Source organism: Gordonia sp. G4, assembly GCF_057770005.1.
In genome coordinates this window covers 115,343-346,028 of the sequence record NZ_CM173442.1, presented here as the reverse complement: position 1 = coordinate 346,028, position 230,686 = coordinate 115,343, and the positions used below count along the sequence as shown (strand labels likewise).

At 68.4% G+C, this 230,686-nt stretch carries 167 protein-coding genes and 3 pseudogenes (2 of these 170 cut by a window edge); 96 read left to right on the top strand and 74 right to left on the bottom strand.

Annotated features, from left to right (window positions below):
* From AC3B5T_RS01345 to AC3B5T_RS01330, 4 genes are all read left to right on the top strand, one after another.
* Positions 1-697 carry the 3' portion of an acyl-CoA dehydrogenase family protein gene (locus tag AC3B5T_RS01345; protein ID WP_488358132.1) on the top strand. 464 nt of this gene lie to the left of the window's left edge, so the window shows 697 of its 1,161 coding nt (coding positions 465-1,161); the start codon falls outside the window, past its left edge; it ends in the stop codon at positions 695-697.
* Positions 698-772: 75 nt separating this feature from the next.
* Positions 773-1,945: an acyl-CoA dehydrogenase family protein gene (locus AC3B5T_RS01340; RefSeq protein WP_010840516.1), complete on the top strand. Its 1,173-nt coding sequence runs from the start codon at positions 773-775 to the stop codon at positions 1,943-1,945.
* Between the two features lie 8 nt (positions 1,946-1,953).
* Positions 1,954-2,601, top strand: a complete 648-nt coding sequence (locus AC3B5T_RS01335; RefSeq protein ID WP_488358131.1) for a TetR family transcriptional regulator — start codon at positions 1,954-1,956, stop codon at positions 2,599-2,601.
* 109 nt (positions 2,602-2,710) lie between these two features.
* Positions 2,711-3,703, top strand: a complete 993-nt coding sequence (locus tag AC3B5T_RS01330; protein WP_488358130.1) for an IS481 family transposase — start codon at positions 2,711-2,713, stop codon at positions 3,701-3,703.
* Here the strand turns inward: AC3B5T_RS01330 and AC3B5T_RS01325 are convergent.
* The 3 genes from AC3B5T_RS01325 to AC3B5T_RS01315 all read right to left on the bottom strand — a co-directional run bounded on the left by AC3B5T_RS01325 (position 3,700) and on the right by AC3B5T_RS01315 (position 7,157).
* Positions 3,700-4,353, bottom strand: a complete 654-nt coding sequence (locus tag AC3B5T_RS01325) for a Pr6Pr family membrane protein (RefSeq protein WP_488358129.1) — start codon at positions 4,351-4,353, stop codon at positions 3,700-3,702. The two genes, AC3B5T_RS01330 and AC3B5T_RS01325, sit on opposite strands and share 4 nt — an antisense overlap.
* A gap of 108 nt (positions 4,354-4,461) precedes the next feature.
* Positions 4,462-5,580: an NDMA-dependent alcohol dehydrogenase gene (locus AC3B5T_RS01320; RefSeq protein WP_488358128.1), complete on the bottom strand. Its 1,119-nt coding sequence runs from the start codon at positions 5,578-5,580 to the stop codon at positions 4,462-4,464.
* 62 nt (positions 5,581-5,642) lie between these two features.
* The gene (locus AC3B5T_RS01315; RefSeq protein ID WP_488358127.1) at positions 5,643-7,157 is read right to left on the bottom strand and encodes an aldehyde dehydrogenase family protein; all 1,515 of its coding nucleotides are present in this window, start codon (positions 7,155-7,157) and stop codon (positions 5,643-5,645) included.
* Between the two features lie 222 nt (positions 7,158-7,379).
* On the opposite strand from AC3B5T_RS01315, the gene AC3B5T_RS01310 reads away from it, so the two are divergent.
* Positions 7,380-8,498, top strand: coding sequence for an HPP family protein (locus AC3B5T_RS01310; protein ID WP_488358126.1), 1,119 nt, complete (start codon positions 7,380-7,382; stop codon positions 8,496-8,498).
* Positions 8,499-8,507: 9 nt separating this feature from the next.
* Here the strand turns inward: AC3B5T_RS01310 and AC3B5T_RS01305 are convergent, their stop codons facing one another.
* Entirely contained in the window at positions 8,508-10,139 is a 1,632-nt protein-coding gene (locus tag AC3B5T_RS01305) for a sigma-54-dependent Fis family transcriptional regulator (protein ID WP_488358738.1), read from the bottom strand.
* A 93-nt stretch (positions 10,140-10,232) separates the two neighbouring features.
* Here AC3B5T_RS01305 and AC3B5T_RS01300 point away from each other — a divergent pair, with 93 nt between their 5' ends.
* From AC3B5T_RS01300 to tuf, 6 genes are all read left to right on the top strand, one after another.
* Positions 10,233-11,108 carry an exodeoxyribonuclease III gene (locus tag AC3B5T_RS01300; RefSeq protein ID WP_488358125.1) on the top strand — a complete coding sequence of 292 codons (876 nt, stop codon included), beginning with the start codon at positions 10,233-10,235 and terminating at the stop codon, positions 11,106-11,108.
* Complete coding sequence (locus AC3B5T_RS01295; RefSeq protein ID WP_488358124.1) at positions 11,105-11,875, top strand: hypothetical protein; 771 nt, start codon at positions 11,105-11,107, stop codon at positions 11,873-11,875. Before AC3B5T_RS01300 ends, AC3B5T_RS01295 begins: the two co-directional genes overlap by 4 nt.
* 453 nt (positions 11,876-12,328) lie before the next feature.
* Positions 12,329-12,700, top strand: coding sequence for a 30S ribosomal protein S12 (gene rpsL, locus AC3B5T_RS01290; protein WP_004020596.1), 372 nt, complete (start codon positions 12,329-12,331; stop codon positions 12,698-12,700).
* 6 nt (positions 12,701-12,706) lie between these two features.
* Positions 12,707-13,177 (top strand): 30S ribosomal protein S7, encoded by a 471-nt coding sequence (gene rpsG, locus AC3B5T_RS01285; RefSeq protein ID WP_004020595.1) that lies wholly within the window; start codon positions 12,707-12,709, stop codon positions 13,175-13,177.
* A 90-nt stretch (positions 13,178-13,267) separates the two neighbouring features.
* Positions 13,268-15,373 carry an elongation factor G gene (gene fusA, locus AC3B5T_RS01280; protein WP_010840507.1) on the top strand — a complete coding sequence of 702 codons (2,106 nt, stop codon included), beginning with the start codon at positions 13,268-13,270 and terminating at the stop codon, positions 15,371-15,373.
* A gap of 107 nt (positions 15,374-15,480) precedes the next feature.
* Positions 15,481-16,671: an elongation factor Tu gene (gene tuf, locus AC3B5T_RS01275; protein WP_010840506.1), complete on the top strand. Its 1,191-nt coding sequence runs from the start codon at positions 15,481-15,483 to the stop codon at positions 16,669-16,671.
* Between the two features lie 99 nt (positions 16,672-16,770).
* On the opposite strand, the gene AC3B5T_RS01270 is transcribed toward tuf, so the two are convergent.
* A complete protein-coding gene (locus tag AC3B5T_RS01270) occupies positions 16,771-17,481 on the bottom strand; it encodes a CDP-diacylglycerol diphosphatase (protein ID WP_488358123.1) in 711 nt (236 codons plus the stop codon).
* Positions 17,482-17,678: 197 nt separating this feature from the next.
* Between AC3B5T_RS01270 and AC3B5T_RS01265 the strand changes: the two genes are divergently transcribed.
* The 3 genes from AC3B5T_RS01265 to AC3B5T_RS01255 all read left to right on the top strand — a co-directional run bounded on the left by AC3B5T_RS01265 (position 17,679) and on the right by AC3B5T_RS01255 (position 20,521).
* The gene (locus AC3B5T_RS01265; protein WP_488358122.1) at positions 17,679-18,572 is read left to right on the top strand and encodes an SHOCT domain-containing protein; all 894 of its coding nucleotides are present in this window, start codon (positions 17,679-17,681) and stop codon (positions 18,570-18,572) included.
* A 211-nt stretch (positions 18,573-18,783) separates the two neighbouring features.
* Positions 18,784-19,695: an alpha/beta hydrolase gene (locus AC3B5T_RS01260; protein WP_014927885.1), complete on the top strand. Its 912-nt coding sequence runs from the start codon at positions 18,784-18,786 to the stop codon at positions 19,693-19,695.
* Positions 19,696-19,774: 79 nt separating this feature from the next.
* Entirely contained in the window at positions 19,775-20,521 is a 747-nt protein-coding gene (locus tag AC3B5T_RS01255) for an alpha/beta fold hydrolase (RefSeq protein WP_014927884.1), read from the top strand.
* Between the two features lie 137 nt (positions 20,522-20,658).
* On the opposite strand, the gene AC3B5T_RS01250 is transcribed toward AC3B5T_RS01255, so the two are convergent.
* Entirely contained in the window at positions 20,659-21,597 is a 939-nt protein-coding gene (locus AC3B5T_RS01250; RefSeq protein ID WP_488358121.1) for an oxygenase MpaB family protein, read from the bottom strand.
* An 83-nt stretch (positions 21,598-21,680) separates the two neighbouring features.
* Here AC3B5T_RS01250 and AC3B5T_RS01245 point away from each other — a divergent pair, with 83 nt between their 5' ends.
* The 10 genes from AC3B5T_RS01245 (at position 21,681) to AC3B5T_RS01200 (ending at position 29,096) form a co-directional block, all read left to right on the top strand.
* Positions 21,681-22,709, top strand: coding sequence for an o-succinylbenzoate synthase (locus AC3B5T_RS01245; RefSeq protein WP_488358120.1), 1,029 nt, complete (start codon positions 21,681-21,683; stop codon positions 22,707-22,709).
* A 93-nt stretch (positions 22,710-22,802) separates the two neighbouring features.
* The gene (locus AC3B5T_RS01240; RefSeq protein WP_035716856.1) at positions 22,803-23,042 is read left to right on the top strand and encodes a hypothetical protein; all 240 of its coding nucleotides are present in this window, start codon (positions 22,803-22,805) and stop codon (positions 23,040-23,042) included.
* Positions 23,039-23,671 carry a TetR/AcrR family transcriptional regulator gene (locus tag AC3B5T_RS01235; RefSeq protein WP_035716915.1) on the top strand — a complete coding sequence of 211 codons (633 nt, stop codon included), beginning with the start codon at positions 23,039-23,041 and terminating at the stop codon, positions 23,669-23,671. Before AC3B5T_RS01240 ends, AC3B5T_RS01235 begins: the two co-directional genes overlap by 4 nt.
* 81 nt (positions 23,672-23,752) lie before the next feature.
* Positions 23,753-24,682, top strand: a complete 930-nt coding sequence (locus tag AC3B5T_RS01230) for an SDR family oxidoreductase (protein ID WP_055475141.1) — start codon at positions 23,753-23,755, stop codon at positions 24,680-24,682.
* On the top strand, positions 24,679-25,302 hold the full coding sequence (locus AC3B5T_RS01225) for a hypothetical protein (protein WP_010840496.1): 624 nt from the start codon (positions 24,679-24,681) through the stop codon (positions 25,300-25,302). The genes AC3B5T_RS01230 and AC3B5T_RS01225 overlap by 4 nt, the downstream gene beginning before the upstream one ends.
* A complete protein-coding gene (locus AC3B5T_RS01220; protein ID WP_010840495.1) occupies positions 25,299-25,838 on the top strand; it encodes an SH3 domain-containing protein in 540 nt (179 codons plus the stop codon). Before AC3B5T_RS01225 ends, AC3B5T_RS01220 begins: the two co-directional genes overlap by 4 nt.
* A 31-nt stretch (positions 25,839-25,869) precedes the next feature.
* A complete protein-coding gene (locus AC3B5T_RS01215) occupies positions 25,870-26,508 on the top strand; it encodes a hypothetical protein (RefSeq protein ID WP_488358119.1) in 639 nt (212 codons plus the stop codon).
* Positions 26,505-27,080 carry a hypothetical protein gene (locus AC3B5T_RS01210; RefSeq protein ID WP_488358118.1) on the top strand — a complete coding sequence of 192 codons (576 nt, stop codon included), beginning with the start codon at positions 26,505-26,507 and terminating at the stop codon, positions 27,078-27,080. Before AC3B5T_RS01215 ends, AC3B5T_RS01210 begins: the two co-directional genes overlap by 4 nt.
* A gap of 83 nt (positions 27,081-27,163) precedes the next feature.
* The gene (locus AC3B5T_RS01205) at positions 27,164-28,357 is read left to right on the top strand and encodes an NAD(P)/FAD-dependent oxidoreductase (protein WP_488358117.1); all 1,194 of its coding nucleotides are present in this window, start codon (positions 27,164-27,166) and stop codon (positions 28,355-28,357) included.
* A 7-nt stretch (positions 28,358-28,364) separates the two neighbouring features.
* Positions 28,365-29,096 (top strand): DNA alkylation repair protein, encoded by a 732-nt coding sequence (locus tag AC3B5T_RS01200; protein ID WP_010840491.1) that lies wholly within the window; start codon positions 28,365-28,367, stop codon positions 29,094-29,096.
* Positions 29,097-29,299: 203 nt separating this feature from the next.
* On the opposite strand, the gene AC3B5T_RS01195 is transcribed toward AC3B5T_RS01200, so the two are convergent.
* The 4 genes from AC3B5T_RS01195 to mftR form a co-directional block, all read right to left on the bottom strand.
* On the bottom strand, positions 29,300-30,517 hold the full coding sequence (locus AC3B5T_RS01195) for an IS110 family RNA-guided transposase (RefSeq protein ID WP_035718379.1): 1,218 nt from the start codon (positions 30,515-30,517) through the stop codon (positions 29,300-29,302).
* Positions 30,518-30,955: 438 nt separating this feature from the next.
* Positions 30,956-31,285, bottom strand: a complete 330-nt coding sequence (locus AC3B5T_RS01190) for a DoxX family protein (RefSeq protein WP_425307023.1) — start codon at positions 31,283-31,285, stop codon at positions 30,956-30,958.
* A gap of 112 nt (positions 31,286-31,397) precedes the next feature.
* The gene (locus AC3B5T_RS01185; RefSeq protein ID WP_055475146.1) at positions 31,398-32,456 is read right to left on the bottom strand and encodes a ferredoxin--NADP reductase; all 1,059 of its coding nucleotides are present in this window, start codon (positions 32,454-32,456) and stop codon (positions 31,398-31,400) included.
* A gap of 130 nt (positions 32,457-32,586) precedes the next feature.
* On the bottom strand, positions 32,587-33,204 hold the full coding sequence (gene mftR / locus AC3B5T_RS01180; protein WP_014927873.1) for a mycofactocin system transcriptional regulator MftR: 618 nt from the start codon (positions 33,202-33,204) through the stop codon (positions 32,587-32,589).
* A gap of 158 nt (positions 33,205-33,362) precedes the next feature.
* Between mftR and mftA the strand changes: the two genes are divergently transcribed.
* From mftA to AC3B5T_RS01155, 5 genes are all read left to right on the top strand, one after another.
* Positions 33,363-33,470, top strand: coding sequence for a mycofactocin precursor MftA (mftA, locus tag AC3B5T_RS01175; RefSeq protein WP_010842291.1), 108 nt, complete (start codon positions 33,363-33,365; stop codon positions 33,468-33,470).
* A complete protein-coding gene (mftB, locus tag AC3B5T_RS01170) occupies positions 33,470-33,823 on the top strand; it encodes a mycofactocin biosynthesis chaperone MftB (RefSeq protein ID WP_010842290.1) in 354 nt (117 codons plus the stop codon). The genes mftA and mftB overlap by 1 nt, the downstream gene beginning before the upstream one ends.
* Before the next feature lie 147 nt (positions 33,824-33,970).
* Positions 33,971-35,266 (top strand): mycofactocin radical SAM maturase, encoded by a 1,296-nt coding sequence (gene mftC, locus AC3B5T_RS01165; protein ID WP_010842289.1) that lies wholly within the window; start codon positions 33,971-33,973, stop codon positions 35,264-35,266.
* 103 nt (positions 35,267-35,369) lie between these two features.
* Complete coding sequence (gene mftD / locus AC3B5T_RS01160) at positions 35,370-36,569, top strand: pre-mycofactocin synthase MftD (protein ID WP_010842288.1); 1,200 nt, start codon at positions 35,370-35,372, stop codon at positions 36,567-36,569.
* A 76-nt stretch (positions 36,570-36,645) separates the two neighbouring features.
* Positions 36,646-37,458: a mycofactocin-coupled SDR family oxidoreductase gene (locus AC3B5T_RS01155; protein ID WP_010842287.1), complete on the top strand. Its 813-nt coding sequence runs from the start codon at positions 36,646-36,648 to the stop codon at positions 37,456-37,458.
* A 202-nt stretch (positions 37,459-37,660) separates the two neighbouring features.
* On the opposite strand, the gene AC3B5T_RS01150 is transcribed toward AC3B5T_RS01155, so the two are convergent.
* Entirely contained in the window at positions 37,661-38,773 is a 1,113-nt protein-coding gene (locus tag AC3B5T_RS01150) for a CaiB/BaiF CoA transferase family protein (protein WP_010842286.1), read from the bottom strand.
* A 197-nt stretch (positions 38,774-38,970) separates the two neighbouring features.
* On the opposite strand from AC3B5T_RS01150, the gene mftE reads away from it, so the two are divergent.
* Genes mftE through AC3B5T_RS01125 form a run of 5 tightly spaced genes read left to right on the top strand, consistent with a single transcriptional unit; the run spans position 38,971 to position 43,670 of the window.
* Positions 38,971-39,666 carry a mycofactocin biosynthesis peptidyl-dipeptidase MftE gene (gene mftE / locus AC3B5T_RS01145; RefSeq protein ID WP_010842285.1) on the top strand — a complete coding sequence of 232 codons (696 nt, stop codon included), beginning with the start codon at positions 38,971-38,973 and terminating at the stop codon, positions 39,664-39,666.
* Entirely contained in the window at positions 39,663-41,195 is a 1,533-nt protein-coding gene (gene mftF, locus AC3B5T_RS01140; RefSeq protein ID WP_010842284.1) for a mycofactocin biosynthesis glycosyltransferase MftF, read from the top strand. The genes mftE and mftF overlap by 4 nt, the downstream gene beginning before the upstream one ends.
* Positions 41,192-42,541 carry a mycofactocin system GMC family oxidoreductase MftG gene (mftG, locus tag AC3B5T_RS01135; protein WP_010842283.1) on the top strand — a complete coding sequence of 450 codons (1,350 nt, stop codon included), beginning with the start codon at positions 41,192-41,194 and terminating at the stop codon, positions 42,539-42,541. The genes mftF and mftG overlap by 4 nt, the downstream gene beginning before the upstream one ends.
* Positions 42,542-42,595: 54 nt before the next feature.
* On the top strand, positions 42,596-43,027 hold the full coding sequence (locus tag AC3B5T_RS01130) for a PPOX class F420-dependent oxidoreductase (protein ID WP_010842282.1): 432 nt from the start codon (positions 42,596-42,598) through the stop codon (positions 43,025-43,027).
* Positions 43,014-43,670, top strand: coding sequence for a hypothetical protein (locus AC3B5T_RS01125; protein ID WP_010842281.1), 657 nt, complete (start codon positions 43,014-43,016; stop codon positions 43,668-43,670). The genes AC3B5T_RS01130 and AC3B5T_RS01125 overlap by 14 nt, the downstream gene beginning before the upstream one ends.
* 16 nt (positions 43,671-43,686) lie before the next feature.
* Here AC3B5T_RS01125 and AC3B5T_RS01120 read toward each other — a convergent pair whose 3' ends face one another.
* The 10 genes from AC3B5T_RS01120 to AC3B5T_RS01075 all read right to left on the bottom strand — a co-directional run bounded on the left by AC3B5T_RS01120 (position 43,687) and on the right by AC3B5T_RS01075 (position 55,722).
* Positions 43,687-44,445 carry a MerR family transcriptional regulator gene (locus AC3B5T_RS01120; RefSeq protein ID WP_010842280.1) on the bottom strand — a complete coding sequence of 253 codons (759 nt, stop codon included), beginning with the start codon at positions 44,443-44,445 and terminating at the stop codon, positions 43,687-43,689.
* 4 nt (positions 44,446-44,449) lie between these two features.
* Positions 44,450-45,943: a flavin-containing monooxygenase gene (locus AC3B5T_RS01115; RefSeq protein WP_035717198.1), complete on the bottom strand. Its 1,494-nt coding sequence runs from the start codon at positions 45,941-45,943 to the stop codon at positions 44,450-44,452.
* A gap of 10 nt (positions 45,944-45,953) precedes the next feature.
* A complete protein-coding gene (locus AC3B5T_RS01110; RefSeq protein WP_014927862.1) occupies positions 45,954-46,877 on the bottom strand; it encodes a hypothetical protein in 924 nt (307 codons plus the stop codon).
* Positions 46,878-46,918: 41 nt separating this feature from the next.
* Positions 46,919-47,779: an SDR family NAD(P)-dependent oxidoreductase gene (locus tag AC3B5T_RS01105; protein ID WP_488358116.1), complete on the bottom strand. Its 861-nt coding sequence runs from the start codon at positions 47,777-47,779 to the stop codon at positions 46,919-46,921.
* The gene (locus tag AC3B5T_RS01100; RefSeq protein WP_488358115.1) at positions 47,776-48,786 is read right to left on the bottom strand and encodes an alpha/beta hydrolase; all 1,011 of its coding nucleotides are present in this window, start codon (positions 48,784-48,786) and stop codon (positions 47,776-47,778) included. Before AC3B5T_RS01100 ends, AC3B5T_RS01105 begins: the two co-directional genes overlap by 4 nt.
* A 144-nt stretch (positions 48,787-48,930) precedes the next feature.
* Positions 48,931-50,580, bottom strand: a complete 1,650-nt coding sequence (locus AC3B5T_RS01095; RefSeq protein WP_010842275.1) for an NCS1 family nucleobase:cation symporter-1 — start codon at positions 50,578-50,580, stop codon at positions 48,931-48,933.
* A 133-nt stretch (positions 50,581-50,713) separates the two neighbouring features.
* Complete coding sequence (locus tag AC3B5T_RS01090) at positions 50,714-51,406, bottom strand: GntR family transcriptional regulator (protein ID WP_010842274.1); 693 nt, start codon at positions 51,404-51,406, stop codon at positions 50,714-50,716.
* Positions 51,407-51,414: 8 nt separating this feature from the next.
* Positions 51,415-53,328: a S9 family peptidase gene (locus AC3B5T_RS01085; RefSeq protein ID WP_010842273.1), complete on the bottom strand. Its 1,914-nt coding sequence runs from the start codon at positions 53,326-53,328 to the stop codon at positions 51,415-51,417.
* Positions 53,325-55,124: an N-acetylglutaminylglutamine amidotransferase gene (locus AC3B5T_RS01080; protein ID WP_010842272.1), complete on the bottom strand. Its 1,800-nt coding sequence runs from the start codon at positions 55,122-55,124 to the stop codon at positions 53,325-53,327. Before AC3B5T_RS01080 ends, AC3B5T_RS01085 begins: the two co-directional genes overlap by 4 nt.
* A gap of 121 nt (positions 55,125-55,245) precedes the next feature.
* Positions 55,246-55,722, bottom strand: coding sequence for a hotdog fold domain-containing protein (locus AC3B5T_RS01075; RefSeq protein WP_010842271.1), 477 nt, complete (start codon positions 55,720-55,722; stop codon positions 55,246-55,248).
* Positions 55,723-56,126: 404 nt separating this feature from the next.
* Between AC3B5T_RS01075 and rpsJ the strand changes: the two genes are divergently transcribed.
* From rpsJ to AC3B5T_RS01010, 13 genes are all read left to right on the top strand, one after another.
* A complete protein-coding gene (gene rpsJ, locus AC3B5T_RS01070; RefSeq protein ID WP_003938093.1) occupies positions 56,127-56,432 on the top strand; it encodes a 30S ribosomal protein S10 in 306 nt (101 codons plus the stop codon).
* A 19-nt stretch (positions 56,433-56,451) separates the two neighbouring features.
* On the top strand, positions 56,452-57,108 hold the full coding sequence (rplC, locus tag AC3B5T_RS01065) for a 50S ribosomal protein L3 (protein ID WP_010842270.1): 657 nt from the start codon (positions 56,452-56,454) through the stop codon (positions 57,106-57,108).
* The gene (gene rplD, locus AC3B5T_RS01060; RefSeq protein WP_010842269.1) at positions 57,105-57,794 is read left to right on the top strand and encodes a 50S ribosomal protein L4; all 690 of its coding nucleotides are present in this window, start codon (positions 57,105-57,107) and stop codon (positions 57,792-57,794) included. The genes rplC and rplD overlap by 4 nt, the downstream gene beginning before the upstream one ends.
* A gap of 1 nt (position 57,795) precedes the next feature.
* Positions 57,796-58,101, top strand: a complete 306-nt coding sequence (gene rplW, locus AC3B5T_RS01055) for a 50S ribosomal protein L23 (protein WP_010842268.1) — start codon at positions 57,796-57,798, stop codon at positions 58,099-58,101.
* Positions 58,102-58,130: 29 nt separating this feature from the next.
* Positions 58,131-58,967: a 50S ribosomal protein L2 gene (rplB, locus tag AC3B5T_RS01050; protein ID WP_010842267.1), complete on the top strand. Its 837-nt coding sequence runs from the start codon at positions 58,131-58,133 to the stop codon at positions 58,965-58,967.
* 17 nt (positions 58,968-58,984) lie between these two features.
* Positions 58,985-59,266 (top strand): 30S ribosomal protein S19, encoded by a 282-nt coding sequence (gene rpsS, locus AC3B5T_RS01045; RefSeq protein ID WP_004020551.1) that lies wholly within the window; start codon positions 58,985-58,987, stop codon positions 59,264-59,266.
* Positions 59,266-59,676: a 50S ribosomal protein L22 gene (gene rplV / locus AC3B5T_RS01040; protein WP_004020550.1), complete on the top strand. Its 411-nt coding sequence runs from the start codon at positions 59,266-59,268 to the stop codon at positions 59,674-59,676. The genes rpsS and rplV overlap by 1 nt, the downstream gene beginning before the upstream one ends.
* Before the next feature lie 3 nt (positions 59,677-59,679).
* Complete coding sequence (rpsC, locus tag AC3B5T_RS01035) at positions 59,680-60,486, top strand: 30S ribosomal protein S3 (RefSeq protein ID WP_004020549.1); 807 nt, start codon at positions 59,680-59,682, stop codon at positions 60,484-60,486.
* 3 nt (positions 60,487-60,489) lie between these two features.
* Positions 60,490-60,906 carry a 50S ribosomal protein L16 gene (gene rplP / locus AC3B5T_RS01030; protein ID WP_004020548.1) on the top strand — a complete coding sequence of 139 codons (417 nt, stop codon included), beginning with the start codon at positions 60,490-60,492 and terminating at the stop codon, positions 60,904-60,906.
* On the top strand, positions 60,906-61,139 hold the full coding sequence (rpmC, locus tag AC3B5T_RS01025) for a 50S ribosomal protein L29 (RefSeq protein WP_004020547.1): 234 nt from the start codon (positions 60,906-60,908) through the stop codon (positions 61,137-61,139). The genes rplP and rpmC overlap by 1 nt, the downstream gene beginning before the upstream one ends.
* Positions 61,136-61,426, top strand: coding sequence for a 30S ribosomal protein S17 (gene rpsQ / locus AC3B5T_RS01020; protein WP_004020546.1), 291 nt, complete (start codon positions 61,136-61,138; stop codon positions 61,424-61,426). The genes rpmC and rpsQ overlap by 4 nt, the downstream gene beginning before the upstream one ends.
* A gap of 251 nt (positions 61,427-61,677) precedes the next feature.
* Complete coding sequence (locus AC3B5T_RS01015; protein ID WP_010842266.1) at positions 61,678-62,946, top strand: sensor histidine kinase; 1,269 nt, start codon at positions 61,678-61,680, stop codon at positions 62,944-62,946.
* Positions 62,943-64,046 (top strand): hypothetical protein, encoded by a 1,104-nt coding sequence (locus tag AC3B5T_RS01010; RefSeq protein WP_035717196.1) that lies wholly within the window; start codon positions 62,943-62,945, stop codon positions 64,044-64,046. The genes AC3B5T_RS01015 and AC3B5T_RS01010 overlap by 4 nt, the downstream gene beginning before the upstream one ends.
* Positions 64,047-64,124: 78 nt before the next feature.
* Here AC3B5T_RS01010 and AC3B5T_RS01005 read toward each other — a convergent pair.
* Both AC3B5T_RS01005 and AC3B5T_RS01000 read right to left on the bottom strand, forming a co-directional pair.
* Positions 64,125-64,436: pseudogene (locus AC3B5T_RS01005) on the bottom strand (GNAT family N-acetyltransferase); the annotation flags it as partial.
* A complete protein-coding gene (locus AC3B5T_RS01000; RefSeq protein ID WP_014927852.1) occupies positions 64,433-64,930 on the bottom strand; it encodes a phosphoribosyltransferase in 498 nt (165 codons plus the stop codon). The pseudogene AC3B5T_RS01005 and the gene AC3B5T_RS01000, both read right to left, overlap by 4 nt.
* A gap of 355 nt (positions 64,931-65,285) precedes the next feature.
* Here AC3B5T_RS01000 and AC3B5T_RS00995 point away from each other — a divergent pair, with 355 nt between their 5' ends.
* The 8 genes from AC3B5T_RS00995 (at position 65,286) to AC3B5T_RS00960 (ending at position 133,962) form a co-directional block, all read left to right on the top strand.
* Positions 65,286-66,854, top strand: a complete 1,569-nt coding sequence (locus tag AC3B5T_RS00995) for an ATP-binding cassette domain-containing protein (RefSeq protein ID WP_010842262.1) — start codon at positions 65,286-65,288, stop codon at positions 66,852-66,854.
* Between the two features lies 1 nt (position 66,855).
* Entirely contained in the window at positions 66,856-67,683 is an 828-nt protein-coding gene (locus AC3B5T_RS00990) for an ABC transporter permease (protein WP_014927850.1), read from the top strand.
* Positions 67,683-68,549 carry an ABC transporter permease gene (locus AC3B5T_RS00985; RefSeq protein ID WP_010842260.1) on the top strand — a complete coding sequence of 289 codons (867 nt, stop codon included), beginning with the start codon at positions 67,683-67,685 and terminating at the stop codon, positions 68,547-68,549. Before AC3B5T_RS00990 ends, AC3B5T_RS00985 begins: the two co-directional genes overlap by 1 nt.
* A 372-nt stretch (positions 68,550-68,921) precedes the next feature.
* Positions 68,922-77,117, top strand: coding sequence for an amino acid adenylation domain-containing protein (locus AC3B5T_RS00980; RefSeq protein WP_488358114.1), 8,196 nt, complete (start codon positions 68,922-68,924; stop codon positions 77,115-77,117).
* Positions 77,114-119,092: a non-ribosomal peptide synthase/polyketide synthase gene (locus AC3B5T_RS00975; RefSeq protein ID WP_488358113.1), complete on the top strand. Its 41,979-nt coding sequence runs from the start codon at positions 77,114-77,116 to the stop codon at positions 119,090-119,092. The genes AC3B5T_RS00980 and AC3B5T_RS00975 overlap by 4 nt, the downstream gene beginning before the upstream one ends.
* A 75-nt stretch (positions 119,093-119,167) precedes the next feature.
* Positions 119,168-132,988: a non-ribosomal peptide synthetase gene (locus tag AC3B5T_RS00970; RefSeq protein ID WP_488358112.1), complete on the top strand. Its 13,821-nt coding sequence runs from the start codon at positions 119,168-119,170 to the stop codon at positions 132,986-132,988.
* A 122-nt stretch (positions 132,989-133,110) separates the two neighbouring features.
* Positions 133,111-133,338 carry an MbtH family protein gene (locus AC3B5T_RS00965; RefSeq protein WP_010842256.1) on the top strand — a complete coding sequence of 76 codons (228 nt, stop codon included), beginning with the start codon at positions 133,111-133,113 and terminating at the stop codon, positions 133,336-133,338.
* A 306-nt stretch (positions 133,339-133,644) separates the two neighbouring features.
* Positions 133,645-133,962 carry a hypothetical protein gene (locus AC3B5T_RS00960; protein WP_010842255.1) on the top strand — a complete coding sequence of 106 codons (318 nt, stop codon included), beginning with the start codon at positions 133,645-133,647 and terminating at the stop codon, positions 133,960-133,962.
* Positions 133,963-134,072: 110 nt separating this feature from the next.
* Here AC3B5T_RS00960 and AC3B5T_RS00955 read toward each other — a convergent pair whose 3' ends face one another.
* Positions 134,073-134,708, bottom strand: coding sequence for a hypothetical protein (locus AC3B5T_RS00955; protein WP_010842254.1), 636 nt, complete (start codon positions 134,706-134,708; stop codon positions 134,073-134,075).
* Positions 134,709-134,788: 80 nt separating this feature from the next.
* Complete coding sequence (locus AC3B5T_RS00950) at positions 134,789-135,322, bottom strand: MTB12 C-terminal domain-containing protein (protein ID WP_010842253.1); 534 nt, start codon at positions 135,320-135,322, stop codon at positions 134,789-134,791.
* Between the two features lie 171 nt (positions 135,323-135,493).
* Between AC3B5T_RS00950 and AC3B5T_RS00945 the strand changes: the two genes are divergently transcribed.
* Both AC3B5T_RS00945 and AC3B5T_RS00940 read left to right on the top strand, forming a co-directional pair.
* The gene (locus AC3B5T_RS00945) at positions 135,494-136,594 is read left to right on the top strand and encodes an LLM class flavin-dependent oxidoreductase (protein ID WP_055475152.1); all 1,101 of its coding nucleotides are present in this window, start codon (positions 135,494-135,496) and stop codon (positions 136,592-136,594) included.
* A complete protein-coding gene (locus tag AC3B5T_RS00940) occupies positions 136,591-137,262 on the top strand; it encodes a CE1759 family FMN reductase (RefSeq protein WP_010842251.1) in 672 nt (223 codons plus the stop codon). Before AC3B5T_RS00945 ends, AC3B5T_RS00940 begins: the two co-directional genes overlap by 4 nt.
* A 116-nt stretch (positions 137,263-137,378) precedes the next feature.
* On the opposite strand, the pseudogene AC3B5T_RS00935 reads toward AC3B5T_RS00940, so the two are convergent.
* Both AC3B5T_RS00935 and AC3B5T_RS00930 read right to left on the bottom strand, forming a co-directional pair.
* A pseudogene (locus tag AC3B5T_RS00935) lies at positions 137,379-138,383 on the bottom strand (pirin family protein); the annotation flags it as partial.
* A gap of 67 nt (positions 138,384-138,450) precedes the next feature.
* Positions 138,451-139,206: an acetoacetate decarboxylase family protein gene (locus tag AC3B5T_RS00930; protein ID WP_010842249.1), complete on the bottom strand. Its 756-nt coding sequence runs from the start codon at positions 139,204-139,206 to the stop codon at positions 138,451-138,453.
* Between the two features lie 329 nt (positions 139,207-139,535).
* Here AC3B5T_RS00930 and AC3B5T_RS00925 point away from each other — a divergent pair, with 329 nt between their 5' ends.
* Positions 139,536-140,252, top strand: a complete 717-nt coding sequence (locus AC3B5T_RS00925; protein WP_035717194.1) for a DNA-binding response regulator — start codon at positions 139,536-139,538, stop codon at positions 140,250-140,252.
* 243 nt (positions 140,253-140,495) lie between these two features.
* A complete protein-coding gene (locus AC3B5T_RS00920) occupies positions 140,496-140,861 on the top strand; it encodes a response regulator transcription factor (RefSeq protein ID WP_010842247.1) in 366 nt (121 codons plus the stop codon).
* A gap of 48 nt (positions 140,862-140,909) precedes the next feature.
* On the opposite strand, the gene AC3B5T_RS00915 is transcribed toward AC3B5T_RS00920, so the two are convergent.
* From AC3B5T_RS00915 to AC3B5T_RS00885, 7 genes are all read right to left on the bottom strand, one after another.
* A complete protein-coding gene (locus AC3B5T_RS00915) occupies positions 140,910-141,947 on the bottom strand; it encodes an alpha/beta hydrolase (RefSeq protein ID WP_084817217.1) in 1,038 nt (345 codons plus the stop codon).
* Between the two features lie 125 nt (positions 141,948-142,072).
* Positions 142,073-143,020, bottom strand: coding sequence for an anti-sigma factor (locus AC3B5T_RS00910; RefSeq protein ID WP_055475153.1), 948 nt, complete (start codon positions 143,018-143,020; stop codon positions 142,073-142,075).
* A 7-nt stretch (positions 143,021-143,027) separates the two neighbouring features.
* Complete coding sequence (sigK, locus tag AC3B5T_RS00905) at positions 143,028-143,636, bottom strand: ECF RNA polymerase sigma factor SigK (RefSeq protein WP_010842244.1); 609 nt, start codon at positions 143,634-143,636, stop codon at positions 143,028-143,030.
* Between the two features lie 91 nt (positions 143,637-143,727).
* The gene (locus tag AC3B5T_RS00900; protein ID WP_010842243.1) at positions 143,728-144,510 is read right to left on the bottom strand and encodes an ABC transporter permease; all 783 of its coding nucleotides are present in this window, start codon (positions 144,508-144,510) and stop codon (positions 143,728-143,730) included.
* A complete protein-coding gene (locus AC3B5T_RS00895; protein ID WP_442902689.1) occupies positions 144,500-145,750 on the bottom strand; it encodes an ABC transporter ATP-binding protein in 1,251 nt (416 codons plus the stop codon). Before AC3B5T_RS00895 ends, AC3B5T_RS00900 begins: the two co-directional genes overlap by 11 nt.
* Positions 145,728-145,985, bottom strand: a complete 258-nt coding sequence (locus AC3B5T_RS00890; protein WP_010842241.1) for an MbtH family protein — start codon at positions 145,983-145,985, stop codon at positions 145,728-145,730. The genes AC3B5T_RS00895 and AC3B5T_RS00890 overlap by 23 nt, the downstream gene beginning before the upstream one ends.
* Entirely contained in the window at positions 145,982-159,799 is a 13,818-nt protein-coding gene (locus AC3B5T_RS00885; RefSeq protein ID WP_488358111.1) for a non-ribosomal peptide synthetase, read from the bottom strand. The genes AC3B5T_RS00890 and AC3B5T_RS00885 overlap by 4 nt, the downstream gene beginning before the upstream one ends.
* 604 nt (positions 159,800-160,403) lie before the next feature.
* On the opposite strand from AC3B5T_RS00885, the gene rplN reads away from it, so the two are divergent.
* Genes rplN through AC3B5T_RS00865 form a run of 4 tightly spaced genes read left to right on the top strand, consistent with a single transcriptional unit; the run spans position 160,404 to position 161,861 of the window.
* Positions 160,404-160,772 carry a 50S ribosomal protein L14 gene (rplN, locus tag AC3B5T_RS00880; protein WP_004019493.1) on the top strand — a complete coding sequence of 123 codons (369 nt, stop codon included), beginning with the start codon at positions 160,404-160,406 and terminating at the stop codon, positions 160,770-160,772.
* A 1-nt stretch (position 160,773) separates the two neighbouring features.
* Positions 160,774-161,091: a 50S ribosomal protein L24 gene (rplX, locus tag AC3B5T_RS00875; RefSeq protein WP_005197643.1), complete on the top strand. Its 318-nt coding sequence runs from the start codon at positions 160,774-160,776 to the stop codon at positions 161,089-161,091.
* A gap of 1 nt (position 161,092) precedes the next feature.
* Positions 161,093-161,674 carry a 50S ribosomal protein L5 gene (gene rplE, locus AC3B5T_RS00870; RefSeq protein WP_055475154.1) on the top strand — a complete coding sequence of 194 codons (582 nt, stop codon included), beginning with the start codon at positions 161,093-161,095 and terminating at the stop codon, positions 161,672-161,674.
* 1 nt (position 161,675) lies between these two features.
* Positions 161,676-161,861, top strand: a complete 186-nt coding sequence (locus AC3B5T_RS00865; RefSeq protein ID WP_004019490.1) for a type Z 30S ribosomal protein S14 — start codon at positions 161,676-161,678, stop codon at positions 161,859-161,861.
* Between the two features lie 105 nt (positions 161,862-161,966).
* On the opposite strand, the gene AC3B5T_RS00860 is transcribed toward AC3B5T_RS00865, so the two are convergent.
* The 9 genes and pseudogenes from AC3B5T_RS00860 to AC3B5T_RS00820 all read right to left on the bottom strand — a co-directional run bounded on the left by AC3B5T_RS00860 (position 161,967) and on the right by AC3B5T_RS00820 (position 171,858).
* Positions 161,967-162,419: an SRPBCC family protein gene (locus AC3B5T_RS00860; RefSeq protein ID WP_055475155.1), complete on the bottom strand. Its 453-nt coding sequence runs from the start codon at positions 162,417-162,419 to the stop codon at positions 161,967-161,969.
* A gap of 81 nt (positions 162,420-162,500) precedes the next feature.
* Positions 162,501-162,830 (bottom strand): annotated as a pseudogene (locus tag AC3B5T_RS00855) (AIM24 family protein); the annotation flags it as partial.
* Positions 162,831-163,054: 224 nt separating this feature from the next.
* Complete coding sequence (locus tag AC3B5T_RS00850) at positions 163,055-164,368, bottom strand: HNH endonuclease (protein ID WP_231632795.1); 1,314 nt, start codon at positions 164,366-164,368, stop codon at positions 163,055-163,057.
* A gap of 163 nt (positions 164,369-164,531) precedes the next feature.
* Entirely contained in the window at positions 164,532-164,828 is a 297-nt protein-coding gene (locus AC3B5T_RS00845) for a DUF4262 domain-containing protein (protein WP_269432848.1), read from the bottom strand.
* A 23-nt stretch (positions 164,829-164,851) separates the two neighbouring features.
* Positions 164,852-165,169, bottom strand: a complete 318-nt coding sequence (locus AC3B5T_RS00840) for a DUF4262 domain-containing protein (RefSeq protein WP_269432847.1) — start codon at positions 165,167-165,169, stop codon at positions 164,852-164,854.
* 82 nt (positions 165,170-165,251) lie between these two features.
* A complete protein-coding gene (locus AC3B5T_RS00835; RefSeq protein WP_055476760.1) occupies positions 165,252-166,673 on the bottom strand; it encodes an AIM24 family protein in 1,422 nt (473 codons plus the stop codon).
* 46 nt (positions 166,674-166,719) lie between these two features.
* Positions 166,720-170,085, bottom strand: a complete 3,366-nt coding sequence (locus tag AC3B5T_RS00830; protein WP_055476759.1) for a helicase HerA domain-containing protein — start codon at positions 170,083-170,085, stop codon at positions 166,720-166,722.
* Between the two features lie 4 nt (positions 170,086-170,089).
* Positions 170,090-170,761, bottom strand: a complete 672-nt coding sequence (locus AC3B5T_RS00825) for a hypothetical protein (RefSeq protein ID WP_010842235.1) — start codon at positions 170,759-170,761, stop codon at positions 170,090-170,092.
* Positions 170,743-171,858 carry an endonuclease domain-containing protein gene (locus AC3B5T_RS00820; RefSeq protein ID WP_010842234.1) on the bottom strand — a complete coding sequence of 372 codons (1,116 nt, stop codon included), beginning with the start codon at positions 171,856-171,858 and terminating at the stop codon, positions 170,743-170,745. Before AC3B5T_RS00820 ends, AC3B5T_RS00825 begins: the two co-directional genes overlap by 19 nt.
* A gap of 192 nt (positions 171,859-172,050) precedes the next feature.
* Between AC3B5T_RS00820 and AC3B5T_RS00815 the strand changes: the two genes are divergently transcribed.
* Positions 172,051-172,191 carry a hypothetical protein gene (locus tag AC3B5T_RS00815; RefSeq protein ID WP_014927829.1) on the top strand — a complete coding sequence of 47 codons (141 nt, stop codon included), beginning with the start codon at positions 172,051-172,053 and terminating at the stop codon, positions 172,189-172,191.
* Positions 172,192-172,224: 33 nt separating this feature from the next.
* Here AC3B5T_RS00815 and AC3B5T_RS00810 read toward each other — a convergent pair whose 3' ends face one another.
* The 19 genes from AC3B5T_RS00810 to AC3B5T_RS00720 form a co-directional block, all read right to left on the bottom strand.
* Positions 172,225-173,718 carry a sugar transferase gene (locus AC3B5T_RS00810; protein ID WP_035717192.1) on the bottom strand — a complete coding sequence of 498 codons (1,494 nt, stop codon included), beginning with the start codon at positions 173,716-173,718 and terminating at the stop codon, positions 172,225-172,227.
* Positions 173,719-173,844: 126 nt separating this feature from the next.
* Positions 173,845-174,525: a GAF domain-containing protein gene (locus AC3B5T_RS00805; RefSeq protein ID WP_035717190.1), complete on the bottom strand. Its 681-nt coding sequence runs from the start codon at positions 174,523-174,525 to the stop codon at positions 173,845-173,847.
* Positions 174,526-174,570: 45 nt separating this feature from the next.
* Positions 174,571-175,782: a lipase family protein gene (locus AC3B5T_RS00800; protein ID WP_010842230.1), complete on the bottom strand. Its 1,212-nt coding sequence runs from the start codon at positions 175,780-175,782 to the stop codon at positions 174,571-174,573.
* Positions 175,779-176,963, bottom strand: coding sequence for a hypothetical protein (locus AC3B5T_RS00795; RefSeq protein ID WP_010842229.1), 1,185 nt, complete (start codon positions 176,961-176,963; stop codon positions 175,779-175,781). The genes AC3B5T_RS00800 and AC3B5T_RS00795 overlap by 4 nt, the downstream gene beginning before the upstream one ends.
* A 73-nt stretch (positions 176,964-177,036) precedes the next feature.
* The gene (locus AC3B5T_RS00790; RefSeq protein ID WP_010842228.1) at positions 177,037-178,143 is read right to left on the bottom strand and encodes a glycosyltransferase; all 1,107 of its coding nucleotides are present in this window, start codon (positions 178,141-178,143) and stop codon (positions 177,037-177,039) included.
* Positions 178,133-179,524, bottom strand: coding sequence for a YveK family protein (locus AC3B5T_RS00785; protein WP_055476753.1), 1,392 nt, complete (start codon positions 179,522-179,524; stop codon positions 178,133-178,135). Before AC3B5T_RS00785 ends, AC3B5T_RS00790 begins: the two co-directional genes overlap by 11 nt.
* 149 nt (positions 179,525-179,673) lie before the next feature.
* A complete protein-coding gene (locus tag AC3B5T_RS00780; protein WP_055476752.1) occupies positions 179,674-180,765 on the bottom strand; it encodes a glycoside hydrolase 5 family protein in 1,092 nt (363 codons plus the stop codon).
* A 35-nt stretch (positions 180,766-180,800) separates the two neighbouring features.
* Entirely contained in the window at positions 180,801-181,925 is a 1,125-nt protein-coding gene (locus AC3B5T_RS00775) for a glycosyltransferase family 4 protein (protein ID WP_055476751.1), read from the bottom strand.
* The gene (locus tag AC3B5T_RS00770) at positions 181,922-183,499 is read right to left on the bottom strand and encodes an oligosaccharide flippase family protein (protein ID WP_055476750.1); all 1,578 of its coding nucleotides are present in this window, start codon (positions 183,497-183,499) and stop codon (positions 181,922-181,924) included. The genes AC3B5T_RS00775 and AC3B5T_RS00770 overlap by 4 nt, the downstream gene beginning before the upstream one ends.
* Positions 183,496-184,446 carry a glycosyltransferase family 4 protein gene (locus AC3B5T_RS00765; protein ID WP_084817321.1) on the bottom strand — a complete coding sequence of 317 codons (951 nt, stop codon included), beginning with the start codon at positions 184,444-184,446 and terminating at the stop codon, positions 183,496-183,498. The genes AC3B5T_RS00770 and AC3B5T_RS00765 overlap by 4 nt, the downstream gene beginning before the upstream one ends.
* Positions 184,447-184,478: 32 nt before the next feature.
* The gene (locus AC3B5T_RS00760) at positions 184,479-185,879 is read right to left on the bottom strand and encodes an O-antigen ligase family protein (protein WP_197282811.1); all 1,401 of its coding nucleotides are present in this window, start codon (positions 185,877-185,879) and stop codon (positions 184,479-184,481) included.
* 137 nt (positions 185,880-186,016) lie between these two features.
* Entirely contained in the window at positions 186,017-186,640 is a 624-nt protein-coding gene (locus tag AC3B5T_RS00755) for a DUF4262 domain-containing protein (RefSeq protein WP_014927817.1), read from the bottom strand.
* Between the two features lie 87 nt (positions 186,641-186,727).
* On the bottom strand, positions 186,728-187,936 hold the full coding sequence (locus tag AC3B5T_RS00750; protein ID WP_055476747.1) for a nitrate/nitrite transporter: 1,209 nt from the start codon (positions 187,934-187,936) through the stop codon (positions 186,728-186,730).
* Positions 187,933-188,682, bottom strand: a complete 750-nt coding sequence (gene narI, locus AC3B5T_RS00745; protein ID WP_055476746.1) for a respiratory nitrate reductase subunit gamma — start codon at positions 188,680-188,682, stop codon at positions 187,933-187,935. Before narI ends, AC3B5T_RS00750 begins: the two co-directional genes overlap by 4 nt.
* 52 nt (positions 188,683-188,734) lie before the next feature.
* The gene (gene narJ, locus AC3B5T_RS00740) at positions 188,735-189,406 is read right to left on the bottom strand and encodes a nitrate reductase molybdenum cofactor assembly chaperone (RefSeq protein WP_055476745.1); all 672 of its coding nucleotides are present in this window, start codon (positions 189,404-189,406) and stop codon (positions 188,735-188,737) included.
* The gene (gene narH / locus AC3B5T_RS00735; protein ID WP_055476744.1) at positions 189,403-191,082 is read right to left on the bottom strand and encodes a nitrate reductase subunit beta; all 1,680 of its coding nucleotides are present in this window, start codon (positions 191,080-191,082) and stop codon (positions 189,403-189,405) included. The genes narJ and narH overlap by 4 nt, the downstream gene beginning before the upstream one ends.
* Positions 191,082-194,801, bottom strand: coding sequence for a nitrate reductase subunit alpha (locus AC3B5T_RS00730; protein ID WP_488358110.1), 3,720 nt, complete (start codon positions 194,799-194,801; stop codon positions 191,082-191,084). Before AC3B5T_RS00730 ends, narH begins: the two co-directional genes overlap by 1 nt.
* Before the next feature lie 128 nt (positions 194,802-194,929).
* Entirely contained in the window at positions 194,930-195,271 is a 342-nt protein-coding gene (locus AC3B5T_RS00725) for a cupin domain-containing protein (RefSeq protein ID WP_010842215.1), read from the bottom strand.
* Positions 195,272-195,493: 222 nt separating this feature from the next.
* Complete coding sequence (locus tag AC3B5T_RS00720) at positions 195,494-196,639, bottom strand: PQQ-dependent sugar dehydrogenase (protein WP_010842214.1); 1,146 nt, start codon at positions 196,637-196,639, stop codon at positions 195,494-195,496.
* A gap of 272 nt (positions 196,640-196,911) precedes the next feature.
* Here AC3B5T_RS00720 and rpsH point away from each other — a divergent pair, with 272 nt between their 5' ends.
* The 11 genes from rpsH (at position 196,912) to AC3B5T_RS00665 (ending at position 205,361) form a co-directional block, all read left to right on the top strand.
* Positions 196,912-197,310, top strand: a complete 399-nt coding sequence (rpsH, locus tag AC3B5T_RS00715) for a 30S ribosomal protein S8 (protein WP_004023571.1) — start codon at positions 196,912-196,914, stop codon at positions 197,308-197,310.
* A gap of 15 nt (positions 197,311-197,325) precedes the next feature.
* Positions 197,326-197,862 (top strand): 50S ribosomal protein L6, encoded by a 537-nt coding sequence (gene rplF / locus AC3B5T_RS00710; RefSeq protein ID WP_058251979.1) that lies wholly within the window; start codon positions 197,326-197,328, stop codon positions 197,860-197,862.
* Between the two features lie 3 nt (positions 197,863-197,865).
* Positions 197,866-198,270: a 50S ribosomal protein L18 gene (gene rplR, locus AC3B5T_RS00705; RefSeq protein WP_058251978.1), complete on the top strand. Its 405-nt coding sequence runs from the start codon at positions 197,866-197,868 to the stop codon at positions 198,268-198,270.
* Positions 198,271-198,316: 46 nt separating this feature from the next.
* Positions 198,317-198,964, top strand: a complete 648-nt coding sequence (gene rpsE, locus AC3B5T_RS00700) for a 30S ribosomal protein S5 (protein WP_010842210.1) — start codon at positions 198,317-198,319, stop codon at positions 198,962-198,964.
* Between the two features lie 2 nt (positions 198,965-198,966).
* Complete coding sequence (rpmD, locus tag AC3B5T_RS00695; RefSeq protein WP_010842209.1) at positions 198,967-199,152, top strand: 50S ribosomal protein L30; 186 nt, start codon at positions 198,967-198,969, stop codon at positions 199,150-199,152.
* Positions 199,149-199,589, top strand: a complete 441-nt coding sequence (gene rplO / locus AC3B5T_RS00690) for a 50S ribosomal protein L15 (RefSeq protein ID WP_004023566.1) — start codon at positions 199,149-199,151, stop codon at positions 199,587-199,589. Before rpmD ends, rplO begins: the two co-directional genes overlap by 4 nt.
* 205 nt (positions 199,590-199,794) lie before the next feature.
* Positions 199,795-201,123, top strand: coding sequence for a preprotein translocase subunit SecY (gene secY / locus AC3B5T_RS00685; RefSeq protein WP_014927813.1), 1,329 nt, complete (start codon positions 199,795-199,797; stop codon positions 201,121-201,123).
* On the top strand, positions 201,120-201,674 hold the full coding sequence (locus AC3B5T_RS00680) for an adenylate kinase (RefSeq protein ID WP_014927812.1): 555 nt from the start codon (positions 201,120-201,122) through the stop codon (positions 201,672-201,674). The genes secY and AC3B5T_RS00680 overlap by 4 nt, the downstream gene beginning before the upstream one ends.
* A gap of 37 nt (positions 201,675-201,711) precedes the next feature.
* Positions 201,712-202,509: a type I methionyl aminopeptidase gene (map, locus tag AC3B5T_RS00675; RefSeq protein ID WP_488358109.1), complete on the top strand. Its 798-nt coding sequence runs from the start codon at positions 201,712-201,714 to the stop codon at positions 202,507-202,509.
* Positions 202,510-202,824: 315 nt separating this feature from the next.
* Positions 202,825-203,220, top strand: coding sequence for a hypothetical protein (locus tag AC3B5T_RS00670; protein WP_488358108.1), 396 nt, complete (start codon positions 202,825-202,827; stop codon positions 203,218-203,220).
* Between the two features lie 53 nt (positions 203,221-203,273).
* Entirely contained in the window at positions 203,274-205,361 is a 2,088-nt protein-coding gene (locus AC3B5T_RS00665) for a bifunctional lysylphosphatidylglycerol flippase/synthetase MprF (RefSeq protein WP_488358737.1), read from the top strand.
* 66 nt (positions 205,362-205,427) lie between these two features.
* On the opposite strand, the gene fdhD is transcribed toward AC3B5T_RS00665, so the two are convergent.
* Genes fdhD through AC3B5T_RS00640 form a run of 5 tightly spaced genes read right to left on the bottom strand, consistent with a single transcriptional unit; the run spans position 205,428 to position 208,299 of the window.
* Positions 205,428-206,255: a formate dehydrogenase accessory sulfurtransferase FdhD gene (gene fdhD, locus AC3B5T_RS00660; protein ID WP_488358107.1), complete on the bottom strand. Its 828-nt coding sequence runs from the start codon at positions 206,253-206,255 to the stop codon at positions 205,428-205,430.
* A 40-nt stretch (positions 206,256-206,295) separates the two neighbouring features.
* Positions 206,296-206,745: a D-aminoacyl-tRNA deacylase gene (dtd, locus tag AC3B5T_RS00655; protein WP_014927808.1), complete on the bottom strand. Its 450-nt coding sequence runs from the start codon at positions 206,743-206,745 to the stop codon at positions 206,296-206,298.
* A 43-nt stretch (positions 206,746-206,788) separates the two neighbouring features.
* On the bottom strand, positions 206,789-207,538 hold the full coding sequence (locus AC3B5T_RS00650) for an SIMPL domain-containing protein (protein WP_010842202.1): 750 nt from the start codon (positions 207,536-207,538) through the stop codon (positions 206,789-206,791).
* Positions 207,535-207,927, bottom strand: coding sequence for a phage holin family protein (locus tag AC3B5T_RS00645; protein WP_014927807.1), 393 nt, complete (start codon positions 207,925-207,927; stop codon positions 207,535-207,537). The genes AC3B5T_RS00650 and AC3B5T_RS00645 overlap by 4 nt, the downstream gene beginning before the upstream one ends.
* Before the next feature lie 27 nt (positions 207,928-207,954).
* Positions 207,955-208,299, bottom strand: coding sequence for an iron chaperone (locus AC3B5T_RS00640; protein WP_488358106.1), 345 nt, complete (start codon positions 208,297-208,299; stop codon positions 207,955-207,957).
* A gap of 249 nt (positions 208,300-208,548) precedes the next feature.
* Here AC3B5T_RS00640 and infA point away from each other — a divergent pair, with 249 nt between their 5' ends.
* From infA to truA, 8 genes are all read left to right on the top strand, one after another.
* Positions 208,549-208,770 (top strand): translation initiation factor IF-1, encoded by a 222-nt coding sequence (gene infA, locus AC3B5T_RS00635; protein ID WP_004023539.1) that lies wholly within the window; start codon positions 208,549-208,551, stop codon positions 208,768-208,770.
* Positions 208,771-208,887: 117 nt separating this feature from the next.
* Positions 208,888-209,001 (top strand): 50S ribosomal protein L36, encoded by a 114-nt coding sequence (gene rpmJ, locus AC3B5T_RS00630; protein ID WP_005207978.1) that lies wholly within the window; start codon positions 208,888-208,890, stop codon positions 208,999-209,001.
* 211 nt (positions 209,002-209,212) lie between these two features.
* Positions 209,213-209,581, top strand: a complete 369-nt coding sequence (gene rpsM, locus AC3B5T_RS00625) for a 30S ribosomal protein S13 (protein WP_004023537.1) — start codon at positions 209,213-209,215, stop codon at positions 209,579-209,581.
* Positions 209,581-209,988: a 30S ribosomal protein S11 gene (rpsK, locus tag AC3B5T_RS00620; RefSeq protein WP_004023536.1), complete on the top strand. Its 408-nt coding sequence runs from the start codon at positions 209,581-209,583 to the stop codon at positions 209,986-209,988. The genes rpsM and rpsK overlap by 1 nt, the downstream gene beginning before the upstream one ends.
* 24 nt (positions 209,989-210,012) lie before the next feature.
* Positions 210,013-210,618 carry a 30S ribosomal protein S4 gene (gene rpsD, locus AC3B5T_RS00615; RefSeq protein WP_010842199.1) on the top strand — a complete coding sequence of 202 codons (606 nt, stop codon included), beginning with the start codon at positions 210,013-210,015 and terminating at the stop codon, positions 210,616-210,618.
* A gap of 82 nt (positions 210,619-210,700) precedes the next feature.
* Positions 210,701-211,753 (top strand): DNA-directed RNA polymerase subunit alpha, encoded by a 1,053-nt coding sequence (locus AC3B5T_RS00610; protein ID WP_010842198.1) that lies wholly within the window; start codon positions 210,701-210,703, stop codon positions 211,751-211,753.
* An 81-nt stretch (positions 211,754-211,834) separates the two neighbouring features.
* On the top strand, positions 211,835-212,467 hold the full coding sequence (gene rplQ, locus AC3B5T_RS00605) for a 50S ribosomal protein L17 (protein ID WP_010842197.1): 633 nt from the start codon (positions 211,835-211,837) through the stop codon (positions 212,465-212,467).
* Positions 212,424-213,362, top strand: coding sequence for a tRNA pseudouridine(38-40) synthase TruA (gene truA, locus AC3B5T_RS00600; RefSeq protein ID WP_010842196.1), 939 nt, complete (start codon positions 212,424-212,426; stop codon positions 213,360-213,362). The genes rplQ and truA overlap by 44 nt, the downstream gene beginning before the upstream one ends.
* Before the next feature lie 114 nt (positions 213,363-213,476).
* Here the strand turns inward: truA and AC3B5T_RS00595 are convergent, their stop codons facing one another.
* The 3 genes from AC3B5T_RS00595 to AC3B5T_RS00585 form a co-directional block, all read right to left on the bottom strand.
* Positions 213,477-214,115, bottom strand: coding sequence for a TM2 domain-containing protein (locus tag AC3B5T_RS00595; RefSeq protein ID WP_010842195.1), 639 nt, complete (start codon positions 214,113-214,115; stop codon positions 213,477-213,479).
* A gap of 81 nt (positions 214,116-214,196) precedes the next feature.
* Positions 214,197-214,739 (bottom strand): hypothetical protein, encoded by a 543-nt coding sequence (locus tag AC3B5T_RS00590; RefSeq protein ID WP_035717174.1) that lies wholly within the window; start codon positions 214,737-214,739, stop codon positions 214,197-214,199.
* Between the two features lie 34 nt (positions 214,740-214,773).
* Positions 214,774-215,850: an alpha/beta fold hydrolase gene (locus AC3B5T_RS00585; RefSeq protein WP_010842193.1), complete on the bottom strand. Its 1,077-nt coding sequence runs from the start codon at positions 215,848-215,850 to the stop codon at positions 214,774-214,776.
* A gap of 245 nt (positions 215,851-216,095) precedes the next feature.
* On the opposite strand from AC3B5T_RS00585, the gene AC3B5T_RS00580 reads away from it, so the two are divergent.
* Complete coding sequence (locus AC3B5T_RS00580; protein WP_035717189.1) at positions 216,096-216,731, top strand: DedA family protein; 636 nt, start codon at positions 216,096-216,098, stop codon at positions 216,729-216,731.
* On the opposite strand, the gene AC3B5T_RS00575 is transcribed toward AC3B5T_RS00580, so the two are convergent.
* The 4 genes from AC3B5T_RS00575 to AC3B5T_RS00560 form a co-directional block, all read right to left on the bottom strand.
* The gene (locus AC3B5T_RS00575; protein WP_152467741.1) at positions 216,728-217,372 is read right to left on the bottom strand and encodes a hypothetical protein; all 645 of its coding nucleotides are present in this window, start codon (positions 217,370-217,372) and stop codon (positions 216,728-216,730) included. The genes AC3B5T_RS00580 and AC3B5T_RS00575 overlap by 4 nt on opposite strands.
* Before the next feature lie 242 nt (positions 217,373-217,614).
* Positions 217,615-220,080, bottom strand: coding sequence for a TPR repeat domain-containing protein (locus AC3B5T_RS00570; RefSeq protein WP_010842191.1), 2,466 nt, complete (start codon positions 220,078-220,080; stop codon positions 217,615-217,617).
* Between the two features lie 10 nt (positions 220,081-220,090).
* Positions 220,091-220,411 (bottom strand): hypothetical protein, encoded by a 321-nt coding sequence (locus AC3B5T_RS00565; RefSeq protein WP_081637202.1) that lies wholly within the window; start codon positions 220,409-220,411, stop codon positions 220,091-220,093.
* A gap of 78 nt (positions 220,412-220,489) precedes the next feature.
* Complete coding sequence (locus AC3B5T_RS00560) at positions 220,490-222,136, bottom strand: MinD/ParA family ATP-binding protein (protein ID WP_035717173.1); 1,647 nt, start codon at positions 222,134-222,136, stop codon at positions 220,490-220,492.
* 370 nt (positions 222,137-222,506) lie between these two features.
* On the opposite strand from AC3B5T_RS00560, the gene AC3B5T_RS00555 reads away from it, so the two are divergent.
* The 12 genes from AC3B5T_RS00555 to ahcY form a co-directional block, all read left to right on the top strand.
* Complete coding sequence (locus tag AC3B5T_RS00555) at positions 222,507-222,887, top strand: hypothetical protein (protein ID WP_010842187.1); 381 nt, start codon at positions 222,507-222,509, stop codon at positions 222,885-222,887.
* Positions 222,888-222,895: 8 nt separating this feature from the next.
* Positions 222,896-223,207: a YbaB/EbfC family nucleoid-associated protein gene (locus AC3B5T_RS00550; protein WP_010842186.1), complete on the top strand. Its 312-nt coding sequence runs from the start codon at positions 222,896-222,898 to the stop codon at positions 223,205-223,207.
* A gap of 58 nt (positions 223,208-223,265) precedes the next feature.
* Positions 223,266-223,574, top strand: a complete 309-nt coding sequence (locus AC3B5T_RS00545; RefSeq protein ID WP_010842185.1) for a type VII secretion target — start codon at positions 223,266-223,268, stop codon at positions 223,572-223,574.
* 14 nt (positions 223,575-223,588) lie between these two features.
* A complete protein-coding gene (locus AC3B5T_RS00540) occupies positions 223,589-224,917 on the top strand; it encodes a hypothetical protein (protein ID WP_055475616.1) in 1,329 nt (442 codons plus the stop codon).
* Positions 224,914-225,225 carry a PE domain-containing protein gene (locus tag AC3B5T_RS00535; RefSeq protein ID WP_010842183.1) on the top strand — a complete coding sequence of 104 codons (312 nt, stop codon included), beginning with the start codon at positions 224,914-224,916 and terminating at the stop codon, positions 225,223-225,225. The genes AC3B5T_RS00540 and AC3B5T_RS00535 overlap by 4 nt, the downstream gene beginning before the upstream one ends.
* 73 nt (positions 225,226-225,298) lie before the next feature.
* Positions 225,299-226,357 (top strand): PPE domain-containing protein, encoded by a 1,059-nt coding sequence (locus AC3B5T_RS00530; protein ID WP_010842182.1) that lies wholly within the window; start codon positions 225,299-225,301, stop codon positions 226,355-226,357.
* On the top strand, positions 226,354-227,211 hold the full coding sequence (locus AC3B5T_RS00525; RefSeq protein WP_488358105.1) for an ESX secretion-associated protein EspG: 858 nt from the start codon (positions 226,354-226,356) through the stop codon (positions 227,209-227,211). The genes AC3B5T_RS00530 and AC3B5T_RS00525 overlap by 4 nt, the downstream gene beginning before the upstream one ends.
* A gap of 118 nt (positions 227,212-227,329) precedes the next feature.
* Positions 227,330-227,653, top strand: coding sequence for a WXG100 family type VII secretion target (locus tag AC3B5T_RS00520; RefSeq protein ID WP_014927790.1), 324 nt, complete (start codon positions 227,330-227,332; stop codon positions 227,651-227,653).
* A gap of 45 nt (positions 227,654-227,698) precedes the next feature.
* Entirely contained in the window at positions 227,699-228,001 is a 303-nt protein-coding gene (locus AC3B5T_RS00515) for a WXG100 family type VII secretion target (RefSeq protein WP_010842179.1), read from the top strand.
* Positions 228,002-228,193: 192 nt separating this feature from the next.
* On the top strand, positions 228,194-229,771 hold the full coding sequence (locus AC3B5T_RS00510; protein WP_010842178.1) for a sodium-dependent transporter: 1,578 nt from the start codon (positions 228,194-228,196) through the stop codon (positions 229,769-229,771).
* Entirely contained in the window at positions 229,768-229,947 is a 180-nt protein-coding gene (locus tag AC3B5T_RS00505; protein ID WP_010842177.1) for a methionine/alanine import family NSS transporter small subunit, read from the top strand. Before AC3B5T_RS00510 ends, AC3B5T_RS00505 begins: the two co-directional genes overlap by 4 nt.
* Before the next feature lie 108 nt (positions 229,948-230,055).
* Positions 230,056-230,686, top strand: partial view of an adenosylhomocysteinase gene (ahcY, locus tag AC3B5T_RS00500; protein ID WP_010842176.1) — the start only. It continues 839 nt past the right edge of the window; the window shows 631 of its 1,470 coding nt (coding positions 1-631); the start codon lies at positions 230,056-230,058; the stop codon falls past the right edge of the window.

Below are 230,686 nucleotides of genomic sequence, written 5' to 3'. Positions count from 1 at the left end.
CAACGGTTCGAAGACCTACATCACCTCCGCGGTCCGGGCCGACTTCGTCGTCGTCGCCGTCCGCACCGGAGGTCCCGGGGCAGGCGGTGTCTCGCTGCTGGCCGTCGAGAAGGGCACACCCGGCTTCTCCGTCACCCGCAAGCTGGACAAGATGGGCTGGCGCAGTTCCGACACCGCCGAACTGTCTTTCGTCGACGCCCGGGTGCCGGTCGGCAATCTCGTCGGACCCGAGAACTCCGGATTCGCCCAGATCGCCACGGCTTTCGTCACCGAACGGTCCGGCCTCGCGGTCCAGGCCTATGCCAGCGCGCAACGGTGTCTCGACCTGACCCTGCAGTGGGCGCGTGATCGGGAGACCTTCGGCAAGCCGATCATCGCCCGGCAATCGGTGCAGGACACGCTGATCGAGATGGCCCGGCGCATCGACATCGCGCGGACCTACACACGCGCTCTCGTGGAGCGCAAGGTCAGCTCCACCGACGACCTCATCGCCGAGGTGTGTTTCGCGAAGAACACCGCGGTCGAGGCGGGGGAGTGGGTGGCCAACAAGGCCGTTCAGCTGCACGGCGGCCTCGGCTACATGACCGGCACCGAGGTCGAACGGCAGTACCGTGACATGCGCATCATCGGAATCGGTGGCGGCACCACCGAGATCCTCAACGGACTGGCCGCCAAGCGGCTCGGCTACCAGGCCTGACCGGCCCGCCGGAACGCCCGCCCGCGGGGCCATTCCGCCGACGAACCACATCGACGACTGACAGGGAGTATCGAGATGACCGTGGACACCAATCCGTTCGTGGAGACCACCGAACGAGCCGAACTGCGCGCCGCGGTCGCCGGACTGGCGGCGAAGTACGGACAGGAGTATTTCCGCGAGTGCGCGCGAACCGGTCGTAAGACCGACGAGTTGTGGGCCGAAGCGGGCAAGCTCGGCTTCATCGGGGTCAATCTCCCCGAGGAGTACGGCGGGGGCGGTGCCGGGATGTACGAGCTCGCGATCGTGATGGAGGAGATCGCCGCGTCGGGTACCGGACTGCTCATGCTCGTCGTCTCACCGGCCATCTGCGGCAACGTGATCGCGCGGTTCGGCACCGACGAGCAGAAGCAACGCTGGCTGCCGGGTCTCGCCGACGGGTCGATCACGATGGCGTTCGGGATCACCGAACCCGATGCCGGCTCCAATTCCCACCAGATCACCACCACGGCCCGCCGGGACGGTTCGGACTGGCTGCTCACCGGCCAGAAGGTCTACATCTCCGGCGTCGACCAGGCTCAGGCGGTGCTGATCGTCGCACGCACCGAAGACGCCAAGACCGGCAACCTCAAGCCCGCGCTCTTCATCGTCCCCACCGACTCCGAGAATTTCTCGTACACCATGATCGACATGGAACTGCAGAACCCGGAGAAGCAGTTCCAGCTCTTTCTCGACGACGTGCGGCTGCCGGCCGACGCGCTCGTCGGCTCCGAGGACGCCGCACTCAGTCAGCTGTTCGCGGGACTCAATCCGGAACGGATCATGGCCGCGGCGTCGGCCGTCGGGATGGGCCGCTTCGCGCTCGACAAGGCGGTGTCGTACGTCAAGGAGCGCACGGTGTGGAAGACGCCGATCGGCGCGCACCAGGCGATCGCGCATCCGCTCGCGCAGGGCAAGGTGGAACTCGAGATGGCCAAGCTGATGATGCAGAAGGCCGCGACCCTCTACGACGCCGGCGACGACTGGGGCGCCGCCGAACCGGCCAACATGGCGAAGTACGCGGCCGCCGAGGCCTGCGTGAAGGTCGTCGACCAGGCCGTGCACTCCCTGGGCGGCAACGGACTGACCACCGAGTACGGACTGGCGCCGATGCTGAGTCTGGCCCGGATCGCCCGCATCGCACCGGTGAGCCGGGAGATGATCCTCAACTTCGTCGCGCAGACCAGCCTCGGGCTGCCGAAGTCCTACTGAGGCCTGCGGTGACCGCATCCTCGGCGAATGTCCGCTCACCGCAACAGGAACGCTCGCGACTGACCCGCGAGCGCCTGTTGCGGTCGACGATCGACGCGCTGGCCGCGGACGGCTGGGCCGCTGCGACCGTGGCCGCGGTCGCCGAACGCGCCGGCGTGTCCCGCGGCGCGGCGCAACATCATTTCCCGACGCGCGAGACCCTCATCACCGCGGCGCTCGAGCAGGTCTTCGAGGACATGACGCGTGCGGCCGGCCAGGACCCCGGGGCATCGTCGGAGCCGGCTGACGAGGTGACCCCCGACCGGATCATCCGTGCCGTGCGGAGGGCCGTGGACGTCTACACCGGCACCGAATTCAAGGCCGCACTCCAGGTGTGGGCGGCCGCCGCGTCCGATCCCGCACTGAGGCGGCTCATCCTGCCGCTCGAGGCGAAGTTCGCGCGGGCGGCTCACCAACGCACCATGGCCGCGATGGGGGTGTCCCCGGACGACGAGACCGGTTACCGGCTCGTGCAGGCGACACTCGACATGGCGCGCGGACTGGGTCTGGCGGACACGCTGTCCGACGATTCGGCTCGACGCGCGCTGGTCGTCGACACATGGTCGGCGCAGCTCGTCGCCGCGTTCGGGACCGGGTCCGCGGACCGGCCGGGCTAGATGTACTAACCACGGACGTTAGGTACGGCGTGGCGGGATGACATGACGAAGACCTCCGAGTGAGAGTGCGAACTGCCTAAGAAACGCACCCGCTCAACCGGAGGTCTTCGTGTCCCACCGTAACGCCCCACTGACCGAAACAGGTCGTCTGCGTCTGGCCAAGTGCATCGTTGAGGACGGTTGGTCGATCCGCCGTGCCGCTGAACGCTTTCAGGTCGCCCCAACGACCGCCCAACGCTGGGCCCGCCGCTACCGCGGCCACGGGCCGGCCGGGATGGTCGATCGCAGCAGCCGCCCCCATCGCAACCCCAATCGCACACCGACCCGCACCGAACGACGCATCATCAAAGTCCGCGTCATGCGCCGCTGGGGACCCGCACGCATCGCCTACCTGCTCGGCCTGAACCCCTCGACTGTGCACCGAGTGCTGTCTCGCTACGGCCTGGCTCGTTTGCGCTGGCTGGATCGCCCCACCGGGCGGGTTATCCGTCGGATGGAGTCGGCAACCCCAGGTGAACTGGTGCATGTTGATGTCAAGAAACTCGGCAAGATCCCTGCCGGCGGTGGCTGGCGCAAACTCGGCCGCACCGCCGGCCGCCGTAACAGTCGCGCCGACAAGAGCAGCGGGAAGCAGAACAAGTACCGCAACCCCGTGCGCGGTTATCACTTCCTGCACACCGCCATCGATGCCCACTCACGGTTGGCGTACTCGGAGATTCTGGCTGATGAACGCAAAGAGACGGCCGCTGAGTTCTGGCTGCGCGCCCAGCAGTGGTTTGCCGAGCGCGGTATCGAGGTTCGGAAAGTATTGACCGACAACGGTTCCTGCTACAAGTCGCATGCATTCGCCGATGCGCTCGGGCCATCGATCATCCACCGCCGAACCCGGCCGTACCGGCCGCAAACCAACGGCAAGGTCGAACGGTTTCACCGCACCCTGGCCGACGAATGGGCCTACGACCGGCTCTACACCAGCGACACCGAACGCTGCGCACAGTTCCCGATCTGGCTGCACCACTACAATCACCACCGCGGTCACACAGCACTCGGAGGACAACCACCAGCCAGCCGCGTACCCAACCTCTCAGGTCAGTACAGCTAGACCCGTTCGGAGGCGGGGTGTTCGGGGTCCGGGTGTTCAGGCTCTGGCGGGCCGGGTCGCCGGCCACGGGTGCCCGCCCAGTAGACACCGAACGACATGAACGCCATACCGACGAACACGACGACGAGTGAGATCGTCATCGACAGATAGCCCTGTTCGCGCGGATCGATGAACGGGTAGGGATACCAGTTCACGATCGACCCGCGGATCAGGGTGTAGACGCCGTAGACGAACGGAATCGCGAGCCAGGTCAGCCAGGAGCGCTCGGGGAGTCGGCGGGTGCGCACCACGATCCAGTCGAGGAGCATCACCAGCGGGATGACGCGGTGCAGCACGTCGTTCACCCAGGCATAGGTGACGTCGACGTCGATCCCCTGCAGCAGAAGTGCGTAGACGATCCCGGTGATGACCATGCATGTGGTTGCCGCTCCGCGAAGCCACTCCCACACCGGCGTCCCGGGCGCGAGGAGGCCCCCGGCGAGCAGGACGATCGCGGCGAAGATGTTGCTCAGCACCGTGAAATAGCTGAAGAAGTTGGCGAGGGTGAACCCGGCGTCGCCGTAGCGCAGCGCTGCCTGGTAGACGAGGGCGCTGATGCCGAGCGCGGCAAAGGCGATGCGAAGCAGACGTATCCACCAGGTTGCGGTCACGTCAGCAATTCAAGCACCTCCGCCCAGTCTGACCCGGGTGAATCGCTCGCCGACATGGGTGGCCGGTTCGCCCGAGGGAGACGACACCTCGGGCGAACCGACCGGGTCTCACTCCGCGTGGATGATGACCCCGCGGATGTTCTTGCCGTCCCGCAGATCCTGGTACCCGTCGTTGACCTGGTCGAGGGTGTAGGTCTGCGTGATGAGTTCGTCGAGCTTGAGCTGCCCGGCGTCGTAGAGACGCAGTAGTTTGACGATGTCGTACTGCGGGTTCGCCGACCCGAACAGGCTGCCCTTGATCGTCTTCTGGTTCAGGGTCAGGTCGGTTCCGGAGACCTGCACGGTCAGCTTCGTCGGATCGGCGAGACCCGTGATCACGACCGTCCCGCCCTTGCCCACCACGGCGGTCGCGTTCGCCACCACCTCCGCGTCGACCGTTCCGACGAGGATCAGAGCCTGATCGGCGCCTTGTCCCCAGGTCAGCTCGTTGACCTTCTCCGCAGCCTCGGCAGCGTCGGCGAAAGCATGTGTCGCACCGAATTTCAGCGCCGTGTCCCGCTTGAGGGCGACCGGGTCGACGACCACGACGTACTTGGCTCCCGCCGAGACCGCACCCTGTACCGCGTTGATGCCCAGGCCGCCGATGCCGTAGATCACCACTGTGTCGCCGGCACGGACACCGCCGGCATACACCGACGTACCCCAGCCGGAGGGCACGCCGCAGCCGACGAGCACCGCCTTGTCGAGCGGCAGCCACTCGTCGACCTTGACCACCGAATGCTGCGAGATCGTCGCGCGTTCGGCGAAGGTGCCGAGCATGCACATGGCGCCGAAATCATCGCTGCCGGAATGGAACCGGAACGTGCCGTCGGGCATCGACCCCTCGAGGATGGTGGCGCCCATGTCGCAGAGGTTCTGCCGACCGGTGGAGCAGTAGCGGCAAGTGCCGCAGTTCGGGATGAAGCTGCAGACCACGTGGTCGCCGGGCTTCACCTTGGTGACCCCGGGGCCCACGGCTTCGATGATCCCCGAACCCTCGTGGCCGCCGACGATGGGGTAGCGGGGCGGGAGATCGCCGTCGGTGAGATGCAGGTCGGAGTGGCAGAGGCCGGCCGCGGTGTACTTGATCAGCACCTCGCCCTCGCGGGGCTCGTCGAGGTCGAGTTCGACGATCTCGAAGGGCTTTCCGGGTGCGGTGAGGACGGCGGCCTTGGTGGTGAGAGACATGAGGTTGTGCTCCTTGGGTATACGGGAAGGGGGCGTGCGGCCGGGCGGAGATGCGCTGTGGGTCACAGCGAGATGTTGACGGCCTTGGTCTGGGTGTAGAGCTCGATGGCCGACGATCCGAGTTCGCGTCCCCAGCCCGACTGCTTGTAGCCGCCGAACGGCATCGCGGTGTCGAAACCGTTGTACTGGTTCACCCACACCGATCCGGCCTTGATCTGCCGGGCAGTTCGGTGCGCCTTGGACAGGTCGGTGGTCCAGATGCCCGCGGCGAGTCCGTAGATCGAATCGTTGGCCGCGGCCGCGACGCCGGTGTCGGCATCGAAGGGCATCGCGGCGACGACGGGACCGAAGATCTCCTCCTGCACGATCGAGAAGCTCGGCTCGACGTCGACGAACACGGTCGGTTCGATGAAGAAACCCTCATCGCCCCAACGTTTCCCACCGGTCAGTGCCCGTGCGCCGTCGGCGAGGCCCGCCGCGAGATACCCCGAGACGCGATCGAACTGTTCCTGGCTGACCAGCGGTCCGAGTTCGGTCGTCGGATCGAGGCCGGGTCCGATCTTGGCCTGGGATGCGGCCTCCGCGACAGCCGCGGTGAAGTCGTCGAAGATGGGGCGTTCGACGAAAAGCCTTGTCCCGGCGACACAGCACTGGCCGTGGTTGAACATCCAGGCCGCCACCGACCCGGCCACCGCCTTCTCGAAGTCCGCGTCGGCGAACACGATGTTGGGGCTCTTGCCACCCAGCTCCAGCGACACCTTCTTGAGGTTGCCCTTCGCGGCGTCGACGATCTTCTTGCCGACCTCGGTCGAACCGGTGAACGCGATCTTGTCGACGTCGGAGTGTGCGGCGAGCGCCGCTCCGGCCTCGCCGTACCCGGTGACGATGTTGACCACACCCGGCGGGAAGCCGGCCTCGGTGAACACCTCGCCGAGGAGCAGGGCCGTCAGCGGGGTCTGCTCGGCAGGCTTGAGGATCACGGTGTTGCCGGCCGCCAGTGCGGGCGCCAGCTTGAACGCGGCCATCAGCAGCGGGAAGTTCCACGGCACGATCAGGCCGCACACCCCGACCGGTTCGCGCAGCGTGTACGCGTGGAACTCGCCGCCGGGCACGAACGGCATCGAGACGTCGACCGTCGACCCGGTGATCTTGGTGGCCAGCCCCGCGTTGTAGCGGAAGATGTCGGCGGACCAGTTGGTGTCGACCGCGGCGGCGATGGTGGCCGCCTTGCCGTTGTCGAGCGCCTCGAGTTGACCGAACTCCTCAGCGCGTTCGGTGAGGATGTCGCCGACCCGCCAGAGCAGGCGTTCACGCTCGTTCGGCTTCATCCGGGTCCACGGGCCGTCGTCGAAAGCACGGCGTGCGGCGCGGACCGCCAGGTCGATGTCGGCCGCGTCGCCGTGCGCGACCGAGGTGATCGGGCGTGCGGTGGCGGGGTCGATGGTCTCGAAGGTGCGGCCCGAGGCCGACCACACCCATTCGCCGTCGATCAGCATGGGACGGTCGGCGGAGATGAAATCGCGGACACGCTGATGCAGGGCGGTGTGGTGGGCGGTGTCGGGTGCGACGGCGGTCATGTGGCCTCCTGGTCGGAACGGTGTCGACAGGGATGTGTCCTGGAGTGATCTGGGTCATATGCGACCTGACTCATTTCTCTCACCGTTCCGGGCCGCCGCCGTGTCCAGAAACTGAACACCTGGGCTGTACAGGGGCCGCGGCGGCCGGGCGCGCCCGCATGGCTACGGTGAGACGCCGACGAGTCAGTCAGATTCAGAGTTGGGGATCCCCGGAGGAGCAGAGTGAACGTGCGCCCAGCGGGCAGGGCCGGCGCCGCCCTGCGCGGCCTCGGCCCGGTGGCCGGGGGTCTCTCGGTCCGTGAGGCGATCCGGGCCGGGACGGGTGCCGGAGTCGCGCTCGGACTCGTCGGCCTGGTGCTCGCGGCGTCGGGGGTCGACCTGCGGCTCGGGCTCTTCCTGATAGCGCCGTTCGGGGCGACCGCCGTGCTCGTCTTCGCCGCGCCGAACAGTCCGCTGGCACAACCGTGGCCCGCGACCGTCGGCAACGTGGTGTCGGCCGTCGTGGGAGTGGCGACGACCCTCACCATCCCGCTGCCGGCCCTCCGGGTGGCGCTGGCGGTGGGCCTGTCCGTGGGCCTGATGATCGGGTGCCACGCGGTGCATCCGCCCGCCGGCGCGGTGGCGATGACGGCCGCGCTCAGTCCGGAGACGATCCACTCGCTGGGATTCCGGTTCGTCCTCGCGCCGGTCCTCGCGGGCACACTCCTCCTGGTCGTCCTCGCCGCCGGATACGCACGGCTGACCGGGCGGCGTTATCCGTATCGCCGGTTCGACGACGCGTCTCCGCCGGCGGCGCGGCTCGGTCTCGACGAAGACGAGCTGACCGGTCTCCTCGATCGCTACGAGCAATCGCTCAACCTCGGCGTCGCCGATCTCGCCCGCCTGATCGGGGCAGCAGAGCTCCAGGCCGCCGGGCATCGCGCGGGTCCGCTCGCCGCTTCGGATGTGATGTCCCGCGACCTGGTGACGGTGGGCTCCGAGACGCCGCTGCGGGACGTCGCGACCCTCTTCGACGAGTACGGCTTCACCTCGCTTCCGGTGATCTCGAGCGAGGGCACGTTCGCCGGGGTCGTCTTCCAGATCCATCTCGTGCGCCGGTTGATGCGTCCCGACGAGGTCGAGTTGCGCGCTGCGGACGTGATGTCGCCGGAACCGGCCGTCGCGACCCCGGGCACGCCGGTCGGCGCCCTGCTGCCGCTGCTCGCCGAGAGCGGATGCGACGCGGTTCCGGTGCTGCGGGGCCGGACCCTGGTCGGCATCGTCACCAGGACCGACCTCATCGCGGCGCTCGCTCGGCGGACGCTGCGGGACCCGCTGCCGCCCAGCTCGGTGCCGGAGTAGCCGGCCGGTTCAGATGTCCAGCGCGCGCATCCGCGAGTACAGCGTCGTGCGGCTGATGCCGAGATCCTTCGCGGCGTGCACCTTGTTGCCGCGGGCCCGGTCGAGTGCCTCGACGATGGCCGTGCGCTCGGCCTGCTCCCGGCCGGACAGGTGTGCGGCCCGGCTGGTCGTCCGATACGCGGGTGGCAGGTCGTTCGACTCGACGACACGCGCCGCGCGGGCTCGGCAGGCCGCCGCGGCCTGTCGGAGTACGGAGTTGAGCTCGGTGAGGTTGCCGGGCCAGTCGTCGCACAGCAGCGCATCCGTCGCCGATCCGGACAGCGAGAGCTCCGGGTCGATGCCGGTCAGCGCGCTGCTCGCGATCGCCGCCAGCTCCGAGGTCCGATGACGCAGCGGCGCGAGGTCGACCCGCGTCGCGCACCGCGCCAGCAGGGCGGCCACACCCGGGCTCGCCTGGTCTCGAGGCCCGCCGACGACGATCAGCGGCGACTCCCGCGAACTCGACACCGCCACGCGGCCGAGCAGCGCGACCGACTGTGCGTCGAGCAGGTCGACGCCGTCGATGACCAGCGGAGTGTTCATCGATCGGGCACGTCCGACATACGCGGGGATGTCGGGGCGCCGTCCGCTGATGAGTTCGTCGGCCACATCGACGATCACCGCCGACCGATCGGCCTCCGCGGCGAGCGTGGCCGCGTGGGTGCTGCGTCCGGTGCCCGGTTCACCGGTGATCGCGACGCTCGTGCGGGACGGGGCGGTCGGCGGTGCGGACCGCGTCGTGGGCGGCTCGCTGACCGGCCGGAACCGGAACAACGCTGCGCCGCAGGCGCCCGGCACGGGTTCGACCGCGATCTCCACCTCGGCGCCGGACACGAGCGTCAGCGGTAGCACCGTTGCCCGCAGAGCGGGATCGGTCGCGACGATCCGCAGGGCGCCGATGTCGGTGGGGGAGAGCAGTTCGGCGGCAAGGGCATTCGTGAGCTGGAGGTCGTCGCCGATGGCGGCGACGACCAGGTCGCGCCGTGGCGCGGCACGCTGGAACGCGTCGAGGACGCACCGTTGATGGGCGCGCGAGCGGTCGAGCAGACGGTCGGCGATGTCGGCGACGATCCCGTTCACCACAGGGATCGCCAGCGGGTTGATGCGGTCGGCGATCTCGGACATGCAGATGATCCCGGCGAGCCTGCGGGTGGCCGGATGGATGATCGGCTGCCCGAAACAACTGATCGACTTGAACTGCTCGAGGTAGTGCTCGGCTCCGTTGACGACGATCCCGCCCCGGGTCTCCGCCGGGGTACCGAGGGCCGTGGTCCCGACGACGTCCTCGCCGAACGGCACACCCGGCGACGCGCCGATCGCGTCGAGTCTGCGCTCCACCGTCGTGCCGAACGCCACCCGTGTCACCATCCGGCACTCGTGGTCGACGAGCAGCAGCGAGACGTCGGTGCCGGCGAGTCGGGCGGCGGCATCGTCGAGTACCGGGCGGGCGGCGTCGAGCAGCGGATCGGCGGCGGCGATGTCCTGGACCTGCGTCGGGGTCCGGTCCCCGGGTCGGACCCCGGACAGCGCCGAGCGGCGCCACGAGTGCTCGATGACGGCTCGTCGGGGCGCGGAATCGGAGGTGCGGTGCAGCGTGTCGATGCCACCAACGTGACATACATCACCGTGGAAGGAAAGGTCGGGTCCCTGCTCCGCGGTCTCGGGGGCCCGGTCCGGGCGTACTACCGTGGTCGCATGCGCGTGGCGACCTGGAATGTGAACTCGGTGAAGCAGCGCATCCCGCGCCTGCTGCCGTGGCTGGACGAACGTCGACCCGACGTGGTGTGCCTGCAGGAGACCAAACTCTCCGACGCGGCCTTCCACGAGTCGCTGGGCACCGAGCTCGCCGAACGCGGATACGAGATCGCGCACGCCGGACAGGGGCAGTGGAACGGGGTGGCGCTGCTGTCGCGGGTCGGACTCGACGACGTCCGCATCGGGTTCGACGGCATGCCCGGATATCCCGACCCGTCGACCCTCGAGGCGCGGGCGGTGTCGGCGGTGTGCGGGGGACTGCGCATCCACTCGCTGTACGTGCCCAACGGCCGCTCGCCGGACTCGGACCACTACGGCTACAAACTCGAATGGCTGGCGGCGCTGGCCCGCGCGGTCGACGACCCTGCCACGACGCTCCTGTGCGGCGACATGAACATCGCGCCCGCCGACGCCGACGTGTTCGATCCCGGCGCGTACGTGGGACACACCCATGTGACCCCGCCCGAACGCGCCGCGCTGGCGACCTTCGCATCGATGGGCCTGCGCGACGTGGTCCGGGACCGGTGGCCCGACGACCGCGTGTTCAGCTACTGGGATTACCGCGCCGGGATGTTCCACAAGGACCTCGGGATGCGCATCGACCTGATCCTGGCCGGCGAATCGGCCGCCGATCGGGCGGCGGCCGCCTGGATCGACCGGAAAGCGCGCAAGGGCAGCAAGCCCAGCGACCACGCGCCCGTCATCGTCGACCTCGACGAGGCCCCCGACGGAGACATCGGCCCGGTGGTCCCGCCGCCGTCGAACCCGGCGAAACCCGGTGCGGCGAAGGTGAAACTGCCGCAGACGCCGGAGTGACCCGCTCGACGGCCGACCCTCGCCTCCGTCGTCCGGTCGTCGCGGTCGCGAGGACTTACGGACGATTGCTCGGCGCGGTGCTGTCCGTCGCGAAACGATGCGGTGCCGGACGACTCGGCGGGGGTCCGGCGGCCACGGCCGGTGTCCTCGTCTCGGTTCACCTGCTGGCGGTGACCATGTGGTTCGGCCCGCTCGGGATCGGCGCGGCGCTCGGCGCGGGCCTGGTGTCGGCGGCCGTCGTCCGACGCCGCGTGCGGTACCGCGGGCTGACCGAGGTCGAACGCCGCACCGCCGAGGAGGTGTTCGGGACAGCGAGCTGGCTCGACGACGTGGTCCTCACCGATCTGGCCGGTCGCGGTCGGCGCGCGTTCACCCTGCCCGCGGTCGACGGACGCATCCTGTGCAACCTCGGAACGGCGTTCGACGCGCCCCTGGGCACCGGCACCGGGGCATATCCGGCGCCGGCGCAGCTGCTGATCCACGAGCTGGTCCACGCCTGGCAGATCACGGCCGCGACCTCGCCCGGGGAGTTCCTCGCCGACGCGCTGGCCGACCAGGCCCGGTACGAACTGGGCGAGGACGTCTACGGCATGCACGACGCCGACGCCACCCACCGCGCGCTGCGCCGGGGCGACGTGGAACGGCATGCGACCGTCGTCGACCGGTGGTTCGCCGGCCAGTCCTCTCCCACGCGGCGTCCGCGCGATCCGAACAGCCCGTACCTGCACGAGATCGAGCAGCTCAGGAGTCCCCGCCGACGCCGATGACCGTGCCACCCGCCCGGCCGTTCTCCGCCCTCGACGCCTGCGGTTTCGAGGTGTATGAAGTGAGAGGGGTGCGCCGTGCACGAGCGTCACCCGGAGCCGATCGCACACAACCCGTTCACCTGCTGGTTGCGCGCAGGATCCGTTTTTTGACCTGTGTAAACCCGATCGGTAGAGTGGATCGTCGGTGCCCGGCCCATGCTGGGCCAGTCCGCATGCCTGCCCAACGGCTCTCGAGCCGCCGAGTTTCTCGGGGTACGGCCGGCAGAGGGACTGACAGGCGAATCCGCTGTCGAGTGTATGACACGCCCGACCTCGGGGTAGCGAAAATGTACTGACCAGCACATACGTGCTGGTGGGGCGAGTTGTGGAAGCCACGAAAACGGGCTGCGAGCCGGTTTTCGTTCTTGCCCGGAGCACCAACCACAACCGATGACAAAGAGGAACGAACACCTAGTGCCAACCATCAATCAGCTGGTCCGCAAGGGCCGTCATGACAAGGCCGCCAAGACCAAGACCGCGGCCCTCAAGGGAAGCCCGCAGCGTCGTGGCGTGTGCACCCGCGTCTACACCACCACCCCCAAGAAGCCGAACTCGGCGCTGCGCAAGGTCGCCCGTGTGCGCCTGACCAGCTCGGTCGAGGTCACCGCGTACATCCCCGGCGAAGGCCACAACCTGCAGGAGCACTCGATGGTGCTCGTCCGCGGCGGTCGTGTGAAGGACCTCCCGGGTGTGCGCTACAAGATCATCCGCGGCTCGCTCGACACCCAGGGTGTCAAGGACCGCAAGCAGGCTCGCAGCCGCTACGGCGCAAAGAAGGGGAACTGATAAGTCATGCCACGTAAAGGACCCGCGCCGAAGCGCCCCCTCATCAACGACCCCGTCTACGGTTCGCCGCTGGTGACCCAGCTGGTCAACAAGATCCTGCTGGACGGCAAGAAGTCGACCGCCGAGCGCATCGTCTACGGCGCACTCGAGCAGGCTCGCGACAAGACCGGCACCGATCCGGTCGTCACCCTCAAGCGCGCCCTCGACAACGTGAAGCCCACCCTCGAGGTGAAGAGCCGCCGCGTCGGTGGTGCCACCTACCAGGTGCCGATCGAGGTCAAGCCGAACCGTGCCAACACCCTCGCGCTCCGCTGGCTCGTCAGCTTCAGCCGTCAGCGTCGTGAGAAGACCATGGTCGAGCGTCTCGCCAACGAGCTGCTGGACGCGTCCAACGGTCTCGGTGCTTCGGTGAAGCGCCGCGAGGACACCCACAAGATGGCCGAGGCCAACCGGGCGTTCGCGCACTACCGCTGGTGACACCCGCCGTCCGCGGCGTCGGAGAACACCGACGCCGCGGACGGTCCCACCCCAGACCCAACAGCTCTAGCGAAAATGCGAGGCGATTAAGTGGCACAGGAAGTGCTCAGCGACCTGAACAAGGTGCGCAACATCGGCATCATGGCCCACATCGATGCCGGCAAGACCACCGCCACCGAGCGAATCCTCTTCTACACCGGTGTGAACTACAAGATCGGTGAAACCCACGACGGTGCCTCGACCACCGACTGGATGGAGCAGGAGAAGGAGCGGGGGATCACCATCACCTCCGCGGCGGTGACGTGTTTCTGGAACAAGAACCAGATCAACATCATCGACACCCCCGGCCACGTCGACTTCACCGTCGAGGTGGAGCGCAGCCTCCGCGTGCTCGACGGCGCGGTCGCCGTGTTCGACGGCAAGGAAGGCGTCGAACCGCAGTCCGAGCAGGTCTGGCGTCAGGCGGAGAAGTACGACGTCCCGCGCATCTGCTTCGTCAACAAGATGGACAAGCTCGGTGCGGACTTCTTCTTCACCGTGCGCACCATCGAGGAGCGCCTCGGCGCCAAGCCGCTGGTCCTCCAGCTGCCGATCGGTGCCGAGGACAACTTCGACGGTGTCGTCGACCTCATCGAGCAGAAGGCCATCACCTGGCGTGGAACCGTCGAGATCGGCGCCGAGCCGACCATCGAGGAGATCCCCGCGGACCTGGCCGACCAGGCTGCGGAGTACCGCGAGAAGCTCCTCGAGACGGTCGCCGAGACCGACGAGGCGCTGCTCGAGAAGTACTTCGGCGGCGAAGAGCTGACCGTCGCGGAGATCAAGGCCGCGATCCGCAAGCTCACGATCGCCCGCGAGTACTACCCGGTGATCTGTGGTTCGGCGTTCAAGAACAAGGGCGTCCAGCCCATGCTCGACGCGATCATCGACTACCTGCCGTCCCCGCTGGACGTGCCGTCGGTCGAGGGTCACGCCGTGGGCGACGAGGAGGAGATCCTCTCGCGCAAGCCGTCCGCGGACGAGCCGTTCTCGGCTCTCGCGTTCAAGATCGCGGCTCACCCGTTCTTCGGCAAGCTCACCTTCGTGCGTGTCTACTCGGGCCACATCACGGCGGGCACCCAGGTGCTCAACGCGACCAAGGGCAAGAAAGAGCGCATCGGCAAGCTCTTCCAGATGCACGCCAACAAGGAGATGCCGGTCGAGGACGCCACCGCGGGTCACATCTACGCGATGATCGGACTCAAGGACACCACCACCGGTGACACCCTGTGCGATTCGGCCGCGCCGATCGTGCTCGAGTCGATGAGCTTCCCGGACCCGGTCATCAACGTCTCGATCGAGCCGAAGACCAAGTCCGACCAGGAGAAGCTGGGCACCGCGATCCAGAAGCTCGCCGAAGAGGACCCCACCTTCTCGGTGAAGCTCGACGAGGAGACCGGCCAGACCGTCATCGGCGGTATGGGCGAGCTCCACCTCGACATCCTGGTCGACCGCATGAAGCGCGAGTTCAAGGTCGAGGCCAACGTCGGCAAGCCGCAGGTCGCCTACCGCGAGACCATCCGCAAGACGGTCGAGAAGCACGAGTTCACCCACAAGAAGCAGACCGGTGGGTCGGGCCAGTTCGCGAAGGTCATCATCAAGCTCGAGCCCCTCGTGGACGCCGAGGACGGTGCGACCTACGAGTTCGCCAACGCCGTCACCGGTGGTCGCGTCCCGCGCGAGTACATCCCGTCGGTGGACGCCGGAGCCCAGGACGCCATGCAGTACGGTGTCCTCGCCGGTTACCCGCTGGTCAACCTGAAGGTCACCCTGCTCGACGGTCAGTACCACGACGTCGACTCCTCGGAGATGGCGTTCAAGATCGCCGGCTCGCAGGCCCTGAAGGAAGCTGCGCGGATGGCCAGTCCGGTCATCCTCGAGCCCATCATGGCCGTCGAGGTCACGACACCCGAGGACTACATGGGTGACGTGATCGGCGACCTGAACTCCCGCCGTGGCCAGATCCAGGCCATGGAGGAGCGCAGTGGTGCGCGTGTCGTCAAGGCACAGGTGCCGCTGTCGGAGATGTTCGGCTACATCGGAGACCTCCGGTCGAAGACCCAGGGCCGGGCAAACTACTCCATGGTGTTCGATTCGTACGCGGAGGTTCCCGCGAACGTGTCGAAGGAAATCATCGCGAAGGCCACCGGCGAGTAGATCCGGTCCTAGCGACATGCGCCGACCCGTTCTGCGCACCAACGTAAGAAGAAAACCCCTGCTGGGATCCGCCCAGTAGAGCAACAACAGTCCAGGAGGACAATCAAGTGGCGAAGGCGAAGTTCGAGCGGACCAAGCCGCACGTGAACATCGGCACCATCGGTCACGTCGACCACGGCAAGACCACGCTGACCGCGGCCATCACCAAGGTGCTGCACGACAAGTACCCGGACCTCAACAAGAGCTTCGCGTTCGATCAGATCGACAAGGCTCCCGAGGAAAAAGCTCGCGGTATCACGATCAACATCTCGCACGTCGAGTACGAGACCGAGAAGCGTCACTACGCCCACGTCGACGCCCCCGGTCACGCCGACTACATCAAGAACATGATCACCGGTGCTGCCCAGATGGACGGCGCGATCCTCGTGGTCGCCGCCACCGACGGCCCGATGCCGCAGACCCGCGAGCACGTGCTGCTGGCCCGCCAGGTCGGTGTGCCCTACATCCTGGTCGCCCTGAACAAGGCCGACATGGTCGACGACGAGGAGATCATCGAGCTCGTCGAGATGGAGGTCCGCGAACTGCTGGCCGCCCAGGAGTTCGACGAGGAAGCCCCGGTCGTCAAGGTCTCGGCTCTCAAGGCCCTCGAGGGTGACCCCGAGTGGACCAAGTCGGTCGAAGAGCTCATGGCTGCCGTCGACGAGTCGATCCCGGACCCGGTCCGCGAGACCGAGAAGCCGTTCCTCATGCCCGTCGAGGACGTCTTCACCATCACCGGCCGTGGCACCGTTGTCACCGGTCGTGTGGAGCGCGGCGAGGTCAACGTGAACGAGGAAGTCGAGATCGTCGGCATCCGCGAGAAGAGCACCAAGACCACCGTCACCGGTATCGAGATGTTCCACAAGCTCCTCGATTCGGCACAGGCAGGCGACAACGCCGGTCTGCTGCTCCGCGGCCTCAAGCGTGAGGACGTCGAGCGCGGTCAGGTCATCGTGAAGCCGGGCACCACGACCCCGCACACCGAGTTCGAGGGCCAGGCCTACATCCTGTCCAAGGACGAGGGCGGCCGTCACACCCCGTTCTTCAACAACTACCGTCCGCAGTTCTACTTCCGCACCACGGACGTGACCGGCGTCGTGACCCTCCCCGAGGGCACCGAGATGGTCATGCCGGGCGACAACACCGAGATGAGCGTCAAGCTCATCCAGCCGGTCGCCATGGACGAGGGCCTGCGTTTCGCCATCCGCGAGGGTGGCCGCACCGTCGGTGCGGGTCGAGTCACCAAGATCACCAAGTGATCTTGTCCTGACGCACTGACTCTCTGAGTCGACAGAGGCGCCCGGTCACGACAGTGGCCGGGCGCCTTTGTCGTCGGCCCATTCCGACGGGGTCGGCTCCTACTTGTGGACCCAGGCGTAGATCTCGTCCATCGACCCGGTACCTGTGGCGGTTCCTCCGCCGAGAGTCGGTGTGCTGGCGAGTACGAAATAGGTATTGGGCTGGCCGGCGTCGACGACTGCGATCGAGTACTTTCCGATGTCCTGCGAGGCCGTCATCTGACCGTGCAGGACCTTGAACAGGTCGGGGAGTCCACCGGTGTACTTCACGACATGGAAGTGTCGCTTCGAATTAGGGGTCTTCGCGGGATCGACGTTCAGGATGACGTCGGTCTTCGTCCATGCGTACAGGTTCGTCTCGGGCTGCGGGATGGCTCTTAGATCGCGCAGTGTGCCGGGGTACACCTGGGCCATGTGGAGATGGAGTTGGTCCTGGCCCCGCTTCTCGACCGAGTTCACCCCGATGGCAAGGGGTTTGGCCGGATCCTTGGCGACGCGCTTGCCGCCCTGCCACCACGCGGCGCTCCACAGATTCAACTGCGAGCCGTCCCACAGGTAGGGGCATTCGATGCCGCGTACGCGGTTGGTGGGCACGACCAGGAAGTCGTCGTTGACCCCTTTGCTGTCGCCGCCGTGGCGAACCGCGTAGTACTTCGGCTTCTTCGGATTCGGTTGTACCTGTGCCGCGGGTTGGACGACTTCGAGGTTGCTGCCGAGTTTCTTGGGTGTCGTGCATGGGGAACCTCTCGATTGTGAGCTCGGCGTGCTCATCTGAGCGCAGAGTGTGCCACCCGACTCGCCCGGGTTGGGCGAGAACGTGCAGATCAGGCACGTTCTGCTCGAGCGAAGTGCCGCGAAACACGCGTTTCCGGCGCGGATTCCGAATGATGTGTGAACGTGTCGTTCCATGGCGGGACGCGATGGACTTCAGGCTTCCCCGGAGGAGGTCCGCGAATTAGAGTTCGCGCATGACCATGTTCGGAGAGTCGGGGACCGGACCTCGTGTTCCTGCCCACGTGTGGAGTGCCGTGGGCACTTTCGCCTTTGTCATGCTGTGCGGGATCGTCGGGCCGATCTTCCTCGTCGCCTACTTCGTGATCGATGCGCCCGACACCGAGTGGATGCTGTGGACCGGGATCGGCGTCACCGTTCTCGATGTCCTTCTCGGCGTGGGAATCGCGTGGTTCAACTACCGCGGCGGCGCCAAGCTCGAACGGCTGCGTGCCGCGGGGGTATTCGGCATCGCCGAGATCACCTCCATCGGTCAGACGGGTGTCGAGATCAACGACCAGCCGATGATGAAGCTGGGGTTGCGGATCCGGGCAGACGGGCTGGTGCCCTTCGAGGTGTCGACCCGGAAGGTCGTCCCGTACTACCAGCAGCCGTTGCTGTCTGCCCGGCGGCTGGCGGTGATGGTCGACCCCGACACCCAGGACTTCGAGATCGATTGGCAGGCAACGGCCTTGCTCGCCGGGACGGTGCCCGCCAGGTTCACCTCGGAAGAAGACGGTCGTACCTACGATCTCACCGGTCAGGCGGAGCCGCTGAGCGAGATCCTGCAGATCCTCGGGCGACACGGAGTGGCGGGGAGCGGCGTCATCGATCTGCGTTCGAATCCCGCGGCGCGCGCGGAGGTCATGGACGTCGTCCGCGGCTGGGCCGGCGTCCGGACGGACTCGGCGACGCCGTCCCGGACGGACTCGCCGTTCTTCGCCAAGCCCGGCGCCGGGTCGGGCCGGGTGGCCGACGCCGGTCGATCGCCGGCGGAGCGGCTTGCCTCGCTCGACGAACTGCGCCGTGCCGGAACGATCACCGAGGAGGAGTACGCGCGGGCGCGACAGCGCATCGTCGACGATCTCTGATGGTCAGCACACCTTCTGCGGCGTGGTGAACCGGTTGTCACATCAGCAACTTTGATCACTATAGCCACTGTGGTCACCGCCCGGTATCGATGTCGATGCCCTCTGGTCACAGCTGTGGCATCGCGAATCGCCGTCGAATTACTGTTCGTCAGTGCAGTTCTCACTACGGCCTCGCCGTCTCGCCCGTCGACGACGAGCCCTGGCTCTCTCCTTGACGCTTCTTGCCGTGGTCGGTGTGATCACCTTCGGATCGGGCAATGCATCCGCCTCCGCGACGTTCAGCAGGTTCCACGTGACCGGCTGCGGCATGCCGACCACCCCGGTGGACACCTGGACCCGCTGGGGCAACTACAAGACCGTGATCGCGCTCGACGGCCTCCGCGCGACCGGCGACATCAGCGGGTGGCGACGAGACACCCGTATCCAGCGCATCGCCGACGCCGGCGTCAACGTGGTCCAGCCCGTCGGTGGGCTCGCGAGCTTCTACACCGACTGGGAAGCGGCCAGTCCGGCCAACAAGATCGGTTATCGGTACCGATGGACGTGCCGGCTGAACACGATCGTGCGCGAACTCGACGCACGCGGTCTCGCCGTCGGCGCGGCAGGCAAGTACGCGATGATGGGTATCTCCATGGGCGGCAACGCCGCGATGGTCTACGGGGCGTATCACCGCAAGCGCATATCGCACGTGTTCTCGATGTCCGGTTACCTGAACCTGTCCGCACCCACCATGCGGGAGGCCGTGCGGCTCGCGTTGATCGACGCCGGGATCGGCGCGGGCGTCGGCCCGTTCAGCGCCGACGCCATGTGGGGGCCGCCGTGGAGTGACCGGTGGGCCCGTAACGACGCCCTCGTCCAACTGCCCCGGATGCGTGGGATGAAGATCCGCATCGGCTCGGGATCGGCGACGTGGGGTCCGCACAACGCCGACGCCGTCGCCTCGGTCAAGGGCACCCCGCTGGAGGTCGTGTCGCTGGCGCAGACCCGGTCGTTCGAGGTCGCCGCCGCGCTGCAGGGCATCCCGGTCACGACGGACTTCCCGTCGGTGGGGACCCATACCTGGGGGTACTGGGAGGACATGGTGTGGCGTGCCACGAACAGCGGCTGGTTCCGCGACCGATGAGAACCGGTCCGTCCGGGACCCACGCGCTGGTGTGGACTGTGACGGCGACCGCACCGCCGACGCTCGTAAGCTGACGGTCATGCGTGTTCTGCGTCGAAGCGGCGCCCCCGACCTGGCGGTCCGGGTCGCGGGCGAAGCCGACCGTGGCGTGCCCGTCGTCCTCGTGCACGGCATGGCGTCGGATCATTCGACCTGGCGTCGCCTCGCGGCGGCTCTCCGCGCCCGCGGGCGCGCGGTGATCAGCGTCGACCTCCGCGGACACGGACGCAGCGGGCGGGCCCGAGATGTCTATCGGCTCGACGACTTCCGCGACGATCTGGCCTACGTCCTCGACACCCTCGGCATCGCGGTCGCCGACGTGGTCGGCCACTCTCTCGGGGCCCACACCGCGCTACGTTTCGCCATGCTCGAGCCGTCCCGGATCCGGCGCCTGGTACTCGAGGAGGTGCCGCCGATGCCCCGTGACGAGGCCGACCTGTCCGAGGGCATCGCGATGCGCGCCACGCTGGGTGAGCAGGTTCGTGGACTGATCGCGTTGGCGCGCAATCCCTTTCCGGTCATCCGATTCGATGGACGGATGGGCGACCAGATCGTCGCCGAATTCGATGTCTGTGCACCGCACTGGTGGTCGGAACTGCCGGATGTGCAGGCCGCCGCCCTGGTCATCTCCGGTGGCGAGAAGAGTTTCCTGCCCCCGCGCCACCTGCAGACCCTCAGCGAGGCCCTGCCGGACTCGCGGTTCGTCACCATCGAGGCGGGTCACAGCGTCCACCGTGACCGCGCCGCGGAGTTCGTCGCACATGTCGACGGATTTCTCGGGCACTGACCCTTCGAGACGCTCGCACGCTCGCTTCTCAGGGAGCGGGAGAGGTGAGGCCCCCTGCTCGCGGTGTGGTCCCGGGGTGCCGGAGGCGCCCTGCTCCCTGGGGAGGCCCGGAGCTTGCGGAGGGTCGTCTCGAAGGGTTATCGCGCGGGCTTGTTGTGCAGCGGCCTCGGGTCGATCCCGACCTTGCGCCAGGCGTCGTAGGCCCACGGGACGTAGAGGTACTTGAGCGGCAATTTGTTGATCAGTGGATTGGCGGCCCGCATGAGGGCGGCGAAACGCTGGAAGTTCTTCTCGCGTCTGTCGTTCCACTCCAGATCGCAGACCGCGCGCATCTGTGGGGGCAGCGTCCCGACGACGACCGTTCGGATGAAGGCGTTCAACGGAAGCGACACGATCTTCCACACGGGTGCGGGAATCTTCTTGGGCCGGGGGAGCCCCTGCCGGATGTAACCGGTGGCGTAGACGATCGTCTTGTGCGGCACGAAGCGGTCGAGCATGTCGTCCCAGTACTGGACGAACTCCTCGTAGGTCTGCGGCCGCCCGCGGTCGCTGACCCCGTAGAGCTGGTACCAGGTCTTGCTCTCCTCGAAGATCTGGACCTTCTCGGCGTAGGACAGGCGCCGGATGAAGGTGTCGGTGATGAAGAGGACCTGGTCGACGAAGGTCGCGTGCGCCCAGTAGAACAGTTCCGGATTGAGTGCGTGGTAGCGCGATCCATCGCTGATGGTGCCCTTGATGTCCTTGTGGAAGTCGCGCACCGTGCGTCCCCACTTCTCCGGCTCGGTGCTGTAGACGGTCCGCATGACCGGCGGCCCGGTGCGCTTGGCCCGACCGAGGAAGTCGCTGAAGATGACCGAATGGTCGAGCACGGCCTGGCCGAGCTGCTCGATGCAGTTCTCCGTGCCGGCCAGACGCTGGAAGCCGAGCAGGCCTCGGTTGTCGCCGTAGAACTTCCACACGAGCGAGTCGGCACCGAGGCGCGGCGAGGCGATCTCGCCCGCGGTGTCCGGAGTGTCGTCGACGATCATCGGTTCCGCCTCGCGGATGCCGGCGTCGAATCCCTGGTTGACTGACATGGCGGCGAGAATATCGCACTTGGAACAAACTTGGAAGGTTGTTTCAACGACGCGGGTGATCCGCATACGGAGAGGGAGGTCCGATGACGCGCGGCCGACAACGGGAGACGGGACGGCAGGAGTGGGCGCTTCCCGACGTCGAGGACGTCCTCGCCTCCGCGGTCGCGGTACGGCTGCCGATGCGCACGAGGTTCCGCGGACTGACCGCCCGGGAGACGATGATCTTCGCCGGGCCGGCGGGATGGGGTGAGTTCGGGCCGTTCGTCGAATACGACGACAAAGAGGCGTCGTCGTGGTTGCGGGCCGGCCTCGAGGCCGCCTGGGTCGGGCCCCCCGCCGCCGTTCGCGAGACCGTCCCGGTCAATGCGACCGTGCCCGCGATCCCCGCCGACGACGTCGCGGCGCTGCTGGAGCGTTACCCCGGCGCGGGTACCGCGAAGGTCAAGGTCGCCGAACCCGGTCAGACGCTCGAGGACGACGTCGCGCGGGTTGCGGCGACGCGAGCGGTCATCGACCGGGTCCGCGTCGATGCGAACGGGGGCTGGACCGTCGACGAGGCCGTCGCCGCGTTGCGTGCCATCGGAGACGTCGAGTACGCCGAACAGCCTTGTCGCACAGTCGAGGAATTGGCTGCGGTGCGTCGAGCGGTGTCGGTGCCGATCGCCGCCGACGAATCGATCAGAAAAGCCGAGGATCCGTATCGAGTGGTGGCCGCCGACGCCGCGGACGTCGCCGTGGTCAAGGTGGCTCCGCTCGGCGGGATGCGGGCGACCCTCGACCTCGCCGACGACCTCGGGCTCGAGATCGTGGTCTCGAGTGCCCTCGACAGCGCGGTCGGGATGGCCGCGGGCGTCGCCGCCGCTGCTGCCCTGCCGCGCCTGGAACTCGCGTGCGGACTGGGAACCGGATCGCTGCTCACCGCGGATGTCGCGGCGTCGTTCCAGATGGTCGACGGCACGGTCGGAGTTCGATGGTTCGGCCCCGGCGCCTCGGTGGAGACGGCCGAGCTCGCCGTCGGGCCGGATCGGCAGCACTGGTGGCGGGAGCGTGTGCGGCGGTGCCATCGGCTGCTCGCGGCGCGCTGGAACGTCGACGCCCACACCGCTCGATAGGAACGCTTTTTCCGATCTGTCTCATCATGGTCTAGGATGCGATGTGGGTCACACCGTGGCCGACGCTTCACGGACAGCTCGAGCGGGAGAGGGATGAGCATGGCTTCGGATCTGGCGGCTGCGCCGGCGGGGATGGGTCTACCCGGTACCTCCTGTTCGGACCGAGTCGTGGCGATGGCTGCGGGCGGCGCTCTCGGCGACCGCGTGCACGCAAGCCCCGGGTTGTATTTTGACCAGATGGAGATCACGACGATCACGCAGCGCAGGCTGGGCGGCAACCAGTGGCCGGTACCCGCGGAGGACGAGCTCCCTGTCACGGTGTGGCGGCGATGACCGTGGCAGACACCGGAACGAAGACCGACAGCAGGGCCAGGACGTCGACACGGAAGGTTCGCAACACCGCCAGCCCGGCCGACCAGGAAGCGGCGATCCTCGCCGCTGCCGGGGCCGAGTTCGCCGAGGTCGGCGTCCGACGCGCCAACATCGACGAGGTCGCCGCACGCGCGGGGGTGAGCCGCAGTACGTTGTACCGTCGCTTCCCCAACAAGGACGCGCTGCTCTACGCGGTGGCGAACGACGCCTACGAGACCGGCATGCAGAAGCTCGAGGCCTCGGTGAAGGGCCTCGGCCCGAAGGCCGCGCTGGTGGAGGCATTCGCCGTCGGCGCCGAGTGGGTCAACTCCGACCCGTTGCTCAGCCGCATCGTCCTCACCGACTCCGAGATCAAGAGCGTCACCGCGAAGATGACGTCGCTGTTCATCGACATGGTCACCGACCGGGTTGCCGCCACACTCCGCGACGAGGGCGCGCAGATGCCCGTCGAAGATCTGCTGGAAGCAGTGGAGATCCATGTGCGGCTGGTGATCTCGCTCCTGGAGACGCCGCCCTCGGACCCCGCCCGTAACGAGCCGCAGCGCGTTCGGGACTTTGCGTCGAAGTTCCTGGCGCCGATGATCTGGTGAACCCCGGCCGGGGATGAACGGGCCCGGTCCGTCGCACCCCGCGCCCGCTGTTCGAAGTCCGCACCCACCGAAGGAGATCCAATGAGTCTGCGCGACAGGCTGTCCCGAACACCCGATCACGACGCCATCCGCGCCGCGTTACGGGACAAGGTCGTGGTCGTCACCGGTGGCGCACGCGGCATCGGATTCGAGACCGCGACCCAGCTGTTCGACGCGGGCGCCAAGGTGGCCATCGGCGATGTGGATTCGGAAGCCGTGGGCAAGGCCGCCGCCGACCTCGGCATCGAGGGTATCGAGGTCGACGTGACCAAGCGCGAGTCCTTCGACGCCTTCCTGACCGAGGTCGAGGCGCGGCTGGGACCGATCGACGTGCTCGTGAACAACGCGGGGATCATGCCGGTCGGCCCGTTCCTGTCCTACGACGACACGATCATCCGCCGCACCTACGAGATCGACGTGCTCGGCGTGATCATCGGCTGCCAGGAGGCGGCCCGCCGGATGGCGCCGCGCCGCACCGGTCACATCGTGAACATCGCATCGACGGCCGGACGCATCCCGACCCCCGGTCTCACGATCTACAACGGCGCCAAGGCGGCCGTCATCGAGTTCTCCGAGGCGCTCGGCGCCGAACTCGAACCGCAGGGCGTCACGGTCAGCGCGGTACTCCCGACATTCACCCGTACCGCCCTGATCTCGGGCCTGCAGACCAACAAGTTCATCCAGACCGTCGAGCCCGGCGAGGTGGCCTCGATCGTCGTGCAGACGATCGCGCGGCCGGTCACCCGGGTCTACGCGCCGCGGTCGATGCGATGGGCCGAGTCGAGTCCGCTGTTCCCGCAGGCGATGAAGCGTCTCTCGCGCAAGCTGACCAAGCTCGACTCGATCTTCCTGAGCCCCGACCAACAGGCCCGCGCCGCATACTCCAGCCGGATCCGCGGCGAGAAGGTCGACACCAGGGCGGTGGGCGCGAGCCTGACGCAGCCCCAGGAGAGCACGCCCCTGTCGTCGTGAAGGTGGCGGACACGAGAGGTCGGCCGGCGGCCTCGTCCGGGGCGCGCGACATCGCTGCCGAGCGGGCGGCCAGACGCGAGCTGCGCGAGGCACTGGACGAATTGCACAGGATCGAGGTGGACGCCGGACTCCGGCGTCGCCTTCCCCGGCGGCGGTGGGTCGTCGCGGTCCTCGTACTCGTCGTGGCCCTCGCGCTGGCCGCGGTCGCGGTGACCGCGTGGACGCGAGACCATGCGCGCTACTCCGACGCCGAACTCCAGTCGGCCGCAGCCGAACGGGTCGAAGTGCTCATCGCGCCGGACAGCCGCGATGACCGGCGAGCCCAGCGGATCCTCGCCGGTGCCACAGGGGCCTTCTATGACGAGTTCGCCCAGTCCGCGGACAGCTACACCGAATTCGTCCGTGCCAACGGCACTGTCGCGGAGTCCTCGGTCGACGGCACCGGGATATCGGCCCGGGACGGGGACTCCGCCACGGTCCTCATCGCCGCCACCGTTGTGTTCGCGCGCCCCGGCCCACCGGATGAGACCGACGACCAGACACGCAGATTCCGGTTGCGGGTCCTTGTCACACCGGACGACGGCAGCCTCAAACTCGGGGCGGTGCAGTACCTCCCATGAGATCGACGACGACATCCGGAGCGGCCGGAGGACACCCGGGACGGGCGACGGCGCGGACCGTCTCCGCGCGCGTCGCAGCTGTCCGCATCGTGATCGCGACGGTCGTTCTGGTGACGACGCTCGTCGTCGTGCTCGCGCTGTGGGATTCGCAGCGAGCGGGCGCCGATGTCGCGGAGAGCCGGGACGAGCTGCGGACGCAGGCCGGTGCGATCGTCTCGGAGGTCTTCTCCGTCGACGCGGAAAGGTGGCAACAGGACCGGGCCCGGGCGCGAGCCCTGGTCGCCGAGGACTTCACGGACAGCTACGGTGCCCAGCTCGATCGACCGCCGCCCGAGGGGACGTCGTCGGTCACCTGGCGACCCGAGATCGTCAGCATCGTCGGGGCCGACGCGCAGGAGGGGGAAGCGTTGTTACGCGTCGCGGTGACCGTTCGCCCCGCCGACCGGCCGGCGACGACGGTGCGCCGTTCGGTCCTCGCCCGGTTCGTGCGCTCGGGCGACGCGTGGCGTCTCTCCGCCGCGGATGTGATCGGATGACCGCGCTCCACGGCCGCCGGGGGTGGCGGCGATGAACGAGACCGGCGCCACCAGAGTCGAACTCGCCCGTGAGCGGGTCGACACGGCGGTGCGCCGGGCGCGCACCGCCCGGATCGCCGCCGCCCCGGCCCTTCGGTCGCGTGCGATACGTCGGACACGCCTGCTGCGCCGGACCCTCGTCGCAGCGGCACTCGCCGTGCTGGTCCTGGTCGCGGTGGCCGGCGTGCTGAGCTGGCAGATCCGCGGGCAGCACGAGGTGACGGAGCTGACGAACGACGTGCTCGCGTCCGCACGCGGCGCCGTCACCGTCATGCTCACCGCCGACCCGGCCGATCCCGAGGGTTACGTGACCGCTGTCGCCGAGGTGAGCACCGGAGCCCAGCGGGAGCGGATCGAGGCAGCCCGCGACGCCCTGGTAGCGGAGGTGGGCGGGCAGACGGATTCGAGTGTCGGACAGGTGGTGTCGGCGGGACTCGTCACGGACCCGACATCCGACGAGATCGGTGCCGACGTCGACGTGCTGGTGGTCGCCGACGCGACGAATCCGGCCCTCCTGGGTGAGTCGGGGGACGGGTCCGGGGTCGACACCACCGGCGAGCGGGTCACGGCGCTGGTCACGATGACCCTCACCGAAGACGGCTGGAAGATCGCCCAGGCGAGGCGTCCGTGACCGCCACCGGAGACCGCGCGTTGCTACCGCCACTCCCGACCAGACGCGAGCGCACCCGGATACGGCTTCTGGCCGCCGCGTCGGTGCTGCTGCTCGCGGTCGCGGTGATCGCCGGCGCGGGCGCGCTGCGTCCCGGCTCCGATCCGACCGAGGAGCAACGCGCCGAGATCCTGACGGCCGCGGCGGCGGCGGTCGGTGCGGTTCTCACCTATTCGCCGGATGACCCCGCAGACCGGCGTCGAGCGACCGATGCGTTGCTCACCGACCCGCTCCGCCTGGAGTACCGCAACCGCGGAGCCGATGTCGTGGTGCCGGGTGTCCGTACGTCGGCGGTCTCGGTGGCGGGTGAGGTCGTCGGTGCCGGCCTGCACGAGAGCGGTCCCGACCGGGCGCGGGTGCTCGTGTTCGTGAACGAGATCATCGCGACCGCGCCCGGTCAATCTACAGGCTTTAGGCTGCCCGCCGATGCGAAACCGGCGCGGACCCCTACCGCGCGATGGGCACTTATGCGTAAGGTCGACGGGAATTGGCTGCTGTCCGACCTGCAACCGGTCGGCGATGTGACCCGTTGAGACACGAGTTGTCCCCGGGCGGTCCGCGCGACCGCCGGGCGCAGACGGCTGTCGACCGGGAGAGACGACAAAGGGGACGAGAGATGAGTGGATCGAGCGCGGGCGTGGTCGTCGTCGGTGCCGGGCTGGGCGGAATCCGGGTCGCGGAGAACCTGCGGAACAACGGTTTCACGGACCCGATCACGCTCGTGGGGGCCGAAGCCCACCCGCCGTACGATCGTCCGCCGCTGTCGAAGTCGGTGCTGCTGGGCAAGGACGACCGCGTCGACCTCAAGCCCGCGGAGTTCTATGACGAAGCCGGTATCACGCTGCGGCTGGGTGAGGCGGTGACCGCGGTGTCACCGGCAGATCAGACGCTCACGCTGGCCTCGGGCGCCACCGTCGCCTACGACACCCTGGTGCTGGCCACCGGCCTCGATCCGCGGCCGTTTCCCGGTCTCACCGAGAAAGTCCGGGGCGTGCACGTGCTCCGCACCTACGACGACGCGGTCGCGCTGCGCGACGAGATCGATTCCGCGAGCACCGCAGTCGTCATCGGTGCCGGTTTCATCGGATGTGAGGTGGCCGCCGGGCTCACCGCGCGCGGTGTGGCCGTGAGCCTCGTCGAACCGGCTCCGACGCCGCTCGCCGTGGCGCTGGGCGAACAGATCGGCGCGCTGGTGTCGCGGCTGCACGTCGCGAACGGCGTCGATCTCCGGACCGGCGTCGGAGTCGGGAACATCGTCGTCTCCGACGGCCGGGTGCATGCCGTCGAACTCACCGACGGCACCACGCTGCCCGCCGACATCGTGGTCGTCGGCATCGGTTCGACGCCGGTGACGGGATACCTCGACGGCTCCGGCATCGAGCTCGCCCCGCGCGACGTCGGGGGTGGCATCGCCTGCGACGCAACCGGACACACCAGTGCCGAGAACATCTACGCACTCGGCGACGTCGCCAACTGGCTCGACGAGGACGGCACTCCACACCGCGTCGAACACTGGAATCACACGGTCGAGCAGGCGTCGGTCATCGCCCATCAGATCACCGGGGGCGACGCGGTCACCGCGTCGGTCGCGTACTTCTGGAGCGACCAGTTCGACGTCAAGATCCAGGTGCTCGGCGCACCGCGCGCCGATGACGACGTCCACGTCGTCGACGACGACGGCAAGAAGTTCGTCGCGTACTACAGCCGGGACGGTGTCCTCACCGGGGTGGTGGGCGCGGGCAAGGTGGGCGCGGTGATGAAGACCCGGCCGAAACTCCAGACCCCGACGCCCGTGGCGGATCTGCTCTAGGCCTCTCATGTCGCACGCGCCCACCGCCGCGCAGGTACGCGACGCGGCGGCCGAGGTGGCGGATCCAGAGCTCGCGCGCGGACAGGCCGCGTTCTTCCAAGCCCGACCGGGTGGATACGGGGAAGGCGACGAATTCCTCGGAATCCGGGTACCCGTGCAACGCAAGATCGCGAAGGCGTTCCGCGGTATCGCGCCGGATCAGGTCGTCGAGCTGCTCGACTCACCGGTCCACGAGCACCGGCTGATCGCGCTGTTCCTCCTCCGCCAGGAGTTCGACAGCGAGCTGCGTCGCGGTGGCGACGGGCGGGGCTGGGTCGACCTCTATCTCGACGCCGTGTGTCGGGGCCGGGTCGACAACTGGGATCTCGTCGACTCCTCCGCCGATTCGGTCCTCGGCGAATACTGCCGCCGCACCGGAGAACTCGACCTCGTCGTGCAGCATGCGCGGGACCCCGACCTCTGGCGACGACGTGTCGGGATCATCGCGACCTTCGCGTTCATCAAGCACGGGGATGCGACGGCACTGCTCGCCGTGGCACCGTTCGTCCGCGACGACCGTCGCGATCTGATCCAGAAGGCATTCGGCTGGATGCTGCGCGAGGTCGGCAAGCGGGTCGACGAGACCGTGCTGCTCGGCTACCTGGACGACAATGCGGCACGGATGGGCCGTACCGCTCTGACGTACGCGCTCGAGCACCGGACTCCGGAAGAACGCACGCACTATCGCGGCCTCCGTTGACCGGCTCCGTGCTCGAATCCGTTGGCGCCGCAAAGCCTTCTGCTCCCTGAGGTGCGATGCCTCGCCCTCCGCTCCCTAATCCGAAAGAGTCACATACCCACTGGTCCCTGAGGTGCGAGGAGCGCAAGCCGCCGGGCCGAGCAAGCGACGAAGGAGCGCGTCGAGGTCGACGAGCCACGAAGACATCCCAGGGGTGCTAGGTGTCAAGCGGCGAGGTTGGTGCGGTGGTTCCAGGCGGTGTGTTCGTTGTAGGGGGTGCGGTGTTTGAGGCAGCCGTGGAGGATGCCGATGAGTCGGTTGGCGACCGCACGCGATGCTTGGCTGTGGGACTTCTTCTGGTCTCTTAGGCTGTCGTAGTAGGCGCGGGCGCCGGGACTGCCGGTCAGGGCGCTTTGCGCCATCCGTAGGGCGGCGTCGTTGAGTCGGGTGTTGCGGATGTGGCGGGCCAACACGACGTGTCCTTTGCCCGAGGCGATGGTCCGTGGTGAGGTACCGGCGTAGTTTCTGCGAGACTTGGCGGTGGCATAGCGTTCGGGGTCATCCCCGAACTCGCCGAGCATCCGGGCGCCGGTGATGTCACCGACTCCGGGCATGGACAGGTAGATCGCGGCGTCCGGATGCGCTTTAAAAGACTGAGCCATAGTGGTTTCGAGTTGAGTGATCTGGGTGTTGAGAGCGGCCAGCATTTCCACGGTCGCGGTGACTGTCGCCGCATAGGCTGCGGTCAGTGTCTCCGGTGCGCTCAGGTGGCCGCCACCGCGTAGAGCCTGCTGGATGTCGCGGGCGCGTTGGTCGGTATTGCGTTGCCGGCCACCCTTTTTCAGGGCTGATCGGATTGCCGCGACCGTCAGTGCCGCCCCTTGTCGTGGGGTTGGAGCGCGTCGTAACACGCTCAGGCAGTCGGTGTGGGCGAGGTCGCCGCCGAAGGCATCGACCGCGGCCGGATAGTAGGCGCCGAGTTGGGAGCGCAACACATTCTGTTGTGCCGAGCGCGCCCACACCAGGTTCTGATGGGTGCGGGCCATCACCGTGATCGCCTCGGCAGCGACAGTATCGGCGGCGACGAGCCGATGGTTGTGCCGGTCGGTACGCACCAGATCAGCGAGGGTTTTGGCATCGGCCTTATCGGATTTGGTGCCCCCGACATGGTGGCGGTCACGGTAGCGCGACACCGACAACGGGTTGATCGCGAACACCAGATAACCCGCACCGACCAGGGCGGTGACCCACATGCCGTGATCGGTTTCGATACCCACCGCCACCTCGGTGGGATCCTGGGCATACCGGGCGATCAGTTCATGCATTGTGGTGACACCGGCAGCGGTTTCGGGTAGGCGGCGGGTGGCCAGGATGGTGCCGTGCTCATCCATCACGCACACGTCGTGATGATCTGACGCCCAGTCGTTGCCCATAAAGATCATGACACTCGTTCACCTCGTCTTCAGTCGTCTCGACGATCTCGATGTGAACCTGCGGGAGTCACCCTGGACGCGGCCTAATGGATCAGTGCTCACCCACATGTTTCGGGGGCACGACATCCCAGAAGCGTTCTAGCGGGTGATCCTCGCCCGGCCGGGCCACGGTCTTCGTGTAGAAATCCGACCACCGTTTCAGGGCCTGGCAGTGGTCACCGACCGGGGAGGCTCACACGACCAGCATCCCCTCCAAGAGGAAGCCGATCCACCCCCATTAGGGCCTGGTGAGATGCCTTGCGCGGCCCTTCGTGGCTCGCTTCGCTCGCACCTCAGGGAGCAAGAAATTCGGACGCTCACGAGTGTTCTTTCGTAGTCCACGACGGCCGCCAGACCGCAGATATTGAGGTGCGAAGGAGCGCGTCGAGGTCGACGAGCCTCGAAGGGTCAGCCCTCGCGCGCGACCTTCGCGGCAGCCCAGATCATCGGCAGCTGGAAGGGCAACCGGGCGAGGGCCACGATCTTGTAGGGCAGCGGCTTGTCCCACCAGAGGCGGACCATGTTGATGTTCGCGGGGTACACGGCCAGGAACAGCAGCACCGACGCCGCGCCCGCGGCACGCCGGGTCTTCGGCGCGAGAAGCGCTGCGCCCAGCCCGATCTCGGCGACACCGGAGGCGTAGGTCAGTGTCCGGGGGTCGCCCGGGATCTCCTCGGGGATGATCTCGTCGAACGGCTTGGGCGCGACGAAGTGCAGCACGCCGATGCTGATGAGCATGGCGGCGAGGCCACGTGCGAGCTGGACGGGGTCGAGCCGGGAACCACGGAGGGTGTTCACGTCGTCGTACTCCTTCGGTAGACCTGCGACTGCACGAACTCAACCCACTCTGTCAGAATTCGATCTTCAGCGTGTCCGATGTGGGATGCGCCTGGCAGCCCAGGATGTAGCCGTCCTCGATGTCCTCGGGGTCGAGCGCGCCCGCGTTGTCCATGTCGACGCTGCCCTCGGTGAGAGTGCAAGCACACGAACCGCATTCGCCCTCCTGGCAGGAATACGGCGCATCGAGTCCGGCGGCCAGCATGATGTCGATGAGAGTGCGTGACCGCGGCCAGGTCAGGGTGTGGGTCTCACCGTCGAGTTCCACCTCGACGGTGGCGGCCGCCGCCTGCTCCTCGTCGCTGACCTCGTCGAGTTCGACGTCGGCGAACGGATCGCCGGACAGCGAGTTGTAGACCTCGGTGTGCACGTTGTGATGCGGGAAATCAGCGTCGGCGAGGCCCTTGTGCACGGCATCCATGAAGGGCCCCGGCCCGCACATGTAGGCGACGTGCGAGGCCGCGTACGGGGCGAAGGCCGTCGACAGCGCGGTGGCACTCGGCAGGCCCTGCAGTGACTCGAGCCAGTGGATGACGGTGAGCCGGCCGGGGTGGGCGGTGAGGAGTTCGCGGAGCTCGGCGGCGAAGATGACGTCGGCGACATCGCGATTGGCATAGAAGAAGACGATCGGCGCATCACCCTTCGCGAGGGCGGCCTTGAGGATCGACATCACCGGTGTCACACCGCTGCCGGCAGCGATGAGCAGGAGCGGATCGTCGTAGGACCTGGGGGTGAACACCCCGGACGGTGGCAGCACCTCGACCTGGGTGCCGGGGGAGAGGTGGTCGCACACCCAATTCGATCCGTACCCGTCGGCCGTGCGCTTCACGGTCACCTTCGGCTGCGGGTCGGTGAACGGCGACGATGCGAGCGAGAAGCAGCGCGCGACCGATCCGGTCTGCTCGCTCGGAATCCGGAGCGTCAGGAACTGCCCCGGTTTGTAGTCGGTGAACGCCTTAGCGGAGGCCTCTGGCACCTCGAAGGCGATGGACTTGGCCTCGGCCGTCTCGTCGATCACCTCGGACACCGTGAGGATCACGCTGCGTGAACCGTGAGGGGTCAGGTCAGACATGTGCGCAGTCTCCGCCGTCGAGGACCGGCACCCCGGCCCAAATTAGAACACGTTCTACTTCAGCCTAGCGCAACTGCCTCGGGTCCCACGAGGGGCTCCGGCGACACCTGGGCGACCGTTGCCAGCGTAGTCATGCCAGGGAGGCAACGCCGTCGGCCATGGTCCGTGCGCCGGACTCGATGAGCGCCTCCAGGTCGGCGTCGGGGTCGTCGAGCCACTTCTCATATGCCGCGAGTGCGGCGCCCAGGCACAGCCAGCCGACGGTCTGCGGCAGGTGGTCGCCGACTCCCACGCCCAGTCGGGCGGCGCAGAACTCGGCGATGACCTGCCGCCAGTCGGCGTAGACGATCATCGAATGTGCCTGCAGTGCAGGCACGCCGAGCAGGAGTGACATGCGCCGGCGGTGATTGTCGAGTTCCTCGGCGGGTACCCGGTTGAACGAGACGAGCGCGTCGACGAGTGCTTGTGCGATGGGCGTCTCCGGCGGGGTTCCGGCGAGGAGCGCTCGGAGTCCGTCGAGGTGGTCGTCGAATTCGCCCCAGGGGATCTCGTTCTTCGACGAGTAGTAGCGGAACAGCGTGCGTCGGGCTATGCCGGCCGCCTCGGCGATGTCGTCGACGCTCGTGTCCTCGAAGCCCTGGATGGTGAAGAGATGAATCGCCAGTGCGCTGATCTGCGCGCGTGAGGTGATCGGGCGCCGGCCCGGCGGCGTGCGTGCGGGCGGATCGTCGTGCGGCGTCGTCGTCATCGGAACCTCACCCTATGGGACCGGTGTCGTGCGGGGCGAGGCAACCGTTCACCTGGCCGTTCGGACAGTTGTCGCGCGTCCTCTGGATTTCTGCACCGAGTGCCACTATAGTCTGTCGTGATCCGCATCACTACCCGATCAACCAGGAGGTATGGATCATGGCAGATCAGTCCGCCGCGACAGCCCACGGCTCGAACGACACCGAGCTCCTCGCCGAGTCGCTCGTCGAAGAGGTCTCGATCGACGGGATGTGCGGGGTCTACTGATGTCAGCCCCGACATCGAATCCGATCTCCGGCGACCGTTCCGCGGTCGCCGGGGTCCGGTTCGACACCCCAGCCGACGCCCCGGGTTTCGACACGCTCGAGCCGTGGCAGCTCAATCCGAAGGTGGCGCTGCGGCCGGAACCGTTCGGCGCGCTGCTGTACCACTTCGGCACTCGCAAGCTGTCGTTCCTCAAGAACCTGACCGTCGTGGGCATCGTGAAATCCCTCGCCGACCACGACTCCGCAGAGGCCGCGCTCCTCGCCGCCGGGATCTCGCCGGCCCAGCGTCCCCTGTATCTGCAGGCGCTGACCGCGCTCGCCGACAGCGGCATGATCGTGCCGCGCCCCGCCTGACCCCGGCCACTCGGACGACCCCCGCACGACGATGTCGACCGGCAGCAGCCCCGTTCGATCCGCATCGGTGCGACCGGTGCCCGCCCCGACCGCCCGGCCTGGCGCCCCAGCCCTGAACTGCCAGCCCCGAACGCAAGGACCTCAACGATGACGACCATCGAGATGCCGCCCACCGCAGTCGAATTCGCGAATTCGCTTCGCGCACCCGCGCCGACAGCCGGCGAGGTGCCGAAAGTCGGTCGGCTCGTCGACCAGTTCGAGAAGGGCCTGGATGCGCCCATCTGCCTCACCTGGGAACTGACCTACGCGTGCAATCTCGCGTGTGTGCACTGCCTGTCGTCGTCGGGCAAGCGGGATCCGCGCGAGCTGTCCACCGAACAGTGCAAGGCGATCATCGACGAGCTGCAGCGCATGCAGGTCTTCTACGTCAACATCGGTGGCGGCGAACCGACGGTGCGTCCCGACTTCTGGGAACTCGTCGACTACGCGACCAGTCATCAGGTGGGAGTGAAGTTCTCGACCAACGGTCTGCGGATCGACAAGAAGGTGGCCGCGCGACTCGCGGCGTCGGACTACGTCGACGTCCAGATCTCGCTCGACGGTGCCACCGCGGAGGTCAACGACGCGGTCCGCGGTCCCGGTTCCTTCGACATGGCGGTCCGCGCGCTCGAGAACCTGTCCGAGGCCGGTTTCGCCGACGCCAAGATCAGCGTCGTCATGACACGGCAGAACGTCAGCCAGCTCGACGAGTTCAAGGCGCTGGCCGACCGCTACAACGCCACTCTGCGCATCACGCGACTGCGTCCCTCCGGCCGTGGCGCCGACGTGTGGGACGACCTGCACCCGCTGCCGCAACAGCAGCGCGAACTCTACGACTGGCTTGTCGCACACGGTGATCGGGTGCTCACGGGCGATTCGTTCTTCCACCTGTCGGCGTTCGGTTCGGACTCCGGCGGAGGCCTGCCGGGACTCAACCTCTGTGGTGCGGGACGCGTGGTCTGCCTGATCGATCCGGTCGGCGACGTGTACGCGTGCCCGTTCGCGATCCACGAGAACTTCCTCGCCGGCAACATCCTCTCCGACGGCGGCTTCCAGGAGATCTGGCAGCGGTCGGATCTGTTCACCGAGTTGCGCGAGCCGCAGAATGCCGGGGCGTGCACGAAGTGTGCGCATTTCGACGCCTGCCGCGGCGGGTGCATGGCGGCGAAGTTCTTCACCGGGTTGCCGCTGGCCGGACCCGACCCGGAGTGCGTCCAGGGATACGGCGAAGAACTCCTCGCCGGAGACCGCATGAAACCGACTGCGAACAAGGACCATTCGCGTGGTACGCCGCTGACCCTGATGACCCGTCGTCCCGACGGTGACCTGACGCCGGTGGCCTCGCGCCCCACGAAGTCCTGTGACGAGAACCCGCTCGCCGGGTTCACCCCTGCCGCGCGGTAGTCCGCCCGCGGTACACCACGGGCGCGCCGTCCTCACCGATCGGCGCCCCGTCTCCATGAGTGCCGGGTAGGCGCTCATGCCAGATGAATGAGTAGGAAAGATCATGGTTGCCAACCCCTGGGCGAGAAACCCCTGGTTCGAGACCGTCACCGAGGCACAACGACGGGCCAAGAAGCGTCTGCCGAAGTCGGTGTACTTGTCACTGGTCGCCGGCACCCAGGCCGGCATCACCGTCGACGACAACGTCCGTGCCTTCTCCGAACTCGGCTGGGCACCGCACGTCGTCGGCGCACAGGCCGAGCGTGAGATGGCGACAACGGTCATGGGGCAGGAGATCTCGTTCCCGGTGATGATCTCGCCGACCGGTGTGCAGGCGGTCGACCCCGAGGGCGAGGTCGCGGTCTCCCGCGCCGCGGCCGCCCGGGGTACCGCGATGGGGTTGTCGAGCTTCGCGTCGCACTCGGTCGAGGAGGTGACCGCGGTCAACGACAAGGTCTTCTTCCAGATCTATTGGCTCGGCAGCCGGGACGACATCCTCGCCCGCGCGGAGCGCGCGAAGGCGGCAGGCGCCAAGGGGCTGATCGTCACGACCGACTGGGTGTTCAACGTCGGACGGGACTGGGGCAGCCCGGAGATCCCGGAGAAGGTGAACCTGAAGGCGTTGGTGCGTCTGGGGCCGGAGATCGCGGTGAAGCCGCGCTATGCACTCGACTGGGTCAAGGGCGGCAAGATCAACATCCCCGATCTGTCCGCGCCCAACCTCACGCCGCAGGGTGTGCCGGGGCCGACCTTCTTCGGGGCGTACGGGTCCTGGATGAACACCCCGCCGCCCACGTGGGAAGACCTGCAGTGGCTGCGCGAGCAGTGGGATGGGCCGTTCATGGTCAAGGGCATCACCCGCCTCGACGACGCCAAGCGCGCCGTGGACATCGGCGCGACGGCGCTGTCGGTCTCCAACCACGGCGGCAACAACCTCGACGGCACCCCGGCCACGATCCGTCTTCTGCCCGACATCGCGGCAGCGGTGGGCAACGACATCGAGGTCCTGCTCGACGGCGGCATCCGGCGCGGCAGTGACGTCGCGAAGGCGCTGGCGCTCGGCGCCCGCGCGGTCATGATCGGCCGTGCCTACCTCTGGGGTCTCGCGGCCAACGGCCAGGCCGGTGTCGAGAACGTACTCGATCTCCTGCGCATGGGACTCGACGGCGTACTGATGGGGCTGGGACACAAGAGCGTGCACGAGCTCTCGGCCGGCGATCTCGTCATCCCGGACGGGTTCAAGCGGTCGTTCGGCGACGCCTGAACCGTGCTCTGCGCGGCCGAGATCGTGCCGGTGAGAACGCTGGGGAACCATAACTAGAACGTGTTACAGTTCTGCCATGGGACAGTTCGACGGCAAGGTCGTCTACATCACCGGCATCGCCCGAGGTCAAGGTCGCAATCATGCGATCCGGTTCGCCCGCGAGGGGGCCGTGATCGTCGGCCTGGACATCGCGGGTCCGATCATCGATCACGCGACCTACCCCGCGGCCACCGCCGACGACCTCGCCGAGACAGTCCGTCTCGTCGAGGGCGTCGGCGGCAAGATCATTGCGCGGCAGGGTGACACGCGTGATCTGGCCTTCCAGCAGCAGCTCGTGGCCGACGCCGTCGAGCAGTTCGGTCGTCTCGACCACGTGGTCGCCAACGCCGGTGTGCTGACGTGGGGCAAGGTCTGGGAGCTCACCGAGGAACAGTTCACCGACGTCATCGACATCAACCTCGTCGGTGCGTGGAAGACGTTGAGGGCCACCATCCCGGCGATGCTCGAGGCGGGCAACGGGGGGTCGATCACCGTCATCAGCTCGGTTGCGGGCCTCAAGGCGATGCCGCTGCAGGCGTCGTACTCGGCGTCGAAGTACGGACTCGTCGGACTGACGCAGACGACGGCCAAAGAGCTCGGGCACCATCGCATCCGGGTGAACAGCGTGCATCCCTACGCGGTGGACACCCCGATGGGCGTGGCCGACACCGAGGCCCACCGGATCTTCGGGATCCCCTGGGTCAACCCGCATTTCACGTCGATCCTCGACTACCACCCGGTCGCCGCCCTCGACGAGATCTCCGACGCGGTGCTCTACCTGGCCTCCGACAGCGCCAAGGGCATCACCGCTGCCGAGTTCCAGATCGACATGGGGCACTCGAAGGTCTGACGCGCGCGGCCGCCGGTTGCTCACTTGGTGCGAGCGAAGCGAGCCACGAAGCGGCTTCCGAGTGTGCCTCGCGAAGCCCTTCGTGGCTCGTCGCTTGCGCTCCTCGCACCTCAGGGGGCAGGGGTGGGTCGCTTGCGCTCCTCGCACCTCAGGGGGCAGGGGTGGGTCGCATTCGCTCCCGGCTCCCCGGGGAGCAGACGTGTCAGTCGGCCCAGAGCGTCGACGGGTCGGTCGCCTCGGTGGTCGGGCCCGCCGGAGTCTCCGGCTTGGTGCGCGAGAAGCGCGGAGCCACCTGGGCCTGGGTCACGCCGTCGATGTCGACGAGATTGGCACGCGCGGCCATGTGGGCGTCGGCGGGCGCCTCGGCGAAGGTGAGGACCGGCGACGTGCAGGCGTCGGTTCCCTCGAAGACCGCGGCCCAGTCGTCGCGGGTGCGGGACTTGAAGGTCTCGGCGAAGACCTCCTTCAGCTTGGGCCACTGGGCGATGTCGTTCTGCTCGGGCAGGTCGGCGTCGGCGAGTTCGAGCCCCTTGAGGAGTTCGGCGTAGAACTGCGGCTCGATCGCGCCGACCGCCATGTACTTGCCGTCGGAGGTCTCGTAGACCTCGTAGTACGGGGCGCCGGTGTCGAGGAGGTTCACGCCGCGGGTGTCGCTCCACAGCCCAGTACCGCGGAACGCCCAGATCATCTGTCCGAGAACGGAAGCGCCGTCGACCATGGCGGCGTCGACCACCTGTCCGCGGCCGGAGATCCCACGCTCGAGCAGCGCCGCGAGCACGCCGACGACGAGGAACATCGACCCGCCGCCGAAGTCGCCGGCCAGGTTGAGCGGCGGCACCGGGCGATCGTCTGCGCGTCCGATGGCGTGCAGCATTCCGGTCAGCGAGATGTAGTTGATGTCGTGCCCGGCCAGCTCCGCGCGCGGCCCGTCCTGACCCCAGCCGGTCATGCGTCCATATACCAGTCCCGGGTTCACCTTCTCCAGATCATCGGGTCCGAGCCCGAGCCGCTCCATCACACCGGGGCGGAAACCCTCGACGATCACATCGGCCTTGGCGACGAGGCCGAGGATGGTCTCCCGGTCGTTCTCGTCCTTGAGGTTCGCCTCGACGACGCGTCGGCCACGAAGGAGGGCATCGGCGTTGCGGCCCGGCTTGGGCAGCGAACCGGGCCGCTGGACGCGCACGACGTCGGCGCCGAGATCGGCCAGCAGCATGGCGGCGTGCGGGCCGGGCCCGATGCCGGCGAACTCGATGACCCGGATCGAACTCAGTGGGCCGGCCTTGCCGCTGTTGCGTGGTGTGGCACTGCTCATGGGGTGTCGTCCTCCCGATCGTTGTACTGCGCACTGTGTCAGGTGTCACTGGATGCACCAAGCATTCCATAACCGATCGAACGCTCGTCAGAGTGGTCCTGGGCGGGATCCGGGCGCGTTTTTCGCTTCGTTTTTCGGGCGAGGCCGACATACGCGCAAGCACCATCGCTAGCATTGGTCGAATGACAGGGCCATCGATGTTGGGGCAGTGCAACTGGCCAGACCTCGATGGGCAGGTGGTCACCCTGCTGGTGCCCCTCGGCTCGGTCGAGCAACACGGTCCGCACCTACCGCTCGACACCGACACACGCATCGCGGCTGCCATCGCGGACCGCGTGTGCGGGCGATCGGACCATCCCGGACTCCTGCGGGCCCCGGACCTCAACTACGGCGCCAGCGGCGAGCACGAGGGCTTCGCCGGCACCATCTCCATCGGGCACGAGGCGCTGCGCGGGCTCCTCGTCGAATACGGCCGCAGTGCGTGCCGCTGGGCGGCGCGCGTGGTGTTCGTCAACGGGCACGGCGGAAACACCCGGACCCTGATCGAGGCGGTGACCCGTCTGCGGTACGAAGGCCGGGACGTCGCCTGGTTCCCGTGCGCCTTCGACGGCGCCGATGCGCACGCAGGTTTCACCGAAACTTCTGTGCTGCTGCATGTCTCGCCATCGGTTGTCGATCCCGACCGCGCTGTCGCGGGCAATCGGGAGCCGGTGGGCGCGCTGCTGGGTGCGATGCGGTCCGGTGGTGTCGCCGCCGTGAGTCCCAACGGTGTCCTCGGTGACCCGGGGGGCGCGAACCCCGACGACGGTGCGCGGCTGGTCGGCGACGTCACCGAACGTCTGTCGGCCGCCCTCGAGTCGTGGCAGGTCGACGATCAGGGGCGTCTGGGATGACCGCCCTCGACGACTCGGCTCCACGTCGGTGGGCCGAGAACCAGGACGCGGGCGCCGACGGCCCGGCCCCCGGCGACGACTCCGGCGCCGCCGACCGCGAGAGCGATGCGACCGCGGATGCCCCGGCGGTGACGCACACCGGTCTGCCCGACGGGTTCCAGGTGCAGATCGACCTCCGGTGCGCGAAGGCCGGTGACTTCCGCTACCTGGTCGGCGGATCGCCGACCCGACTGCTGCGCATGTCCGACACCGCACTCGGAATGACCTCCGAGGACGGACGAATCGAAGTGTGCGACAACGTGACCCGGCGTCTGGCGCGCGCCCTGCTGGACGCGGGGATCGCCAACCCCCGGCCGATGTTCGGCCCGCAGCCCGAGGACGTGACCGTCGTCATCCCGGTGCGGGACAATCAGAGTGGGGTCGACCGCCTCCTCGAGGCCCTCGATGGGCTGGCGGTCATCGTCGTCGACGACGGCTCCATGACACCCATCGAGGTGGACCGGCCGACCGCCCGGGTCCTACGCTTCGACGACAATCGTGGCCCGTCCGCGGCGCGCAACGCGGGCGCGGCGGCGGCGACAACCGACTTCGTGGCGTTCCTCGACTCCGACGTCGTGCCCGACCCGGACTGGCTCACGATCCTGCTCACGCACTTCTCCGATCCGACCGTGGGTCTCGTCGCGCCGCGGATCGTCGGACTGCAGTCCGAGGCGATGACGGCATCGCTGGCCGAGCGATACGAAAACGGCTGGTCGTCGCTGGACATGGGGCCAGAGGAGTCCGCGGTGGCGCCGTCGACCAGGACTCCGTATGTGCCCAGTGCCGCGATGGTCGTGCGGCGCAGCGCTTTCTGCGGATTCGACGAGTCATTGCGCGTCGCCGAGGACGTCGACGCCTGCTGGCGGATGCATGCCGACGGGTGGCGGATTCGGTACGACCCGGTGGCACGTGTGGCCCACGAGCACCGCACCGACCTGCGCTCGGTGCTGTCGCGCCGGTGCTTCTACGGCACCGGTGCGGCGCACCTCGCCTCCCGGCACGGTGACCGCGCGGCGCCGATGAAGATGTCGGTCCCGATGGCCGCCGCGGTCGTCGCGCTGCTGTCCCGGACCCGCTTCGGTGCCGCGCTGGCGATGATCATCCTCACCCACCTCGCGGTCCGGATGCGGCGCCGGCTCGGTGACCTGCCCTCGGCGCCGCTGGTGTCCGCGCAGATGACCGGACGGGCGGCCGGGTTCGGGTTGCTGCAGGCCGCCGATGCGATCTGCCGTCACTACTGGCCGCTGGCGTTGGTGCTCGCCCTGGTGTCGAAGCGATTCCGCGTCCTCGCCGTGCAGGTGGCGATCGTGGAGGGGGTGGTGTCCTGGGTCCGGGACCTGCTCGCCGATCCGACCAGTCCGCCCACGCTCGGCCCGCTGCGGTACATCCTCATGCACCGGCTCGACGACCTCGCCTACGGTGCCGGCCTCTGGCAGGGAGTCATCGCCCACCGAGACCCGGAAGCGTTGCGCCCGGTCATCTCTCGATGACAGCGGCCGAACGGCCGATCACCGCCGACGTCGTCATCGTCGGTGCCGGTAGCGCCGGATGCGTGCTCGCCGAGAGGCTCTCCCGCGAGCCCGGTCGCACGGTCGCCCTCCTGGAACGTGGGCCCGCGGGGCTGCCCACGCCGGCGGATCTGGACCTGCGGCGACTACCGATCGACGACGCCGCGCCGCATGCGGTCCGCCACGACACCGACCTCGGGGTGTCCGCGGCCCGGGGGTCGGCGCTCGGCGGCTCGTCGGCGGTGAACGGCGGCTACTTTCTGAGGTGGCATCGAGACGACTTCGGCTCCTGGCCGGCCGGATGGGAGCCCGACGCCATCGCCGGCGCCTACGACGAACTGGACGCCCCGACGGGCACCATGGGTGTCGGACCCGTGCCCGACAGTGAACTCGGGGACGCCGGAGGCGCTTTCGAACACTACTGGTCGGTGCGGGCGCCGGTGCGTCCGATCGCGCAGCGGTGGCCGGTGGTGGGCCTGAACCGGGTGCTCACCAACCGGAGCGGACTCGCGCGCCGCTCGGCCGCGGACGCCTATCTCGTCCCCGCTCTGTCCCGCCCCAACCTGCGGGTGGTGACCGGATGTGCGGTCGACCGCCTGGTCGCGGTCCGGGGCGCGACGGTGACGGGAGTGCGTGCGGGACCGCTGGAGGTGAGCGCAGGAGAGGTGATCCTCGCTGCGGGCACGCTCGGGACCGCGGGAATCCTGCTCCGATCAGAACTCGGGGACCTGCCGTGGCCGGACGTGGCCGGCCGCTCGGATGTGCGGTCGCTGACCGCCGGGGAACATCGGGGTCTGGCGGTGTCGTACTCGAGACGATCGCCGGCGGATGCGGGCATGGTCCTGCCGACGGTGCTGCACACCGACGAAGGCCTCGAGATGCGCTGCTACCGAGATGATTTCGCCACCTACATCCGAGGGCTTCCCGCGGGTGGGCCGATTGTCGAGGTGACCGCGATGCGGCACTCGCCGGTACGTCTCGTCGCGGAGCGCGCCGGAGTGCGGATGGCGTTCGACGAACCCGACCCGGACACGGCCACGGCACTGAGGGCCGGAGCCGCCGGGGTCGTGGAGATGCTGCAGGCGCCCGAGTTCGCCGACATCGTCGTACCGGGGAGCGTGCGGATCGCCGATCGGGCCGGGTTCTCCCAGCACGCCTGGGGGACCATGCCGATGGGGGACCGGACCGATTGGCTGGGTGGCGTCTTCGGGTTCCGTGGACTGCGGATCGTCGACGGGTCCATCCTGCCGAGCAGCGGTCGCAGTGGTCCGCACGCGACGATCATGATGATGGCGTGCCGCATCGGTGGCGTGCTCGCGCAACGGTGAGTCGACGAGGCCGAACGCTCGCGGTCCGGTCCCATCCTTATCTACGCTGAGAACATGTCTGCCCCCACGCTGTCCGATCCCGCCGTCCGCGCTTTTCTCACCGACGGCACCAAGACCGGGCACCTCGGATACACCGCCGCCGACGGACGACCGCTCGTCGTTCCGGTGTGGTTCGTGCTCGACGGTGACCGGATCGCCTTCAACACCGGTGCCACCACCGCCAAAGGCCGCGCGCTGCTTCGTGATCCACGGGTCGTGATGTCGATCGACCTGCCCGAGCCGCCCTTCGGCTTCGTGCAGGTGCAGGGCCTGGCGCGGATCACGGAGGACCTGGACGAGGTGCGTCGCATCGCGTCGCTGTGCGGGGCCCGGTACATGGGCGCCGAGCGGGCCGAGGAGTTCGGGGCGCGCAACGGCGTGCCCGGCGAGCTGGGCATCTGGATCGAGCCGAGCAAGGTCATCGCGAGCCTCGATGTCACCGCGTGAGCGCTCGCCCGCGTTCCTGACGCCGACGCTGTCCAAACAGTGCTGGGGGTTCATGATCGGGTCGGCGCTGTTCGCGCTGGGCTCGGCTCCCGGGCTGGCGCACGTGGTGGGTGCCGGGTTCGCCAACGGCTGCTACTTCGTCGGCGCGTGGTTCTTCACCGGGGCCGGGTTCATCCAGCTGGTTCGGAGCGGAACCGTGGCCGAGCTGCAGTCCTCGGCGCCGGGGTCGGTGATCCGTGCCGAATGGCTGAGCGCGGCAACGCAGTCGGTCGGCACCATCCTCTTCAACGTGTCGACCACGGGAGCACTCCTCGCACACACGATCTGGGGAGACCGGCACCTCGTCTGGACCCCCGACGCCGGCGGTTCGGTCGCCTTCCTCATCAGCGGTGCGGTCGCCTTCGTCGGGTACTCCCGCGCCACGGGGCGCCGATGGGATGTCCGCGACCGCGACTGGTGGTCGGTGCTGATCAACTGGATCGGGTGCGTGGCCTTCGGGGTGTCGGCAGTCGGGGCGTTCGTGACCAAGGGCGGCGTCACCGCCGACGCCGTGGCGGCCACAGCCGGCACGTTCGTCGGTGCGATCTGCTTCTTCCTCGCGTCGCTCGTCGTACTCCCGAAGCGGCACAACATCTCCCGCTGAGTGCGTCAGCCCGGGTTCAGTCCGGCTGCGGCGCGTCGGCGTCCGCACGTTCGTCGACGGCGCTCTGGTGGGCCGAGAGCTCCCGGTCCAGTGCCGTGTCGAGGGCGCGGTCGAGGGCGGCGTGCGCGTTCTCGGTCCCGACGCGGCGCATCACGCCCAGCAGGTTCACCGCCCAGGCCACGTCGTCGTCGTTCTCCGGCAGCCAGCCCGGGCCCTTGCGCCGGTCGACCTCGTCGTGAGCGACCGCGAGCAGGATCTCGGCCGCCTCGTTGATCTTGCCGGTGAACCGTTCGTGGACGTCGGCAAGGGTGGAGATCTGCATGCCCCGTCGTACGAGCCTGGCCAGGTTCCCGATGATGCGTTGATCGACGGCCTCGTACACCCCGTCGCGCGCGGTCTCGGCGATCACCCCGGCGCTCACCAGCGCGGCGACCTCCGCGTCGTCCAGCAGGCCGAACCGATCGTCGAGCTCGGCGCGGGTGATCTCCGGACGCGACGTACTCGACCAGTGCTCGTCGAGGATCTCGTTGAGTTCCAACGCATCCCCGATGCGAGCACCCGGATTGGTCATGAACGTGGCGATGTGTTTGAGCGTGAACCCGCTGCCGAGCAGCTTGTTGATGGCCCGCAGATTGCGAAGGTGCTTCTCGGTGTAGATGGCGACGCGTCCGCGGCGGAGCGGCTGGGGGAGCAGCCCCCGTTCCTGGTAGCCACGGATGTTCCGGGTCGTGGTGCCGGACACGCGCGCCAGGTCGTCGATCCGGTACTCTGTCATCCCCTCACTGTAACGCTGCGGCGGCCGGAGTCCGAGCCCCCTCGTGGACGAGGATCCGGTAGTCGCGCAACTCGACGCGGCGCAGCTGGCCGACATACTGCGAGGCGAACCCCGGGTACATCGTCGCGTTGAACCCGTCCTCCGTCAGGTACCAGCTCTGGCAGCCCGAATTCCACGTCGTCGAGGTCAGCCGGCGCTGGATGTCCCGGTTGTATCGGTCCTGCGCCTCCGCGCGGACGTCGAGCGCCTTCCACCCGTTGTCGAGCAGTTGGGCGACGGCCCCGGTGATGTAGTCGATCTGTGCCTCCATGTAGACCAGTGCCGAGCTGTGGCCGGGACCGGAGTTGGGACCGAACGTGAAGAACAGGTTGGGGTAGCCGGACGCGGCGACGCTGCGGTAGGCGAACGCGCCTCGCTCCCACTCCGATGCCAGCTCCCGCCCGTCGAGACCGGTGATCGGGATCGGCGTCCCGGTCTTGGAAACGTCGAACCCGGTCGCGAACACGATGCAATCGAACTGATGCTCAACACCTTCCACGGTGCGGATGCCGCGTTCGGCGAGCCGGGCGATCGGCCAGGTGACCAACTTGCAGTTGGGTCGCTGGAGGGCCGGGTAGTAGTCGCTGGTCATGAGCAGTCGCTTGCATCCCGCGGCGAAGTCCGGAGTGAGTTGCCTGCGCAGCCACGGGTCGTCGACCTGGGACCGCAGGTGCAGTTTGCTCACCGCCTCGACGACGCGGGTCAGGGGAGTGTTCCAGACGACCCCCAGTGCCACCGTCTCGTGACCCCAGAACCAGAGCGAACGCGCAAGACGCTGGGTGCCCGGAATCGAGCGATAGAGCCGTTTGGTGGCCTCGCGGGTCCGGGCGTCGGCACGGGGCAGGACCCAGCCCGGCGTGCGCTGAAAGACCTTCACCGAGGCGGCCCGGTCCACCAGCTCCGGAACGATCTGCACCGCGCTGGCCCCGGTGCCCACGACAGCGACCTTCTTCCCGGTGAAGTCATAGTCATGATCCCAACGCGCGCTGTGGATCTTGTGGCCCGCGTAGTCCTCGATGCCGGGGATGTCGGGGAACGAGGCGTTCGCGAGCGGCCCGGAGGCGAGGACGACGGCGCGTGCCCGTACCGGCTCGTGTCCCTCGGCGAAGGTGACGGTCCACAGACCTTCCTCGGCGGAGTACTCCAGCCCCGACACCGTGTGGCCGAACCGGATGTGGCGGCCGATCCCGGAGTCGTCGACCATCGAGCGGATGTAGTCGAGGATCTCGGCACTCCGCGAGTAGGTGTGTGACCACTCCGGATTGGGGGCGAAGCTGTAGGAGTACAGGCGCGACGGGATGTCGCACGCTGCCCCCGGGTAGGTGTTGTCGCGCCAGGTACCGCCGACCCGGTCGTCGCGTTCGAAGATCGCGAAGTCGTCGATCCCGCGATCCCGGAGGCGGATTCCCGCGCCGATGCCGGCGAAACCGGCGCCGATGACGGCCACCGAGGTGTGCATCGCCATCCCCTCAGGCCGTCGGCTCATAGGTCAGTTCCTGCGACCACGTCGGTGTTCGGTGGACCAGGCCGAACGGGATGCGGTCGGTCAGCTTCACCATCGAGTCGGCGAACAGGTGGTAGGGCACATTTCGCCGGTTGATCACCGCCGCGCCGTGGTACGCGACCACCTGGAACATGGGCAGACGCCGCACGTATTCACTTCGATCGCCCACTGCCCGATAGCGCTTCATCGCGCTGTAGAGCCGTTCCTCGTCGACCCCCATCGCGACGATGTTGTCGCGCATCTTGTTCAGCAACGGTACGTAGCTGAGTGCGCCGATCAGGAACGTCGGCTTCACCCATCCGCCGACGAAGTCGATCGTCCGCTTGCGCAGCCCCGCATGCCCGAGGATCTCCATGACCTCGAAGTCGACTGCCAGGTGGCGGGATTCGTCGGAGTTGATCCGCTTGAACACCTCCTGGGCCACCGGGTCCTTGACCTCGTCGGTGATGAACTTGATGAGGGCGCCGTCGAGCGCGACCTCGAGCATCGGGATCACGGTTCCCAGGAAGGACAGGGACATGTCGTCGGAGTGCCGGTCGAGCCAGTTGATCACCAACTGCACGTTCACATTCGGCGACGGGATCTCGTCACCGTCCAGCATCCCCCACCGCCGCATCAGTGCCAGTTCGGCATTGGCGTGTTTCTGCTCCTCGGCGTGGAAATGCTCGTAGATGCTCTTGAGCGTCGGGGTCGGCGCCTTCTTCGCCATCGCCGCGAAGCCCCGCGCACCGACGTTCTCGATCCACATGAGGTCACTCATGAAGGGTTTGAGCTTGGCGTGCAGGTCCGGTTCGATGAGTTCGGCCCCAGGTGCATCCCAGTCGATGTCGGCCAGAGCCCATTGACGGTCCTTGATCTTCTGCAGCATGTTGTCGAGGTCGATGGCCATGACAGTCCTTTCGAGTGGTCGTTCGGCTGAGGTCTGACGCGTCAGGACGACGGCAGGAGACGGTTGAGGAGTCCGAGCCCGCGGACGTAGGACGCGGGGAAGTGTCGTTTGAGATGCCAGATGACCCGGGCATCCAGCTGAGGCAGGACGTACAGTCGGCCGAGATCGTGGGCATCGAGTGTCGACGCGGCCACCCCGGCCGCCGACACCCCGGTCCAGCGCATCAGCGCCCCTGCGAGATCCTGTGCGTCAGAGGTGATCCGGCCGTCCCGCGCCACGTTGGTCTTCACGAAGGTCGGGCACAACACCGTCACACCGACGCCGGAGTGTGCCAGTTCCGCCGCGAGCGTCTCGCTCAACGAGACCACGCCTGCCTTCGACACGTTGTAGGGCGCCATCACGGGCGCTGCGGCGAAACCCGCCGCCGACGCGACGTTGATGATCCCGCCGCGGCCTGCCGCGCGCAGCAGGGGTGCGAAGAGTTCGCATCCGTACACGACGCCCCAGAGGTTGATCCCGAGAGCCCAGTCCCAGTCGTCGAACCCGATGTCGCCGACCGGGCGGCCGCCGATGCCGACCCCCGCGTTGTTGATGACGAGTGTCGGCGGACCGTCGAAGGTGTCACGGGTGAACGCCACCAGTGAGCCCATCGCATTCCGGTCCGCGACGTCGCAGCCGAAGGCGTGGGCCACGCGGCCGGTCCGGCTGGTGACGAGGGACGCGGTCTCGTCGGCGCTTCTCTCGTCGATGTCGGCGCAGATGACCTCGCCTCCGCGCCGGCCGAGTTCGAGTGCGAACGCGCGACCGATGCCGCTCCCGGCGCCGGTCACGACAGCTCTGGCGTTCTGCGACAACGGGTTCCGGACGAATCGGTGCCGGATGCCGTCGACTGCGGTGATCATGACGCGTCCGACACGATGCGCACAGCCGAGGTGGCCGGCGCCGCTGCGTGCCGGTCCGCCGCTCGGTCGGTCAGGAACTCGCCGACCCGCCGCAGTGCGGTGTCGGCCTCGGGGCCCAGTCGAGGGAGAGCCTGGAAGACGTGCATCATGCCCGGCCAGATCTCCAGCCGGCTGTCACCGCCGTGCGCGCGGAGTTCGTCGTGCAGGTGGCGCGCGTCGGCGCTGAGCATCTCGGCACCACCGGTCTGGACGAGAAACGGCGGAAGGTGTCGCGCCGGTGTGAAGTCGAGCGAGAGTCGTGGGTCGTCGGCGGCCGCGTCACGGGTGTAGAGGCCCACCAGGCGCGCCGCTGCCGCCGCGGTGATCGCCGGGTCCCGCCGGATACGCTCCTGATCGCGCGCCAGGCCGAAGGTGAGGTCGATGAGCGGAGAGAACAGGATGACCGCCGAGGGTTGCTCGACGTCGGCGACCGCCCGCCGGAGGGTCAGATCACAGGCCAGGTGTCCACCCGCGGAGTCGCCGGCGACGACGATGTCCCCGGGTGTGAAGCCCTGTCGGAGCAGCCAGTCGAATCCGTCGGCGACGTCGTCGGCGGCCGCGGGAAAGCGGTGCTCGGGTGCCAGTCGGTAGTCGACGACGAACACCGGCAGATCGGTGGCCAGCGACAGCCGCGCGGCGAGAGAGCGGTGCGTGCGTGCCGAACAGATCGTGAACGCGCTGCCGTGGATGTAGTAGATCGCGGCTCGCCCGCGTCGGACTCCCGGACCGAGGACCCATTCCCCGGAGATCCCGTTCTCCTCGACGTTCAGCACGGTCGTCCCGGACGGGGTACGCCCGAGCGTGCGCATGATCGCGGCGATGAGTCCACGCGAGAGGCGGATACCCAGTGGGTTCAGCGGGATCACCCCGGTGAACGTGCCCAGACCCCACCTCGTCGCGTGGGCGGTGAGCGTTGCCCGCGTGGAGGCCTCGCTCGGCAACGGGGTGGGCGTCGACATGGTGTGCATCAACTCACACCATCAGCAACTGTGCCATTTGTCAATGGCATGGTTGCTGCGGTGACGAGGTGGTGCCCGGTCGACATCACACGGACACCGACAAAAGACCGGGCCGCGCGATGTCCTCGCGCGGCCCGGTCGTTCACCTGTGCGTCAGCTGCGTGCGCTGCCCTCCGGAACGGCGGACGCGGACTCCGCGGCCACCGGGGCGTCGGGGGCGGCCTGCGTGTCGGTCACCTCGATGTCGCCGGTCATCCGCGCGATCGCCGCGCGTCCGTAGATCAGGTGCGCCGGCACGAATTTCATCCCGAGCCAGTAGAGGACCATGCCCGCAGCGGCGCCCATGAACCAGGTGAAGCTGGCCTGGTACACCGTGCCGAAGATGACGACGCTGATGGGGAGCACCGACGCGATGATGGTGGCGCCCACGGCAACCGGGTTCCAGCCGTTGCGGTACCAGTAGGTGCCCTGGGGCTCCATCGTGAACAGATCGTCGACCTCGATCCGTTGCTTCTTGATGAGGTAGAAGTCGGCGATCAGGATGCCGAACAGCGGACCGATGACCGCGCCGAGGGTGTCCATCGTGTAGTGGATGGCGGTGGGATTGTTGAAGAGATTCCACGGGGTGATCAGCACCGAGCCGACCGCGGCGATCATGCCGCCGGTCCGCCAGCTGATCTTGGTGGGCGCCACATTCGAGAAGTCGAAGGCAGGCGAGACGAAGTTCGCGACGATGTTGATGCCGATCGTGGCGATGGCGAAGGTGAGCACGCCGAGCACCGCCGCGGTGGTGTTGTCGATGCGGTCGACGATGTGGACCGGATCGGTGATGATGTTGCCGTCCTCGTCGGTACCGATCACGGTGACCGCGGCAGACACCGTGCACACCACCAGGAGTGAGAAGAAGAGGAAATTGACCGGGAGTCCCCAGAAGTTGCCCTTCTTGACCTCGCCGAAGGTGCGGCCGTAGCGCGAGAAGTCGCCGAAGTTGAGCATCGGTCCGGAGAAGTACGAGACCACGAGCGCGAACGCGCTGATCATCATCGTGATCGACGACCAGCCGGAGAGCCCGTCGCCGACCGACAGGTCGAGGCTCACGTTGTCCCACCCGGCCTCGACGACGAGGTAGGCCGCCAGCGCGATCATCACGACATACACTGCGGGACCGCAGAAGTCGATGAACTTGCGGATCGTCTCCATGCCGTTCCAGAAGACGAGGGCCTGCAGGACCCACATGAGGATGAAGCCGGCCCAGCCCAGCGCGGACAGGCCCAGGAAGCCGTGCTGCTCGACGTCGCCCCAGGGTTCGAGGCCCGGCCAGAACTTCAGCGCCAGCAGGCCGAAGGCGACCGACGCCAGGTAGGTCTGGATGCCGTACCAGACGACCGCGATCACGCCGCGGATGATCGCCGGGATGTTCGCGCCCTTGACGCCGAAGGACACCCGGGTGGTCACGGGGTAGGGGACGCCGGCCAGCTGCGAGGGCTTGGCGACCAGGTTGCACAGGAGGTTGACGGCGATGATGCCCACCAGGAGTGCGACGAGGACCTGCCACGCCGCGATGCCCAGGGCGAAGAGGCTGCCCGCGAACACGTATCCACCGACGCTGTGCACGTCGGACATCCAGAAGGCGAAGATGTTGTACCACGTCCACTTCTGTTCTTTCAGTGGCGCGAGATCGGTGTTGGTGAGCCGGTCGTCATACGTGGACTTGATGACGCTCTCGCCGGCGGCGCCGGAGTGGGACGCAACCGACGGGGCCGCAGGCGACGGCCCGGGGTTCCCGGTGGGCGGTGTGGACATGGGTGCTCCTGGTCTTCCGATCAGCGGTGGGGGTCGGATGTCGTGCTGGCGCGCTGATGGGAAGAATGTAGGAACGCTTTGTTACCCCACGATGAACGGGCAGATATATTCCGCCGGGGATGTCCCGGGTGTGTCAGTCGTGGCGGACGTCGAGGAGTGCGGCGGTCTCGATGACGGCGCTCTCGAGGCGCTGGTGATGACGACGGGCGACGTCGAGGACCGACGCGGTGTCACGGTCGGCGAACGCCGCGAGCAGATCGGCGTGGTCGGTGTTGAGTGCGTTCTGGGTGTCGGCTGTCACCGATCTCATCACCTGGAACGGTTCGGTGAGGTTCCAGGTCGCCTCGAACATGTTGAGCAGGCGTGGCATCGCGCACGGCGCGGTCAGCGCGCGGTGGAACTCCCGGGAGATGTCGTGAAACGCCTTGCCGTCGTTGAACTTCACCGCGGCCAGCAATTCCGCGTGACGGGCGCGGGCGGTCTGCAACGACGACTCGTCGATGAGGCCGACCGATCGGGCGAGCGCGGCCTGTTCCAGGGTGCCACGGACGAAGTAGATCTCGCGCAGCTCCTCGGTGGACAGTTGACTCACGCGATATCCGACCCCCTGCCGGTGGACCACGAGGCCCTCGCCGACAAGGGTTTTCAGCGCCTCGCGGACCGGGATCGGGCTGACGTCGAAAGCGTCGGCGATCTCGCCGGGTGGGAGCTGGGTGCCAGGCGGCGCGCCGCCGGACAGGATCAGCCGACGCAGCTCCTCCAGCACGTTCGCACGTGCGTTGCCGGTGCGCGTCTCGGCGAGCTGATCCAGCAACCGGTCGGTCATGCGCCGGTTCATCGCGACGATCCGGGGCGGGACGGGTGGCGGGCGATCCAGTCGGCCACCGCCTCGGTGAGCCGATGCTGATTGTGTCGCTTGACGATCTCGTGACCTTCGTCGTCGAACATCAGCATCTCGGCCACCGCCCCGCGTGCCTGGAGTTCGGCGACGATCTGCTGCGACTCGCTCACCGGGACGTTGGTGTCGTGCGCCCCGTGGACGACGAGCAGTGGCGCGCGGACCGCGTCGATCCGGTGGATCGGCGAGAGGTCGGCGAGAAGTTCCCGGTCGGACTCGGGGTGCCCGTACTTGGTGTAGGCCGCGACCGCGATCCACGGTTCGGTGTTGCGGAAGAACGATTCGAGGTCACTCATGCCGCAGATCGCGATCCCGGCGGCGAACAGCTCGGGGTGGAACGTGAGGCACGCCAGCGTGAGATAGCCGCCGTAGGAACGACCCGAGCAGTACACCGCATCGGGGTCGGCGATTCCCTGCCGGCACAGGAACTCCGCGCAGTCCGCGGCGTCGTTGATCCCGGCGTACCGCCCGTATCGGTCGTCGGCATGGGCGAACAGCCGGCCGTATCCCGACGACCCGCGGACGTTCGCGGCGAAGACCGTGATCCCGGCGTCGACGAGTGGGCCGAACAGGAACTGGTAATCCGGTCGCGACTGCCCCTCGGGGCCGCCGTGGAAGTACAGGAGGGTGGGACCCGGCGTCACCGAACCCGTCTTGTCTCGCGCTCGGAACAGGAAGCCGGACAGCGGCATACCGTCGCGCGCGGAGAACTCGAGGAGTTCGGGCCGGAGCAGGCACGAGGGTCCCTCACCCGTGATGACGTCGTCGCGGACGGGATACACGGCCCGGTTGGCGACATCGACGAGGTGGACCAGGGGGGAATGTTGGGGACTCGACACCGTCACGGTCACCACCGAACCCGCCGCACTGATGGAGAGGTCGGAGGCCACCTCGCCGGGCAGGTCGATGGGTGGGTGGAGGGTCTGATCGGGCAGGGTCATGATCTGCAGCTCGCTGCGCCCCTGGACATTCCACAGCAGCGCGACGGTCGACTGGTCGTGGCTGACCGCGAACTCGTCGAGTCCGATGTCGACGCGCTGGGCCATCACCCGGAACCGCACCCCGAACTTGCTGACCTCGACACCGAGGAGTCGTGGGAACTTGGCGTCGAAGTCGCTGCGCACCAGCGCTTGGACGCTGTCGAGGTCGCGTGTCGGTTCGTTCGGGGCGTGCACGAAGACCAGTGAGGAGTGGTCGAAACCCTGATCGAGGACGTAGCCCTGATCGGTGACCGCGCCTGGATCCTGCGGTAGGAGAGGGGTCATCGAGATCTCGTCGTCGCCCGAGTCGGGCTGACGGCGCAGCAGCAACATGTCGTGGTAACCGCGCGGACCGACCCGGACGAGGGTGGCGCCCTTCCACGAGTCGATGAGCACACTGCCGACGCGCTGATCCAGGGTGAGTGTCGTCGCGGTTCCCGGATGGACGCGTAGGGCGTGGGAGGTGCCGTCGGTGTCGATGGCCGTGATGAGAACCCAATCGGTGTCCCATCCGACGAGACCCACGGTGCCGAACGAGCGGCCGTCGGGCCGCGTCGCCGCGATGCGGTGGGCGGTGTCGTCGTCGGGATCTGTCGTGACGACCCAGACCTGGTGGTGCTCGCCGCCGCTGGGGGCGATCTCCACGGCCAGCCAGCGACCGTCGGTCGAGTGCACCACCTTCCGGACGGGCCCGGTGGACCGCAGCTTGACCCACCGCAACTCGCCGACACCGTCCCGGGAGAGCGAGCGCTGCGCGGCCCGTGGATACCCCGTCCCCTCGTCGACGATGTAGGCGAACGCGCTCCCGTCAGGCGAGAGCGAGGCGCCGTAGGTCTTCCATCCGCGGTCGTCGAAACGCAGCGAGGTCACCGTCGTGCGTTCGCTTCCATGGTCTGCAACCACATCTCGAGGAGCGCGACCTGCCACAGCTCGTTGCCGTCGAGCCTGGTGCGAATCCCGTTGGGGTCGGCGAAGAGTCGATCGAGCGCCGCCGGCCGGTACAACCCGCGGTCGCGGGCGGCCTTGGATCGCAGCGTGTCCGAGACGAGGTCGAGGACACCGCCGGTGAGGTGGCGGATCCCCGGCACCGGGAAGTAACCCTTCGTGCGGTCGATGACGGCCGACGGCAGCAGCGCCCGGCTCGCCTCCTTGAGCACGCCCTTGCCGCCGTGCGCGAGCTTGAGATCGGGGGGACAGGTGGCGGCCAGTTCGACGAACTCGTGATCGAGAAACGGGACGCGGGCTTCGAGTCCCCACGCCATCGTCATCGTGTCGACGCGCTTCACCGGGTCGTCGACGAGCATGACGGTGGTGTCGAGGCGAAGCGCCGCGTCGACGGCGGTCGCGGCGCCCGGTGCGGACTGATGGGCCGAGGCGAACTCGAAGCTGGGGTCGTAACCGGCCTCGGGGAGATAGTCGTCGGCGAGGATGCCGCGGATGTCGACGTCGTCGCGGTCGAAGAAGACGTCGGCATAGGCGCGCGTCGTCTTCTCGCGGGTCACGTCGAGCAGTGGGGGATACCAGCTGTACCCGCCGAGGATCTCGTCGGCGCCCTGCCCGGACTGGACGACCTTGATGGACTTGCTGACCTCCTGCGAGAGGAGATAGAACGCGACGCAGTCGTGGCTGACCATCGGTTCACCCATGGCCGCGACCGTGTCCGGGATCGCGGGCAACAACCGGTCGGTCCCGATGTGGATCTTGTGGTGGTCGGTGCCGAAGGTGTCTGCGATGAGATCGGAATAGGCGTACTCGTCTCCCGATTCTCCGGCCGCGGAGTCGAATCCGATGCTGAAGGTGGCGAGGTCGGTCTGGCCCTGTTCGGCGAGCAGGGCGACGACGAGTGAGGAGTCGACGCCGCCGGACAGCAGCACCCCGACGGGTACGTCGGCGACCATGCGCCTGCGCACCGAGGTCCGCAGCGAGTCGAGCAGCTCGTGCTGCCACCGCTTCTCGTCCCAGTCCCGGCGGTCGGGGTGCGGCTCGAACGCCGGTTCCCAGTAGCGGCGTTCGGTACGCCGGCCGTCGGGCCGGATCGTCAGAACCGTCGCGGGCGGGAGCTTTCGGATGCCGTTGTAGATCGTGTGGGGCGCCGGCACGACGGCGTGGAAGCTGAAGTAATGGTGCAGCGCCACGCGATCGATCGAGGTGTCGACGTCACCGGCGCGCAGCAGCGCCTGCACCGACGAGGCGAACCGGAGGCGCCCGGGGGTGTCGGCGAGGTAGAGCGGCTTGATGCCGAGCCGGTCGCGGCCGAGAGTGACCACGCCGGTGTCGGTGTCGACGATCGCGAAGGCGAACATGCCCATGAAGTGGTCGACGCAATCGGGACCCCAGGCGTGGAACGCCTTGAGGATGACCTCGCTGTCGGCGTGGGAGAAGAAGGTGTAACCCTTGCCCTCCAGTTCGGCGCGCAGTTCGTGGTGGTTGTAGATGCAGCCGTTGAACACCAGGGCGAGGCCGAGCGTCGGGTCGATCATCGGCTGACTGCCCTTCTCGGTCAGGTCGATGATCTTCAGGCGCCGATGGCCCAGCGCGACAGAACCTTTCGAGAAGACGCCGGAGCCGTCGGGGCCTCGGCGGGTCATCTCGCAGGTCATGGCATCGACAGCCGAGACATCCGGGGCCGTGCCGTCGAACCGGATCTCACCGCAGATTCCGCACATGGGTCGCTGGTCCTCCTCGTCGCTGCCGCACTCCGATGCCACTGGTGCTCTGGCGCACCGGGCGGAGGCATCCTCCCACCCTAGGAGGCCGGGGGCCCGACGGCACCCCGGGCGGGGGCCGCTACTTCGGGGTCACCCACGTGGTGATGTCGCAGTGCACGACCTCCACGCCCCTGGTGTCGACGATGCTCACCGACACGGTGACGTCGGTGCCGGCGGTGATGGCATCGAAGTCGACGGGCTCGGCGAGCCGCGCCTCGGCGGTCAAGCGCGTCGTCGCCTTGGTCAGGTAGCTCGTCTGCATCGCCTTGGGTATCCAGCGATGGGACGTCGGTGTGGTGGCCTCCATCAGCATCCCCATCGCGGCCTCGGCGAGATTGCAGGCGGCGATCGCGTGGAAGGTGCCGATGTGGTTGTGGACACCGAACCAGTTGGGCGCGGTGACCTTGCAGTAGCCGGGTTCCATCTCCTGGACGAGCGGTAGGACGGTGCCGAAGTAGGGGACCTTCGCGACCATCCCGAGGGAGAACAGAACGTTCCCGAGAGGATTGGCCGGCAGCCTCTTGCGCAGGGCGAAGGTGGGGTTCGTCGAACTCATGCCGGTATCTTACTCATGAGTCAGTTCATTCCCCGGTGTCGGCGTCCGGCGTGGATTTGATCGTGCTCCCGACCTGATGCATACTGTTCGGGTTGCCTTGACCGGCGGACGCAGGTTGTGCCGTGTGCCAGCCCAGCGGTCGCGGACAGGTGAATGACTCCCAGGCCCGGTCTACGGGGACTGGGCGTGTAACGCGTGCGCCGATATCGGTTCACGGTCCCGACACGCCCGACCGCGGGTGCCGGAGCAACCAGGCTCGTACAGGTACGAGCCAACGTACAACGACAGATGAACAGCGTCGATTGCCGTATCTCACACGGTGGTCATGTGCTCAGCCGGCGAGAGCTCGGTCCGGATCACGCGGTGTTTGTCTGTCGAGAACAACTGACGGAAGAGGACACAGCGTGGCGGGACAAAAGATCCGCATCAGGCTCAAGGCCTACGACCACGAGGCGATCGACGCTTCGGCGCGCAAGATCGTGGAGACCGTGACCCGTACCGGGGCACGCGTCGTCGGCCCGGTGCCATTGCCCACCGAGAAGAACGTGTACTGCGTCATCCGTTCGCCGCACAAGTACAAGGACAGCCGCGAACATTTCGAGATGCGTACCCACAAGCGACTCATCGACATCCTCGACCCGACACCGAAGACGGTCGACGCGCTGATGCGCATCGACCTCCCGGCCAGCGTCGACGTCAACATCCAGTAGGACGGGGGCGAGATAAATCATGAGCAATCAGAGTTCGACCAAGGGGATCCTGGGCACCAAGCTCGGCATGACCCAGGTCTTCGACGAGAACAACCGCGTCGTCCCGGTCACTGTCATCCAGGCCGGCCCGAACGTGATCACCCAGCTCCGCAGCGCGGACCGTGACGGCTACACCGCCGTCCAGCTCGCCTACGGCGCGATCGATCCCCGCAAGGTGACCAAGCCGGTCGCCGGCCAGTACCGCAAGGCCGGGGTCACCCCGCGCCGCCACCTGGCCGAGATCCGCGTCAACGACATCAGCGAGTTCGAGGTCGGTCAGGAACTGACCGCCGAGATCTTCGCCGACGGCGCGCTGGTCGACGTCACCGGCACCTCGAAGGGCAAGGGTTTCGCCGGCGTCATGAAGCGCCACGGCTTCGCCGGTCTGGGCGCCAGCCACGGTGCCCACCGCGTGCACCGCGCACCGGGCTCGATCGGTGGCTGCGCCACCCCGGGTCGTGTGTTCAAGGGCATGCGCATGGCAGGCCGCATGGGTAACGACAAGGTGACCACGCAGAACCTCACCGTCCACAAGGTGGACGCCGAGGCCGGTCTCCTGCTGATCAAGGGAGCGATCCCGGGTCGCAAGGGCGGCATCGTGATGGTTCGCGACGCAGTGAAGGGTGGTGCCAAGTGAGCACCGAGACCGCTACGAAGCTGACGCTGGACGTCAAGACCGCCGACGGCAAGACCAACGGAACCGTTGACCTGCCCGCCGCACTCTTCGACGCCCCGGCCAACATCGCGCTGATGCACCAGGTCGTCGTGGCCCAGCAGGCCGCGGCACGCCAGGGCACGCACTCCACCAAGACCCGCGGCGAGGTCCGCGGCGGTGGCGCCAAGCCGTACCGCCAGAAGGGCACCGGCCGTGCGCGTCAGGGCTCGAACCGCGCGCCGCAGTTCACCGGTGGTGGCACCGTCCACGGCCCGCAGCCGCGCGACTACAGCCAGCGCACACCGAAGAAGATGAAGGCGGCCGCCCTGCGCGGTGCGCTGAGCGACCGCGCTCGCAACGAGCGCATCCACGTGATCACCGAACTGGTCTCGGGGCAGCAGCCCTCGACCAAGTCGGCGCGCCAGTTCCTGGAGAGCCTCTCCGATCGTCGCAAGTTCCTGGTCGTCCTCGGCCGCGAGGACCTGACGGCGTGGCTGAGCGTGGCGAACCTGCAGAACGTGCTGCCGATCGCGCCGGATCAGCTCAACACCTACGACGTCCTCGACTCGGACGAGGTGGTGTTCAGCGTCGAGACGCTCAATGCCTTCATCGAGCAGAACACGGCGGATGCCAAGGCTGCCGTCGAGAAGACAGCAGAGGAGGCCTGACATGTCGACCATTGCCGACCCGCGCGACATCATCCTGGCGCCCGTGATCTCGGAGAAGTCCTACGGGCTCATGGAGGACAACGTGTACACCTTCCTGGTGCACCCGGAGTCCAACAAGACCGAGATCAAGATCGCGATCGAGAAGATCTTCGGCGTCAGTGTTGCCAGCGTCAACACCGCGAACCGACAGGGCAAGCGCAAGCGGACCCGCTCCGGCTACGGCCAGCGCAAGTCCACCAAGCGCGCCATCGTGTCGCTGACCGCAGACAGCAAGCCCATCGAGATCTTCGGGGGCTCGGTCAGCTGACCGGGGCCTTCGAGAAGGACTAGAGACTCATGGCTATTCGTAAGTACAAGCCGACGACCCCGGGTCGTCGTGGGGCCAGCGGCTCCGACTTCGCCGAGGTCACCCGTGACCACCCGGAGAAGTCGCTGGTGCGTCCGCTGCACGGGCGTGGTGGCCGAAACGCTCACGGCCGCATCACCACTCGTCACAAGGGTGGCGGCCACAAGCGTGCCTACCGTCTGATCGACTTCCGTCGTAACGACAAGGACGGCATCAACGCCAAGGTCGCTCACATCGAGTACGACCCGAACCGCACCGCGCGGATCGCGTTGCTGCACTACGTCGACGGCGAGAAGCGCTACATCATCGCGCCCAAGGGCCTGAAGCAGGGCGACGTCGTCGAGAGCGGCTCGACCGCCGACATCAAGCCCGGCAACAACCTGCCGCTGCGCAACATCCCGACCGGTACCCAGGTCCACGCCGTGGAGCTGCGCCCGGGCGGCGGCGCGAAGATGGCCCGCAGTGCGGGTTCGTCGATCCAGCTGCTGGGCAAGGAAGGCAGCTACGCCACCCTGCGTATGCCCTCCGGCGAGATCCGTCGCGTCGACGTGCGCTGCCGCGCCACCGTCGGCGAGGTGGGCAACGCCGAGCAGAGCAACATCAACTGGGGCAAGGCCGGCCGTATGCGCTGGAAGGGCAAGCGCCCGACCGTCCGCGGTGTCGTGATGAACCCCGTCGACCACCCGCACGGTGGTGGTGAGGGCAAGACCTCCGGTGGTCGCCACCCGGTCAGCCCGTGGGGTAAGCCCGAGGGCCGCACCCGCAAGAACAAGGCCAGCGACAAGCTGATCGTCCGTCGCCGTCGTACCGGCAAGAACAAGCGATAACAGGAGGAGGTAAGAGAATGCCACGCAGCCTCAAGAAGGGCCCGTTCGTCGACGACCACCTCCTGAAGAAGGTGGATGTCCAGAACGAGAAGGGCACCAAGCAGGTCATCAAGACCTGGTCCCGTCGTTCGACCATCATTCCCGACTTCATCGGTCACACCTTTGCCGTCCACGACGGACGCAAGCACGTGCCGGTGTTCATCTCGGATTCGATGGTCGGGCACAAGCTGGGCGAGTTCGCCCCCACCCGTACCTTCAAGGGTCACATCAAGGATGACCGGAAAGCGAAGCGCCGGTAATGACTACGCAGACCGATAATCCGACAGCAAAGGCGACCGCCAAGTTCGTGCGCGTCACGCCGATGAAGGCTCGTCGTGTCCTGGACCTGGTCCGCGGCAAGAACGTGGACGAGGCCCTCGACATCCTGCGGTTCGCCCCGCAGTCGGCGTCCGAGCCCGTGTACAAGGTCCTGGCAAGTGCCGTCGCCAACGCGGAGAACAACCTGGATCTGGATCGCCGGACCCTGGTCGTCGCCACCGCGTTCGCCGATGAGGGTCCGACCCTCAAGCGCTTCCAGCCGCGCGCACAGGGTCGCGCGTTCCGTATCCGCAAGCGCACCAGCCACATCACCGTGGTCGTGGAGAGCTTGCCGGAGAAGGCAGCCGGCGGCCGTGGCCGTTCGCGTCAGCCGAAGAAGAAGGGAGCCTAGACAGTGGGCCAGAAAATCAACCCGCACGGCTTCCGTCTGGGCATCACCACCGACTGGAAGTCGCGGTGGTACGCCGACAAGCAGTACGCGGACTACGTCAAAGAGGATGTCGCCATCCGCAAGCTCCTCTCCACGGGGCTCGAGCGGGCCGGCATCGCGAAGGTGGAGATCGAACGCACCCGTGACCGGGTTCGCGTCGACATCCACACCGCGCGTCCGGGCATCGTCATCGGACGCCGTGGCGCCGAGGCCGATCGCATCCGCGGCGATCTGGAGAAGCTGACCGGCAAGCAGGTCCAGCTGAACATCCTCGAGGTCAAGAACGCCGAGTCCGAGGCCCAGCTGGTGGCCCAGGGCGTCGCCGAGCAGCTGAGCAACCGTGTGGCGTTCCGCCGCGCGATGCGCAAAGCGATCCAGTCGGCGATGCGTCAGCCGAACGTGAAGGGCATCCGGGTCCAGTGCTCGGGTCGTCTGGGCGGCGCAGAGATGAGCCGCAGTGAGTTCTACCGCGAGGGTCGCGTGCCGCTGCACACGCTGCGCGCCGACATCGACTACGGACTCTACGAAGCCAAGACCACCTTCGGCCGGATCGGCGTGAAGGTGTGGATCTACAAGGGCGACATCGTCGGTGGACGTCGTGAGCTGGCCGCGGCCGCTCCGGCGGCCGAGGATCGCCGTCCGCGCCGGCCCAGCCGGCCCCGGCGTAGCGGTGCCTCGGGCACCACTGCGACGAGCACCGACGCCGCTCGCGCGGCCGAGGCCGCTCCCGCCGAGGCCACCGCTGGTGCGGCTGAGAAGCAGGAGGGCTAGGCCATGTTGATCCCCCGTCGGGTCAAGCACCGCAAGCAGCACCACCCCAGCCTCAAGGGGCAGGCCAAGGGCGGCACCAAGGTGACGTTCGGCGATTACGGCATCCAGGCTCTGGAAGGCGCGTACATCACCAACCGTCAGATCGAGTCCGCTCGTATCGCGATCAACCGGCACATCAAGCGTGGCGGCAAGGTCTGGATCAACATCTTCCCGGACCGCCCGCTGACCAAGAAGCCGGCCGAAACCCGCATGGGTTCGGGTAAGGGTTCGCCCGAGTGGTGGGTCGCCCCGGTCAAGCCGGGTCGCGTGTTGTTCGAGATGACCTACCCGAATGAGGAGATCGCTCGCGAGGCCCTGCGTCGCGCGCAGCACAAGCTCCCCATCAAGACCAGGATCGTGACCAGAGAGGAGCAGTTCTGATGGCACTCGGAGTTGCTGCGAACGAGCTTCGTGAGCTCAACGACGCTGATCTGGTCGATCGCCTGAAAGAGTCGAAGGAAGAACTGTTCAACCTTCGGTTCCAGATGGCCACCGGCCAGCTCGACAACAACCGTCGCCTGCGGACCGTGCGTCGCGAGATCGCGCGTATCTACACCGTGATGCGTGAGCGGGAGCTGGGCCTGGCGTCCGGACCGGATGGTGATGACGCATGAGTGAGGACCAGAAGGTGACCGAAACCCAGACCGAGGAGCGCGCACGCCGCAAGGAGCGCATCGGCTACGTGGTCAGCGACAAGATGCAGAAGACCATCGTGGTCGAGCTGGAAGATCGTAAGAGCCACAAGCTCTACGGCAAGATCATCCGGACCACGAGCAAGGTCAAGGCCCACGACGAGAACGGCGATGCCGGCGTCGGCGACCGTGTGCGGATCATGGAGACCCGCCCGCTGTCGGCGACCAAGCACTGGCGTCTCGTCGAGGTGCTGGAGAAGGCCAAGTAGGCCCTCTCCCAACGAGATCTACCAAACGCCGGCCCGTTCCCCCTGGGGAGCGGGCCGGTTGTCGTCTGGGCCGATCCCTGAGGAGCTCCGGAGCCTGCGGAGGTCGGCCCACGATCCCTGAGGAGCTCCGGAGCCTGTGGAGGTCGGCCCACGATCCCTGAGGAGCTCCGGAGCCTGCGGAGGAGCGTCACGAAGGGTGGTCTCAACGGGGGATTGACCGGCTGAGCCGAACGGTGTGAGGGTGAGATGCGATGCCCACCACCGATCTCGCGACAGCCGAATCCCGCGCACGACCCGCCTGGGTCCGGCGGGCGTTCGAATCCGACTCGGCGGAGCCGGACCTGGATCGCGTTCGCCGGGTGGGGGCACGGTTCCTGGGTCTGGGTTTCATCGGTTACCCGGTGGTCTCCGTGGCGGCGATTCTCGCCTCGGCGCCGCTCACCGACGCCTGGTGGCCACCGTTGAGCATCCTGCTGTCGGTCGGACCCGGAATCCTGTTGATCGCGGCGACCTTTCGGCCGGGCACGGCATGGCTCACGCCGCTGGCGCTGACGTCGTGGGTCGGTTACATCCTCGGGCTCGGGTTGTGGTTCGTCGCATGGAACGGCTCGACGCTGGCGGATCCGGGTGGCACGGCCCAGTGGATGGTCGCCTTCTGCGGCATGCCGAGCATGGTCCTGATGCTCGTGCACCCGCGTCTGGCCGTGGTCGGTCTCGTCGCGTCCTCGACCCTCGCGCATCTCTCGCAGCAGCTCGGCCGGTTCGGCGAGGTGACCTCCGACGCGCCGGTGGAGATCCTGTGGTCGCTGATGTTCACCGGCGTCTTCCTCGCGGTGGTGCTGGTGGCCACCCGGACCGGGCGCGAACTCGACGAGACACGCGAAGAGACCTACCGCACCGCGGCCAACGTCGCCGCCGCCTCGGCCCGCGAGGTGGAGAAGGAGCGATTCGACGCCATCGTCCATGACCGGGTCATCGCGTCACTGCTCGCCGTCCGGCCCGGCCGTCCCGATGATCGGCTGGCGGCGCAGGCCGCGTCGGCTCTCGAAGAACTCGCGCGTGTCCCGGGGCCGGATGATCCGGTCGCCGCGAGCGAGGTCGAGGTGATCCGACGCATACGGTCGGCGGCCGCGGACGTCTCGGAACGGTTCGACGTCGAGGTCGTGGACGGCGACGCGGACGGGGACGGGGACGAGCGGTGGCCCGAGGCGGCGGCCTCCTATCCGGTCGAGGTGCTCGACGCGGTCGTCGAGGCGATGTCGGAGGCGCTGCGCAACGTCGCCGGGCACGCCGGGGACGATGCCGAATGCGCCGTCATCGTGCAGCTCGGACCCGACTCGCTGAGCATGGCGGTCGTCGACAACGGTGTCGGGTTCGACCCCGACGCGGTGGCGGCCGGCCGGCTCGGCATCGCCGTCAGCATCCGTGGCCGTCTCGCACGACTACCGGGCGGCCACGCGCGGGTGCAGAGCCGCGCCGGCCGGGGGACCACCGTGCAGATCCTGTGGGAGCGGCCGTGAGACGCGACTGCGCCCGGGGCGTCGACAGCGCTCAGCGCGGCGAGGTCGTGAACGCCTTCGGGATCGGCTCCCGGCCCCTGTGGCTGATGATGGGGGTCCTCGCCTGCGGCTATTTCGCCGTGACGCTGTACGCCGACTCGACCGTCTCCGGGTGGTGGCAGTGGATCGGACTGTTCGCCGGTTTCGTGTTGTTCGTCGTCGCGGGGGTGTCGATTCTCGACTCCCCAGGCGATCCGCTGCCCACGTCGACGACCATCGCCGTCGCCGGGCTGGCCGTCGCGGCGGTGGCTGCCACGCTGTTCTCGCTGCCGTTCCCGCCATCGCACGTGATGCAGACCGGGCCGCCGATGGGCGCGTCGGTGATCATCCTGGCCTTCGTCGCGGTGCGCGGCCGTCCCCTGGCCGCGTGGCTCGCCAGCGCCTGCATCTCGGTCATCGCGGCCGTGTGGGGCGCGGTCTCGACGGCGGGGGCGCTCTGGGGACTGTCCATCACCCTGCCCGGCTACGCGATCATGATCATGGGTTCGCTGTTCTCCGTCATGCTGCGCCCCATGGCCAGGCAGATCTACGCCCTTCGGGAGGCCAACGAACGTCAGGTGGCGCTCGACGCCGCCGCGGCGGCGGCGACCGAGGTGCGGGACCGCCGACTCGCCGCCCTCGACGAACGGGCGCGTCCCGTCCTCACCCGTATCGCCAACCGTGAGTCCTTCACCGCGGACGAGGTCGTCATGGCCCGCCTGCTCGAGGCGCAGTTACGCGACGGCATCCGTGCCTCCGGGCTCGACCTCCCGGTGGTCCGGGATGCGGCGTGGCGCGCACGACAGCGCGGGGTTCGCGTCATCCTTCTCGACGACGGTGGGCTCGCGGCGCTCGACGAAGCGAATGCGGCGACGGCGCGCGAACGGCTCGCCGTCGCCGTCGCCGAACTGCTGGACGAGGTCGACGACGGGCGGGTGACGATCCGCATCCAGCCGCCGGGGCGCGACGTGCTCGCCTCGGTCGGCGTGGACGCCGACCATCGCACCGACCGGGTCGAGTTCGACCACCGCATGATCGTCTCCGCCGATACGGCGCGGGAGACGCCGGCCTCGGGCAGGTGACGCCGCGGGTCAGGCGTTGCCGGTACGCAGCCATTCCAGGACGGCGGGAGTCACCGGTGCGGTGGCGTCGGCGTACTCCGGATGCTTCTTGAGGTATGCGGCGACCAGGGGGCACACGCCCACGATCGTGAGGTCGCGTGCGCGGGCGTCGTCGAGGGCCTCGGTCACCAGGATCGTCGCGAGGCCGCGTCCGCCGAAGTCGGGGTCGACCTCGGTGTGGAAGAACACCCGCGCGGTCAACGGGGCGTCCTGAGTGCCGGAGACACGGTCGCGGTACTCGGCGAAGCCGGCCAACGTCTCGCCGCCGGGCGTCTGGACCAGGATGTCGTACCGGTTCTCCTCGGGATTGTCGCGCACCGTGGTCTCCGCGCCGGTCTTGTCCGCGGTCATCGCTGCACCGTCACGATCGGGCCCTGCACCGACCAGGGGAAGTTGATCCACTTGTCGGTGGTACGCCAGGTGTAGTCGGGGACCGTGATGGTGTGCGGCTTCTTGTAGAGCACGGCGTTGCGGACCTCGGCGACCCGGCCCTGCTCCTGACAGAAGTCGTTGACCAGTTTGAGGGTCTTGCCGGTGTCGGCCACGTCGTCGACGACGAGAACACGCTGGTCGGTGAGGCCGCTCGACTCGAGAAGCGACGGCAACATCACGGGTTCGGACAGCGTCTCGCCGACGCCGGTGTAGAACTCGACGTTCAGCGAGATCATCAGCTTGCAGTCCAGGGCGTAGGCGAGGGCGCCGGCCGGGATCAGGCCGCCCCGGGCGATGCCGAGGATGATGTCCGGGGCGAACGCGTCGTCGGCGACCTGCTGGGCGAGCTCACGGCACGCCACGCCGTTGAGCTCCCACGTCAGGATCTCGCGCTCGGGAGATGTGGTGGTCATGAGAACACTCTTCCAGAGGGTGCGCGACGACGCGTGACCGAAGTCCATGTCGGCGCAGTCGCGCGGCTCGTCGGTCGAGCGATACACGCACCGCGGGTGCGTCGAACGCGGCGAGGAGGCGGAAACGCCACGTCGTGCGAGGTCGCGGACACGACGTAACCATTCGACCCCGACCGCACGACATATTCGTGGAGGACAGACCGAGTCAAATTCGTCGGGAACTCTGATTCGTGCGTAAGTTTGTTGTCGTGGATGCCTAGCGTCAGATCCTTGCCGCCGTCCCATCGGTGGCCGACGACGTGCGACGCTCCGGTTGTCCATGTTGCCGCCCTGTTGTCGACGCGTAGAGGAAGACATGTCCGAGGCCAGTGGTCAGCGACCCTCCGTCGCGTCCTACGCGCCGCGTCATCAACGGCAGGATTCGCCTCTTGCGCCGCTGCCCGAAGACCCGTTCGTACTCCCGGACCCGGTCGAGGAGCAGCTACGACGCTGGCGCGCCGAGCGGTCGAATCCCGCGCCCCCCACCGCCGAGGACGGTGATGCGGCCGAGCCGTCGCCCAACGGGCACGTGACCGTCCCGGCCGAAGAGTCCGCACCCACCGACTCCGCACCCACCGACGGCCCGCCCGTCGACTCCGAGCCGGCCGATCCCGCGTCCGCCGACGCGGCACCCACTGCCGAGGCGCGCGCTGCTGACGCACCCACAGCCGCGGGCCCGCCGGTGAGCACGCGCCCCGTCGAGTCGCCGCTGGATCCGTCGCCCATCGCCCGCGCTTACACGCCACCGCCGGTCCCGACGACCCCGCCGCCCCCACCCGCCGAACGGAACGGACATGTCGTCCGGCCGGCGCCGAACGGCGTGGCGGGACGGGTGGTCCCCGAGTGGCAGAGGGGACCCGTCGACGGGTCGGAGTCGCAGACCGTCGCATTCCCGGTCGCCGACCCGGTGCGGGAACCTGCGCCCGGTGACTCCGCAGGCATCGCCATCGAGGCGAGGAACCTGCACAAGAAGTTCAAGGACATGGTCGCGGTCGAGGATGTGAGTTTCACCGTCCCCGCGGGCAGCATCGTCGCGTTGCTCGGACCCAACGGCGCAGGCAAGACCACGACGGTGAACATGCTCTGCACGCTGCTCAAGCCCGACGGCGGGAGCGCCACGGTCAACGGCCACGACGTCTCGCACGACGCGGCCTCGGTCCGGAAGTCGATCATGCTGACCGGCCAGTTCGCCGCTCTCGACGAGGCGCTCACGGGCCGCGAGAACCTGGTGCTGTTCGGACGCCTCCTGGGCCTGGAGAAGTCGGCCGCGCGGGTACGCGCCGACGAACTGCTCGATGCGTTCTCGCTGACAGATGTCGGCGGCAAACGTGTCCGCGAGTACTCGGGCGGCATGCGCCGCCGGATCGACATCGCCTGCGGCCTGGTCACCGCACCGAGGATCGTGTTCCTCGACGAGCCGACGACGGGGCTGGATCCGCGCAGCAGGCTGGAGGTGTGGTCGCTCGTCGAGAAGCTCCGCGACTCCGGCGTCACCATCCTGCTGACCACCCAGTACCTCGAAGAGGCCGACGTCCTGTCCGACAACATCGTCGTCATCGACAAGGGCCGGGTCATCGCCGAGGGAACCTCCGACGAGCTGAAGGCATCGACCGGTGCGGCCTACTGTGAGGTCACGCCGGCCGACCCGGCCGACCGTGCCCGACTTCGCGACACCCTGGCCGACCTCATCGCCGACCACGTGCAGAGCGCCGACGACCACTTCGTCGCGGTGCCGGCCCCCGATGGTCCGGAGACGCTCGTCGAGGTCATCCAACGCACGGCAGCCGCGGGTATCCCCCTCTCCGACGTCGCGATGCGCCGGCCTTCGCTGGACGAGGTGTTCCTGGCGTTGACCGACCCGCGGCGGGACCGGAGTTCCACCTGACATGACGACTTCTGACGTACTGCGGTCGGGGGCGACGTCGGGGTCTCCGACGACCACGCTGATCGAGCCGCGCGTGCGACCCGTGCAGCAGTGGTGGGCGCTGTCGGGGCGCGGGATCTCCAAGGTGTTCCGGGGCGGCGAGGTCATCTTCGCCTTCATCTCGCCGGCGTTTCTCGCCATCTGTTTCTACGTGCCGCTGCGGAGCATCGTCGAGGTCGCGCCCGGCGTGAACTACGGCCAGTTCCTGATGCCCATCATCGTGCTGCAGTCGGTGAACTTCGCCGCGTCCTCGGCGGCGATGCGCGCGGCCTTCGACGGGGTGCAGGGAATCAACACCCGCTTCCGGGTGATGCCGATGTCGCCGCTGATCCCGATGCTGGCGCGGACCGCGACCAACGGTGTGCTGCTGGTGATCTCGCTCATCTGCGCGGCCGTCGCCTGCCTGATCATCGACTGGCGGCCGGGCGGTGGGGTCTGGGGGACGCTCGGTCTGTTCGGCCTGGCCTTCCTGATCGGAGCCCTGTTCTCGTGGGCGGCAGACGGTCTCGGGCTCGTCGCCGGCAGCCCGGAGGCCACCAGCCAGGCCCTGGCCCTGCCGACCCTGATCCTGGGCATGATGTCCACCGGATTCGTGCCGCTGGAGCAGTTCCCGGAGTGGATTCAGCCGTTCGTGCGCAACCAGCCCATCTCGCAGTTCGCCGACTCGATGCGTGCCCTCGACGCCGGGACCGCCACGTGGCACCAGTTGCAGCCGTCGCTGTGGTGGTGCGCGGGGCTGGCAGCGACCGCACTGGCGTTGCTGGCCGTCAGCACGCGGAGGACTCGCTGATGAGCGCCGCCGGAGTGGGCGCCTCCACCGCGGAATCGACCGCGCAGCGGCATTTTCTGACGACCGCGCCCACCGACGTGCCGACGGAGTCCTCGTTCCGGGCGTGGTGGCGTCAGAGTCTGCCGCTGGCCGGCAGACAGATCGTGGTGTTCGTCCGCGACGTCCCGACGCTGATGCAGGCGTTGCTGTTCCCGGCGCTCAGCATGCTCATGTTCAAGGTCGTGCTCGGCGACGCGATCGGGTCGGCGACGGGTCAGAACAGTGCGTACGGCACTGTGCCGCTGGTCATCCTCGTCGGCGCGATGTTCGGCTCGATCGCCTCGGCGACTCGACTGAACCGGGAGCGGGCGACCGGACTGCTCGCCCGGCTGTATGTCCTGCCGATCCACCGGGCGGCGGACCTCACCTCGCGGGTGATGTCCGAATTGGTGCGGATCCTGGTCACGACGCTCATCCTCCTCGCCGCCGGCCACCTCATCGGATTCCGATTCACGCAGGGGCTGGGTTCGGCGATCGGGCTCGTGCTGGTCGCGCTGGCCTACGGCACCGCCTTCGCGACCCTGACGCTGGCACTCGCCGTCAGCGCGCGCCCAGGGGCGCCGATCGTGCCGTATCTCGGTCTGGCCTCGAGTCTGTTGATGTTCTTCAACTCCGGCTTCTCCCCGATCAGTGCTTATCCGGAGTGGCTGCAACCGATCGTCGCCAATCAGCCCATGACACCGGCCATCGAGACGATGCGGGCGTTCGCGGCGGGTGGCCCACTCGCCGAGAATCTCACGAAAGTCGCTGTTTGGACCGTGCTGATTCTGGTCATTTCCATTTATCCGGCTCTTCGCGGTTATCGGAAAGCCGCGAGGGACCGATGATCACGAACCGATCCCATACCGTCGGGGTAACGAATGACACCCGGTATGGCCCCAATGGGGTCGATGCCGAGCGTGTCAACATCCCCCGTCGGCACATCGGCGCTGGTCAGTGGCTCTTGTGCGGGATCGGACGGGATATCGGCGCCGTCCCCTCGCCACGCGCGGGCACGCCGAAGGGCGTAACAAGGAAGGTGGGTACAGCGATGGCATTCACAGAGGCTGGCCCTGCATCCCGGTTTCATCAGACCCCCTCGCGTGAAATAGGATGGAGATTCTGTGTCGGCGTCCGATGTGGAGGGTCTGAACGATTACCAACGGCAGTGTCGTGAGGTCTAATCGACTGCAGGACTAGCGAGGGAGTGTTCAGAGGACGTGGCAATCGCCGATTACCGTGCTGATACGCCGGGTGACGTGGACGAGACCATTGCGGTCCTTCCGCTCACCGCGGCGCAGCGCGGCATGTGGTTCGCCGAGTCGCTGTCGTCCGAGTACTCGGTCAACATCGCTCAGTATGTGGACATCCGCCATGCGCCGGGCGGATTGGACGTCGAACTCTTCGCACAGTGCTGTGTGGAGGTCGGCAAACTCGTCGAGTCGCCGTTCGTCCGTCTGACCGAGATCGACGGCATCCCGATGCAGTACGTCGACGTCGACTTCGACCAGACCGTGGACATCCTGGACTTCCGTAGCGAGCCCGACCCGGTCGCGGCGGCGATGGAATGGATGCAGGCGGAGTACCGGCAGCCGGTCGATCTCCTCAACGACCAGTTCATCATCGTCTCGATCCTGCTCATCTCGGACGAGCGCACGTTCTGGTACAACCGTGCCCACCACATCATCATCGACGGCTATGCCGCACTGTCGATCATGCGTCGCACCGTCGACCGCTACAACGCTCTCCGCCGGGGCGAGGAGCCGCGCGACAAGCCGCCGGCCACCATGGCCGACATCGTCGCCTATGAAGAGGCCTACCAGGGCAGCACACGGCGGGAGACCGACCGCGCACACTGGCTCGAACGCGTCGCGGATCTGCCGGAGCGGGTGACGCTGTCGAAGGTCGGGACCTCCGGGTCGCTGTCGTTCGACAACGTCGTCGCCGGCGCCGCCCTGGACCCGGATCGGCAGCGCCGGTACGAGGCCCTCGCCGGGGAGCTGAACAGTTCCCTCGCGGTCGTGATGACCTCGGCGTTCGGCGCGTTCCTCGCGCGCATGAGCAACCACGACGACATCGTCCTGAGTCTTCCGGTCACCGGCCGTGCCACCGCCAAGATCAAGATCTCCGGTGGCATGGTGTCCAACATCCTGCCGATCCGGCTGCGCGAGGTGTCGTCGAAGTCGGTCCGCGAGCTGATCGCGACCGCGCAGCTCGAACTGACCGGCGCGCTGCGCCACCAGCGGTACCGGTCCGACGACATCCGTCGCGACGCCGGTCTCGACCAGAGTTCGGTCTCCTTCGGACCCACCATCAACATGGTGTTCTTCGACGAGCAGGTCGCCATCGACGGCACCGACATGGAGTACCGCATCCTCACGTCGGGCATCCTCGAGGACCTCCTGATCAACCTGTATCAGTCGAGTCCCGGTTCCCCGCTCGTCGTCGACCTGCACGGCAACCCGCACCTGTACTCACCGGCCGAACTCGAAGCGCTGCACGGGCGATTCCTGACGTTCCTCGACCGGTTCCTGTCGAGCGAGGCGCTCGACACCCCCGTCGCCGATGTCGACTTGCTCGTGGACAGCGATCACCGGCTCCTCGACGCACTCCCGCAGTCACTGCCGCGGGCGACCACACCGACCCTGGTCGAGGTGTTCGACGAGGTCGCGACCGCCCACCGTCATCGGGGTGCGGTCTCCGACGCCGACGGTGTGACCCTGAGTTACGCCGAACTCGCGAGCCGTTCGGACGCGATGGCGCGATCGCTCGTCGCACGTGGGATCGGGGCGGGCGATCTGGTGGGTGTCGCGACGGCGCGCGACACGAGCCTCGTGGTCGTCATGCTGGCCGTGCTCAAGGCCGGAGCGGGATACCTGCCGCTGGACACCGGCAACCCGGAAGAACGCCTGCGCTACATCATCGACGACGCCGCCCCGGCGTGCCTGGTCGTCTCCGACGGCGACCGGCCCGGATGGGCAGGGGAGTGCGAGGTCGTCGAGACCGGCCGGCTCCTCGCCGAGGCGCAGACACCGGGAGCCGCCGCGGTCGGAGTGCCGCGCGGTCCGGCGACGCCCGAGGCGACGGCCTATGTCATCTACACCTCCGGATCGACCGGGGCGCCCAAGGGCGTCGAGATCGTGCACCGCAACGTGGTCACGCTGCTCGACGCGGCGTCGGCCGACTTCGACTTCACGCCCGAGGATGTCTGGTCGGTCTTCCACTCCTACGCCTTCGACTTCTCCGTGTGGGAGATCTTCGGGCCATTGCTCACCGGTGGACGCGCGGTGATCGTGGATCGGATGGTCGCCCGCGCGCCCGCCGAGTTCCTGCAGCTGCTCGCCGACGAGCAGATCACGGTCGCATCCCTGACGCCCTCGGCGTTCAGCATCGTGGCCGACGTCCGCCGCCGGACCGGGACGCCATTGGCGTTGCGCTACATCGTCTTCGGCGGCGAGGAACTGCGCTTCGACGAGGTGCACAACTGGTACGAGTCGTTCGGCGACGAGATCGAACTCGTCAACATGTACGGCATCACCGAGACGACGGTCCATGTCACCTACCGTCCGCTCGATCCCGATCTCGTGCGCGGCGAGAGCGCCAGCCTCATCGGCCGTCCGTTGAACTCGTTGGGCGTTCGGGTTCTCGACAACCGCCTGCGTCCGGTGCCCGAGGGCGCCGTCGGCGAGATCTACGTCGTCGGTGACCAACTCGCGCGCGGATATCGTCATCGCCACGGACTCACCGCAACCCGGTTCGTCGCCGACCCGCACGGGACCGGCGGGCGGATGTACCGCTCCGGCGACCTCGGCCGGCGGATCGGTACCGACGTGCAGTATCTGGGGCGCGCCGACACGCAGGTGCAGCTGCGGGGCTTCCGGGTCGAGCTGGGTGAGGTCGAGACGGCGCTGCGCGCGGTCGACGGGGTCACCGCGGCGGCCGCGGTCGTCACCGACGCGGCCTCGGCGGGCGGGGCGAAGCTCGTCGGTTACGCGGTCACCGAAACCGGTGGCGGGCTCGACGAATCCGCCATCCGTGAGCAGGTCCGCGCCCATGTGCCCGGGTACATGGTGCCCGATGTCGTCATGCTGATCGACGAGCTGCCCCTCACCGCGAACGGCAAGCTGAACCGGCACGCGCTGCCCGCTCCGGTGTTCGCGCGTGACGAACGGATCGCCTACGTCGCGCCGTCGACCCCGCGTGAACGCGAAGTGGTCGCGATCGTCGAAGAGCTGCTCGACATCGAACCGATCGGGTTGCAGGACAACATCTTCGCGCTCGGTGCCGATTCGCTGACCGCGGCCCGGCTGGCATCGCGGCTGCGTACCGTCGCCGGCCTCGACATCAAGCTGGCCAACGTCTTCGAGAGTCAGAGCCTCGGCGACATCATCCGGGTCGCGACACCGGTCACCGAGGACGCCGCCGGCCGCCGGCCGGAGCTCCTGCCGCAGCGGCGCCCGGACCGGATTCCGTTGGCATTCAGCCAGCGTCGTCTCTGGTTCATCAACCGGCTCGACCCGACCTCGGCGGCCTACAACATCCCGGGAGCGGTCCGGCTCGGCGCCGACGTCGACGCCGCCGCGCTGGCCGCCGCGATCGACGACGTCATCGCGCGACACGAGCCGTTGCGGACCACGTTCCCGGACGAGGACGGGGAGACCTTCCAGTTCATCCACTCGGCGGAGGCGGCCGCCGCGGCCCGACTGTTCGACGTGGTCGACGTGGCGCCGGTGGACACCGAACGCCGACTCGCCGACTTCGCCGTGACCGGTTTCGACCTGAACTACGAATATCCGGTCCGCGCACGACTTTTCCGCGCCGTGGCGCCCGACGGAACGCTCGACCACGTCCTGATCGTCGTCATGCACCACATCATCGGCGACGGTGCCTCGCTCGGTCCGCTGATCACCGACGTCCTGACTGCGTACGCCGCCCGGCTCGCCCACCAGCAGCCCGCCTGGCGTCCGCTGCCGGTGCAGTACGCCGACTACGCGTTGTGGCAGCGCGAGGTCCTGGGGGAGGCCGCCGACGAGACCTCGCTGATGTCGGCGCAGCTCGACTTCTGGCGCACCGAACTGGCGGGGATGCCCGAACTCATCTCCTTGCCCACCGATCGGGCTCGACCGATCCGGCCCTCCGGCGCAGGCGGTTTCGTCGACACCTTGCTCGACGCCGACACCGTCGCCCGGCTGCACGCGGTGGCCGCCCAGCACGGTGTGACCGTCTTCGCGATCTTCCACGCCGCGCTCGCCGTGGTGCTGTCGCGCCTCAGCGGCAGCGACGACGTGGCCATCGGCACCGCGATCGCGGGTCGGGACGAGCCGGAGCTCACCGACCTGATCGGCATGTTCGTCAACACCCTCGTGCTGCGCACCCGGGTGCACCCCGACACCGATCTCACCAGTCTGCTCAACGAGGCCAATCACACTCGCGCGCAAGCTCTCAGCAACGCCGACGTCCCCTTCGAGCAGGTCGTCGACGCGGTGGGGGCCCGGCGCTCCACGGCCCATTCCCCGCTCTTCCAGGTCGAACTGGTGATGCAGCACGACCAGGTCGAGCGGCTCTTCGAGGACGAGGCAGGGATCAGCCTCATCGACGCGCGTGCCCCGTTCGCCAAGTACGACCTCTCACTCAGCGTCGTCGAGTACTCCGACACCGGTGACCACGCCGGCCAGATCTCGGTGGCGTTCGGATACGCGCGTGATCTCTTCGACGAGTCCACCATCGAACGGTTCGCGCGTTACCTCCACGACGTTCTCGCCGCGATGGCCGGCTCGCTCGAGGCCGACGATGCGGGCCGGGCACTGCGCGTCGACGACCTCTTCGCGTTCCCCGAGGCCGAGGTGGACACGGTTCGGGGGTGGTCACGCGGCGCTTCGCACGAGCTGACCGCGCCCGATCTGGCTTCCGCGCTGCTCGCCGGGTACCGGCAGGACCCCGACGCGGTCGCGCTGGTGTTCGCCGACCGTGAACTCACCTACGCCGAATTCGCCACGCGGGCAACGGCTCTGGCCCGTCAGCTCATCGACGACGGCGTCGGTCCGGATGTCGCGGTGGCCGTGTGCATCCCGCGTTCGGTGGAACTGCTGGTCGCGGTGCACGCGATCGTGCTCGCCGGTGGCCAGTACGTGCCGCTCGACACCGAGGCGCCGGTCGATCGTGCCGACTACATGCTCGAGACCGCCGGTGCACGGCGCGTACTGGTCGGGCCGGGGACTCGCCCCGCCGTGATCGACGACCTCGCCGACCGCGTGACCGTCACCTCGGTCGACGCCTCGGTCGATGCGGATGCGCAGGGCGGAACCTTCACGCCGGACGAGCGTCGCGGAATCCTTGGACCGGAGAACGCCGCGTACACGATCTTCACCTCCGGCTCCACCGGACGGCCCAAGGGCGTCGTCGTGTCGCATCGCGCGATCGTCAACCGGCTCGACTGGATGCAGGAGCACTACACCCTCACCCAGCGCGACGTGGTGCTGCAGAAGACGCCGGTGACATTCGACGTGTCGGTCTGGGAGCTGTTCTGGCCCTTCATCTCCGGGTCCCGACTGGTGGTCGCGGTGCCCGGCGGACACGGCGACCCGTCCTATCTCGTCGACATCATCCAGCGCGAGGACGTCACGACGCTGCACTTCGTGCCGTCGATGCTGTCCACCTTCCTCGACGTCGTCGGCGCGGACCGGCTCGCCGAGCTGAGCTCGTTGCGTCAGGTGTTCACCTCGGGTGAGGCACTGACCGCCTCGACCGCGGGTGGTCTGCGCACCGCCTTGCCCGCCGTCGGGTTGCACAACCTGTACGGGCCGACCGAAGCCGCCGTCGACGTCACCGAACACAACGTCCGCGGCTCGGAGACCGTCGTGCCGATCGGTCGGCCGGTGCCGAACACGACGATCCACATCCTCGACCACCGGCTGCGGCCCCTGCCGGTCGGTGTGCCCGGCGAGATCTACCTCGGCGGCGTCCAGCTGGCCCGCGGATACGTGTCGCAGGGCAGGCTCAGTGCCGAACGCTTCGTGGCCGACCCGTACGGCCCGCCCGGGTCGCGGCTGTACCGCACCGGCGATCTCGGCAAGTGGAGCCCGGCAGGGGAGATCGAGTACCTGGGCCGCAACGACTTCCAGGTGAAGTTGCGCGGTCAGCGACTGGAGCTCGGCGAGATCGAGTCGGCGCTGATGTCGGTGCCCGGCATCGTCCACACGGCGGTGACGGTCGCCGATCTGGCCGCCGGACAGAGCCTGGTGGCCTACTACTCGCCCGACTCCGTCACCCCGGTCGACGCCCAGGCGCACCTGAACGGAACCGTGCCGGAGTTCATGGTGCCGACGATCTGGATGCCGCTGTCGACCATGCCGCTGAACTCGGCGGGCAAGGTCGATCGCAAGGCGCTGCCCGCCCCGGTGATCGAGACCGCCGAATTCGTGCCGCCGAGCACCGAGACCGAACGGGTGATCGCGCGGGTGTTCGCCGACGTGCTCGGCGTCGATCGGATCAGCGTGGCCGAGTCGTTCTTCGACCTCGGTGGCAACTCGCTGAGCGCGACGAAGGTGGCGGCTCGGTTGTCGGCCGACCTGGAGGTCGACATCCCGGTCGCCGCGGTGTTCGACGCGCCGTCCGTGCGGGCGATGGCGACGTTCGCCAGCGACCACGGGACCCCGTCGCGCCGCCCGCGTCTGGCAGCACGCGCACACGGAGACCGGGCGCCGCTGTCGGCAGTGCAGCGCGGGATGTGGCTGATCAACCGCGCCGATCCGGCGTCGCCGGCCTACAACGTCGCGATGGCGCTGCGCTTGTCCGGACAACTGGACACCGACGCGATCGGCGCCGCGATCGAGGACCTCATCGAGCGCCACGAGTCGATGCGGACGCGTTATCCGCTCGTCGACGGCGAGCCGATCCAGCTCGTGCTCGATCGGGATGCCGCGCTGGAGTTGCTCGAGCGCAGCGTCGTCGACGTCGACGGTGATCCGGTCCCGGTGATCGCGGACTTCACCGGACGCGGTTTCGACGTCACCGTCGCACCGCCGCTGCGGATGATGTTGCTGCGGCTCACCGAGACCGAGCACATCCTGGTGTTCGTCGTGCATCACATCACCGCCGACGGCGCCTCGATGCTGCCGCTGGCCACCGATGTGATGACCGCGTACTCGGCGCGGGTGGCCGGTCGTCGGCCGGATTGGCCGCCGCTCGCGGTCCAATACCTGGACTACACGCTGTGGCAGCAGGAGGCCCTCGCCGTTTCCGGACCCGACGGGACGACCGAGGCGGGCCGCCAGCTCTCGTACTGGACCGACCGGCTCCGCAACGCGCCGGCCCGGCTGGAGTTGCCGACCGATCGCCCCCGCCCGCGGACACCGTCCTTCGTCGGCGAGGAGGTGCGGTTCGACATCGACGGCGGCCTGGTGCACAAGCTGGAGGCCGTCGCGCGCCAGCACAACGCGACGCTGTTCATGGTGATGCAGACCGCACTGGTGGTGTTGCTGAGCCGGCTGACCACCCAGCGCGACATCGTGATCGGCACGCCGTTCGCCGGGCGGGGTCAGCCCGAACTCGACGGCGTGGTCGGGATGTTCGTGAACACGCTGGCCCTGCGGTCGCGACTCCAGGACGAGGAGAAGTTCGCCGAGCTCCTGCAGCGTGTCCGCGACGAGGATCTGGCCGACATGGCGAACGCCGAAATCGCGTTCGATACGATCGTGTCATCTGTACTTCCCTCGCCGCCCACCAGTTACAACCCGATCTATCAGGTGATGTTCGCCTACCAGAACTTCACCATCCCCACGCTCGACATGGATTCGATGACGATCGCGCCGGTATCCGAGCAGTTGACCCCAGCCAAGGTGGATCTCCAGCTCACGTTGTTCCCGGACGACTTCGTTGCACCGGCAGCAAAGGACGCTGATTCAATGACGGGCCAGTTGATCTACGCCGCCGACATCTTCACCAAGGGCACTGTCGAGACGTACGCGCAGCGCTATCTGCGCGTCCTCGAGGAGGTGTCGGAGAACCCGCAGGTGTTGGTGGGGGACATCGACATCGCCACCGCCGCCGAGCAGACCGCGGCCAGTGCGGTCGCCGACACCGAACTCGCCGTCGCACTGCCCGATCTCGTCGCACGGGCCGTGGCCGCACAGCCCGATGCGGTCGCTGCCGCGCACCAGGGGGCAGAGGTAACGTTCGCGGTGCTGTCGTCGATCAGTGATGCGATGGCTGCCGCTCTTCCCGACCCGGACTCTGCCCTCACCACCGCGCTGATGAGCCTGTTGCCGGGCCTGGCGGTGTCGGGGCCCGATGCGCTCGGTGATGTGCTGGGCGAACTCCGCGCCAACGCACTCCGAGTGGTGGACGGCGCGATGTCGGGAGCCGGGTCCCGCGGGAACGAAGCAGTGCAGTCGACCAAAGGAATGACTCAGACGTGACCGATGTCGATTCAACGGCCTCCAACATCTCTCTCACCTGGGGCTCGCGGCCTTCGACACTGCACCTGATCGCCTTCTCGGCCGGCGTCGCACCCTCCGAGACCGCCTACGAGGCGGCGTCCGGCCCGGTCACGTTCGGCGAGCTGTATGCGCGCGTGTCGGCGACGGCCGGCGTCTTCATCGCCCAGGGACTCGACACCGAGGCCGCGGTCGGCGCCGGGGTCACCCAGACCGAGGCCGCGCCCGGACGTGCGCCGGCCGAGATCGCCGACGCCACCCGGCGCGCGATCGCGCTGATCCGCGAGCGGGCGCTCGGACTGATCGGCAGCACCGATCTCGGGTCCCTGCCCGGACTGTTCCGCTCCGCCGTCGCGCGCCACGCCGCTCGGCCCGCGGTCAGCGACGCGACCGGCGCCGTGCTGTCCTACCGCGAGCTCGACGAGCGGTCCGACGCGCTGGCCGACGGACTCCGCACGGCCGGTGCCGGCCCGGGCAGCCTCGTCGGCGTCGCGCTCCCACGCCGGACAGACCTGATCGTGGCCCTGCTGGCCGTCCTCAAGACCGGAGCGGCGTACCTGCCGCTCGACCGCTCCCAGCCGGTCGCCCGCGCACAGTCGATCATCGACGACGCGGCGCCGCTGCTGGTGCTCGCCGACCCCGAGCTCGCCGCGACGTGGGATGTCATCGACGTCCGGTTCGTCACGACCGAGGACGTGATCCGTGGTGCGGCCCCTTCGAGACGCCGCTCCGCAGGCTCCGGGGCTCCTCAGGGAGCAGAGGGGGCAGCACGGACCGAGTCGCTCGACGACCGGCTGCCGGCCTACCTGATCTACACCTCTGGTTCGACGGGCAAGCCGAAGGGCGTGGTCGTGTCGCACCGCGAGGTCGTCGCGCTGATGAAGGCCGCGTCCGAGGAGTTCTCGTTCGGCCCGGACGACGTCTGGACGCTGTTCCACTCCTACGCCTTCGACTTCTCGGTCTGGGAGATCTGGGGTCCCCTCGTCACCGGTGGACGCGTCGTCGTGGTCGAGCAGGACACCACGAGGGACCCGGAGGCCTTCGTCGATCTCCTCGAGACCGAGCGGGTCACGGTGCTGAGTCAGACGCCGTCGGCCTTCTACCAGCTCATCGCCGCACAGCGACATAGGCAGGCGTCACTCGCGTTGCGCTACATCGTGTTCGGTGGCGAGGCGCTGAGTTTCGAGCAGGTCCGGCGCTGGTTCGACGACAATCCGGCAGATCCCGCGCAGCTGGTCAACATGTACGGCATCACCGAGACCACGGTGCATGTCAGCTACCGCGCGCTGGACCGCGACGCGGTGTCGGCCGGTGACGCGTCGTTCATCGGGCGACCGCTGTCGTCGCTGGACATCCACATCCTCGACTCGCGACTGCGACCGGTGCCCGAGGGTGTCATCGGCGAGATGTACGTCACCGGAACACAACTCGCGCAGGGCTATCTCCGGCGGGCCGGGCTCAGTGCCACGCGCTTCGTCGCGAACCCGTTCGCGCCCGACGGTTCCGGTGATCGCATGTACCGGACCGGCGACCTGGCGCGTCGCGTCGGTGACGACATCGAGTACCTCGGTCGCGGCGACGCCCAGGTCCAGCTCCGCGGCTTCCGCATCGAATACGGCGAGATCGAGGCCGCGCTCGTCGGCCTCGACGGGATCTCGGCCGGTGCGGCCAGCGTCGTGGACCTGTCCGAGCGGGGTGAGATCCTCGCCGCCTACGTGGTTCCCGAGCCGGGCGTCGAGGTCGACGAACAACTCGTGCGTCGGCGTGTGGCGACCCTGGTGCCGGAGTACATGGTCCCCGACGTCGTCATGGCGGTCGAGCGGCTGCCGCTGACCCAGAACGGCAAGCTCGATCGCGGCGCACTGCCGCGCCCCGTGCTCGCGTCGACAACCGAATTCGTGGCGCCCGAGAACAACACCGAGGCAGCCCTGCGGGACATCTTCGCGGAGGTGCTCGGTCTCGAGGACATCAGCGTCGTCGAGTCGGTGTTCGACGTCGGCGGCAACTCGCTGCTGGCCGCCCGCATCGTCGGCCGCGCCGCGGAGACGCTCGGCGTGGACCTCACGGTCCGTGACCTCTTCGACGCCCCGACGGTGCGCGACCTCGCGCTCGCCGCAGCCTCGAAGCGGCCGGGACTGCCCCCGATCGAACCCGTCGCCTCCCGCCCGGACCGCATCCCGCTGTCGCTCGCACAGCAGCGGATGTGGTTCATCAACCGGTTCGATCCGGCATCGCCCGCCTACAACATCCCGATGGTCCTGCGGCTGCAGGGCGGCGTCGACGCCGACGCCCTGCGCCAGGCGCTGCTCGACGTCATGACCCGCCACGAGGTCCTGCGTACCACCTATCCCGAAGCCGACGGCGACGCCTCTCAGCTCGTCCACGAGCCGTCGTCGGCGGCCGCGATGCTCGACTGGCGCGAGGTGCCGGAATCGGCCCTGCCCGAGGTGATGCTCGGCGGATTCGATCTCGTCGCCGAACTGCCTGTGCGCGTGGGCTTCTCCCAGATCTCAGATTCCGAGGCGGTCCTCGGGATGGTCGTGCACCACATCGCGTGCGACGGTGAATCCCTCGCACCGCTGGTGACCGATCTGATCACCGCGTACACCGCGCGGGTCGCCGGGAACGCGCCCGACTTCCGGCCGCTGCCGGTCCAGATGGCCGACGTCGCCCTGTGGCAGCGCCGGGTGTTCGGCTCCGCGACCGACGACTCGTCGCTCATCGGTGCGCAGTTGCAGTACTGGGCGCGGCAGCTCGACGGGGCGCCCGACGTGCTGGAGTTGCCGACCGACCGACCGCGTCCGGCGGTGGCCTCGCAGCGCGGCGCGCGCATCGAGTTCAGTGTGCCGCAGAGTGTTTCGGAGCGTGTTGCCCGTCTGGCGCGCGATCGCGGGCTGACCCCGTTCATGGTGGCGCATGCGGCGCTCGCGGTGCTGCTGTCGCGGCTGTCGGCGACCGAGGACGTCACCGTCGGCACGCCGATCGCCGGTCGCGGGCAGTCGATCCTCGACCCGATGGTCGGCATGTTCGTCAACACGCTGGTCCTCCGGACCGGAGTCGACCCGGCGGCCGGTTTCGGCCGGTTGCTCGACGACGTCCGCCGCACCGATCTCGAGGCCTTCGCCAACGCGGACATCCCGTTCGAGGCGGTCGTCGAACGGGTGAACCCGTTGCGCACGGAGGCCTATGCACCGCTGGCCCAGGTGTGGCTCGCGTTCGACCAGTCGGCCATCGCCGATCTGGCCTCCCAGACGCTGACGATCGGGGAGGGCGGCGGACTGGCCGTGACCCCCGTCGAACCGCAGGACCTGTCCGCGCGGGTCGATCTCACCGTCGGGATCGCCGACAACGGGGACAACTGGCAGGGATCGGTGCTCTATGCGACCGACCTGTACGACGCCGAGTCGGTGCGTCTCTTCGCCGACCGGTTCGTTCGCCTCCTCGACACCCTGACTGCGGACCCCTCGGCTCCCGTCGGCGATGCGGACCTGATGACCGCAGCCGAACACGAGGCGCTCGCGCGCTGGGGCGGCGGTGCCGACACCGCTGCTCTGCCGGAGCCGGCCGTCACGGTCGCCGATGCACTGGCAGAGTCCTTCGCTCGCAATGCTTCCCGGGTGGCGATCCGGGCACACGGCCGCACTCTGGACTATGCCGAGTACGGTGCACTGGTCCACGCCTTCGCGCGGCGCCTCGTCGCCGACGGGGTCGGACCCGACGTGCCCGTCGCGGTCGGCGTGCCGCGATCGGTCGAGATGCTGGTGGCGATCCACGGGATCGTGCTCGCCGGCGGCACATACGTGCCGCTCGATCCGGAGGCGCCGGCGGATGTCGTGCGTCGGCAGCTCGCGCTCTCCGGGGCGTCGACGGTCGTCGTCGGGGGCGAGATCCCGGGCTGGGCCGAGTCACTGTCGAACCCGGGGACTCTCGTCACGGTCGATCTCGACTCGCTCGCCACCGCCGGCTCGGCTCGCGTGACAACTGCCGACCGTGTGGCACCCCTGCGCGGCGGACATCCGGTGTACACGTTGTTCACGTCCGGATCGACCGGGCAGCCCAAGGGCGTGACGGTCACGCATCGCGGCCTGCACGACATGCTGTCCTGGTTCGGCGCCTACACCGGCGACCCGGCGGACGAACGGGTGCTGGTCAAGACGCCGTACACCTTCGATGCGTCGGTCTGGGAGTTGTTCTGGCCCTTCGTCGCCGGCGCGACCGCCGTTGTCGCCGCGCCCGACGGCCACCGGGACCCGGCTCATCTGGCCCGCGTCATCGCCGACGAGCGGGTGACCTCCGTGCAGTTCGTCCCGTCGCTGCTCGCGGTGTTCCTCGACGAGACCTTCGATCCCGCCACCGGTCTGTCCTCGGTGCGCCAGATCTTCACCGGCGGTGAGGCACTCACCCCCGCGGTGGCCCAGCAGACCCTCGCGGCCGCCCCGCACGCGGTGATCGTGAACCAGTACGGCCCCACCGAGATGACCGTCGACGCGACGATCGCGACGCTGACCGAGCCCGTCGACGTCGTGACCGTCGGCCGGCCCGCGTCCGGCCTGACCGCACGCATCCTCGACGCACGTCTGCGCCCGGTCGCGCCCGGTGTGCCGGGCGAGCTGTACCTTGGTGGCGCGCAGATGGCCCGCGGCTATGCGTCCGCACCGGCCCTCACCGCCCAGTCGTTCGTCGCGGACCCGGCCGGACCCGCCGGTGCGCGGTTGTACCGCACCGGCGACCTCGCCCGCTGGCGCGCGGACGGAGACATCGAGTACCTCGGTCGGACCGACTTCCAGGTGAAGATCCACGGTCAGCGCATCGAACTCGGCGAGACCGAGGCCGTGCTGGCGGCGGCGCCGGGCGTGGTCTCGGTGGCCGCGGCGGTCACGACGACTCCCGCGGGCGATGCGCTCGTGGCCTACCTGACCGGTCACCCGGGTGACACCGTGGACGTCGAGGCCATCCGTGCCTTCGCGGGCGAGAGACTGCTCGCGCATCTGCGCCCCACGTTGTGGGTCGTCCTCGACGAGATGCCACGCAATGCCTCCGGCAAGGTGGACCGCCGGTCGCTGCCCGCACCGACCGTCGTCGAGTCCGAGGTCGTCGAGCCGGCGACCCCTGCCGAGCGCGCTCTCGCCGACGTCGTCGCGGAAGTGCTCGGCGCCGATCGGATCTCGGTGGTGGACTCCTTCTTCGACCTCGGCGGCAACTCGCTTGCCGCGATGCGGGTGGCGGCCCGGGCCGGTGCCGCCCTCGGCGTCGAGGTCAGTGTTCGCGACCTGTTCGACGCTCCCAGCGTGCGCGAACTGGCGCAGCGTGTCGCCGACCGCGTGCCCGGCCTCCCGCCGGTGACGGCGGTCTCCCCGCGACCGGACGCGATCCCGCTGTCGTATGCGCAGCAACGGATCTGGTTCATCAACCAGTTCGACACCGCGTCCGCGGCCTACAACATCCCGATCGCCCTGCGCCTGCGCGGCAAGCTCGATCTCGCGGCCCTGCGTGCGGCGATGGTCGACGTCGTCGAGCGTCAGGAAGTACTCCGGACGGTGTTCCCGTCGATCGACGGTGCTCCGCGACAGGTCATCGGGGACGTCGCCGGGGTCGGGGCCGAACTCGACTGGGCCATCGTCGACGACGAATCCGAGCTCTTCGCGGCTGCCGCCGGCGGCTTCGACGTCGCAGTGCAGCGACCCATCCGGATCCGGGTCCACCGCGTCGACGACCTCGAACACATCGTCCTCATCGTGATCCACCACATCGCCGGCGACGGCGAGTCGATGCGTCCGCTGGTCACCGACGTCGTGACGGCGTATGTCGCGCGCTCACAGGGGCGTTCGCCGGACTTCGCCGAGCTCGAGGTGCAGTTCGCCGATGTCGCGCTCTGGCAGCGTCGTGAACTCGGCTCGATCGACGACCCGGACTCGCGGGTGTCGGCTCAGGTCGACTACTGGCGCTCTGCGCTGGCCGGACTCCCCGAGGTGCTCGAGCTGCCCGCCGACCGCCCGCGTCCCAGGGTCGCGTCCATGGCAGGCGCCGAGGTGGGCTTCGAGATCGACTCGGCGACAGCGGGTCTCGTCCGCGAGCTCGCTGCCCGGCGCGGCGTGACCGAGTTCATGGTCATCCATGCGGCACTCGCGGTGCTGCTGTCGCGGCTCTCGGCCACCGACGACATCGCCATCGGCACCCCGATCGCCGGTCGCGGCGACGCCGCTCTGGACCCGCTGGTCGGGATGTTCGTGAACACGCTGGTCCTGCGGACCGTGGTCGACCCGGCGCAACGGTTCGCCGACCTCCTCGACGTGGTGCGGGTCACCGATCTCGATGCGTTCGCACATGCCGACGCGCCCTTCGAGGCGGTCGTCGACGCGCTCGCACCGTCCCGGTCCGAGGCGTTCGCCCCGCTCACCCAGATCCTGCTGACCGTCGACCCCACGCCCGCGGATCCGTCCACGCTCGTCGCCGACATCGACGACCTGGCCGTCGAAGTGGTGGAGACCGAGGAGAACTCGGCGAAGGTGGACCTGACGGTCGGTCTGCGCGGCGGACGCGGCGGGTCTTGGATCGGTCGCGTCAACTACGCCACCGACCTGTTCGACGAGGCGACGGTCGCGCGGATGATGGACCGTTTCGCCCGGTTGCTGCACGAGCTGGTCACCGATCCGACCGTGCCGGTCGGGGACGCCGACCTGCTCGACACCGCCGAGCGCGACATGATCACCCCGGTCGGCCGCCGACCCGCGATCCCGGCCGTGCCGCTGGCAGAGCTGTTCGCCGCCGCGGTCCGGCGTGGCGGAACCGACCGCACCGCGGTCGTCGACCCCGACCGCACCCTCACCTACGGTGAACTCGACTCGGCGTCGAACCGGCTGGCTCGTCACCTGTTGGGCCAGGGCATCGGCCGCGGAACGCTGGTGGCACTGGTGATCCCGCGTTCGGTCGACCTCATGGAGGCGATCTGGGCAGTCGCCAAGACCGGTGCCGGATACGTGCCGATCGACCCGGACTACCCGGCCGACCGTGTCGCACACATGATCTCGGACTCGGGTGCGACCATCGGGCTCACCCGGACCGGTGTTGCCGACGTGAGTGCTTTCGGGGGGCGCTGGATCGACCTCGACGCCCCTGATGTCACGACAAGTGTTGCACGGCTCCCGGATTCACCGATCGACGACGCCGACCGAGGGTCGCGTGCCGACGTGGCCGACACCGCCTATGTCATCTATACGTCCGGATCGACGGGTCTGCCCAAGGGCGTCACGGTCACCCACGGCGGACTCCGCAACTTCGGGGTCGAGGCCGCGAAGCGGTCGGGGATCGTGGAGACCTCGCGGGTGCTCGGCTTCGCGTCGCCGAGCTTCGACGCGTTCGTCCTGGAGTATCTGCTGGCCTTCTCCGCAGGTGCGTCGGTCATCTATCGCCACCGCGATGCGGTGGCCGGTGAACCGCTGCAGGAGTTCATGCGTGAACAGCACATCACGCACACCTTCCTCACGCCCACGGTGCTCGCGTCCCTGGAGCCGGCCGGACTGCCGGACCTGCACACCGTCTACGCTGGCGGCGAGGCGGTGCCGGAGTCCCTCCGCGAGCGGTGGGCGCCGCTGCTGCGATTCCAGAACCTCTACGGTCCGACCGAGACCACCATCGGTGTCACGATCGGCGAGCCGATGCAATCCGATCAACGGGTCCTCATCGGTCCGCCCATCGACGGCGTCGACCTCCTAGTCCTCGATTCCCGTCTGCACACCGTGCCCGTCGGTGTGGCTGGGGAGCTCTTCGTCAGCGGACCTGCTCTGGCGCAGGGCTATCTCAGCCGCCCGGGACTCACCGCCGAGCGCTTCGTCGCCAACCCGTTCGGGACTCCGGGCGCCCGGATGTACCGCACCGGCGACGTCGTGCGCTGGATCGTCGTCGACGCCGACGGCACGCTGTCGGTCGACTACGTCGGACGCAGCGACGACCAGATCAAGCTCCGCGGTCTGCGCATCGAACTCGGTGAGATCGAGAACGTCCTGACCGATCACCCGTCCGTGGCCTCCGCGGTCGTCGTGGGCGTCGACGCCGACGGCGGACTCGCCGCGAGCGGACAGTCGGTGGTGGCCGCGCTGGCCGCCTACGTGGTGCCCCGCGACACCATCGAGATCGCTTCGCTGCGCGAGCATCTCGCGGATCGCCTGCCCCTGTTCATGGTGCCCGCGAGCATCACCGTCCTCGAAGCGCTCCCGCTGACCCCGGTGGGCAAGCTGGACCGCCGTGCGTTGCCCGCGCCCACGATCGAGGTCGAATCCGACCACGTGGAGCCCGAGAACGCGGTCGAGCAGCAGCTCGCCTCGATCATCGCCGGCCTGCTGGGGCTCGAACGCGTCAGCGTCACCGACTCGTTCTTCGCCCTCGGCGGCGACTCGATCATGTCCATCCAGGTCGCGTCGGCCTGCCGCGCGGCGGGTATCGACATCTCACCGCGGGACATCTTCGAGCACAAGACGGTTCGCGCCATTGCCCGTGCCGTCGGCGCCCGCGGCGACCGGGTACCCGCCCTGGCGGAACTGCCCGGTGGCGGCGTCGGTCCGATGACCGTCCCGCCGGTGGTCTCCTGGGTCCTGGAACACACCGACGACGTCTCGGACTTCGCCGACTTCTCCCAGTCGATGGTGCTGACCGCACCCGAGGGGCTCACCGTCGAGATCGCACAGGAACTCCTGGCGCAGGTGGTCGACGTCCACCCCATGCTGGGTGCCTCGGTCGAACCCGGCGGGAGCGCGGGCGACTGGCGGATGCACACCGGCGTCGCGCCGCTGCAGCCCGGTGCGGTGACCGCGATGACGAGTCCGGCGCCCGTCGGCGAACCCGGCTTCTCAGACACCGTCGTCGCCGCCTTCGAGGACGCCTCCGGCCGCCTCGACCCGACCGCCGGGCGGCTAGTCGCAGCCGTGCTGGTCAGCGCCCCGGACGGCGATGCGCGTCTCGTGGTCGTCATCCATCACCTCGGTGTCGACGCCGTCTCGTGGCGGGTGATCATCGAGGACCTGCTGACCGCCTGGGCGCAGCATCAAGGAGGCCAGGCGTATTCGCTGCGACCGGAGACGACCTCGGCGCGTGCGTTCACCGCGGCGCTCGACGCCCAGCGGGCCGGACGCTCGGACGAGTTGCGCTACTGGCTGGATCGGTCGCCGGAACGGGTCACCGACCTCGGTGGTGCCCTCGACCGTGCACGTGACCGCATGTCGACCACCGACACCGTCGTGCACACCGTCGGCTCGGCGGTCACCGAGGCGCTGCTGACGACGGTGCCGACCGCCTTCCGCGGCAACGTCAACGACGCCCTCGTCGCGGCGCTGGCGCGCGCGGTCCGGTCCTGGCAGCAGGCCCGGGAGATCGCGGATGACCAGCCGGTGACGTTGCTGCTCGAGGGCCACGGCCGGTACGAAGAAGCTCTGCTGCACGGAACCGATCCGCGGACCGTGGATCTGTCCCGGACCGTCGGGTGGTTCACCACCATCGCGCCGCTGGCCATCGACGTGCGCGGCGACTCCGTGCACACGGTCAAGGTCGCCAAGGAAGAGCGGGTCGGACAGCCCGACAACGGAATCGGCTACGGACTGCTGCGCTACGGCGACACCGAGCTGTCCCGTCGGCCGTTGCCGAGTATCGGGTTCAACTACCTCGGCAACGTCGCCGGGACCGCATCCGCCGGCGAGAACGCCGCCGCGGACGATACGGGCATGCCGTTCTTGCCCGACCCGGCGGCACCTCGCCTGCCGGGCACGGTCACCGGCGCCATGGTCGTCCCGAATGTGTTGAGCATCAACGCCGGTACCGCGATCGGCCAGGACGGCCGGGAGTTCGTCGCCGGCTTCACCTTCCCGCGCGGGGTGCTCACCGCCGGCGATGTCGACGACCTCGCACGGCGCTGGGACTCCGAACTCGCGGCGATCGTCGACGAGGTCGCCCGCGTCGGCGACCCGGGTCTCTCGCCGTCGGATGTCCTCGGCGCACGCGTCACCCAGGACGATCTCGATCACCTCGCCCGGCGGTATCCGGGTGCCGACGTGTGGCCGCTCTCGCCGTTGCAGCGGGGCCTGCAGTTCCAGGCCGAGCTCGCCGCGGCGGGCCGCGAGGCCGGGGCGGTGGATGTCTACACCGCGCAGGCGGTCGTCACGCTCAAGGGCGACGTCGACGCCGACCGTCTCGCCGAGGCCGTGCGCGAGGTCTTCGTCCGCCACCGGGTGCTGCGGTCCAGCTTCGTGCGCGTCCCCAGCGGTGAGGTCGTCGCGGTTGTTCCGGATACGGTCGACATCCCCTGGCGGACAGTTGATATCGAATCGACTGACACGCCGGGGGCCGGTGCCGGCCGGGACGGCGACAGCGGTGTCGCCGCGGTCGCCCAGGCCGAGCGCGTCACGCCGTTCGATCTCGAATCCGGCCCGCTCATGCGGTTCGTCCTCGTCCGAAGTGGCGCGCGGTCGACGCTGGTCGTCACCAGCCACCACATCCTGATCGACGGCTGGTCGAGCCCGCTGATCATGGCCGATCTGTTCGCGCTGTATGCCACCGGTCAGACCTACACCGGCACCGTCGCCGCCGAGGCCGGTGCGCAGGGGGACTATCTCGACTACCTGCGGTACATCGCCGCATCCGACACCGACGCGGGTCTGGCGGCGTGGCGCTCGGTACTGGCCGCGGTCGACGAGCCGACGCTCGTCGGCGCGGGCCGCGAGGCGACTTCCGATCAGCTGCCGCGCGACCACAGCGTACTACTCCCGGCCGAGATCACCTCTGCCGTCGAGGATCTCACGCGTGCACGAGGGGTCACCGTCTCGACGGTGATGCAGTTCGCCTGGGCGGTGCTGCTGTCGCGCATCACCGGGCAGCAGTCGGTCGTGTTCGGCGAGACCGTCTCCGGTCGCCCAGCCGATCTGGACGGCGTCGAGACGATGGTCGGCCTCTTCATCAACACGCTGCCCGCGGTCGCGGATGTCGATCCGACCGCCCGGGCCGCCGACGTCCTCGACGCGCTGCAGGCCTCGAAGGTCGCGGTGCTCGACCACCAGCACCTCGGCTTGCCCGAGCTGACGGCCCTCGTCGGCCGCGGACAACTGTTCGACACCCTCGCGGTGCACGAGTCCTACCCGGTCGACGCCCAGTCGCTGAAGCAGGGGGCCGACGCGGGCGGCATCGGGATCGAGGATCTCGACGCGACCGACTCGACCCACTATCCGCTGAACCTGGTGACCGGCGTGGTCGGCGACCGCATCGAGCTCAAACTGAAGTACCTGCCCGCGGCCTTCGACGAGCGACAGGTGCAGGTGTACTCCGATGCGCTGGTCCGAATCCTGACCGGTGTCGTCGCGGATCCGGCCATCGAGGTCGGGGCGATCTCGCTGCTCGACGACGCGGAGTACCGCCGCGAGATCACACCGCCGGTCACCCGCACGGCGAACACGGACTCGTCACTGGTGGAACTGTTCGGCCGTTCGGTGGTCGCACATGCCGAGCGTCCGGCCGTCACCGACACCGAGACCTCGGTCGACTACCGCGAACTCGGCCGGCGGTCGGCGGCGATCGCCGCGTCCCTGCGGGCGCGAGGTGTCCGGTCCGGGGATCTCGTCGCCGTGGCGACGTCGCGGGGCGTCGATCTCGTCGCGTCGATCCTGGGTGTGCTGCGTTGCGGCGCGGGTTACCTGCCGCTGGACACCACCAACCCGGTCGACCGTCTGCGCTTCATCGTCGACGATTCCGCACCGAGCGCGGTGATCGTCGACGACACGACCGCGGACCTCGAGCTATGGTCGCAACTGGGGGCGACGCCGGTGGTGCCGGTCGGGCAGCTCGTGGCCGACGGTGCCGGTGCGAATCCGGAAACCGCTGCGGTTCATCCCGATTCGCGCGCCTACGTGATCTACACGTCGGGCTCCACGGGGCGCCCCAAGGGCGTCGAGGTCACCCATCGCGATGTCGTCACGCTGATGGACACCGCCGCTGGTGATTTCGAGTTCGACGAGACCGACGTGTGGACGATGTTCCATTCGTACGCGTTCGACTTCTCGGTCTGGGAGTTGTGGGGACCGCTGCTGACCGGCGGCCGTCTCGTGCTCGTGGACCGTGACCTGGCCCGGGCTCCGGAGGAGTTCCTCGACCTGCTGGCGCGCGAACACGTGACCGTGCTGAGCCAGACGCCGTCGGCGTTCTATCAGCTCGCCGAGGCCCGCCGGCGCCGCCGGACCGCACTGTCGTTGCGCTACATCGTGTTCGGCGGCGAAGCGCTCAGCTTCGAACAGGTCCGCCGCTGGTTCGACGACCATCCGGGCGAGACCACGTCGCTGGTCAACATGTACGGCATCACCGAGACGACCGTGCACGTCAGCTTCCGTCCGCTCGACCCGCAGTCGGTGACGGCCGACGACGCGAGCTTCATCGGCCGCCCGCTCGGCTCGCTGGCCATCCACGTACTCGACGACCGTCTGCGTCCGGTGCCCGAGGGCATCGTCGGCGAGATGTACGTCACCGGTGGGCAACTCGCGCAGGGGTACCTGAAACGTGCCGGGCTGTCGTCGACACGTTTCGTGGCCTCGCCCTACGGTGAGCCCGGATCCCGGATGTACCGCACGGGCGATCTGGCCCGCCGCGTGGGCGAGGACATCGAGTACCTCGGCCGCGGTGACGCTCAGGTCCAGTTGCGTGGCTACCGGATCGAGTTCGGTGAGATCGAGGCGGCGCTCCTGGCCGTGCCGGGTGTGAGTGCGGCGGCCGCGCGTGTCGTCGACATCCCCGGCCGCGGTGAGCAACTCATCGGCTACCTCGTCCGCGACACGGAGAACGCGGTCGAGGTCGCCGAGGTCCGGCGAATCGCCGGCCGTGCGGTGCCGTCGTACATGGTCCCGGACCAGATCGTCGACCTCGAGACCCTGCCCCTGACGGCGAACGGCAAGCTCGATCGTGAGGCCCTCCCGGTACCCGACTCGGCCACCGTCGTCGAGGATGTCGTCGCGCCCGCCGGCCCGCAGGAGACCGCGGTCGCGCAGGTCTTCGCCGAGGTGCTCGGCGTCGACGAGATCGGGGTCACGACAAGCTTCTTCGACCTCGGCGGCAATTCGCTGTCGGCGACCCGCCTCGCCTCCCGCATCGCCGATGCGCTCGGCGCCGAGGTGTCGGTCCGGGACGTGTTCGAGGCGCCGTCGGTCCGTGATCTGGTGACGGCCGTGTCCGGACGCGGATCCGGTCTGCCGCCGGTGACGGTCGTGTCGCCGCGCCCGGAGCAGGTCCCGCTGTCGTTCGCACAGCAACGCCTGTGGTTCATCAACAGGTTCGAGCCCGCGTCGTCGGCCTACAACATCCCGATCGCACTGCGGTTGCGCGGCGACCTCGACACCGACGCGCTGCGGGCCGCGGTGGCCGACCTCGTCGCACGACAAGCCGTGTTGCGCACCACCTTCCCCGAGATCGACGGCGTCCCCCACCAGCGCATCGACGGTCCGGACGAGGTCGACCGGCTGGACTGGGCGGTCGTCGGCTCCCAGTCCGAGATCGAGTCCGCGGTGACCGACGGCTTCGATGTCACCGTCGACTGGCCGATCCGCGCCCGACTGTGGCCGGTGAGCGCGGGCGAATTCGTCTTCGTGGTGGTCGTCCACCACATCGCCGCCGACGGCGAGTCGATGAAACCGATGCTCGCCGACCTGCTCACCGCGTACGGCGCCCGCGCCGAGGGCCGCGATCCGGTGTTCGCCCCGCTGGAGGTGGAGTTCGCCGACTACGCGCTCTGGCAGCACGACGTCTTCGGCTCGGCCGGAGACCCCGACTCGCTCATCGCCGCCCAGCTCGACCACTGGATCAGCAGGCTCTCCGGTGCGCCGGATCTGCTCGAACTGCCCACCGACCGTCCGCGTCCGGCCGTGGCGTCGCAGCGCGGCGACCGGTTCGACTTCGAGATCCCGACCGAGGTCGGGACCGCGATCGAACGGGTGGCGGCCGAGCGGGCGGTCACCCCGTTCATGGTCGTGCACGCGGCCCTCGCAGTCCTGCTCGCGCGGCTCTCGTCCGGCGACGACATCGTCATCGGTACCCCGATCGCCGGGCGCGGGAAGGCGTCCCTCGACCCGCTCGTGGGCATGTTCGTGAACACGCTCGTCCTCCGGGTCCCGGTCGACGGCACCGAGTCCTTCGAGTCCCTGCTGGACCGCGTGCGAACGACCGATCTGGATGCCTTCGCGAACGCCGACGTTCCGTTCGAGACGCTCGTGGAGAAGCTCAACCCGGTCCGGACGGAGGCCTTCGCCCCGCTCGCCCAGGTGAATCTCACGTTCGACCAGTCGGCCTCGGCCGACTTCGCGATCGACGCCGAACAGGGCGGATCCGTCGGCGACCTGAGCTTCGAACCGCTGCCGCAGGAGGCTCCGGGCGCGAAGGTCGACCTGAACTTCGCGATCGACCGCGGGGACGACGGACGCCGGTGGGCCGGTTCGGTCATCTACGCGACCGACCTCTTCGACCCCTCGACGATCGACACCCTCACCCAGCGGCTCGTCGCGATTCTGACCGGTGTGCTGAGCGCACCGTCTCGTCCCGTCGGCGACACCGACCTCGTGCTGCCTGCCGAGTCGTCGCGTCTCGACGACTTCGCGGCGGGCGCGCGGGTCGAGGTGGGTGCACCGCAGACCGTCGCCGATCTCGTGGCGGCGAACGCCGCGTCGGCTCCCGATGCGCCCGCGGTCATCTTCGACGACCGCGTGGTCGACCAGACCGAATTCGCGGCGCGCGTCTCGCTGCTGGCCCGCGAGCTCGTCGACGCGGGTGTCGGTCCCGATGTCGCCGTCGGCGTCTGTCTCGACCGTTCGGTGGAGATCATGGTCGCGGTGCACGGAATCGTCGCGGCCGGTGGCCAATACGTTCCCATCGACACGGAGAGCCCGGCCGAACGCGGGCAGTACATCCTCGACACCGCGCGTGTGTCGACCGTCGTCGTCGGCCCCGGGCCGGTCCCCGCCGTCCTCGACGACTTCCGGGGCCGGATCCTGCGCGTCGACGCCTCGGCCGCGCTGCCGGATGCGCCCGTGCCTCCGGTGACCGATGCCGACCGTCTCGGTGTCGTGCATCCGGACAACGCCGTCTACACGATCTTCACGTCCGGATCGACGGGACGGCCGAAGGGCGTCACCGTCACCCATGGTGCGCTGCGCAACACTCTCGCATGGTTCAGCGACTCGAACGGCGAAGGGCCGCATCGGTTCCTGCTCAAGACCCCGTACACCTTCGACGCCTCGGTCTGGGAGTTCTTCGGTCCGGTGTTCACCGCCTCGGCGGTTGTCGTCGCCGAACCGGGCGGACACCGCGACCCGCGTCACCTCGCCGGGCTCATCGAGCGCCACGGTGTCACCACGGTCAAATTCGTGCCCTCCATGCTCGCCGCCTTCCTCGACGGCGCCACCGGTGTCGGCATCGAGAGGCTCGCCGGCCTGCGCCGCATCTTCTCCGGTGGCGAGGCGCTCCTCCCGGGTCTCGCGACGGGACTGGCCGCCGCGCTCCCGGATGCGTTGCTGGTCAACCAGTACGGCCCCACCGAAGCCGTCGTCGACATCACCTATGGCGCCGTCACCCGGCCGCCGGCCCAGAACATCCCGATCGGTACCCCGGTCTGGAATTCGACGGTGCGCGTACTCGACGCACGCCTGCGTCCGGTCCCCGTCGGAGTGGCCGGCGAGCTGTACCTGGGCGGGGTCCAGCTGGCGCGTGGGTACGCCTCACGGCCCGGGCTCACCGCCCAGACCTTCGTCGCCGACCCGTTCGGGCCGGCGGGCGCGAGGCTGTACCGCACCGGTGACCGTGGGCGCTGGAACGCCGCGGGTGAGCTCGAATACCTGGGCCGCAACGACTTCCAGGTGAAGCTGCGTGGTCAGCGCATCGAACTGGGCGAGATCGAGTCGGTGCTGGGATCGGCGCCGGGTGTCGTGCACACCGCCGTGACCGTCGCCGCCCCGGCCGGGGGCGGCGAGCAGCTGGTCGCCTACCTGGCGGCCGGACCGGGCGTCGAGCTCGACGCCGACACGGTCAAGGACGTCGCGCGGCGCGGGCTCCCGGAGTTCATGGTGCCGACGACGTGGATGGTCGTGGACCGGATGCCGCTGACCACCTCGGGCAAGGTCGATCGTCGTGCGCTTCCGGCACCGGAGTTCACCGCCGGCGAGTACGTGCCCCCGGCCGAGGGCCAGGAGTCCGAGGTCGCCGAGATCTTCGCCGGGCTGCTCGACGTCGCCCGGGTCGGCGCGACCGACGACTTCTTCGCCATCGGTGGCACATCCCTGTCCGCGATGCGGTTGGCTTCGCGCGTCTCGGACGTTCTGGGGCGTGACGTCTCGGTTCGTGACGTGTTCGACGCGCCGACGGTGCGCGAGCTCGTCAGCCGTGCAAGTGGACGCGGGCAAGCGTTGCCGCCGGTGACGACCCACCGGCCACGACCGAAGACGCTGCCCCTCACATTTGCGCAGCAGCGAATGTGGTTCATCAACCAGCTCGACCCCGGGCTGGCGACCTACAACATCCCGATCGCTCTCACGCTGCGCGGCGATCTGGACATCACGGCGCTGCGCGACGCATGTGCCGACGTCGTCCGCCGCCACGAAGTTCTCCGTACGACCTTCCCGTCTGCCGACGGTGTACCGCACCAGGTCGTCCACTCCGCCGACGAGGTCGACGATCGGCTAGATTGGGCCGTGGTCGGCACGACTGACGATCTCTACGCCGCGGCGACAGCGGGGTTCGACGTCACCGCGGACTGGTCGTTGCGTGCGCGGCTGACGCGGACCGGCGACCACGAACACGTGTTCTTGATCGTCCTGCACCACATCGCCTCCGACGGTGAGTCGCGACCGGTTCTGGCCCGCGACCTGTTGACGGCCTACTCCGCCCGCCGCGCCGGACGGGCGCCCGCGTTCTCGGCTCTCAACGTGCAGGTCGCCGACGTCGCGCTGTGGCAGCACAAGGTGCTCGGCGACGCCGAGGATCCGAATTCGCCGGTGTCGCAACAACTCCGATATTGGGAGCGCCAGCTCGCCGGCCTGCCGGAGGTGATCGATCTACCCGTCGACCGACCTCGACCGGCCGTCGCGAGTCAGCACGGTGCGCACCTGCCGATCGAGGTCCCCGCGGAACTCGGAGACGCGATCACCGGGATGGCCCGCGAACACGGGGTGACGGCATTCATGGTGGTCCATGCGGCGTTGGCGGTGTTGCTCAGCCGCGTGTCGGTGGTCGACGACGTGGCCATCGCGACGCCCGTCGCCGGGCGCGGTCAGCCCGAACTCGATCCGCTCATCGGCATGTTCGTCAACACCCTGGTGTTGCGTACCCGCGTCGATCCCGCCGCGACCTTCCTCGATATTCTCGGGCAGACCCGCGACACGGACCTCGATGCCTTCGCGAACGCCGACCTACCGTTCGAGCGTCTGGTCGACCACCTCAATCCGGTCCGGTCGGAGGCCTTCGCCCCGCTGGCGCAGGTCCTGTTCACCCTGAACCAGGCGACGCTGCCGGAACTCGGTGGGGAGTTGGGCGCGGTCGAGGTGGACGGTCTGAGCGTCGAAGCCGTGGCCAACGAGATCACCCCGGCGAAGGTGGACCTGACCATCGGGCTCGCGGCCGCTCCCTCCGGTCAGCCGTGGCACGGTTCCATCGTCTACGCCACGGATTTGTTCGACGAGCCGACTGTGGTCCTGTTGGGGCAACGATTCCTGCGCCTCCTCTCAGACCTCATCGTTGACCCGGTGACCAGAGTCGTCGACGTCGAATTGATGTCGGCCGACGAGGTCGCCGCGGTCCGCGGGTTCGAGCAGGGCCCGACTGTGACGCTGCCGGATGTCGTCTCGGTTGATGCTGCCGTGATGCGGACGGTGATCCGGGAAAGCAGCCGCATCGCCCTTGTCGCCGGTGACCGCGAGGTGTCTTACGCCGAGTTCGGCGCCCGGGTAAACACGCTCGCCCGAACGTTGCGAGACCTGGGCGTCGGACCCGATATCGCAGTGGGCCTGTGCATTCCGCGCTCGGTCGAGATGGTCGTCGCGATCCACGCGGTGGTGACCGCGGGCGGGCAGTACGTTCCGATCGACACGTCGGCGCCCGCTGAACGTGTCCGGTACATGGTCGAGACAGCAGGCGTCTCGGTGGTGCTGGTGAGCGGGGACCGGACACCGCCCGCCGTCGCCGAACTCGGCGACCTGGTGACGATGCGGGCGGTCAGTGCCGACGCCGCGGTCGACCTGTCCACGCCGCCGTTGACCGATGCCGAACGCGTCCGTCCCATTCGCGGCGACGACGCGATCTACACGCTCTTCACCTCAGGGTCTACCGGACGCCCCAAGGGAGTCACTCTCTCCCACGCCGCGGTGCTGAACCGCCTCTGGTGGGGCCTGGACGAATTGCCCATCGGCACCGTCGACCGAGTGGTGCTGAAGACCCCATACACGTTCGATGTGTCCGTGCCCGAGTTGTTCGCACCGCTCATGGTCGGTGCGTCCATGGTTGTTCTACAAGCTGACGGCCACCTGGATCCGGTCTACGTCGCCGATGAGGTCAGTCGCACAGCGGCGACGATGGTTCACTTCGTCCCGTCAATGCTGTCGGTGTTCCTCGAGGTCGCGGGTGAGGAGCGGGTACGGGCCTGGAAATCCGTGCGCATCATCTCCACCACCGGCGAGGCTCTGCCACCGGCTTCGGCCGGCCGTGTGCGCGACTGGCTGCCGCAGGTGTTGTTCTACAACCTCTACGGCCCGACCGAAGCTGCGGTCGAGATCACCTATGAGCGGATCGACGTGGTGCATCCCGAGGATCCGTCGGTGCCGATCGGCATCCCGATGTGGAACTCGTCGTCCGTGGTTCTTGATTCCCGACTCCGTCGAGTGCCGCCCGGTGTCCCGGGTGAGCTCTACCTCGGCGGCGTTCAGTTGGCACGCGGGTACGCCGCCCGACCGGACCTGACCTCGGAGCGTTTCGTCGCCAGTCCCTTCGGTCGTGGCGAACGCCTCTACCGCACCGGCGATCTCGTCCGTCGACGCCGCGACGGGGTCCTGGAATACCTGGGCCGCACTGACTTTCAGGTGAAGTTGCGTGGCCAGCGCATCGAGCTCGGTGAGATCGAAGCGGTGATCGCCACTGCGCCCGGGGTGGTGCACACCGCCGCCACGGTCATCGACGCACCCACCGGGGATCAGCATCTGGTTGCCTACATCGCCGGGCCCGCCGGGGTCTCGGGTATCGATCTCGACGCCGTCAAGGGTGTCGTGGCCGACGCATTGCCGGAGTACATGCGCCCGACCGTCTGGGTTGTCCTCGACGACATCGCACTCAACAGCGCGGGCAAGATCGACCGAAAGGCGTTGCCGGAACCAGAGTTCGCGGCCGCCGAGTACGTGGCGCCGGAGACCGAGGACGAAGAACGCGTTGCTGCGGTGTTCGCCGACGTGTTGGGGGTCGATCAGGTCAGCGTGGCCGAGTCGTTCTTCGACCTGGGTGGTAATTCGCTATCTGCGATGAGGGTTGCCGCTCGGGTGGGTCAGGTGCTTGGCGTGGAGACGTCGGTGCGTGATTTGTTCGACGCGCCTTCGGTGCGTGCGCTTGTGGCCGAGGTGTCCGGGCATGTGCAGGGTTTGCCGCCGATTGTCGCCCGCGCGGATCGCCCGAAATTTGTGCCGTTGTCTTTTGCCCAGCAGCGGATGTGGTTCATCAACCAGTTCGATCCGTCCCTGCCGACCTACAACATTCCAATTGTGCTGCAGGTGCGTGGCGCTCTCGACATTGAGGCACTGCGTCTGGCGATCGTCGACGTGGTGGAACGCCACGAGGTCCTGCGGACCAGCTTCCCGTCGGTCGACGGGGTCGCTTCTCAGCTAGTTCATCCGGTCGATCAGATTGCCGACCGTCTGGACTGGGGAATCGCCTCCGATCAGCTCGGGCTCGAGGATGCGGTTGTCTCCGGGTTCGACGTCGCTGTTGATTGGCCGATCCGCGTGCGGGTCTGGGAGGTCGACGCGGAGCGAGCGGTGGTCGCGGTCGTCGTCCATCACATTGCCGCCGACGGCGAGTCGATGAACCCGCTGTTAGGCGACGTCCTTGCGGCGTACGACGCCAGGGTGTCGGGAACTGAACCTGATTTCGTGCCCCTCGAGGTTCAGTTCGCAGATTATGCCCTCTGGCAGCACGAGGTCCTAGGTGATGGATCGGATTCGACTTCGGTCATAGGCACTCAGTTGGCCTACTGGACAGACAAACTCGCCGATCTGCCCGAGGTGCTCAACCTGCCGTTCGACCGGCCCCGGCCTCTTGTGGCTTCACAGCGCGGCGGACGCGTCGAGGCGGTGATCCCGGCCGAGATTGGGAGTCGGATCCGCGAGCTTGCACGTGTGATCGACGCGACCCCATTCATCGTCGTGCATGCGGCGCTGGCTGTGCTGCTCGCGCGGTTGTCGGCTAGCGAGGACGTGGCAATCGCCACTCCGGTGGCTGGACGCGGGCAGCGCGTACTCGACCCGCTCGTGGGAATGTTTGTCAACACGCTCGTCCTGCGGACCCGGGTGGCACCGTCCATGTCATTTTCCGAGTTGCTGGAGCAGGCGCGAGAAACTGACCTGCAAGCGTTCGCCAACGCCGACGTGGCATTCGAGAATCTCGTCGAGATCCTCAACCCAATTCGATCTGAAGCGTTCGCTCCGCTTGCCCAAATCATGCTCACGTTTGGCCAGACCGCATTGCCTGAGATGGGAGCGGAGACCGCGCCGGCCTCGGTCGCAGGTCTTGAGATAGAGCCTATGCCGCCGGCGGATCCGCCGGCGAAGCTTGATCTCACCGTCGGCATCTCCATCGCGGACGGAGACAGCGACTGGCCGCTCTCACTGGTGTTCGCGCGGGACCTCTTCGACGAGGACACCGTCGTTCAGTTGGCACGCCGATTTGTTGGGCTGCTAGATGAGCTCACAAGTCGCATCGACGGGGCTGTGGCCGACGCCTCGTTCCTCGAACCTGCTGAAGTCGACGAGGTGCTCCGATGGGCGGAGGGCCCAGAAGTAGCGATTCCGACGAGATCAGTTGCCGACGTTGTGTCGTCTCGTGTCGACCATGTCCCGGACAGGACTGCGCTGACCTTCGCAGGTCGTGAAGTCACCTACCGCGAGTTCGGTGCCCGGGTCGCCGGCCTCGCGCGTGAGTTGCTGGCATCGGGCGTTGGCCCGGACGTTGCGGTGGCTGTGTGTATCGATCGCGGTATCGACATGCTGGTAGCTATCCATGCCGTGGTTGCGGCGGGTGGGCAGTACGTTCCCGTTGACACAGGCGCCCCTAATGACCGGGTACGATACATGATCGAGACGGCGAGGGTAGGGATAGTTCTGCTGACGTCCGACGCCGTGGCGGCAGATCTCTCTGGTCTCGACGGTCAGCTCCGATTGATTACTGTGGACTGCTCCCTGTACGTCGACTTGGATACGCCGCCGATCACCGACGCCGAACGCGTTCGTCCGATCCGCGGTGATGACGCTGTATACACTCTGTTCACCTCGGGGTCCACTGGACGGCCTAAGGGCGTCACGGTATCCCATACGGCACTCATGAGTTTCATGGCTTGGCGGGGATCCCTTCTCATGGAAGCCGACCGGCAGGTCATCCTGATGAAGGCTCCGTACACATTCGACGCTTCGGTGTGGGAGATGTTCTGGCCGTTGATGGTTGGCGGTAGAATCGTCGTAGCAGCTCCAGACGGGCACAGGGATGTGCGTTACCTACGCAAGTTGATTGCCCAGGAAGCTGTCACAGCTGTTCAGTTCGTTCCTTCAATGCTCGCGTTGTTCATGGAACTGGCCGACAGCGAAGAGGCCGGAACGAGCCCTTTGCGGTATCTCTTCACTGGTGGCGAGGTGTTATCCGATGCTCTAGCAGCGGAAGTGCACCACCAAGAACCGAACTTGCGGCTGCTGAACCACTACGGTCCGACGGAAACCACCGTCGACCTCACTTCAGCGCAGAATGAGCCTGGAAGATCAGTAACAATCGGTCGTCCGGCATGGAACACCGCGACCTGGGTCCTGGATTCGCGTCTGAATCGGGTTCCGGTCGGTGTTCCAGGTGAGCTCTACCTCGGGGGCACTCAGCTGGCACGCGGGTACGCCTCGAGATCGGATCTGACTGCGGCGCGTTTCGTTGCTAGTCCTTTCGGCGCCCCCGGGTCTCGGCTGTATCGCACCGGCGACCTCGTGCGATGGAATACCGAAGGTGAGATCGAGTACCTGGGCCGCACTGACTTTCAGGTGAAGTTGCGTGGCCAGCGCATCGAGCTCGGTGAGATCGAAGCGGTGATCGCCACTGCGCCCGGGGTGGTGCACACCGCCGCCACGGTCATCGACGCACCCACCGGGGATCAGCATCTGGTTGCCTACATCGCCGGGCCCGCCGGGGTCTCGGGTATCGATCTCGACGCCGTCAAGGGTGTCGTGGCCGACGCATTGCCGGAGTACATGCGCCCGACCGTCTGGGTTGTCCTCGACGACATCGCACTCAACAGCGCGGGCAAGATCGACCGAAAGGCGTTGCCGGAACCAGAGTTCGCGGCCGCCGAGTACGTGGCGCCGGAGACCGAGGACGAAGAACGCGTTGCTGCGGTGTTCGCCGACGTGTTGGGGGTCGATCAGGTCAGCGTGGCCGAGTCGTTCTTCGACCTGGGTGGTAATTCGCTATCTGCGATGAGGGTTGCCGCTCGGGTGGGTCAGGTGCTTGGCGTGGAGACGTCGGTGCGTGATTTGTTCGACGCGCCTTCGGTGCGTGCGCTTGTGGCCGAGGTGTCCGGGCATGTGCAGGGTTTGCCGCCGATTGTCGCCCGCGCGGATCGCCCGAAATTTGTGCCGTTGTCTTTTGCCCAGCAGCGGATGTGGTTCCTGAACCGCCTCGACCCGGACTCCGTCACCTACAACATCCCCGTGGTCGTCCGCCTGACGGGTGACCTGAACGTGACCGCGTTGCGTGCCGCCGTCGTCGACGTCGTGATGCGCCATGAGGTCCTGCGGACAACGTTCCCCGAGTACGACGGCCTGCCTTATCAGAGGGTTTCGCCCGCGGCGCGCGTCGACGCCGAAATCGACTGGGCCGTGGTCAATTCCGAAGAAGAACTTGTCCGGGTCATGTCCGGGTTCGATGTCACCGTCGACTGGCCGATCCGCGTCCGCGTGTGGGAGTCTGGAGAAACCCAGCACATCCTGGCCGTTGTGCTGCACCACATCGGCTCCGACGGCGAGTCGACAAGGCCGCTGCTGACCGATGTGCTGACGGCCTACGAGGCCCGGGTAAACGGAGTCGAGCCCGCCTTCGCGCCGCTCGAGGTGCAGTTCGCCGACTTTGCCCTGTGGCAGCACGAGGTTCTCGGCGACGGTTCCGATCCCACCTCGGTGACGGGCCGGCAGCTGACCTACTGGACGGGCAAGCTCGCAGGCCTTCCTGAAGTCCTGGAACTGCCCTTCGACCGTCCCCGGCCGCTGGTCGCCTCGCAGCGCGGCGGACGCGTGCGAGAGATGATCCCCGCAGTCGTCGGCGAACGGATCCGCGCTCTCGCTCACGACGCGGGCGTCACCCCGTTCATGGTCGTGCATGCCGCGCTCGCGGTTCTCCTCGCGCGCCTGTCGGCGACCGAGGACATCGCGATCGCGACGCCGATCGCCGGACGCGGCCAGCGCGCGCTCGATCCGCTCGTCGGCATGTTCGTCAACACCCTGGTGTTGCGTACCGAGGTCCGACCGGACATGAGCTTCGCCGAACTGATCGAGCAGGTCCGCGAGACCGATCTCGAGGCCTTCGCCAACTCCGATGTGACCTTCGAGACCCTGGTCGAGCGACTCGACCCGGTGCGCTCGGAAGCCTTCGCCCCGCTTGCACAGGTCATGTTGACCTTCGGCCAGACCGCCATTCCGGAACTGGCCACCGACACCACCTCCGCATCCGTTGCCGGTCTGCTCATCGAACCGGTGACCGACCCCGACCCCGCTGCCAAGGTCGACCTGACCGTCGGCGTCACGGCTCCGGAAGGTGCGGGCGACTGGCCGCTCGAGATCGTCTATGCCCGTGATCTGTTCGGCGAGGAGTCGGCGACCAGGCTCGTCCGGCGCTTCGTCGGCCTCATGGGACAGCTGGTGACCGACATCTCGGCACCTGTGGCCACACCCACGTTGCTCGAACCGGGAGAAGTCACCGAGATACTCCGGCGCTCGCGCGGTATCGACATGGCGATGCCCGTGGCATCGTTGACCGAAGCCCTGGGCCGACCCGGACGGGCCGCCCGCGAGGGCATCGCGGTGGTTCATGGCGGTCGGCGGGTCACGTATCGTGAATTCGACGCTCGCGTGGCCGGTCTCGCGCGTGAACTCCTGGGCCTCGGTGTCGGTCCCGAGGTGCCGGTGGCGGTGTGCATCGACCGCGGACTCGACATGTTGGTGGCCATTCACGCCGTTGTTGCGGCCGGCGGGCATTACGTGCCGGTGGACACCGCCGCGCCGCGTGATCGCGCCGTCTACATGCTCGAGACCGCAGGCGTCGGGATCGTCCTCGTCGGACGGCGCCCGGTGGACACCGATCTGTCCGGACTCGACGACGTCCGTTTCGTCACCGTCGACACCGCTCGCGACCCCGGGTCGGACATCGCGCCGATCACCGACGCCGAACGGGTACGACCGATCCGGGGCGACGACCCGGCTTACACCCTCTTCACTTCCGGTTCGACCGGTCGGCCGAAGGGCGTGACGGTCTCGCACCGCGCGATCGTGAACCGCTTGGACTGGATGCGCGATTGGTACGCGATCGGGGAGGCAGACGTCTTCGTGCAGAAGACGCCGATCACCTTCGACGTCTCGGTGTGGGAACTGTTCCTACCGTTCGAGGTCGGAGCAACCCTGGCGATCGCCGACGCCGGCCGGCACGGCGACCCGGAGTACCTTGCCGATCTGATCCGAACACAGCGGGTCACGATCATTCATTTCGTGCCGTCGATGCTGTCGGTGTTCCTCGACGTTCTCGGGGATCGGACGGGCGATCTCGCGTCGCTGCGACTGACGTTCACCTCCGGTGAAGCGCTCACGGTTGCGGCCGCCCGATCGCTGCTCGCCGCGCTACCGGGTAACGAGTTGCACAACCTCTACGGTCCGACGGAGGCTGCAGTCGACGTGACCGCCCACCACGTGCGACCGGGCGAGGACGTCGTGCCCATCGGCGTACCGGTGCCGAACACCTCGACGTTCGTTCTCGATGCGCGGCTGCAACGCGTCCCGGCGGGCGTGCCGGGCGAGTTGTACCTCGGCGGAGTGCAGCTTGCGCGCGGGTACTCCGCACGGCCGGGACTGACCGCAGAGCGTTTTGTCGCCAATCCGTTCGGCGGGACCGGGGAACGTCTCTACCGCACCGGTGATCTGGTGCGCTGGAACGCAGATGGTCAGCTGGAGTATCTGGGTCGTACCGACTTCCAGGTGAAGTTGCGCGGACAGCGCATAGAGCTGGGCGAGATCGAGTCGGTCATCGCGACCGCACCCGGAGTAGTGCACGCTGCCGTGACGGTGTACTCGACACCGGACACCGGCGAACACCTCGTCGCCTACGTGGCGGGGGCCTACGGATCACGGGTGGACCTCGATGCGGTGAGGGACGTCGTGGCCCGATCGCTTCCGGCGTACATGCAGCCCACCGTCTGGGTTCCCGTCGAAGAGATGGTGCTCAACACCGCAGGCAAGATCGATCGGCGCGCACTGCCCGAGCCCGAGTTCGTCACGGCATCGGCCGCCGAGTTCGTCGCGCCGGCGGATGAGTTCGAGGCCGAGGTGGCGGAGGTGTTCGCCGGGGTCCTCGGTCTCGAGGCGATCGGGGTCACGACGAGCTTCTTCGACCTGGGTGGTAATTCGCTGTCCGCGACCCGCCTGGCGTCACGGGTCGCGGCCGCGTTGGGTACCCGAGTGACCGTCCGCGACGTATTCGATGCGCCGTCGGTGCGGGAACTCGTCGCCGCGGTGGCTGATCGCGGCGCCGATCTGCCACCGGTGACGACGGTGTCGCCGCGGCCGGATCGGATCCCGCTGTCCTTTGCGCAGCAACGGCTCTGGTTCATCAACCGGTTCGAACCGGGTGAGGCGATGCACAACATCCCGGCGGTCCTGCGGATGCGCGGGGGCCTCGATGTCGAGGCACTGCGTGCGGCACTGGTGGATGTGGTCTCCCGTCACGAGGTGTTGCGAACCACGTTCCCGGACGAGTCCGGTGTGCCATACCAACTCGTCCATCCCGAGTCCTCGGTCGTCGAGCACCTCGATTGGCTGGTCGTCGACTCCGAGGCCGACCTGGTCGACGGGGCGACCGCCGGCTTCGACGTCACCTCCGAATGGCCGATCCGTGCCCGTCTGTACCCCGTCGCCGACGACGAGCACATTCTCGCCATCGTCCTGCACCACGTCGGCGCGGACGGCGAGTCGCTCTCGCCGCTGGTGTCCGACCTGGTCGCCGCCTACACCGCGCGGGCCGCCGGTCAGCAGCCCGAATTCGCCCCGCTCCCTGTGCAGTTCGCTGATTACGCGATCTGGCAGCACGAGGTGCTCGGCTCGGTCGACGATCCGGAGTCCGTGGTCGCTCGTCAACTCGCCTACTGGACGACTCAGCTCGCAGGCCTGCCCGACGTCCTCGAACTACCCGCTGATCGGCCGAGGCCCGCCGTCGCATCCGGTCGTGGTGCGCGCGTCGGCGTCGACATCCCGGCCGATGTCGCCGGTGCTGTCGCCGATCTCGCCCGTGCGGGTGGAGTGACTCCGTTCATGGTCGTGCATGCTGCCCTCGCAGTTCTGCTCGCACGACTCTCGGCGACGGACGACATCGCGGTGGGCACGCCGATCGCCGGTCGAGGCCAGGAAGTGCTCGATCCGCTGGTCGGCATGTTCGTCAACACGCTCGTCCTGCGGACCGGCGTCGACGGTGGCCGGTCGTTCCAGGAATTCCTCGCGGATGTTCGCGAGACCGACCTGAACGCCTTCGCACACGCCGACATCCCGTTCGAGACCCTCGTCGACCGACTGAATCCGGTTCGCTCCGAGGCGTTTTCTCCGCTGGCGCAGGTGATCTTCTCCTTCGACCCGGCCGCGTCGGTGACCGAAGCTCTCGGCGAGGCCGGCGGACTGGCGGTCACGCCGTACGATGACGTGGCCGCGATGGCGCAGACCGACCTGTGGATCACGGTGTCGTCTCGCCCGGTCGGCCAGGTATGGCCGATGTCGATCACATACGCGACCGACCTCTTCGAGGAAGCGACCGTCGTCGAGTTCGCCGACCGCTTCACCCGCCTGCTCGGCGCGTTGACCGCGGCGCCGAGAACCGCAGTGGGCGACGCACCCTTCGTCGCGCCGTCGACGGTGGCCGAGATCGAGACCGCCGAATGGGGCGATCCCGTGGAGTTGCCGGCCGTGCAGACGGTCAGTGACGCGGTGGCCGCGCAGGCCCGACGCACCCCCGACGCAACCGCGCTCGTCTTCGGTGAACGTGAGGTGTCCTATCGGGAGTTCTCGGCCCGGGTCAACACGCTGGCCCGTGACCTGATCGCCGCCGGGGTCGGTCCCGATGTCGCGGTGGCGCTGTGTGTTCCGCGATCGGTCGAGATGATGGTGGCCATCCATGCCGTCGTCGCCGCCGGCGGCCAGTACGTACCCGTCGACGTGGCTGCGCCTGCGGATCGCGTTCGCTACATGTACGAGACCGCGGGTGCACGGGTGCTGTTGGTCGCCGACGCGGACGGGGTACCCGGCGCGGTGAGCGCCGCGCACGAGGCCGGCGTCCGTGTCATGACCGTGGACGCCTCGGCACTGCTGGACGTCGACTCGGCGTACGCCGCCCCGGTGTCCGACGAGGAGCGACTCGCGCCGCTGCGCCCGGACGATGCGGCATACACCCTCTTCACCTCCGGGTCGACCGGACGTCCGAAGGGTGTGACCCTGTCACACGCGGCCGTGCTCAACCGCCTCTGGTGGGGCCTGGACGCGCTGCCGATCGGCCCCGACGACGTCGTGATGCAGAAGACGCCGTACACCTTCGACTGCTCGGTGCCGGAACTGTTCGCGCCGTTGGCGATCGGTGCGCGCGTGGTCGTCCTCGCCGACGGTGGCCACCTCAATCCGCGGCAGGTGGCCGAGGAGATCGCCCGCACCGGCACGACGATGGTGCACTTCGTGCCGTCCATGCTCTCGGTGTTCCTCGAGGTCGTCGACCGCCAACAGCTCGCCGCGCTCGACACCCTCCGGATCGTCTCGACCACGGGTGAGGCGTTGCCGCCTGCGGTCGCGGCACCGGTGCGCGAACTGTGGCCGGATGCCTGGTTCTTCAACCTGTACGGCCCGACCGAGGCCGCAGTGGAGATCACGTTCGAGCGGATCCATTCCGTCGCCGCCGATGATCCGACGGTGCCCATCGGCGTCCCGGTGTGGAATTCGTCTGCAGTGGTGCTGGATTCGCGGTTGCGCCGGGTCCCTCCCGGCGTGCCCGGCGAGCTCTACCTCGGCGGGGTCCAACTCGCCCGCGGTTACGCCGCCCGCCCGGACCTCACTGCCGAGCGATTCGTCGCCGACCCCTACGGCGAACCGGGCTCGCGTCTGTATCGCACCGGCGACCTGGTGCGCCGCCGTCCTGATGGCGTGCTGGAGTATCTCGGCCGCACCGACTTCCAGGTGAAGCTGCGCGGCCAGCGCATCGAACTCGGTGAGATCGAAGCGGTCATCGCGTCGGCGCCCGGCGTCGTGCACGCCGCGGCGACCGTGGCCACGGCACCCGGTGGCGGCGAACACCTCGTCGGTTACGTGGCGGGGGTCCCGGGCGAGCGCCTCGACATCGACGCGGTGAAGTCGGTTGTCGCCGAAGCGCTCCCGGAGTACATGCGGCCGAGCGTGTGGATGCCCGTCGAGGACATCGCGCTGAACACCGCAGGCAAGATCGACCGTCGTGCCCTGCCCGAGCCGGTGTTCTCCGCCGGTGAGTACATCGAGCCCGCCGATGAGGCGGAGGCCGCGGTGGCCGCGGTGTTCGCCGACGTCCTCGGCCTCGACCGCGTGAGCGTCACCGACTCGTTCTTCGATCTCGGTGGCAACTCGCTGTCGGCGATGCGGCTGGCCGCCCGCGTCGGTGAGGTCACCGGCAGCGAGATCTCGGTCCGCGACCTGTTCGACGCGCCGAGCGTGCGGGAGCTGGCCCGTGCCAGTGCCGATCTCGACGCAGCGCGAGCGCCCATCGTCGCGGTCAGTCCGCGCCCGGAACGCATTCCGCTGGCCTTCGCGCAGCAACGGATGTGGTTCGTCAACCAAGCCGACACCACGTCGCCGGCCTACAACATCCCGGTGGTGCTGCGTCTGTCCGGTTCCCTCGACGAGGACGCTCTGCACGCCGCCCTGATCGACGTGGTGTCGCGCCACGAGTCGCTGCGGACCACGTTCCCCTCCGTCGAGGGGATGCCGTATCAGAAGATCAACCGGGCGTCGTCGGTCGCCGCGCGTCTGGACTGGGATGTGGTCTCCTCGCAGGAGGAGATCGAGGCCGCGGTGTCCGCGGGCTTCGACGTCTCCACCGAATGGCCCATCCGCGCGCGAATCTGGGAGGTGGCCCCGGACGAGCACGTCTTCGCCGTCATCACCCACCACATCGCGTCGGACGGTCAGTCGATGATGCCGCTGGTCCGCGATGTGGTCACGGCCTATCTCGCCGAATCGGCGGACACCGATCCCGAGTTCGATGAGCTGGAGGTGCAATTCGCCGACTTCGCGATCTGGCAGCACGAGCAACTGGGCTCCGCGGACGATCCCGACTCGGTCGTGGGTCGACAGCTCGCCTACTGGGTCGAGCGGTTGGCCGGTCTGGCGGACGTGATCGACCTGCCCACCGACCGGCCCCGCCCGGCTCGTGCCAGCCAGCGCGGCGGACGCGTCTCCTTCACCGTGCCGGCCGAGGTCGGTGACCGGATCGCGAGCGTCGCGCAGGAAACCGGCACGACCCCGTTCATGGTCGTGCACGCGGCGCTGGCCGCACTGCTGGCGCGGCTGTCGGCGACCGAGGACATCGCGATCGGCACGCCGATCGCGGGTCGCGGTCAGCGCGTGCTGGATCCGCTGATCGGGATGTTCGTCAACACGCTCGTGCTGCGTACCCGCGTCGATCTCGACCACGGCTTCGCCGAACTGCTCGAGGCCGCCAAAGAGGCCGATCTCGGCGCGTTCGCGAATGCCGACGTCCCCTTCGAGGTCGTCGTCGATGCCGCCGGCGCCCAACGGTCGGCCGCCTTTGCTCCGTTCACCCAGGTCTGGCTCACTTTCGACCAGGCCACCCTGCCGGAGTTCGCGGGCACAGACCTGTCGGTGGGGGAGGTCGCCGGCCTCCAAGTGAGCCCGGTGGACACCGGTCAGACCCCGGCACGCGTCGACCTGCTCGTCGGGATGACCCAGCCTGACAGCGGCCAGGAGTGGGCGGGCACCATCACCTACGCTACGGACCTGTTCGACGACTCGACGGCGAGGCGCCTGGGTGAGCAGCTCGTCGGATTGCTCACCGAGGCCGTTGACTGGCCCCGGACTCCGCTGCGGCAGATCGCGCTCGGTGACACCGTGTCGCCGGCCGAACTGGCCCGCGCGGCAGCGCAACCCGAGCCGCAACGGGAGACGGTGTCGATCGCCGACTCCGACGCGGTCGTGACCGGGGGACCGGGAACCGAGCCGGTCGTCCTGGGCGAACTGTTCGCCCGGGCCGCCGCGAAGTGGGGACCCCGCCAGGCCGTCGTCGACGCCGACAACGTCTGGTTGTCCTACGCGGACCTCGACGCGCGGTCGAACCGCTTGGCGCGCTGGCTGATCGGTCAGGGCATCGGCCCGGAGAAGCTGGTCGCGCTGGCGATCGGCCGGTCCGCCGATCTGCTCACCGCGATCTGGGCGGTGGCCAAGACCGGTGGTGGCTATGTGCCGATCGACCCGGACTACCCTGCCGAGCGGGTGGCGAACATGGTCGAGGACTCGGGCGCGATCCTGGGACTGGCCGTCCAGGCGTCGGGAACGCCTCCCGGCGAACGCTTCTCGTGGCTCCGCCTCGACGATGCGACGCTGTCCGCCGAGATCGCGGCACTGTCCGACGCGCCGATCACCTCATCGGATCGTCGTGCACCGGTGCGGGTGGACAACGTCGCCTACGTCATCTACACCTCCGGCTCGACCGGGCGCCCCAAGGGTGTCGCCGTGACGCATTCGGGTCTGGCGAACTTCGCCGCCGAGGAGATCCGCCGCTCGGGTGCCGACGAGTACTCACGGGTGCTCGGATTCGCCTCGCCCAGCTTCGACGCGTCGGTGCTCGAGTACCTGCTCGCGACCGTCTCGGGCGGCGTGCTGATCTATCGTCCCGCCGACGCCGTCGGCGGTCCGCCGCTGCAGGACCTCATGATGCGGCAGGCGATCACCCACACGTTCCTGACGCCGACGGTGCTCGCGACCATCGAACCGCAGGCGGTCCCGGCGCTCCGGGTCGTCTACGCCGGTGGCGAGGCCGTGCCGCAGACGTTGAAGGACAGCTGGGCGCCGTTCCGGCGCATCCAGAACCTGTACGGCCCGACCGAGACCACGATCGGCGTCACCATCAGTGCGCCGATGGCCGTGGGGGAGCCGGTCTCGCTCGGCGGCCCGCTCGCCGGCGTGGGCCTGATGGTGCTCGACGCGCAGTTGCGTCCGGTGCCCGTCGGTGTGACGGGTGAGCTGTACGTCAACGGCGGCGCCCTGTCGCGCGGATACCTCGACCGCCCCGGTCTGACCGCCGATCGGTTCGTGGCGAACCCGCACGGTCACCCCGGTGACCGGATGTACCGCACCGGCGACATCGTCCGCTGGAAGCAGGACTCCACCGGCGCGCCGGTCATCGAATACTCCGGCCGTAGCGACGACCAGGTGAAGTTGCGCGGTCTGCGCATCGAACTCGGTGAGATCGAGGCGGTGCTCGCCGAGCACCCGGCGGTCCGCTCGGCCGTGGTCGTCGGTGTCGGCGGTTCAGTCGCGACCGCGCTGGCGGCCTACGTGGTCGGGGCCCGGACACCGGCCGGACCCGACGTCGATCCGGCGGAGCTGAGAGCATTTGTCGGCGAACGACTCCCGGCGCACATGGTGCCGGCCTCGGTCGCGGTGCTCGACGAGCTCCCGCTCACCCCGGTCGGCAAGCTCGACAAGGCGGCGCTGCCCGAGCCGGTCATCGAGGTCGGCGAGATCGTCGCACCGGAGACCGACGAGGAAGCCGCGGTCGCCGCGGTGTTCGCCGACGTCCTGGGGATCGAGCAGGTCAGCGTCACCGAGTCGTTCTTCGACCTCGGTGGCAACTCGCTGTCGGCGACCCGCGTCGCCGCCCGGGTGGGCGAGGTGCTCGGCGTCGAGACCTCGGTGCGCGACCTGTTCGAGGCGCCGACGGTGCGTGCGCTGGTGGCCGAGGTGTCCGGACACGCCGAGGCACTGCCGCCGGTCGTCGCCCGTCCGGACCGTCCGGAACTCGTACCGCTGTCCTTCGCCCAGCAGCGGATGTGGTTCATCAACCAGTTCGATCCGTCGTTGCCCACGTACAACATCCCGTTCGTGTTGCAGGTACGGGGCACTCTCGACACCGAGGCGCTGCGCCGCGCGATCGTCGACGTCGTCGAACGGCACGAGGTCCTGCGGACCACCTTCCCGTCCGTCGACGGGGTCGCCCATCAGCTGGTCCATCCGGCCGACCAGATCGCCGACCGCCTGGACTGGGGCATCGCCGAAGATCAGCGCGGACTCGAGACCGCCGTCATGTCCGGGTTCGACGTCGCCGCCGACTGGCCGATCCGCGTGCGGGTCTGGCACGTCGATGCCGAGCGTGCCGTGGTCGCGGTCGTCGTCCACCACATCGCCGCCGACGGCGAGTCGATGAATCCGTTGCTCGTCGACGTCCTCGCAGCCTACGACGCCCGGGTGTCGGGAACCGAACCCGACTTCGAGCCCCTCGAGGTCCAGTTCGCGGACTACGCCCTCTGGCAGCACGAGGTGCTCGGCGACGGGACCGATCCGAGCTCGGTCGTCGGGTCCCAATTGGCCTACTGGACAGACAAACTCGCCGATCTCCCCGAGGTGCTGAACCTGCCGTTCGACCGGCCGCGGCCGCTGCAGGCCTCGCAGCGCGGAGGCCGCGTCGGTGCCCCGATCCCGGCCGAGATCGGGGAGCGCGTCCGCGAACTCGCACGCGAGGTCGACGCGACCCCGTTCATCGTCGTGCACGCGGCACTGGCCGTGCTGCTCGCGCGTCTGTCGGCCGGCGAGGACGTGGCGATCGCCACCCCGGTGGCCGGACGCGGTCAGCGTGTCCTCGACCCGCTCGTGGGCATGTTCGTCAACACCCTCGTCCTGCGGGCCCGGGTGGACCCGTCGATGTCGTTCGCCGAGCTGCTGGAGCAGGCGCGCGACACCGACCTGGAAGCCTTCGCCCACGCCGACGTGGCCTTCGAGATGCTCGTCGAGAGGCTCAACCCGGTCCGGTCCGAGGCGTTCGCCCCGCTGGCCCAGGTGATGCTCACGTTCGGCCAGACGGCGCTGCCCGAGATGGGTGCGGACACCGCGCCGGCCTCGGTCGCGGGTCTGGAGATCGAGCCGTTGTCCCCAGCGGACCCGCCGGCAAAGCTCGACCTGACCGTCGGCGTCACTGTCCCGGACTCCGGTGGTGACTGGCCACTGGAAATTGTGTACGCGCGAGACCTCTTCGACGAGGCGACCGTGACCCGGCTGGCTCACAGATTCGTCTCGCTTCTCGACGAACTGACGGCGCAGACCGAGGTCTCGGTGAACGAGGCCGCACTTCTGGAACCCGACGAGGTCACGCACATACTGCGTCGGTCTCGTGGTGCCGAGATCGCCGTTGCGGCGGAATCCGTGGCCGACGGCGTGCAGGCCGGCGTGACGCGGCGTCCGGACGCGATCGCGCTGACCTTCGCCGACCGTGAGCTGTCGTACCGCGAATTGGGCGCCCGTGTCGCCGACCTGGCGCGTGAGCTGCTGACGCTCGGCGTCGGGCCGGACGTGGCCGTGGCCGTCTGCATCGACCGCGGCGTGGAGATGGTCGTGGCCATCCACGCCATCGCCGCGGCCGGCGGGCAGTACGTGCCCATCGACACCGCGGCACCCGCCGACCGCGTGCGCTACATGGTCGAGACGGTCGGGGCGGCCATCCTCCTGCTCGGAACCCGAGCTGTCCAGGCCGACCTCACCGGCCTCGACGACGGGATCCGGCGTGTCACCGTCGATTCCGGGCGTGCGGTGGATCCGGCGACGCCGCCGGTCACCGACGCCGAACGCGTCCGGCCGATCCGCGGCGACGATGCGCTGTACACCCTCTTCACCTCCGGTTCGACCGGGCGGCCGAAGGGCGTGACCGTCAGCCACGCCGCCGTGGCCAACCGGCTGTGGTGGGGACTCGACGAGTACCCCTGGACCGTGGGCGACCGGATCATCCAGAAGACGCCCTACACGTTCGACGTCTCGGTGCCGGAGCTGTTCGCGCCGTTGCTGACCGGGGCCACGATGGTGATCGCCGAACCGGGCGGTCACGCCGACCCGCTCTACATCGCCGACCTGATCGCCCGCAGCGGTGCCACCTCGGTGCACTTCGTCCCGTCGATGCTGTCGGTGTTCCTCGATGTCGTGCCGGCCGAGACGATCTCCCGCCTGGGGACCCTCCGGTGGCTCTTCGCCTCCGGTGAGGCGCTTCCACCGGCGGTGGTGGCCCGCGCGCACCAGCTGCTGCCACACGTCCGGATCGTGAACCTGTTCGGTCCCACCGAGGCGGCGGTCGAGGTTGCCTACGCCGACGTGACCCGGGCACCGTCGATCGTGCCGATCGGCGTGCCGGTGTGGAACACGACCACGCATGTGCTCGACGCGCGACTGAACCCCGTCCCGACGGGAGTCCCGGGCGAGCTGTATCTCGGTGGCGACCAGGTGGCACGCGGGTACGCCGCGCAACCGGGACTGTCCGCCGAGCGCTTCGTGGCCGACCCGTTCGGCCGGCCCGGCTCACGGCTCTACCGAACCGGCGACCTCGTGCGGTGGAACACCGACGGGGAGATCGAGTACCTGGGCCGCACCGACTTCCAGGTGAAGCTGCGCGGCCAGCGCATCGAACTCGGCGAGATCGAGTCCGTCGTCGCGGCCGCCCCCGGCGTCGTGCACGCCGCGGTGACGGTGGCCGACGCACCGGGTGGCGGACAGCATCTGGTCGCCTATGTCGCGCCGTCGACCGTGGACCTCGAGGTCCTGCGAGACGCGGTGGCGCAGGCACTTCCGGAGTACATGCGTCCGACACTGTGGATGCCGATCGACGACGTGGTCCTGAACAGCGCGGGCAAGCTCGACCGCCGTGCCCTGCCCGCACCCGACTTCGCGGGGCTCGATGCCGACTATGTCGCACCGGCCAACGCGACCGAGGAGACCCTGGCGACCATCGTGTCCGGCCTGCTCGGGCTGGAACGCGTCTCGGTCACCCAGTCGTTCTTCGCGCTCGGCGGCGACTCGATCATGTCGATCCAGCTCGCCTCGGCGGTTCGCGCCGCCGGGTTCACGCTCACGCCACGAGACATCTTCGAGCAGCGCACCATCCGGGCGATGGCCCGGATCGTGGCCGGGGAGGCACATCGCCTGCCGGCGCTCGACGAACCCGCCGGCGGTGGGCACGGCGACCTGCCGCTGCTGCCGGTGATGTCGTGGATGATCGAGCATTCGGCGGATCCCGCCGACTACGCGGACTTCTCGCAGTACCGGGTGCTCCACGCGCCGGCGGGTCTCACCGTGGACGCGTTGTCGGAGTTGCTGTCCGAGCTCGTCGCGGTGCACCCGATGCTGTCCGCGCGTCTCACCCGTGACGGCGATCGCCCGCGGCTGGTCGCCGGCTCGGACGAGACCCCAGATGGTCGCATCGCGCCGTATGTGTTCGCCGAGTCCTCGGCCGCACCGGTGGGCAGTCCCGGCCACGACGCCGATCTGCGTGCCGCGCATGCCGAGGCGCTGGCACACCTCGATCCGTCGACCGGTGCGCTCGTCGCGGCGGGCATCGTCACCGACGTCGACGGCGTCGGCCGGATCGTCCTGGCGATCCACCACCTCGGTGTCGACGCGGTGTCCTGGCCGATCATCGTCGAGGACCTGGTGACCGGATGGGCGCAGCGGTCGGCGGGGCAGCCGATCGCCCTGCGTGCCGAGGCGACGTCCGAGCGGGCGTGGGCCCACGCGGTCGGCGCGCAGACCGACCGGCGGTCCGCCGAGCTGGCGTACTGGCTCGACCGGCTCCCGGCCCGGCCCACCGATCTCGGGGTCACCTTCGACCCGTCGCGGGACCGGTTCGCCACCGAGGTGTCGGTGGTCCACGCATTCGACGCGGAGGTGACCGAGGCGGCGCTGACCTCGGTGCCGGAAGCGTTCCGCGGCAACGCCAACGACGTCCTGATCGGTACGTTCGCACGTGCGGTCCGGGCGTGGCAGGCCGCGCGCGGCATCGCCGACGTCGCACCCGTCACGGTGCTGGTCGAGGGACACGGTCGCAAGGACGAGATCGTCACCGCCGACGGCGAACGCGCGGTCGACCTGTCCCGCACGGTCGGCTGGTTCACCACCATCGCCCCGGTCGCCGTCGATCCGTCCACCGACGTCACCCACGCGGTGAAGTCGGCCAAGGAGGAACGCCTCGGGCAGCCCGACGGCGGTCTCGGTTTCGGTGTGCTGCGCTACGGCGCGGACACCGAGCTCGCGCAGCGTCCGCTGCCGAGCATCGGGTTCAACTTCTTCGGCGCCGGCCGTGCCGGACGCCCCGCCGCCGAACCCGCGCAGGACGTCATCCCGTTCACCGGTGCGCCGGGCGTACCGGGGATGCCGCCGTCGGTGTCCGGCGCGATGATCGCGCTGAACCCGTTGAGCGTCAATGTCGGTACGCGAAGCGACGGCGATGCCCGGCGCCTCACGGCCAACTTCACGTTCCCGTCGGCACTGTTCGGGACCGACGACATCACCGCGCTCGCCGAGTTGTGGGCCGACGAGCTCACCGCGCTCGCGCAGCACGTCGCCGTCGTCGGCGACCCGGGCCGGTCACCGTCGGATGTACCGGGTACGCCCGTCACCCAGACCGAGCTCGACGCACTCGCGGTGCGGTTCCCGGGCGCGGACGTCTGGCCGCTCACCCCGCTGCAGGCCGGTCTGTACTTCCAGTCGCAGATGGCGGTCCGGGACGCGGTGGGAGCCGACGACGGTGCCGCGGGTGTGGACGTCTATGTCACCCAGGCGGTGCTGCATCTCGGCGGGGACGTCGACCGGGCGCGATTGCGTTCGGCGGCAGAGGAACTCGTCGCACATCATCGCGTGCTGCGCAGCGGATACCTGCGCACGGCGGGCGGCGCCCTGGTGGCCGTCGTGCCGCCGCGCGTCGACCTCCCGTGGTCCGAGGTCTCCCTGGACCCCGGGTGTGACGGTGACGAGGCCGCGCGACGGGTACGCGAGATCGCCGACGCCGAACGGATCACGCCGTTCGATCTCGAGGAGCCGCCGCTCGTGCGGTTCGTGAGTGTCGAGCACGGCGCCGGGTCCGACACGACGCTGAGCCTGATCGTGACCAACCACCACATCCTGCTCGACGGCTGGTCCGGTCCGTTGGTTCTCGCCGACCTGCTCGCGCTGTACGCCGGGGTCGGCCCGTACACCGCAACCATCGCCGCCGACACCGACTTCGGTGACCATGTCCGTCGTCTCGCCGCCGCCGACCCGGCCGCGGGTCTCGCCGCCTGGCGCGACGTCCTCGCACCGCTGGAGGAACCGACGCTGGTGTCCGGGGTCGAGGAGGCCACGACCACCTCGCTGCCGCGTGACCACGAGGAGTGGATCGACGCCGGCACGACGGCGGCGATCAACCGGCTCGCCCGCGAACGCGGCGTCACCGTCAGCACGATCCTCCAGTTCGCCTGGGCGGTACTGCTGTCGCGGATGACCGGCAACCAGGTGGTCGCCTTCGGCGAGACCGTGTCGGGACGGCCGTCGGACTTCGACGGCGTCGAGGGCATGGTCGGCCTGTTCATCAACACGGTCCCGAGCGTCGTCGACGTCGACCCGGCCGCCCCGATCGGCGACGTACTCGCCGCGATGCAGGCCGACAAGGTCGCGGTCCTCGACCATCAGCACGTCGGCCTCGCCGACCTCACCGCGCTGGCCGGGCTCGGGGCCCTCTTCGACACGCTGACCGTGTTCGAGTCGTTCCCGGTGGACTCCGACTCGCTGTCCACGGCGGACACGTCGCTGGCCGGCGGACTGCAGATCGTCGGCGTGGACGCGGGCGACTCGACGCATTACCCGCTCAACCTGGCCTCCTCGCCGTCCGGCGACCGCCTGCTGTTGAAGCTCAAGTACCTGCCGTCGGCCTTCAGCGACGACCAGGTGCGCGTCTTCGGTGCGGCGCTGCGCGAGATCCTGCGGACGACCGTCGACGATGCGGATCTGCCGACCTCGGCGATCGCACTGCTCGACGCCTCCGCCGCGGCCGAACTCACGCCGGTGAACGGTCCGGCGGCGCCGCAACCGCGTCTGCTCGGCGAGGTGTTCGCCGACGTCGCGGCCGAGCACGCGGACATCGTCGCGGTCACCGACGGCAGCGGCGCGTCCCTCACCTACGCCGAACTCGATGAGCGCTCGAACCGACTCGCGCGGTGGATGATCGGTCGCGGGATCGGTGTGGACACGGTCGTGGGACTGGCGCTCGGTCGCACCGTCGACCGCCTGGTGGGGCAGTGGGCGCTGGCGAAGCTGGGCGCGGCATACCTGTCCGTCGATCCGACGCTGCCCGCCGACCGCATCGCCCACATGGTCACCGATTCCGGTGTGCGCCTGGTGATCGCCTCTGGACAGGGAGCTCCGGAACAGGGCACCGCCGCCCCCGGTGACGTCGAGTGGATCGAGATCTCCGCTCTCGCCGAGGCCGTCCGCGACATCGAGGGCGGTCCGCTCGCGCCCGGTGAGATGGTGGGGATCCCACGCCTCGATGCGCTCGCCTACGTCATCTACACCTCCGGGTCGACCGGTGTCCCCAAGGGGGTCGCGGTCACCCAGCGCGGTGCGCACGCCTTCGCGGTCGCCGAGACGCAGCGGTTCGGCATCCACCCGGGTTCGCGCGTACTCGGTTATGCCTCACCGAGTTTCGACGCCTCGGTGCTGGAATGGCTACTCGCCTCGACCTCGGGTTCGACGCTGGTCTATCGCCCGGACGAGGTCGTCGGCGGTGAAGTGCTGACCGGTTTCCTCCGCGAGCACGAGCTGACGCACGTGTTCCTGACACCGAGCGTGCTGGCGACCGTCGACCCCGACGATCTGCCCGCACTGCGGATGCTCGCCTCGGGTGGCGAAGCGGTTTCCGCCGCACTCGTCCGCACCTGGGCGCGCCGGGTCGCGTTCCACAACGCCTACGGGCCGACGGAGACGTCGGTGGCCGTCACGATCAGTGGTCCGCTCGACCCGGACGAGCCGGTGACGATCGGCGGCCCGGTCGCGGGCACCGGCCTGCTGGTCCTCGACCAGCGCCTCTCCCCGGTGCCCGTCGGGATGGCCGGCGAGCTGTACGCCACCGGTGTGTCGACGGCACGTGGATACCTGCGCCGCCCGCAGCTGACCGCCGAACGGTTCGTCGCGTCTCCGTTCGGCGAGCCCGGCGATCGCATGTACCGCACCGGCGACCGCGTCCGGTGGGTGCGCTCGGCATCCGGCAAGCTGGTTCTGGAGTACCTCGGACGTTCCGACGACCAGGTGAAGCTGCGCGGCCTGCGCATCGAACTCGGCGAGATCGAGAACGCGCTGTCCTCGCATCCGGCGGTGAAGACCGCGGTGGTCCTCGGGGTCGGCGGATCGGTCGCGACCGCACTGGCCGCCTACGTCGTCCCGGCTTCGGACGAACCGGGTGCCGGGACCGCGACACCGGCTCTCGACACCGGCGAACTCCGGGACCACCTCGCGGATCGACTGCCGTCGTACATGATCCCGGCGACGATCACGGTCCTGGCGGGCCTGCCGCTCACCCCGACCGGCAAGCTGGACAAGCGGGCGCTGCCGGCACCGGACATCGAGGCCGACGACCTCGTCGCACCGGAGACCGCGGCCGAGGCACGGGTCGTCGCCGTCTTCGCCGACCTGCTGGGCGTCGACGCGGTGTCGGTGACCGGTGACTTCTTCGCCCTCGGCGGCAACTCGCTGTCGGCGACCCGGCTGGCGGCACGCGTCGGTGACGCGCTGAACGCCGACATCGGCGTGCGGGACGTGTTCGAGTCCCCGACTCCGCGCGCACTGGCCGCCCTCTGCGAGCATCGCGGCGGTCTGCGCGCACCGGTCACCCGGGTCGAGCCGAGACCGGCGGAGATCCCGCTGTCGTTCGCACAGCAGCGGATCTGGTTCATCAACCGCCTCGACCCGGCATCGGCGGCGTACAACCTGCCGATCGGCGTCGAACTCGGCGGGCAACTCGACGTCGAGGCACTCGGCGCGGCGATCGGCGACGTCGTCGCGCGGCACGAGATCCTGCGGACCACGTTCCCGGCCGTCGACGGTCGGCCGACGCAGGTCGTCCACGACGCCGACGGTCCGGCGTCACTGCCCACGCTCGTCGAATGCGCCACGGAGGCAGAGCTGCTCGACGCGCTGTCCGCCGGCTTCGACGTGACCACCGAGGTGCCGGCGCGGATCCGGCTGTGGCGACGCGGTGAGGGCTCCTGGGTGCTGCTCGCCGTGCTGCACCACATCGTCGGTGACGGCGAGTCGATGCGGCCGCTGATGGCCGACGTGGTGACCGCCTACCGGGACCGTGCCGACGGCCGGACACCGGAGCTGCCGCCGTTGCCGGTCCAGTTCGCCGACTATGCGCTGTGGCAGCAACGCGAGCTCGGCGCGGTCGACGACCCCACGTCGGTGGTCGGCCGGCAGCTGTCGTACTGGCTGCGACAGCTCTCCGGGGTGCCCGATGTGCTGGAGCTGCCCGCCGACCGGCCTCGCCCGACCGTGGCGTCGATGCGGGGGGCGCGGGTGGACTTCGAGATCCCGCACGAGGTCGCCACGCGGATCACAGCACTGGCGCGTGAGCGCGGGATGACGCCGTTCATGGTGGTGCACGCGGGACTGTCGGTGCTGCTCGCCCGTGTCACCGCAACCGACGACATCGCGGTCGCCACCCCCATCGCGGGTCGGGGGCGCGCCGAGATCGACCAACTGATCGGCATGTTCGTCAACACCCTGGTCCTGCGCGCCGAGGTCGACCCCGCGATGAGCTTCGCGGAACTGCTCGAGGACACCAGGGTCGTCGACCTCGATGCGTTCACCAACGCCGACGTGCCGTTCGAGACACTGGTCGAACGTCTGAACCCGACCCGGTCCAGGGCGTTCTCGCCACTCGCGCAGGTCATGCTCACGCTGACCAACGCGGGCAACGCCGCCCCGGTGTTCGAGGCGGAGGGTCTGCGGGTGGCGGCGCTCGAATCGCCGGTCACGACGGCCCAGCTCGACCTGACGGTCGCGGTGGTCGCCCGTCCGGACCGGTCCTGGTCGGCGTCGATGGTGTACGCGACGGACCTGTTCGACGAGGGGACCGTCGAGCTGCTCGCGCAGCGCCTGGTTACGCTCCTCGACGGGCTCACCGCCCGGCCGGACGCCGCGGTCGGGGAGTGTCCCCTGGTGACGCCCGCCGAACGCGACCGCGTTCTGGCATGGTCGGCGGGCGCCGCGACGCGGCCGACCGGCGCCACCCTGCCGGGCATCATCGGTTCCCGGCAGGCCGCCGTCACGCAGGCGGGAAGCGGCGAGAACGGTGCCGTCGACGGCGAGGTCGGGTACAACGGTCGCGGTGGGTACGACGGTCGCTACGGTGACGGTGGTTCCGGTGGCGATGGTGCCGGTGGGGATGACTGACCGAACAGAACACTCGGGGGGAATGGGGAACGCAGGACGAGACGGCAGGCGACGAGGCGAGATGGAGGCCCAACGGTGACCGATGTGGTGCATGTGGCGACGAGGTCCGACGTACCGGCCATCGTGTTCGGTTCGCGTCGCGTCAGCTACGCCGAGTTCGGGGCGCGGGTCGACTCACTGGCACGTCATCTGATCTCGATCGGTGTCGGACCCGACGTCGCCGTGGCGGTCGCCATCCCGCGTTCGGTCGAGCTGCTCGTCGCCGTTCACGGCGTCGTCGCCGCCGGCGGTCACTATGTGCCGCTCGACATCGACGCGCCGCACGACCGCACCCGGTACATGCTCGAGACCGCGGGCGCACGGTTGGCCCTCGTCACCGCCGACTCGGCTGTCGAGTTGCCGGCCGATGTCACCGCGGTCGTGGTCGACACGACCACCGAGATCGACCTCGCCACCCCACCGGTGACCGACGACGAACGTCGCGCGCCACTACAGTCCGCCGACGCCGCCTACACGCTGTTCACCTCGGGGTCGACCGGTCGGCCGAAGGGTGTCACCGTGTCGCATTCGGCGATCGTGAATCGCCTGGAATGGATGCGGGACTGGTACTCGATCAAGGATTCCGATGTCTTCGTGCAGAAGACGCCGGTGACGTTCGACGTGTCGGTGTGGGAGTTGTTCCTGCCGTTCGCGGTCGGGGCCACCCTGGTGGTGGCCGAACCCGAACGTCACGGTGATCCGCGATATCTGGCGGAGGTGATCACGGCCGAGAAGGTGTCGGTCATCCACTTCGTGCCGTCGATGCTGTCGGTCTTCCTGGACGTACTCGGCGACCGCGTGAGCGATCTGTCGTCCCTGCGGTTGACGTTCACCTCCGGTGAGGCGCTGACCGCCCCGGTGGCGCAGGCGCTGGTGGCGGCGCTGCCGCACAACGAGGTCCACAACCTGTACGGCCCCACCGAGGCGGCCGTGGACGTGACCGCCCATCAGGTGCGGGCGGGGGAGACGTCGGTGCCGATCGGCGTCCCGGTCCCGAGCACCACGACCTTCGTCCTCGACTCGCGGCTGCAGCTCGTGCCCTCGGGCGTGCCCGGCGAGCTGTACCTCGGGGGAGTGCAACTCGCGCGCGGCTACGCCTCACAACCCGCGCTGACCGCCGAACGCTTCGTCGCCAGCCCCTTCGCGGCTCCCGCACGCGGGGATGCGGCGGGAAGCGCCGACGGTTTCGGCGAACCCGGAGAGCGTCTGTACCGCACCGGCGACCTCGTGCGCTGGAATGCGCGCGGGCAGCTGGAGTACCTGGGCCGTACGGACTTCCAGGTGAAACTGCGCGGACAGCGACTCGAGCTGGGGGAGGTCGAGTCCGTCCTCATGTCGGCTCCGGGCGTCCTGCATGCGGCCGCCACCGTGGCGAAGGTCTCCGGACAATCCCATCTCGTCGCCTATGTCTCGCCCGCATCAGTCGACGTCGATGCGGTGAAATCGGTTGTCGCGCAGGCGCTGCCGGCCTACATGCGGCCCACGGTGTGGATGACGATGGAGCATCTGCCGCTGAACAGCGCGGGCAAGGTCGCCCGCCGGCAGCTGCCGGTCCCCGAACTCACCGTCGAGGAGTTCGCGGCGCCCGAGTCCGACGCCGAGACCTCGATCGCGGCCATCGTCGCCGATGTGCTGGGCGTCGATCGCGTCAGCGTGACGCAGTCGTTCTTCGACCTCGGCGGCAACTCGCTGTCCGCGGCCCGGGTGGCGGCGCGCGTGGCCGACCTGCTCGACGTCGACGTGTCGGTGGGCGACCTGTTCGACGCCCCGTCGGTGCGGGATCTGGCCGGCCTGGTGTCCGGGCGCGGGCGGAGCGTCCCGCGCGTCGCCGCCATGCCGCGACCCGCGCGGCTGCCGTTGTCGACGGCGCAGAGTCGGATGTGGTTCATCAACCAGTTCGACACCGCCTCTCCCGCCTACAACATCCCGATGGCGTTGCGTCTGACCGGAACCCTGGATCTCGACGCGCTCGAGGCCGCGGTCGGTGACGTGGTCGCCAACCACGAGATCCTGCGCACCACCTATCCCAGTGACGAGCACGGCCCGCTCCAGCTCGTCACCGATCCCGACACGGCCCGCGCACGCCTCGACTGGCGGGCGGCGGACACCGAAGAGGATCTGTTCGTCTCGGCGACGACCGGCTTCGACGTCGCCACCGACCCACCGCTCCGGGTCCGGTACCTGCGTCGGGACGAGACCGTGGTGGACGTGGTGGTCACCGTGCACCACATCGCCTTCGACGGTGAGTCGACCCCGGTGTTCGTGCGCGACCTGCTGGGCGCGTACCTGCACCGAACGAACGGCGCGCCAGCGGTCGCCGCGCCCGCGGTCCAGTACGCGGACTTCGCCCTGTGGCAACGCGAATACCTCGGCGCCGCCGACGATCCGGGCACGCCGATGGGTCGTCAGCTCGCACACTGGCGCACCGTCCTCGCGGACCTCCCCGCGGTGACCGATCTGCCGATGGATCGCCCGCGACCGGCCGTCCTCGACACCGCGGCGGCGGTCGAGTCGGTGACCGTGGACGACGCACTCGCCACCGCCCTGGACGACCTCGCGCGCAGCCGCGACGTCACGCTCTTCATGGTTCTGCACGCCGCGCTCGCCGTCACCGTCGCCCGGCTCGCCTCGACCCGGGACGTCGTGATCGGTACCCCGATCGCGGGCCGTCCCGACGCCGCGCTCCACGACCTCGTCGGCATGTTCGTCAACACGCTCGTGCTGCGCACGGCCGTCGACCCGGCGTCGACGACGGACGATCTCATCGCCACGATCCGCGCCGCAGACCTGGATGCCTTCGCGCACGCCGATGTGCAGTTCGACGATCTGATCGAGGAACTCGCGCCGGAGCGGTCCACGGCCTACCCGCCGCTGGTGCAGATCGCCTACACCCTCGTCGCCGCCGGCGGACGGCCGGAGGAGATCGACCGGGTGGAGCTGTCGGGTCTGAGTGCCGAGCCGCTCGGGGTCGCCTCACCGATCGCCAAGTTCGACCTCACGGTCTCGGTGTCCGAACGCACCGGATCGTCGCCGATGAGGGCCGACTTCCTGTATGCGACCTCGTTGTTCGACGCCGCGACCATCCGCCGTTTCACCGAGGTCTGGCTGCAGGTGATCGCCGCGATGGCGACCGGTCCCGCGCTGCCCATCGGTGACATCGACATCGTCGGCATCGACGCCGCCACGCTCAGCGCACCGAGCCGGAACTCCGTCGGCGAGGCCGTGCCCGCCGCGGACGGTGGGGTGACCGAACCGCTGACCCTCACCGAGCTCCTCTCGCGGCGGGACCTCGACCCCCACCGTCCGGCGCTGGTCCACGACGGTGCGGAGGTCTCCTACGCGGAGTTCGAAGAGCGCACCAATCGCCTGGCGCGACAGCTGATCTCGCGTGGAGTCGGCCCCGGTGACGTGGTGGCCGCCGGACTCGAGCGATCCATCGGATCGGTGGTCGCGGTGTTCGGTGTGATCAAGGCGGGTGCCGCCTACGTGCCGATCGACCCCGCCTACCCGAGCGATCGCATCGCGTTCATGGTGTCCGATTCCGGTGTCCGGCTCGGTCTCACCGACGCGTCGACGCGGAGCCGGCTGGGCGAATCATCCTGCGAATGGCTCGAACTCGCCTCGCTCGACGACCCGGCCGTCCCGGGCGGACCTGTCACCGACGCCGAACGTCGCGGGCCGGTGCGACTCGACGACCTGGCCTACCTCGTCTACACCTCCGGCTCCACCGGCCGCCCGAAGGCCGTCGGCGTGCCCCACCGCGGCATCGCGAATTTCGTCGCCGCGCTGACCGAGGTCACCGGGACACCCGCGCAGGCCCCCGACACCCGTGTCCTCCACGTCGCCTCACCGAGCTTCGACGCGTCGGTGCTGGAGATGATGTGGTCGATCGCGGTCGGGCACACCCTCGTCGTCGCACCTGCCTCGGAATACGCCGGCGACGCACTCGGGCGCATCCTCGAACGTGACCGGGTCACCGACACCCTCATCACCCCCACCGTGCTGGCGACCGTCGACCCGCGGCGGGGCCGCTTCGTCCGGAACCTCGTCACCGGGGGCGAGGCATGCCCGCCCGAGCTGATAGCACGGTGGGCCACACCGGAATCCACGCGCCGGATGTTCAACTTCTACGGGCCGTCGGAGGCCACCGTCTGGGCGACCACCGGACGATCCGAGCCCGGCGCGCCGGTGACCATCGGGCGACCGGTCCGCGGCTTCGCCGCCTATGTCCTCGACGGCCGTCTGCATCCGGTCCCACAGGGTGTGGTGGGTGAGCTCTACCTGTCGACCGGCGACTCGCTGGCGCGCGGTTACCTCGGCCGGCCCGGCCTCACCGCATCGTCCTTCGTGGCCGACCCGTTCGCCCGCGAGCCGGGCCGGCGGATGTACGCCACCGGCGATCTGGTGCGGATCACCGCGGCCGGCGAGATCGAGTTCGCCGGACGCGCCGATCATCAGGTCAAGATCAACGGGCAGCGAGTCGAACTCGGCGAGATCGAGTCCGTTCTCGGCGATCAGCCGGGCGTCGGCTCGGTGGTCGTGACCGGCGTCGACGACGAACACGGGCGCACACGTCTCGTCGCCTATCTCGTGGGCGACGACACCGCGGGCGACGGGCGCCTCGATGCCGACGCGGTCCTCGCCGGGGCGTCGGACCGCCTTGCCGGACACATGATCCCGCACTCCGCGATGGTGCTCGACGAGCTGCCCGTGACCCCGGGCGGCAAGCTCGACCGGCGCGCGCTGCCGGTGCCCGAGTTCACCACACCCGCCGACGGGTACGTCGCACCGGCGACGACCGCCGAGGAGACCCTCGCCGCGATCGTCGCGGGACTGCTGGGCCTCGACACCGTCTCGGTGACCGAGTCCTTCTTCGCGCTCGGCGGCGACTCGATCATGTCCATCCAGCTGGCCTCCGCCGCGAAGGCGGCCGGATTGCCTCTGTCGCCTCGAGAGATCTTCGAACAGAAGACCATCCGCGCGATGGCGCGCGTTGCGTCGGCGGGCGGGGACCGAGCCCCGATGCTGGCCGAGCCCGCCGGGGAACCCGCTGGACGGGTCGACCTCCCGCCGATCGTCTCCTGGCTCGTCGACGCCGCGCGGACACCGGCCGACTTCGCCGACTTCAACCAGTCGATGGTGCTCACCGCGCCCCCGGGACTAACCGTCGAGCATCTCGGCGAGGTGCTCGGGGCGGTCGTGGCCGCACATCCGATGCTCGGTGCACGCCTGGAGTCCGTCGGTGACACCTGGATCCTCACCGCCGGAACGCCGTTCGACGCCGACGCCTCGATCGTCGCGTCCACCACCGGCGCGGCCGCCGGCGAGCCCGGGTTCGCCGAGGCACTGGTCGAGGCGCATGCCGAGGCGGCCCGGCGCCTCGACCCGGCCGCCGGGCGACTCGTCGCCGCCACGATCGTCACCGGCGCCGCACCCGCGGACTCCGACCACGCGGAGTCGAGCCGACCCGCACGAATCGTGCTCGTACTCCACCACCTCGGCGTCGACGCGGTGTCGTGGCCGATCCTGATCGAGGATCTGCTCACCGTCCACGCGCAACTGACCGCCGGGCAACCGGTGGCGGTGCGTGCCGAGGAGACCTCGCAACGTGCCTGGCAACGGGCCCTCACCTCGCAGCTCGGCGCCCGCCGGGCCGAAGCCGGGTACTGGCTGGACCGCTCGCCGGTCGCCCCCACCGACTTCGGTGCGGCGCTCGAGCCCGACCGCGATCGGTACGGCACCCTGACCTCGATCGTCCACCGCGTCGATCCGGCGATCGTCGATCCGTTGACCACGACCGTGCCCGAAGCATTCTCGTCGTCGGTGGTCGACGTCCTGCTCGCCACGCTGGCCCGCGCGGTCCGCTCCTGGCAGCGCGATCGCGGTATCGCCGACACCGCACCCGTCACCGTGCTCACCGAGGGGCACGGTCGATACGAGGACGTCCTGCTGGCCGGCCCCGAGCCGCGTCGCGCGGACCTGTCGCGCACGGTCGGCTGGTTCACCTCGCTCGCCCCGCTCGCCATCGATCCCGCCGACGACGTCGTCCACGCGGTCAAGGCGGCCAAGGAAGAACGCCTCGGCATGCCCGACTCCGGCATCGGCTATGGCCTCCTGCGGTACGCCGCCGGCGATGACACCACCGATGATGCGGCCGCACAACTGCATTCGCGTCCGCTGCCGACGATCGCGTTCAACTACCTCGGAACCCGCGGCACGACCGGACGGAGCGAGTCGCCGACGACGCCCGACGTGGCCGCAGCGCCCGGCACGCCGTTCCTGCCCGCACCCGACGCACCGTTCCTGCCCGCCACCGTGTCCGACGGGGTGGCCGCGATGAGCGTGCTGACGGTCAACGCGAGCACCGGCGCGTCCCCGGCCGGGCGAGTGCTCTCCGCGGATCTGCAGTTCCCCGCGGCGATCCTGTCGCCGGCAGACGTCGGCGACATCGCGCAACGGTGGACGGCCGAACTCGCCGACATCGTCCGCCTCGTCGCCGACGGCGTCGACGTCGGTCTCTCACCGGCGGATGTCCCGGGTGCCGAGGTGACGCAGCACGACCTCGACACGGTGGCGGAGCGATTCCCCGGCGCTGCGGTCTGGGCCCTGTCGCCACTGCAGCGCGGACTCTACTTCCAGTCGCAACTCGCCGGTACCGACCAGCTCGATGTGTATGTGACCCAAGCGGTCCTGCACCTCGACGGGGACGTCGACCTCGAGCGGCTGCGAACCGCCGTGGTCGCACTGCTCGATCACCACCGCGCCCTGAAGTCGGGCTTCGTGCGCGTGCCCAGCGGGCACGTGGTGACCGTCGTGCCCGAAACGGTGCCGTTGCGCTGGCGCGTGATCGACGTGCCCGCCACCGACGCCGAAGCTCTCCGGGCCGCCGTCCACGAAGTCTCGGCGGCCGAGCGGACCGAGCCGTTCGACCTCGCCGATCCGCCGCTGTTGCGTGCGGTGGTCGTGCGGCACGCGCAGGGGACCAGCGTGGTCATCACCAACCACCACATCCTCTTCGACGGCTGGTCGGGTCCGCTCGTGCTGGCCGACCTGCTCGCGTTGTACGCCACCGGCAGCCCCTTCACCGGTCGGGGAACGGGCGAGCGCACCGACTTCGCGGACTACCTCGCGCGCATCGCCGATGCCGATCTCGGCGCCGGTCTCGCCGCGTGGACACGGATCCTCGAGCCGGTCGACGAGCCCACCCTGGTCGCCCCCGGCCTCACCGCTGCCTCCGTCGAGGACGACGGAAACGACACCGCGGCAGCGCATCTGCCGCGCGAACACCGCTGGGTCCTCGAACCCGAGCTGGTCTCGGGGCTCGAGCGCACGGCGCGTCAGTCGGGGTCGACCATGGCCACGGCACTCCAGCTCGCGTGGGCGGTACTGCTGTCCCGGCTCACCGACAATCGGGTGGTCACCTTCGGCGAGACCGTCTCCGGGCGTCCCGCCGGACTCGACGGCGTCGAGTCGATGGTCGGCCTGTTCATCAACACCCTGCCCGCCGTCGTCGACGTCGATCCGGACGCCACGATCGCGGAGGTCCTCGGCCGGCTGCAGTCGGACAAGACCGCCGTCCTCGATCATCAGCACATCGGCCTGCCCGAGATCCTCACCGCCGTCGGGCGTCCGCAGCTGTTCGACACCCTGACCGTGCACGAGTCCTATCCCGTGGACAACGACTCCCTGGCCGACGGCGCCGCCAGCGCCGCGGTGGGGCTGTCGATCCGGGACGTCGAGGTCTCCGACGCCACGCACTATCCCCTCAACCTGGCGACCTCACCGACCGCATCGGGTATCGCGGTCCGACTGACCTACCTGCCCGACGCCTTCGCCGACGACCAGGTCGCCGTCTTCGCGCGGTCCCTCGTGCGGATCCTGCGGACGATCGCCGACGATGCGCAGACGCGTATCGCCGACATCCCGCCGATGTCGGCGGACGACGAGGCCCGCCTCGACACCTGGTCGACCGGCCCGGAACTGAGTCCGGCCGGTTCGCATGTCGCCGATCTCCTCCTCGAGCGCGTCGCCGCGTCACCCGATGCGATCGCGGTGGTGGGTCCGGCCGGGGAGTCGACCTACGCCGAATTGGGAAGCCGGGTGAGCGTTCTCGCCCGGCGGCTGGTCGGTCTCGGGGTCGGCCCGGAGGTCGCGGTCGGGGTCTGCATCCCGCGGTCGGTGGAGATGATCGTCGCCGTCCACGCGATCCTCGTCGCCGGTGGGCAGTTCGTGCCGATGGACCCCGCCGCACCGGCCGACCGCATCGACTACCTGGCGCGTACCGCCGATGTCGCGGCGGTCCTGATCGGTCCGGGACAGACCCCGGTGGGTATCGAGGCGCTCGACCCCGGTGTGCCCGTGGTGACCGTCGACGACGACACGGACGGGTCGGCACCGCTCTTCGGCTCCGCCGAACGCGCCTCGGCGGTCGACGGGGCGAATCCGGCCTACACCATCTTCACCTCGGGCTCGACCGGTCGGCCCAAGGGCGTCACGGTGAGCCACGAGACGCTGCGCGCACACCTCGACTACGACCGCGGCGCCTACGATTTCGGGCCCGACGACGTGTTCCTGCAGGTGTTGGAGCTGACCTTCGATCCGTCGGTCGGCGAGATCCTGCGCCCGCTGCTGTCCGGAGGCCGTCTCGTGGTCATGGAGCCGGGTGCGCACCGGGATCCGGTCACCGTACTGCGGTATCTCGCCGACTTCGGCGTGACGTCGGCGACGCTGGTGCCCTCGATGCTCGCGGTACTGACCGAGGTCGCCGATCCCGAACAGCTGCGGGGGCTCTCACGGCTGCGGTTCCTGCACACGGGTGGCGAGGCGCTCCCGCAGAGCGTCGCCGAGACCGTGCGCGAGCTGATCCCGCATGCCCCGATCCACAACCAGTACGGGCCGACCGAGGCGACGATCTACGCGACCGTCGCACGGGTGTCGGGCGACTCGGTCTCCATCGGGCGACCCGTCGCGAACACCACCGCGCTGGTCCTCGACCACCGGTTGCGGCCGGTGGCACCGGGATTCACCGGCGAGCTGTACCTCGGCGGCATCCAGCTGGCACGCGGATACACCTCGCGGCCCGCTCTCACCGCCGAACGCTTCGTGCCGAACCCGTACGGCGAGCCGGGTTCTCGCCTGTACCGGACCGGTGACCTGGTCCGCTGGCGGGCCGACGGCGAGCTGGAATACCAGGGCCGCACCGACTTCCAGGTGAAGCTGCGCGGCCAGCGGATCGAGCTCGGCGAGATCGAGTCGGCCCTCACCTCGGCGCCGGGGGTCGTGTACGCCGCGGCCGCCGTCGTCGAGACTCCGGCCGGCCAGCAGCTGGTGGCCTACCTGACGCCGGCCTCGGTGGACCTCGACACGGTCAAACACTCGGTGGCGCAAGCGCTTCCGGAGTTCATGCGGCCCGGGATGTGGATGCTGCTGGACGAGATGCCGCTCAGCAGCGCGGGCAAGGTCGTGCGACAGCAGCTGCCCGCGCCGACCGTCGACGCCGCCGCGATCGTGCCGCTCGTCGGTGCGCGGGAGACGACAGTGGCGGCGGTCTTCGCCGAACTGCTGTCGATGTCGCAGGAGAACGTCGGCGCCACCACGAACTTCTTCGAGATCGGCGGCAACTCGCTGTCGGCGATGCGGGCGGCCGCCCGCATCGGTGACGCCCTCGGTGCCGACGTGACGGTGCGTGACGTCTTCGAGGCGCCGACGCCGCGACTGCTGGCCGAACGCCTCGGCGACCGTACCGGCGGACTCCCGCCGATCGTCGCGGTGAGCCCGCGTCCCGACCGGATTCCGTTGTCGTACGCCCAGCAGCGGATGTGGTTCATCAACCGGTTCGACCCGACGCTGGCGGCTTACAACATCCCGGCCGTGATGCGTCTGACCGGCGCCCTTGATCCCGCGGCACTCGGCGCGGCGATCGCCGACGTCGTCGCGCGTCACGAGATCCTCCGCACCACCTACCCCGAGGCCGGTGGCCGGCCGGTCCAGTCGATCGCCCCGGTCTCCGACATCCCGGGTCGCCTCGACCACGAGTTCGTGCCGGCTGTCGACGATCGCGACGGGGGTGAGGTCGTACTCTCCGCGGTCACCGCCGGGTTCGACCTGACCGTCGACTGGCCGGTGCGGACCAGGTTGATCGAGGTCGGAAATGACTCCGGGACAATTGAGTACATCCTCGCGGTGGTCCTGCACCACGTGGCCTCCGACGGCGAATCCCTGGGCCCGCTCGTCTCCGACCTCACCACCGCCTACCTGGCCCGGGCCGCCGGGGCGCCGCCGCGGTTCGAGCCGCTGCCCGTCCAGTACGCCGACTACGCCATCTGGCAGCGCCGCGCCCTCGGCGACGTCGACGACGCGGAGTCGGTGATGGGCGCCCAGTTGGACTACTGGGCCGCACAACTGGCCGGCATGCCGGACCTGCTCGAACTGCCGACCGACCGGCCTCGTCCCGCGGTCGCCTCGCAGCGCGGCGCGCGCGTGCCCTTCACGATCCCGGCGGACGTCACCGCGCGGATCGACACCATCGCCGACGAGTTCGGGGTCACCCCGTTCATGGTGCTGCACGCGGTGCTGGCGATCCTGCTCGCAGACCTGTCGGGGACCGACGACGTGGCGATCGGCACGCCGATCGCCGGCCGGGGTGCCGCGGTGCTCGACCCGCTCGTCGGAATGTTCGTGAACACCCTCGTCCTGCGGACCGCACACTCGGGGGCCGACACGTTCGCCGACGTACTCGGTCGCGTCCGCCGCGTCGACCTCGACGCCTTCGCGCACGCCGACCTCCCGTTCGAGACCCTCGTGGACCGGCTCAACCCGGTCCGTTCCGAGGCCTTCGCCCCGCTCACGCAGGTGTGGCTCACCCTGGATCGCAGCGTGGTGCCCGAGCTGGCCGGACAGACGCTGTCGGCCGATCTCGGCGGCATCTCGGTCACCGCTCTCGATGCGGGCGAAGTGCCGGCGAAGGTCGATCTGCTGTTCTCGGTCGCGAAGGCCGGATCGGGCGAGAGCTGGTCGGGTGCACTGCAATACGCCACCGACCTGTTCGCGGACTCGACTGCCGCCGGGTTCACGGCCCGGTTCGTCAACCTGCTCGACGCGCTCACGGCGACCCCGACCGCTCCGGTGGCCGCGGCGCCGATCCTGCTGCCGGGGGAGGCCGAGTCCCTGGTGCCGGTGCACGGTGGCGAGGCGGCCGACGCCGTGTTGCTCGGCGAGCTGTTCACCGAGGCCGGTACGCGGTACCGGCGTCGTACCGCGGTGGTCGACGCCACCGGCGCGACGTTGTCGTACTCCGCGCTGCACGCCCGGTCCAACCGCCTGGCGCGCTGGCTGATCGGCCGTGGGGTCGGTCCGGAAACGCTGGTGGCACTGGCGATTCCCCGGTCCGTCGACCTTCTGGTCGCGATCTGGGCGGTCGCCAAGACCGGCGGAGGTTACGTCCCGATCGATCCGGATTACCCCGCCGAACGGGTGGCGACCATGGTGGAGGACTCCGGCGCCCGGATGGGTCTGTCGGTCGCCGGCGTCGGGGCGCTGCCGGACGAGGGCTTCGAGTGGATCCGGCTCGACGACGCCTCGGTGCTGGCCGAACTCGACGCCACCTCGGACGTCACGGTGGAGCCGGTCGAGCCGGCCGGTCCGGTCCGCATCGACAACGTCGCCTACGTCATCTACACCTCGGGGTCGACAGGTCGCCCCAAGGGTGTCGCGGTGTCGCACTCGGGACTGCGGAATTTCGCCGTCGCGAAGTCGCGGGCGATGGGCACCGAAGACGGGGCGGTCGTCCTGGGATTCGCGTCCCCGAGTTTCGACGCCTCCGTGCTCGAATACCTCCTCGCGACGATCAACGGTGGGACGCTCGTCTACCGCCCGTCGACGGCGGTCGGCGGTGCGGAGCTGCAGGAGTTCATGCAGCGACACGAAGTCGCCACGACCTTCCTCACCCCGTCGGTGCTGTCCACGCTCGACCCGGCTGCGCTGCCGAGCCTGCAGGCGGTGTCCGCGGGCGGCGAGGCGGTTCCGCAGTCGGTGATGGACGAGTGGTCATCGCACACCCGCATCCACAACGGCTACGGCCCGACCGAGACGACGATCATGATCGCGGTCGGCGAGGCGGCGACACCGGGCGACCCGGTCCGCCTCGGCGGCCCGCTGCCCGGCGTCGAGTTCCTGGTGCTCGACGCACACCTGCGACCGGTGCCGGTCGGCGTGGCCGGGGAACTCTACGTCCTCGGACCCGCCCTCTCGCGCGGCTACCTCGACAAGCCCGACCTGACCGCCTCGCGATTCGTCGCCAGTCCGTACGCGGGGTCCGGACGCCGGATGTACCGGACCGGCGACGTCGTGCGGTGGCGCGAGTCGCGCTCGGGCGCGCTCACGCTCGAGTACTCCGGTCGGAGCGACGACCAGGTGAAGCTCCGCGGTCTCCGCATCGAGCTCGGCGAGATCGAGGCGGTGCTGCGGTCGGCGCCCGAGGTGCGTTCGGCGGTCGTCGTCGGCGTCGGGGCGTCGGGGACACCGAGTTCGGTGGCGTCGAGCCTGGCCGCCTATGTCGTCGGGGACGGCGTCCAGGTGGACGCTCTGCGGGACCTGCTGGCCGCGCAGCTTCCCGCGCACATGGTGCCCGCGTCGATCACGGTGCTCGACGAGTTCCCGCTGACCCCGGTCGGCAAGCTCGACCGCGCGGCGCTGCCCGCACCCGAGGTGGCCACCGTCGAGTTCGTCGCGCCGGCCACCCCGGTCGAGCAGGCGATCGCCGACGCCTATGCCGAGATCCTCGGCGTCGAGCGGGTCGGGGCCACCGACAGCTTCTTCGACCTCGGCGGCAATTCGCTGTCGGCCACTCGCGTCGCGGCCGCACTGCGCGACCAGAACGGCTTCGACATCGAGCTCGCGTGGCTGTTCAACGACCCGACCGTGCGTGGGCTGGCCCGACGACTGGCCGACGGCAACTCGGTGAGCAGCGACGTCGTGATCACCCTCCGCGGCGAGGGATCGCGGCCGCCGCTGTTCTGTGTGCACCCCGCCGGCGGCCTCGCCTGGTTCTACGGTGGGCTCGCACCCCACCTCCGGGATCGGCCGATCTACGGGCTGCAGGACCCGCACGTGGTGACCGGAGAACCGAGCGTGACCGACGCACGCGCGTTGGCCCGGCGCTATGTCGAGGAGATCCGCCGCGTCCAGCCGAGCGGCCCGTACCACCTGCTCGGCTGGTCCGTCGGCGGTGTCATCGCGCACGCCATGGCCACCCACCTCGTCGAACTCGGTGAGAGCGTCGCCTACCTGGGGATCATGGACTCGCGGCCGGAAGACGAACCCGTGATCGTCGGTCACGAGCGTCCGTCGACCGACGAGGACGCGTCCGGCAGGGTCGCCGAGTCCGGCGCCGCACCGGGGTCCACCGTCGCCGAGACCATCGAGCCCGACGCGTCGACGGTCGTCGACGTCCTGGGCGGCTGGCGGGATCTCTTCGATCTCGGCGACGACGTGCAGGCGTCCACCTCCGAGGAGGTCACCGCGATCATCCGGCAGCAGATCTCCGGCATGGGTCTGCTGGCGGAGGATCAGGTGGAGCGCATCATGGACAGCTTCGATTCCTCCACCCAGGTGGTCCTCGACTACCGGCCGGACGTCTTCGCAGGCGACATGCACGTCTTCACCGCCACGGAGGACAAGGACGACCCGTCCCTGCTGGCCGGTGCCTGGCGGCCGTTCGTGACCGGTGCGATCGACAACGTCGACGTCGCCACACACCACCTGGGGATGGCGAACGCCGACGCGCTGGCGGTCATCGGGCCGACTCTCGACGCCCAGCTGTCGCGGATCGACGCCACGGACGGTCGGGGACCGGAATGAGGGGATTTGCGTGACATCATCGACCTGACCTCGCCGACGTCCCGGCCGAGAGCCATTACGTTCGACAACAACAAATGCAGGCGGGTGACGACAGTCGCCGCGCCAACGGAGAAAGGACACCCATGACGAACCCATTCGACGACGAGGACGGCCGCTTCTACGTGCTCGTCAACGACGAGAACCAGCACTCGCTGTGGCCGACCTTCGCGGACATCCCGGCCGGATGGACCAAGGTCTTCGGCGAGGACAGCCGGGCGGCGTGCCTGGAGTATGTGGAGCAGAACTGGACCGACCTCCGGCCCAAGAGCCTCATCGAGGCCATGGAGGCGGACAAGGGCGGCGACGCCTGAGCCTCGGTTCGGGGGTTCGACACTCGCGATCTGCAAAGTCGGACTAGCTTGAATGTCGGGACAGTTGCATGTGGATAACAGGTAACGAAGCAACCCACTGGGTTCCTGTTTCAACTGCAGTCACAGCCGTAACATCGAAGTACAGCAGAGTTACGGGAATTGTTGTGGAATATCCCACACATGTTGAGCCAGTGTTCTACTACTTGAATGAGGTAGGGCACACTGGGTTGAAGGATCGCTCGGTGCCAACGTCAGGGGAGGCGCGGACACGGCGATCGACGCTCCACGGGCGGGAAGGCAGTAATCATGGACCAGCTACTTCTGGACGACATCCAGAACCGAGGGGCGATCACGCCCCACCTGACAGCAGTTCGGCTGGGCGATGAGGCTCTCACCTATGGTGAACTCGCCGATCGCGTCGAAGACTACGGAAACGTGCTCGCCGAGTACGGCATGTCGCCGACCTCGGCGTTCTACGCCGCTCTGATGCACTGCATGCCGTCGCTCGCCGACATCGACCCGGTGGACGCCAGGCTGCAGGTCATCGGCGAGATCCAGGCCTGGCTCGGGCGCGAACGCGGCGAAGTGGCCTCGGTCAGGCCGCGGCTGCGCGCAGTCAGCTAGTCCCCGACACACCGACACCACGACGAGACCCGCCGAACGGCGGGTCTCGTCGTTTCTGTGGCGTCCATCTGCCCGGGCGCTGCTCAGCCGAGGCGGGGGCGTTCTTGTGACTACAGTCCGGCGAGGAAGAGGACAAGAAGCAAGATCGGGCCGCCGACGACCATGCTGCCGGCGCCGGTCACGATGCCGGTGATCGCGCGGCCGGTTCCCTTGCGCTCCGCGGGGGCGCGACGGACCTGTCTCACGGCGACGGCGCCGGAGACCACGGCGACCAGACCGAGAACCGCGCCCAGGCCGAGGACGAGCGTCAGGGGAATCGAGATCAGGCCGGTGGTCAGCGCCAGCGATGCGGCCGGAGCGACGGGACGGCCGCCGACGGGCCGGGTCAGGTAGGGCGCCGGGCGGGGCGGAACCGGTCCGGCCGGCACGGGCATCGCGGCCAGGGACGCCGAGCCGGCGTTCTGCAGGTCCCAGAAGTCGCCCACGGGCGGTAGCGCGGCATGTTCGCGTGCGGGAAGCCTGGTCTGTACCCGGGTCGCCGACCGCGGGGTCGGTCCCGCCGCGGTGTCGATCCTGATCGGGACCGGTGAGTCCGGCGTAGAAGTTCTGGCGACGACGACGCGCTCGGGCTCCGGCTCGGTCGCGTCCGGGAGTTCGGTGTCGTCGAGATCGTTGACCAGTGGCCACCGCTCATGCCGTTCGGTCACCGGCGGAGCGAACGGTTGGGTGGGATGATCGGTACGCACGTACACCTCCTCGCCGTCCGGCGCCGGGGCGGAACCGCACCCGTCCGAGTGTAGGCGAGGAGGCGACGTGGGCCGGGGGTCTAGTTGCCCTCTTGCTGGCCGCTACCCATGCTGATCAGCTGCTGGATGGCGTCACCACTGAGCTTCCAGTCGCCGTCGACCTTCACGAAGCCGAGCTGGATGTCGACCGGGGCCGGCGAGTGTGGGCTCTTCACGGCGACGGTCGCCGTGGCCTTGTCTCCGTCCTCGGTGACCTCTTTGACCGAGAACGCGTCCGGGGTGTACCCCGCCGCGGACGCACCCTTCGCGAACGCCATGGCGGCCGGCTTGGTCGCGGGGTTGGTGACGTCGATGACGTCGTCGAGCTCCTCGGACGAGGTGGCCGGATCGATGGCCTGGCGGAGGGTTTCCTGCGCGTCGTCGTTGCTGAGCCCGGTGACCTCGTCGACCGCGGAGCTGGCGGCGGTCTCGACCTGGCTGGCAGCGGACTCGACGGCCGTCGACACCGCACTCGTGGCCTCGTCGACGGTGTCGGTGGACTCCGAACAACCGGTGACGACGAACAATGCGGCCCCGGCGAGGGTGACGGCAGCGACGGACTTCCGGATCTTCATGCGACTCTCCTGAATGCTGTATCTCTTGGCGTCTCTCGGCCCGCTCGCTTCGCTCCCGGCGCCGGTCCGCGGCGCTTCCCCGCAGTAAGCCAACACTAACCCACCGGCCTCCGGAATTAATCGGACCGCGGTCCGGTTAGAGTGTGTGTAACCACGACAAGGAGGCGCGACATGCAGTTCGGACTCTTCAGCGTCAGCGACATCACCGTCGACCCCACCACGGGTACGACGCCGACCGAGCACGAGCGGATCAAGGCGATCGTCGAGATCGCGAAGAAGGCCGAGGACATCGGACTCGACGTGTTCGCACTCGGCGAGCACCACAACGAGCCGTTCTTCTCGTCGTCGCCCACCACGACCCTCGCCTACATCGCGGCGCAGACCCAGCGCCTGCAACTGAGTACTGCGACCACGCTGATCACCACCAACGACCCGGTGAAGATCGCCGAGGACTTCGCCATGCTGCAGCACCTCGCCGACGGGCGTGTCGACCTGATGCTCGGGCGCGGCAACACCGGTCCGGTGTACCCGTGGTTCGGGCAGGACATCAGGCAGGGCATTCCACTCGCGATCGAGAACTACCACCTGCTGCACCGGTTGTGGACCGAGCACGTCGTCGACTGGGAGGGACAGTTCCGCACCCCGCTGACGTCCTTCACCTCGACCCCTCGTCCGCTCGACGATGTGGCACCGTTCGTCTGGCACGGCTCGATCCGGAGTCCCGAGATCGCCGAACAGGCCGCCTACTACGGCGACGGCTTCTTCGCGAACAACATCTTCTGGCCGAATGAGCACTTCCAGCGGTTGATCAACTTCTATCGCGAACGGTACGAGCACTACGGACACGGCAAGGCCCATCAGGCCATCGTCGGACTCGGCGGGCAGTTCTTCATCCGGCCGAAGTCGCAGGACGCGGTGCGGGAATTCCGTCCGTACTTCGACAACGCGCCGGTGTACGGCCACGGGCCGTCGCTCGAGGACTTCACCTCGCAGACGCCGCTGACCGTCGGCAGCCCGGCCGAGTTCGTCGACAAGACGCTGACCTTCCGGGAGACCTTCGGCGACTACCAGCGTCAGTTGTTCCTCGTCGACCATGCGGGACTTCCGCTCAAGACCGTGCTGGAGCAGCTCGACCTGCTCGGCGAGGTGTTGCCGGACCTGCGGGCCGGATTCGCCGAGGGTCGCCCCGCCGACGTTCCCGAGGCGCCGACGCACGCGTCGCTCGTCGCCGCGCGCCGGGATGTCGAGGAAGGTGTGGAGGTGTCGTCGTGACCGCACTGCGGATCGTTGCGGTGAACGCGGGCCTGTCCGAACCGTCGTCGACGCGACTGCTCATCGACCGGATGGTCGCGGCGGTCACCGAACGACTCGGGCCGGGGCGCGCGGATGTCCAGATCGTCGACCTGCGTGACCTCGCCGGGGACCTCGGCCAGGCGATGACGGTCGGCTTCGCCTCGGGCGGGGCCCGCACGGCGCTCGACGCGGTCGAGGGCGCGGACGCCCTGATCGTGGCGACGCCGGTGTTCAACGCCTCCTATAGCGGGCTGTTCAAGATGTTCTTCGATCTCGTCGACATCGATGCGATGGCGGGTAAGCCGGTGCTGATCGGCGCGACCGGTGGCAGCCCACGACACTCGATGGTGCTCGATCACGCACTGCGACCGCTGTTCGCCTACCTGCGCACCGTCGTCCTGCCGACCGGTGTCTACGCCGCATCGGCGGACTGGGCGGGCGCCGGCGGGGACACCGCCTCGCTGAACGACCGGATCGCCCGCGCCGCAGCCGAACTCGCGTCGCTTCTCACGCCGCGGGGCGGTGCGGGTCCGGTGGACGCCCCCGCCCGGGGACCGTCGATCGCATCCGATGCGGCCGGCGGCCGGCAGCAGGCGGTCGAGGCCGCGGGAATCGCGAACTTCGCGAGGCTGCTCGGCACGGCGTGATCGCCGGCTGAGAGTCTCCCGGTGGACAAACCCACCACAGATGGACAGACGCGCCCCCGAATCGGGAGCGCGTTTGTGCATCCGTGGTGGGTTTGCGGTCTGTTCGGTTCAGGGGTGGCGCGCCCGGGTGTGTTGGTCCGGGCGCGCAGACGCGAATGCGGTAGCGGCGGAGCGGGCAGGTGCTGGGTCGATCCGACGTAACCGTGGACCTGCCCGAATCGCTCGCTGTGGGCTTCCCACTGGTCCCGGTAGGCGACGATCTCCTCGTGCGTGCGACCGATGAAGTTCCACCACATGACGATGTCCTCCGACAGCGGTGCGCCGCCGAGGAAGACGACGCGCGCGTCGGTGTCGGCGACGTTGGTCAGTGTGATCCGTCGCGCGCCGAGCCCGAGGTAGCCCAGTTCGGTGCGGGACAGCGGTGCCGCATCGGTTCCGGCGACCTGTATGGCCCCGGTGTCGACCAGGATGCCGTGTTCGTGGGTGGGATCGACGTCGATGTCGACCGTGGCGCCGGGCGCGAAGTCCAGCTGGGCGCCGGTCAGCGGCGTGAACGTGTGCACCGGCGAGCGCGTGCCGAACAGGTGTCCGAGGAAGACCTTGGCGGTCACTCCGCCGAGGTCGAGCGCGTCGGGCCGGTGGTGCGCGAAGTCGCGTGGGGTGTCGGCCTTGTCGGCCGGCAGGGCGACCCACAGCTGCACGCCGTGCAGAGTCGTGGTGTCGGGTGTCGAGACCTCCGTGTGCGCGATCCCGTGTCCGGCGGTCATCAGGTTGATCTCGCCGGGGCGGACCATCGCGTGGTTGCCCATCGTGTCCCGGTGCTCGACCTCCCCGGTGAACAACCAGCTGACCGTCTGGAGTCCGGTGTGGGGGTGCGGCGGAACGTCCATCCCGCCGCTGCTCGCGACGTCGTCGGGACCGTAGTGGTCGATGAAACACCAGGCCCCGATCAGCGACCGGGACCGCTGCGGCAGCGTCCGGTGCACGGTCATCGCGCGCGGCCCGCCGAGCGGTACGTCGCGGGCGGTGAGTACGTCCATGTGGAGGAGGCCCGAACCCGAGGCGATGCCGGCCCCGGCGCGGCATTCGACCTCGACGGGGTCCGTTTCCAGATTGCTCATGGGGCCATTGTCCGCGACCGCGGCCCGGGCGTCCGCAGACCCGCGTCCACGGGAGCCGCCGGCCCGGTCAGACGAGCGTGGGGTCCTCGAAACGCATCGTGATCCGGTCCACCGAGCTGGACATGAGCGCATGTCGGCCGAGCCGCAGCGACCGCAGTTCGTCGGCGATCGGGTGGTCGCCGAGGGTCAGGCGCGCACCGCCGATCCGCGTGCGGGTTCCGCCGGTGGAGGTCAGGCGCCACGGTGTCATCCGGGTGATGCCGTCGAGCTGCGAGTAGGCGTGCAACACGGTGTCGGCGGTGGAGTCGGGGACCTTGATCCCCGGCTTCACGCTCAGGTCGGCGATGAGCGCGTCATCGGCGACGAGCCGGCCGTGTCTCGTGGCCGAGGAGTGGTCGACGTCGAACTCGGCGAGCGTCTTGGGGAAGCCCCAGATGCCTCGGCCGGCGGCCAGGGTGAACTCGCCGTCGACCGGGAGGCGGTGTACGAGCGCACGCGCGTCGCCTTTCAGCAGGGAACGCAGCGCCCGGACCGGTGAGGCGGGCGGAACGGTCGGGTCCTCGACGAGGAAACACACCCCGAACTCGTTGTACGGTCCGAGATCGCCGTCGACGTAGTCGACGAACACGAGCATGCACATCGTGCGACCGGGCCGGATGCGCAGCGGCCGGAGGATGCCGGGCCGCGCCGACTGGGCGTCGATGGCCCGGGTGACGGCCGCGGTGTCGGCGGTGAACCCGGCGACGAAGCACCGGGCGTGCCGGATCTCGACCGGCATCGTCACCGTGGTGCCGAGTACGTCGTGGGTCGAAGGTGCGCTCACCTGTTCTCCTTCTCGGGGTGGGATCACGACCGGTCGACGGCGCGGACGGGCCTGAATCGCGATTTCTAGAACATGTTCTAGTCTTGCACGTGTCGGTCGCGGATGTCGCGAGGTGGCGATGTCCCCAAGAATGTGGACACAAACGGTTCCAGATTGGGACAGATCGTCGCTGGTGAGGTCGACGACGGGGGAATGTGTCCGACTCGTCGGATACGTTCGCTGAGTACAACGTCGCAAAACGCTGTGTACTTGCTGAGAACCGGGTCGTCGTGAGACAGGCACAGCTGTCGCGGCCGATCGCGCCGACGGGTTCCGAGGGGGTGAACGCGATGACGACAGGACCGTCGGAGGATGGCGGGTCACTCGTCCGCGTCGGGATGGTCGACGACCATCGATCGCCGATCTGGGGGATAGAGCGCGTACTCGACCCGATCGCCGACATCTCGCTGGTCTGCGCTGCCTCGACAGTCGACGGTGTGCTCGGTGGGATGCCCCTCGACGTCGTCCTCCTGGACCTGCGCCTCGACGACGGCACGACGCCTCGCGAGAATGTCACCACCTTGTCCGCCGCCGGGGTCGCCACTGTCGTCTACACGTCCGGAGAGCATCCGGCGCTGTTGCGATCGGCGGCTCGGGCCGGAGCGCTCGGCGTGGTCCTCAAGTCGGCCGACGAGTCGGTCATCATCGATGCGATCCGGTCGGCGGCCCGGGGCAGGGCGGTTCTCACCACGGAGTGGGCCGCAGCCATCGACGGCGATCCGGAGCTCGCCGCGGTGGACCTGTCTCCTCAGTTGCAGAAGGTCTTGGCGCTCTACGCATCCGGGGAGACCTCGGCTCGGGTCGGCGCCGCCCTGGGGGTGTCCGCCGAGACGGTCAACGAATACCTCAAGCGGATTCGCCAGAAATACGCGGATGCGGGGAGGCCCACGCACACCAAGGTGGACCTGTTCAAACGTGCGGTCGAAGACGGCTGGTTGCCGGTGCCGCAGCGGCGCCGACGGACCAGCGGAGCGGTCTCCGACGACTCTCGGGGGCGCCGGCGGTGAGCGGAGTGCGAACCGCCCGCGAGCGGTGACACTGCCCGGACGTCGGGGATGCCGACCAGAAGACAGAGGAGGGGAGCGAATGGGGAATCGGATGCGAGATCGGTTGGGGCGGGCCGAGGTCCCCAGTTCTGGGTCTACCGACCAACACCACGGCCGACCTACCGTGGGACAACGATGAGAACGCGTGGAGCGTGCGGCGCGGGGGACGTCAGCGATGCGCTGATCGAAAAGGGGATGGGATCAATGACGGCGACCACACAGATCTTCGCGACCGGCGCCCTGCCGGCACCACGCCGTGCCGATGGGCCGGACACGATGGGGCACAAGCCCGTTGCGCGTCTGGCGGACTACCGGGGGAGCGGGGAGGTGGCCGCCGCGATCCCTCGACCGAGCCTGTCCGACCGCGAGATCGAGGTCTTGCTGGCATGGCTCGCCGCCGACTCCAAGGAGGATGCCGCGGCCCGCCTGTTCATCTCGGCGTCGACGGTCAGCACGCACCTTGCACGAATCCGTGCCAAGTACACCGCCGTCGGACGGGGTGCGCCGACCAAGACTCATCTCTTCGCTCGCGCTCTGCAGGACGGATACACGGGCCTCGACGCGTGGTGAGTTCCCGACCGATGGGCCGAGTCGGGTGACGCGGACGCCGGCTGGACCTCATCGCAGGTCGCGTTCGATCCGCGGCCAGGTCTGGTACAGGTCGTCCTGCCAGTAGCCCCATGAGTGGGTGCCGGCCGGGCGGAAGTTGACGTGCACCGGGACGTCGAGCGAACGCATGCGCTCGACCATCTGCCGCGTGCAGATGTCGATCGCGACCTCGATCCCGCCGCCCACGATCGCCTGGTTGGCCAGTGTGAAGCCGTCGCCCGCGATGCTCGGGTCGGCCAGCTGTTCGTGAACTCCCGGCGCTCCCGTGCCGGTGGTCATGTAGACCTTGCTGCCACGGAGTTTCGCCGCGTTCAGGTAGGGGTCGTTGGCCCGCCATCCGGGACCGTCGAGAGGTCCCCACATGTTGGTCATGTCCGCCTGGCCCCGGTCCTCGACGACCAGCCGGATGTACTGCTGCCCGGCGGGATCACTGGTCCGGGCGCACCCGCTGAAGGCGGCCACGGACCGGTACAGCCCGGGGGCCGCGATGGCGAGGTTGAGCACCGAAGTCCCCGCCATGGAGATCCCGGCGATCGCGTTGACCCCGGTCGTGTCGAATTCGTCGTCGACGAGCGGCGGGAGTTCCTTGGTGAGGAAGGTCTGCCACTTGTTGCGGCCCAGCGCCGGGTCGTCGCGTTGCCAGTCGGTGTAGTACGAGTAGGCGCCACCGATCGGCGTGACGACGTAGGCGTGCTTGTCGGCGAAGTAGCGCTTGTAGGTGGTCCGCGCGTCCCAGGTCGCGGAGTCCTCACCGCCGCCTGCGCCGTTCAGCAGATAGAAGGTGGGGGCCGGCCGGGAGCGGTCCCGGGGAGTGAGAACGGTGACCGGAACCGTTCGGTTCATGGCCGCGGAGTGGACCAGCAGGGTCACCTGTTGTGCGTCGTCGCGGTAGGAGTCGACGATGCGGGAACCGTCGGGAGCCGACGGCGGTGCCGCGGAAGCCGGCGCCCCGGGCGCGGTCGCGAGGCCCGCGATGACCGCACACACCGTCATCACCCCGGCGAGCAGCTTCCAACCGTCGAGAGGTCGACGACCGTTTCCGTTCACACCGCACCCACTCGTTCTCGAGACGCACCCGTTCGCCGACGCACCGAACGGCTCCTCAGTCTATGGATCGTCGTCGGGGAACAGAACGCTACGACTGTCACCCGAAGGATCGAATCACGCCGGGACTAGAGGGCGACCTGGGCGAGGATCGGCGTCGTCGGCTGTGGCGAGCCGCCGGCCGGTTCGATGGTCACCGCGAGCACGCTCGACCCGCCCACGTCGTTCACCACCACGGGGGCGGTGTCGTCGCCGGGGATCAGGCCGGCCGGCACGGGTTGGTCGCCACCGCCGACCAACCACAACTGGTAGGTGCTGTCGGCCGGGATCGGAGTGCGCAGATCCCGCAGGAGCGCGACGGCCTGATCGGCGGACTCGGACGTCACCACCGCGATGGTCCCGCGGTCGTCGGCGAGTGGTTCGACGGTCACCGACGCGTCGGCTGCGGTGAGCACTCCGAGCACCTCGCGCTGGGAGTCGCTGAGCGCCGTCGTCGAGGTGGAGGTTTCCGGGGCGGTGGTGCGACCGATGAGCACGCCCGCTCCCAGCGCCACTGCCACCGTCACGGCCGCCGCCGCCAGGATCGCGGTGGCGCGTGCCGGACGCGGTGCGGTGCCACCGGCCCGGTGTTGGCCGCGGGATGATTCGCGGGGCCGCAGTTCGATCGGCGGCGGTGGCACGAGGTCGGTCTCCCCGGATCGGTCCGTGCCGGCCGGAGCGGCAGCGGGTTCCGGGTCGCTGGCGGCGCCGCTCGCGTTCGGCGGGCCGGGATCGATGCCCGCGGGCATGTAGGCGTCCGGGTTGAGCGGCGCGCCCTCGAAGACGTGATGCAACACCCGGTCCCGGAGTTCGGGCGGCGCGTCGAGCGCATAGGTCGTCGCGAAACCGGCCATGGCCGCGTGGATGTCGGTGATCTGCACGTCGTAGGCCGCGCGCCGCTGCGGAGGCAGGGCGGCTAGTTCCTGTTCGGCTCGGGTCGTCTCGTCGGGGGTCAGCGCGCCGACCGCGAAGAGCTCGACGTGATCGTCGAGCCAGGCGGACCCGCGGTCCCCGGACGTCGTATCGGGTGTGGTCATTGTGGGTTCAGGCGTCCTCGTGCGTCCTCAGGCAATTTCTCAACCGACGCAGGCCATCTCGAATCCGAGACTTGATGGTGGGTAAGGGGGTGTCGGTGTGCCGGGCGACCTCGGGATAGGTCAGGCCTCCGAAGTACGACATCTCGATGCAGCTCCGTTGCAGTTCCGTGAGCGTACCGAGACATGTTCGTAGCGTACGCGCCTCGTCGGTCTGCACAACGACCTCGAGCGGAATGTTCCGCGGTGTCTCGACCGACACCGCGCCGTACTGCGACATCCGCTGTTGTTGCAGCTCCTCGGAGCGCACACGATCGACGGCCCGCCGGTGGGCGATGGTCATCATCCAGGTGATGACCGACCCGCGCCCGGGCTGGTACTCGGCAGCCTTCTGCCAGTACTGCAGGTACGCCTCCTGGACGATCTCCTCGGCGTACTGGCGGTCGCGCACGACCCGGAACGCGAGGCCGTAGATCCGCGAACTCGTGAGGTCGTACAGAGTGGAGAATGCGGTTCGGTCGCCCGCCGCGGCCGCGGCCAGCAGTTCCCGCAACATCCCTGCCTCGCCCCCGCGTCCGTGGTGCGCGTGGGCGGCCGCGCTGCCATCGTCCGGTGTCACTGGTCCACGGTAACGAACACATGGGGATTTCTCGGCCGATCGTTGATCGCGGGTATGCCGATCGTGAATTCGCACAGCGCTGACGCAGAGGTCATCGATTCGCGGAGCGGCGGTACAGGATGAGCGACGCAGGTATGCACACCGCCAGTATGACCAGGGCCGAACCGACCGAGTAGCCGACCGCGTGGTCGGCGACCCATCCGGTGGCCTCGGGGAAGGTCGGGGGCGCCTCGTTGCCGAAGAGCTGCCGGGAGGCGGTCGCCACTGCGGTCACCGGATTCCACTCGGCGATCGCACGCAACGGCCCGGGCAGGCTCTGGGCGGAGATGAAGGCGCTCGACAGGAAGGTGACGGGGAACATCCACAGGAAGCCGATGCTCTGCGCGGCTTCGACATTCGGCGCGGCGAGACCGGTCACCGCACCCACCCACGCCATGGCGAGCGCGAACAGGCCGATGATGCCGAAGGCAAGGGCGGCGTCGCCCGCGCTGCCGTACACGCGCCATCCGATCGCCAGGCCGCAGGCGACCATCACCGCGAGACCGACCACGCCCAGGAGCATGTCGGAGGTGACCCGACCGCTGATGACGCCCAGCCGGGACATCGGCAGCGACCGCAGCCGGTCGACGATGCCGTCGGAGGTGTCGTTCGCCAGACCGACGGTGGTGAAGGCCGCGTTGAACACCACGGTCTGGGTGAAGATGCCGGCCATCAGGAATTCGCGGTAGGAGCCCCCGCCGAAGGTCGCGCCGAAGACGTAGGCGAACAGGAACACGAACATCAGCGGCTGGATGGTGGCACTGATGAGCAGTGTGGGAATTCGCTTGACGGTCAGCAGGTTCCGCTCGACCAGTACTGCGGTGTCAGTGAGCATGGAGTCGATCCGATCGGGTCGTCGGGGCGTGGGAGAGGTCGGGATCGGCGTCGGACACCCTCGGGATGACGGTGGTCTCGGCGTCGGCCGTCGCCTGTGCTCCGGCACTGCGGTCACTGCCGCCGTCGCTCGCCTGCGTGTTCCGCTCCGTGAGCGCCAGGAACACGTCGTCGAGGGTCGGGGTCGCGACGGTGGCGTCGACGACGTCGATGCCGACGGCATCCAGTGCCCGGACGGCGGAGACCGCGCTGCGCGTTCCCTCGTCGACCGGTACCGACCACTTCGTGACTCCGGCAGCCGTCTGCTCGGCGAGGGGTGCGTCGGTGCGGTCCGGGTCGTCGAGTCGTTCGGGCATCCCGAGTCCGACCTCGGCGAGTGTGGTGGCGACCAGCTCGTCGTGGTGGCCGTCGTCCGAACGCACCTCGATCGTGAGGATCGAGGCGCCGGTGGAGGCCTTGAGTGCGGCGGCGCTGCCCTGTGCCCGGATGCTGCCGTGGTCGATGACGGTGATCTCGTCCGCCAGCGCATCGGCCTCCTCGAGGTACTGCGTCGTCAGCAGTACGGTCGCACCGCCCGCGACCTGTTCGGTGATGACCTCCCACATCTGTCGGCGACCTCGCGGATCCAGCCCGGTGGTCGGCTCGTCGAGGATCACCAGTGACGGCCGGTTGATGAGGGCACCGGCGAGGTCGAGCCGCCGGCGCATGCCGCCGGAGTAGGTGCGCATCGGCCGGTCGGCCGCGTCCTGGAGCGCGAGGTCGGCGATCAGTTCGCGCGCCCGCCCGGAGGCCTCGGCCCGCGACAGTCCGTAGAGCTGCCCGACCATCCGCAGGTTCTCGAAACCGGTCAGGTTCCCGTCGACGGCCGCGTACTGGCCGGAGACGCCGATGATCTTGCGGGCGGCACCGGGATCGGCGATGGCGTCGACCCCGTCGACGAGGACGGTGCCCTCGTCGGGCTTCATCAGGGTCGCCACGGCGCGGACGGTCGTGGTCTTGCCCGCCCCGTTGGGTCCGAGCAGCGCGTGCACGGTGCCCGCGGGCACCGTGAGGTCCAGGCCGTCGAGGGCCTGAACGCGGCGGCCACGGCCGAACAGGCCGGTGCGGAATGTCTTTCGTAGGCCGCGCAGTTCGAGGGCGTTCGGCGCGGGGGTGACCGTGTCGGTGGACATTCCGCCGGGAGTCGTGTCCGGCGATGCGGTGTCCGCCGAGGTCGTGTCAGCCATACTGTGCCGCCCCATGTGTGACCTCCCTTTCAGTGTTCTGCGAACGTTCCATCGACCGGATCAGACTGGCGGGCCTCATGTCTCGCCAGTTCTCCTCGACGTACTCCAGGCACTCGTCGTGACCCGACGGACCGAACACGACGCGCCAGCCGTCGGGAACGGGGGCGAAGTCCGGCCACAGGGAATGCTGGTTCTCGTGATTGACGAGGACGCGAAAGGTCCCCTCGGTGTCGTCGAACGGGTTCGTCATGATTCCTCCTCCTGTGCTGTGATTCCCGGTGTGCCCGGGCCAGCCTCGATTGCGGTCATCCACTCGGAGACGTTCTCCGGCAGCAACATCCGCGCGTGGGTACTGCTGGCCTCGATCTCGACCACGCGACCGGTGACCTTCGTGTGCCAGCCGGCGACGGCCGGTGGACCGTCGTGGGCGTCCACGGTCGCGGTGACGAAGGTGAGGTCACCGTCGAAGACGCGGGGCTGCCAGTTCCGCGCCAGCGGTGACGCGTGCCGAAACACCTCGTGGACGGTGGTGAGCGTCTCCTCGGACAGACCGCCGAGTGCTCCGCCCGCGGCGGAGATGATCCGGAACGCGTCGGCGACCGTGGGTTCGGCGGAGTCGCCGTCCGGGATGACGTCGTCGGGGACGTCGAGTCCGAACTCGCGCATCAGCTCCGCGATCGACGCCTCGGTGTCGAGGTCGGGCCGTTCGGCGACGACATAGCTGTCGAGCAGGACGAGCTGCTCGACGGTCTCGCCGGCCTCCTGCAGCTGAACGGCCATCTCGTGGGCGATCAACCCGCCCAGCGACCAGCCGAGCAGGTGGTAGGGCCCCTCGGGTGCGACCGTGCGCAAGCGCGAGACGTAGACCTCGGCGAGGTCGGCGATCGTGCGCGGGCACGGGTCGCCGGCCAGCGCCGGATGCTGCAGGCCGTAGACCGCGCGGTCGGCGGGCAGGTGGGGAAGCAGCGAGGTGAAGCTCCAGGACAGGCCGATCGCCGGATGCACCACGAACAGTGGTGCGGGAGCGACGTTTCCGGCGTCCTCCGGGACGCGGCGCAGCGGCAGCAGTGTGTCGAGGCCCGACGTCGACGGACCGTCGGTCCGATTCGGATCCGCCTCCCCGTCGAGCAGGTCGGCGAGTTCGGCGGGACTCGGAGCCCCGAACAGCGTCTGCGCCGCGACGTGGAGCCCGGTGAGTTCGGTCAGTCTGCTGGTCACCGCGGTGGCCATCAGTGAGTTGCCGCCCAGGTCGAAGAACCCGTCGTCGGCGCCGACGGCGTCGATGTCGACCTCGAGGACCTCGGCGAAGACGCGGGCGACGGTCGCCTCGGTCCCGGGTGCCGGTGCTCTCCCCGAGGCGGACACGGCCGGCGTCGGCAGCGCCGCCCGGTCGAGTTTGCCGGTCGGGGTCAGCGGGATGTCGTCGAGCACGGAGACCGACACGGGCACCATGTGCCGCGGCAGACGGCGCGCCACCCGGCGCCGCAGATCCGCGGGGTCCGGATCGGACCCGCGGGTCGCGGTCACGTAGCTGCGCAGGATCGCCGCGGTTCCGGTGCCGTCCACCAGCGTGACGGCGAAGTCGACGTCGGGTTCGGCGGCGAGCGCGTCGTCGATCTCACCCAGTTCGATGCGGAACCCGCGGACCTGGACCTGGGTGTCACTGCGGCCGACGTAGGCGAGCTGCCCGTCGGCGGTCCAGCGGACCAGGTCGCCGGTGCGGTACATCCGCTGGCCGGCGAACCGCGGCCCGGTGACCATCGGTGCGGGGACGAACCGGATCGCGGTGAGTCCGGGCCGGCGGTGGTAGCCGCGCGTGAGCTGGACACCCGTCAGGTACAGGTCCCCGGTGACGCCGGGCGGCACCGGGTGCAGCCGATCGTCGAGGACGAGCGCGCCGACGCCGTTGTTCGGGGTGCCGATCGTCAGCGGCGTGTTCGGGGTCAGCGAACGGCTGCCGGTCGTGATGATCGTCGTCTCGGTGGGGCCGTAGACGTTGATCATCGTGCGACCTGGCGACCAGCGCCGCACGAGATCGGCCCCGTAGGCCTCGCCACCGACTGCGAGAGCGCGCAGGGACGGCACAGCGGCGGGATCCATGCTGGCGACCGCGGCGGGGGTGATGAACGCATGCGTCGCCTGGCGCGCACTGATCACGTCGCTGAGCGCGGTACCGCCGTAGACGTGCGGTTCCACGATGGTCAGCGCCGACGAACCGGCCAGCGCGAGGAGCATTTCCAACACCGAGGCATCGAAACTCGGTGAGGCGAAGTGCAACACGCGCGACGTGGGTCCGGGATTCATGCGCTCGGCGAGCTCGTCGTGCACGGCACGCAAGCCACTGTGCGGGACCAGCACGCCCTTGGGCTTACCGGTCGACCCCGATGTGTAGATGATGTACGCCAACTGATCCGGACGGATCGTCGACTCCCGCTCGGCGTCGGTGATCGGTGCCGGCGACGAGTGCTTCATGCGGGTCCGGGTCGGCGCCGCGTCGAGGACCAGGGTCGGTACGTCGTCTCCGGCCGAGCTCTCCCGGATGCGTTCCCAGGCGGACGACGTCGTCACGAGCAGCTGCGCGCCGCTGTCGTCGAGCATGTGCGCGATTCGGTCGGCGGGATACTCCGGGTCGATCGGGACATACGCGGCGCCGGCCTTCACGATCGCCCAGATCGCCACCAGGGAATCGATGGAACGGCTGATCGCCATCGCGACCACCGGCTCCCGGGACGACCGGACGTCGGGACCCACGGTTCCCGGCTCGTCGTCCGTCCGTGCGTAGGCGCCGACCCCGCGGCCGAGCAGCACCCGGGCCAGCCGGTTCGAGCGGGCGTCGAGTTCGGCATACGTGAGTGTCTCGGGGGCGTCGCCGTCCCCGGTGGGCTGCCCGATGACGGCGAGTCCGTCCGGGTGACGTCGCACGGCGTCGGCGATCAGCACGTCCAGCGTCGTCGGCGCCTGGCCGCGCGGGCCCAGAGCGGGGGTGCGTTCGGCGACCTCGAGTGGGTCGGTGATGCGGATGTCGCCGATCGCGCGCCCGGGATCGCCGAGCATCCCGCGCAGCACACGCATCAGACGTGTCCCCAGCATCTGGGCGTCGTCGTGGCCGTATCGGGCGGCGTCATAGGTGATCTGGACGGCGGCGTCGGTGTCGGCGTCGGTGGCACCCAGGCCGGTGACGGTGAACTGCAGGTCGAACTTGGCCGCGAGTGAATCGAATTCGGCCACCTCGGCGAGGAGTCCGTCGTCCATCGGGACGGCGGCCCCGGCGAGGGAGTCCGCGCCGCCGACCGGCGTCGGTGCGCCGCCGGCGAAGTCGTGCACCGACAGCGCCACCTGGAAGATCGGGTGGCGTCCGTGTGCGCGTTCGGGATTGAGCGCGGACACCACGTCGTCGAACGGCACGCCCCGGTGATCGAGGGCGTCGATGTCGGAGTCGCGGGTACGGCGGACGAGCGCTGCGACGGTCTCCGCGCTGCGCAGGTGGCTCCGCAGCGGCACCATGTTCACGAACATGCCGACCACGCCGCTGTAGTCGCGGTCGACGCCGGCCATCCCGGTGCGGTTGTCGACGGGGCTGCCGATCACCAGATCGTCACCGACCCCGAGGCGGTGCAGCAGGATCGCGAGCGCGGTGTGCATGACGGAGAACGGAGTCGTCGACTGCTCGCGGGCGAAAGCGGTCAGGCCCGCCCTGGTGTGTGCCGGAAGCTTGAGGCTCACCGACCGGGCGCCGGATTCGCGTCGCCCACCGGTCACCGGTTCGACCGTGCTCTCGGCGGGCGCACCCGCGAGGTGCTCGGTCCAGAACTCCAGCTCTTCTCCGGCCGCGGGCGCTGCCGCACTCTCGACGGCGTGGTCGCGGTAGTCGAGTTCAGCTGCCGCCCACTGCTCGGCGCGGCCGGCGCGTCGTTCGCGGTAGGCCTGGGCCAGGTCGCCGACGAGGATCGGCAGCGACGCGCCGTCGGCCGCGATGTGGTGCACGACGAGCATCAGGACATGGGCGGGATCGTCGGCCCGGGTGCCGGGCTCGACGAGGAGGGACGCCCGGAGCGGGGCCTCGGTGGTCGGGTCGATCGGCGTCGATGCGAGACGCGCGATCTCGCCCATGAGAGCGTCCGTGTCCGCGGGAGCGACCGGGGTCAGCGCGCCGACGACGGCCTCGGGGTCGTCGAGCACCCGGCCGGACGGGGTGCCGTCCGCGGCCTCGAAGACCGTCCGCAGGCTCGTGTGCCGTGCGACGACATCGGTCAAAGCTCCTCGGAGGGAGTCGACGTCGACGTCGCCGGCGAGTCGCAGGACGAAGGGCATGAGGTATTCGGTCGACGCGGGGTCGGCGACCGCCAGCGACCACAGGCGGCGCTGGACCGGTGCGAGCGGGAACGTATCCCGTCGAACCGGGCGGCCGGTCGCGTCGTCGGCGGTGGCTTCCCAGTCCTCGGGCAGGCTGATGAGGCCGGCGAGCGCCTCGGCGGTCGGGTTGTCGAACACGTCCCGGACGCGGAGCCGGCCGTCGATGGACGCCCGGTTGATCCGGCTGACCAGCGTCGTCGCCTGCAGCGAGGTGCCGCCCAGCTGGAAGAAGTCGTCGGTGGCCCCCACCTCGTCAGGGGCGAGCCCGAGCACGTCGGCGACGATCTCGACCAGCGCGGTCTCGGCGTCGGTCCGCGGCGCGCGGCCGGCGGACGAGATGCTGCTCGCCGAGGGTTCCGGCAGCGCCCGGCGGTCGAGCTTGCCGTTGCCGGTCAAGGGGATCTCGTCGAGCACGACGATCGCGGACGGGACCATGTGGCGGGGGAGCCTGCGGCGCATGTCCTCGAGAACCGTTGCGGTGTCCAGGGTCTCGACCGAGCTGGTGACGTATCCGACCAGGGTGGCCGATGCGCTCTCGCCGCGGACGACGGTGGTGGCGAAGTCGACTCCGTCGACGGCCGCCAGCGCGGCGCTCACCTCGTCGAGTTCGATGCGGAAACCGCGAACCTTCACCTGGTTGTCGCTGCGTCCGTGGTAGGTCAGTGCGCCCGCGGCGTCGCGGTGGACGATGTCGCCGGTGCGGTACATGACGGACCCGCGGCCGACCGGGGACGCCACGAATCGTCCGGCGGTCAGGCTCCGCCGGCCCAGGTAGCCGCGTGCCACTCCCGGTCCGGCGAGGTAGAGCTCGCCGGGGACGTGGTCGGGCAGCGGGCGCAGCCGGTGGTCGAGGACGAGTGCGGTGCACTCGTGGACCGGTGTGCCGATGGTGATCGGGTCACCCGGGTGTAGTGGCGTCGACATCGCGGCGACGATGGTCGTCTCGGTGGGTCCGTAGCAGTTGATGTAGCGTCGGCCGGTTCCCCAGCGCGCCACCAGCTCCGGGGTGCTCGCCTCGCCGCCCACACCCAGGGTCCGCAGGTGGGGCAGCGGATGCGGGGCGGCGGCGGCGAGCGCCGACGGGGTGATGAACGCGTGGGTCACCTCCCGTTCGTCGAGGAACTCGACGAGTTCGTCTCCGCCGTAGATCGTGGTCGGCGCGACCACCATCGTCGCGCCGGACTCGACCGCGAGGAGGAACTCCAGCATCGATGCGTCGAACGAGGGGGAGGCGAACAGCAGGGTGCGGTCACCCGGGCCGACCTCGTACCGTTCCCGCTGGCTCGCCGCGAAGGCGGCCAGGCCGCGATGGGTCACGCTGACGCCCTTGGGTTTTCCGGTGGATCCCGAGGTGTAGACGATGTAGGCGACCGAATCCGGGTGCCGCACCGGGGAACCCAACGCCGAGCGCTCGCTCGTGCACAGGTCCTGCGGGGTGAGCCACCAGATGTCGTGCGGCACATCGCGGCGGTGATCGGAGCCGCTGATACCCAGGATGGCCCCGGAATCGGCGATCATGTGCGCGATCCGCTCGGCCGGGTAGCGCATGTCGACCGGCAGGGCGGCGGCACCGGACTTGGCCACCGCCCATGTGGCGATCACCGACTCCAAGCTGCGATCGACGGCGATCGCGATCACGTCCTCAGGTCCGACCCCGAGATCGCGCAGCACGCGGGCCCAGCGAGCGGAGATCTGGTCGATCTCGGCGTAGGTGAGGGTGCGGTCGCCGTCCTCGATGGCGACTCGATCGGAGTGATCGATGACGGTGTCGGCGATGATGTCGGCGAGGTGTCTCGGCTCGACGGTCCGGTCGTCGTGGACATCGGCGTCGATGGTGTTCGCGAGATCGTCGCCGACGGCGAGGTCGTCGAGAGGTGTGGACGGGTCCGCGGCGACCGTACGCGCGAGGTCGACGAACATCCGGGCCAGTTCGGTGACACGCTCGGAACTGTGGACGTCGGTCGCATAGGTGAACCGCGCGCGCCCGTTGCGGATTCGCAGCTCGAGGTCGAATCGCACACCCTCGGTGTCGATCTCCTCGGCGACGATCTGCAGGCCGGGCAGGTCCACTCTGGTGTGGTCCGGCTCGAGGGTGTCGGAGACCCCGGCGTCGAAGGCCAGGGCGATCTGGAACACCGGATGCCGGTCCGTCCGAGGCGGATTGAGCATCGAGACGATCTGCTCGAACGGCATGTCGGCGGCCGAGAGTGCTTCGAGATCACGGTTGCGGACGGAGTCGAGCAATGTCGCGAACCCCTGACTCCCGTCGACCGGGGTCCGGAGGACGACGGAGTTCACGAACATGCCGACGATCTCGGCCAGGCGGGGATCGGCGCGTCCGGCGACCGGGGTGCCGATGACGATGTCCGATGCCGAGCCGGCGACGTGCACCTGGGGGTCGGCATTCAGCCGGTGCAGCAGGGCGGCGAACACCGCGTGCACGCACATGAACTCGGTCGCCCGGCCGTTGCCCAGGGCGCTGAGGCGGTTGCGCAGCCCGGCGTCGAACTCGACCTCGACGACACCCGCGGTCCGGGTGGCCCCGGCCGGTGCGTCGGGTACGAGGATCGGTCCGACATCGAGGCCGTCGAGGTCCTCTCGCCACCGGTCGGCCAGATCCGGCCGGGTGTCGAGGTACTGCGCCTGCCAGCGCAGGTAGTCACGGTAGTCCAGGGCCCCGGGGTTGGCGGTGACCGTGGGTTCGGTGCCGTTCTCGGCGGCGGTATGCAGCTCGGCGTACGCGCGGGTGATGTCGCGGTGCAGCGGCACCATCGACCAGCCGTCGGCGGCGATGTGGTGGATGACGAGGGTCAGCTTGTGGTGTGCCGCGTCGCCGTCGATCCGGTGCAGCGCGACCCGCAGCGGCACGTCGGCGGTGAGGTCGAACGGACGGCGGGCCAGCGCCTGCGCGAGCTCCGGCCAGTCGGTCGCGGTCGTCTCGGCGACGGTGAGGTCGGTGTGCGCCTCGTCGACGGGACGCACGTCGAGGACAGGTCGTCCGTCGTGTTCGGGGTACACCGTGCGCAGCATCTCGTGGCGTCCGACGGCGTACCGGAGTGCGCCGGACAGCGCTGCCACGTCGAGGTCGCCGCGGAGATCCAGAGCGAAGGCGATGGCGTAATCGGCGGTCGGCGAGCCGTTCTCGACCTCCATGCGGCGTTCACCGGCGTCGGAACCGGCCGCGAGCTGGTTGAGGAACCACAACTGCTGCTGGGCGGGCCCGGGATGGGCCGGGCGGTCCGGATCGTGCCGCAGGTCGGGCAGGGTGTGCGTTTCGACGACAGATGTGTCGCCCGTGTCGGCGCCGCCGAGCCGGGCGATGCCGGCGACGGTCGAGTGGTCGAAGACCTCGCGGACGGGGATGCGACGCCCGGTGAGGTTCTCGAGCGCGCCGACGATCTGGGTGGCCAGCAGCGAGTTGCCGCCGAGATCGAAGAAGTCGTGATCGCGCCCGATGGTGCCGGGTTCGAGCTCGAGACGCTCGGCGATGAGGTCGGCGACGGCCCGCTCGATCGGGGTCCGCGGCGCGTCGAACGCGACGTCTCCGCCGACCGACGCGGCTTCCGGCGCCGGCAGTGCCCGGAGGTCGACCTTGCCGATCGGGGTCGTGGGGATCTCGTCGAGTTCGATGATGGCGGACGGGATCATGTGCCGAGGGAGCCGTTGCGCCAACCGGTCCCGCACCGCCGCGGCCTGACCGTGCTCGCCGTCGGTGACCGTCACGTACGACACGAGATGCGCGCGGTCGCCTTCGCCGTGCGTGGTGGTGACGGCGGCACGGACAGCATCGTCGGCGACGAGGGCGGCATCGATCTCACCGAGTTCGATGCGATGCCCGCGGATCTTGGTCTGGTGGTCGGCGCGCCCGCGGAACTCGAGTTCGTGGTCGGGGGTCCATCGCACGAGGTCGCCGGTGCGGTACATCCGCTCACCGGGATCGCCGTACGGGTTGGCGATGAACCGCTTGGACGTCAAGGGCCGGACACCGTGGTAACCGCGGGCGAGATGCTCACCGGCGATGTACAACTCGCCGATCGCGCCGGGGGCCACCGGGCGCAGGCGCTCGTCGAGCACCACCGCGGAGATTCCGCGGATGGGCCGGCCGATCGTGAGCGTCGTGTAGTCGGGGCTGATCGGCGACGACACCGCGGCGACGACGGTGGTCTCGGTGGGACCGTAGGCGTTGAACAGCTGCGGGCCGCTCGACCAGGTGCGCACCACCTCGGAGTTCGGGTGCTCGCCGCCGATGACGAGAGCCTCCAGGTCGGGGACGTCGTCCGGGGACATGGTCGTCAGCACCGACGGGGTCAGGAACGCGTGCGTGATCCGCGCGTCGCGCATGAGCTCGGCGAGCTCGGCGCCGCCGACGATTCCCGGCGGGACGATGTGCATCGTCGAGCCGGCGGAGACGGCCATCAGGATCTCCAGCACCGACGCGTCGAAGCTCGGCGAGGCCATGTGCATCGTCCGGCTCCGGGGGGTGATCCCGTACTGGGTGACCTGCTGCGCGCCGAAGTCGGCGAGTCCGCGGTGGCTGACCACCACGCCCTTCGGTGTGCCGGTGGTGCCGGAGGTGTAGATCAGGTAGGCGGGCTGGTCGACGTCGAGGACACCGAGGCGGTCCGAATCGGCCACGGGGGCGGGCGATTCGGCGTCGATGCGGTCGCGGGTGGCCGGGTCGTCGAGCACGACGGTCGTGATCTCGCCGCCGGCGCGTGGATCGGACGCGCTGTCGGTGACGAGCAGCTGCGTCCCCGAGTCGGTCAGCATGTGTTCGATGCGAGCCGCCGGGTAGGCGGGATCGACCGGGACCCAGGCTGCGCCGGTGCGGGCGATCGCCCACATCGTGGTCATCCACTCCACGCCTCGCGGGAGGGCCACGGCCACATGACGTTCGGGACCGGCCCCGCCCTCGATGAGCAACCGCGCCAGCCGGTTCGACGCCGCGTCGAGCTCTCGATAGGTCAGCGACCGGGTGCCGTCGGTGACCGCGATGCGGTGCGGCGAGGACTCCGCGGCCGCGGACAGCAGCCGCGTCAGGTGCTCCACGGGGCGGCTGCCCTCGCCGACGGCCGGCACGAGGTCGAGACGCTCGTGCAGGTCGAGGACGGGCAGGTCGCCGACGGGTGTGCCCGGGTCGGCGGTCGCGGCGTCGAGCAGACGGATCAGGCGCGAGCCCAGCCCGGCCACCGTGTCCCGGTCGAACAGTGCGGTGGCATAGCCGATCTCGAGGGTGAGACCCGTCGGTTCGCCGGTCGCCCCGCGCACCTCGGTGAAGGTGAACTGCAGGTCGAAGGTGGTGCGGCCGGTGTCCACACGGGACGCGGTCGCCGCGAGCCCGGCGAAGTCGAGGCGGATCGCGGAGCGGTCCTCCAGGGCCAGCGACACCTGGAAGAACGGGTGGACGTTGCCCGACCGGACCGGATTCAGCTCCGTCACGAGACGGTCGAACGGCATGTCGGCGTTGTCGAACGCGTTCAGGTCGGTGTTCCGTACCCGGGCGACCAGATCCGCGAACGGCAAGTCCTTGTCGACGTCGGTGCGCAACGCGAGCGTGTTGACGAACATGCCGACGAGGTCGTCGAGGTCGGCCTCGCCGCGCCCGGACACCGGTGTGCCGACGATGACATCGGAGGTCTGCGCGAGGGATCGCAGCAGGAGCGCGACCGATGCGTGGAGCACCATGAACACGGTGGCATCGGCATCGGCGGCGACGGTCCGGATCGCGCCGTAGGTGTCGGTGTCGATCGTCGACGTCACCGACGAGCCGGACCGGCCGGTGACCTCGGAGTCCCGGGTCCGGGGCCGGTCGAGGGGCAGTTCGGTCTCGCCCGGCGCCCCGTCGAGCGTGGTCCGCCAGAAGTCGAGTTCGGCCGCGGCGTGGGGACTCTCGTCGAGCCAGGCGTGACGCGCGGCGCTGGTCTGCGAGTAGCTGACCGGCAGTTCGGCCCACGTGGGCTCGTTCCCGTCGCGACGTGCTCGATAGGCGGTGGCCAGGTCACCGGCGAGGGGTGCCAGCGACCAGCCGTCGGCCGCGATGTGATGGACGACCATCGTCAGGCGGTGATCGTCGTCGGCGGTGCGGACGAGGCGCGCGCGAACGGGGATCTCGGCGGCCAGGTCGAAGGGGATCGAGGCGAAGTCGCGATCCGGGCACTGCGCGATGTCGGCGGTCGCGAGGACCGGCAGGTCGACGTCGACCGTATCCGGATCGGCCGCGGAGATGCATGCCACACCGTCGATCTCGGCGACGACGCTGCGCAGCGGCTCGTGTCGGCGGACCACGTCGACGAGCGCCGCGCGGAGCGCATCGGTGTCGAGGGCGCCGACGAAGCGGACGGTGAACGGCATGTTGTAGGTGGCCGCGGACGCCGGGTCCAGTCGGGTCGCCAGCCACAGGCGGTGCTGGGCGGGGGACAGCGGCACGGCTCCGGACGCGGTCCGGCCGGCGGTGTCGTCGGCCCCGGTGGGACCCGTGGCGGCCGGATGGTCGGAGTCGACGCCGAGGTCGGTGAGGGTGGCGACGATGCCGGCGAGGTCGTCGGCGTCGAACACCGTGCGGATCCCGATCCGGTTGCCGGTCGCCCGGGACAGGCGCGACGCCATCCGCGTGGCCGACAGCGACGATCCGCCGATCTCGAAGAAGTTGTCGCTCAGCGAGACCGACGCCGACCCGGCATGCGGGGAACGCCCGGACCGGCGGTCGGATGCGTCGTCCTGCAGATCCAGCACATCGGCGACGGTGGTGACGACGAGGCGTTCGAGCGCGGTACGGGCGGGGACGAACTCGCGGTGGGTCCGTAGGTCCGGCCGGGGCAGGGCGCGGCGGTCGAGCTTGCCGTTGGCGGTGGTGGGCAGGGAGTCGAGGACCATGATCGCGGTGGGGATCATGTGATCCGGTAGCGCGGTGCGGAGTTCGGCGCGCAGGTCACGGTCGGCGAGTCCGGTGCCGGTGACGTAGCCGACGATCGCGGCTTCGCCGGCGACCAGGTCGTCGCGGATCACCACGCCGGCGGCGGTGACGTCGTCGAGGGCACTGAGCGTCGATTCGATCTCACCCAGCTCGACGCGCTGGCCGCGGATCTTCACCTGGGAGTCGGTGCGGCCGAGGTACTCCAGCTCGCCCGTGGCGTTCAGGCGGACGAGATCTCCGGTGCGGTAGAGCCGCTCGCCCGGGGTCTCGGGCGAGGCGACGAAACGCGACGCGGTCAGGTCCGCGCGTGACCGGTAGCCGCGGGCCAGCTGGACACCGCCGAGATAGAGTTCGCCGATCGCGCCGGGCGGCTGCGGCCGCAGGCGGTGGTCGAGCACGTGGACGCTGGTGTTCCACACCGGGGAACCGATCGGGATCACCGAGAGGTCCGCGCGGCAGTCGTCGTGATGGGTGACATCGATCGCGGCTTCGGTGGGACCGTAGAGGTTGTGGATCGGCGCGGCGGTCAGCGTCGCCGTGGCGCCGACGGTCGAGGGCGTCAGAGCCTCACCGCTGGTGAAGATCTGACGCAGGCTCGTCAGCATCGAGGAGTCGTCGGCGTCGAGAGCCGCGGTGAAGGCGGCCAGCATCGAGGGGACGAAGTGCACGGTGGTGACGCGGTGCTCGGCGATCACGTCGCGCAGGTACCACGGGTCGCGGTGTCCGTCGGCGCTCGGCACGACCAGTGCGGCCCCGGTGGTGAAGGGCCAGAAGAACTCCCACACAGACACGTCGAAGGTGGACGGGGTCTTCTGCAGCACCCGATCATCGGCGTCGAGTGCATAGCGGGACTGCATCCACGCGAGGCGGTTGACGATGGCGCGGTGAGTGATGACCACGCCCTTGGGCTTTCCGGTGGAGCCCGAGGTGAACAGCACATATGCGGCCGCGTCGGGACCCGGGCGCGCCGGAGCGGCCCCATCGGCGTCCTCGTCGGCGCGCAGATCGGCGAGCACCGCGTCGGTGATGACGAGATCGGGCGAGGCCACCTCGAGAATGTGGCCGAGACGATCGGCGGGTTCGGCCGGGTCGATCGGCAGGAACGCGGCGCCGGCACGGATGACGGCGTGCAGAGCCAGGACCTGGTCGGTGCTGCGGTGCAGTTGAACACCGACGACGCTCTCGGGGCCGATCCCGCGACGCGTGAGCGCCGCAGCGATCTGTGTTGCTGCGCGGGCGAACTCGCGATGGGTGAGCGAGTGCCCATCCTGTGCATCGGTCACCGCGGTGGCGTCGGGGTGGGCGGCGGCTCCCCCGTCGAGCAGGTCGACGAGCGTTGTGTCGCCGTGGTCGACCCGTTCCCCGGTCATGCGCTCGGGTAGCGCTTCGCGTTCGGCGTCGGTCAGGAGGTGCAGGTCCGACATCCTCGTGTCGCCGGGCGCACCGACGAAGGCGGTCACGAAGTCGACGAGACGACGGTGGTGGGTGGTGACGTCGTCGTCCGGGTAGATGTTCGGATTCGCCTCGAGGTCCAGGGTCATCCCGCCGTCGAGGCTGTCGTACACGTTGACCGACAGGTCCTCGATCGGTCCGGTGGACAGGACGTGCAATTCGCCCTTGAGCGGGCCGAAGTCGATGTGCTGGAAGAACAGCATGACGTTGACGAGCGGGCCGAAGAAGCCACGCCGCGCCCCCGCTGCCCCGAGGATCTGGGAGGTGATGTCCTCGTGCCGGAACTTCTGGTGCCGGACGGCGGACTTGATCTCCGCGTTGACCGATTTCAGCAGATCGGTCACGGTGGCGGAATCGTCGTGGAGCGCGATACGCAACGGGACGACGTTGGAGGTCAGACCCGCCGAGGTGCGCAGCACGTCGCGGTCGCGGGCCGCGACCGGCAGGCTCAGCATGGCCTCGTCGCGGTCGGTGTAGCGCGCGACGTAGGCGGCCACCGCAGCGGTGATGACCGACGCCGGCCGGACCCGGTGGCTGTGTCCGAGCTCGCGGATCCGGGCGACGAGGGTGTCGTCGAGGACCGCCGATCGGACGACCGACAACGGCGCGGCCGGAGCGGAAAGGCTGGTGAGAGTGGTCATCTCGGGCATATCGGCCAGATGGGACGCCCAGTGCTCGCGGTCCTCGGCGAACTTGGCGGAGGCACGGTACTCGCGGTCGAACTCGGCGATGTCGACCATCGACGCGGTGTCCGCGATCGGCGGCGGCGTTCCGTTCACGATCGCCGTGTAATGCGAGGCGACACGAAGCATCATGTACATCGCGGCATAGCCGTCGAAGCCGATGTGGTGACCGTGGCAATACCAGATCGAGTGTCCGGGACCCACTTTGAGCAGGTGTGTCTCGAGGATGTTGTCGGCGAAGACGTCTGAGCTGGCACTTCGCCGGCGGTCGATCCAGGCCAGTGCGGCCGCGCGCGGGTCCTCGGCGTCTGAGAAGTCCTGTCGACCCAGCACCACGTGCTGCGACCGGTCGAGAACCATCATCGGTTCGCCGTCGTCGGTCGGGATCAGCCGCAGCAGCGGGGCCTCGGTCTCACTCTCGGTGAGGGTGACAGCACGCTGCATGATGTCCGGATCGACGTCGACGAGTGGGTCGTCACCGCTCTCGCCCTGCGGACCCGATGTGTCGCCGCGGAATTCGACGAACGCGTCGATGGTCATCGGCACGTCCGGCTCGAGCTGCTGGGCGTAGAAGATGCCGCGCTGAGCGGCGGTCATCGGGATCGTCAGGTCGGTGTCGATGTCGGTAGCAACGGTGTTCCGGACCGCGTCGTCTGTGGTCACGCGTGCCTCCCCTGTGAGTGCGTGCCCGCACGGCAGCGTCGAACCCGGCTCGGACTGGGGGATTCGAACTCCGGTCATCGCTCACGGGGCTGGTGGCCCCGAGTCGAGGACTTGCCGTCAGGCCGCAGTTGTCGGACTGAACTGCGGAGCCCGGGGAGCATGGTGACCGTTCGGCTCACGATCGGCAGCCGAGAATTACCCCCGGCGCTGACACGCCCCCCGTGTTTCGCTCCCTTCCGGCTCGCACTGATTGCTCGCCGGACGGGCTTGTGTCTGGTCGATCTCGTCTCATGGGTGCTTCGCGTGGCGGTGCACCCCAGATGGGTCAGTGCGCGGAAAACTTTGCCGGCCCGGCGTCATCCGAAACCCCCGCTCGGTCGCCGGGACCATCGATTTGGCCGGGACCTGGGCATTCCCCTACACTTGTGGGGTTGCCTGCGGCGCCGCTGTGTCGCGAATCGGCTCACGAACCCACTGGGGCGGACGGCCCGGGTGTCACAACCTGGTCAAAACCCCAGGCAGGCGTGTGTTCGATGGCAACAGACCGTGTGCGTCGGGTCGGAAATCCGCCGTACATAAGAAGCCAGGTCAAGGAGACTAACGAGTGATTCAGCAGGAATCCCGCCTGCGAGTCGCCGACAACACCGGTGCCAAGGAGATCTTGTGCATCCGCGTGCTCGGCGGTTCCTCGCGGCGCTACGCCGGCATTGGCGACGTCATCGTCGCCACTGTCAAGGACGCCATCCCGGGCGGCAACGTCAAGAAGGGTGAGGTCGTCAAGGCCGTCATCGTGCGCACCACCAAGGAGCGCCGTCGTGCGGACGGAAGCTACATCCGCTTCGACGAGAACGCCGCCGTCATCCTCAAGGGTGAGAGCGACCCCCGCGGAACCCGCATCTTCGGCCCGGTCGGCCGTGAGCTGCGTGAGAAGAAGTTCATGAAGATCGTATCGCTGGCACCGGAGGTGATCTGACATGAAGGTCCACAAGGGTGACACCGTGATCGTCATCTCGGGCAAGGACAAGGGCGCCAAGGGCAAGGTCATCCAGGCCTTCCCGAAGACCCAGCGTGTCCTCGTCGAGGGCGTCAACCGAATCAAGAAGCACACCGCCGCGTCGGCCAACGAGCGCGGTGCCTCCTCCGGAGGCATCGTGACCCAGGAAGCCTCGATCCACGTCTCGAACGTGATGGTCGTGGACTCCGACGGCAACCCGACTCGCGTCGGCTACCGCGTCGACGAGGAAACGGGCAAGAAGGTCCGGATCTCGCGCAAGAGCGGGAAGGACATCTGACATGACCTCTACTGAACCCAAGATCCAGCCGCGCCTGAAGACTCGCTACCGCGAGGAGATCAAGGACACGCTGAACAAAGAGTTCGAATACCCCAACGTGATGCTGATCCCGGGCGTCGTGAAGGTCGTCGTGAACATGGGCGTCGGCGACGCCGCCCGTGACGCGAAGCTGATCAACGGCGCCGTCGAGGATCTGGCCAAGATCACCGGCCAGAAGCCGGAGATCCGTCGCGCTCGCAAGTCCATCGCACAGTTCAAGCTGCGCGAGGGCATGCCGATCGGTGCGCGCGTCACCCTCCGTGGCGACCGCATGTGGGAGTTCCTGGACCGTCTCGTGTCCATCGCCCTCCCGCGTATCCGCGACTTCCGCGGCCTGTCGGACCGTCAGTTCGACGGCAACGGCAACTACACGTTCGGCCTGAACGAGCAGTCGATGTTCCACGAGATCAACATCGACAACATCGACCGGCCCCGCGGTATGGACATCACCGTCGTGACGTCGGCCACCACGGACGACGAAGGCCGGGCGCTGCTGCGTGCCCTGGGCTTCCCGTTCAAGGACAACAACGTTAAGGACAACTGACATGGCAAAGAAGGCTCTGGTCAACAAGGCCAACAAGAAGCCCAAGTTCGCCGTGCGGGCCTACACCCGGTGCAACAAGTGCGGCCGCCCGCACTCGGTGTTCCGCAAGTTCGGCCTGTGCCGTATCTGCCTGCGCGACATGGCGCACGCCGGCGAGCTGCCGGGCGTGCAGAAGTCCAGCTGGTGATTTTCACCCCTCGGATTTCGTAGCATCAATGCGCTCATAGCGCGCATTCCAGCTGCCGATTCAGCAACAGCCCCACCTCGCTCACGCGAAGTGGGGCTGTTGCTGTCAGCGGGTCGCGGCCCATTCGTCGACGAGGCGCGGAAGCTTCTTCGCGTTCGCGGAGAGCGACCGCTGATACGCGCGGATCGCCAGCGCGTCGGCGAGCTTCCCGACAGCCCCGCCGACGCCTGCGTTGCGGATGCGGTAGGTGAGTTCGACGCCGCGGCGGACCTCCGCGAACGTGGCAGAGATGGCGAACTCGAGCGGTGACTCCGTCGAGGAGAACTCGGTGGCCGCGTGCGCATCCACCCGCGTGAACTCGCCGCTCCAGTCGACCGCGCGGCCGAGGCCCTTCATCTGCCCCCGCCACACGGTCCCCACCGCGACCGGCCCGTCGGTGACGGTCTCGACGCCGATCACGCCGGGCGTCAGCGCCGCGACGTGCTCCGGGATGAGGCAGTACTCCCACACCGTGGTGAGGGGTTGTCGGACGAGGACGGTCGCGCTTGCTTCGGGCATGGCGTCGACGTTACCTTCCCGTCGGATTCGGTAGCGAAAGATGGTGTATAGCACCGATTCTCGCTACGAAATCCCGGTCGGTCAGCGGCCGAGGATGCCGCCCAGCATGCCGCCGGCGCCGGACCCCGCAGAGCCCCCGCCACCGGTGCCGCCGACGAATCCGCCGGGCGGCAGTTCGGACGGTTGGACGACGACGAAACCGCGCCCGGAGAACTCGAGGGTGAACCGCTCGCCGGTGCTCCGACCCATGAGGGTGCCGAGGTTGAACGAGTCGTTGGACTTCACCGACGTGCGCAGGCTCGACGACCACGCGACCGCGGCCTGCGGGTCGGCGTAGGTCGCGGCGTCGACCTGCCGGGTGTGCAGAAGTCCAGCTGGTGACTTCGCACCGACCTGATGGTCGCGCTGTAAGGCCCCACCTCCCAACAGAGAGGTGGGGCCTTACGCATTTCAGCCGCACCACAGGTCGGGCGTCAACACTGTGAAGTTCTCAAAGGGCATGCGCGCTCCGACGGATCGGTGCGAAAGGTGCTACGCGGGGCGTCGTCCCTTGTCGGGATTCGCCTTCAGAAATTGGGCGCTCAAGTTCTCCGGCCGTTCGCCGATGCGAGTCGGTCATCGACCAGCGTGATGGATCAGGCGGCGGCCCGATCATCGAGAGTCATGGTGCGGCGGTTGTATGCCGGCAACGGCGTTCGGCTCGGATCGATCGATGCGGGTGGGACCAGCCACGGGTGGCGGTCGCGCCCCATGACGATCTCCCACTGGCCGGCGTGGATGTGGGCGTGGCAGGACGGACAGAGCAAGCACCCGTTGTCGATATCGGTGGAACCGCCGTGGCTCCAGAACTGGATGTGGTGGACGTGGGTGCGGCCCGCCGGCGCACCGCATTTGATGCAGCACCGGTCGCGGATGATGATCGCTCTACGCAGATGCGCCGGGAACAGTCGTCTGGAAGTGCCCATCTGCAGGGGGACGGTGTCGCCGTCGATTACCACGTCGCTGACAGAGGAGTCGCACGCCAGCAAGGATGCGGTGGTGGGGCTGATCGAACCCAGCCACAACAGGCTGGCCTTGTCCGGAGCAGCCGCCGGCAGGAGCACGCTGACGTGAGTCTTCGGTGGGGTTGCAAGGGTGGTGTCGGCCACCGCGGCGGCATCGAGGATGAGTTCCAGAGCATCCGCGTTGCGGGCCCCGGTGGTCCGAGAGTCGTCGGAGCCGTCGGGCTCAGGCCTCGGTGTGTTCAGAGATTCGATTGCCGCGGTGAGCTTTTCGCCGATGACTGTGTCGAGATCGCCGCGCACGCTGACTCGGCCTTCCCCGGTCGGGGTGAGGGTGAACTCGTTGATGGTGCGGTCCTCGCCAGCAGGCAGGCCGCCAGTCCCGACCGCATACTCGTTGCCCAGTTCGCGCGCCCTCTGGGCAATTTCGGCAGGGGTGGCGCCGGACATCGCGTGCGCGATGAGGGTCTGCTCGACCTCTGCTCGCTCCTCGGCGCAGACACCCTCGGGTGCTCGACGCCCGACATGAGCTATGCCGCTCACGACGGCACCGGCGTGTTCGCCGGGGATCGCGCCGTCGGCGGTGTAGCCCGGTAACCGACAGAGCCACGCGTGTGCGTTGCCGATCCGCAACCAGCGGTGCGCGATTGCGGGTGCTGCACCCATCGTGATCAGCAGGGTGGACGTCTTGCCGGTCGACTGTCGGGCCACACCGAGACGGTCGAGGGTGGCAGCTCCGACGGCGGCGTGATGGTCCAGGATGGAGCGCAGTTCGATCAGCAGAGACATCGCGGTGCTCGCTTGGCGGCCGGTCGGCTCCGCGCCGCCAGGGGGCAGATCCCACAGCGCCTCGCGAATCGCAGCCAACACGGCGAGATAACGCTCACCGCCGGAGTGGTCGACACTTTCGGTCTCTGGGCACAGCATGGTGGCGAGTGTTGTTGTCATGACGGACCTTCCACATCACAGGACGGAACTGGAGGCAGGGCTTCTCGTCATCGTTGGTTCGACACCGGCGTAACCGTCTGCCGATATGCGTCTTTCATCTGTGGCCTGTAGGAAATAACTGTATCCGGGGGCACCGACAAGAACCGAACGGCTGATGGCCCCCTCAACTCAGGCTGAGCGCCTCGCCGCGCGCCTGCTCAGCGTCGACGTCGGCTTCGGGACGCCTTGCGCGGTGCGCCCGGTTCATTCCGGGGTGCGGGTAGATTACGCGCGGACTATCGACTCTGGTCGATCGCGGGTCATGCACGCCCTTCACGAACTGGTGTTCCGGTGCAAGGGTGTAACTCTCTTCCCACGGATAGCTGCCCAGGTCGTCGGGCCACACCGCCTGCAAGGCCGGAGCGTCCGGGTAGAGGACGTTGGTGACGGTTAGATCGGATTTGTCCATCACTTCGATCACGGTGACCGGAACATCAAGTGATTTCAGTGCACGGGAATCGAATTCGACACGATCGCGTGCCAGTCATAGGTGTGAAACACGCTGGCCAACTCGTTGAGAACCAATGCACTCGTTCGGGCACCCAGCCCGTATACCGCCAACTCTGGGAGGTCGTGCAAGCGCAGGCCGGTGGTGTACGCGAAGGAGTAGTCCGGTGCTTCGCATTCGTGAGAGTGGAACGTGCACTCGTCACTGACTGCCGTCACCGCCCAACCGCAGCGCCGGATGCGGTCGAGCGTCTCGCGTACCAGCGGGTCGGGGTGCCAGCGGGGCAGACCCCGCAGATCGTAAAGGTGGGCCATGCTCGCTCCTGATGTTCGGAGGTGGAGCGTAGTAGAGCAGGCGGCACCGACGAACTCGGGAGGCGCACCGAGTTCCGCCTCGTCAGCGGCCGAGGATGCCGCCCAGCATGCCGCCGGCGCCAGACCCCGCAGAGCCTCCGCCACCGGTGCCGCCGACGAATCCGCCGGGCGGCAGTTCGGACGGCTGGACGACGACGAAACCGCGCCCGGAGAACTCGAGGGTGAACCGCTCGCCGGTGCTCCGACCCATGAGGGTGCCGAGGTTGAACGAGTCGTTGGACTTCACCGACGTGCGCAGGCTCGACGACCACGCGACCGCGGCCTGCGGGTCGGCGTAGGTCGCGGCGTCGACGTTCAGGACGACCGGGGTGCCGTCGGTGGTGATGGCGATCCGGCCGCGGCCGGTGAACACGCAGTTGAACAGGCCGGCGTTGCTCATCGCCCCGGCCCCCTGCACGCGGGCGATGTCGTAGGAGAGCGACGAGTCGAAGGCGAGCACGTTGGCGCCGTTGATGGTGAGGCCGTCGGACCCGTCGAGGTCGATGAGGTGCACGTCCGACGCGGCGTCGGCGAGGAACAGGTCGCCCTGCCCGGTGACCTTCATCAGCGGGACGCCCTCACCGGTCACCGCCTGACGCATCATCCGGCCGAGCCCGCCGGAGCCGAGCGCCTCGAACTTCAGGTTTCCCTGATAGGCCACCATCGAGCCGGTCCGGGCCATCACCTCACCGGAGAGTCCGACCCGACACATCTTGCTGCCCTGCTTCTGGATCCCCTGCCCGGTGACCTCGGCGTGGGACGGCGCGAACAGATCGCTGTGCATGGGGACTCCCTGTGGTTGGGCGGTGACCGGAGGTGGCGGTGTGGACGGTGTATTCCATTGCGACGCCTGCGGTCCGGGCGTCGAGGGTGGTGCGGTCGGAGGTGGTGCCGTCGAGGGCGGCCAGGGTTGCGGATCGGTCACGCGCGGGGGTTGGCCGGGCGGAGGTGGTGGAGCGGGCTCGTCGTCGACGGTTATGCCGAAGGCTGTCGCCAGTCCGGCGAGACCGGAGTCGTAACCCTGTCCGACGGCTCGTACCTTCCAGACGTCGTTGCGACGATAGATCTCCAGACACACGACCGCCGCTTCGCTCGTGAGGCCGGCGGGGCTGAAGGTGAGGTCGGTGCCGCCGCCGGTCACCGTTGCGGTGAGCGCACCGGCGGTGGCGAAACTGGTGGGTCCCGTGCCGTCGAGGCTCGCGGCCACGACCACCCGCGCGATCTCGCGGGGCAGGGCAGCGGTGTCGATGGAGACGATGTCGGCGGAGCCGTCGGAGCGATAGCCGACTCCGGGTCCGGCGGGCTGGTTGTAGAAGATGAGGTCGGCATCGGAGCGGACCCGCCCGGCGTCGGTCAGCAGGATCGCCGAGGTGTTGACCGGCGATGCCGAGCGCACCGAGACGGTCACCGCCGGCGAGGGCAGTGGACGGTTCTCTCCGGCGGTCAGCGTGAGCACGGTGTCCATTGTGCCAATCCACGCCGCTGGCCGTCTGCGAAGTCAGGTTCGCACGTCACTGCGCGCGAAGTGCAGTCGACCGCGCGAGATCGACGACCTCATCCTCGGTAGGGGGACTCGAGGGATGGTAGGTGAGGCAGAGGGGGGTCTCGGCCTTGGTGAAACGTCCACCCTCGCTCGCGATGTAGAACGTGCCCGCTGGCAGCTTGCCGATGTCCGGAATTCGACTGCCCTTGTTGGCGGCGAGTTCTTTGGCACGGTCGATCTGTGTCGGATGGTTGAGGAGTCCGAATATCTGAGTCGAGGAATTGGCCGAGATCTTGTTGTCGATGCCGGTCGGCGACTGGGTCGCGAAGATGAGGCCGAGACCGTACTTTCGAGCCTGGGAGGCGAGGGCACTGGTGCTCTTCGATGCCGCGGTCGTCCGCACCGACGGGGCGAAGTTCTGCGCCTCGTCCATGACGAGCAACCCGCCGAGTGGTCGGTCGACCGCCGGATTCTTCTTGATCCAGGCGAAGAGCGCCATCTGGAGCTGGTTGACGAAGCTCGCGCGCCGGTCGTCGGTGCCGAGGCCGGCGAGGTTGACGACCGACACCCGAGCACGGAAGCCCGGTGTGGGAGTGAGGAGGAACCCGGGGTCGGCGGGTGCGGCCTCGCCGCCGAACACGGGATCGATGGCCATCGAGGCCTTGAGGTTCTCGGCGAGTTCGGCGCCGAGCCTGGGTGCGTCGGCCAGGGTGCTTGCGTCCTGGGGCAGTTCGGTCAGCAGTCCGACGTACGCCCGCAGGCTGCCGCCGCCGCGGCGTCCGAAGGCCTCCATAGACTGCTGGAGGACCGCTTGCTGCCGGTAGGCCTTTGCGCTGGTTCCGGTGGCCCGCGCATGCGGGATGAGTGCACCGACCGCGGAGTCGACCGCCGCGCGGAACTCGTCAGGGTTGCCCACCACCGTGGTGAAATCGGGCAGCGGCTGAAAGCTCAGTGGCCGCCCCGACGCGCGTCCCGGAGTGAAGACCGCGACTTCGGTGTCCTGTAGATAGGTCTTGGCGCGCCCGCGGTCTTCGAGAGTCCACGGGCGCGGATCGTTGTCCGGCCATGGCGTGCCCAGACGGGCGAGGTCGTTGTTCACGTCGAGAACGATCGATGAGACCCCCTGCAGCGCAGCCTCTTCGACGATGCGACGGATCAGCACGGTCTTACCTGAGCCTGATCCGGCGAACAGCGCGACGTGCTTGCGGAGGGCCGGCAGTGAGACCGCAACCGCCTCGCCCGTTGCGACACTGCGACCGAGGGTGATTGTCTGCTCGGTAGTGTCGGGTTCCGCTGTCGGGGAGTGTGATTCGCCGGCGATCGGACGTGCGGTCGCAGGCTGTGGTTCAGGATTTCGCGGAACGGTCGGCTCTGCCCGGCGTGGCACCGGAGTGCCCGCGGTGTCGAACTCTGGACGGCCTGGGGTCGTCGGGGATGGCTGGGGAATCCGCGTCTCAGGCTCATTTCCGGGCACGGCAGGGGTCTCCACGGCGGGACCCAGGATGTCGGTGATGAAGGCGATCTCGGCCGCCGGGTTGCGTGCCGAGACCCACTCGCGGAGGTGAGTCGGCCGTTCGGCCCGTAATGCGGCCAAGGCGCACAACCGTTTGATGTCGTGCTCGGTCCAGGCAACAACCCGCCCGCCACGATCGTGCAGTTCCTCGACCATCTGCCGGGTCTTGGGGCCGGTGGGCCACGGATCCCGCCGGAGGATCACCAGGGTGCGTTCGATGTCACCCAGCGTGAATCCGGATGTCGTCGTCGCGCTCGACAGCCTGGTCTGGACGGCGCGCGCGTTCGATGCGGCTATCGCACGGAAGCTCCACGACTGTTCGACGTCCCGGTTCGCGTCGACGAGTTGACGGATACGTCCGTGCAGAGGGCTTTTCGGACCTGGGCGGGCATCGAGCTGCCACCGGTCGGCGTCGCGCGACAGGGCTTGAATCCAGGTCGCCAACCCTGCATGCAGAAGTGATGGGACGATCTTGTCTTCGGTGTCGGGTACCAGCGCCGGTAGTGGATCGGCACGCGATATCAGTTCGGCGTACCGCTGATCGAGCTTCTCGAACGCGGGATTGCCCGACAAGGCGGACGACGCCGAGGCTGTCTGGGAAGATGTCGTCTCCGAGACGGAAGAACCCGTGCCGGAGACGATCTCGTCGGTCCCAGGGAGTGTCTGCTGCCCATCGCCGGCCGCGGCACTCGACGCGCCGCGCGCCGTAGCCGTCGGTGCGGCTCCCGAGAGGTCGGTGATCTCGACGAAGGTGTCGCTGCGGAGCATAGCCGCGATCTGGCGATCCACGGTCACCATCAACTCTCGTGGCGTGTAGTCGGTCGCCGTCCTCAGAGCAGCGTCTGTGACCGGCCACGTGGCGTGGGGCGGTGTGAATTCCACTGCGGCGAAACCCGGGGCGAACCGCCGGGCGAGAAGGAGACGGCCGAAATCTGCGCTGGCCGGCCGTTGCAGCGTGGGCGGCAACCGGAATCTGTCGACCGCGGAACGCATCACATGACCCGCGAGGTACTCCCAGGCCGCGGAGATGGACGAGACCACGCATGTCGTCCGGCTCATGGTGTCGCGCACCGACATCAGGCCGTGCGCCAGCTTCTCGACCTGCGAGTCCTCGCCCGGCTCGGCGGTCTTGCCGGCCTCGATCAGGGTGTCGATCTGATCGATCGCGAGCACCGCGGCGTCGTCGAAAGCGATGATGCGAGAAATGTTCTCGACGATCTCCTGATAGCCGAGGCGCGCGTTGCGGATCCCCCAGGAGGCGAGTTCCTCGGCGTCGTCGATGTCCAGGTGGAGGAACGCCTCGCCGAGGTCTTTGGCCGCGAAGTCATCGGACTCGAGCAGGACCAGTGCGCGCAGGATGTGCTGGGAACGGCGACGGTGCCTGGAGTGGCGGGTGTAGACCCCGTGGACGAAGTCGTCCAGGGCCGCGGGTGTGAGCAGGCCGCCGGTCACCGCGGCACGCGTCTCGTCCGAGACCTCGGCGTCGATAGCCAGGCGGTGGAGGAGTTGATTCAGTTGCGAGCGGTGCCGAGGGGTCGGACGGGCGAGGTCGTCGATGATCGCGACGAGCACCGAACGCCAGAAGTCGGTGGCGTCGAGCAACTTGACGAGGAAGAAGTAACCGCCCGCCTCCTGGACGCGATGCCGGACCCGACCCAGGAGATGAGTCTTTCCCGATCCCGCCGGCCCGCGCACGGTGACGCCGATCGGACTCCCCGACGGCGAGCGCCGGGCGTCGTCGAAGGAGCGGGTGATGTCGACGATGGTGTCCTCGTGCAGACCGCCGACGTGGAAGGGGTCGGCGGTGCCCCACACATCGTCGGGGGTGTCGGCCCAGTTGAGCCGGATGGACTCGAGTGCCTGACGGGCGTCGGCTTCCATCGGATCAGATCTCCTCGATCGCGAAGAGGTGGCACGGCTGCGTGCCCACCACCACGGCAGCCGCCCGGTCGGCGGGGGTCAGCAGCGCCTGATCTTCCTGGGGGATGAGGCTGACGCCGGGCTCGCGCTGGAACTCGACCATCGTGGTGTCGAAGATCTCGTCGCTGATGCCGGGGAGATCGGCGCGGAGATCGGTGACGAGGACGAAGTCCCCCGCAGCGGCAGCCCGAGCGTGGTAGGCGGCCGCGATCTGATCGCGGGGATCAACGGTGAGGGACACGGGCTCGGACGCGATCCGAGTGACGGTTTCCTCGTGGTTCGCCCGCCGGGGACGTCCGAATACTTCGTGCAGGCGAAGGTCCTCGTCGTCGAGGTATCGGGCGAGGCCGGCGAGAACCGAGTACATCGCTTTCGTCGGCGCGGTCGATCGCTTGGGTGGCTCAGAGACCAGTTCTGCCGCACACCAGGCCCAGCCGCGGTCGGTCAGTGTGTGGAACCAGGCGCGGCGCGCGCCGATCCGCGAGTCGACGAGCCCGAGCGCGTTGAGATGGTCCCGGGCTTGTTTGTCGAGCGCGGGACCGAACTCTTTGAGCTCGGGGTTGGAGAGCTCACGGGACTCGGCCAGCAGGACGAACAGCGCCGCACTCTGGATCGGCGTCAGCTGGGCGTGGTCCACGGATTCTCCTCGTGGGTCGAAGGGGGATGGGTAGACGTCGGTCGCGATGGTGCCGCAGGACGGGAGCGTCCGCTGATCACGGCGGCCAATTCTGCGACGACGAGGGCCGTGTCATCGAGAACGTGGTCGTTCGTGTACCGCAGAACGAGGTACCCGGCACGCTGAAGCATGTTGTCGCGACGTCGATCTCGCGCGTACTTTACCGGGCCGCGGTGATCTGCGCCGTCGACCTCCACGACGACCCGTTCCCTCGACCACAGCAGGTCGACGATCACCGCGGGGTCCAGCGGGTCGAGGTCCCGTGGACTCCGGTTCCACTGGCGGTCGCGCGCCCACGGCGCATTCGCGAGAGCACGCTCGAGGGTCTGCTCTGCCGCGCTGTGCGGTGCCGGTCTTCCCGATGGGCGGGACACGATGAGCACGGGCAGCGCCGACGCCGGTGACGGGTCAACGGGCACGTCCGCGGGCCGGGGCGGGTCGATGCGCCGGCCGCCGGGGATCCCGATCCGCATGGAGGGCACCCGGGTGACGGCGGGTAAAGCGTCGGCGGTCAGCCAGACGGTGAGGTTCGCGTGGTCCGCCAGCCACTCATAGGCGGCAGCTGCGGCTCGCTGGGCGCGGTCGGGCAGTGCCGCGTCGGCGCGCACAGCCAGGACGACGGAATCGCGACCGTACCCCTGCCGCAAGAGGAACGTCAGCGCGCCCGCCCTGGCGTCGTCGGCGGGATCCGAACCCGGGCGACGCGCGCCTGCGGCCGCACGGGCCAGGTGAATGACAGCAGGCGAGGGGAAGCCGTTCTGTCGGCACAGTGCGCGCGCCAGCTGCTCGGCGTCGTCGGCGTCGATCGGCAGGTCCGACTCGTGGCCCGGGAGCCAGTCGGGAAAGAGGGCGTCGACGATCTCCTCCAGTGCGTCGAGGATCTCGCGGACGACGTCCTTGGCGGTGCGATCCCCTGGCCCGCGGTGGTCCAGGAACACCGGAAGCTCGACAGAGACCGAGTCGACGAGGTCGGCCAGCGCGACGCCGTCGACGTCGTCGACCCTCAGCACGTGTCCGGGACGCACAGCCGCGTCGAGTGCGGGCGGGCGGATGTTCATCGCTGCCGACCATATCGCCCGAACCCGACAGATGCGGGGTGACCATCGAGAAAAAACCAGTGGCGCCGGCAGGCGCCGTCGCGACACCATGAGCGGGCAATCGAGTCCACGGATGCCCGCCGGCATCCTCCACCATCACGTGATCGGCGAATGAACCGCCGGCACAACGTGTTCGAGCGTCAGGAGGTCGCCATGACCGCACTGGTCCTTGCCATCGTCAGCGGGATCATCCTGCTCGCCGTCGTCACCCGCACCCTGATCGTCACCGTCCGGGATGATCGGGGGCGCATGCCTTATCGCGCGGGATATGACACCCGGCGTCCCTCGCCCTGAGTGCGCGTCGTCTGATCTGGGTGTGGCTAAGCCTCACTCTGCCTTCTTCAGCACCGCCAGCACGGTCAGGAGCAGGATCTTGATGTCGAGCCACAGCGACCAGTTCTCGATGTAGTAGTTGTCCCACTCGGCGCGGTCGGCGATCGAGGTCTGGCCGCGAAGGCCGTGCACCTGCGCCCATCCGGTGACCCCGGCTTTCACCCGGTGGCGTTCGCCGTACCGCCGGATCTGGACCTCGAACAACGAGACGTACTCGGGACGCTCGGGTCGTGGACCCACGAGACTCATGTCCCCGCGGATCACGTTGAGCAACTGGGGCAGTTCGTCCATCGACGTCGAACGCATGATCTTGCCGATCTTGGTGCGCCGGTCGACCCCCTCGACGCCGCCGGGAGCGCTGCCCTCGGTGGGACGGAACTTCTCCGCGTCGGGGTCCTCGGGCCGCATCGAACGGAATTTCAGGCAGTCGAACACCCGCGCGTTGCGACCCACTCGCGGTTGCGCGAAGAAGATCGGCCCGGGCGAGCTCAACCGGACGAGCAGCATGAGGGTGAGGAACAGCGGTGAGATCGCTGCCAGGATCAGGGCCCCGATCACCCGGTCCCCGATGTGTTTGGTCCGGTACTGCCACCCGCGCGGGTTGGTGTGTGGGACCGACATCAGGGGCAGGCCGCCGATGTGGTCCACCCGGCTGCGTCGTCCGACGACGTCGAACATCCGCGGTACGATCCACACCTTGACGCCGTGCCGGTGGGCGATACGGACAGCGGCGGTGAGTCTTTCGACATTGGTGACCGCGAAGGCCACCACCAGGACCTCGGCCTTCGTGGCACGGATCGCCTGGTCGAGCTCGTCCACTCCACCGAGCTGCGCGATCTCGTTGGTCGGGCCCTCGTCCCGATCGGCGCGGGGCGGGGCGCCGGCCGCCAGGATCCCCACCGGCCGGAGGCCGTGCTCGGGTGCCGACACCATGCGGCCCACGACCTGTGCGGTGATCGGCCCGTCGCCGATGATCAAGGTGGGGGACAGCAGGTGGCCGCTCTTGCGCAGACTCCGCTGGATGGTGTCGCGGATGAGACGGCCGAACGGAACCCAGAACAGCGCCGACACCCACACCTTGGTGACCGCGGCGCCGGGCCGGTCGTCGGAGAAGGAGAGGAGCAGCGAGCAGAGCAGGATCATCGCGGCGATCGTGCACCCGGTCATCACCCCGCCGACCTCGTCGAGGAACCGGCGGTTGAGTCCTCGCCGGTACACCCCGCGCAACGCGAAGATGACGACGAGGATCGGCACGAAGAGGATGAGCGTCCACAGCGGCGGGCTCGCGCCGGCGCCGCTGTTGACCCACCAGATCCCCATGGCCACTGCTATCGACGCGGAGACCACGTCGATCGACACGGTGACGATCGTGCTCAGGGGATCGTCGCGGATCAGCTCATGGAAAGTGCGTCTCGTTCCCGCGGTCGCGGGCACCGGGGCGCGCGTCGTCGTCTGCGGGATCTCGGCCTGCGAAACACGGGTCGACAAGTCCACTCCATCCGAACAGCCCCCCGTGCCGACGATTGTAGGTGCACCGGACCGTCTCGCGTGCGCCTACCGGGCACGTGTTGGGCACCGGTTGCTCCACGCCAGGTCAGAGGGGTCAGGAGGCGCTCACTTCCCGAAGATGAGCTCCTGGACCAGGATCGAGAGATCGGACATGAGCTGTACCTCCGCGGAGGACCAGTGATGCGGTTCGGAATCCCAGGCGCAGAACGTACCGATGACATGTCCGTCGTCGTCGGCGAGCGGGATGCCGAGGTAGGCGGTCACCTCGCCGCTGACGGCGGTCGGATGGTCGGCGAGGAGGGCGTGGTCGGCGATGTCGTCGATGATGAGGGGTGAGCCGCTGACCACCGGAAGGACGCAGAGCGAGTTGACCAGCGTCCGGGTGCTGGGGCCGTCGGGTGTCCCGGACCGGAACGCGATCGCCGCAGTCGCCTGTTCCTCGGGGGTGATGAGATTGACGGCGACATGCGGAACGCCCACGGCGTCGATCGTGAGTCGGATGGTCTCGTCGAGGCCGTGGGTCGGTGGGTCGTCGAGGAGCCCGCTGTCCTTCAGGGCGCGCATGCGCTCGGGATCGGACAGGACCGCGTGGAGCGACCTGGCCATGTCGGGATTGCGCCCGCGGACCGCCTCGAGCACGGCGAGAAGGCCGGCCTCGGGTGAGGTGTCGAAGAGCGCGGCCAGCTGGTCGGCGTCCGCGGTCGTCTCGGAGTCGGGAGTGGGGTCGGGAGTGGGGTCGTCGACGGGGTTCACCGTGTTGTCACGGTCCTCGGTGTTCGCGCTCATCGTCACTCCTCTCGCAGCCCGGTTCGACCGGGCAGAACATCCAGCTCACGCGCACGTGTTCGGCGGTCGCTGTCCTGATCGCACGGCGCCGACCCAGTCGGTGGCCGCGGAACCGATGTCGAGTATGCCGTGCGGCTGGTTGCGGACCCTGAGCGCAGTGATGTCATCACCCAGACGGCAGGCCCGGTCGATGGCCGCCGCGGTCCACGGGGCCGGGATGACATCGTCGGAGTCGCTGTAGGCCACGAGCATCGGGGCCGATGCCCGCCCCCGGGGCAGACTCACCTCGCGCAGCCACGTCCGGAGGGCCTCGGTGGCCGCGTCGTCGACCGGCCGGTAGTCCTCGGGTCGGGTCCGTTGGACGACGGCCTGTTTCTGCACGAGCGCGGCGTCGTTGCACTCGAGGAACACCCCGAAGGCCTGTTGCAGCGGTCCGTGGACGTAGTCGTCGATGACCAGTTCGGGGTGGATCGTCTTCAGCCCGGTCAGTACGAGTGGGAGGAACGCGATCTGCTCGGGCGTGAGGGTGCCGGCGGCCATCGAGTCCGCCAGCGGCGCGACGTCGAGCGCGGGACTCATGCTCACCGTGCCGCGCAGGCGTAGCCCACGACCGTAGGTGTCCGCGATCTCGTTGGCGTGGAACACCGCATGACCGCCCTGCGACACCCCGAAACCCCACCACCGGTCGCTCGTGCCGTCGACGACCGTGCGGGTCGCCCGGACCGAATCGATGATGTTGTCGGCGGCCGGCGCCGGGTCGAGATAGCGGTGGGGTCCAGGGGTTCCGAGTCCCTGGTAGTCGGTCTGCACGACGACGAAACCCTGCTCGAGCAGCGACGCGATGAGATCGATGGTGCCCAGCAGGTTCCCGTAGAGCGAGGGGGCGCAGTTGCCCGCGGTGCCGGTCGTCGGGTGCCCGACCGCCAGGATCTCCCGGCCACCAGCCGGTGCGCGGCCGCGCGGCACGAAGGCCGCGGCCGAGACCGGAACCAGTCGATCGCCGGCCGGATCGGTCGACAGATAGCGGAAGCGAACGGTGCGATCGACGAGGCGCCGCAGCGCGATGTAGGCGTCGGTCGGTACGGGTGCGCCGACGAGGTCGCCCGCCGATGCCCCGACCGGTGCCGCGAACTCTCGCGACCCGCCGTCGGAGGCAGGACCGGGAGCCGACGAGCACGCGGCGGCGACCAGCACGGTGACGACGAGGAGGGCCACGAGCACGGGCGTGCGCCCGACGTGCCGCGACGCCACCGTCATGACCGTGTGAGCAGTCGATCCAGCAGCGACACCGGATCCTCACAGAGGTGGTCGAGGGCCGCTTCGATCACCGGGCGCCCGACGAAGTCGCTGCAGAACGTCGTCGTGAAGCTCCGTGAACCGTCGATCTCGCTGACGAGCATGCTCGCGGCGTCCGGCCCGTCGGGTTCGACGTAGGCGAACAGGTGGTGCGACGCCGATGCGGGCTCCCACGGCAGGTCGCCGAAGATCCCGACCCGGCCCAGATCGCTGACCGACAGACGTAACCGGTCGGGCACCTCGACCCGGGATGGGACCGTGCCCTCGCCCGGTGTCGACGGGCGCAGCCGCATCCGCAGTTCACCGGCGGCCAGGATGGCCGCGGGCCAGCCGGATTCGGCGACCGCGCGGATACGGTCCCCGATCTCCATCGGCGTCGCGTCGGGCGGGAAGAGCAGCGGGATGCCCACGGCGAAGTTCCCGTGGTCCTCGGCGTGCTCGGCGTCGAGATAGCGGCGGCAGTCGAAGAGGATCTGGGTGCGGTCGTCGAGGGGTACGCCCTGCGCGGCCAGCGCGGCGCGCCACAGTCCGACGGTCACCGCCGCCGACGACATCCGGACGCCCGTGTCGGCGATCGCACGCTTGAGTTCGGCGGTCTGACCCGGACGCATCGCGGCGGTGACGGCGCAGCGGGTGGAGCGCCAGTCGGTGATCGTGCGCAAAGGTGCGTCGGTGGGCGGCGCGGCGTTGGCTGCGCGCAGGCGCACGATGTCGCGAAGACGTCGCGGATGCCGCAGCACGTGCCGGCGCAGTGCCTGCCACGCCGCGTCGGACGGCAACGACCGTTCGAAGCGTTCGGTCATCGGGAACTCGTGGCGGCTGGCCACACCGGCGATCTGTTCGACGCCGAGGCGGCCGTCACCCATCCCGTGGGTGTGGTCGATGACCAGCCACTGTCCGCACACCAGCACCTCGAGCCGGGGCAGCGGTTCGGGACGATTGCGCAGGTGCGTCATGATGTCGCCGACCGGCAGGTCGGCGAGGTCGGGACGTTCGCAGACCTGCGGCCGGGTCTCGACGTCGTGCGCCCAGGTGGCCGACGCCGGGTCGGGGACGAGGCTGAGTCTCGAGTTCGGCGTCCACGCCCGTGCCAGGCGGCTGCGGATGACATCGAGGTCCAGCGGCGCCATCGGACCGGTCACCGAGATCGTGCGGGACGTGGCCAGCGCACGGTCAAGGACGGAAGCGCGCTGGAGCCCGGCTGCCCCGGGGTTCCTAGATCGCCGCATCGACGACCTCGCGCATCTCGTCGCGGAACCGTTCGCGCCGGAACCGTTCGGCCCAGGCCCGGATCTCGGAACGGTCGTAGTCGTCGACGTCGAAGTCGCGCAACGAGGCCGCCAGGCGCTCGACGATCTCGTCGTCGCTGCCCGGTTGGATGAGCAGACCGGTCGAGCCGGGCACGACGGTGTCGAGCGCGCCGCCCTCCCCGAGCGCGATGACGGGGGTGCCGGTGGCCATCGCCTCGACGGGCACGATCCCGAAATCCTCGATTCCCGGCATCAGGACCGCCCGGGCGCTCCGATGCAGGTTCAGCAGGGTGTCGTGGGGGACGCGGCCGAGGAACGTCGTCTTCGGCCCGGCGAGTTCTCGGCACTGCTCCATGGCCCGGCCGTCCCCGGCGACCACGAGCCGCACGTCGGCGCGGGCGGCGGCCGCGATCGCGAGGTCGGGCCGCTTGTACGGGACCAGCCGGCCGGCGAGGAGGTAGAAGTCCTCGCGGGGGACGGCGGGATCGGGGGTGAAGCCGTCGAGGTCGACCGGTGGGTGCACGACGACCGACTCGCGTCCCCAGTGCTCGCGGATGCGCTCGGCGACCGCGGAGGAGTTCGCGACGACGGTGTGCAGGCGGGGAGCGGCCCCGACCTCACAGCGCCGGGCGGCGACCGACAGCGCCGACAGGATCGCGGCGCCGGCGGCGCCACCACCTTCGCCGGCCCGCAGCGACGGGTCCCACGCCCAGCGGGCCGGACTGTGCACGTAGGCGATGACCGGGGCCTGCGTCGCGTGCACCGCCTGCGTGGCGAAGGCGTGATGGCTGGTGACGACCGCGTCGGCATCCCGTAACGGCATCCGCCGGAACGCCAGCGGCATCAGCGGGAGCAGCGGCGCGTAGCTGCGTTCACCGAGCAGGCGGTAGGCACGATTCAGCGACGAGGTGATCGGCGGCTCGGTCAACCCCGCCGGGACACCCGCGGGCCGGGCGATCGGCGCATGGACCTCGACGTGTGGCCACGTCGCGGCCAGCTGTTCGACGACGTGCTCGGATCCGGCTATCTCGGTGAGTCGTTCGTGGACGACGGCGATGCGGTCACCGGGCATTGCTGCCCACATCTCCCGAAGCGGTTCGGAACCGGTCGGAATCGTGTGATGTCGTTCCGGGATCGTCATGCGATGCGGCAGGTGACATGGGTGTGGCGGCCTCGGTTCTGGGTGCTGCGCTGTCCCCGGCGGTCTCGCCCCCGACGCTCTCGTCGGGTACCGCGTCGGCGGGGCTGGACAAGGCAGGCGCGGAAGGTTGCTTCCCCGTGCGCTGCACGATCAGATGTCGGGTCGACCCGATGGTCGCGAGCTGGGACAGGGCCTGGTCGGCGGCCTTGCGATCGCGCCCGGACGACGACACGACGACGACGGCGAGCGTGAGGTCTCCCGGGTCGACGCGCTGCCACCAGGCGTCGGTGAGAGGGTGCTGCGCGACGCGCAGATGATGCCCGGTCGCCGCGTCGTCCGCGGGCGGGACGAGATCGCCGACCAGGCGATCGGCGTCGACGTGCTCACCGGTGAGGATCAGTGCGATCTGTGCTCGGCGGTGACGCTGTGCGAACGCGGGCAGCAGCGTCGACGGCAACGCCGGTTCACCTCGCCGTCCGTAGGTGAGTTGCGCGCCGTACCGGTGCGCGGCGCGGCGCGCCCAGATCGGATTCGGTTTACGGCCGACCCGCCCACGGAACAGCACCAGCAGTTCGGCCGCGATGATCGTCGCGGCGATCCCGGCGACCGCGCCCTCCTGTGCGGGCTTGGGGCTGACGGGAACCTCGCTCGCCGACGGTGCCGCGAGGATCGTCAGCGTGTCCGTCGACGAGTTCTGCAGGCGGGTGAGCTGGGAGTCCAGATCGGCGAGGGTGGCATCCGATTCGACCTTCGCGTCACTACGGTCGGGCAGCGCGCGGTTGCGGACGCGCTCGGCGGTCACCTGCGCGCGCAGCTGGTCGATCTGCCGGGTGATGTCGCGCGCATGGGTGGAGAGGGATGCGGCGGAGATCGCGGTGACCATCGCGCGGGCGACGTCTTCGGCCTGCTGGCTCGTCGGCGCCGTGGCGGTGAAGTCCAACAGCGTGGGTGCCGTGCCCGGAGTCGTGGTGACATGCGAGCTCAACTCGCCTGTGGTCCACCCGGTGTCGACTTGGGTCAGCACCTGCTGCAGGACGTTCTCGTCGGTGGACAGCGCCACGAACGGGGCACGTAACTGTTCGACGAATGCGTCGCCGGGGATGATCGTGCCTGCGGGCGTGATCTCGGTGACGACCGTGGCCGAATACTCCTTCGGGACAAGTGCGGTCCGCAAAGCGAACACCGAGGCGCCGACGATGATGCCGATCAGGATCGCGGGGACGGCTACGCGGATGAGATCACGGAAGTGCCCGAACAGGTCGACCGAGGGCGGCGCATCGCGTCGCCCGGCGGCATCGAAGCTGGAGGTCACGCGCGTAACTCCTGTGGTGTCGGATACCCCCCGACCATCCCCGGACAGTGCAGTGCTCGATCAGCTGTCAGTTCACCATAGCCAACGACCCGGATGACGGTGGTCGAGGCGGACGGGCGTGGCGTGTGGGCGACAGCCGATCTCGCCGGTCATCGCGACGCGAGCATCGTGTACGCCTGCTTCGGAGACCAGTCGCGTCGTACCAGTCCGAAGTTGTGTTCGAGATTGTTCGGGTCGGTGCCGGCGTCCCGCAGCGAGTACACGAACAACGGCCCCAGCCACGGCGCGTCGGTCTGGGCGCCGATGGCGATCGCGATGCTCTGCGCCTGAACGTCTTCGGAGACCGCGTTGGTGCCGGTACCGGTCGGCGCGCCGAACTCGGTCATCCAGATCTTCTTGTCGCCGTCACCCGCCGCGACCATCACATCGCGCATGTCCCACATCCGCGCCGCGGTGCTCCACGACGCCGCGGCCGGGTCGTTGGGCAGCGCCGGATAGGTGTAAGGATGCACGCCCAGCGCATCCAGAGACCGGTTGAACCCGCTCTGGTACATGGTGCGCACGAATGTCAACGGCGCGATGTCGCGGCCGTTGTCGACGCCCGGCGCGAGACCACCGGAGACCACTGCGGCGCCCGGGACCGCGCTCTTGATGGCCGCGTACGACGCGGCGAGCAGGCGGCCGTACTCTCCTGCGTTCGCACGCGGAAGCCAGTAGTTCGCCAGGTTCGGCTCGTTCCAGATCTCCCAGACCGCTATCGATTCGGCGTACCGCTGCGCCGCCGCCGCGGCGAAGGAGGCGAAGACGTTGGGGTCGGCCGGGCGGTAGTGACTGTTGCGTGGGAAGTCGGACGCGCGCGCTGCCCACAACGGGGTGTAGGTCACCAGGCCCAGCGGGCACATGCCGTGGGCGACGACGGCGTTGACCACCCGGTCGACGGGGGCCCAGTTGCGTTGGCCGCGGCGGGGTTCGACGACCGACCAGTCGACGTCGAGGCGCACCGCCCACATGCCGAGATCCTTGGCCACCGACAGCTCTCGGTTCAGATCGGCGTCGGACGCGGCGAGCAGAGCGGCTCCGGGGGAGGCCGCCACCTTGTGATCGCCACCCGCGAGTGAGCACGCGGCCGGTGCCGAATGGGCGTCGCTGCGCACCCATACGATGGCGGTGAGGGTTGCAACGAGGATGCACACGTACGTGAGTGCCGATCGGGTGGCCCGACCGTGCAGGGACCGTGTCATGGATGGTGCCTATCTGACGAGATGCGCATCGCGCGTCACAGGTGCCGGCCGCGGACTTCTTCTCGGCCGGACAACAACTCGTCGAGCATACGCGGTAAGGTCGCCGATTTGTCGTGTCCGTCCGCGATACGGCGCCGAGCCTCTGCGATCAACGAGCGGCGGAGGTCGGCGTCGTCGAGGACGCGTCCGATCGCCGCGGTGAGCGCGGGGGGATCCGACGGCGGGACGAGGACCCCGGCACCGTTGCGCAGGAACTCGGTGGTGCCGCCGTGGTCGGTCCCGATCACGGGTTTTCCGAAGGCCATCGCCTCGAGTACCGACAGCGGCCCGGCCTCCGGCGTCACACTCGCCGAGAGCACCACATCCCACCGCTGCAGCGCGGTCCGCAGGTCGGTGTGGCCGAGGAACCGGACGCGGCCGGCGAGATCTGGTTTTCCGGCCCGATCTCGTAGCGCGGCAACATGATCGGCGTCACCGGGGAACGATCCGCCGGCGAACTCGAGTTCGACATCCGGTAGCGCGGCGACGGCGTCGAGCGCGACGGCATGCCCCTTCCAGGGCGTGAGCAGGGCCAGCATGCCGACGACCGGCGGGTCGTGCAGATCGGTCGGGAGGGCGGGGACCGGCCAGGTCACCCCGTTGTGGGCGACGACGACCGGCAGGCCGAGTTCGGTGAGAGGTGCCGCGGTCGCCTCCGACACCGCCACCGCGCGCCTGATCACCGGTGCGCCGGCGCGGACGACCGCGTGTTGCCGGCCCGACGAAAGGGTGTCGTGCACGAGCCAGGAGATCCTTCCCGCGGGTCGCGCGATGCGTGCGGCGGGGAGTGCGAACAACGAGTTGACGATGGTCGACGTGCCGGCGGGCCGTGATACCCGGCGCAGGATGCGCCCGGCCCGTATCCAATCGAGCACGAGCCGGCCCGCACCCGCGAGACGTGCCAGGCCGCGCTCCCCACTCAGACCGAGCGGGGGGATGGCCACGTGGTCCACCCCGGCCGGGAGTCGTCCGGGCAGCGGACCGTCGGGACTGACGACCCGCACGGGGTGACCACGATCGACTGCGACGTCGATCAGATCGAGCATCACCTTCTCCGCCCCGGAGACCTGGCCGGTGTGCGCGACGAAGACGATCGTGCGCTCAGATGCGGAACCGGTCATCGGACCACCTTCGTGTGTCGGCCGGGAGGCGCGGTCGCCGCCCGGATCAGCAGGACGGCGGGCCCGGCGACGATCAGCGCCGCGCCGGCCGAGACGACCGGCCACGGCACCGAATCCGTCAACCGGACCCCGAGTGCGCAGGATGCCGCGGTGAGCGCGATCAACACGATGAGCGTGCCGAGCGGGAGCAGACCGGTGATCGGCAGTGTCCGGCCGATCACCACCCAGAGCGCCACCGCCGCGACGGCGAAGGTGATCACGGTGGCGACGGCCGCTCCGTCGTAGGAGTACCGCGGGATGAGGGCGACGTTGAGTCCGACGTTGAGGGCCACTCCGCCGACCGCGATCCACGGGTAGCGGTTCGCGTGACCGGTCGACGCCAGCAGGAAGATGCCGAGCACGATGAAGGCGGTGATCGCCGCGCCCAGGACGAGGAACCGGGCGGCGTTCGCACCGACGACGAACCGGTCGCCGTACAGGAGTCCGATGATGGGCCCGGCGCTCGGCCAGAAGGCGGCCACGGCGACCGCGCCACTCGCGGCGAAGACGGCGGCCGCACTTCGGCATCGCTGACGCAGGACCGCCGGTTGGCTCGGCCACGCGGCCACCAGCAGAGTGCTGACGGGGCCGATCGCGGCGAGGATGAGGGTGTCCATGATGTCGGAGAACTTGTACCCGATGCTGTAGATGCCGACCGCGTCGAGCGAGTCGAGCAGGCTCAGCAGCAGGACGTCGACCTTCTGCAGTGCGATGGTCAGCGCGAGACCGAGTGCCAGCGGAAGCGCGTCGGAGAGCATCGGTTTCCAGCGCGACCATTCGACGATCCGCGACGGCCGCAGCCCCGACGACCGGCGCATGATGCCGACGACCTTGATGATCAGCGAGAGGATCTCGTTCGCGACCGGGGCGAGGACGAACACCAGCAGCACCGGCGCGACCAATACGGCGGCGATCGTCAGGGCCAGCTGCAACACCTGCCCCAGGCTCTCGGCGATGGCGGTGAGCAGGAGGCGGTGCCTGCTCTGGAAGATGACCGTGAGTGCCTGTGCGGGCGTGGCGAACACGACGACGAGACCCGCGACGGCGGTCGCGCGGATGACGTCACCGGGGTACTGCAGCACGATCACGTAGGCGACGGCGATCAGGTAGCCGAGGAAGCCGAGTACCACCCGTAGTGCGATGAACGCCGACGATGTCTTCGCCACGTCGTCGGGATCGTCGGAGATGAGCCGGGCCATCACCGCGCGGCCGACCCCCAGATCGGTGAAGATCGCGGTCAGACCGAGCAGGGCGAACACGAACGAATAGGTGCCCCAGTCCTCCGGAGACAGGGTGCGCGCGACGAGAACGCTTCCGGCCCAGCCGAGCGCGGCGATCACAAGGCGACTCACCAGCATCGCGATCGTCGCCCGGGTGGCGGCCCGCGCATCCGAGGCGGGGTGCGGGCCGGTGTCGTCGGTTGGCGCGGTCTTCGGCCCGCTCCCGGCGCCGGTCGCCCGGGTCTGCCATTCGGCTTCGGCCTGCTGTTCGATCACCACGTCGGACGGCAGTGGGCCGGTGACATCAGGGCTCACGGCACCCCCGGAGCGGGTGGGTCGATGCCCGCAGCGCGGTAGGCCTCGACCGTCCGGCCGGCGGTGGTGTCCCAGCTCAGCGCCGACGCGACCGCGGTACCGGCGGCGACGAGCTCGGCGCGGGCGGCATCGTCGCGGACGAGGGGTTCGACGGCGCGGACCCAGTCGTCCTCGTCGTGGCCCTCGACCAGGGTCGCGCCGTTCCCCACGACCTGCGGAAGCGCGCCGACCGCGCTCGCGACGACGGCGCCCCGACAGGCCATCGCCTCGACCGGTGGCAGGCCGTAGCCCTCGTAGAAGGAGGCGTAGGCGGTCACGGTCGCCGCGGCGTAGAGCGACGGCAGGTCCTCGACGTCGACGTAGCCGAGCCCCACCGCCGACGAGGGCGCATCGGGCCCCGTCGAACCGGCGCCGCCCAGCACACACGGGATGTCGAGGCGCCGCGCCACCGCCGCCACCAGCTCGACGTTCTTGCGGGGTTCGACGGTGCCGATCTGCATCACGAAGCGTTCGGGCAGATCGTATTTCGCCCGGACGCGCTCGACGTCGGCGGCCGACGGCGGCCGGGCCCACTCGGCGGGCGCGAGTTCGGTGACGTACGCCTCCCGCCCGCACGTCTCGCGGATCCGTTCGGCGGTGAACTCGGAGACGGCGATCAGGACGTCGGCACGACGAAGTGTCGTGCGGACGAGTACGGATTCGCCCGCGGCGCGGAACCTGCTCGACGCGGACGGCATGTCGAGCACCGACAGGTCGTGGACGGTCGCGACCGTCGTGTCCGGACCGATGATCGGCAGGTCGACGTCGAGGCCGTGGAACACCCCGCCGGACCGGGTGGGCAGTACACCGAACAGTGCGCGCCGGACACCGTCGGCGACCGGACGCTCCACCGGTGCGATCGACGCCGGCAGTTCACCGACCGCGTCCGTCTGGACTACCGCGGACAAGGGGGTGCCGTTCAGATGGTTCGGCAGCGCCCTCAGGAGTTCGCGGATGTAGGTCTGGACTCCGCTCCCTCCGGGACGAAGTGCAAGCGCACCGTACGTGATTCGTGTTGTGCCGTCGCGCATCCAGCAGCTCCCAACAGTAACCAGAAGTAGAAGTCGAGCGGGAAGATCTCGAAGTAGGTGGCCACCAGGCACGCCACCATCGCCGCGACCATTGACGCACTGACACCCAGGACGAAGGCTCCATCCGGGTCGGGCATCCGGCGCGAGTACTGCACGCACCAGATCACCGCGGTCACGATCAGCGCCAGGAACAACCACAATCCGATCGGCCCGAGTTCGAGGAGGAGCTTCACGTAGTAGTTGTCCGGCTGATAGTTCTTCGACAATTGCTGCACGGTACCGCCGGCGCCCGCGGTGATCGTCTGGGACGTGTCGCCCCGGGCTGCCGACAGCGCGTCGGCGGCCGACCCGCTGGACGCGAGACCGGTTCCGAGCGGGTGTACCCCGATGCTCGCGAAGATCTCACCCCACCCGGAGCCACGCTCACTGAGGCTGCTCGAGGATAAGAACACCTTGGTGATGCTCGAGGGCAGGAACGGCAGCGAGATGACGGCGACGACGCCGAGTACGAGGAGCGGGGCGATGAGGCGGCGAAAGCGCAGTGCGGCGAGCCAGACCACCCCCACGACGAGGCCGAGGATCGCCGCCCGCACCACCGACGTGGCCATCGTGATCGCCATGACCGGCCAGCAGACGAGGAACAACTGGTTGCGCCGGCGTCCGGTGTCGGACAGGGCGACCGCCCCGCCGACCAGCAGGGCGAGCATGACGAAGAGTCCGAAGCCGAAGGGCTGATTGAACGTGCTGAAGGTGCGGAACAGCGGGCCGCTCGACCGGACCTGCTCGCCGTAGGTGTAGCCGAGTTCGACCAGCCGCGCCGGACCCAGGATCTGCTGCCCGATGCCCACGACGGTGGTGAGGACACCGAGCGCCATGATGATCGAGACCAGCCGGTCGCGATCGAGCGCGTCGAACGGGGTCAGCCAGAGGGCGAGGACCACGAACAGGTAGAAGAACGTGACCTTGACGCCGTACAGCCCGATGGGTCCGTAGACGTAGAGCGCCGAGACCACCCCGAACGCGACCAGCACGGCCGCGGCCGGCCACCACGGCATGTGCAGCGGCGGGCCCGTGCGCTCGGTGGGCCGGACGCGACGGTTGACCGCGCAGATGAGGGTGAGGGCGAGGACGCCTTCTTTCCACGCGGAGGCGATGCCGGGCACCGGAGCGATGTCGAGGAGGCCATCGAGGGGTGTGAGGGCGGCCAGCACCAGGAGCCCGCGCTGCGGGCGCCGGTAGATGACGGCGACGAAGGCGACGGCGAGGACCAGGGCGACGAGGACAGCGACCACGACGGGGAGGTACGCCACGCCGACCTGCCTTTCCACGTGCCCCCGTGGTCTGTTCTGGCCCCCGGCCATCCATGGTGGCACCTCGGAGGTCCGTTTGTCCGGGGCAACACGGACACACCTCGCCCCGGACGCCGCCGGACCCCCTCGGCCGCAGGTCAGTGACCCGAGATACGACGACCCTTTCGTGGGCGGGCCCGGTCCGGCCCGTATTCGGTTGTGAGAAGGCGCGGTTCCCCGAACGGGGGATCGAGGAGCTGCGGCATCCCCTTCACCGGTTGATGCATCGGGAGCAGGGTGTAACCGTCTTCCCACGGCAGGTGGCCGTGGTCGTCGGGCCAGACGACCTGGAGTTTCGGATGGTCCGGGAACAGGAGATTGGCCAGGAGGAGCTCGTCGTGATCGAGTTGCTCGATGAGTCGAACGGTCACGGCGACCGTCTGCAGCGGGATGTCGGTCTGCGCGGCGACGAGATCCCGCCAGTCTTCCCGGTGCAGGAGTGCGCCCAGCTCGTTCAGGATGTGGGTTGCCGTCAGCGGATCGACACCGTAGATCGAGAGCTCGGGAATCGAGTGCAGCGACAGTCCGGCGGTATAGGAGTAGCCGCACTCCGGCAGAGACTGTTCGGCACCGGACCGGGTCCGGATGTCGAACCCGTCGTCCACCTCGCCGACCGATGTCACCTGCCAGCCGCAGCGCCGGATGGTCTCGATGGTCGATCGGATGAGCGGATTGGGATGCCACCGGGGCAGACCTCGGATCGCGGCAGCGTGGTCTGACATGGATCGCTCCTTTGTTCGACGGGTGCGATCATCAGAACACGAGGCCCCGACAATTCTCCTCGGGCCGCCGCGGCGGGAGGCGAGCGGTCAGGTGTCCGCCGTGCGTCGGATACCGAACACGGTGAACAACGCCGCGCACGTGGCGAACACGACGAGCAGTGCGAGCCCGATCGTGTAACTGTGCGTGGTCGCGTCGTAGGTGGCACCCATGATCATGGGTGGGAAGAATCCGCCGAGACCACCGAGCGCGCCCACGATCCCGGTGACCGAGCCGACCCGCTCGGCGGGGGCGGCCTGGGCGACCCAGCTGAAGACCGACCCGGAACCGAGCCCCATGCAGACCGCCATCAGGACGAAGTCGAGTCCGGCGGGTATCTCCAGTGGTGGCTTCGTGATCATCCAGACGGCGAGCACGGCGGCACCGCCGCACGAGATCACGGTGATGATGCGGGGCCCGAACCGATCCGACAGGATCCCGCCGAGCGGACGCGCGATGACGGCGGCGATCGCGAACCCGGCCGTACGGGTGCCGGCTGCCTGTAGGTCGAAGTCGTACACGTCCTTGAGGTAGGTCGGCAGGTAGGTGCTGAAGGCGACGAACCCGCCGAAAGCGGCGGCGTAGAGGAAGCCCAACTGCCAGGTGACCGGAAGCTTCGCGGCGCCGATGAGCTTGGGCACCACCGAATCATGGGAAGGAGTCCATCGGGGCGAGTCCCGCATGAACAGCCAGCAGATGACCGCCACCACGGCCAGCGACACGGCGATGATCAGGTGTGTGGCGATGTAACCGAACCACGACACGAATCGCGGGGTGAAGAAGGCGGACAGCGCGGTCCCGCCCATCCCGGCCCCGAAGACGCCGGTGGCGAAGCCACGCCGCGACTTGTCGTACCACGCGTTCACGAACGGGATGCCCACGGCGAACGTGGTACCGCCGACGCCGAGGAAGAATCCGGCGACGAGCAGGAGCGGGTAGCTCGCGAAATGCCCGGCGGCTGCGACCAGCAGCACGAACGGGATGGTGACCACCAGCAGCACGGTGAACATGAGGCGACCGCCGAAGCGGTCGGTGAGTGCGCCGGTGAGGATTCGGCCCAGCGAGCCGACCAGGATGGGGATGGCGACGAGCACCGACTTCTGCGTCGCGGAGAGGTCCAGCTGATCGGTGTAGACGACTCCCAGCGGGCCGATGAGATTCCACGCCCAGAAGCTGATGGTGAACGCGAGTGTTGCCAGAGCGAGATTCGTCGTCTGCGCACGCGAGCTGATGGCGGTCGTCGTGGTGTCGGTGGTCATCGATCACGGTCCTTCACTCCGACGGGCGCCCATCCGGGGCGGTACGGCTGATTCCCCGGCATCGACCTCTGGTCGCGGCTGCGGTACACGATGTAGGGACGGAACAGGTAGTGCACCGGAGCGGTGAAGATGTGCACGAGCCTGGTGAACGGCACCATCGCGAAGAGCAGCATCCCGATCAGGATGTGCACGTGAAAGCGCAACGGCGCCTCGGCCATCGCCGAGACATCGGGCTGCAGGACGAACAGTGAGCGGAACCACGGCGACACCGTCTCGCGGTAGTCCACTCCTTCGGCATGCGGATCGAAGGTCCCGATCAGGGTGATGTAGGTGCCCGCCACCAGAGCCGTGACCAGGACGAGGTACATCGCCTTGTCGTTGCGTGTGGTCGCCATGAACACCGGCCCGACCGTGCGTCGCCGGTACACAAGCATGCCGACCCCGACGAGTGTCGCCACCGCGGCGAAGAGTCCGAAGCCGCCCGCGCCCCAGTGGTATACGGTCTCCGAGACGCCGATGGCCTCGGTCCACGACTCGGGGATCAGCAGTCCGATCGCGTGACCGATGATCACCACGAGCACGCCGTAGTGGAACAGGGGTGAGGCGATCCGCAACAGCCGGGACTCATAGAGCTCCGACGACCGCGTCGTCCATCCGAATTTGTCGTAGCGATAGCGCCAGATGGTTCCGCCGATGAGCAGTCCGAGCGTCGCGTAGGGCACCACGCCCCACAGGAAGATGTCCACGCGTCACCTCTCGTTCGGTCGGTCGGTCAAGCCGGGTCGGGCATGTGGCGGGTCACGTCGGGTCCAGGGGCAGAAGTCGCGGGTCGTACGGTTCGAGTCCCACCGTCTCGGTGGGGACGGGCCGCGACATCGCCATCGCCGATTCGCGGTCCGGCGGAGACGGACTGGGCAGCGTTCTGCACACGGCATCGAGCGTCGCCGCATACGGGGATTCGCGTTCGAGCAGTGAGAACTTGATGAGTTCGAGTGCTGCACGGTGCTTCTCGAGTATCTCGACGCCGCGCTGCGGATCGGCGCGGGCGCTGAACTCGAGCACGATGGGCAGGTGGTCGGGCAGCTCCCCGTGGAGATCGACGAGGAACCCGCTGTCCCGGTAGGCCTGCTTGAACTCACCGAGAGAGGTGCCGCGCCGGCGGGTGTCGCCGTCGGTCCAGTACGACAGGTAGAGGGTGTGCCGCTTCGACAGGTCGAACAGATCGATGTACTCGCGTCGGAGGTCCCCGGGATCGCCCGCCGCCAGGTGATCGACCGTGATCCGCATCCGTTGGGCCGCTGCGTATTCGTTGCGCTCGTCGAGCGCGGCACGCATCAGGTCGACTCGTGCGAGGACGTCGTCGTCGGGATAACTCAGGCACCACGAAGCGATCTGGTGGATCACGCGGGCGTCGGCCGGTTGCCGTCGACGGGTGGCCGAACGGCGGTCGAGGGCGCGCAGGGCCTTCACGGGGCACCGCCGCCATCTCGGAGTTCGCGTTCGGGGAACATGCCTGCGGGAACGCCGTTTCCGTCCCAGTTGAGCAGGTTGGTCCGGCCGGCCATCGTGTGCTCGCCCGCCGCGGTGTCGGTGGTCTGGCGCTGTTTGAGCGCGTGGAAGGTTTCGACCGAAACCGGTGCGGGCCGCCCACTGGCCTCGCCGAAGGCCGACGAGTCGAACATGCCCGGTCCGTCCTCGTAGTCCAGCGAGCACGCCATCTCGTCGAGCTTCTCGGCCTGCTCGAGGTGGGCGGTCGGAATCACGTAACGAGCATCGTATTTCGCGATCGCCATCAGGCGGTACATCTCGTAGACCTGTTCCTCGTCCATGCCCACGGCGGCCGGGATGCCCGGGTCGGTCTCCCGGCCCAGGGTGACGTCACGCATGTAGGCGCGCATCGCGGCCAGGCGCCGGAGCACGCCGTCGATGACGTCGGTGTCTCCCGCACTGAACAGCTCCGCCAGGTACTCGACGGGGATCCGGAGTGCCTCGATCGCGCCGAACAGTGTTCCCGGACTCTCGGCGTCGTGCCCCTGTTCGGTGAGCAGGTCGACGATCGGCGACAAGGGCGGTACGTACCAGACCATCGGCATGGTGCGGTATTCCGGGTGCAGCGGGAGTGCGACCCTGTACTTCTTGGCCAGCGCGTAGACCGGTGATCGACGTGCCGCCTCGAGCCAGTCGTCCGGTATCCCGTCGGCGGTGGCCGCGGCGATGACCTCCGGGTCCTCGGGGTCGAGCATCAGGTCGAGCTGGGCCTCGTACAGATCTCGTTCATCAGGGGTCGACGCCGCCGCGGTCACCGCGTCGGCGTCGTAGAGGAAGATGCCGAGATACCGCAGCCGACCGACGCATGTCTCCGAACACACCGTCGGCTGACCGACCTCGATGCGCGGATAGCAGAGGGTGCACTTCTCGGCCTTGCCGGATTTGTGGTTGAAATAGATCTTCTTGTAGGGACATCCGGTGATGCACTGCCGCCAGCCGCGGCAGCGGTCCTGGTCGACGAGCACGATGCCGTCCTCGCTGCGCTTGTAGATCGCGCCGGACGGGCACGACGCCATGCAGCTGGGATTGAGACAGTGCTCGCAGATCCGCGGCAGATAGAACATGAACGTCTGCTCGAAGCCGAACTTGACGGCGTCCTCGGACTCGCGTCGCAGCTTCTCGACGACGGGATCGTGCGGTGCGAGTTCCGGTCCGCCACCGAGGTTGTCGTCCCAGTTCGCCGACCAGGTCACCTTCGTGTCCTTGCCCGTCAGCAAGGATTTGGGCCGGGCGACGGGGAAGTCGTCGCCGAGCGGGGCGTCGATCAGGGTCTGGTAGTCATACGTCCACGGTTCGTAATAGTCGTCGATGGTGGGTTGGACCGGACTCGCGAAGAGCGTCAGCAGTTTCTGCAGTCGTCCGCCGGCTCGGAGTCGCAACTTGCCGTTGCGGTTGAGCCGCCAACCGCCACGCCACGTGTCCTGGTCCTCGTAACGGCGCGGATAGCCCTGTCCCGGGCGGGTTTCGACATTGTTGAACCAGACGTACTCCGTACCCGATCGATTGGTCCACGCCTGTTTGCAGGTCACCGAGCAGGTGTGGCAACCGATGCACTTGTCGAGATTCATCACCATCCCGACCTGAGCCATCACTCGCATCAGTACGTCACCTCCTGCGCGCGTTTGCGGATCGTCGACACCATGTCGCGCTGATTGCCGGTGGGACCGAGATAGTTGAAGGCGTAGGACAACTGGGCGTACCCGCCGATGAGGTGCGTCGGTTTCACCAGCAACCGCGTCGGTGAATTGTGGATGCCGCCACGGCGTCCCGTCGCCTCCGACTTCGGTACGTCGATGGTGCGTTCCTGCGCGTGGTGGACGTAGCAGACCCCGGCCGGCATGCGGTGACTGACGATCGCCCGGCAGACGAACACCCCATTGGCGTTGACGCATTCGATCCAGTCGTTGTCGGACACCTCGATCGAGGCCGCGTCCTGGGGGCTGAGCCACGCGGTCGGGCCGCCCCGCGACAGCGACAGCATGAACAGGTTGTCCTGGTATTCACTGTGAATGGACCATTTGGAGTGCGGGGTGAGGTAGCGGACCGTGATCTCCCGGGAGCCGTCGGGGCCGAGTTTGGGTTCGCCGAACAGCCTGTGCATGTCCAGCGGCGGCAGGTAGATGGGGAACGACTCGCCCATGTCGATCATCCAGTCGTGATCGAGGTAGAAGTGCATCCGTCCGGTGAGGGTGTGAAAAGGCTTGAGGCGTTCGATGTTCACGGTGAACGGCGCATACCGGCGCCCGCCGGTCTCCGACCCCGACCACTCGGGGGAGGTGATCACCGGCACCGGTGCCTTCTGGGTGTCGGCGAAACTGATCCGCTTCTCCTCGGAACCGCGTGCGAGATCGTCGAGCCGCACGCCGACACGTTCCTGGAGTTGCTCGAAACCGGCAACCGCGAGTTCGCCGTTCGTGGTACCCGACAGCGTGAGGATGGCCTCGGCGAGTTTCTCGTCGGTGTCGATGGCCGGCCGGCCGTCGCCGGCCCCGCCCAGCATCACCCCGTTGGATTCGGCGAGTCGCCGCGTCTGCTCCTCGAGTGGGTAGGTGACGTTCTTGACGGTGAAACCGAGCGAGTCGGCCAGTGGACCGACGGTCGCCAGCTTGTCCGCGATCGTCGTGTAATCCCGTTCGACGACACTGAAATTGGGCATGTTGCGGCCCGGCTGCCCGCGAGCTCCGTCCCGCTGCCAGTCGACCACCCGACCGTGCGGTTGAGCCGTCTCGCCGGGGGTGTCGTGCTGCAGCGGCACGCTCACCAGGTCGTGGCGCGTCCCCAGGTGGGTGCGGGCCATCTCGGACAGTCGGCGTGCGAGCCGATGGAACAACTCGAAATCGGACTTCGCCTCCCACGGCGGGTCGATCGCCGGGGTGAAGGCGTGGACGAACGGGTGCATGTCCGTCGACGACAGGTCGTACTTCTCGTACCACGTGGCCGCGGGGAGCACGATGTCGGACAGCAGCGTCGTCGAGGTCATCCGGAAGTCCGCGGACAGCAGCAGATCGAGTTTGCCCTCGGGAATGTCGTCGCGCCAACGGATCTCGGCGGGACGCGGTGTGTCGGGATTCTCCGTGCCGAGGACGTTGTGGTGGGTGCCGAGCAGCGTGCGGAGGAAGTACTCGTTGCCCTTGGCCGACGAGCCGAGCAGGTTCGACCGCCAGAGCACCAGCGTCCGCGGCCAGTTCTCCGGGGCGTCGACGTCGGAGATCGCCGGGGTCAGGTCACCGCTCTGCAGACGTTCGGCGACGTAGCCGGCGACATCGGTGGCCGTACCGTCGTCGATCGCAGCCGCCGCGGCCTCGCCGACGTCGAGCGGGTTGGCGGAGAACTGGGGATAGAAGGGCATCCACCCGAGTCGTGCCGACTGTGCGATGGCGTCGGCGGTGTGTTCGTGGTCCATCGTGCCGCGGGCGAGGGGAGAGGCGAGTGAGGCCGTCGAATACCCGTCGTTCCGCCACTGACCGGTGTGCATGTACCAGTAGGACGTACCGGTCATCGTGCGTGGCGGACGCGTCCAGTCCAGGGCGTTCGCCAGCGAGATCCACCCGGTGATCGGGCGGCATTTCTCCTGTCCGACGTAGTGTGCCCAGCCTCCGCCGTTGCGGCCCATGCACCCGGTGAGAATCAGCAGGGACAGGATCGCGCGGTAGGTCGCGTCGCCGTGGAACCACTGGCAGATACCGGCCCCCATGATGATCATCGACCGGCCCTGTGACTCCTCGGCATTCGCGGCGAACTCCCGCGCGACGCGAATCGCGGCGGCCGCCGGGACGCCGGTGATCTCGGCCTGCCATGCCGGGGTGTAGGGCGCCGAGACGTCGTCGTAACCGGTGGGCCACTCGCCGGGGAGTCCGTCGCGGGCGACGCCGTACTGGGCGAGCATCAGGTCGTAGACGGTGGTGACGAGCCGACCGCCGATGCGCCGCGCGGGAACGCCGCGCCGGACCACCGAGCCGCTGCCGTCGGGCGCGTCGAACAGGGGGAAGGCCACGGTGACTGGCTCGGCGGCATCGCCGAGCAGGGTCAGCGCCGGACGCGCGCCCTCCAGATCGAGGTTCCACCGCCCCTTGCCCGACTCGGCATACCGGAAGCCCATCGAACCGTTGGGAATCACCGGTCCGTCCTGCTCGGAGTCCCAGAAGACGGTCTTCCACACGTCCTCGTCGGCGGGTGCACGGCCTCCCGCGTCGAGTTCGTCGGCGGTGACGAACTTTCCCGCGACGAACTGGCCCGGGTGCTCGTCGCCCTGCTCGTCGAGATGGATCAGGAACGGGAGGTCGGTGTAACGCCGCACATAGTCGTCGAAGAAGCCGGTCGAGCGCTGCACGAAGAACTCGGTGAGGATGACGTGCCCCATCGCCATCGCGAGGGCGCCGTCGGTGCCGGCCTGGGCCGGCAGCCATTCGTCGGCGAACTTCGTGTTGTCGGCGTAGTCGGGGCTGACGGTCACCACCTTGGTGCCCCGGTATCGCACCTCGGCCATCCAGTGGGCGTCCGGGGTCCGCGTGACGGGGACGTTGGAACCCCACATCATCAGGTAGGTCGCATCCCACCAGTCGCCGGATTCGGGAACGTCGGTCTGGTCGCCGAAGACCTGCGGGCTCGCCACCGGGAGGTCGGCGTACCAGTCGTAGAACGACGTCATCACCCCGCCGATGAGCTGGATGAACCGGGTGCCGACGCAGTGGCTGACCATCGACATCGCCGGGATGGGTGAGAAGCCCGCACAGCGGTCGGGGCCGTACGTCTTGATCGTGTGCACGTGTGCAGCGGCCGCCATCTCGATGGCCTCGTCCCAGGTCACCCGTACCAGTCCGCCCTTGCCGCGAGCCTGCTGATACGAGCGCCGCCGAAGCGGATCGCCCACCACATCGGCCCAGGCCTCGACGGGATCGTGGAGGCGCTTCTTGGCCTCGCGGTACATCTCGACGAGGACACCACGCGCGTACGGATGCCGCACGCGCGTGGGGGAGTAGGTGTACCACGAGAAGGCGGCCCCGCGCGGGCACCCGCGCGGCTCGTACTCGGGACGGTCCGGGCCGACCGACGGATAGTCGGTCTCCTGGGTCTCCCAGGTGATGATGCCGTCCTTGACGTAGACCTTCCAGGAGCAGGAACCCGTGCAGTTCACCCCGTGCGTGGAGCGCACGATCTTGTCGTGGCTCCACCGATCGCGGTAGAACACGTCGCCTGCGCGGCCACCCTCGCGGAAGACCGCTCGACGGTCGTCCGTCTCGTCCCAACGGGTGAAGAATTTTCCGATGTTCAGCAGGGCTGTGGCTGCAGTGCCCTGGATGTCGTCAGACCGGGCCATAGGCGTCACCCTACGGACGGCGTGGTGAATTTACTTCGCGAATCGAAAAGTCGATCAGATACGGCGCAGACTGTTTCCGCAGAATACATTCGGCGCACATGTGCAGAACATCGACATGATCGGCCCGATCACCGGGTTGCAACCGTCAGCAGGATCGCCGAATCCTCTTCGGCGGTCAATCCGTGACGCGTCGACGGAATCGTCACGAGATCGCCCTCTGCTCCCTTCCAGGAACCGTCCGGATCGCCATCCGCGGTGGTGAGAACGACGCGACCGCGCAGGACGTGCAGTGTGGCCTCGGTGGGACTCTCGTGATCGGACAGTGCCGCGCCGGCGGTGAGGGCGATCACGGTCTGCCGTAGATGGCGAGAAGAGTTGCCGTGCAACGTATGCGACGCGCGATGGCTCGACGCCTCACGGGCCGACGAGAGGAGTTGATCGACGAGTTCGGGCAGGTGGGTCGAATTCACGTGTACACCATGGCATCGCGACACGACGCCGATACGGCAATCGGGTGGATCGGGTCCGGTTCGTTGTCCATTTCGATCGCGCCTGGGACGGCCGGCAGAAATAGATCACGCAATCATTGCGGAAATAGGACCACAACGCAGCGGGCGGCATTCTCCGAAATGCCGAATGAGACGTTCTCGTGAATGCGTTCCGCGTGACGTCGGAAACCGCGCGGTGTCGTGTCAACCCAGTCGCATGCGGAGCAGACGATCGTCGCCGTCCGTCGGCCTGCCCCGACCGTCGGTGTTGCTGGTGCCGAACCACAGGGAGCCGTCCGGTGCCGCGGCCACGAGTCGCAGGCGTCCGAATTCGTCGGCGAAGCGGCCGACCGGCTCGCCGGCGAGGAGGCTCGCGGGCACGTCGGAGGTGCCCTCGGGTGAGTCGGCCAGCGGTATCTCCCACAGCTGCCGACCGCGGAGTGCCGCCATGTACGCGCGGTCGCCGACTATGGCGAGCCCGGCCGGGGAGGCCTCACGCGTGGTCCAGGTGGCGGCGGGGGCGACGAACCGCGGATCGTCGGAGTCGCCTTCGGCCTCCGGCCACCCGTAGTTGCCGCCCGGGCGGATCAGATTGAGCTCGTCGCGGCTGTTCTGTCCGAACTCGCTCGCCCACAGCCGCCCCGCACCGTCGAAGGCCAGACCCTCCACGTTGCGGTGCCCGTAGGAATAGACCTCGTTGCCGAACGGGTTGCCCGGCCACGGACGGCCGTCGCGGTCGACCCGCAGGATCTTGCCGTTGAGCGCTGCGCGATCCTGGGCGACCTCCGGCACCGCGGCATCGCCGACCGCGACGAACAAGCTGCCGTCGGGACCGAAGGCCAGGGCTCCGCCGTGATGGTTGTAGGCCGCGTCGAGTCCGGTGATCAGGGGGCGGGCGCCGGTGAGCCGGGTCCCGTCGAACTGCAGGCGCACCAGCCGGTTGTCGGCGGCCGTCGTGTAGTAGACGAACACCGCGCTCTCGTCGCCCGGCGCCGTCGCGATGCCCTGCAGCCCGCCCTCGCCGAGCGGCGCGGCGTCGCCGAACTCGCCGACCGTCCGCACCTCGCCGCGAGGGGACACCCGCACGACGGTCGCGTCGTCACGCTGGGTGACCAGCGCGTCGCCGCCGTTCAGGAAGGCCAGCGCCCAGGGCACATTCAGTCCCGACGCGACGGTCTCGACGTTCGACACGCCCCCCGGTGGGACCGTCGCCGCGGACCGGTTCGGTCCGCCGCGTGGTGTGGTGGTCGTCTCCTCGTCGCCGGAGCAGCCGGCCAGTACCGTGGTGCCGGAGACTCCGAGGAGCCCGGCCCCGAGGAGTCCTGATCTGAGTAGCTGACGCCGGTCCATACCCTCGATGGTGCCCGAGGTCCGCGGCCGATGACCGGCGCCGATTTGGGTCTACGCTGCGAGTTCCCTACACTAGACCGGTTGCCTGTGCACCTCAGGTGTCCGGGACACAACTGAATAGTCTCCGGTGCCGGCGAAAAGCCAAGGGCATCGGCGGCGAGAACCTTCAGAAACAACTATCCACTTCGTGGAAGGCCCACCGCAGGTCACCGGGATTTTTCCGGCCACCGGCGCTGTATGGGAACCGCTACGAGAAAGGTTGACGGTCACCCATGACCATGACTGACCCGATCGCAGACTTCTTGACGCGTCTGCGTAACGCCAACTCGGCGTACCACGACGAGGTGACACTGCCCTCGTCGAAGATCAAGGTGAACATCGCCGAGATCCTCAAGCGCGAGGGCTACATCACCGACTACCGCACCGAAGACGCGGAGGTCGGGAAGAACCTCGTCGTCTCCCTGAAGTACGGCCCGAGTCGCGAGCGCTCCATCGCCGGTCTGCGCCGCGTCTCCAAGCCCGGTCTCCGGGTCTATGCAAAGTCCACCAACCTGCCCAAGGTTCTGGGCGGCCTCGGCGTGGCCATCATCTCCACGTCGTCGGGCCTGCTCACCGATCGCCAGGCAGCCAACCAGGGCGTGGGCGGCGAAGTCCTCGCCTACGTCTGGTAGGGGAGGTAACAACACATGTCGCGTATCGGAAAGAACCCCATCGAGATCCCCGCGGGCGTGGACGTCACCATCGACGGCCAGAACGTCACCGTGAAGGGCCCCAAGGGTGAGCTCTCGCTCACCGTCTCCGAGCCCATCTCGGTCGCCAAGGAGGACAACTCCATCGTCGTGACCCGCCCCAACGACGAGCGTCGCAGCCGCGCGCTGCACGGCCTGAGCCGTTCGCTCGTGAACAACCTCGTCGTGGGCGTCACGCAGGGCTACACCAAGAAGATGGAGATCTTCGGTGTCGGTTACCGCGTGCAGGCCAAGGGCAGCGACCTCGAGTTCGCGCTCGGTTACAGCCATCCCGTGCCGATCGAGGCCCCGGCGGGCATCACGTTCGCCGTGGAGTCCCCGACGAAGTTCTCGGTCTCGGGTATCGACAAGCAGCAAGTCGGCGAGATCTCGGCGGTCATCCGCCGCCTGCGTCGTCCGGACCCCTACAAGGGCAAGGGCATTCGCTACGAGGGTGAGCAGATCCGTCGCAAGGTCGGAAAGACGGGTAAGTAAGCCATGAGTGATTCAGCTACCAAGACAGTGCGCAAGCCGATCGGCAAGGACGTCTCGACGCGTCGTCGCAAGGCGACCGGCAACCGTCACTTCCGCCTCCGCAAGAAGGTCAGCGGAACCCCGGCCCGTCCGCGTCTCGCGGTCAAGCGCAGCTCGCGCCACATCCACGTCCAGTTGATCGACGACCTGGCCGGCAAGACGCTGGCCGCGGCATCGACGATCGAGGCCGATGTGCGTGCGGCCGGCGGCGACAAGTCCGCGCAGGCCCGCAAGGTCGGCGAGCTCATCGCCGCCCGCGCCAAGGCTGCCGGCGTCGACGCCGTCGTGTTCGACCGTGGTGGCAAGGACTACCACGGCCGGATCGCCGCGCTCGCCGACGCCGCCCGCGAGGGAGGCCTGAGCTTCTGATGACCATCTCGAACAGCTACACCCACATGACCGGAGGGAACCTCTGATGCCCGGACGTCAGCGTGACGGCGGAAACGGACCCGCCGGTAACGACAACAACCAGAACAACCAGGGCGGCGGCAACGACCGTCGCGGCGGTGGCCGCGGCGACCGTCGCGATCGCGGCGGCCGCGACCAGGACCGCAACCAGCTCGAGCGCGTGGTGACCATCAACCGCGTCTCGAAGGTGGTCAAGGGCGGACGCCGTTTCTCGTTCACCGCTCTCGTGGTCGTCGGCGACGGCCAGGGCATGGTCGGTGTCGGCTACGGCAAGGCCAAGGAAGTCCCGGCGGCGATCCAGAAGGGCGTCGAGGAAGCTCGCAAGAACTTCTTCCGCGTGCCGATGATCGGTGCGACCGTCACCCACCCGGTCCAGGGTGAGGCGGCCGCCGGTGTCGTCATGCTGCGCCCGGCCAGCCCCGGTACCGGTGTCATCGCCGGTGGCGCGGTGCGTGCCGTGCTCGAGTGCGCGGGCGTCCACGACGTCCTCGCCAAGAGCCTCGGCTCGGACAACGCCATCAACGTCGTGCACGCCACCGTTGCCGCACTCAAGATGCTGCAGCGTCCCGAAGAGGTCGCGGCTCGCCGCGGTCTGCCGATCGAGGACGTCGCTCCGGCCGGTATGTTGCGCGCCCGTGCAGGACAGGGAGTCTGATCATGGCAGAGCTGAAGATCACCCAGGTCAAGGGCACCATCGGTACCAAGAAGAATCAGCGTGACAGCCTGCGGACCCTCGGACTCCGGGGCATCCGCCAGACCGTCACCCGCGAGGACACGCCGATCAACCGCGGCCTCATCAACGCGGTTCGTCACCTCGTGACAGTCGAAGAGGTTCAAGCATGACCATCAAACTCCATCACCTTCGCCCCGCACCGGGGTCGAAGACCGACAAGACCCGCGTGGGTCGCGGTGAGGGGTCCAAGGGTAAGACCGCCGGTCGCGGCACCAAGGGCACCAAGGCACGCAAGAACGTGCCCGCCGGGTTCGAGGGTGGCCAGATGCCGATCCACATGCGGCTGCCGAAGCTCAAGGGCTTCACCAACCGCAACCGGATCGAGTACCAGGTCGTCAACGTCGGCGACATCGCGCGCCTGTTCCCGCAGGGCGGCACCATTGGCGTCGACGAGCTCGTCGCGGCCGGCGCCGTTCGCAAGAACAAGCTGGTGAAGGTTCTCGGCGACGGCGACCTGTCGGTCAAGGTCGATATCACCGCCGACAAGTTCACCGCTTCCGCCAAGGAGAAGATCGCCGCTGCCGGCGGCAGCGTCACCGAACTCTGACGGACACACACCGCGGTCGGGCGGCAGCATCGCTGCCGCCCGACCGGGGCGTTTCGGTGTGACTGTTAGAGTCTCAGACGTTGTCCCGCCGGACACCGCAAGATCGCCGCATCCCGAAAGATCATCGTCGATTGCCGAGCACACGGGGACCGGGTCGCATCGACCCGGGACGTACGCCTCGCGTGGTCGTTCCTAGGAGGAGTTAGTGCTTTCCCCCCTCTTCGCGGCCATTCGGACGCCGGACCTGAGGAAGAAGATCCTCTTCGTTCTCGGCATCATCGTCCTGTATCGGCTGGGTGCGACGGTCCCGTCCCCGGGCGTGGACTACCAGGCCGTGCGGGCGTGTCTCGACGAGGTCTCCTCGGGTGAGTCGAGCTCGGTCTACTCCCTGATCAACCTGTTCTCCGGTGGCGCACTGCTCCAGCTGTCGGTGTTCGCGATCGGCATCATGCCGTACATCACCGCGGCCATCATCGTGCAGCTGCTCACCGTGGTCATCCCGCGGTTCGAGCAGCTCCGCAAGGAGGGCCAGGCCGGCCAGGCCAAGATGACGCAGTACACGCGTTATCTCGCCGTCGCCCTGGCATTGCTGCAGTCGACCGGCATCGTGGCCCTCGCCGATCGCGGCCAGCTCCTTCCGCAGTCCTGTGCGACCAGCGGCGAGGTGCTCAACGACTCGAGCATCTTCGGTCTGTCGATCATCGTGCTCGTCATGACCGCCGGCGCCTGTGTCGTCATGTGGTTCGGTGAGCTCATCACCGAGCGCGGCATCGGCAACGGCATGTCGCTCCTGATCTTCGCCGGTATCGCCGCCCGCATCCCGGCCGAGGGTCGCTCCATCCTGAACAGCCGCGGCGGACTCGTCTTCGCGCTGGTGTGTGTCGCCGTGCTGATCATCATCGCCGGCGTGGTCTTCATCGAGCAGGGCCAGCGGCGCATCCCGGTGCAGTACGCCAAGCGCATGGTCGGCCGGAAGATGTACGGCGGGTCGTCGACGTACCTGCCGCTGAAGGTCAACCAGGCCGGCGTCATCCCGGTGATCTTCGCCTCGTCTCTGCTGTACCTGCCCCAGCTGATCGTCGAACTCACGCGCAATCCCGATGGGACGCAATCGACCTGGCAGGAGTACGTCACCAGGTATCTGACCGACCCCAGCAACGGCGTCTACATCGCCGTGTACTTCCTGATGATCATCTTCTTCACGTACTTCTACGTGGCTGTGACGTTCAATCCAGAAGAGCGCGCCGACGAGATGAAGAAGTACGGTGGGTTCATCCCGGGCATCCGACCGGGCGCCCCGACCGCCGAATATCTCGGGTATGTGCTCAGTCGCATCACTCTGCCGGGCTCGATCTACCTCGGTATCATCGCGGTACTCCCGAACCTGTTCCTCGAGATCGGCAACAGCGGCAACGTCCAGAACCTGCCGTTCGGTGGTACGGCCGTGTTGATCATGGTCGGCGTGGGTCTGGACACGATGAAACAGATCAACAGTCAGTTGATGCAACGCAAGTACGAAGGGTTCCTGAAGTGAGACTTGTCATCCTCGGCCCGCCCGGAGCAGGTAAAGGCACCCAGGCGGAACTCTTGAGCGAAGCACTCGGGATTCCCCACATCTCGACCGGCGATCTCTTCCGCGCCAACATCTCCCAGGGCACCGCCGTGGGTGTGGAAGCCAAGAAGTACCTCGACGCCGGCAACCTCGTCCCGTCCGAGATCACCGTGGACATGGTCCGCGCCCGCGTCGGTGAGCCGGACGCGGCGAAGGGCTTCATCCTCGACGGCTTCCCGCGCTCGACCGAGCAGGCCGACGCCCTCAACGACATCCTGGCGAACCTCGACGCCTCGCTCGACGCGGTGCTCTCGTTCGTCGTCGACACCGACGTCGTCGTGGAGCGCATGCTGGCGCGTGGTCGCGCCGACGACACCGAAGAGGTCATCCGCAACCGGATGGACGTCTACACCCGTGAGACCGCGCCGCTGCTCGCCTACTACGGCGACCAGGTCAAGACCATCGACGCGGTCGGCGACATCCAGGGCGTCCACCAGCGCGTCCTGAGCGCGCTCGGCGCCGGCGTCTCCTGACCCGCGTTTCCTGACAACCGAGGAATCGCTGTAACGCATGGGGTTTCGTAAGCGCAAGCGTGTCGTCCCGTTCCGCAGCGCGGGCGAGCTCGACGCCATGGCTGCCGCCGGTGCGGTCGTCGGGGCCGCTCTGGTCGCGGTACGCGATGCGGCGAAACCGGGGGTGAGCACCCTCGATCTCGACGAGGTGGCCGAGTCCGTGATCCGGGGAGCCGGCGCGGTGCCGTCGTTCAAGGGCTACCACGGCTTCCCCGGCTCCATCTGCAGCTCGGTGAACGAGGTGGTCGTCCACGGGATCCCGTCTGCGGAGGTCGTTCTCGCCGACGGCGATCTGGTGTCGATCGACTGCGGTGCGATCCTCGACGGATGGCACGGCGACTCCGCCTGGACCTTCGGTGTGGGCGCACTCTCCGCCGCGGACGAGGAACTGTCCGAGGCGACGCGCCTGTCGATGGAGGCGGGTATCGCGGCGATGGTCGACGGTGCGCGTCTCACCGACATCTCCCATGCCATCGAACTCGGCACTCGCGCCGCCGAGAAGAAATTCGGTCGGGCGTTCGGCATCGTGGACGGCTATGGCGGACACGGGATCGGCCGCGAGATGCACATGGACCCGTTCCTGGCCAACGAGGGTGAGCCGGGTAAGGGGCCGACGCTCGTCATCGGGTCCACGCTCGCCATCGAGCCGATGCTGACGCTCGGCACCACCGAGACCACCGTCCTCGACGACGACTGGACTGTCGTCACCGATGACGGATCGCGCTCCGCACATTGGGAACACACCGTCGCGGTCACCGCCGACGGCCCGCGGATCCTCACCACTCGCCCCGCCTGAGTCTGAGCGCTACGCGCAGGATGGCCATCGGTCCCGCGACCGGCAGACGTCAACTCGACCGACAGACTTCGATCGAGGTCTGGGAGTCGAGTCGAGGTCTGGGGTCACGATCCGACAGAACCACAGACCCCCTGGCCCACCCGCACCCTGAGGTGCGAGAAGCGCAAGCGACAAGCCCTGAAGGTCCTTACCGTTGCAGCGCAGTCAGTTTCGGGTGAGGAGTTCGGCGAGACACGCTTCGACGGGGGTGTACACCTGGCCTGGCTTGAGTGGTCGGATGACGATCGGCTGGTAATCGATGATCGGCCACACGGGGTGTTGATCAGGGCGCTGTCCGTCGCCGAACGCGCGCGCGTGTACGAGATCGGTGCGCCCGGAGACTGGGCACGGCTTGTCGACCGCGACCCGCTCGAGGTGACCGCCTCGAGGAGGTGGGACTGGTACGACACCACGGGCCGTCACCGCCGCTGGTTCATCCCCGACTGGGAAGGGGTTGCGGACGAGTACGACGCGATCCACGTGAGCGTGAACGGGTACCTGACCGGCGCGGGCATCGAGATCCCGCTCGAGACCCGGGATGGGGCGACCGTGCCGGCCGGCTGGGGCCCGGACGTGACGTGGTGGCTCGATCCGGGTGTCCTCCACATCCACGACGAGCCCGTCGTCTGGCGCCGGTATGACGAACGCTGGTGTGCGACGCCCGCGGAGTGACTGATCATGGGCGATGACCGTGTGGGCGCGGCCGTCTCGTCGTACCGTTGACCATGCATTCTGACGTGTCCTGGCTCATCGTCGTGCGCCGGCTTCCGTTCACCATCGCCCTCGCGACGGCCCTGCTGATCGTCGGTGCGACGACCGGGTCGCTGTGGGGCCGGGCATCGGACAAATCCTGGTATCGGGATGTCGCGTTCGGGCTGCCCGCTGTTCGGGAGGGGCGATGGTGGACGCCCGTCACGTCCGCGTTCGTCGAGCCCGGACCCTGGCTGTACGTGCTGGCTGTGGTGGCCGTGATCGTCGGAATGGGTTGGGCCGAGTGGCAATTGGGCACCGTGCGGGCCGTTCTGGTCGGTGTCGCCGGCCACCTGGTCTCGTGTCTGCTGACCGTCCTGCTGTTGTGGTTGCTGTCGTCGGAGGTCACGTCCTGGCGCTGGGCGGAACAACTGGCGGACTCGCGTGCCACCGGCGTGGGGGCGCTGGTCGTGTCGGCCGTGGCCGTGGCCTCGGCGACCGTCCGTTCGCAGTGGCGGCTGCGCGTCCGGGTCCTGCTGGGGGCGATAGTCTCGATCGCGTTCCTGTTCGAGGGAACCCTCGCCTCGGTCGAATACGTCTTCGCAACGGTCATCATGATGGTCGTCGGGGAGAAGTTCTTCGCCACCAACGAGCGCGGCTGGGTTCCCCGCACGCGGCGTGAGGTCCGCATGCTGGGGTGCGCCGCGCTGCTGGTCATCGCGGGCGCGAACCTCTTGGTCTTCCTGTTTCCGGGCAGCGGGCCGCTGGGACCCACCGACTCCGGTGACGACTCGCTGTTCACGATGCTGATCGGCCTCGTCGTCAACGTGCTCATCGCCGACCAGCTGCGGCGAGGCAAACGATGGGCATGGTGGGTGGCCGTCGTCCTCGGTGCGCTCAACGTCCTCGCGACCGTGCTCGCGGTGGTCCTCGTCGTCTTCACCGACGTGTCGTCGGAAGGCGCGGTGACGCTCGGGACCACGCTCCTGTGGGTGGTGGTCCTCGCGATCCTCATACCCGGCCGGTTCGCCTTCGCGGTGCCGTGGCGCGTACGTCAGGTCGGTACCTCCGGCGAGGTCGACGACCCGGTCGGCCGCGTCGGGGAGCTGCTCCGCGTGCACGGCGGCGGCACCATGTCGTGGATGACGACGTGGCCGGGCAACAGCTACCAATTCACCGGGGACGCACGCGACCTCGACGATCAGTCCGTGGTGACCTACCGCAAGCATGTCGGCACGATGGTGGCGCTCGCCGACCCGGTGTGTGCGCCCGACCGGCTGCGTGACGCGGTCGACGCCTTCGTCGAACTCGCCGAAGGTGCCGGCGCCACACCCTGCTGGTTCTCGATCGGTTCGGCGACGTCGGAGATCGTCACCGGGCGCGGGTGGCTCAGTGTGCAGATCGCGGAGGACACGATCGTCGACCTGCCGGGCCTGGAGTTCAAGGGCAAGCCGTGGCAACACGTGCGGTCGGCGATGAACAAGGCTGCCAAGCAGGACATCTCGATGCGCATGGTCTCGCTCGCCGACGAGTCGTTCGCCGTCAAGACCCAGGTGCGCGCCATCTCCGAGGAATGGGTGGGGGACAAGGGCCTACCCGAGATGGGTTTCACCCTGGGCAGTGTCGAGGAGGCCATGGATCCCGCGGTGAGGGTTGCACTCGCGGTGGACCCGACGGGCAACGTACACGGCGTGCTCTCGTGGTTGCCGGTGTTCGCTCCGGGCGGCGACATCGCGGGCTGGACACTCGACATCATGAGGCGCCGCACCGACGGGTTCGGGCCGGTCGTCGAATATCTCATCGCATCGTCGGCGGTCGCTTTCAAAGACGAAGGTGCGCAGTTCATCTCGCTGTCGGGCGCCCCGCTGGCCCGGACCGGCGACTTCGAGGCCGAGCCGTTGGACAAACTGCTCGACACGCTGGGGGCCGCACTCGAGCCGTACTACGGGTTCCGGTCGCTGCACACCTTCAAGAAGAAGTTCAACCCCCGGTACGAGCCGGTCTACCTGGCGTTCCGTGACGAATCCGACCTCCCACGTATCGGGGTGGCCATCTCGCGGGCATACCTGCCGGACGCCACGACCGGTCAACTGGTCCGATTGGCGGCGTCGCGAGAAGGCTGACGCCGCCGCGCCGCGACGACGACCTCAGTGGGGGACCGCGACCGTTTCGGTGACCGCGGCGCCCGTCTAGTGGGAGATCCGGTCGGGTCGCGAGTAGATCACCATCGACTCGCCGCGGGAGAAGCCGACGAGGGTGATGCCGAGATCGTCGGCGGCGTCGGCCGCGAGTGACGAGGGCGCCGACACCGCGCAGAGCATCGGGATTCCCGCCATCGCGGCCTTCTGGACGAGTTCGAAGCTCGCGCGTCCGGAGACCTGCAGAATCGTGTTCGACAGCGGCAACCGGTCGGCGAGGACAGCCCAGCCGATCACCTTGTCCACCGCGTTGTGCCGGCCGACGTCCTCGCGCACGGCGAGGAGCTGCCCGTCGCTGCCGAAGAGCGCGGCGGCGTGCAGGCCGCCGGTCTTGTCGAAGACGTTCTGTTCGGCGCGCAACCGGTCGGGGAGGTCGAGAACGGTGCCGGCGGCGACGGTCATGGTGTCCGCGGCGGGGTCGTGGACGGAGGCGGTGGTCACCGCGGCGATGGAGTCCTTGCCGCAGATCCCGCATGCGCTCGTGACGGTGTTGGCGCGGACCAGATCGGGTCCGGGAGGCGGGACGTGGGTGGCGAGCGTGGCGTCGACGACGTTGTAGGTGTTGGCGCCCTGGGCGTCGGTGCCTGCGCAGTAGCGCGCCGTGGAGAAGTCCGCGCCGGTGGTCACGACGCCCTCGGAGACGAGGTAACCGGCGACGAGTTCGAAGTCGTCGCCGGGCGTGCGCATGGTGACCGTGAGTGAGCGCCCGCCGACTCGGATCTCGAGCGGTTCCTCGACGGCCAGGGTGTCGGCACGGTGCGTCGGATCCGCATCGCGACGGATGCGGGTGACGCGGCGGCGTGCGGTGATTCGTCCCACGACTCCGACGATAGTCGTGAGACCGTCCGTCCCGGCGGTCTCAGACGTCGAGCACGAGGGTGACCGGACCGTCGTTGACGAGACCGACCTCCATGTGCGCGCCGAAGCGTCCGGTGGCCACGGTGGCGCCCAGAGCCCGCAATGCCTCGACGACCCCCTCGACCAGCGGTTCGGCGACGGCGCCGGGCGCGGCTGCGTTCCACGACGGTCGACGGCCCTTGGCGGTGTTGGCGTAGAGCGTGAACTGGCTGATGACGAGGATCGGTGCGTCGAGGTCGGCGGCGGCTCGTTCGGGCCCGTCGCCGCCGTCGAAGATCCGCAGCCGCCAGATCTTGTCGGCGAGCCGGAGCGCGTGGTCGGCGGTGTCGTCGTGCGTGACACCCACGAGGGCGACGAGGCCCGCCGTGCCCGACGGGATGTCGAGCTCACCCACGATCTCGCCGTCGACGCTCACACTTGCTCGGCTGACTCGCTGGAGAACGGCACGCATCGGTCCAGGATGTCAGGGCACGACCGCCGGACGGGCCGCGGTGTCAGTCGAGCGCGAACGTGACCGTGACGGTGAAGGTGAGCTCCTGCTCGCCGGGTTCGACGGGAACGGGTGCCGCCGCCACGTCCCGCTCGAACGTGCCCGGCGCGACGGGCTGTTCCTGGCCGCTCGTGCTCTCCTTGATCGTGAGGACATCGCCGAGGGAATCGCCGGCGAGACCGGCGTACTGCTCGGCGCGGCCACGCGCATCGGTGAACGCGGCCTCCCGTGCCTTCTCGAGGAGCTCCGAGTCGTCGTCGATGGCGAAGGCGACGTTGTTGATGCGTGTGTTGTCCCCGCCGGCCGTCGCGGCGGCGCTCAGTACGGTCGACGCCGTCGAGATGTCGCGGATGGTCACCCGGATCGTGTTGGTGGCGAGGTATCCGCTGATCTGGCTCGAGCCGCCGGGGGCGGGACTCGAGTACTGCGGGTTCACCGACACCTGCTGGGTGGCGACGTCCTTGCGCTCGACCCCGGCAGCCACGACCGCGTCGGTGACCGCGGTGACCTTGGCGCTCGTCTCGTTCAGCGCCGTCGTGACGTCGGACGCGTTCGCCTCGACACCGATGTCGGCACGCAGGGTGTCCGGTACGCCACTGACCTGTCCCGACCCGACGACGGTCACCGATCGTGGTTCGCCGCCGGTGTCGCTGCCACACCCCGCCGCCACCGAGACCACGGCGGCGAGGGCCGCGAGAGCCGACATCGTCCGGAGAGCGGGGCGTCGTGCCGCACCGCGAGATGCGCCGTTCATCGGTCGACCGGATCCCGCATCAGCAGCGCCAGCAGCCAGCCGACCACCGACACGACGATCGCGCCGAAGATCGCCGACCAGAAGAAGTCGTCGACCTCCAGCCCCCAGTGTGTGGTGTTGCGGGTGATCCATGCGGTGAGTTCGAGCATCAACGCGTTGATGACGATGTGGATCAACCCGAGCGTCAGAATGTAGAAGGGGATGGCGATGATCTGCACGATGGGTTTGATGATCGCGTTGAGGACACCGAAGACCACGGCGACGACCAGCGCGATTCCGACCTTCTCGGCGGTCGTCGAACCGCCCACGAAGTCGATACCGGGAACGATCAGCGTCGCGACCCACAGGGCCACCGCGGTGAGCACGGTACGCACCAGGAAGGCAAGCATGGCGGACAGTCTGCCAGCAACGTCCGTTCATCCGTCGATCTGATCGCGACGGAACGCCATCATCGCGCGGATCGCGTCGTCGGGCGGCGGGGTGCCGGGCTGAAAACGCACGGTGCCCTTCTCCACGTCGAACCCGGCGAGGTGCGGCCGCCCGGCGTCCACCGCCTCCGGGCTGTACGGGTACAGCCCGATGTGCTTCTTGGTGCGCATCACGGACAGGAGCGGGCTCCCGTGATAGGTGAGGGCCGGCATTCCGTATCCCTTGCCCTGAACGGTGTCGGGGACCGTTCCGCGAGCCACGTCGTAGATGCGGCCGATCACGTCACGGTCGGCGGGGTCGAGGCCGTCGAGATAATCGTCGACAGTGCCCATCCGGGGCGGCCCCTCTCGGTGGCGCGAAGCACGCATTTGGCCTGGCCTGCTCGTTCGCGTAACATGGACCGTCGGTGCGCATCGCGTGCCGGGCCTCAGCGTGTCAGCACGTGGGTCCGGGCCGGCGTACACCGGGTGCAGGTCCTCGCGGACCGGTGCCCACACCCTAACGGACAAACACTGATTCAATCCGGCCAACCGCCGCAGCATCATCAGATGTCGCGGACGCGGCCAGGAATCGCGGAGGACATGGCGAAGAAAGACGGGGCCATCGAGGTCGAGGGTCGAGTGATCGAACCCCTGCCCAATGCGATGTTTCGTATTGAGCTGGAAAACGGACACAAGGTTCTCGCCCACATCAGCGGCAAGATGCGGCAGCACTACATCCGCATCCTGCCCGAGGACCGGGTCGTCGTGGAACTCTCGCCCTACGACCTGGCTCGTGGGCGAATCGTGTACCGCTACAAGTAGGACTTTCCCGGCGTTGCCGGGGACAAGCTTCTCGGACATCCGTCCGGGAGGAGACCGACACCCACGTGTACGGCCGTTTCGGCGTGCGCGCGGGCGAGCCGAGCAGGAGAGATTGACGTGAAGGTTCAGCCGAGCGTCAAGCCGATCTGCGAGAAGTGCAAGGTGATCCGCCGCAACGGTCGGGTCATGGTGATCTGCGAGAACCTGCGTCACAAGCAGCGTCAGGGCTGATCACGCGCACCCTCCGGGTCGCTTGAGTCAGAACAACTGAAGATCGACAACTGAACACCCAAGGACCTCCCAGCACCAGCGGCGACAGACGCGTCACCGCCTACCTCCGGATCAGAGGCCGGAGCCCACGAGGCCGGACATACGGTTCGGCACCAGCTCGCGGGACGGACTGGGAGCAGACCTCTGAGAAATCGAAAAGGAAATCCGCCACATGGCACGTGTTGCTGGTGTGGATCTCCCCCGCGAGAAGCGGCTGGAGATCGCACTGACCTACATCTACGGAGTTGGGCGCACCACCTCCAAGGAGATCCTCGAGGGGACCGGCCTCAGCCCGGACCTGCGAGCCAAGGATCTCACCGACGCAGACGTCTCGAAGCTGCGTGAATACATCGAAGCCTCGGTGAAGGTCGAAGGTGACCTGCGTCGCGAGGTGCAGGCCGACATCCGTCGCAAGATCGAGATCGGCTGCTACCAGGGTCTGCGCCACCGCCGTGGCCTGCCTGTCCGCGGACAGCGCACCAAGACCAATGCCCGCACTCGCAAGGGCCCGAAGAAGACCATCGCCGGGAAGAAGAAGTAATGCCTCCGAAGTCACGTAGCGCAGGCCCGAAGAAGGGCACCCGCCGTCGCGATAAGAAGAACGTCCCGCACGGCCACGCGCACATCAAGTCGACGTTCAACAACACCATCGTGTCGATCAGCGACCCCAGCGGAAACATCATCAGCTGGGCGTCGTCGGGCCACGTCGGTTTCAAGGGCTCGCGCAAGAGCACCCCGTTCGCGGCTCAGCTCGCGGCCGAGAACGCTGCGCGCAAGGCCCAGGAGCACGGCGTCAAGAAGGTCGACGTGTTCGTCAAGGGACCGGGCTCGGGTCGTGAGACCGCGATCCGCTCCCTGCAGGCAGCCGGCCTCGAGGTCGGCACCATTTCCGATGTCACCCCGCAGCCGCACAACGGTTGCCGTCCGCCCAAGCGGCGTCGGGTCTAGCGGGAAAGGGAGGAACAGAGAAACATGGCTCGTTATACCGGCCCCGCAACCAAGAAGTCTCGTCGTCTTCGCGTCGACCTGATCGGTGGAGACGCTGCATTCGAGCGTCGCCCCTACCCGCCCGGCCAGCACGGCCGCTCGCGGATCAAGGAGAGCGAATACCTGCTCCAGCTCCAGGAGAAGCAGAAGGCCCGCTTCACCTACGGCGTCATGGAGAAGCAGTTCCGCCGCTACTACGAAGAGGCGAACCGTCGCAACGGCAAGACCGGTGACGAACTGCTGAAGATCCTCGAGACCCGTCTCGACAACGTCGTGTACCGCTCGGGCATCGCGCGGACCCGTCGTCAGGCCCGCCAGCTGGTCAGCCACGGCCACTTCACCGTCAACGGTGTGAAGGTCGACGTGCCCAGCTACCGCGTCAGCCAGTACGACATCATCGACGTCCGCCCGAAGTCGCTGCAGACCGTCCCGTTCCAGATCGCCAAGGAGCTCGTCGGCGATCGTCCGGTCCCGGGTTGGCTCCAGGTCGTGCCGTCGACCCTGCGCATCCTCGTGCACAGCGTGCCCGAGCGTGCTCAGATCGATGTCCCGCTGACCGAGCAGCTCATCGTCGAGTTCTACTCGAAGTAAGACACACCGCCCGACAGCAACAGCTGTTCGGTTCACCCTCGAGGCCGTCATATAGCGGTCGGCCAAAGGAGATATCCAAGAAATGCTCATCTCACAGCGACCCACCCTCACCGAGGACGTCCTTGCCGAGAACCGCTCGAAGTTCGTCATCGAGCCGCTCGAGCCGGGCTTCGGCTACACCCTCGGCAACTCGCTGCGTCGTACCCTGCTCAGCTCGATCCCGGGTGCTGCCATCACCAGCATCCGCATCGACGGTGTGCTCCACGAGTTCACCACCGTGGCCGGGGTCAAGGAAGACGTCACCGACATCATCCTGAACCTCAAGGGCCTCGTGGTCAGCTCGGATGAGGACGAGCCGGTCACCATGTACGTGCGCAAGCAGGGTCCGGGCACCGTCACCGGAGCCGACATCGTGCCCCCGGCCGGTGTCACCGTGCACAACCCCGATCTGCACATCGCCACCCTGAACGACAAGGGCAAGCTCGAGATCGAGCTCGTCGTCGAGCGGGGCCGCGGCTACGTGCCGGCCGTGCAGAACAAGGCGTCGGGTGCCGAGATCGGCCGCATCCCGGTCGACTCGATCTACTCGCCGGTGCTCAAGGTGACCTACAAGGTCGAGGCCACCCGTGTCGAGCAGCGCACCGACTTCGATCGTCTGGTGCTCGACGTGGAGACCAAGAACTCGATCAGTGCGCGTGACGCGCTGGCATCGGCGGGCAAGACCCTGGTGGAGCTGTTCGGGCTCGCCCGGGAGCTCAACGTCGAGGCCGAGGGCATCGAGATCGGACCGTCGCCGGCGGAGGCCGACCACATCGCGTCGTTCAGCCTGCCGATCGAGGATCTCGAGCTGACCGTTCGTTCCTACAACTGCCTCAAGCGCGAGGGTGTGCACACCGTCGGCGAGCTGGTTGCCCGGACCGAGTCGGATCTGCTCGACATCCGCAACTTCGGCCAGAAGTCGATCGACGAGGTCAAGGTCAAGCTGCACGCGCTCGGTCTGTCCCTGAAGGACAGCCCGGCCAGCTTCGATCCGTCGCAGGTCGCGGGTTACGACCCGGCCACCGGCACGTGGTCGGAAGACGCGTCGTTCGACGCCGATTCCGGTGAGGATTTCGCGGAGACCGAGCAGCTGTAGTCGCTTCGACGCGGCGGTAGCTGTCACTGCCCAACCCTGACTTCCGCATCGAGTGATGCGGGGTCCTCCTAGGAGAAGACAATGCCCAAGCCCACCAAGGGTGCCCGCCTCGGCGGGTCGGCCAGCCACCAGAAGGCGATGCTGGCGAATCTCGCCACCTCGCTCTTCGAGCACGGCCGCATCACCACCACGGAAGCCAAGGCCAAGCGCCTGCGTCCGTACGCGGAGAAGATCATCACCCACGCCAAGGCCGGCAAGCTGGCCAACCGCCGTGAGGTGCTGAAGGACATCCGTGACAAGGACGTCGTCCACACGCTGTTCGACGAGATCGGCCCGTTCTTCGCCGATCGTCCCGGTGGCTACACCCGCATCATCAAGACGCTGCCGCGCAAGGGCGACAATGCCCCCATGGCCGTGATCGAGCTGGTGCGCGAGACCACCGCGTCGAGCGAGGCAAGCCGCGCGACCCGCGTCGCCGCCTCCAAGAAGGCCGCCGAGGACAAGCTCGACGCCACCGAAGAGGTCGTCGGCGACGACACCGCAGCGGCCACCGACGGCTCGGAGAACGTGGTGGAGGCCGTCGAGGCCGACGCCACCGATGCCGAGGTCGCCAATGCCGAGGCCGTGGCCGAGGCTGTCGACGACGAGTCGACCGCGGCGACCGCTCCCGATGCCGAGGCAGCCGGAGCCGACGTCGACGGTGACAAGAAGTAGTCGACTGACTCGAGAATCGCAGACCGAACCCGTCGGCCCGGATCCCGGTGCCGGCGGGTTCTGTCGTCTCCGATTCGACATCTCCTACGACGGAACCGACTTCGCCGGGTGGGCACGGCAGATCGGTCAGCGCAGCGTCTGCGAGGAGCTCGAGACCCGGTTGTCGACGGTGCTGCGGGTACCGGTGCGGTTGACCGTGGCGGGCCGCACCGACGCCGGTGTCCACGCGACGGGGCAGGTCGCACACGCCGACGTCCCGCGGTCGGCGCTGGAGACGAGATCGATCGCCGGCGACCCCGCGACGCTGGTCGGGCGTCTCGCGAAGATGTGTCCCGACGATGTCCGGGTGACGGCGGTGCGCGTCGTCCCGCAGGATTTCGACGCCCGGTTCTCGGCGTTACGTCGCCACTATCGCTACCGGCTGACCGATGCGCGGTGGGGTGCCGAGCCGGTGGTCGCACGCACGACCGCCACCTGGCGCCGGCCGCTCGATGTCGACGCACTGAACGCCGCATCGTCGGAGTTGTTGGGACTCAACGATTTCGCGGCCTTCTGTCGTCGGCGCGAGGGGGCGACGACCATCCGGGATCTGCAGCGGTTCGCCTGGACCCGCGATGCCGACGGTGTGCTCGTCGGTGAGGTCAGTGCCGACGCGTTCTGCTGGTCGATGGTGCGCTCGCTGGTGGGGGCGGTCGCGAGTGTCGGCGACGGCCGGCGCGACATCGCCTGGTGCCGTGGACTTCTCGAGGAGCGGGAACGCAGCAGTCAGGTGCCCGTCGCCGAGGCCCGCGGGCTGTGTCTGGTCGGCGTCGACTATCCCGCCGACCACGAACTCGCCGCACGCAACACGGTGACCCGCGACGTGCGCGGCTCCATCGGTTGCTGCGGGGGTTGACGCACGCCGCCCCTGAAATCCGCCATCTAGGAACCGACCGGCGACGATATGTCGGCCGTGGCTCTCTGGTGGGCGGGCTTCAGGGGCGGTTCTGCTCGATGTGGCGAGCCCGGCTCAGTTGCCGAGTTTGAGACCGTTCTTGTCCCGTACGTTGCCGGTCAGCATCATGATGCCGTCGATCAGCGCCCACACGGCGACACCGAAGACGATGAAGATCCCGACGATGAAGATCGCGGTGATGTAGCCGAGGATGGTCAGGCCGAGCTGGATCGCGCCGGTGGTGTTGTCGCCGATGTAGAAACGGCCGACGCCGAGGCTGCCGAGGAAGATCTGTAGCAGGCCGGCGACCAGCTTGGACTTGTCGGAAAGCGGTTCACCGGTGGCCGGGTCCCGGCCGTAGGGCGCGGTCGGGTCGGGTGCGCCGCCGTACCCGTAGCCCGGTGCCGCGGGGTATCCGCCCTGCGGCGCCCCGAACTGCTGGGGTGTTCCGTACTGCTGGGGTGCCCCGTATTGCTGGCCCCCGTACTGGGGTGCCCCGTACTGCTGACCCCCGTACTGCTGGTTGCCGTACTGCTGGTCGCCGTACTGGGGACTTTCGAACCCGGGTTGCGATGTTCCGGCTGTACCGAAGTCGGTGTTCCCCGGCTGCTGGGCGGCGGGGTCGGTGCCGTAGGTCGGTGCCGGGTCGGCGGGTGGTGGCTGCTTCACGAACGGATCGTCGGGCTTGTTGCCGGAGTTCTCTGGTGTGGTCATCGGGTGGATCCTCCTCGTGACTTGGGTGGAACGTCGTGCTCGGGTCGAACGGGTGGCGGGCTGCCGGTCAGGCGACTCGACTCATGCGACGGCGGCCAGTTGGCGTGCGTAGTACACGCGACCGGACACGTCGCTCATCACCCACGGCGCGGTCGCCGGGATGTTGGTGACGTGCATCGCGCCGCCCGCGCCCCGGACCCGTACCTGGATGTGGCCCGTCGTGCGCCGTTCTTTCATCAACAAGAACAGCAGACTCAGAAAGCAGACCAGAAAGAAGCCGACGAGCGCCAGCACCAGGCCCGTTTGTGACATCTGTTCGGAGGACACGGACATGTCGGTGACCTCCCACTGCGAACCCGCCAGCGGGAACGTGCCCGACGGCGTGATCACGTAGTGCTGCGTGCAGGTGATGTCTCCGATGACCACGAGTGGCGGTTCGGGCAGCGCCGACGCGCCCGCGTCGGGGTAGGGCCAGCCGTACCCGGGAGAGACACCCGGGCTCGCGAAGTGGTTGGGAGTCGGATAGTCGGCGGGGGCCGGCACGAATCCAGGACTGGAGTCGTAGGCATTCGGCTGGTGCGGCAACGGACGTGTGCCGTGATCGCCACTACCCGGGTAGGTCATCCAGCAATGGTGGCATACGCGTGTGTGTTTCGGGTCAGGTGGCGTTGCGCTCGTCTTCGAAGGCCTCGAGCACTTCGTCGACCGTGTCGTCGTCGCCGACGAACTGTTCGGGATGGGCGCCCTCGGACATCAGATGCCGCCAGTTGAGGGGGTCGAATTCCACCGGCGCGTGCCGTGAGATGAAGTCGATGACGATCCGGCAGAACCGATCCGGGTCGTCGTGGAACGGGAAATGCCCGGAGCCGGCGAAGGTCTCGAATTCAGAGTGCGGGATCGCCGAATGCGCCAGCTCGCCGTGGTGGTAGGGGATCACGATGTCCTGGTCGCCCCACACGAGCAGGACAGGCAGGCGCTCGGTGAGGTAGCAGCGGTCGAGCATCGTCACGGATTGTCCCCGCCAGTCGACGACCGCGCGCAGCGTGCGGAGGAAAGCCGCCGACGCGGTGGGGTCGGCGAGCCCGCCGAGAACCCGCATGAGGTCCTCATGGTCGGCCAGGAGATGCTCGGGTGTCGCCGCAGAGGGAAACACCGACGGCAACGGTGCGGCGACGATCGCCTTCGCGAGCGTCGTGAGACCCGGGACCACACCGGGGACGCGAAGCGCCGACAGCACCTGCGGAACGACCGGCAGCGAGAACAGACGCAGGACTGGATTGACGTCGCGGGTGACTCCGCCTGCCGCGACCAGGACGAGTCGCTCGACGAAGCGCGGGAACTGATAGCAGAACTGCATCGCGACGCCGCCGCCCAGCGAGTGGCCGACGACCGTCACCTTGCTGATCCCCAGGACGACGAGGAGGTCACGCATGCCGTTGGCGAAGGCCGGCACCGAGTAGTCGGCGCGAGGCTTGTCGGAGTGCCCGTGCCCGAGGAGATCGGGCGCGATGACGGTGTAGTGCTGCGCCAGGATCGGGATGACCTCGTCCCAGGTCGACGAATTGTCGCCGATACCGTGGATGAGCAGCAGGGCGGGACCGCTGCCCGCGATCCGGTAGGCGCGGCGGTAGCCGTGGATGGTGTGGTACTCGATGCGGACGTCGGTGTCGGACACCGGACGCAGCGTCGGACCGGAAGTCGTGTTCGGGGACGGATCCCGGTGCTTCGTGGGCACTGTCTCTCCCCTCGGTGTCGCTCGTGCGGTTGGCAGATCGCGCGTCGGCGACGGGCCGGTACGTAGCAACGTCCGTTGTACGCCTCAGGGGTCGAGTAAACCGCATCCTCGGCCGTCGTGCGCGTCGGGTCCGGACGCGGTGGTGGTGACGGGGGGTTACCGGGAACTGAATGCTCGGCGACGCGTTGCGCGTCGCGATGCCGCGGGACTTCGACGTACCGGCCACGACACTACTGTTGGATTCGATGAATCCCTTCGACATCGAGTCCTTCGTGGCCACCGGCGGCCTCATCGGTCTCTGCGTGCTGATCTTCGTGGAGACCGGCATCCTCGTCGGGTTCATCTTCCCTGGCGACTCGGTGCTCTTCACCGCAGGTGTGTTCGCCGCGCAGCCCGAGCCGTTCGCACCACTCTGGCTGTTGTGCCTCGCCGTGCCGCTGGCAGCGATCCTCGGCGACCAGTGCGGCTACTTCATCGGACGACGTGTGGGTCGCAGCGTGGTCGAGGGCAAGCTGATGCGCACCATCGGGCCGGAGTATCTCGCGAAGACGAACCACTACTTCGACCGCTTCGGGCCACTCACCGTGTTCTTCGGCAGGTTCATCGGGATCGTCCGCACGCTGACCCCGCTGGTCGCCGGGTTCAGCGGGATGTCGCACCGGACGTTCACCCTCTTCAGCGTGCTGGGCAGCTTCACCTGGGCCGCCGGGATCATCCTGCTCGGCTACTTCCTCGGCAACGTCCCCCTCATCCGCGACAACATCGAGATATTCATCATCGCCTCGGTGCTCACGATCGTCGTGCCGACGTTCATCCACCTGGCGCGGCGATGGCGGACGGCGCGCAAGGTACGGCGTGCGGACCGCCCGGGGACTGCTTAGGCGTCTGCGCCTTTGGGGGCGATCCATTCGGGGAAGCTCGGTGGTGCGGGTGGGTCGAGGGCTAGGAGGTTGTACCACTCCCAGGGGCCGTTGACGGGGTGCGGTGGTTGGAAGTCCAGGGATGTGGTGCCTGTCCACCCGGGGAACTTCTTGCGCCACCAGGCCACACACTCGGGTTCGTCGCCCCAGAAGTCGTTCACACCCCGTAGATCGCGGATGGCTCCGATAGACCAATTGCCGAAGACATTCCAAGACGGCTGATCGTTACCTCGAAAGTTGTGGTCGGCAGCTGACTCGTCACGGTGGCCCGAAATACCTGCAGAAACGCCCGAGGGTTTCCTGAGCTGTACCTCGAGTGTGCGAGGGCGCGCTTCGCCGATGAAGCTGCCCTCGGCGTCGGCGGCGGGTGGATAGGCAGGCTTGACTGCTTGCCGCAGGGTGCAGATACGCGCCGTGACAGCTGTGTCTGTGACCGTCATCGAAGCAATGTGGCGAGACATCACCGTGTTCGCTACAGGGATGCGATTTCCGGGTGTTGGAGGCTGATCGGGTCTGCCCCAGTTGCCGAAGTACTCGCGGGTGCCGGCGACTGCTTCCGCGAACCCTGGAAACGAGTTTTTCGTGCCTGCCCAAGAGGCCATTTCGCCAGCATCGAGGGTGGCACGAACCAGTTCCGCAGGCCGGGATTGGATGTCGGTGCCCTCTGCTGCGGACCACACGACGGTGTAGGGGATGTCGGGACGCGGAGGCAATTCTGTCGGCGTTGGACCAGAGGCCGGCGGAGTGCAAGCAGCTCCTACAAGTGCCAGGAAGATCGTCACGACGATCCAGCCGAACACCGTGCCGCTGCGTCTACGCAACACCCGGAGGTGTGAACCGGGCGTCATGGTGCTGGAGGGAGGTTCAGTTTCCACTTCGTTCCCAACTCCTCCGACTCGCTCCACACGTCACGGTAATCTTCGGGGATATTGTCCGGGTTACTGTTTCGGGTCTTGGCGGCGAGCTGTTCGACGATTGTCCGGAGATCGGTGTTGAATTGTGTTTCGTTCGTTTCGCCCGATTTCAGGATCTCGTCGCGACTCCGTAGGGAACCGTCGGAATTGAACCATCCTTGCTTGGCCAGATCCCGGGCTATGCCAGGGTCCAGCTGTGATCGGACGTCGCCCTCGGTGGAGGCAATGATCGCCGCTCGGATGTCCCCCACGGCGCTGCCGGTGCCGCCCGACGATCCGTCTATCTGCTGTTTGTATTTCGCAGGATCAAAACCATCTTCTGATGGTGCCGGCCCCAGGAGCGAATTCTTGAGACCGTCTTTCACGTGGTCGAGCAGAATGTCCGATCCCGGTGCCTTGTCGGTGAGCTTGCCGGTGCCGAGGTCGGACACTTTGAGCACATCGTCGAGGATCTTCCCCTTCAGCTCATATGCACTTTTCGCCGCTGCGAAGTCGTCGCCGGCTTTGTCGTGGGCTGCGTACAGCAACCCTTCGTCGGCGAGTCCGCGCAAGTGAGACATCAGAGCCAGTCGATGCGCGGCGTCACCGGCGTTGGGGTCAGCGCCGTAACGGGCCGCTTCGTCAGCGATCTGGGAGTACACCTCGGAATAAAAGGTCTTCGCGGCCGTCTCGTCGGTTGCCAACAGTCCGAAAATCCGCGATGACCCCTCGAAGTTGTCGGTACCGGGTGAGTGCATGACGTTCTCGCCGGGCGTGTCATTGAAACCAGGGAGCGACTGATCCTGATCGCCGCCGAGCTCACCGGCGTACGGCTTCAACGACTCGGCTAGTGTTCGGACCAGTTCGGGATTCACCTCACCCGCTGACTTGCCGTCCACCATTCCCGGGATATCCATCAGTGCGTTGTAGCCGTCGTGCGAACCGGTGTATCTGGCGATTGCCTCCATGATGGTCGCTGATCGCTCCGCGGTGCGATGATCGAGTTCTTGACCCAGGGTTCGTTGTTCTGGTGGTATGTCGAACGATTGGGACCGTGCGTCACTTTCCGTGACGGTCAACAGTGTGTCCGCGGCCCGCCCGTCGTCCTCCCACTGGGTGGTCATCAGATCGTGAATGAAGTCGGCGCCATCTGGCCCGGAAAAAGCATCACTGACCCACATCTTGTCCCGCCCGACGGCCTTCAAGATGTCTTGGATCTCTGGGTGCGCTGTGCCGGACGTTGTGAAGTTGTCGTCATATCGAACTTCGCCGTCGATATGAAAACCGTTGGCAATCTTCTGGCCGTAATATTCCTGCTCGTACTTGGCCATCGCATCGGTGTACTTGCGCCCGAGGTCACCGAGACGCCGGTCGATCTCGGTGCCCGCCTGATAGCGGGAGTCTCCGGAATGGAGAAGGTTGCCGAGTGTCGCGGAGTTTGCCAATCCGTTCACTGCGATGACGTTGTCACTGAGAACGACAGGGTTTTCGATACTGAGCACATCCTTGACGGTCTGAGGAAGCGCCTCGAATCCTCCATGGAGGTCACCCGCGCGGATGTTCTTGTTGGACAGGATTTGTAGTCCGTTGGCCAGCGCACCTCGTGTTCCCGCCATGGCGGGACCGACGCCGAACGATTCAAACGCCTTGATCCCGCTCAGGCTGCCATTTCCCACGTCGACCGCTCCGGTCGCATGTTTGATGTAGAGGAATTGCTCCTTCGTGATGTCGACGGGCTGCCCGAGTTGGAGGCGTGCCAACTGCTCCGGTGTGAGCTGCATGGCCCGCGCGAACCGCGCCCGTTGTTCCGGAGTCGCGGTCCCGGAGAGAATCGCTTGGGCGTCTGGCGCTGCCTTGGTGGGATCGATGGTCGAACTGTTCTGCGCGATCGACGCCGGTGTGAGACCGGCGATCGCACCGAGGGCGGCGGAGACCGCCGAATTCGTATTAGACACCGCGGTATCGGCGGCGCGTCCGAGATCCAGGAGCGCCTGCTGGAGCTCTGTCGCGGTGCCTTTGTCGTACTCGGCGCCGTCGGGTGCCATCGACTTGTTGAAATCGACGTTGTAGGCGGGATCGTTCGTGCGCAGTTCGTAGCCGAGCGCGGCCGCTGTGGACTTCTGGTTCTCCAACGTCGTCATCGCACCGCGGATGGCTGTCTTGCCGTTGTCCAAAGCCGCTGCAAGGGTCCCATACTGGTCGGACAACGATCTCAACCACCGAGTGATGCTCTCCGCGCGACCGTCGGCGGCCGTGCGGGCAAGACCTTTCCACTCCGCGGGGGTGAGATTGATGACCGGATTGCCGGCCCTCGGAGCTTGGCCGTCGAGGTCGGTCTGAAGCGTTCGCGCCGCTGATGCGATGTCGCCGAGCGATTCCGGTTTCCACCCGATGACCTGGTCGTAGGTCGGCGTCATCTCCGGACCGTCACGCGGGGCCGGCCGGGTAGGAGACGGCCTGCCGGATGAACGTCGCATTCTCGCCGTCGAGTTCGACTGTCGAGTTCTTGAACGAGGTGATCATCTCGGAGAACGCGGTGACCGCACCCGCGGCGTTCGTCAGCGACGTCGTGACATGCTGGTCGCCGCTACCGGCCACCTCGGTCATCGGGTTCGTCGCACCGGCGAATGCGCCGGTCAGCGTACTGAACGACGAGGCGAGGGTGTATCCCTCGATCGTCGACGCCACTGCGGAGATGGCTGTGGATGCGCCGCCCACCGCCCCTGGATTCACTGCAAAATCAGTCATGCTTCCCCCGTCCCGGACATGATCGCGTGAACTATAACAACGGCAACGACATACGGATGTTCGGCATCGTGAACATTCTCATCGGAGGAACGGCTCCTCCCGATATCCGGGTCCGCCGGAGAAGTCGTCGGCGATGGTCGCCGCGAGTTCGACGAACGACCGCTTGGTCGGCTTCGACATCAGTTCCAGATCGACATCCGCGCCCTCGGCGAGATGGTCGTCGAACGGGATCTTGTGGACGGCGCGGCATCGCGTGAGGAAGTGCTGGCCCAGCTGATCGGTGTCGATGGTCGACGAACCCGGCCGCGACGAACTCAGGACGACGACGGCGCGCGAGACGAGGTGTCCGAACCCGTGCGCCTCCAGCCAGTCGAGGGTCGCCCCCGCGCTGCGAGCACCGTCGAGAGCCGGTGAGCTGACGAGGATGATCGTGTTCGCGAGGTCGAGGACGCCGTTCATCGCCGAGTGGCTCAGGCCGGTACCGCAGTCGGTGATGATGATGTTGTAGAAGCGCTGCAACACGGTGATGACGCCGCGGTACTCCTCCTCGTTGAACGCCTCGGCCATCGCCGGGTCTCGCTCGGAGGCAAGGACTTCGAGACGGCTCGGTGCCTGCGAGGTGTGTGCCCGGACATCGGAGTACCGGTAGACGTTCTCGTCGGCGAGCAGGTCGCGGACCGTCGACCGGGTCTGTTGCGGAATCCGCTGTGCGAGCGTGCCGAGGTCGGGGTTGGCGTCGACGGCGATCACGCGGTCACCGCGCAACGACGCGAAGGTCGAGCCGAGACCGACTGTGGTCGTCGTCTTGCCGACGCCGCCCTTCAGGGACAGCACGGCGATGCGGTAGTCCCCGCGAACCGGTCGGTTCACCCGCTCGAGCAGTTGCTGGAATTCGATGTCGCCCTGCGACTCACCGGGATTGATGGCACCGGCCGACAGCGTGTGCACCGCCCGGCGCCACCCGCGGCTCGGTGCGCGACGAGCCTTGCGGATCAGGGCCACCTCGTCGAGCGACGGGCCTCCGGGAGGCGGCCCGTATCCGTGCTGCATCGGCTGTCCGGGAAAGGCAGGCGCGGGGCCTGGTCCCACCGGCACGGGACCGGCGTGCGGCGGCGGTTGATGACCGGCCGGGGTCGGCGGCATCGACTGGTGAGCCGGCCCCGGATCGCCGGGATGCGGGGCGGGCACGGGTGAACCGGGTGGAGCGAAACGTGGGTCGACGTGGTGCGGCGACATTCCGGGCGCCGGTGCCGGGCCGGTGAACTGGTCTGGGCCGAACTGGTCTGGGCCGAACTGGTTTGGGCCGAAGTGATCCGATCTGGGGCCCGGGGGTACGTGAGGCGGCCACGGGGGAGCGGTGGGATTGGTGGCCGGTGGGACCTCGGGACGGAACTCCGGCGGAACGGTCCCGTTGGCCGGACGGGGATCGGTGGGCGCAGCCCCGGGGTGCATCGACGGGCCGAATGCGCCGGTCGGCGGTGGCGGGGACGCGGGCTGATCGGACATCGGCGGTACGCGATCGGTGTCGACGTCTGGATGTGGAGGTGCCGGCCGGCCGGCCGGCGATCCGCTGCCATTCGGAGGAGCAGACGCCTGGAACTGTGGCGGCGGGCCGGGATCGGCGGGCGGCGGCGCGAACTGCAGCCACGGCGGCGGGGCCGGCGCATCGGCATCCGGGCCCTCGGGCCCTGTTCGGTCGGGCCTCGTGGAGTTCTCGTACGTCATCGGGGAATCCTCTGGTCAAGCGGCCGGGCGCCGATCGCGTAGCTGCAAGTTCGGCGAGGCGAGCAGCGAATCCACCCCGTTTGTCGATCAACCCCGGCTGCGTCCTGCGGGAGTCTACCGAAGGCCGCGGTCCAGGTCCGGACGACATCCACAGACCGTCTCACCGCACACGTTTGGCATCCCGCATCGCTGGTGTGGTGGCGTTCACGCGAGTATGGCAGTATCAGGCACTCCACACATGTGCGCAGCGGGGTGCGCGGATCTTCACGGATCCGCATGTGGGAGGTCTGGTTCCATCGAACGAGAATTCGATGGAACCGAAAGGGGCCCCGGCTGCGTCTTATTCGGCGTGAAGGGGGTGCAGCTTTCCATGACCTACTCCGATGATCCTCGGGATTCCGTCGACGGTGATGCCGGCGACCCGTGGGCCGTGATGCACGAGTTCACGACCGCACGGTCCCGATCCGGCGGCCTCGGCGTCCGGACCACGGCACAGGGGTTGCCCGTTGCGGTCCGTATCGAGCCGTCCGAGCTCGACAAGGACCCGGCGCTGCTCGCCGGTGACATCCTTCGGCTGTGTCAGCAGGCGGCGATGTCCGCCGGTATCCGACTTCGGGAGAATCTCCTGGCGTCCGGCATCGACCGTGACCTCGTGCAGGAGATGCAGCTGCCGCGTCCGGACGATCTCGCGCGAGCCGAATGGCGCGACGACGAGGAAGCCGACGCACCCGCGTCGTGGTTGCAGCGATGAACTGGGCAATGGACGAACTCGAGGCGCGCGCGCAGCGTCAGCTCGACGGCCTGCACGATTACCAGGAGAAGTTGCGTGCCATCACGGCGCGTGAGACGTCCGCCGACGGACTGGTCACCGCGGAGGTGGACGGAAAGGGCGCGCTCGTCGATCTGCGATTCGCCCACGGCGCCAACGAACTCGGCGCGAGCCGCCTCGCCGACCAGGTCGTGACGACCGCCGCCCTGGCCGCGCAGAAGGTCTACGCCCGGATCGCCGCGGTGACCGAGGAGTTCAACGAATCGTTCGGCGACATGCTGGCCGCTCGTCCGGCCGAATGACGGACCCGGCCGATACAAGATCGTTCCATCAGACTGACAACCACGAGGGGGTTCGAGAATGACGAACGTCAAGGTGACGCCGGAGGTGCTCGAGGGCTTCGCCGCCACGAATGCCGCGATGGCGACCGCCGTCGGTACCGCGGGGTCCATCGACGCCGCGGCCAACACCGCGGCGATGGTTCCCGTCTTCGGACTCATCGGTCAGGAGTTCCTCGCCGCGTTCATCGCGGCGCAGGCCAGTCACCTGATGTCGGTGGGAGAACTCGCCGCCGTACACGCCGCCACGGCCGCGTCGACTGCCGCGGGCCTCGCCGAGTTCGAGGGCACTGACGCCTCGAGCGCCGCGGCGATCCGCTCGGTGCTGTGACGGTCCCACCGCCGATGCCGGCACCACTGCCGGGTATCCCGGATGTGCCGGCGCTGAATCACATGACGGTCCAACAGATGATCGAGGCGACGCCCCTCGGGCCGATCCTGGACCGAACCGTCGCCGACGTGCTCGGCGGGATGGGGCTGCCGCCGCTTCCTGTCCTGCCGCCGCTGCCGCCGATGCCGGGCCTGCCTCCGCTGCAACCGCCGAATCTCGACATGTTCATCAAACCCATGACCGATCTGCTGGGCGGATTCGGCACGGGTGATCTCTCCGGCGGGGGCTTCGATCCGACGATCATCTTCGAGAGCCTCACCAAGGTGCTCGAGACATCGATGACGATGGGGCAGAGTGCCCTCAAGCTCGCCGATCAGCTGTGGACCGGGCAGGGCGCGGTCAGCGCCGGCGCCAAGACCGCCGAGGCAGGGGCCAACAGCTCGGCTCTGGCGACGCAGGGATCGGGGATCTCGCTGGACACCAAGACCGCCGCCGCGATCGTCGCCAAAGGACTCGCGGTGGTGCAGGGGATCATTGCGGCCACCATCGCGAAGATCACCAGTATGGCGGTCCCGATGATGATGACACCGGCAGTCGGTGCGGGTTTCGCGGCCGCGGCCGGATTCGCCTCCATCGGACTGTCTCAGGCGACCGCCGCGGTCGCAGTCACACGGGCGGAGCTACTCGGCCCGACAACCGCGATGGCGGTGAACGGGGCGCCGGTCGCGGTCACCGGTGCACCCACCGCCGGCGCCGGACAATCGCCGTTCACGCTGGCGAGCTCGATTCTCGACGTCGTGTCGCCGGCCATGTCCACGGCCACCGAACTGCCGACCTCCCTGATGCAGCCGATCAGCAAGATGCTGAACGTCGACCACGAGTCGCCCGCCGTTGTCCCAGCAGCGCTGACACCGAAAGCCAAAGGCGGCGGTGGCGGCGGTGGGGGAGGCGGTGGCGGTGGTGGCGGCGGCATCGGCGGCGTCGGCGGAGTCATGACGCCGCTCAGCGCTTCCCGCCCGACCGTCCCGACGAACTTCTCGCTCTCCGAACCCGCGCTCGGCGGCGCGTCGAGCGCCCGGCCGATGACGGCGACGCCCGCGGCGATGCCGATGGGCGGTGCCCCGATGGGCGCGGCCGGAGCCCGCGGCGCGGGCGCGTCGGACGATCAGCACGCCGTACCCGACTATCTCGTCACCGAGGACAACGGCCGCCGCGTGGTCGGCGACTCGCCGGAGGTCGCGCCGGCGGTCATCGGCTACGAGGAAGCTGCCGAGAGCGATCCGAGTCCGGACATCGAACTCCGACTGGGTGTGCCCGGTCCGAAACGAAACGAGGAAGTATGAGCAGCTCGCAACTCCGCGTCGAACCCGCCGAATTGATCTCGGCGGCAAGCAACCTCGACCGGATCGCGGATCGTCTGGAACTGGCGCTCACCGGCGCCGGCCGCTCGCTGACGGTCGCGGCGCAGGGCCGCGACGAGGTGTCGGCCGCGGCCGCGGCGAGTTTCAGTGCGGTTGCCGCGAGTTTCGAAAAGGACACCGCGACCGGCGTTCTCGAGATGCGGAAGATCGCGGCCGTGCTGCGTGCACAGGCTGCCGGCTTCATCGAGGGCGACGCCGAGGCGTCGGACGCCTTCCGAGTGGCGCTGTAGGCGTCGTCAGAACCACCCGCTCAGCAACGTCGCTCGCCACCGACATCGCACCGGCGCCCGAAGGGAGGCACTCGTGATCGGTTTCACCGGAGTCAACTGGGACGCACGTCCGACCGCACAACTGGCCGCCGACCTCGGTGCCGGCCCGGGCCCCGCACCGTTGGCGGAGGCCGGTATGGCGTGGGCGGCCCTCGCGACCGAGATCGGGGAGGCCGGGGTCGAATTCACCGCGGTACTGGCACGCCTCGGCGTGCACTGGCAGTCCGCGCACTCCAGTGCGGCATTCGAGGAGCTCACACGGCTGGCACCGTGGTTCGCCGAAGTCGCGTCCGAGGCGGTCGAGAATGCCGCGCGTGCCGAATCCCAGGCCGCGGCAATCACCGTCGCACGCCTGAACATGCCCGACCTCGCCGAGGTCGACGTCGTCGAGAAGCTCCACACGATTGCCACCACGGCCACGGCGATCGCTCCCATCATCGCCGGGGCAGCCGCCCAGGCCGAGCGTGCGGTCGCGCACCAACGTATGCGCGCCGCACGCGTGATGCAGACCTATGAGAGTGCCGCCGAACCGGTTGCCACGCCATGGAAATCGGCGCGGCCGGCACCGGGGCTCGTGTCCGGTGACGCACTCGCGGCCGAACAGGCGGCGGCGACGCGCGAGTCGGCACCACCTCCGGCTCCGGTGTCCACCGCGCCGCCGATCGCCGCGATGCCCGTGGGCGTCGGGGGAGTGTTCACACCACCGCCCGAGAAGCTGAGGTACGCACCGACGATCGTGGCCGGCGTCCAACCGCAGGTGGCCACGACGACTCCCGGCGGCGCACCGGTAACGTCGGCACCCGGCTCGGGTCCCGGCGTGCCACCGCCCGTGGCCCCGGGCGTCGCGACCGCGGACCGCGGGGCGGTCGTCCGCACGATCAGCGCGGACGCCGCTGATCTCGACTCGCCTGACGAGTCGACGTCCTCGGCGACCGAATCCACCGAACAGACGGCCACGTGGGCCGACCTGGCCACGTCGGATCGCCCTGCCGCGCACTATGTCTCGGCCCCGGACAGGGACGGCCACACCGACGTCGATCCGCGATACCTGTCGGAGACATTGATGCTCGGCGCCCCGGGTGAACACCGATGATGCCCGTGACGTACGACGCCGGGATGGCGTTCGACGCCGCGATTCTGCGTAGGCTCGGCGAACGTTTCGGAGTCCAGACCTGGCCGGTCGTCCTCGACCTCGGCGACCTCGCCGAGGGCCCCGGCGCCGACACGGAATCCGGCGCACTCGCCGACACCGAAGCCGAAGCCGAGGCCGAAGCAGATGCAGACGCGACGATCGCGTCGCTCGATCTCGTCGAGCACGGTGAACCGACCCCGTGGGTCTCCACGGTGCTGCGCTTGCTGGCACAACCGCAGCGCGAGATCGAGATCCGTTCCTACTCCGACGGGTTCGTCCGACGAATCTGTCTGGCGCGCAACGGTCACGACCACGTACTCGCGGCGCGGACCGGCTCTCGCGTCGACGTCACGGTCGTCGATGTCCCGGACGTCGACGCGCTCGCGACTGCCGTTCGAGCGCAATTCGCCTCATCCGGATCCGACGAGGCGTCGCCGGCCGACTTCACAGCCTTCTCGGCTCCGTCCGACGAGGTCATCGACAGGCTCGGACTGTGCCGGACCGGCGTCGAGACGACCGACGCCCTGCACGCGCTGGGCGCCAACCCGGCCGACGCCGCCATCGTGTCGGCCGCCTTCGCGTCCTGCCGGACGCGCACCGAGATCGTCGCCTCGATGAACGAGGATGGACGATTCGCTCAATCTTCTGGAGCTGTGGCAATTTTCGACACCGAACGGGGTCGAATCGTGTCCAGTCCCAGCAAGTCCCCGGACGGTCGGGTGTGGACCACCTTCTCGCCGGGAACGGGTCATCGAATCGCACAGGCGATCAGCCTGTTGATAGAGACCCTGCCCGACGGGAAATGGATGCCATGATCCGCATCGGGGGATTCCGCGGAACAGACCGCCGCGGGAATCAACTGTCAGGGGTATCTGTGTCACGGATACCAACGGGGGCATCGCCAAACGGTGCCGTTACACAGGAGGAGCACTCATGCTGAACTTGCCCGGAGCAGGCGGCGGCGCCGGCGTCACCGTGAACGTCGCGGACGGACAGGCCACCGCAGCCAAGGTAGGCAGCCTTGTCGAGGACATGAAGGCTGTCATCAACCAGATCGCCCAGCACGCCGGCAATGCGACGCCGACATGGCAGGGCTCGGCCGGTGTCGCGTTCGACGGTACGCACACCGACTGGAACAAGGCCGCGCTGACGATGAACCAACTGCTGGAACAGATCAAGACCCAGCTCACCAACGGCTTCGCCGGGTACGAGGACCAGGACGCGGCGGCGGCGCGCGGACTGAACACCAGCGTCTGACACCGGCCCGCATCCCGCACTTCACGTTCTGCGAAAGGAACCACCATGAACGGCTCGATCAACTACGACTTCGCCGCTCTCGGCGATCTCAGTGGCGGCCTCCGGGCTGCCTTCACCCGGCTCGAGGACCTCAACACCCAGCTGAAGGCGCAGGTCGCCGCACTCGACGGAAACTGGAACTCGCAGCAGGCGAAAGCCGCCTACGTCGACGCGCAGGGCGCATTCGATCGGATCTTCACCCAGTCCCGTGACTCGCTGACCTCGCTCGAGCATGGTGTCACCAACGCCAGCCGCGTCATGCAGGACACCGACGCCGCGATCGGCACGGGTTTCCGCGGTCTCGTCTGATCGACGAACCTTCGTTTCGCTCCGACGCCAGACGGGGATCCTCCGGGCACCGCGCCCGCGGGGTCCCCGTTCGCGTTCGGGCGCGTCGCCTGGCAACGCCCACGCGAGTCGAGGGTCGTGCGATAGCGTCAGCATCTACAGGTTACGGGGCACTCGTGTCCCGGGTACGCAGATCTCGACGAGGAGGTAGCGGTGGCATCTGCCAACACCGTCGGAGGTGGCCGGGAGCAGTTCACCCGTAACTCCGGCTTCATCTTCGCCGCAATCGGTTCCGCGGTTGGACTCGGCAACATCTGGCGGTTCCCGGGCGTTGCGTATGAGAGCGGTGGCGGCGCTTTCCTCATCCCGTACCTGGTCGCATTGCTCACCGCGGGAATACCCGTCCTGTTCCTGGATTACGCGGTCGGGCACCGCTTCCGCGGTACGGCACCACTGTCGTTCCGGCGCATCAAGAAGCCGGTCGAAGCGCTGGGCTGGTTCCAGACCGGTCTGCTGTTCGTCATCGGCGTCTACTACGCGGCGGTCATCGCCTGGGCCGCCAGCTACTTCTTCTTCTCGTTCAACCAGAGCTGGGGCGACGATCCGGCGACCTTCTTCACCCAGGACTATCTGAAGGTCGGGGATCCGGGCATCTCGACGACCGTCGTCGGTGGCGTCGCGCTCCCGCTCGTGGTCGTCTGGCTCGCGGTCCTGGCAGTCTTGTTGCTCGGGGTCGCGAACGGGATCGAGAAGGTGAACATCGTCTTCATCCCGCTTCTGTTCGTCGGATTCGCGGGTCTGGTGATCCGCGCGGTCACCCTGCCCGGCGCGGCCGACGGTCTCAACGCGCTCTTCACCCCGCAGTGGGATGCATTGAAGGACCTCGACGTCTGGATCGCTGCGTACAGCCAGATCTTCTTCTCGCTGTCGATCGCGTTCGGCATCATGATCGCCTACGCATCGTTCCAACGTCGACGGGCGAACATGACCAGCTCGGGTCTGGTCGTCGCCTTCGCCAACTCGTCGTTCGAGATCCTTGCCGGCATCGGGGTGTTCTCCGCGCTGGGATTCCTCGCATATCAACAGCAGGTGGCGGTCTCTGATCTCGAGGGTCTGACGGGTCCGATTCTGTCGTTCGTCACCTTCCCGGCGGTCATCTCCGAAATGCCTGGTGCCGCGTTCTTCGGCGCACTGTTCTTCGGTTCTCTCGTAGTCGCGGGCTTCACGTCGCTGATTTCTCTGATGATCGGCGTGTCCGGGGCTCTCCAGGACAAGTGGGGGATCAGTCGTACCAAGGCAGCTGTAGGAGTGTCGGGTATCTGCGGCCTGATCTCCATCGCCCTCTTCTCGACCACTTCGGGACTCATCGCCCTCGACACCGTCGACATGTTCGCCAACAACGTCGGTGTGGTCGCGTCGGCCATCATGATGACGATTATCCTCGTCTGGGTGCTGCGCCGAGGTGACATGTTGCGCCAGCACCTGAATGCGGTGTCGACGTTCAAGGTCGGCAAGATCTGGCTCGCGCTCGTCGGGATCGTCGCCCCGATCTTCCTGACGATCATGCTGGTCCAGAAGGTCTGGTCCGTCATAGACGAAGGCTACGAGGGATACCCGACGTGGTATCTCGGTGTCTTCGGCTGGGGGACGATCGCGCTGGTGGTCATCGCGGCGGTGCTGCTGACCCTGCCGTCGTGGAAGGGACGTGATCAACCGGATTTCCTGCCCTGGCCACCGTTGTCCGATGCGGGCCGCGCGGGCGGCTCGACGACAAAGGAGTCCGTCCGATGAGTGGTATCGCCATCGTCATGCTCATCGTGTCGATCACCATCGTGTGGGGTGGTCTCGTCGCGAGCATCGTGTTCTTGAGGCGTCGTCCCGAGGTCGAGGGATTGGCGGAGGACCCGGAGATCCTCCGGGAGGACACCGACCGCGCCTCGCGTCCCCATCCCTCCCGCGACACCTGAACTCCGACGCCCCTGCCCCTCGGAACCGCCAGGTCGTTCCGATAGCCTGGATCGAACGCATACGCGCCTGCATCGCCGGGCGCCCGACGCGAACGACAAGGGGATCAGATGACGACTGCTCAGGACGAGCTGAAGGCCGACAGCCGCAACGGAATCGACTACAAGGTGGCCGACCTGTCCCTCGCGGACTTCGGCCGCAAGGAGATCGAGCTCGCCGAGCACGAGATGCCCGGACTCATGGCACTGCGTCGCGAGTACGCAGACGTGTTGCCGCTGAAGGGTGCTCGCATCTCCGGCTCGCTGCACATGACCGTGCAGACCGCCGTTCTCATCGAGACCCTGACCGCGCTCGGTGCGGAGGTCCGCTGGGCGTCGTGCAACATCTTCTCCACCCAGGACCACGCCGCCGCGGCGATCGTGGTCGGCCCCAACGGCACCCCGGAGGAGCCGAAGGGTGTACCGGTCTTCGCCTGGAAGGGCGAGACCCTGGAGGAGTACTGGTGGGCGGCCGAGGAGATGCTGACCTGGCCCGGTGAGCCGGCGAACATGATCCTCGACGACGGCGGTGACGCGACGATGCTCGTGTTGCGCGGCGCCGAGTTCGAGAAGGCCGGCGTGGTCCCGCCCGCGGAAGACGATCACCCGGCCGAGTACAAGGTGTTCCTCGAACTGCTGCGCAAGCGATTCGAGACCGACAAGGGCAAGTGGACCGCGATCTCCGAATCGGTCCAGGGAGTCA

Excerpts from the sequence above, each read along its gene's own strand:
- AC3B5T_RS01340 (WP_010840516.1), top strand. The coding sequence starts at position 773 with ATGACCGTGGACACCAATCCGTTCGTGGAGACCACCGAACGAGCCGAA.
- AC3B5T_RS01320 (WP_488358128.1), bottom strand. The coding sequence starts at position 5,580 with ATGTCTCTCACCACCAAGGCCGCCGTCCTCACCGCACCCGGAAAGCCC.
- AC3B5T_RS01315 (WP_488358127.1), bottom strand. The coding sequence starts at position 7,157 with ATGACCGCCGTCGCACCCGACACCGCCCACCACACCGCCCTGCATCAG.
- AC3B5T_RS01300 (WP_488358125.1), top strand. The coding sequence starts at position 10,233 with ATGCGCGTGGCGACCTGGAATGTGAACTCGGTGAAGCAGCGCATCCCG.
- rpsG (WP_004020595.1), top strand. The coding sequence starts at position 12,707 with ATGCCACGTAAAGGACCCGCGCCGAAGCGCCCCCTCATCAACGACCCC.
- AC3B5T_RS01270 (WP_488358123.1), bottom strand. The coding sequence starts at position 17,481 with ATGAGCACGCCGAGCTCACAATCGAGAGGTTCCCCATGCACGACACCC.
- AC3B5T_RS01265 (WP_488358122.1), top strand. The coding sequence starts at position 17,679 with ATGACCATGTTCGGAGAGTCGGGGACCGGACCTCGTGTTCCTGCCCAC.
- AC3B5T_RS01255 (WP_014927884.1), top strand. The coding sequence starts at position 19,775 with ATGCGTGTTCTGCGTCGAAGCGGCGCCCCCGACCTGGCGGTCCGGGTC.
- AC3B5T_RS01250 (WP_488358121.1), bottom strand. The coding sequence starts at position 21,597 with ATGTCAGTCAACCAGGGATTCGACGCCGGCATCCGCGAGGCGGAACCG.
- AC3B5T_RS01245 (WP_488358120.1), top strand. The coding sequence starts at position 21,681 with ATGACGCGCGGCCGACAACGGGAGACGGGACGGCAGGAGTGGGCGCTT.
- AC3B5T_RS01240 (WP_035716856.1), top strand. The coding sequence starts at position 22,803 with ATGAGCATGGCTTCGGATCTGGCGGCTGCGCCGGCGGGGATGGGTCTA.
- AC3B5T_RS01235 (WP_035716915.1), top strand. The coding sequence starts at position 23,039 with ATGACCGTGGCAGACACCGGAACGAAGACCGACAGCAGGGCCAGGACG.
- AC3B5T_RS01230 (WP_055475141.1), top strand. The coding sequence starts at position 23,753 with ATGAGTCTGCGCGACAGGCTGTCCCGAACACCCGATCACGACGCCATC.
- AC3B5T_RS01220 (WP_010840495.1), top strand. The coding sequence starts at position 25,299 with ATGAGATCGACGACGACATCCGGAGCGGCCGGAGGACACCCGGGACGG.
- AC3B5T_RS01215 (WP_488358119.1), top strand. The coding sequence starts at position 25,870 with ATGAACGAGACCGGCGCCACCAGAGTCGAACTCGCCCGTGAGCGGGTC.
- AC3B5T_RS01205 (WP_488358117.1), top strand. The coding sequence starts at position 27,164 with ATGAGTGGATCGAGCGCGGGCGTGGTCGTCGTCGGTGCCGGGCTGGGC.
- AC3B5T_RS01200 (WP_010840491.1), top strand. The coding sequence starts at position 28,365 with ATGTCGCACGCGCCCACCGCCGCGCAGGTACGCGACGCGGCGGCCGAG.
- AC3B5T_RS01195 (WP_035718379.1), bottom strand. The coding sequence starts at position 30,517 with ATGATCTTTATGGGCAACGACTGGGCGTCAGATCATCACGACGTGTGC.
- AC3B5T_RS01190 (WP_425307023.1), bottom strand. The coding sequence starts at position 31,285 with ATGCTCATCAGCATCGGCGTGCTGCACTTCGTCGCGCCCAAGCCGTTC.
- AC3B5T_RS01185 (WP_055475146.1), bottom strand. The coding sequence starts at position 32,456 with ATGTCTGACCTGACCCCTCACGGTTCACGCAGCGTGATCCTCACGGTG.
- mftR (WP_014927873.1), bottom strand. The coding sequence starts at position 33,204 with ATGACGACGACGCCGCACGACGATCCGCCCGCACGCACGCCGCCGGGC.
- mftA (WP_010842291.1), top strand. The coding sequence starts at position 33,363 with ATGGCAGATCAGTCCGCCGCGACAGCCCACGGCTCGAACGACACCGAG.
- mftB (WP_010842290.1), top strand. The coding sequence starts at position 33,470 with ATGTCAGCCCCGACATCGAATCCGATCTCCGGCGACCGTTCCGCGGTC.
- mftC (WP_010842289.1), top strand. The coding sequence starts at position 33,971 with ATGACGACCATCGAGATGCCGCCCACCGCAGTCGAATTCGCGAATTCG.
- mftD (WP_010842288.1), top strand. The coding sequence starts at position 35,370 with ATGGTTGCCAACCCCTGGGCGAGAAACCCCTGGTTCGAGACCGTCACC.
- AC3B5T_RS01155 (WP_010842287.1), top strand. The coding sequence starts at position 36,646 with ATGGGACAGTTCGACGGCAAGGTCGTCTACATCACCGGCATCGCCCGA.
- AC3B5T_RS01150 (WP_010842286.1), bottom strand. The coding sequence starts at position 38,773 with ATGAGCAGTGCCACACCACGCAACAGCGGCAAGGCCGGCCCACTGAGT.
- mftE (WP_010842285.1), top strand. The coding sequence starts at position 38,971 with ATGTTGGGGCAGTGCAACTGGCCAGACCTCGATGGGCAGGTGGTCACC.
- mftF (WP_010842284.1), top strand. The coding sequence starts at position 39,663 with ATGACCGCCCTCGACGACTCGGCTCCACGTCGGTGGGCCGAGAACCAG.
- mftG (WP_010842283.1), top strand. The coding sequence starts at position 41,192 with ATGACAGCGGCCGAACGGCCGATCACCGCCGACGTCGTCATCGTCGGT.
- AC3B5T_RS01130 (WP_010842282.1), top strand. The coding sequence starts at position 42,596 with ATGTCTGCCCCCACGCTGTCCGATCCCGCCGTCCGCGCTTTTCTCACC.
- AC3B5T_RS01125 (WP_010842281.1), top strand. The coding sequence starts at position 43,014 with ATGTCACCGCGTGAGCGCTCGCCCGCGTTCCTGACGCCGACGCTGTCC.
- AC3B5T_RS01120 (WP_010842280.1), bottom strand. The coding sequence starts at position 44,445 with ATGACAGAGTACCGGATCGACGACCTGGCGCGCGTGTCCGGCACCACG.
- AC3B5T_RS01115 (WP_035717198.1), bottom strand. The coding sequence starts at position 45,943 with ATGCACACCTCGGTGGCCGTCATCGGCGCCGGTTTCGCCGGCATCGGC.
- AC3B5T_RS01110 (WP_014927862.1), bottom strand. The coding sequence starts at position 46,877 with ATGGCCATCGACCTCGACAACATGCTGCAGAAGATCAAGGACCGTCAA.
- AC3B5T_RS01105 (WP_488358116.1), bottom strand. The coding sequence starts at position 47,779 with ATGATCACCGCAGTCGACGGCATCCGGCACCGATTCGTCCGGAACCCG.
- AC3B5T_RS01100 (WP_488358115.1), bottom strand. The coding sequence starts at position 48,786 with ATGCACACCATGTCGACGCCCACCCCGTTGCCGAGCGAGGCCTCCACG.
- AC3B5T_RS01095 (WP_010842275.1), bottom strand. The coding sequence starts at position 50,580 with ATGTCCACACCGCCCACCGGGAACCCCGGGCCGTCGCCTGCGGCCCCG.
- AC3B5T_RS01090 (WP_010842274.1), bottom strand. The coding sequence starts at position 51,406 with ATGACCGACCGGTTGCTGGATCAGCTCGCCGAGACGCGCACCGGCAAC.
- AC3B5T_RS01080 (WP_010842272.1), bottom strand. The coding sequence starts at position 55,124 with ATGTGCGGAATCTGCGGTGAGATCCGGTTCGACGGCACGGCCCCGGAT.
- AC3B5T_RS01075 (WP_010842271.1), bottom strand. The coding sequence starts at position 55,722 with ATGAGTTCGACGAACCCCACCTTCGCCCTGCGCAAGAGGCTGCCGGCC.
- rplC (WP_010842270.1), top strand. The coding sequence starts at position 56,452 with ATGAGCAATCAGAGTTCGACCAAGGGGATCCTGGGCACCAAGCTCGGC.
- rplW (WP_010842268.1), top strand. The coding sequence starts at position 57,796 with ATGTCGACCATTGCCGACCCGCGCGACATCATCCTGGCGCCCGTGATC.
- rplB (WP_010842267.1), top strand. The coding sequence starts at position 58,131 with ATGGCTATTCGTAAGTACAAGCCGACGACCCCGGGTCGTCGTGGGGCC.
- rpsS (WP_004020551.1), top strand. The coding sequence starts at position 58,985 with ATGCCACGCAGCCTCAAGAAGGGCCCGTTCGTCGACGACCACCTCCTG.
- rplV (WP_004020550.1), top strand. The coding sequence starts at position 59,266 with ATGACTACGCAGACCGATAATCCGACAGCAAAGGCGACCGCCAAGTTC.
- rplP (WP_004020548.1), top strand. The coding sequence starts at position 60,490 with ATGTTGATCCCCCGTCGGGTCAAGCACCGCAAGCAGCACCACCCCAGC.
- rpmC (WP_004020547.1), top strand. The coding sequence starts at position 60,906 with ATGGCACTCGGAGTTGCTGCGAACGAGCTTCGTGAGCTCAACGACGCT.
- rpsQ (WP_004020546.1), top strand. The coding sequence starts at position 61,136 with ATGAGTGAGGACCAGAAGGTGACCGAAACCCAGACCGAGGAGCGCGCA.
- AC3B5T_RS01015 (WP_010842266.1), top strand. The coding sequence starts at position 61,678 with ATGCCCACCACCGATCTCGCGACAGCCGAATCCCGCGCACGACCCGCC.
- AC3B5T_RS01000 (WP_014927852.1), bottom strand. The coding sequence starts at position 64,930 with ATGACCACCACATCTCCCGAGCGCGAGATCCTGACGTGGGAGCTCAAC.
- AC3B5T_RS00995 (WP_010842262.1), top strand. The coding sequence starts at position 65,286 with ATGTCCGAGGCCAGTGGTCAGCGACCCTCCGTCGCGTCCTACGCGCCG.
- AC3B5T_RS00990 (WP_014927850.1), top strand. The coding sequence starts at position 66,856 with ATGACGACTTCTGACGTACTGCGGTCGGGGGCGACGTCGGGGTCTCCG.
- AC3B5T_RS00985 (WP_010842260.1), top strand. The coding sequence starts at position 67,683 with ATGAGCGCCGCCGGAGTGGGCGCCTCCACCGCGGAATCGACCGCGCAG.
- AC3B5T_RS00965 (WP_010842256.1), top strand. The coding sequence starts at position 133,111 with ATGACGAACCCATTCGACGACGAGGACGGCCGCTTCTACGTGCTCGTC.
- AC3B5T_RS00960 (WP_010842255.1), top strand. The coding sequence starts at position 133,645 with ATGGACCAGCTACTTCTGGACGACATCCAGAACCGAGGGGCGATCACG.
- AC3B5T_RS00950 (WP_010842253.1), bottom strand. The coding sequence starts at position 135,322 with ATGAAGATCCGGAAGTCCGTCGCTGCCGTCACCCTCGCCGGGGCCGCA.
- AC3B5T_RS00945 (WP_055475152.1), top strand. The coding sequence starts at position 135,494 with ATGCAGTTCGGACTCTTCAGCGTCAGCGACATCACCGTCGACCCCACC.
- AC3B5T_RS00925 (WP_035717194.1), top strand. The coding sequence starts at position 139,536 with ATGACGACAGGACCGTCGGAGGATGGCGGGTCACTCGTCCGCGTCGGG.
- AC3B5T_RS00920 (WP_010842247.1), top strand. The coding sequence starts at position 140,496 with ATGACGGCGACCACACAGATCTTCGCGACCGGCGCCCTGCCGGCACCA.
- AC3B5T_RS00910 (WP_055475153.1), bottom strand. The coding sequence starts at position 143,020 with ATGACCACACCCGATACGACGTCCGGGGACCGCGGGTCCGCCTGGCTC.
- AC3B5T_RS00900 (WP_010842243.1), bottom strand. The coding sequence starts at position 144,510 with ATGCTCACTGACACCGCAGTACTGGTCGAGCGGAACCTGCTGACCGTC.
- AC3B5T_RS00895 (WP_442902689.1), bottom strand. The coding sequence starts at position 145,750 with ATGGGGCGGCACAGTATGGCTGACACGACCTCGGCGGACACCGCATCG.
- AC3B5T_RS00890 (WP_010842241.1), bottom strand. The coding sequence starts at position 145,985 with ATGACGAACCCGTTCGACGACACCGAGGGGACCTTTCGCGTCCTCGTC.
- rplX (WP_005197643.1), top strand. The coding sequence starts at position 160,774 with ATGAAGGTCCACAAGGGTGACACCGTGATCGTCATCTCGGGCAAGGAC.
- rplE (WP_055475154.1), top strand. The coding sequence starts at position 161,093 with ATGACCTCTACTGAACCCAAGATCCAGCCGCGCCTGAAGACTCGCTAC.
- AC3B5T_RS00865 (WP_004019490.1), top strand. The coding sequence starts at position 161,676 with ATGGCAAAGAAGGCTCTGGTCAACAAGGCCAACAAGAAGCCCAAGTTC.
- AC3B5T_RS00860 (WP_055475155.1), bottom strand. The coding sequence starts at position 162,419 with ATGCCCGAAGCAAGCGCGACCGTCCTCGTCCGACAACCCCTCACCACG.
- AC3B5T_RS00850 (WP_231632795.1), bottom strand. The coding sequence starts at position 164,368 with ATGACAACAACACTCGCCACCATGCTGTGCCCAGAGACCGAAAGTGTC.
- AC3B5T_RS00840 (WP_269432847.1), bottom strand. The coding sequence starts at position 165,169 with ATGGCCCACCTTTACGATCTGCGGGGTCTGCCCCGCTGGCACCCCGAC.
- AC3B5T_RS00835 (WP_055476760.1), bottom strand. The coding sequence starts at position 166,673 with ATGGACACCGTGCTCACGCTGACCGCCGGAGAGAACCGTCCACTGCCC.
- AC3B5T_RS00830 (WP_055476759.1), bottom strand. The coding sequence starts at position 170,085 with ATGGAAGCCGACGCCCGTCAGGCACTCGAGTCCATCCGGCTCAACTGG.
- AC3B5T_RS00820 (WP_010842234.1), bottom strand. The coding sequence starts at position 171,858 with ATGAACATCCGCCCGCCCGCACTCGACGCGGCTGTGCGTCCCGGACAC.
- AC3B5T_RS00815 (WP_014927829.1), top strand. The coding sequence starts at position 172,051 with ATGACCGCACTGGTCCTTGCCATCGTCAGCGGGATCATCCTGCTCGCC.
- AC3B5T_RS00805 (WP_035717190.1), bottom strand. The coding sequence starts at position 174,525 with ATGAGCGCGAACACCGAGGACCGTGACAACACGGTGAACCCCGTCGAC.
- AC3B5T_RS00800 (WP_010842230.1), bottom strand. The coding sequence starts at position 175,782 with ATGACGGTGGCGTCGCGGCACGTCGGGCGCACGCCCGTGCTCGTGGCC.
- AC3B5T_RS00790 (WP_010842228.1), bottom strand. The coding sequence starts at position 178,143 with ATGCCCGGTGACCGCATCGCCGTCGTCCACGAACGACTCACCGAGATA.
- AC3B5T_RS00780 (WP_055476752.1), bottom strand. The coding sequence starts at position 180,765 with ATGACACGGTCCCTGCACGGTCGGGCCACCCGATCGGCACTCACGTAC.
- AC3B5T_RS00775 (WP_055476751.1), bottom strand. The coding sequence starts at position 181,925 with ATGACCGGTTCCGCATCTGAGCGCACGATCGTCTTCGTCGCGCACACC.
- AC3B5T_RS00755 (WP_014927817.1), bottom strand. The coding sequence starts at position 186,640 with ATGTCAGACCACGCTGCCGCGATCCGAGGTCTGCCCCGGTGGCATCCC.
- AC3B5T_RS00750 (WP_055476747.1), bottom strand. The coding sequence starts at position 187,936 with ATGACCACCGACACCACGACGACCGCCATCAGCTCGCGTGCGCAGACG.
- narH (WP_055476744.1), bottom strand. The coding sequence starts at position 191,082 with ATGCGAGTGATGGCTCAGGTCGGGATGGTGATGAATCTCGACAAGTGC.
- AC3B5T_RS00730 (WP_488358110.1), bottom strand. The coding sequence starts at position 194,801 with ATGGCCCGGTCTGACGACATCCAGGGCACTGCAGCCACAGCCCTGCTG.
- AC3B5T_RS00720 (WP_010842214.1), bottom strand. The coding sequence starts at position 196,639 with ATGGACCGGCGTCAGCTACTCAGATCAGGACTCCTCGGGGCCGGGCTC.
- rpsH (WP_004023571.1), top strand. The coding sequence starts at position 196,912 with ATGACCATGACTGACCCGATCGCAGACTTCTTGACGCGTCTGCGTAAC.
- rplF (WP_058251979.1), top strand. The coding sequence starts at position 197,326 with ATGTCGCGTATCGGAAAGAACCCCATCGAGATCCCCGCGGGCGTGGAC.
- rplR (WP_058251978.1), top strand. The coding sequence starts at position 197,866 with ATGAGTGATTCAGCTACCAAGACAGTGCGCAAGCCGATCGGCAAGGAC.
- rpsE (WP_010842210.1), top strand. The coding sequence starts at position 198,317 with ATGCCCGGACGTCAGCGTGACGGCGGAAACGGACCCGCCGGTAACGAC.
- rpmD (WP_010842209.1), top strand. The coding sequence starts at position 198,967 with ATGGCAGAGCTGAAGATCACCCAGGTCAAGGGCACCATCGGTACCAAG.
- rplO (WP_004023566.1), top strand. The coding sequence starts at position 199,149 with ATGACCATCAAACTCCATCACCTTCGCCCCGCACCGGGGTCGAAGACC.
- map (WP_488358109.1), top strand. The coding sequence starts at position 201,712 with ATGGGGTTTCGTAAGCGCAAGCGTGTCGTCCCGTTCCGCAGCGCGGGC.
- AC3B5T_RS00665 (WP_488358737.1), top strand. The coding sequence starts at position 203,274 with ATGCATTCTGACGTGTCCTGGCTCATCGTCGTGCGCCGGCTTCCGTTC.
- dtd (WP_014927808.1), bottom strand. The coding sequence starts at position 206,745 with ATGCGTGCCGTTCTCCAGCGAGTCAGCCGAGCAAGTGTGAGCGTCGAC.
- AC3B5T_RS00650 (WP_010842202.1), bottom strand. The coding sequence starts at position 207,538 with ATGAACGGCGCATCTCGCGGTGCGGCACGACGCCCCGCTCTCCGGACG.
- AC3B5T_RS00645 (WP_014927807.1), bottom strand. The coding sequence starts at position 207,927 with ATGCTTGCCTTCCTGGTGCGTACCGTGCTCACCGCGGTGGCCCTGTGG.
- AC3B5T_RS00640 (WP_488358106.1), bottom strand. The coding sequence starts at position 208,299 with ATGGGCACTGTCGACGATTATCTCGACGGCCTCGACCCCGCCGACCGT.
- infA (WP_004023539.1), top strand. The coding sequence starts at position 208,549 with ATGGCGAAGAAAGACGGGGCCATCGAGGTCGAGGGTCGAGTGATCGAA.
- rpsM (WP_004023537.1), top strand. The coding sequence starts at position 209,213 with ATGGCACGTGTTGCTGGTGTGGATCTCCCCCGCGAGAAGCGGCTGGAG.
- rpsK (WP_004023536.1), top strand. The coding sequence starts at position 209,581 with ATGCCTCCGAAGTCACGTAGCGCAGGCCCGAAGAAGGGCACCCGCCGT.
- rpsD (WP_010842199.1), top strand. The coding sequence starts at position 210,013 with ATGGCTCGTTATACCGGCCCCGCAACCAAGAAGTCTCGTCGTCTTCGC.
- AC3B5T_RS00610 (WP_010842198.1), top strand. The coding sequence starts at position 210,701 with ATGCTCATCTCACAGCGACCCACCCTCACCGAGGACGTCCTTGCCGAG.
- rplQ (WP_010842197.1), top strand. The coding sequence starts at position 211,835 with ATGCCCAAGCCCACCAAGGGTGCCCGCCTCGGCGGGTCGGCCAGCCAC.
- truA (WP_010842196.1), top strand. The coding sequence starts at position 212,424 with ATGCCGAGGCAGCCGGAGCCGACGTCGACGGTGACAAGAAGTAGTCGA.
- AC3B5T_RS00595 (WP_010842195.1), bottom strand. The coding sequence starts at position 214,115 with ATGACCACACCAGAGAACTCCGGCAACAAGCCCGACGATCCGTTCGTG.
- AC3B5T_RS00590 (WP_035717174.1), bottom strand. The coding sequence starts at position 214,739 with ATGACCTACCCGGGTAGTGGCGATCACGGCACACGTCCGTTGCCGCAC.
- AC3B5T_RS00580 (WP_035717189.1), top strand. The coding sequence starts at position 216,096 with ATGAATCCCTTCGACATCGAGTCCTTCGTGGCCACCGGCGGCCTCATC.
- AC3B5T_RS00575 (WP_152467741.1), bottom strand. The coding sequence starts at position 217,372 with ATGGCCTCTTGGGCAGGCACGAAAAACTCGTTTCCAGGGTTCGCGGAA.
- AC3B5T_RS00570 (WP_010842191.1), bottom strand. The coding sequence starts at position 220,080 with ATGACGCCGACCTACGACCAGGTCATCGGGTGGAAACCGGAATCGCTC.
- AC3B5T_RS00565 (WP_081637202.1), bottom strand. The coding sequence starts at position 220,411 with ATGACTGATTTTGCAGTGAATCCAGGGGCGGTGGGCGGCGCATCCACA.
- AC3B5T_RS00560 (WP_035717173.1), bottom strand. The coding sequence starts at position 222,136 with ATGACGTACGAGAACTCCACGAGGCCCGACCGAACAGGGCCCGAGGGC.
- AC3B5T_RS00555 (WP_010842187.1), top strand. The coding sequence starts at position 222,507 with ATGACCTACTCCGATGATCCTCGGGATTCCGTCGACGGTGATGCCGGC.
- AC3B5T_RS00550 (WP_010842186.1), top strand. The coding sequence starts at position 222,896 with ATGGACGAACTCGAGGCGCGCGCGCAGCGTCAGCTCGACGGCCTGCAC.
- AC3B5T_RS00545 (WP_010842185.1), top strand. The coding sequence starts at position 223,266 with ATGACGAACGTCAAGGTGACGCCGGAGGTGCTCGAGGGCTTCGCCGCC.
- AC3B5T_RS00540 (WP_055475616.1), top strand. The coding sequence starts at position 223,589 with ATGCCGGCACCACTGCCGGGTATCCCGGATGTGCCGGCGCTGAATCAC.
- AC3B5T_RS00535 (WP_010842183.1), top strand. The coding sequence starts at position 224,914 with ATGAGCAGCTCGCAACTCCGCGTCGAACCCGCCGAATTGATCTCGGCG.
- AC3B5T_RS00525 (WP_488358105.1), top strand. The coding sequence starts at position 226,354 with ATGATGCCCGTGACGTACGACGCCGGGATGGCGTTCGACGCCGCGATT.
- AC3B5T_RS00520 (WP_014927790.1), top strand. The coding sequence starts at position 227,330 with ATGCTGAACTTGCCCGGAGCAGGCGGCGGCGCCGGCGTCACCGTGAAC.
- AC3B5T_RS00515 (WP_010842179.1), top strand. The coding sequence starts at position 227,699 with ATGAACGGCTCGATCAACTACGACTTCGCCGCTCTCGGCGATCTCAGT.
- AC3B5T_RS00505 (WP_010842177.1), top strand. The coding sequence starts at position 229,768 with ATGAGTGGTATCGCCATCGTCATGCTCATCGTGTCGATCACCATCGTG.